At 46.0% G+C, this 230,686-nt stretch carries 190 protein-coding genes, 3 tRNA genes and 2 pseudogenes (1 of these 195 cut by a window edge); 114 read left to right on the top strand and 81 right to left on the bottom strand.

Annotation, left to right across the window (positions count from 1 at the left end; all coding sequences use genetic code 11):
- The 18 genes and pseudogenes from IRJ16_RS17815 to rpiA form a co-directional block, all read left to right on the top strand.
- On the top strand, positions 1-277 hold the 3' end of the coding sequence (locus tag IRJ16_RS17815; protein WP_194112991.1) for a GumC domain-containing protein. The gene continues 779 nt to the left of window position 1, outside the view; only the last 277 of its 1,056 coding nucleotides appear in the window; its start codon lies off the left edge, out of view; its stop codon occupies positions 275-277.
- Positions 278-392: 115 nt separating this feature from the next.
- Complete coding sequence (locus IRJ16_RS17810; protein WP_194112990.1) at positions 393-1,691, top strand: flippase; 1,299 nt, start codon at positions 393-395, stop codon at positions 1,689-1,691.
- Positions 1,692-1,705: 14 nt separating this feature from the next.
- Positions 1,706-2,620 carry a nucleotide-diphospho-sugar transferase gene (locus tag IRJ16_RS17805; RefSeq protein WP_194112989.1) on the top strand — a complete coding sequence of 305 codons (915 nt, stop codon included), beginning with the start codon at positions 1,706-1,708 and terminating at the stop codon, positions 2,618-2,620.
- Between the two features lie 440 nt (positions 2,621-3,060).
- Positions 3,061-3,360: pseudogene (locus tag IRJ16_RS22950) on the top strand (CatB-related O-acetyltransferase); the annotation flags it as partial.
- Between the two features lie 179 nt (positions 3,361-3,539).
- Complete coding sequence (locus tag IRJ16_RS17795) at positions 3,540-4,016, top strand: acyltransferase (protein WP_194112988.1); 477 nt, start codon at positions 3,540-3,542, stop codon at positions 4,014-4,016.
- A complete protein-coding gene (locus IRJ16_RS17790; protein ID WP_194112987.1) occupies positions 3,997-5,217 on the top strand; it encodes a glycosyltransferase family protein in 1,221 nt (406 codons plus the stop codon). The genes IRJ16_RS17795 and IRJ16_RS17790 overlap by 20 nt, the downstream gene beginning before the upstream one ends.
- A complete protein-coding gene (locus IRJ16_RS17785; RefSeq protein WP_194112986.1) occupies positions 5,214-6,212 on the top strand; it encodes a glycosyltransferase family 4 protein in 999 nt (332 codons plus the stop codon). The genes IRJ16_RS17790 and IRJ16_RS17785 overlap by 4 nt, the downstream gene beginning before the upstream one ends.
- Positions 6,213-6,314: 102 nt before the next feature.
- Entirely contained in the window at positions 6,315-7,073 is a 759-nt protein-coding gene (locus tag IRJ16_RS17780) for a glycosyltransferase family 2 protein (protein ID WP_228080283.1), read from the top strand.
- Between the two features lie 18 nt (positions 7,074-7,091).
- Positions 7,092-8,279: an oligosaccharide repeat unit polymerase gene (locus IRJ16_RS17775; protein ID WP_194112984.1), complete on the top strand. Its 1,188-nt coding sequence runs from the start codon at positions 7,092-7,094 to the stop codon at positions 8,277-8,279.
- A 22-nt stretch (positions 8,280-8,301) separates the two neighbouring features.
- Positions 8,302-9,249, top strand: a complete 948-nt coding sequence (locus tag IRJ16_RS17770; RefSeq protein ID WP_194112983.1) for a glycosyltransferase family 2 protein — start codon at positions 8,302-8,304, stop codon at positions 9,247-9,249.
- A gap of 3 nt (positions 9,250-9,252) precedes the next feature.
- Positions 9,253-10,380 (top strand): glycosyltransferase, encoded by a 1,128-nt coding sequence (locus IRJ16_RS17765; RefSeq protein ID WP_194112982.1) that lies wholly within the window; start codon positions 9,253-9,255, stop codon positions 10,378-10,380.
- Positions 10,381-10,413: 33 nt separating this feature from the next.
- Complete coding sequence (locus IRJ16_RS17760; protein ID WP_194112981.1) at positions 10,414-11,406, top strand: glycosyltransferase family 2 protein; 993 nt, start codon at positions 10,414-10,416, stop codon at positions 11,404-11,406.
- Between the two features lie 1,609 nt (positions 11,407-13,015).
- Positions 13,016-13,138, top strand: a complete 123-nt coding sequence (locus IRJ16_RS23050) for a hypothetical protein (RefSeq protein WP_262893677.1) — start codon at positions 13,016-13,018, stop codon at positions 13,136-13,138.
- Positions 13,138-13,542: a c-type cytochrome gene (locus IRJ16_RS23245; protein WP_228080279.1), complete on the top strand. Its 405-nt coding sequence runs from the start codon at positions 13,138-13,140 to the stop codon at positions 13,540-13,542. Before IRJ16_RS23050 ends, IRJ16_RS23245 begins: the two co-directional genes overlap by 1 nt.
- A 664-nt stretch (positions 13,543-14,206) precedes the next feature.
- Positions 14,207-14,674 (top strand): (2Fe-2S)-binding protein, encoded by a 468-nt coding sequence (locus IRJ16_RS17745; RefSeq protein ID WP_194112978.1) that lies wholly within the window; start codon positions 14,207-14,209, stop codon positions 14,672-14,674.
- The gene (locus IRJ16_RS17740) at positions 14,671-15,273 is read left to right on the top strand and encodes a cytochrome c family protein (protein ID WP_194112977.1); all 603 of its coding nucleotides are present in this window, start codon (positions 14,671-14,673) and stop codon (positions 15,271-15,273) included. The genes IRJ16_RS17745 and IRJ16_RS17740 overlap by 4 nt, the downstream gene beginning before the upstream one ends.
- Positions 15,274-15,291: 18 nt before the next feature.
- On the top strand, positions 15,292-17,460 hold the full coding sequence (locus IRJ16_RS17735; RefSeq protein WP_194112976.1) for a molybdopterin cofactor-binding domain-containing protein: 2,169 nt from the start codon (positions 15,292-15,294) through the stop codon (positions 17,458-17,460).
- Positions 17,461-17,489: 29 nt separating this feature from the next.
- On the top strand, positions 17,490-18,191 hold the full coding sequence (rpiA, locus tag IRJ16_RS17730; RefSeq protein ID WP_194112975.1) for a ribose 5-phosphate isomerase A: 702 nt from the start codon (positions 17,490-17,492) through the stop codon (positions 18,189-18,191).
- Here rpiA and IRJ16_RS17725 read toward each other — a convergent pair.
- On the bottom strand, positions 18,183-19,079 hold the full coding sequence (locus IRJ16_RS17725) for a helix-turn-helix domain-containing protein (protein WP_194112974.1): 897 nt from the start codon (positions 19,077-19,079) through the stop codon (positions 18,183-18,185). The two genes, rpiA and IRJ16_RS17725, sit on opposite strands and share 9 nt — an antisense overlap.
- A gap of 158 nt (positions 19,080-19,237) precedes the next feature.
- Here IRJ16_RS17725 and IRJ16_RS17720 point away from each other — a divergent pair, with 158 nt between their 5' ends.
- The 10 genes from IRJ16_RS17720 to IRJ16_RS17675 all read left to right on the top strand — a co-directional run bounded on the left by IRJ16_RS17720 (position 19,238) and on the right by IRJ16_RS17675 (position 30,932).
- Positions 19,238-20,089: an aldo/keto reductase gene (locus tag IRJ16_RS17720; RefSeq protein ID WP_194112973.1), complete on the top strand. Its 852-nt coding sequence runs from the start codon at positions 19,238-19,240 to the stop codon at positions 20,087-20,089.
- A gap of 11 nt (positions 20,090-20,100) precedes the next feature.
- Positions 20,101-20,496 (top strand): (R)-mandelonitrile lyase, encoded by a 396-nt coding sequence (locus IRJ16_RS17715; protein WP_194112972.1) that lies wholly within the window; start codon positions 20,101-20,103, stop codon positions 20,494-20,496.
- 9 nt (positions 20,497-20,505) lie between these two features.
- Positions 20,506-21,489, top strand: coding sequence for an aldo/keto reductase (locus IRJ16_RS17710; RefSeq protein ID WP_194112971.1), 984 nt, complete (start codon positions 20,506-20,508; stop codon positions 21,487-21,489).
- Positions 21,490-21,540: 51 nt separating this feature from the next.
- Positions 21,541-22,170 (top strand): flavodoxin, encoded by a 630-nt coding sequence (locus tag IRJ16_RS17705; RefSeq protein WP_194112970.1) that lies wholly within the window; start codon positions 21,541-21,543, stop codon positions 22,168-22,170.
- A gap of 418 nt (positions 22,171-22,588) precedes the next feature.
- Positions 22,589-23,590, top strand: coding sequence for a bestrophin family protein (locus tag IRJ16_RS17700; RefSeq protein WP_194112969.1), 1,002 nt, complete (start codon positions 22,589-22,591; stop codon positions 23,588-23,590).
- Positions 23,591-23,734: 144 nt separating this feature from the next.
- The gene (locus tag IRJ16_RS17695; protein ID WP_194112968.1) at positions 23,735-24,697 is read left to right on the top strand and encodes a formylglycine-generating enzyme family protein; all 963 of its coding nucleotides are present in this window, start codon (positions 23,735-23,737) and stop codon (positions 24,695-24,697) included.
- Positions 24,698-24,732: 35 nt separating this feature from the next.
- Positions 24,733-26,064, top strand: coding sequence for a Gfo/Idh/MocA family protein (locus tag IRJ16_RS17690; protein WP_194112967.1), 1,332 nt, complete (start codon positions 24,733-24,735; stop codon positions 26,062-26,064).
- 16 nt (positions 26,065-26,080) lie between these two features.
- Positions 26,081-27,091, top strand: a complete 1,011-nt coding sequence (locus tag IRJ16_RS17685) for an FAD:protein FMN transferase (RefSeq protein ID WP_194112966.1) — start codon at positions 26,081-26,083, stop codon at positions 27,089-27,091.
- 12 nt (positions 27,092-27,103) lie between these two features.
- Entirely contained in the window at positions 27,104-28,036 is a 933-nt protein-coding gene (locus IRJ16_RS17680; protein WP_194112965.1) for a hydroxypyruvate isomerase family protein, read from the top strand.
- A 421-nt stretch (positions 28,037-28,457) separates the two neighbouring features.
- Complete coding sequence (locus IRJ16_RS17675; RefSeq protein WP_194112964.1) at positions 28,458-30,932, top strand: phosphocholine-specific phospholipase C; 2,475 nt, start codon at positions 28,458-28,460, stop codon at positions 30,930-30,932.
- A 74-nt stretch (positions 30,933-31,006) separates the two neighbouring features.
- On the opposite strand, the gene IRJ16_RS17670 is transcribed toward IRJ16_RS17675, so the two are convergent.
- Positions 31,007-31,984 (bottom strand): metallophosphoesterase, encoded by a 978-nt coding sequence (locus tag IRJ16_RS17670; protein ID WP_194112963.1) that lies wholly within the window; start codon positions 31,982-31,984, stop codon positions 31,007-31,009.
- A gap of 123 nt (positions 31,985-32,107) precedes the next feature.
- On the opposite strand from IRJ16_RS17670, the gene IRJ16_RS17665 reads away from it, so the two are divergent.
- The 3 genes and pseudogenes from IRJ16_RS17665 (at position 32,108) to IRJ16_RS17655 (ending at position 34,700) form a co-directional block, all read left to right on the top strand.
- Positions 32,108-32,245, top strand: coding sequence for a hypothetical protein (locus tag IRJ16_RS17665; RefSeq protein ID WP_194112962.1), 138 nt, complete (start codon positions 32,108-32,110; stop codon positions 32,243-32,245).
- Positions 32,246-32,252: 7 nt separating this feature from the next.
- A complete protein-coding gene (locus IRJ16_RS17660; protein ID WP_194112961.1) occupies positions 32,253-33,728 on the top strand; it encodes a family 43 glycosylhydrolase in 1,476 nt (491 codons plus the stop codon).
- A gap of 3 nt (positions 33,729-33,731) precedes the next feature.
- Positions 33,732-34,700 (top strand): annotated as a pseudogene (locus IRJ16_RS17655) (ROK family protein).
- Between the two features lie 48 nt (positions 34,701-34,748).
- Here IRJ16_RS17655 and IRJ16_RS17650 read toward each other — a convergent pair.
- The 7 genes from IRJ16_RS17650 to IRJ16_RS17620 form a co-directional block, all read right to left on the bottom strand.
- Positions 34,749-36,041 (bottom strand): serine/threonine protein kinase, encoded by a 1,293-nt coding sequence (locus IRJ16_RS17650; protein ID WP_194112960.1) that lies wholly within the window; start codon positions 36,039-36,041, stop codon positions 34,749-34,751.
- The gene (locus IRJ16_RS17645; RefSeq protein ID WP_194112959.1) at positions 36,034-36,825 is read right to left on the bottom strand and encodes an FHA domain-containing protein; all 792 of its coding nucleotides are present in this window, start codon (positions 36,823-36,825) and stop codon (positions 36,034-36,036) included. Before IRJ16_RS17645 ends, IRJ16_RS17650 begins: the two co-directional genes overlap by 8 nt.
- A 6-nt stretch (positions 36,826-36,831) precedes the next feature.
- Positions 36,832-40,977 (bottom strand): FtsW/RodA/SpoVE family cell cycle protein, encoded by a 4,146-nt coding sequence (locus IRJ16_RS17640; protein ID WP_194112958.1) that lies wholly within the window; start codon positions 40,975-40,977, stop codon positions 36,832-36,834.
- The gene (locus IRJ16_RS17635) at positions 40,955-42,421 is read right to left on the bottom strand and encodes a PP2C family protein-serine/threonine phosphatase (protein WP_194112957.1); all 1,467 of its coding nucleotides are present in this window, start codon (positions 42,419-42,421) and stop codon (positions 40,955-40,957) included. The genes IRJ16_RS17640 and IRJ16_RS17635 overlap by 23 nt, the downstream gene beginning before the upstream one ends.
- 95 nt (positions 42,422-42,516) lie before the next feature.
- Positions 42,517-43,470 (bottom strand): hypothetical protein, encoded by a 954-nt coding sequence (locus IRJ16_RS17630; protein ID WP_194112956.1) that lies wholly within the window; start codon positions 43,468-43,470, stop codon positions 42,517-42,519.
- 100 nt (positions 43,471-43,570) lie between these two features.
- On the bottom strand, positions 43,571-44,890 hold the full coding sequence (locus IRJ16_RS17625) for a serine/threonine protein kinase (RefSeq protein ID WP_194112955.1): 1,320 nt from the start codon (positions 44,888-44,890) through the stop codon (positions 43,571-43,573).
- 171 nt (positions 44,891-45,061) lie between these two features.
- Positions 45,062-45,994: a helix-turn-helix domain-containing protein gene (locus IRJ16_RS17620; protein ID WP_194112954.1), complete on the bottom strand. Its 933-nt coding sequence runs from the start codon at positions 45,992-45,994 to the stop codon at positions 45,062-45,064.
- Positions 45,995-46,073: 79 nt separating this feature from the next.
- Between IRJ16_RS17620 and IRJ16_RS17615 the strand changes: the two genes are divergently transcribed.
- The 17 genes from IRJ16_RS17615 (at position 46,074) to IRJ16_RS17535 (ending at position 74,729) form a co-directional block, all read left to right on the top strand.
- A complete protein-coding gene (locus IRJ16_RS17615; protein WP_194112953.1) occupies positions 46,074-48,482 on the top strand; it encodes a TonB-dependent receptor in 2,409 nt (802 codons plus the stop codon).
- Between the two features lie 18 nt (positions 48,483-48,500).
- Positions 48,501-49,820 (top strand): hypothetical protein, encoded by a 1,320-nt coding sequence (locus IRJ16_RS17610; protein WP_194112952.1) that lies wholly within the window; start codon positions 48,501-48,503, stop codon positions 49,818-49,820.
- 148 nt (positions 49,821-49,968) lie between these two features.
- Positions 49,969-50,733 (top strand): LuxR C-terminal-related transcriptional regulator, encoded by a 765-nt coding sequence (locus IRJ16_RS17605; protein WP_194112951.1) that lies wholly within the window; start codon positions 49,969-49,971, stop codon positions 50,731-50,733.
- Positions 50,734-51,049: 316 nt separating this feature from the next.
- The gene (locus tag IRJ16_RS17600; RefSeq protein WP_194112950.1) at positions 51,050-52,438 is read left to right on the top strand and encodes an SGNH/GDSL hydrolase family protein; all 1,389 of its coding nucleotides are present in this window, start codon (positions 51,050-51,052) and stop codon (positions 52,436-52,438) included.
- A gap of 1 nt (position 52,439) precedes the next feature.
- A complete protein-coding gene (locus IRJ16_RS17595) occupies positions 52,440-54,998 on the top strand; it encodes a glycoside hydrolase family 38 C-terminal domain-containing protein (protein WP_228080277.1) in 2,559 nt (852 codons plus the stop codon).
- Positions 54,999-55,160: 162 nt separating this feature from the next.
- Positions 55,161-57,485: a GH92 family glycosyl hydrolase gene (locus IRJ16_RS17590; RefSeq protein WP_194112949.1), complete on the top strand. Its 2,325-nt coding sequence runs from the start codon at positions 55,161-55,163 to the stop codon at positions 57,483-57,485.
- A 25-nt stretch (positions 57,486-57,510) separates the two neighbouring features.
- Positions 57,511-58,908: an SGNH/GDSL hydrolase family protein gene (locus IRJ16_RS17585; protein WP_194112948.1), complete on the top strand. Its 1,398-nt coding sequence runs from the start codon at positions 57,511-57,513 to the stop codon at positions 58,906-58,908.
- Between the two features lie 13 nt (positions 58,909-58,921).
- On the top strand, positions 58,922-59,749 hold the full coding sequence (locus IRJ16_RS17580; RefSeq protein WP_194112947.1) for an alpha/beta hydrolase: 828 nt from the start codon (positions 58,922-58,924) through the stop codon (positions 59,747-59,749).
- Positions 59,750-60,070: 321 nt separating this feature from the next.
- Positions 60,071-61,843, top strand: a complete 1,773-nt coding sequence (locus tag IRJ16_RS17575) for a RagB/SusD family nutrient uptake outer membrane protein (protein WP_194112946.1) — start codon at positions 60,071-60,073, stop codon at positions 61,841-61,843.
- A 36-nt stretch (positions 61,844-61,879) separates the two neighbouring features.
- Positions 61,880-62,320 (top strand): DUF5004 domain-containing protein, encoded by a 441-nt coding sequence (locus IRJ16_RS17570; protein ID WP_194112945.1) that lies wholly within the window; start codon positions 61,880-61,882, stop codon positions 62,318-62,320.
- A 24-nt stretch (positions 62,321-62,344) separates the two neighbouring features.
- Entirely contained in the window at positions 62,345-63,382 is a 1,038-nt protein-coding gene (locus IRJ16_RS17565) for a DUF4961 domain-containing protein (protein WP_194112944.1), read from the top strand.
- A 110-nt stretch (positions 63,383-63,492) separates the two neighbouring features.
- Entirely contained in the window at positions 63,493-66,585 is a 3,093-nt protein-coding gene (locus IRJ16_RS17560; protein ID WP_194112943.1) for a SusC/RagA family TonB-linked outer membrane protein, read from the top strand.
- A gap of 13 nt (positions 66,586-66,598) precedes the next feature.
- A complete protein-coding gene (locus tag IRJ16_RS17555) occupies positions 66,599-68,383 on the top strand; it encodes a RagB/SusD family nutrient uptake outer membrane protein (protein ID WP_194112942.1) in 1,785 nt (594 codons plus the stop codon).
- A gap of 35 nt (positions 68,384-68,418) precedes the next feature.
- Positions 68,419-71,559 carry a SusC/RagA family TonB-linked outer membrane protein gene (locus IRJ16_RS17550; protein ID WP_194112941.1) on the top strand — a complete coding sequence of 1,047 codons (3,141 nt, stop codon included), beginning with the start codon at positions 68,419-68,421 and terminating at the stop codon, positions 71,557-71,559.
- Between the two features lie 114 nt (positions 71,560-71,673).
- Entirely contained in the window at positions 71,674-72,834 is a 1,161-nt protein-coding gene (locus IRJ16_RS17545; RefSeq protein ID WP_194112940.1) for a prolipoprotein diacylglyceryl transferase, read from the top strand.
- Positions 72,835-72,858: 24 nt separating this feature from the next.
- Positions 72,859-74,040 carry a DUF4185 domain-containing protein gene (locus tag IRJ16_RS17540; RefSeq protein WP_194112939.1) on the top strand — a complete coding sequence of 394 codons (1,182 nt, stop codon included), beginning with the start codon at positions 72,859-72,861 and terminating at the stop codon, positions 74,038-74,040.
- 20 nt (positions 74,041-74,060) lie between these two features.
- Entirely contained in the window at positions 74,061-74,729 is a 669-nt protein-coding gene (locus tag IRJ16_RS17535; RefSeq protein WP_194112938.1) for an SGNH/GDSL hydrolase family protein, read from the top strand.
- 27 nt (positions 74,730-74,756) lie between these two features.
- Here the strand turns inward: IRJ16_RS17535 and IRJ16_RS17530 are convergent, their stop codons facing one another.
- Positions 74,757-75,548 (bottom strand): hypothetical protein, encoded by a 792-nt coding sequence (locus tag IRJ16_RS17530; protein ID WP_194112937.1) that lies wholly within the window; start codon positions 75,546-75,548, stop codon positions 74,757-74,759.
- Positions 75,549-75,720: 172 nt separating this feature from the next.
- On the opposite strand from IRJ16_RS17530, the gene fucP reads away from it, so the two are divergent.
- A complete protein-coding gene (gene fucP / locus IRJ16_RS17525; protein WP_194112936.1) occupies positions 75,721-76,965 on the top strand; it encodes an L-fucose:H+ symporter permease in 1,245 nt (414 codons plus the stop codon).
- Between the two features lie 57 nt (positions 76,966-77,022).
- On the top strand, positions 77,023-78,042 hold the full coding sequence (locus tag IRJ16_RS17520; RefSeq protein ID WP_290246119.1) for a LacI family DNA-binding transcriptional regulator: 1,020 nt from the start codon (positions 77,023-77,025) through the stop codon (positions 78,040-78,042).
- Between the two features lie 6 nt (positions 78,043-78,048).
- Here the strand turns inward: IRJ16_RS17520 and IRJ16_RS17515 are convergent, their stop codons facing one another.
- The gene (locus IRJ16_RS17515) at positions 78,049-79,173 is read right to left on the bottom strand and encodes a CofH family radical SAM protein (RefSeq protein ID WP_194112935.1); all 1,125 of its coding nucleotides are present in this window, start codon (positions 79,171-79,173) and stop codon (positions 78,049-78,051) included.
- A gap of 153 nt (positions 79,174-79,326) precedes the next feature.
- On the bottom strand, positions 79,327-80,349 hold the full coding sequence (locus IRJ16_RS17510; protein ID WP_194112934.1) for a hypothetical protein: 1,023 nt from the start codon (positions 80,347-80,349) through the stop codon (positions 79,327-79,329).
- 85 nt (positions 80,350-80,434) lie between these two features.
- Between IRJ16_RS17510 and IRJ16_RS17505 the strand changes: the two genes are divergently transcribed.
- The 5 genes from IRJ16_RS17505 (at position 80,435) to IRJ16_RS17485 (ending at position 85,231) form a co-directional block, all read left to right on the top strand.
- The gene (locus IRJ16_RS17505; RefSeq protein ID WP_194112933.1) at positions 80,435-81,088 is read left to right on the top strand and encodes an ABC transporter ATP-binding protein; all 654 of its coding nucleotides are present in this window, start codon (positions 80,435-80,437) and stop codon (positions 81,086-81,088) included.
- A gap of 5 nt (positions 81,089-81,093) precedes the next feature.
- Positions 81,094-81,402: a hypothetical protein gene (locus tag IRJ16_RS17500; RefSeq protein WP_194112932.1), complete on the top strand. Its 309-nt coding sequence runs from the start codon at positions 81,094-81,096 to the stop codon at positions 81,400-81,402.
- Positions 81,365-82,006: an HAD family hydrolase gene (locus IRJ16_RS17495; RefSeq protein WP_228080275.1), complete on the top strand. Its 642-nt coding sequence runs from the start codon at positions 81,365-81,367 to the stop codon at positions 82,004-82,006. The genes IRJ16_RS17500 and IRJ16_RS17495 overlap by 38 nt, the downstream gene beginning before the upstream one ends.
- 56 nt (positions 82,007-82,062) lie before the next feature.
- Positions 82,063-83,559, top strand: coding sequence for a S41 family peptidase (locus IRJ16_RS17490; RefSeq protein WP_194112931.1), 1,497 nt, complete (start codon positions 82,063-82,065; stop codon positions 83,557-83,559).
- A 133-nt stretch (positions 83,560-83,692) separates the two neighbouring features.
- Positions 83,693-85,231 (top strand): S41 family peptidase, encoded by a 1,539-nt coding sequence (locus IRJ16_RS17485; RefSeq protein WP_194112930.1) that lies wholly within the window; start codon positions 83,693-83,695, stop codon positions 85,229-85,231.
- 174 nt (positions 85,232-85,405) lie between these two features.
- Here the strand turns inward: IRJ16_RS17485 and smc are convergent, their stop codons facing one another.
- The 17 genes from smc to IRJ16_RS17400 all read right to left on the bottom strand — a co-directional run bounded on the left by smc (position 85,406) and on the right by IRJ16_RS17400 (position 103,457).
- Positions 85,406-88,942 carry a chromosome segregation protein SMC gene (smc, locus tag IRJ16_RS17480; RefSeq protein ID WP_194112928.1) on the bottom strand — a complete coding sequence of 1,179 codons (3,537 nt, stop codon included), beginning with the start codon at positions 88,940-88,942 and terminating at the stop codon, positions 85,406-85,408.
- A 197-nt stretch (positions 88,943-89,139) separates the two neighbouring features.
- Positions 89,140-90,558 carry a glycogen-binding domain-containing protein gene (locus tag IRJ16_RS17475; protein ID WP_194112927.1) on the bottom strand — a complete coding sequence of 473 codons (1,419 nt, stop codon included), beginning with the start codon at positions 90,556-90,558 and terminating at the stop codon, positions 89,140-89,142.
- Positions 90,555-91,544: an aspartyl protease family protein gene (locus tag IRJ16_RS17470; RefSeq protein ID WP_194112926.1), complete on the bottom strand. Its 990-nt coding sequence runs from the start codon at positions 91,542-91,544 to the stop codon at positions 90,555-90,557. The genes IRJ16_RS17475 and IRJ16_RS17470 overlap by 4 nt, the downstream gene beginning before the upstream one ends.
- Before the next feature lie 344 nt (positions 91,545-91,888).
- Positions 91,889-93,613: a TlpA family protein disulfide reductase gene (locus IRJ16_RS17465; RefSeq protein ID WP_194112924.1), complete on the bottom strand. Its 1,725-nt coding sequence runs from the start codon at positions 93,611-93,613 to the stop codon at positions 91,889-91,891.
- Positions 93,614-93,701: 88 nt separating this feature from the next.
- Positions 93,702-94,364, bottom strand: a complete 663-nt coding sequence (locus IRJ16_RS17460; RefSeq protein WP_194112922.1) for an ATP-binding cassette domain-containing protein — start codon at positions 94,362-94,364, stop codon at positions 93,702-93,704.
- Entirely contained in the window at positions 94,346-94,681 is a 336-nt protein-coding gene (locus IRJ16_RS17455; RefSeq protein WP_194112920.1) for a hypothetical protein, read from the bottom strand. Before IRJ16_RS17455 ends, IRJ16_RS17460 begins: the two co-directional genes overlap by 19 nt.
- 30 nt (positions 94,682-94,711) lie before the next feature.
- Complete coding sequence (locus tag IRJ16_RS17450; protein WP_194112918.1) at positions 94,712-95,413, bottom strand: class I SAM-dependent methyltransferase; 702 nt, start codon at positions 95,411-95,413, stop codon at positions 94,712-94,714.
- 127 nt (positions 95,414-95,540) lie between these two features.
- Positions 95,541-96,935: an arginine decarboxylase gene (locus tag IRJ16_RS17445; protein WP_194112917.1), complete on the bottom strand. Its 1,395-nt coding sequence runs from the start codon at positions 96,933-96,935 to the stop codon at positions 95,541-95,543.
- Positions 96,936-97,068: 133 nt separating this feature from the next.
- Positions 97,069-97,593, bottom strand: coding sequence for a hypothetical protein (locus tag IRJ16_RS17440; protein ID WP_194112915.1), 525 nt, complete (start codon positions 97,591-97,593; stop codon positions 97,069-97,071).
- 176 nt (positions 97,594-97,769) lie between these two features.
- Positions 97,770-98,198: a 50S ribosomal protein L27 gene (gene rpmA, locus IRJ16_RS17435; RefSeq protein ID WP_194112914.1), complete on the bottom strand. Its 429-nt coding sequence runs from the start codon at positions 98,196-98,198 to the stop codon at positions 97,770-97,772.
- A gap of 54 nt (positions 98,199-98,252) precedes the next feature.
- Positions 98,253-98,561: a 50S ribosomal protein L21 gene (gene rplU / locus IRJ16_RS17430; RefSeq protein ID WP_194112912.1), complete on the bottom strand. Its 309-nt coding sequence runs from the start codon at positions 98,559-98,561 to the stop codon at positions 98,253-98,255.
- A gap of 180 nt (positions 98,562-98,741) precedes the next feature.
- On the bottom strand, positions 98,742-99,254 hold the full coding sequence (locus tag IRJ16_RS17425) for a hypothetical protein (protein ID WP_194112911.1): 513 nt from the start codon (positions 99,252-99,254) through the stop codon (positions 98,742-98,744).
- A 135-nt stretch (positions 99,255-99,389) separates the two neighbouring features.
- Positions 99,390-99,896: a hypothetical protein gene (locus tag IRJ16_RS17420; RefSeq protein ID WP_194112909.1), complete on the bottom strand. Its 507-nt coding sequence runs from the start codon at positions 99,894-99,896 to the stop codon at positions 99,390-99,392.
- 26 nt (positions 99,897-99,922) lie between these two features.
- Positions 99,923-100,594 (bottom strand): dioxygenase family protein, encoded by a 672-nt coding sequence (locus IRJ16_RS17415; protein ID WP_194112907.1) that lies wholly within the window; start codon positions 100,592-100,594, stop codon positions 99,923-99,925.
- Positions 100,595-100,663: 69 nt separating this feature from the next.
- Positions 100,664-101,467 carry a LytTR family DNA-binding domain-containing protein gene (locus tag IRJ16_RS17410; RefSeq protein ID WP_194112906.1) on the bottom strand — a complete coding sequence of 268 codons (804 nt, stop codon included), beginning with the start codon at positions 101,465-101,467 and terminating at the stop codon, positions 100,664-100,666.
- 85 nt (positions 101,468-101,552) lie between these two features.
- Positions 101,553-102,950 carry a dicarboxylate/amino acid:cation symporter gene (locus tag IRJ16_RS17405; RefSeq protein WP_194112904.1) on the bottom strand — a complete coding sequence of 466 codons (1,398 nt, stop codon included), beginning with the start codon at positions 102,948-102,950 and terminating at the stop codon, positions 101,553-101,555.
- Between the two features lie 180 nt (positions 102,951-103,130).
- Positions 103,131-103,457, bottom strand: a complete 327-nt coding sequence (locus tag IRJ16_RS17400; protein ID WP_194112902.1) for a YbjQ family protein — start codon at positions 103,455-103,457, stop codon at positions 103,131-103,133.
- A gap of 151 nt (positions 103,458-103,608) precedes the next feature.
- Between IRJ16_RS17400 and IRJ16_RS17395 the strand changes: the two genes are divergently transcribed.
- Genes IRJ16_RS17395 through IRJ16_RS17380 form a run of 4 tightly spaced genes read left to right on the top strand, consistent with a single transcriptional unit; the run spans position 103,609 to position 105,779 of the window.
- On the top strand, positions 103,609-104,121 hold the full coding sequence (locus tag IRJ16_RS17395; RefSeq protein WP_194112901.1) for a hypothetical protein: 513 nt from the start codon (positions 103,609-103,611) through the stop codon (positions 104,119-104,121).
- A gap of 59 nt (positions 104,122-104,180) precedes the next feature.
- Entirely contained in the window at positions 104,181-104,678 is a 498-nt protein-coding gene (locus tag IRJ16_RS17390; protein WP_194112900.1) for an RNA polymerase sigma factor, read from the top strand.
- Positions 104,665-105,252 (top strand): hypothetical protein, encoded by a 588-nt coding sequence (locus tag IRJ16_RS17385; RefSeq protein ID WP_194112899.1) that lies wholly within the window; start codon positions 104,665-104,667, stop codon positions 105,250-105,252. The genes IRJ16_RS17390 and IRJ16_RS17385 overlap by 14 nt, the downstream gene beginning before the upstream one ends.
- A gap of 5 nt (positions 105,253-105,257) precedes the next feature.
- Positions 105,258-105,779, top strand: a complete 522-nt coding sequence (locus IRJ16_RS17380; RefSeq protein WP_194112898.1) for a GNAT family N-acetyltransferase — start codon at positions 105,258-105,260, stop codon at positions 105,777-105,779.
- A 65-nt stretch (positions 105,780-105,844) separates the two neighbouring features.
- Here the strand turns inward: IRJ16_RS17380 and IRJ16_RS17375 are convergent, their stop codons facing one another.
- The 3 genes from IRJ16_RS17375 to dinB all read right to left on the bottom strand — a co-directional run bounded on the left by IRJ16_RS17375 (position 105,845) and on the right by dinB (position 109,278).
- Positions 105,845-107,395 carry a DUF4394 domain-containing protein gene (locus tag IRJ16_RS17375; protein ID WP_228080273.1) on the bottom strand — a complete coding sequence of 517 codons (1,551 nt, stop codon included), beginning with the start codon at positions 107,393-107,395 and terminating at the stop codon, positions 105,845-105,847.
- A gap of 73 nt (positions 107,396-107,468) precedes the next feature.
- On the bottom strand, positions 107,469-107,807 hold the full coding sequence (locus IRJ16_RS17370; protein WP_194112897.1) for a hypothetical protein: 339 nt from the start codon (positions 107,805-107,807) through the stop codon (positions 107,469-107,471).
- Between the two features lie 286 nt (positions 107,808-108,093).
- A complete protein-coding gene (gene dinB / locus IRJ16_RS17365; protein WP_194112896.1) occupies positions 108,094-109,278 on the bottom strand; it encodes a DNA polymerase IV in 1,185 nt (394 codons plus the stop codon).
- A gap of 76 nt (positions 109,279-109,354) precedes the next feature.
- On the opposite strand from dinB, the gene IRJ16_RS17360 reads away from it, so the two are divergent.
- The 5 genes from IRJ16_RS17360 to IRJ16_RS17340 all read left to right on the top strand — a co-directional run bounded on the left by IRJ16_RS17360 (position 109,355) and on the right by IRJ16_RS17340 (position 114,737).
- Entirely contained in the window at positions 109,355-109,915 is a 561-nt protein-coding gene (locus IRJ16_RS17360; protein WP_194112895.1) for a 2'-5' RNA ligase family protein, read from the top strand.
- A 24-nt stretch (positions 109,916-109,939) separates the two neighbouring features.
- Entirely contained in the window at positions 109,940-110,551 is a 612-nt protein-coding gene (locus IRJ16_RS17355; RefSeq protein WP_194112894.1) for a 2'-5' RNA ligase family protein, read from the top strand.
- A gap of 11 nt (positions 110,552-110,562) precedes the next feature.
- Positions 110,563-111,246 (top strand): SGNH/GDSL hydrolase family protein, encoded by a 684-nt coding sequence (locus IRJ16_RS17350; protein WP_194112893.1) that lies wholly within the window; start codon positions 110,563-110,565, stop codon positions 111,244-111,246.
- Between the two features lie 382 nt (positions 111,247-111,628).
- Positions 111,629-113,902, top strand: coding sequence for a catalase/peroxidase HPI (gene katG / locus IRJ16_RS17345; protein ID WP_194112892.1), 2,274 nt, complete (start codon positions 111,629-111,631; stop codon positions 113,900-113,902).
- 394 nt (positions 113,903-114,296) lie between these two features.
- A complete protein-coding gene (locus tag IRJ16_RS17340) occupies positions 114,297-114,737 on the top strand; it encodes a c-type cytochrome (protein WP_228080271.1) in 441 nt (146 codons plus the stop codon).
- Between the two features lie 204 nt (positions 114,738-114,941).
- On the opposite strand, the gene IRJ16_RS17335 is transcribed toward IRJ16_RS17340, so the two are convergent.
- On the bottom strand, positions 114,942-116,189 hold the full coding sequence (locus IRJ16_RS17335) for a PQQ-dependent sugar dehydrogenase (RefSeq protein WP_194112891.1): 1,248 nt from the start codon (positions 116,187-116,189) through the stop codon (positions 114,942-114,944).
- A gap of 20 nt (positions 116,190-116,209) precedes the next feature.
- The gene (locus tag IRJ16_RS17330) at positions 116,210-118,963 is read right to left on the bottom strand and encodes a glycoside hydrolase family 2 TIM barrel-domain containing protein (RefSeq protein WP_194112890.1); all 2,754 of its coding nucleotides are present in this window, start codon (positions 118,961-118,963) and stop codon (positions 116,210-116,212) included.
- Between the two features lie 437 nt (positions 118,964-119,400).
- On the opposite strand from IRJ16_RS17330, the gene IRJ16_RS17325 reads away from it, so the two are divergent.
- The 6 genes from IRJ16_RS17325 to IRJ16_RS17300 all read left to right on the top strand — a co-directional run bounded on the left by IRJ16_RS17325 (position 119,401) and on the right by IRJ16_RS17300 (position 126,758).
- On the top strand, positions 119,401-120,123 hold the full coding sequence (locus IRJ16_RS17325) for a 3-keto-disaccharide hydrolase (RefSeq protein WP_194112889.1): 723 nt from the start codon (positions 119,401-119,403) through the stop codon (positions 120,121-120,123).
- Between the two features lie 48 nt (positions 120,124-120,171).
- Entirely contained in the window at positions 120,172-121,623 is a 1,452-nt protein-coding gene (locus IRJ16_RS17320) for a Gfo/Idh/MocA family protein (RefSeq protein ID WP_194112888.1), read from the top strand.
- Between the two features lie 120 nt (positions 121,624-121,743).
- Entirely contained in the window at positions 121,744-122,910 is a 1,167-nt protein-coding gene (locus tag IRJ16_RS17315; RefSeq protein WP_194112887.1) for a glycoside hydrolase family 172 protein, read from the top strand.
- A 238-nt stretch (positions 122,911-123,148) separates the two neighbouring features.
- A complete protein-coding gene (locus IRJ16_RS17310; protein WP_194112886.1) occupies positions 123,149-125,785 on the top strand; it encodes a beta-galactosidase in 2,637 nt (878 codons plus the stop codon).
- Positions 125,786-125,845: 60 nt separating this feature from the next.
- Complete coding sequence (locus tag IRJ16_RS17305; RefSeq protein ID WP_194112885.1) at positions 125,846-126,250, top strand: hypothetical protein; 405 nt, start codon at positions 125,846-125,848, stop codon at positions 126,248-126,250.
- A gap of 142 nt (positions 126,251-126,392) precedes the next feature.
- Positions 126,393-126,758 carry a hypothetical protein gene (locus IRJ16_RS17300; protein ID WP_194112884.1) on the top strand — a complete coding sequence of 122 codons (366 nt, stop codon included), beginning with the start codon at positions 126,393-126,395 and terminating at the stop codon, positions 126,756-126,758.
- A gap of 98 nt (positions 126,759-126,856) precedes the next feature.
- On the opposite strand, the gene IRJ16_RS17295 is transcribed toward IRJ16_RS17300, so the two are convergent.
- Positions 126,857-129,601, bottom strand: a complete 2,745-nt coding sequence (locus tag IRJ16_RS17295) for a PQQ-dependent sugar dehydrogenase (RefSeq protein WP_194112883.1) — start codon at positions 129,599-129,601, stop codon at positions 126,857-126,859.
- Positions 129,602-129,682: 81 nt separating this feature from the next.
- Positions 129,683-131,962 (bottom strand): GH92 family glycosyl hydrolase, encoded by a 2,280-nt coding sequence (locus tag IRJ16_RS17290; protein WP_228080269.1) that lies wholly within the window; start codon positions 131,960-131,962, stop codon positions 129,683-129,685.
- Between the two features lie 274 nt (positions 131,963-132,236).
- On the opposite strand from IRJ16_RS17290, the gene IRJ16_RS17285 reads away from it, so the two are divergent.
- The 4 genes from IRJ16_RS17285 to IRJ16_RS17270 all read left to right on the top strand — a co-directional run bounded on the left by IRJ16_RS17285 (position 132,237) and on the right by IRJ16_RS17270 (position 134,456).
- The gene (locus tag IRJ16_RS17285; protein ID WP_194112882.1) at positions 132,237-133,076 is read left to right on the top strand and encodes a sugar phosphate isomerase/epimerase family protein; all 840 of its coding nucleotides are present in this window, start codon (positions 132,237-132,239) and stop codon (positions 133,074-133,076) included.
- A gap of 18 nt (positions 133,077-133,094) precedes the next feature.
- Positions 133,095-133,631 carry a hypothetical protein gene (locus tag IRJ16_RS17280; RefSeq protein WP_194112881.1) on the top strand — a complete coding sequence of 179 codons (537 nt, stop codon included), beginning with the start codon at positions 133,095-133,097 and terminating at the stop codon, positions 133,629-133,631.
- A gap of 96 nt (positions 133,632-133,727) precedes the next feature.
- Positions 133,728-133,919 (top strand): cold-shock protein, encoded by a 192-nt coding sequence (locus tag IRJ16_RS17275; protein WP_194112880.1) that lies wholly within the window; start codon positions 133,728-133,730, stop codon positions 133,917-133,919.
- A 162-nt stretch (positions 133,920-134,081) separates the two neighbouring features.
- A complete protein-coding gene (locus tag IRJ16_RS17270) occupies positions 134,082-134,456 on the top strand; it encodes a YtxH domain-containing protein (protein ID WP_194112879.1) in 375 nt (124 codons plus the stop codon).
- A 39-nt stretch (positions 134,457-134,495) separates the two neighbouring features.
- On the opposite strand, the gene IRJ16_RS17265 is transcribed toward IRJ16_RS17270, so the two are convergent.
- Positions 134,496-135,068 (bottom strand): glycosyl-4,4'-diaponeurosporenoate acyltransferase CrtO family protein, encoded by a 573-nt coding sequence (locus tag IRJ16_RS17265; protein ID WP_194112878.1) that lies wholly within the window; start codon positions 135,066-135,068, stop codon positions 134,496-134,498.
- A 173-nt stretch (positions 135,069-135,241) separates the two neighbouring features.
- Between IRJ16_RS17265 and IRJ16_RS17260 the strand changes: the two genes are divergently transcribed.
- Entirely contained in the window at positions 135,242-136,807 is a 1,566-nt protein-coding gene (locus IRJ16_RS17260; RefSeq protein ID WP_194112877.1) for a TlpA family protein disulfide reductase, read from the top strand.
- Here IRJ16_RS17260 and IRJ16_RS17255 read toward each other — a convergent pair whose 3' ends face one another.
- Positions 136,808-137,551: an AAA family ATPase gene (locus IRJ16_RS17255; RefSeq protein ID WP_194112876.1), complete on the bottom strand. Its 744-nt coding sequence runs from the start codon at positions 137,549-137,551 to the stop codon at positions 136,808-136,810.
- 98 nt (positions 137,552-137,649) lie between these two features.
- Positions 137,650-137,725, bottom strand: a tRNA-Gly gene (locus IRJ16_RS17250).
- A gap of 184 nt (positions 137,726-137,909) precedes the next feature.
- On the opposite strand from IRJ16_RS17250, the gene IRJ16_RS17245 reads away from it, so the two are divergent.
- A complete protein-coding gene (locus tag IRJ16_RS17245) occupies positions 137,910-138,656 on the top strand; it encodes a membrane or secreted protein (protein ID WP_194112875.1) in 747 nt (248 codons plus the stop codon).
- 4 nt (positions 138,657-138,660) lie between these two features.
- Here the strand turns inward: IRJ16_RS17245 and IRJ16_RS17240 are convergent, their stop codons facing one another.
- Positions 138,661-139,662: a 2-hydroxyacid dehydrogenase gene (locus IRJ16_RS17240; RefSeq protein ID WP_194112874.1), complete on the bottom strand. Its 1,002-nt coding sequence runs from the start codon at positions 139,660-139,662 to the stop codon at positions 138,661-138,663.
- 180 nt (positions 139,663-139,842) lie between these two features.
- On the opposite strand from IRJ16_RS17240, the gene IRJ16_RS17235 reads away from it, so the two are divergent.
- The gene (locus IRJ16_RS17235; RefSeq protein WP_194112873.1) at positions 139,843-141,021 is read left to right on the top strand and encodes a metallophosphoesterase; all 1,179 of its coding nucleotides are present in this window, start codon (positions 139,843-139,845) and stop codon (positions 141,019-141,021) included.
- 2 nt (positions 141,022-141,023) lie between these two features.
- Here the strand turns inward: IRJ16_RS17235 and IRJ16_RS17230 are convergent, their stop codons facing one another.
- Both IRJ16_RS17230 and IRJ16_RS17225 read right to left on the bottom strand, forming a co-directional pair.
- Positions 141,024-141,284: a hypothetical protein gene (locus IRJ16_RS17230; RefSeq protein ID WP_194112872.1), complete on the bottom strand. Its 261-nt coding sequence runs from the start codon at positions 141,282-141,284 to the stop codon at positions 141,024-141,026.
- Between the two features lie 253 nt (positions 141,285-141,537).
- Entirely contained in the window at positions 141,538-141,861 is a 324-nt protein-coding gene (locus tag IRJ16_RS17225) for a hypothetical protein (protein WP_194112871.1), read from the bottom strand.
- 191 nt (positions 141,862-142,052) lie between these two features.
- Here IRJ16_RS17225 and IRJ16_RS17220 point away from each other — a divergent pair, with 191 nt between their 5' ends.
- Positions 142,053-143,171, top strand: a complete 1,119-nt coding sequence (locus IRJ16_RS17220) for an AI-2E family transporter (protein WP_194112870.1) — start codon at positions 142,053-142,055, stop codon at positions 143,169-143,171.
- A 106-nt stretch (positions 143,172-143,277) separates the two neighbouring features.
- Here IRJ16_RS17220 and IRJ16_RS17215 read toward each other — a convergent pair whose 3' ends face one another.
- The 3 genes from IRJ16_RS17215 to IRJ16_RS17205 all read right to left on the bottom strand — a co-directional run bounded on the left by IRJ16_RS17215 (position 143,278) and on the right by IRJ16_RS17205 (position 145,882).
- Positions 143,278-143,829 (bottom strand): TerD family protein, encoded by a 552-nt coding sequence (locus IRJ16_RS17215; protein WP_194112869.1) that lies wholly within the window; start codon positions 143,827-143,829, stop codon positions 143,278-143,280.
- Positions 143,830-144,007: 178 nt separating this feature from the next.
- Positions 144,008-144,094 (bottom strand) — tRNA-Ser (locus IRJ16_RS17210).
- Positions 144,095-144,217: 123 nt separating this feature from the next.
- On the bottom strand, positions 144,218-145,882 hold the full coding sequence (locus IRJ16_RS17205; RefSeq protein ID WP_194112868.1) for a hypothetical protein: 1,665 nt from the start codon (positions 145,880-145,882) through the stop codon (positions 144,218-144,220).
- 263 nt (positions 145,883-146,145) lie between these two features.
- Between IRJ16_RS17205 and IRJ16_RS17200 the strand changes: the two genes are divergently transcribed.
- From IRJ16_RS17200 to IRJ16_RS17165, 8 genes are all read left to right on the top strand, one after another.
- On the top strand, positions 146,146-146,553 hold the full coding sequence (locus tag IRJ16_RS17200) for a hypothetical protein (protein WP_194112867.1): 408 nt from the start codon (positions 146,146-146,148) through the stop codon (positions 146,551-146,553).
- Positions 146,554-146,718: 165 nt separating this feature from the next.
- Complete coding sequence (locus IRJ16_RS17195) at positions 146,719-147,798, top strand: efflux RND transporter periplasmic adaptor subunit (protein ID WP_194112866.1); 1,080 nt, start codon at positions 146,719-146,721, stop codon at positions 147,796-147,798.
- A gap of 22 nt (positions 147,799-147,820) precedes the next feature.
- The gene (locus IRJ16_RS17190) at positions 147,821-151,063 is read left to right on the top strand and encodes an efflux RND transporter permease subunit (protein ID WP_194112865.1); all 3,243 of its coding nucleotides are present in this window, start codon (positions 147,821-147,823) and stop codon (positions 151,061-151,063) included.
- Positions 151,056-152,492 (top strand): TolC family protein, encoded by a 1,437-nt coding sequence (locus tag IRJ16_RS17185; protein ID WP_194112864.1) that lies wholly within the window; start codon positions 151,056-151,058, stop codon positions 152,490-152,492. The genes IRJ16_RS17190 and IRJ16_RS17185 overlap by 8 nt, the downstream gene beginning before the upstream one ends.
- A 159-nt stretch (positions 152,493-152,651) precedes the next feature.
- Positions 152,652-153,449: a mechanosensitive ion channel family protein gene (locus IRJ16_RS17180; RefSeq protein WP_194112863.1), complete on the top strand. Its 798-nt coding sequence runs from the start codon at positions 152,652-152,654 to the stop codon at positions 153,447-153,449.
- Positions 153,450-153,551: 102 nt separating this feature from the next.
- Complete coding sequence (locus IRJ16_RS17175) at positions 153,552-153,854, top strand: ArsR/SmtB family transcription factor (RefSeq protein ID WP_194112862.1); 303 nt, start codon at positions 153,552-153,554, stop codon at positions 153,852-153,854.
- Between the two features lie 21 nt (positions 153,855-153,875).
- Positions 153,876-154,982 (top strand): NADH:flavin oxidoreductase, encoded by a 1,107-nt coding sequence (locus tag IRJ16_RS17170; RefSeq protein ID WP_194112861.1) that lies wholly within the window; start codon positions 153,876-153,878, stop codon positions 154,980-154,982.
- A 1-nt stretch (position 154,983) separates the two neighbouring features.
- On the top strand, positions 154,984-155,988 hold the full coding sequence (locus tag IRJ16_RS17165; RefSeq protein ID WP_194112860.1) for an LLM class flavin-dependent oxidoreductase: 1,005 nt from the start codon (positions 154,984-154,986) through the stop codon (positions 155,986-155,988).
- On the opposite strand, the gene IRJ16_RS17160 is transcribed toward IRJ16_RS17165, so the two are convergent.
- The 11 genes from IRJ16_RS17160 to IRJ16_RS17110 form a co-directional block, all read right to left on the bottom strand.
- The gene (locus IRJ16_RS17160) at positions 155,985-157,241 is read right to left on the bottom strand and encodes an Hsp70 family protein (protein WP_194112859.1); all 1,257 of its coding nucleotides are present in this window, start codon (positions 157,239-157,241) and stop codon (positions 155,985-155,987) included. The two genes, IRJ16_RS17165 and IRJ16_RS17160, sit on opposite strands and share 4 nt — an antisense overlap.
- Before the next feature lie 176 nt (positions 157,242-157,417).
- Positions 157,418-157,939: a tetratricopeptide repeat protein gene (locus IRJ16_RS17155; RefSeq protein ID WP_194112858.1), complete on the bottom strand. Its 522-nt coding sequence runs from the start codon at positions 157,937-157,939 to the stop codon at positions 157,418-157,420.
- A gap of 248 nt (positions 157,940-158,187) precedes the next feature.
- A tRNA-Ser gene (locus IRJ16_RS17150) sits at positions 158,188-158,274 on the bottom strand.
- Positions 158,275-158,359: 85 nt separating this feature from the next.
- Positions 158,360-159,340 (bottom strand): YihY/virulence factor BrkB family protein, encoded by a 981-nt coding sequence (locus IRJ16_RS17145; RefSeq protein ID WP_194112857.1) that lies wholly within the window; start codon positions 159,338-159,340, stop codon positions 158,360-158,362.
- 11 nt (positions 159,341-159,351) lie between these two features.
- Positions 159,352-159,759 carry an acyl-CoA thioesterase gene (locus IRJ16_RS17140; protein ID WP_194112856.1) on the bottom strand — a complete coding sequence of 136 codons (408 nt, stop codon included), beginning with the start codon at positions 159,757-159,759 and terminating at the stop codon, positions 159,352-159,354.
- Positions 159,760-159,762: 3 nt separating this feature from the next.
- Positions 159,763-160,815 (bottom strand): endolytic transglycosylase MltG, encoded by a 1,053-nt coding sequence (gene mltG / locus IRJ16_RS17135; protein WP_194112855.1) that lies wholly within the window; start codon positions 160,813-160,815, stop codon positions 159,763-159,765.
- 26 nt (positions 160,816-160,841) lie between these two features.
- The gene (locus IRJ16_RS17130; protein ID WP_194112854.1) at positions 160,842-161,150 is read right to left on the bottom strand and encodes a rhodanese-like domain-containing protein; all 309 of its coding nucleotides are present in this window, start codon (positions 161,148-161,150) and stop codon (positions 160,842-160,844) included.
- Complete coding sequence (locus tag IRJ16_RS17125) at positions 161,140-161,922, bottom strand: PASTA domain-containing protein (protein WP_194112853.1); 783 nt, start codon at positions 161,920-161,922, stop codon at positions 161,140-161,142. Before IRJ16_RS17125 ends, IRJ16_RS17130 begins: the two co-directional genes overlap by 11 nt.
- 79 nt (positions 161,923-162,001) lie before the next feature.
- Positions 162,002-162,841 (bottom strand): MOSC domain-containing protein, encoded by an 840-nt coding sequence (locus tag IRJ16_RS17120; protein WP_194112852.1) that lies wholly within the window; start codon positions 162,839-162,841, stop codon positions 162,002-162,004.
- Positions 162,842-163,197: 356 nt separating this feature from the next.
- Positions 163,198-164,715, bottom strand: coding sequence for an OmpP1/FadL family transporter (locus IRJ16_RS17115; RefSeq protein WP_194112851.1), 1,518 nt, complete (start codon positions 164,713-164,715; stop codon positions 163,198-163,200).
- Between the two features lie 39 nt (positions 164,716-164,754).
- Entirely contained in the window at positions 164,755-165,648 is an 894-nt protein-coding gene (locus tag IRJ16_RS17110) for a hypothetical protein (RefSeq protein WP_194112850.1), read from the bottom strand.
- 194 nt (positions 165,649-165,842) lie between these two features.
- On the opposite strand from IRJ16_RS17110, the gene proS reads away from it, so the two are divergent.
- From proS to IRJ16_RS17070, 8 genes are all read left to right on the top strand, one after another.
- Positions 165,843-167,315: a proline--tRNA ligase gene (gene proS, locus IRJ16_RS17105; RefSeq protein ID WP_194112849.1), complete on the top strand. Its 1,473-nt coding sequence runs from the start codon at positions 165,843-165,845 to the stop codon at positions 167,313-167,315.
- 70 nt (positions 167,316-167,385) lie between these two features.
- On the top strand, positions 167,386-168,228 hold the full coding sequence (locus IRJ16_RS17100) for a DUF4249 domain-containing protein (protein WP_194112848.1): 843 nt from the start codon (positions 167,386-167,388) through the stop codon (positions 168,226-168,228).
- A gap of 360 nt (positions 168,229-168,588) precedes the next feature.
- The gene (locus IRJ16_RS17095) at positions 168,589-169,728 is read left to right on the top strand and encodes a cystathionine gamma-synthase (RefSeq protein WP_194112847.1); all 1,140 of its coding nucleotides are present in this window, start codon (positions 168,589-168,591) and stop codon (positions 169,726-169,728) included.
- Between the two features lie 29 nt (positions 169,729-169,757).
- Positions 169,758-170,168 (top strand): SMI1/KNR4 family protein, encoded by a 411-nt coding sequence (locus IRJ16_RS17090; protein WP_194112846.1) that lies wholly within the window; start codon positions 169,758-169,760, stop codon positions 170,166-170,168.
- A gap of 6 nt (positions 170,169-170,174) precedes the next feature.
- Positions 170,175-170,936, top strand: coding sequence for a TIGR02757 family protein (locus IRJ16_RS17085; protein ID WP_194112845.1), 762 nt, complete (start codon positions 170,175-170,177; stop codon positions 170,934-170,936).
- Positions 170,937-171,020: 84 nt separating this feature from the next.
- Entirely contained in the window at positions 171,021-172,550 is a 1,530-nt protein-coding gene (gene guaA, locus IRJ16_RS17080) for a glutamine-hydrolyzing GMP synthase (RefSeq protein WP_194112844.1), read from the top strand.
- Positions 172,507-173,763: an ABC transporter substrate-binding protein gene (locus IRJ16_RS17075; RefSeq protein ID WP_194112843.1), complete on the top strand. Its 1,257-nt coding sequence runs from the start codon at positions 172,507-172,509 to the stop codon at positions 173,761-173,763. The genes guaA and IRJ16_RS17075 overlap by 44 nt, the downstream gene beginning before the upstream one ends.
- Positions 173,760-174,929, top strand: a complete 1,170-nt coding sequence (locus IRJ16_RS17070) for an RsmB/NOP family class I SAM-dependent RNA methyltransferase (RefSeq protein WP_194112842.1) — start codon at positions 173,760-173,762, stop codon at positions 174,927-174,929. Before IRJ16_RS17075 ends, IRJ16_RS17070 begins: the two co-directional genes overlap by 4 nt.
- A 6-nt stretch (positions 174,930-174,935) precedes the next feature.
- On the opposite strand, the gene IRJ16_RS17065 is transcribed toward IRJ16_RS17070, so the two are convergent.
- Positions 174,936-176,861 (bottom strand): gliding motility-associated C-terminal domain-containing protein, encoded by a 1,926-nt coding sequence (locus IRJ16_RS17065; RefSeq protein WP_194112841.1) that lies wholly within the window; start codon positions 176,859-176,861, stop codon positions 174,936-174,938.
- Positions 176,862-176,998: 137 nt separating this feature from the next.
- Between IRJ16_RS17065 and mgrA the strand changes: the two genes are divergently transcribed.
- Genes mgrA through IRJ16_RS17050 form a run of 3 tightly spaced genes read left to right on the top strand, consistent with a single transcriptional unit; the run spans position 176,999 to position 179,523 of the window.
- Positions 176,999-177,988, top strand: a complete 990-nt coding sequence (gene mgrA, locus IRJ16_RS17060) for an L-glyceraldehyde 3-phosphate reductase (RefSeq protein WP_194112840.1) — start codon at positions 176,999-177,001, stop codon at positions 177,986-177,988.
- Positions 177,989-177,991: 3 nt separating this feature from the next.
- On the top strand, positions 177,992-178,981 hold the full coding sequence (locus tag IRJ16_RS17055) for a Gfo/Idh/MocA family protein (protein WP_194112839.1): 990 nt from the start codon (positions 177,992-177,994) through the stop codon (positions 178,979-178,981).
- A gap of 26 nt (positions 178,982-179,007) precedes the next feature.
- Entirely contained in the window at positions 179,008-179,523 is a 516-nt protein-coding gene (locus IRJ16_RS17050; protein WP_194112838.1) for a DUF2911 domain-containing protein, read from the top strand.
- Positions 179,524-179,597: 74 nt separating this feature from the next.
- Here IRJ16_RS17050 and IRJ16_RS17045 read toward each other — a convergent pair whose 3' ends face one another.
- Positions 179,598-179,774, bottom strand: a complete 177-nt coding sequence (locus tag IRJ16_RS17045) for a DUF6496 domain-containing protein (RefSeq protein ID WP_194112837.1) — start codon at positions 179,772-179,774, stop codon at positions 179,598-179,600.
- A gap of 123 nt (positions 179,775-179,897) precedes the next feature.
- Between IRJ16_RS17045 and IRJ16_RS17040 the strand changes: the two genes are divergently transcribed.
- Positions 179,898-180,806, top strand: a complete 909-nt coding sequence (locus IRJ16_RS17040) for a nucleoside phosphorylase (protein WP_194112836.1) — start codon at positions 179,898-179,900, stop codon at positions 180,804-180,806.
- Between the two features lie 66 nt (positions 180,807-180,872).
- Positions 180,873-181,964, top strand: coding sequence for an AI-2E family transporter (locus IRJ16_RS17035; protein ID WP_194112835.1), 1,092 nt, complete (start codon positions 180,873-180,875; stop codon positions 181,962-181,964).
- Between the two features lie 4 nt (positions 181,965-181,968).
- Here the strand turns inward: IRJ16_RS17035 and IRJ16_RS17030 are convergent, their stop codons facing one another.
- Positions 181,969-182,829 carry a class I SAM-dependent methyltransferase gene (locus IRJ16_RS17030; protein WP_194112834.1) on the bottom strand — a complete coding sequence of 287 codons (861 nt, stop codon included), beginning with the start codon at positions 182,827-182,829 and terminating at the stop codon, positions 181,969-181,971.
- Between the two features lie 77 nt (positions 182,830-182,906).
- Between IRJ16_RS17030 and IRJ16_RS17025 the strand changes: the two genes are divergently transcribed.
- Positions 182,907-183,857 carry an MBL fold metallo-hydrolase gene (locus IRJ16_RS17025; RefSeq protein WP_194112833.1) on the top strand — a complete coding sequence of 317 codons (951 nt, stop codon included), beginning with the start codon at positions 182,907-182,909 and terminating at the stop codon, positions 183,855-183,857.
- Positions 183,858-183,930: 73 nt separating this feature from the next.
- Here the strand turns inward: IRJ16_RS17025 and IRJ16_RS17020 are convergent, their stop codons facing one another.
- The 9 genes from IRJ16_RS17020 to IRJ16_RS16980 form a co-directional block, all read right to left on the bottom strand.
- The gene (locus IRJ16_RS17020; protein ID WP_194112832.1) at positions 183,931-184,524 is read right to left on the bottom strand and encodes a tetratricopeptide repeat protein; all 594 of its coding nucleotides are present in this window, start codon (positions 184,522-184,524) and stop codon (positions 183,931-183,933) included.
- 18 nt (positions 184,525-184,542) lie between these two features.
- Complete coding sequence (locus IRJ16_RS17015) at positions 184,543-185,838, bottom strand: bifunctional folylpolyglutamate synthase/dihydrofolate synthase (protein WP_194112831.1); 1,296 nt, start codon at positions 185,836-185,838, stop codon at positions 184,543-184,545.
- A 152-nt stretch (positions 185,839-185,990) separates the two neighbouring features.
- On the bottom strand, positions 185,991-186,806 hold the full coding sequence (locus IRJ16_RS17010; RefSeq protein ID WP_194112830.1) for an energy transducer TonB: 816 nt from the start codon (positions 186,804-186,806) through the stop codon (positions 185,991-185,993).
- Between the two features lie 96 nt (positions 186,807-186,902).
- The gene (locus IRJ16_RS17005) at positions 186,903-187,298 is read right to left on the bottom strand and encodes an ExbD/TolR family protein (RefSeq protein WP_194112829.1); all 396 of its coding nucleotides are present in this window, start codon (positions 187,296-187,298) and stop codon (positions 186,903-186,905) included.
- Positions 187,298-188,002: a MotA/TolQ/ExbB proton channel family protein gene (locus IRJ16_RS17000; RefSeq protein WP_194113017.1), complete on the bottom strand. Its 705-nt coding sequence runs from the start codon at positions 188,000-188,002 to the stop codon at positions 187,298-187,300. The genes IRJ16_RS17005 and IRJ16_RS17000 overlap by 1 nt, the downstream gene beginning before the upstream one ends.
- Before the next feature lie 2 nt (positions 188,003-188,004).
- Positions 188,005-189,321, bottom strand: coding sequence for an HU domain-containing protein (locus IRJ16_RS16995; RefSeq protein WP_194112828.1), 1,317 nt, complete (start codon positions 189,319-189,321; stop codon positions 188,005-188,007).
- A gap of 42 nt (positions 189,322-189,363) precedes the next feature.
- A complete protein-coding gene (locus IRJ16_RS16990) occupies positions 189,364-191,190 on the bottom strand; it encodes a porin family protein (protein ID WP_194112827.1) in 1,827 nt (608 codons plus the stop codon).
- Between the two features lie 18 nt (positions 191,191-191,208).
- A complete protein-coding gene (locus IRJ16_RS16985; RefSeq protein WP_194112826.1) occupies positions 191,209-194,289 on the bottom strand; it encodes a tetratricopeptide repeat protein in 3,081 nt (1,026 codons plus the stop codon).
- Positions 194,290-194,448: 159 nt separating this feature from the next.
- Positions 194,449-196,656 carry a tetratricopeptide repeat-containing hybrid sensor histidine kinase/response regulator gene (locus IRJ16_RS16980; RefSeq protein ID WP_194112825.1) on the bottom strand — a complete coding sequence of 736 codons (2,208 nt, stop codon included), beginning with the start codon at positions 196,654-196,656 and terminating at the stop codon, positions 194,449-194,451.
- Positions 196,657-196,890: 234 nt separating this feature from the next.
- Here IRJ16_RS16980 and IRJ16_RS16975 point away from each other — a divergent pair, with 234 nt between their 5' ends.
- Positions 196,891-198,207, top strand: a complete 1,317-nt coding sequence (locus IRJ16_RS16975; protein WP_194112824.1) for a BamA/TamA family outer membrane protein — start codon at positions 196,891-196,893, stop codon at positions 198,205-198,207.
- Positions 198,208-198,899: 692 nt separating this feature from the next.
- Here IRJ16_RS16975 and IRJ16_RS16970 read toward each other — a convergent pair.
- Positions 198,900-199,238: a hypothetical protein gene (locus IRJ16_RS16970; RefSeq protein WP_194112823.1), complete on the bottom strand. Its 339-nt coding sequence runs from the start codon at positions 199,236-199,238 to the stop codon at positions 198,900-198,902.
- A gap of 59 nt (positions 199,239-199,297) precedes the next feature.
- A complete protein-coding gene (locus IRJ16_RS16965; protein ID WP_194112822.1) occupies positions 199,298-199,699 on the bottom strand; it encodes a hypothetical protein in 402 nt (133 codons plus the stop codon).
- Between the two features lie 102 nt (positions 199,700-199,801).
- Here IRJ16_RS16965 and IRJ16_RS16960 point away from each other — a divergent pair, with 102 nt between their 5' ends.
- A complete protein-coding gene (locus IRJ16_RS16960) occupies positions 199,802-199,966 on the top strand; it encodes a hypothetical protein (protein ID WP_194112821.1) in 165 nt (54 codons plus the stop codon).
- A 129-nt stretch (positions 199,967-200,095) separates the two neighbouring features.
- Here the strand turns inward: IRJ16_RS16960 and IRJ16_RS16955 are convergent, their stop codons facing one another.
- Entirely contained in the window at positions 200,096-200,587 is a 492-nt protein-coding gene (locus IRJ16_RS16955) for a hypothetical protein (protein WP_194112820.1), read from the bottom strand.
- A 1-nt stretch (position 200,588) separates the two neighbouring features.
- Positions 200,589-201,014, bottom strand: a complete 426-nt coding sequence (locus IRJ16_RS16950) for a sigma-70 family RNA polymerase sigma factor (protein WP_194112819.1) — start codon at positions 201,012-201,014, stop codon at positions 200,589-200,591.
- A gap of 303 nt (positions 201,015-201,317) precedes the next feature.
- Between IRJ16_RS16950 and IRJ16_RS16945 the strand changes: the two genes are divergently transcribed.
- On the top strand, positions 201,318-202,529 hold the full coding sequence (locus IRJ16_RS16945) for a BamA/TamA family outer membrane protein (RefSeq protein WP_194112818.1): 1,212 nt from the start codon (positions 201,318-201,320) through the stop codon (positions 202,527-202,529).
- Positions 202,530-202,531: 2 nt separating this feature from the next.
- Here IRJ16_RS16945 and IRJ16_RS16940 read toward each other — a convergent pair whose 3' ends face one another.
- On the bottom strand, positions 202,532-203,470 hold the full coding sequence (locus IRJ16_RS16940; RefSeq protein WP_194112817.1) for a DUF6263 family protein: 939 nt from the start codon (positions 203,468-203,470) through the stop codon (positions 202,532-202,534).
- Between the two features lie 230 nt (positions 203,471-203,700).
- Between IRJ16_RS16940 and IRJ16_RS16935 the strand changes: the two genes are divergently transcribed.
- Positions 203,701-205,533, top strand: coding sequence for an SPFH domain-containing protein (locus tag IRJ16_RS16935; protein WP_194112816.1), 1,833 nt, complete (start codon positions 203,701-203,703; stop codon positions 205,531-205,533).
- A gap of 732 nt (positions 205,534-206,265) precedes the next feature.
- Here the strand turns inward: IRJ16_RS16935 and IRJ16_RS16930 are convergent.
- A complete protein-coding gene (locus IRJ16_RS16930) occupies positions 206,266-206,550 on the bottom strand; it encodes a hypothetical protein (protein ID WP_194112815.1) in 285 nt (94 codons plus the stop codon).
- A 173-nt stretch (positions 206,551-206,723) separates the two neighbouring features.
- Here IRJ16_RS16930 and IRJ16_RS16925 point away from each other — a divergent pair, with 173 nt between their 5' ends.
- On the top strand, positions 206,724-207,977 hold the full coding sequence (locus IRJ16_RS16925; protein WP_194112814.1) for a DUF2130 domain-containing protein: 1,254 nt from the start codon (positions 206,724-206,726) through the stop codon (positions 207,975-207,977).
- A gap of 97 nt (positions 207,978-208,074) precedes the next feature.
- Here the strand turns inward: IRJ16_RS16925 and IRJ16_RS16920 are convergent, their stop codons facing one another.
- A complete protein-coding gene (locus IRJ16_RS16920; protein WP_194112813.1) occupies positions 208,075-209,217 on the bottom strand; it encodes a putative sensor domain DACNV-containing protein in 1,143 nt (380 codons plus the stop codon).
- Positions 209,218-209,325: 108 nt separating this feature from the next.
- On the opposite strand from IRJ16_RS16920, the gene IRJ16_RS16915 reads away from it, so the two are divergent.
- Both IRJ16_RS16915 and IRJ16_RS16910 read left to right on the top strand, forming a co-directional pair.
- Positions 209,326-209,748: a ribosomal maturation YjgA family protein gene (locus IRJ16_RS16915; RefSeq protein WP_194112812.1), complete on the top strand. Its 423-nt coding sequence runs from the start codon at positions 209,326-209,328 to the stop codon at positions 209,746-209,748.
- Entirely contained in the window at positions 209,732-210,481 is a 750-nt protein-coding gene (locus IRJ16_RS16910; RefSeq protein WP_194112811.1) for an oxygenase MpaB family protein, read from the top strand. Before IRJ16_RS16915 ends, IRJ16_RS16910 begins: the two co-directional genes overlap by 17 nt.
- 4 nt (positions 210,482-210,485) lie before the next feature.
- Here the strand turns inward: IRJ16_RS16910 and IRJ16_RS16905 are convergent, their stop codons facing one another.
- The gene (locus tag IRJ16_RS16905; protein WP_194112810.1) at positions 210,486-210,908 is read right to left on the bottom strand and encodes a secondary thiamine-phosphate synthase enzyme YjbQ; all 423 of its coding nucleotides are present in this window, start codon (positions 210,906-210,908) and stop codon (positions 210,486-210,488) included.
- A 240-nt stretch (positions 210,909-211,148) separates the two neighbouring features.
- Between IRJ16_RS16905 and IRJ16_RS16900 the strand changes: the two genes are divergently transcribed.
- On the top strand, positions 211,149-212,096 hold the full coding sequence (locus IRJ16_RS16900) for a Smr/MutS family protein (RefSeq protein ID WP_194112809.1): 948 nt from the start codon (positions 211,149-211,151) through the stop codon (positions 212,094-212,096).
- Positions 212,097-212,103: 7 nt separating this feature from the next.
- Here IRJ16_RS16900 and IRJ16_RS16895 read toward each other — a convergent pair whose 3' ends face one another.
- Both IRJ16_RS16895 and IRJ16_RS16890 read right to left on the bottom strand, forming a co-directional pair.
- Entirely contained in the window at positions 212,104-212,754 is a 651-nt protein-coding gene (locus tag IRJ16_RS16895) for a phosphatase PAP2-related protein (protein WP_290246121.1), read from the bottom strand.
- A gap of 174 nt (positions 212,755-212,928) precedes the next feature.
- Positions 212,929-213,507: a YceI family protein gene (locus IRJ16_RS16890; protein WP_194112807.1), complete on the bottom strand. Its 579-nt coding sequence runs from the start codon at positions 213,505-213,507 to the stop codon at positions 212,929-212,931.
- A gap of 317 nt (positions 213,508-213,824) precedes the next feature.
- On the opposite strand from IRJ16_RS16890, the gene IRJ16_RS16885 reads away from it, so the two are divergent.
- A complete protein-coding gene (locus tag IRJ16_RS16885; RefSeq protein ID WP_194112806.1) occupies positions 213,825-216,731 on the top strand; it encodes a carboxypeptidase-like regulatory domain-containing protein in 2,907 nt (968 codons plus the stop codon).
- A 17-nt stretch (positions 216,732-216,748) separates the two neighbouring features.
- Here IRJ16_RS16885 and IRJ16_RS16880 read toward each other — a convergent pair whose 3' ends face one another.
- From IRJ16_RS16880 to IRJ16_RS16870, 3 genes are all read right to left on the bottom strand, one after another.
- Positions 216,749-217,471 (bottom strand): DoxX family protein, encoded by a 723-nt coding sequence (locus IRJ16_RS16880; RefSeq protein WP_194112805.1) that lies wholly within the window; start codon positions 217,469-217,471, stop codon positions 216,749-216,751.
- 319 nt (positions 217,472-217,790) lie between these two features.
- The gene (locus tag IRJ16_RS16875; RefSeq protein WP_194112804.1) at positions 217,791-218,072 is read right to left on the bottom strand and encodes a DUF1456 family protein; all 282 of its coding nucleotides are present in this window, start codon (positions 218,070-218,072) and stop codon (positions 217,791-217,793) included.
- Positions 218,073-218,084: 12 nt separating this feature from the next.
- The gene (locus IRJ16_RS16870; protein WP_194112803.1) at positions 218,085-219,386 is read right to left on the bottom strand and encodes a DEAD/DEAH box helicase; all 1,302 of its coding nucleotides are present in this window, start codon (positions 219,384-219,386) and stop codon (positions 218,085-218,087) included.
- A 340-nt stretch (positions 219,387-219,726) separates the two neighbouring features.
- Here IRJ16_RS16870 and IRJ16_RS16865 point away from each other — a divergent pair, with 340 nt between their 5' ends.
- From IRJ16_RS16865 to IRJ16_RS16845, 5 genes are all read left to right on the top strand, one after another.
- Entirely contained in the window at positions 219,727-222,519 is a 2,793-nt protein-coding gene (locus IRJ16_RS16865; protein WP_194112802.1) for a carboxypeptidase-like regulatory domain-containing protein, read from the top strand.
- A gap of 23 nt (positions 222,520-222,542) precedes the next feature.
- A complete protein-coding gene (locus IRJ16_RS16860) occupies positions 222,543-228,140 on the top strand; it encodes a carboxypeptidase-like regulatory domain-containing protein (RefSeq protein ID WP_194112801.1) in 5,598 nt (1,865 codons plus the stop codon).
- Positions 228,141-228,403: 263 nt separating this feature from the next.
- Entirely contained in the window at positions 228,404-229,195 is a 792-nt protein-coding gene (locus IRJ16_RS16855; RefSeq protein WP_194112800.1) for a HipA family kinase, read from the top strand.
- A complete protein-coding gene (locus tag IRJ16_RS16850; protein WP_194112799.1) occupies positions 229,179-229,556 on the top strand; it encodes a DUF3037 domain-containing protein in 378 nt (125 codons plus the stop codon). Before IRJ16_RS16855 ends, IRJ16_RS16850 begins: the two co-directional genes overlap by 17 nt.
- A 61-nt stretch (positions 229,557-229,617) precedes the next feature.
- The gene (locus IRJ16_RS16845; protein ID WP_194112798.1) at positions 229,618-230,370 is read left to right on the top strand and encodes an MBL fold metallo-hydrolase; all 753 of its coding nucleotides are present in this window, start codon (positions 229,618-229,620) and stop codon (positions 230,368-230,370) included.
- Positions 230,371-230,686: the final 316 nt, after the last annotated feature.

Below are 230,686 nucleotides of genomic sequence, written 5' to 3'. Positions count from 1 at the left end.
TAATCTCACGGTCTTGCGTGTGCCTTCTCAACGAAAGCAAATAGATGTACAAGCAAGTTCGGCGATATATAGTGAAATAGTAAAGAATTTGGAAATATCCAAAGTTTCGCTTTTGCAAGAAACACCATTGATACAGGTGTTAGACGAGCCGGTATTTCCGCTTCCGGTCGATAAGCCAGGTAAAGTTAAATATCCGATCGTGTGTTTTTTTCTGACTGCTATATTTACCTCCGTCATTTTGATCATGAGGAAGATATATAAAAAGATACTGCAGTAAAGATTCTACTCATCCTCAGCGTAAGTGCCCCCTATATATACAATAAACTTTCAATCCATTTCGATTGGACAACCATTCACGATCTTTAGGGATTTGAACGTCGGAAATCTGACATATGATCATTGCTAACCTGTATAAAAAATTAAGATCCATCACTGATATAAAAAGGTTGGCAATTAATGCGTTCTGGTTATTTTTTGACCGCTTTTTACGGTTAGGGGTAGGTTTGATAGTTGGCGTTTGGGTAGCCAGATATTTGGGGCCATTATCGTTCGGTAAACTCAATTATGCCGCGGCATTGGTCGCTTTGATGAGTGCATTATCCACCTTGGGGTTGGATCAAGTCATTATTAAAAAGATCATAGATGATCCAAGTTCCAAATTTCGTTTTTTAGGGACAGCCTTTTTCCTGCGTACTGTAGGAGGGATGATCGCGCTGGGCATATGTTGTTCCTACGTAGCGATCACTGATAGCGACAGAACGCTGTTGATCATCACGCTGATCGTTTCGTTGTCGCCGATCTTTTCTTGCTTCGACGTCATTGACTATGAGTTCCAAGCGAACTTGCAATCCAAAAAGACCGTCATCGCAAAAAATACCGCTTTCATGATTGCATCGGCCCTTAAATCTATTCTCATCATTAAAGGCTTTAGTTTGACCATCATTGTTATCGCTATCGTATCGGAAAACTTTTTAGGGCTGCTTGGTCTTATCATGTTTTATGGAATCAAGAACGTTATGCAGTGGCGGATCAAGTATGATCTGATCATAGGATTGCTTAAAGAATGTTGGCCACTTATTTTATCAAGTATAATTGTTCTTCTTTACATGCGTGTCGACCAGATCATGATTGATAATTTTGCCGGGCATAATGCAGTGGGTGAATACTCTGTATCGGTTAGGGTCACCGAATTATGGTATTTCATACCGATGATCTTAACATCCACATTGTATCCTCGGCTTGTGAATTTATATGATGATAAAGAACGTTACTATAAGTTGGTTTCCTTTTTACTGAAAGTCCTATTTTTTATAAGTTTTTCGATCGCATTAGTGGTCAATTTCTTTTCCGTTGAGATAGTTACCATGCTTTTCGGTCAAGTTTATAAGGAAGCTGCCTTTGCATTAAATATCAGTATATGGACAGGTGTGTTCGTTTTTTGGGGCGTTGGGGTAAATAATATACTCGTGATAGAGAATTTAAACATTCATAACTTCAAAAAATCTGTACTGGGTCTTAGTATCAACATAATATTGAATTTTTTGTTTATACCGAGATATGGTATAAATGGAGCAGCAATAGCCACATTGATATCACAGTTTTTTGCGTCATATCTTTACTTTGCTTTCCAAAGATCCACGAGGCATATTTTTTACCTCCAAAGCAGATCGATATTGTTTTTTATAAAATAACATTTGCCCACAAGATGAAAGAACCTGTATTATTATTGACATTCAACAGGCTTGACACGTTAGCGGCAACGATACAAGCGATAAGGGGCTACCGCCCTGAAAAGCTTTTTGTTGCATCTGACGGACCAAGGAGAAATAAGGCTGGCGAGGCAAAACTTATCAATGATATCCGCGCCTATATCTTAGAACAGATCGATTGGAAATGTGAGGTCCATACATTATTCAGGAACGATAATTATGGGTGCGGCAAAGGTGTTTCCGGGGCAATAACGTGGTTTTTTGAAAATGTCGAACGAGGGATCATATTAGAGGACGACTGCGTTGCAAATGAAAGTTTTTTTAAGTTTTGCGAAGACCTTTTAGAGAAATATGATGATGATGAAAGAGTTATGCATATTTCGGGCAACAATTTTCAATTAAGCGAAGTTTCTGAGCATTCCTATTATTTTTCATATGCTTGTCAAATTTGGGGTTGGGCAACTTGGCGAAGAGCTTGGCTAAAATATGATTTCAGTTTGAAAGAATATACTAGCAGCTGGGATTACAATGGATTTTTAACTGATAAGTTTGAAAGAAAATACTGGGATAAGCAGTTTAAAAAAGTGCAGAAGGGAAGAATTGATACATGGGATTATCAGTGGATATTTACCTGTTGGAAAAATAACGGCTTAACTGTTATGCCTAAATTCAATCTTGTTAAAAATACTGGGTTTTCATCTAACGGAACTCACACTAATTCTTCACATTTTATAGAGAATCTGAAAACATATCCTTTGACCATAACAAGCCATCCTGCCGAGTTTGAAAGAAATTTGAAAGCGGACAGATGGCATGCTGAAATTCTTTCGTTTCGTGATATGGGCCCAGTGTCGAGGCTGATTAGATTTTTTGACGGTTTGAAAACAAAGTTCAGGGGTAGTGATAAATAAAAAGAACTTTTTATGAAGGCGCAACAGCTTGACTTTACAACATATATTTCCAGATGAATAAATTTTATGATAGAGGTTTCTTAGCAAACCCGATAACACAATATTTTCGATGGATGACAATGAAGTCAAGATATCAGTTGAAATATTGGGGTTCACATTTACGAATAGGGTATTTGGCTCAGGTTTCAAATACACATTTTGGAAGGTACAATTATATTGGACCAAAAACAGTTTTAAGCAACTCTTTTATGGGAGATCACACCTACGTTGCTGATCATTGTAGTTTAGATCACTTGAATATAGGTAAATTTTGTTCTATTGGGCCGGCCGTGCGAGTAGCGCCAGGAAAGCACCCTCTAAATTTCGTTAGTACTCATCCCTCTACATTTAATGCACAATCAAATTTGATGGGTAACTTTATCTCCGATAATCATTTTAAAGCATATGACACGGTTTCAATCGGAAATGATGTTTGGATAGGATCCAATGCCATTATCATGGACGGGGTAACCATTGGCAACGGTGCTGTCATTGCGGCGAATTCGGTAGTTACGAAAGATGTAGGCGATTACGAAATAGTAGGCGGAGTTCCCGCAAAATTAATAAAAAAGAGATTTGACGAAAATTTAATCATGAAATTAAATGAGATAGAGTGGTGGGACAAAGATGAAGCATGGATAAAAAAAAATATCGACAACTTCAGAGATATTGAACGGTTTCTAAAACAAGATGTCGATTAAAACACTGTGATATTAGATTATCTAAAATGAACTTTTTTTTTAGTAACACATACAAGTATCTAATTTTATATCCTTGGATCAAAGTGGTAAACATTTTGGCGTATTTTTATTTTTCGGGGGTATTATATATCAATAATGTTCAATATAAGCAATTGCCGAGGTTCAGAGGAACTTTCAAATTGAATAATAAAGGAAAAATAATATTCGGATCTCAATTGGTCTTCAATAGCACTTTTAACTCAAATCCTTTAGGGTTAAGCAAATATTGCTCTATCTATGTAGAAACAGGCGCAACACTAACTATAGGAGATAAGTCGGGCTTTTCTGGAGTTTCTATATTTTGTTCTAAACAGATCACGATTGGTAAAACGTTGTTTTGCGGCGGTAATGTTAGTATATGGGACACAGATTTTCATCCACTATTGCCATTTGAAAGGGCAAATAACGTGATCGAAAAAATTGAAAGTAAGGCGATCAATATTGGCGACGACGTTTTTATTGGTGCAAATTCTATTATTCTAAAGGGGGTAAATATTGGCGATCGAAGTGTAATTGGTGCGGGCAGTGTAGTTACTAAAAATATTCCCAGCAATCAGGTCTGGGCCGGCAACCCTGCAAAATTTATAAAAGTGATAAATGAAAACGATCAGCTCTAATTGCCTTACCTTTCTCTCAGATACTCCCCCTTTAAAAAATAAAGGTTCGGGTATCTCTGTATTACTTTTTCATATAATTAAGGCGTTAAACGGAAATTTTACTGTCAATGTGATCACATTTTGTAGAGAAGTTGAAGTTGAACCAGCCGAAATTGAGAGCGATAATTTCGACATCGACGTTCATATCTGTGATAAAAGCTTTTTTACATCATACAAGCGGCTTAAATTCGGCGTTTTTAAAAAACTGTTTCAGTTCATCGCTTTTATATGGTCTATTCCAGGCATTTTAAAACGCTACGATAGTGATCAAAATACGTTTTTGACCGTTGTTGGCGCCAGCATTAAACCGGTTTGCAAAGCCTGGATTTTAATGAAATTAGCACCGAGATCTAAGCATTGCCTGTATATCGTAGACGATCTTGAATTGATCAACAAAAAATACGACAATAAATTTGAACTATATTTGATCCGACTTTTTTTGGAGAGATCGATCAGGCAAGCTGATGTTTTGATCACTATAAGTGAAGGATTAAAAAAGTTGTATAAAAATAAATATGATAAGGATAGCACAGTACTTGCACCTCACTTTAATAAGGTGCCACCGCTCGCAGATAAAGATGAGAAAAAGGAACGTGAGTTCGTATTTCTATTCACCGGCGGACTGAACATCCTTTACAACGGATCTTTAAAGTTCTTTGCATCGGTCATCGATGATCTGAATAAGAAAAGCACCCATGATGTGATCTTTAAATTGGTCGTTCAAACCTATTCCAGTCTTGCTGACTTCAGGTCGTTAAATTTTAATGAAGATTACGTGTCGTACTCTACAAGCGATAACAGGGATAGATTACTTGATGTGTATAAGCAATGTGATTGTTTTTTAATACCCTATTCTTTTGAAGAGGCCGATCACGGTTTGATCACTACTTCTTTCCCTCAAAAAATAGCTGAGATAATCCAATATGGAAGAACGATACTAACTTTGGGGCCAGCTTACAGTTCTGTTAACAACTTCTTTGTTTTAAATGATCTTAACTATCGTTGTGAAGAGCCGTCACTTGATCGTTTGGTCGAAGCTATCACTGATATTTTGGTCGATGGCCGGAAGTTCGACAGCTATTACAGTGCTTATAATAAATATTTATCGAAAGAGTCTGTGATCAGAATATTCAATGATATTATAAAAATGAAAGATCAATGAAAATAAAATATTTACCATTACAGGCTCATTGCTTCGCTTACGGCGGATTCGACATACAAATGCTATCAACATCAAATGCCATTAATGACCTTAATGTAGTTATTGAAAAGATGGATATTTGGAACAGAGATGCAGAATTTGATATCCTTCATTGCTGGGGGCTGGGGCTTTCGCACAGTGAAAGTTATCATTGGGCAAAAAGATCCGGGAAAAAACTTGTAGCGACGATATTAATGCATGACACAGAAAGCTTTTATGACAAGTTCAGATTCAAGATCTCGTCGTTGTTATATAAACAACGAATGATTACAGAACTGTTGAGAATGCCAGACAAAATAGTCGTTGTAAACGAAATGCAAGCGGATTTTTGCAATTTATGTTACAAGGTGCCGTCAAAAAAGATCCATGTGATCCCAAATGTCATTGGAGATGTTTTTTTTGAGAGATCCTTAAAAGTTTCTGAACAACCAAAGGAACAATACATATTGACCGTTGGTAATATATGTCAAAGGAAAAACCAGATAGCCTTAGCGCAAGCATGCATTGCTGGGAATTTCAAACTGGTCATCGTTGGAAAAGTGATGGACGGCGAAAATGTTGTGGGAGCAGAATTGGCCCAATTGGTAAATGACAATAAAGATATATTGAGCTGGATCCCGGAACTTAAAGAAAATTCAGAAGAGCTGGTGGATTATTATCAGAACTGCCTTTTATTTGCTCTTCCCAGTCATGTTGAACAGCAACCCATATCTATGCTGGAAGCAGCGGTGCTGCAAAAACCCATCTTAACGGCGGATAGGCGCTACGCGCGGCAAAAATATTACCAAAACGCAAAACTTGTAAATCCCTCCTTAGTGGGATCCATAAAGGATGGGATAGATGATATTCTGCGATCCCCACTCAAATACACAACGGATAAAAATGTCCTTTTGGAATGCAGAAGCAAAAATATAGGTGAGAGTTATAAACGACTTTATTCTGAACTGCTTACATAACCGCCGATACGGGCGGCCTTATTGGGTCGCATGTCTTTGGATCGGTATTTACTGTTTATCCGAATCGAATGGTGTTTTTTTTTAAATTGAAGTTAAAATACGATGTTTGTTGATAGGTCATTAGAAGTTGATCAACCTTTGATAAGTATTATAGTGGTAACGTTCAACGCTCAGAATGGGTTGGAGAGGACTATAAAAAGTGTCATCGACCAAGATTATAAAACAATCGAATTAGTTATAATAGACGGAGGCTCTACGGACGGAACCATCGAAATTTTAAGGAAATATGATTCTAAAATAGCCCATTGGAAAAGTGAACCGGACGAGGGGGTATATGATGCCATGAACAAAGCACTCGATGTAGTGAAAGGCGATCTGATCTACTTTTTGGGTTCGGGTGATATTTTATATAATATTTTAAAAAACATTGTCCCTTATTTTAAGGATAGGAAGACCATATATTATGGGGATGTTTACCGGAATGACCTGATGTCAAAATACGATGGCGAGTTCTCTGCTTTCAAGCTTGCCATTGTCAATATTTGCCATCAGGCGATCTTCTATCCATCGGCCGTGTTTAAAAAACGTCGCTATAATAACAAGTACAAGATATTTGCCGACCACGCATTGAATATGGAGTGTTATGGTGATCCTAATTACAACTTTAAGTATTTACCTGTTACCGTGTGTAACTATGAAGGTGGTGGTTACTCGGCGAATACGGTCGATCTCCCTTTTTTTGAAGACAAGATGGAACTGACCCGATCTAATTTCCCATTATCGGTATATATATATGCTTTAATCAGACGCTACATGGCCCGCGCAGTAAAACGACCACATCGAAACCGATTTAATACCTAGATCCCAACAACAGTTGATATGAAATATAACTTAAAAAAAATCGCTAATCCGTATTCCGCATTCAGCATCTCGTGGTTCTCATGTTTGGGACTATATTCTTTAGGATGGTCTAACCTGTTCCCTCGTATTTCATTATCATTGTTTGTTTTTTTATTTTTTTTTATCGTTGTTTTTGCTGTAGCCGGTCTCTTTTTTGATAAAGTGCCCTTTACAAAACCCGAGCTATTAAAAATAGGGAATAAAAGATTATTAGTTATAAATGTTATTCTTTATAGCCTGAACTTTTTATATAGCGGCATACCGCTGGTCAATGGTACCCGTGATATGGATTTTGGTGTACCTACTGTGATAGTACTCACAACATCACTTAACTGTTTTGTAAGTATATATTTTTTTTACGCCTTTTTAAACACCAGAAAAAAGATCCTGTTGCTGTATATACTGATCTGCTTTGGTCTTTTTATACTATCTTTTTCCCGAGGTAACATCATTATGAGCGTCGTGAGTATGTTTTTTGTTTGGATAAACATAACATTACCTCAACTCGATCTGAAAAAAATAGTTGGTATCGTTGCCGGGGCGTTAATAATGCTCTATGTTTTTGGATTGGCCGGGAATTATAGACTGATAAATGAGGTCCGAAAAGGGAATCCTGAGGCCGATCCCACATACAATAGCGAACTAATATTGAATTTAGGTCAGGCTTCTGAAAGTTTTAAAGATAATGTTGTGCCAGATGAATTTTTTTGGGGATTCTTATATGCCACTTCTCCGTTGAGTAACTTGCAATATAATATCAACAAGTACCCTTCGAGCCTCACGATCAGTGGCTTAGGGTTTGTCTTTATAGACGAATTTTTATTTGACAGCTTATCTAAACGTATAAACGATATACTTGGCAGAAAACGTGCGGTCGCAGACGTTATTGTTGATGACCTAGCGGTAACTACTACCCTGACCGGGAGCTATAATTATGCAGGCTGGATAGGAATGGTTTTTTTATTATTTTTGTTTTTGCTCTTTCCACTGATTTATTCGATTGTGGTATCGAAGAATCCTGTCGGGATATTGGGGATATCGATTCTTTGTACGATATATTTTTTTTCGATCTTTGATAACATGTTAACAACAACAGGTCTATCTTTTCAGATCTTGTATCCGATCATTTTTAATTTCATCGCTAAATTAAAGATCTATAATGACTAATACACCTCTTATAACGATACTTATGGCGACCTACAACGGCGGCCGTTATATTGAGCAACAATTAGATAGTTTAATCAACCAAACCTATACTAATTGGGAGCTCATAATTAGAGATGACGGCTCGACAGATGATACGCTAAAGATCGTTAAAAGTTATCTTAAGGTTCACAGCAAAATTTCCCTGATCATTAATGAAACTGCTTTAAAAGGTTCGGTATCAAATTTTTCCACATTGTATTCGTTAGCCAAATCCAGGACAGCCGTCGGTCATTTAATGTTTTGTGATCAGGACGATATATGGCTCGTGAACAAAATGGAGGAGACGATGCATTTAATGCAAGATGTAGAGAAGCAGCAACCTCATAAACCAGTGATGATATATGGCAACTTACAAATGATCACAGCTGATGGAGAGATGATTAATGAAGAAATGAATCTAATGAAAGAGCTTAGGTTCAATCGCACATTGGCTCAAAATTACGCTTTTGGTTGCACCATTATGATCAATACCAACTTTATCCGTGTTATGGAGTCCATTCCTGCATCAGCTGAAAATCATGATTATTGGATATGCCTTGTTGCAACCGCATTTGCTGAGTGCCGTTATTTAGAAAAGAAACTTTTGTTATACAGACAGCATGGTAACAATGCTACCTCGCAAGGCGCGGGTCTCAAAAAAAGATTCGCCAGATTCACGACAGGTTTTGCCGACCAGATTAAAACACTCACTTTGAGAGTAAAAATGTTTCAGCGATTTTTAGATTTTTACCGACATGATCTGGACCCGGATAAACTTGATGTAATAACAGACTATCTGGAGAATTTAAGAAGAGACCGTTTTTCGCTGATTCGCGCCATCTTTAGAAATAAGATCTATAAGTTAGGTTGGTTGCAGAATGTTGGAATGATATATACCATTTTGTTTTTTTACGGTAAGATCAACACAGAAGAATCAAAACAGATCGTTTAGAGTATGCTTAAAGTGGTAATTTCGGGGGTTAATCTTGTAGAGGGTGGTATACTAAGTGTGCTTCAGGATTCATTAAGATCGATTGGAAAATTGAAAAAAATATATAATCTCGACATAACCGTTCTGATTCATGACAAGGAATTGATCGAAGACAATATTGATCGAAGTTGCTTTAATTTTGTGGAATTTCCATTAATTAAAACGTCGTGGCTAAAGCGTTTAAAATTCGAATATATTGAAAGCAAAACCATCTCGCAGCAGATCACGCCGGATCTTTGGATATCATTACACGATATAACACCCAACGTTGATTGTAAAATGCAAGTGGTCTATTGTCATAACCCCTCAGTTTTTTACACAATAGATGTAAAACGTTTTTTTTATGACATTAAGTTTTCCTTGTTCTGTTTATTTTACAAGTACTTGTATCAAATAAACATCAAAAGAAATGCTTATGTGATCATTCAACAAAAATGGATAAGAAATGCTTTTAAGCAAATGTATGGTGTAAATTCCATCATTTCATATCCTATTCAAAAGATGTCGCAGAATATCGAAGAGATCAATATCAATGAGGTCATAGCAATCGATGCAAAAAAAACGACCTTCTTTTATCCTTCATTTCCCCGCATATTCAAAAATTTTGAAGTTGCATGTAAAGCAGCCGAATTTCTTGAACGGAAAACCAAAGCTTTTCAATTGATCATAACATTGAACGGTTCAGAAAATAAATATGCGAAAGAGATCATATCCCGGTATGGCCATGTAGAAAGTATCCATTTTATTGGTATCCAGAAGAGGGCCGTTGTCCAAAGACTTTATCAAGATACCGATTGTTTGATCTTTTCGTCTAAGTTAGAAACGTGGGGTTTACCTATTAGCGAGTTCAAAGAATTCAACAAGAAAATGTTATTGGCCGACCTGCCGTATGCACATGAGACGCTCGGTGATTATCAAACCGTCAATTTTTTTGATCCTGACGATTATATGGAACTTGCCGATCAGATGGAGGGGGTAATAAATAACACGATTGGTTTCGTAGGCAATCAGCGAGAGGAGCCATCCCAACCTTTTTTTGATGACTGGGATAAATTAATGATTTTTTTACTGAACAAGGCGACCGAGGCTTAGTCTTAATTCTATATTATCGCAGCGAATACGGAAATGCTGCCATTCCCTGCGGGTTGCTCTATCATTAACTCGATCGCATTTTTTATTCATGATATCATAAAAAACATGCCTAATATAAGTACATGCGCCTTGCTCATCCCAACCTATAACGCAGGAAAAAAATGGCCTGAAGTTTTAGCAAGCATTGACAAGCAAATTGCTCTAATAAGTAGAAAGATTATTATCGACTCCGGTTCTAAAGATAATACTGTAGCGTTAGCTAAAGCACACGGATTTGAGGTGTTCAGGACAACTTCCAGCCAATTCAATCATGGTGGTACTCGCCAGCGATTAGTTGACGAAAGCGCAGATGCGGACGTTTGTGTTTTTTTGACCCAGGATGCTATATTGACAGATGAAAATAGTCTTTCAAACATCGTTTGTGTGTTCAATGATCCAGAGGTAGGAATGGCGTATGGACGACAGCTACCGCACATTGATGCTAAACCTTTAGAGATTCATGCACGCGTTTTTAATTATCCAGAAAACTCTCATATTATTTCGATTGCCGACCAACCCGCGTTAGGTTTTAAAGCTTTTTTTTGCTCAAATTCATTTGCTGCGTACCGTAAGAACGCGCTGAACGCCATAGGTGGTTTCCCAACAACGTCCATTATGGGCGAGGATGCCATTGTTGCTGCCAAAATGCTTAAAGCCGGTTACAAAAAAGCCTACGTAGCCGAAGCTATGGTCCGTCATTCACACAGCTATTCTTTACTTGAGGAATACCGACGTTATTTTGACACGAGGGTATTTCATGAGCAGAACATCTGGATGCTGGAAGAGTATGGGAAGCCGACAGGTGAGGGACTTAAATTTATAAGATCCGAGATCAGCTACGCGATTAAAAAATCGCCCGTTAGTTTATTTCGATCAATTAGTTCGATTTTCGCCAAATGGCTGGGCTATAACAGTGCCAGATTTTATAAAATTATGCCACTTTTTCTGATTAAAAAGTTTTCCATGCATTCATTTTACTGGAAATGATCAACTAACAAATTTTTTCTAATGTTCCAGCGTCCACTCAACGTATATGAGGTCGAGATCGTTGATAAAGATTTACTTAAGCTGCATCGGAATTTCAATTTAGCTCGAATACCATAACATTATCCATGGAATATGGTTGCATCTATGGATTTATTCTTCGAATAAACTGGAGGCGACGGATTAAAAACACCTCTAAAAGATTTCATTGTCAGGATCGGATTGAGCGGACGTTTATCAGATAAGGAAATTTAATTTGAACATCTTCCACAGTTTTTGTATTTAGGAATACGGCCTGAATATTGACTTTTCCACCGAGACTCAATTTTAAGACAAATCTATAATTATATAGATTTTAGCGGAATTCTCGTTTATATTTCCAGAGGCAGTAATGCAAGCCATTAACCAAGAATAATTGATATATCCGCTCGTCCAATAGACCTGCCATTAAAACGAATCTAAATGATTATGAAGAAAATTTACTGCGCTTTTTTGTTAATGTTACTCGCAGCTGTCGGGGGCTCGCTCCCAGTCAGTGATACAGCCTTATTCCTATCAATTTTATCAGAAATTCAGTGCTGATATCTATTCAACTGATGCACGGGTTCATACGACGATCAAACCGTTCTTCGTAGACGATTCAATATTGCTTATTCGTTATAATGGCCTTGTTAATAAATTGCAAGATAGCGCAAGGACCGGCAGCTGGCTTACCCGGAAGTTGTCCGCCGAACACCTCGTCGAGTACAAAGGGAACGGTGTCTTTATTTTCGGAGATTATCTGATGGATGTTTCAGTAGGGCGCAATTTAGCTAACAAACATTCCAACCGGATCAAGTAATCATGGTTTCCAGATAGGCGGATCATTTGGCAAAAAACTTTTTTTACTGACGAGTGGTGCCGCTGCCCAGTCAACATTTCCAGATTATCTAACCACTTACTACCAACAGGTCGGCAATGTGCAAGGACAGACGTATGACCGTAGTATTGCCGGGCAAACAAAAAAGTGGTCTTATATTACTGCCTTGGTTTCGTTTACTCCGGTCAAGTTCTTTAACTTTACCCTCGGGCACGATAAGAATTTTATAGGCGATGGTTATCGTTCGATGTTGCTGTCCGATGTATCGACCCTTTATTCGTTTTTCTGGGTAATTGCTAATGTGGGCAATGCAAGATATATGGCTATGTGGACATCGATGCGTGACAGAGTATCTTCGCCGACCATACAACGTAAATGGGGCGTTTTTCATTATTTGGATTGGAACGTGAATAATAGGTTGTCATTCGGTTTTTTTGACAATGTTATCTGGGGGGACAAAGATGAGAATGGAAACAAGCGTGGTTTCGACTTTACCTATCTTAATCCAATAACCTTTTCAAGACCTTTAGAAGCTTCTAACGGGTCGCCAGATAACGCACTGATGGGACTCACGACCAAATATAAAATTTCGAACGGAATTGCCTTTTATGGGCCATTTGCCTTGGATGAGTTCGAGGCGAAGAATTTTTTCTCGAATAATGGTAGTTCACGGAACAAATATGGTTGGCAAATAGGTCTCAGAGGCGCAAATTTATTTAAGATCCATCAACTCAATTACCTTTTGGAATATAAATGGCGAAACCTTATACTTATTCGTCGCGGGAGAACCTGCTCATATTATTGACCGACGGATCTATGCTGGTGTCTGATGACGTAGCAAGGGTGGTCTACCGGATAACCTATAAAAAAGCCTGATGAAAAAGAGCATCGGTCTCGGTTATTCTTTGCCTTACATTTATAAGTGCCCGGGCCCAGAAAATGTCATCCGCTTTGCCGAATACCACGCTTGGAAAGGCCTTGTACGTGCAGCATTGCCAAACCTGTCACCAGGCCGATGGAGCGGGTGCGCAGAATATGGTCCCGCCGCTGATCAGGTAAGGGGGCCAAAACCGGAGTTGATCAGCATCCTGCTTAACGGGCTGAGCGGCGAGATCAAAGTTAACGGCGATGCCTATTCGGGCGAAATGCCTTTAATGGCTATTTTAAAGGATGGGGAGATAGCCGCGGTACTGACTTACGTAAGAAATAATTTCGGTAATAAGGCAAGTGCGGTCACTGCAGATGACGTGAAAAAGGCTCGTTCGGCGAACAAGAAATGAATGATCTAAGAAAAAGTACATCTAAAGATTTGCCAACCTTACTTTAACTGTTGTTGAAAGCCTGTTTTTTTGGTCGTACAGAAGTAGCACGATCTGACGAGATGTTCGTTAAAGCAGATCAGTGTTCATGACCGTGGCGGTCCGCCAAACGCTCTTATTGGTCAATATTTTCATATCCTGTTATTATATCGGTTGCCAATTTAGGTCTTATGTAAACCTTTGCCATCTTCGTATGTTCAAATCAGTAATAATGGTAGGTAATACCGTAATACGTATACCTGTTAGTTAAGCTGGTCGGGCTATTTTTGTTCGATAAGGTCGATAGCCGATAGAAGGTTGTAAATAGACAGGTAACATCACCCGATCAACGTCATGTAGCAAGGGGGCGTATCCAACGGTCGATGAAAATGTCCCGCCTGTCTATGAATATGCCCGGATCGTCTATTGCTCAGATCAAAAACAAATTATTTGTGTTGATCAAAGAGTTGAGTAATACTTCGAGTTTTTTTAGATGAATAAAGTTGGATCATGCGCTCCGGAAAGATGGTCCGCCGCAAGTATGACCGGTCCGCTTGATGCGGCCGGTCAAACTTTGCGGAATATCACTGATGATGCATCTTAATCGGAGCACAAATTTGAACAAGAAACCATAATAGAATCGAATATGATCACCCTGAATGTAAATCAGAAACAATACCAGATCGATGCCGACCCGAATATGCCGCTATTGTGGGCTATCCGGGATATCATCGGCCTGACAGGTACTAAATATGGTTGTGGCGTAGCGCAATGCGGGGCCTGCACCATTCATTTGAATGGCGAGGCCGTTCGTTCCTGCGTGACCAAGGTCAGTCGTGCAGTAGGTCAGCAGGTGACCACGATCGAAGGCCTTTCTAAAGCCAATGATCATCCTGCGCAACTGGCCTGGAACGAAGCGAACGTGCCGCAATGTGGTTATTGCCATTCAGGCCAGATCATGTCTGCCGCGGTATTATTGCGAGAGAAAGCCAACCCGACCGACGCCGATATCGACGCCGCGATGGCCGGTAATATTTGCCGTTGCGGTACTTACCAGCGTATCCGGGAGGCTATCCACCTGGCCGCTAAACTACAGAAGGAGGGCGCGAAATGAAAAGGATATCGATCGTGATCGGCACGCCATTGCTGTTGATCGGCCTGATGGCGTTCATATCCGGCAATAGCAGCAAGGACAAGGAAAACCCGCTGCCACCATTTAAAAAAGACAGTATAGCTTCGGTGAAGGCTTTCGGCGATGTTTATAAAGTGTTGATGAGCCCGCGCTGTATGAACTGTCACCCATCCGGAGATATCCCGCTACAAGGCGACGACAGCCATCTGCACACCATGTCGCCTCAGCGCGGCAAAGACGGGAAAGGCATCTATGCGATGAAATGCAGCAATTGCCATCAACTGACCAATACACCAGGAGTACACACCCCGCCGGGAAACCCAAATTGGCATTTGCCTCCGGCCGATATGCGCATGGTATTTCAGGGAAGAACACCGCGTCAGTTGGCTTTGCAACTGGTCGACCCGAAGCGGAACGGTCACAAGGATATCAAAAAGCTGATCGAGCACGCGGATGACGGACTGGTACTTTCGGGCTGGGATCCCGGTGAGGGCCGGACCTTACCGCCAATGAGCCACGCGGCGTTCAAAAAAGCCTGGCTGACCTGGTTGAATACCGGGGCTTACGCGCCAAAGAAATAATATAAACCAGCGATAGATATGTCAGTACAAGAGAAAGAAAATATATCAAGGAGGGGTTTCCTGAAACTTGCGGGGATAGCCGGTTCTGCACTTTGTCTCGGCCTTTATGTGTCCGAAAAAGCTGAGGCCAGCGTACTTAATGAAGCGCAGGCCACTGCGGCGATCGAAGGCGTTGAACTCGCCGCTTGGATCATCATTAACACCGATGGCAAGGTGACCCTGATCAGCCACCGGGCTGAAATGGGACAGGGTGTTTACCACTCGATCGCTCAGATCATTGCTGAAGAACTGGAGGTGGATCTTTATAAAGTGGACATCCAATTTGCGCAGGGTGACGAAAAGAAATTCGGCAGCCAGCTTACCGGCGGTAGTTCTACCATCAGGGGAAGTTACAAGAATTTGTTGAAGTTAAGCGCCACTGCCCGGCAGGTCCTGATCCAGGCCGCAGCGAACCGATGGAACGTTCCAGCAGCGGAGTGTTACGCTGCCTTAGGGCATGTTCATCATAAGCCATCGGGCAAAAGCGCCCATTATGGCGAGCTGGTGGCCGATGCGGCCAAATTAACAGCTCCCGCCAATGTGAAGTTGAAAGCCCGTGCCGACTATAAGGTGATCACTAAACCCCTGCACAGGCGGGATTCTCCTTTAAAGACCAATGGCGAAGCGATATTCGGTATCGATAAACGCTTGCCGGGTTTGCAATTCGCGGTGGTGGAAAGGAATCCCCGTTTGCGCGGTAAGGTGAAAAGTTTTGACGCGACCGCCGCATTGAAAGTGCCCGGTGTGACCAAGGTATTTAAAGTGGTGATGGGTGTGTGGACCACCGATCGCGAAGGGGTTGCCGTCGTTGCCAATTCGACATGGGCGGCTATGCAAGGCAAAAAGGCATTGAAAGTGGAATGGGATGATACGGGATTTGAACATATCAGCACCGCTGAGATCTTTACTCGTCAGCGTGAACTTCTGAAAACGAGCGAAGGCTTGCCGCTCCGTACGCAGGGCGACCCGAATGGGGTCATCGCCGGTTCGGCAGATAAACTCGATGTGGTCTATGAGACGCCTTATCAATCGCACAGTTGTATGGAGCCGGTCAACTGCATCGCGCATTTTCAAGGCGACAAAGTAGAGATCTGGGGACCTGTACAGGCACCGAACTGGATACAGGATTACGTAAGTAAAAAGATGGGGCTGGCGCCTGAGAAAGTGATCGTGAACATGACCTTTTTAGGTGGTGGGTTCGGTCGTAAGGCCATGCCCGATTACCCGCATGAGGCCGCGGTTATCTCTAAGGAGATCGGTGCACCCGTGCAGGTAGTTTGGACACGGGAGGATGATGCCACACAAGGGCCTTATCGCCCGGGCATCTCTTATCGTTGCGAAGGTGTAGTAGAGAATGGGGCGATCAGCGCGCTCAAATTCCGAATGGCAGGTCAAAATAATGACCACTGGCGCAGCCCGGACAATGGCCGGCCGAACCGCAGTACTTCAGAAGGTTTTTTAAAGCCCTATTATGATAGCATCAAAAACCTGAGTTTTTCAGACGTACCCTTTAAGACACCTATACCGACCAGTTTCTGGCGTTCAGTCTATGCCTCCACTAATGGTTTTGCCTATGAAAGTTTTTTGGATGAGATAGCTCATAAAGCAGGTAAGGACCCGCTGGCGCTACGCCGGGAATATCTGAAGGATGAACGCCTGCAAAAACTGATCGATAAAATGGAAGCCGTATCCGGCTGGAAAAGCCGCCGAAAGAACCAGGGTTTCGGGGCGGCTATTACCGAATGTTTTGGTAGTACCGTCGGCCATATCGTAAAGGTCTCTAAAAAGACGGGTGGCGGCATCCATATTGATAAGGTGTGGGTGGTGGTCGACTGCGGCTGGTATGTCAATCCGGATATTATCAAAGCGCAGGTAGAAGGTAGTGTGGTGATGGGTCTGGGCGCAGCTACCATTCACGAGATCACGTTCAAGGACGGGATGGTTGAACAGCGCAATTTCTACGACTATAAAATGCCGCGCATCACCGATATACCCCTGACTGAAGTGCATATCATTGACAATGATGCCGACGCCGGCGGTATGGGCGAACCCGGCCTGCCCGCTTTTGCCCCGGCATTGACCAACGCGATATTCGACCTGACCGGCAAACGGATAAGGAAATTGCCTTTTGATCTTAACGCGGTCTGATGCGATATGAAACACTGACGGAATTATAAATGATGACCGACTATAAACTGCAAGCCGCAGAACGGGCGATCCAATTGATCGCTCCCGGACAGACCATCGGACTGGGCGATGGATCAGCCGTATTGCATTTGGCGGACCTGGTCGCTGCTGACAGTAGTCTTCGCACGGGACTTACCCTCACTACCTCGTCGGCCCGGACGGCCGAACGTTTAGTTGCACACGGTCTGACCGTCCGGCCATTAGCTGACCTAAGCGAATTGGATATTTATTTCGATGGCTGTGACCAGTTCGACCGGGAGCTTAACGCGATAAAAAGTGGTTCAGGAATTCACACGCATGAGAAGATAGCCGCTGCAATGGCCGGGGAGTTCATACTGATCGGTGACGAAAGCAAGTTTGCCGAGCAGTTGGGCAACCTTTACCCGGTCGTGCTGGAGGTTGTCCCATTCGCCCTAAGATCGGTACAAGCCCGGTTGTCAACCGCCTTTTCCGGTGTGATTTTCAAGCAGCGTCTCGAAGCAGGTAAGCATACACCTGTGATCACTACGCAAGGCAACTATCTACTGGAAATGAGTTTTAATGTCCTGCCTGAACTGGAGGATATGGATATCTATCTAAAAATGCTACCGGCTGTATTAAACCATTCCTTGTTCTACCACCTGGCAACATCGGCTGTCATCGCCGGCCCTGAAGGTACAACAGTACTTCGGCCTGCCCGCCGGTCAGTTTAGTGAGCGGTACTCATTCGGCGTTCGACCTACTCGTTTTTTGAATACCCGCGCAAAATGTTGCGGGTACTTAAACCCCAACTCATAGGCCACCTGGTTAATGGTCCTGGTCCCGTCGGCCATCTTTTCTTTGGCCATATCGATCAGTTTCAACTGGATAAATTCCTGCGCGGTATTGCCGGTCTCTTTTTTGATCAGGTCACCAAAGTAATTAGGTGAAAGATGAAGCTGATCGGCAAAATAAGCGACCGATGGCAAACCTGATAACTGAGCTTGGTCAGAATGCAAATACTCATTCAAAGCGTTCTCAAATCTTTCTAATACGCCATTGACGACGTGTTCGCGGGTGATGAATTGCCTTTCGTAAAACCGTATGCTGTAATCAAGGAATAGCTCGATGTTGGATACGATCAGCTTTTTACTATGCTTATCGATACCCCGTTCCAATTCATAACTGATCTTATTAAAGCAGTCCAGCACGATTTGGCGTTCCCGGTCAGACAGGTGCAGCGCCTCGTTAGACTGATAACCAAAAAAAGTATATTCCTGTATCCGTTTGCCTAATGATGTACCATGGATCAGGTCAGGATGAAACGCCAGCGCATGCCCTTTGGGCTGGTAGATCTCGCCGTTACTGTTAACCCCTGCCACCTGACCCGGTGCAATAAAAACGAGGGTGCCTTCCTGATAATCATAGGTATCGCGACCATAGACCAGGTCACCGCATTTCACATCCTTTAGGAATACGATATAAGATCCAAAATACATACGGGAACCGCTCCTTGGATCTGCCTTGGACAGGTCGACCACACTAACGAGCGGATGCCGGGTCTCGTTATTATTGAATTTGTTGTATCCGTCGATGGTATCGAAGCGTCGTAGCGTGTCCATAATTAATAGATCTGTCATTCAAAAATACGCTGAATAACTGTTTGTTGCATATAACATGCGCCGAATCAGTAATAATGGTAGTAATATCCGTGATCTGTATCCTGTTAATTCAACAGCGGGGCATGACCTTTGTACCATCTAATTAAAAGCACTGACAAATGCAGACCATAAAATTAAATAACGGTGTAGCAATGCCCCTTTTAGGTTTTGGCGTATTCCAAGTGACCGATCTGACCGAATGTGAACGAAGCGTGATCGATGCGATCGGGACGGGTTATCGTCTGATAGATACGGCGCAGGCCTATATGAATGAGGAAGCGGTAGGTAAAGCGATCAAAGCCAGCAGCGTCGCCCGGGAGGAATTGTTCATCACCACTAAGCTGTGGATACAAGATAAAGGTTACGAAGGCGCAAAAAAGGCTTTCGAGCATTCTTTGAAAAAACTACAACTCGACTACCTGGACCTTTACCTGATCCATCAGCCATACGGCGATGTTTACGGAGCATGGCGGGCGATGGAGGAATTATACAAAGAAGGTAAGATCCGGGCCATCGGTGTTAGTAACTTTCAACCCGACCGTCTGATCGACCTGATCATTCATAACGAGATCGTGCCAGCCGTTAACCAGGTAGAAACTCATCCTTTTCACCAGCAATATGAGGCGCATCAGTTCATGCGGGATAACAACGTACAGATCCAATCATGGGGGCCTTTTGCCGAAGGTAAGAATGACCTTTTCAAGAACGAGTTATTGCAAGCCATTGGCGATAAGCACAATAAGTCTATCGCACAGGTCGTATTGCGCTGGCTGACCCAACGTGGCGTAGTTGCTATCCCAAAGTCGGTACGTAAAGAGCGCATGGGTGAAAATTTGAACAGTTTAGACTTTGAGCTAACGGCCGGGGACATGGATAAGATCAGGACATTGGATACTAACGCAAGCAGCTTTTTTGATCACCGTGATCCTAAAATGGTGAAATGGCTGGGTGAACGAAAATTGAACAACTAAACAACTGCACGATGATAATTCAACGGATAGGCTCTAAGCCATCGGCAAACGGACCGGCGGAGTATTTTACAGGGACGGTACGCATCGACCCGCTGAACGAACCGCCTGAACCGGCACGGGTATCCATGGCGCTGGTCACTTTTGAACCCGGTGCCCGCACTGCCTGGCATACGCATCCATTTGGTCAGACGATCATTATTACCACAGGTGCCGGCTGGGTGCAACGAGCCGGGGAAGCCCGGGAAAATATCTACGCCGGCGACGTGGTGTATTTTGAACCGAACGAGAAACACTGGCACGGCGCGACCGCCACGACCGCTATGAGCCATATCGCGGTTCAGGAAAAAGAAAATGGCTCTCCAGTGGCCTGGTTGGAAAAGGTTACGGACGAACAGTACAATAGCTAAAGAACAGTTATGAAAACAAGACAATTAGGAAATAGCGGTTTAGAGGTTTCAGCCCTCGGTTTAGGTTGCATGGGTTTGAGCTTTGGTTACGGCCCTGCAACGGATAAAAATGAAGCGATCAAATTATTGCATGCGGCGGTAGAACGCGGTGTAACTTTTTTTGACACGGCCGAGGCCTACGGTCCGTTCGATAATGAAGAATTGTTGGGCGAAGCACTGGCACCTTATCGCGATCAGGTAGTGATCGCTACCAAATTTGGTTTTAAAGATGGTAAACCGCCATTGGGTGCCGATAGCCGGCCGAAACGCATCCGCGAAGTAGCCGAAGCATCATTGAGAAGGTTGCGTACCGAGCGGATCGACCTGTTCTACCAGCACCGGGTAGACCCGAACGTACCGATCGAGGATGTTGCCGGGACGGTGAAAGACCTGATCGCTGAAGGTAAAGTGAAACACTTCGGTCTATCAGAGGCAGGTGCCGGAACGATCCGAAAAGCCCATGCTGTTCAGCCGGTGGCGGCGCTTCAAAGTGAATACTCGCTGTGGTGGCGCGACCCTGAACAGGATATCCTGCCAACGCTGGAAGAACTGGGGATCGGTTTTGTCCCTTTTAGTCCGCTTGGTAAAGGTTTTTTGACCGGCGCGATCAATGAAAACACAGCTTTTGATAAAAACGATTTCCGTAACACGGTCCCACGTTTTTCCGAAGAGAACCGCAAGGCCAATCAGGCATTGGTCGATCTGTTAGGGAATATCGCTAAAGATCAGGGGGCGACCCCGGCGCAGGTCGCTTTAGCCTGGTTACTGGCACAAAAGCCCTGGATAGTGCCTATACCGGGTACCACCAAACTACACCGGCTGGAAGAAAATCTGGGTGCGGTAGATATTGAACTGACCGATACATACCTTAGTGAGATAGGCGTTGCCTTAGACAATATCGAGGTACAAGGCCATCGCTATTCTGAACAGGCGCAGAAGATGATCAACCGTTAATTATTGTGATACTAACATACACGAACGCAACCGGAAATAATATCTAAGCTAATGAAAAACATCCGACAGATAGGGGCGATCATGACCATCATTTTAAGCCTGGTGACCGCCTGTTCCAAAGCCCAGCGACCGGCGGGTGATGAAAAGGTCAGTTTAAGTGGAAAAAAGGTATTGATCGTTTACTTATCCCGTACAAATAATACGAAGGCCATTGCGCAGATCATCCAAACGAAGGTTGGAGGAACATTGGTTAGTTTGGAACTCGTCAACCCCTATCCACAGAACTACCAGACCATTGTGCAGCAGGTGGCGAACGAAAATGCTTCCGGTTTCCTGCCCCCACTTAAAACCAAGATCGACGGCATAGGTCAATATGATATTATTTTTCTTGGTTTCCCGACCTGGGGTATGCAGCTGCCGCCTCCGATGAAAAGTTTTCTCAAGCAATATGACCTCAGCGGCAAAACCATTGTTCCATTTAATACCAACGCGGGTTATGGGATCGGGAGCACATTCGCTACGGTTAAGGAACTGGCTCCCAAAAGCCGGGTGCTCGACGGTTTTACGACAAAAGGTGGTATTGAGAGGGACGGGATACAGTTTGTTATGGAAGGAGAAAAAGCAACGTTAGTTACCAACGAGGTGGGTGCCTGGTTAAAAAAACTTGGTTTGGTAAATTAATAGCTTTTCCAGATCATTTTCCAAGACAGATGGCCAAGCAACAGGAACTTGATCTTCAATGCCGTCTGCAGACATGTGATTTACCGGTCCGTTCCCGGAAGAAATACGCAAATACTTTCAAGTCGACGATCAATACAAGGGCACACACGACTATAATGTGTCGCTTTATTTTTTTGATCGGGACAAGAACCAACGGCAGATAACTGTAAAAATGTTCGATGCGAAAACATCTAACTTGATAGCCCCTATAAAGATAGTGAGGGACTGTGTTGGAGGCGCTTACCTTACTTTCTCCTACAACAAGTCGAGCAAACAGGTAATTCGCTATTATATGATCTTTAGCTTAGTGGTATTGTAACTGCAAAAATTATCTTTGGTAATGTGGTTCACAATTGCTTAGTAAACGATCAATAAAAACATGAATACCGGAAAATACTACAGTCTATCGCATTTTATACCCTGGTCGCGAAGGTTCATTTATTTTATGCTGATCGTAAGCAGCATCCCTTGTCTGCTATATTACTTTCTCGACTTCACTTGGGTAGCCATACCCTGGGTGCCCATAGCGCTTGTGGGTACGGCGGCCGCCTTCATTACCGGCTTCCGTAATACCCAAACATATAATCGTGCCTGGGAATCAAGGCAGATATGGGGCGGTATTGTCAACAGTAGTCGTACTTGGGGCGTAATGGTCACAAGTTTTGTAAGGCAAGACCCTACTACCGAGGGGGCGCTGCATAAGCAAATGATATACCGCCATATTGCCTGGCTTACTGCGCTACGCTTTCAAATGCGCGAATCAAGGCCATGGGAGAACGTGAAAAACAAAGCCATCTACATCGAGTATCGCCAATATTATAAAATACCCGAATGGGAAAGCGACATGGCTATCGAACTGTCGCCACTGCTTGCCGATGACGAATTGAAGAATATACTTTCAAAAAGTAACAAAGCTACTCAGCTTATCAAACTGCAGTCGGCAGAGTTGAGGAAGTTGAATGAGGAAGGCCATTTAGTAGATTATAACTATGTGGAAATGGAGCGGGTGTTAAAAGACCTGTACGATCTGCAAGGCCGCAGCGAACGCATCAAGAATTATCCTTATCCGCGGCAGTTCGTAAGTGTTAGTTTCTATTTCATCTACCTGTTGGCGCTATTGCTTCCGTTAGGCTTTTTAAGCGAATTTTCTAAGATGGGTAAGGGGCACATCTGGCTGACCATCCCGTGCAGCGTTATTGTTGGGTGGATGTTCCTGGTGCTCGAATCTATCGGCGAAGCTACCGAGAACCCTTTTGAAGGTAACGCGAACGATACGCCGATCACCAGTATGTCGCGCACGATAGAAATAGACCTGCGCGAAATGTTGAATGAGCAAGATATCCCGCCACCGCTTACAGCTGTTAATAACATATTGATGTAACACATCTGTAGGGCAGATATTGGGAGCGCCGTATACGTTTTGATAAGGCTGTTATCAATGATATTTTGTTTTAACAATTATTGGTTCTATTTTTAGACAGTATCATGGTCACCTATGCCATGAACGAAGAATCATCTATAAATTATGAGATCGCGCATATCGATTCTATCTATTTTATTATTATCGGCAGTTTCGGCTACAGCACAGGAAAAGCCAAAGAACTATAAACAGGATATCGACGGGACGAAACTTTCTTTCGAGATGACCGGCATACCCGGTGGCCAATTTGTAATGGGCAGTAAAAAAGGCAAGCCAGATGAAAAGCCTGTACATACCGTAAGCGTAGCTCCTTTTTGGATCGGTACTTATGAAGTTATCTGGGATATATACGAACCGTTTTTATACAAAGACTTTGAGGTGACCCACAATGTTGGCGCAGTACCTGCCAATGTTGATGCTGTGACCCGGCCTACCAAGCCCTATCTGGACATGACCTTCGGGATGGGTAAGGAAGGGCAACCGGCTTTAGCCATGACACATTATAATGCCATCCAGTTCTGCAAATGGCTTTATGCCCGTACGGGAGTATTTTATCGCTTGCCGACCGAAGCTGAATGGGAGTACGCTGCAAGGGCAGGAACCACGACCGAGTATTTCTTCGGCGATAACGCAGGCAAACTTGGCGATTATGCCTGGATCGCTTCTAATAGCGATGCAAAAACTCATAAAGTGGGTGAGAAGAAACCTAACCCCTGGGGGCTTTACGATATTTACGGCAATGTAGCGGAGTGGACCTACGACCAATACCTGCCCGAGTTTTATGCTTCGGTAAAAGATAAATCGGCAGATCCGGTGGCAAAGCCTGAAAAATTGTACCCGAATGTAGTAAGGGGGGGCGCTTATAACGATGAAGCAAAAGATGCAAGGTCGGCGGCCAGAACGGCATCAGACCCGGCATGGAAACAATTGGACCCGCAGATACCTAAAAGTAACTGGTGGTTCCCCGAGGCGCCTTTTGTTGGCTTAAGGTTAGTGAGGCCGTCAGTAACGCCATCTAAAGAAGCTATTGACGCTTACTATGATAAAGCGCCGATCAAAGATTTTTAAGTAACCAATAACCATATAAACAAACCTGAGATATTATGAGTTTTGACGAACCGGGCGCAAACAAACGCCGAGAATTTTTGAAAGCCTCGGCGCTGGTTGCCGGAGGGGTGATGCTGAATGGCGTAGCTTTTGCCGGCGGCGCTGCACATTCATCTGTTGATGATACCATTAAAATTGCTTTGATCGGCTGTGGTGACCGTGGTACTGGCGCGGCTTTCCAGGCCCTGAACACCAAACAGAATCTGAAGCTGGTTGCTATGGCCGATGCTTTTGCCGACAGACTGGAGAAAGCACATGGCCTCCTGTCCGAAAAGTATGGCGCGAAGGTAGATGTACCTAAAGAGCGCCGTTTTGTAGGTTTTGATGCTTACAAACAAGCCATCGCCCTGGCTGACGTGGTGCTGCTGGCGACGCCTCCGGGCTTTAGGCCATGGCATTTTGAGGAAGCAATCGCTCAAAACAAACACGTGTTTATGGAGAAACCTGTAGCGGTAGATTCTCCGGGCGTGCGTAAGGTGTTGGCTACGGCTAAATTGGCCGAGCAAAAGAAACTGAACGTAGTAGTAGGCCTACAGCGCCGCTACCAGACCAGCTACCGCGATACCATGAAACGTATCCATGATGGCGCGATCGGCGATATCACCGGCGGACAGGTTTACTGGAACAGTGGTGGTGTTTGGGTAAAACAACGCGAGCCGAACCAAACCGAGATGGAATATCAAATGCGTAACTGGTACTATTTTAACTGGTTATGCGGCGATCATATCACAGAGCAGCATATCCATAATATAGATATTGCTAACTGGATCAAAAACGCTCACCCGGTATCAGTACAGGGAACCGGCAGCCGTGCCTGGAGGACAGGTAAGAATTACGGCGAGATCTATGATAACCACTCGGTTGAGTTAACGTATGCCGATGGTGCAGTGATCCATAGCCAGTGCCGCCACTTTGAGGGTATCGATAACCGGGTGGACGAAAGTTTCCAGGGTACTAAAGGCCGTGTTTTATTTGATGCCGGCGCTAATCGTGGTAGAATTTGGGATACCAAGGGCAAGCAGGTATTTGACTATAGCGCAAAAACCAATGCCAACCCTTACCAGACAGAACACGACGAACTTTTTGAGGCTATTGCCAAAGGAGAATATAAGTTTAAAGACGCAGAACGTGGTGCGATAAGCAGCATGACATCTATTATAGGCAGGTATGCGACATATTCCGGCAAAAAGATCAGTTGGGACGAGGCGTTGAATGCTAACAATAGTTTATTCCCTGATCAGTTGAGCTGGACGGCTAATCCTAAAGTTATGCCTGATGCCAATGGACTGTACCCGATCCCAACGCCGGGCAAGACCAAGGTGATCTGATAAGGTAAAGCTGTAAATGTGTTCCCTTAAAACGGCATCTATTTTAATAGTACTGCTGCTGAGCTTTGTCCGGCCGGATAAAGTTCAGCGGCAGTATAGTATATATGGATACGCGCAGGGGACAAGCTACACCGTCAAATATTTTGCTACGGATAGCGTGGTCACCAAAAAGGCTTTAGATAGTCTGCTGTTGCAGATAGATTCGTCCATGTCGCTTTATAAGCCGTTCTCTCAGATCAACGCTTTCAATAGTTGCTCAAAAGAGATGAAGATAGACACGCACTTTGCCAGGGTGATGCAAAAGTCGTTTGAGGTTTACAAGGCGACCGATGGTTTGTTCGATGTCACCGTAAAACCACTGGTGCAAGCCTGGGGTTTTGGCAGCGAACGTATCAAGAGCCTACCCGATAGCGCCCGTATTACTGAACTGCTGAAATGCACAGGAATGGCCGGCTTAAAACTAAAAGGCGATCTGCTGCAAAAACGATCACCGTGTTTGCAAGTAGATCTGAATGGCATAGCGCAAGGTTACAGTGTAGATGTGGTGGCAGATCATCTCGCTAAAAAAGGTGTCCGTTCTTACGTAGTAGAAATAGGGGGGGAGTTGCGCATCAACGGCACCAAGCCGGACGGGACCATGTACAAGATAGGTGTTGAAGGACCGGGACAAGGCGAGAATGCCGAACCCATTCTAAAACATACGGTCAGTTTCAACAATGGTGCGATCACCACATCGGGCAACTACCAGAAATATATACAGCAAGGGAAAAAGCGGATATCGCATTTGATCGATCCTAAAACCGGTTATCCGCTGGATACGGAAATGATCAGCGTAACAGTGTATGCCAAAGATGCCATTACAGCCGACGGCTACGATAACGCCTTAATGGCCATGACCGTAAAGCAGGCCATAAAGTTTGTGGATCAGCGCAAGGGTATGGAAGCCTATATGGTTTATCGCCGGGCGGATGGTAGCGTTGCGGATACACTTACGGCAGGCTTTAAAAAATTAATAGTGACCCAATAACCCAACCTAATTATGAACCGAAAAGATTTTTTAAGAAATACAGCTATCGCTACTGGTGCCCTGGTCTCAGGAACGGCGATGGCATCGGCCGCGACCGAAAATGTTGCAGCTAACGGCACACAAGCCGGAAAGACCTTCAACCTGGATTACGCCCCGCATCAGGGTATGTTCAGAAATAACGCCGGCGACTCATTCCTCGATCAGATCAGATATATGCACGATCAGGGCTTCAGATCCATTGAAGATAACGGCTACCTTGGCCGTGCTACCGATGAGCAGACCAAAATAGGCGAACTTTTAGCCAAGCTGGAAATGCGCATGGGCGTTTTTGTTGTCGATGGTGGCGATAACTGGAAAACCTCGTTAACCACCGGCAAAAAAGAGTTCAAGGACAAATTTGTAGCTACTTGCAAAAAGTCGGTAGAGGCAGCCAAGCGTTGCAACGCCAAATGGCTGACAGTAGTACCTGGTTTTTACGAACGCCGTTTGCCTTGGGGTAACCAATTTGCCAACGTGATAGATGCTATGCGCGCCGGTGCGGAGATATTTGAACCCCATGGTTTGATTATGGTGTTGGAGACCCTAAGTGACACCCCTGAGTTATTCCTACAACAAACGCACGAAACCTATGCCGTTTGCAAAGCGGTGAACAGCCCATCGTGTAAGATACTGTTTGATATTTACCACATGCAGAAAACCGAAGGCCAATTGATGGTGAACATAGACCGTTGCTGGGACGAGATAGCTTATCTGCAGGTCGGCGATAACCCGGGCAGGAACGAGCCTACCACCGGCGAGATCAACTATAAAAATCTATTCAAATATATCCACAGCAAAGGATACAAAGGCGTAATGGGTATGGAGCACGGTAACTCCAAACCGGGCAAGGACGGTGAACTGAGAGTGATACAGGCTTATCGCGATGTTGATAACTTCCTGACATAGACCACCGAGACCTGTCAGGTCGTTTTAAATTTTTTTTGAACGCCCATCTTTTATTAGAGATGGGCGTTTTGCACAAATCTGCAGAAAAAATAATTCTCAGAAATAACCAATTTTATTAGCATGTTTGTTTCGGCTTTTCGCATCAGCCCGGTCTTGGCATTGTTAAGAAAATTTTTGTAAACTATGATATCTTCGTGTACCGCTGTCCGGCCATTTTAAAGACAACCATCTTAATTTTATGCTCAAATTACAGGTCGTGTTTAGCAGAACTAAACGTACTTTATTTATAGCAAACAAATGCTCCGTTAAATTTTAGTTAATACGACAAAGTTATCTTTGGTCAACTATAAGATCGACCCCACAGGTCGGGCTGTTAGCAAGAGATATCTGATCTTAAATTTATCATCAACATCTACCATCAATGACTGATACACGCCGCGAGTTTATCAAGAAAGCCACCCTGTTGACCGGTGCAGCCGGATTGTTCTCTATCATGCCTGAATCGATACAAAAAGCCTTAGCTATCGAGCCCGAAAAGGGCAGCACCTATCTGGATGCCGAGCATATTGTTTTCCTGATGCAGGAGAATCGCTCGTTCGATCATTGCTACGGTACGCTGCAAGGTGTGCGTGGTTTTGATGACCCTCGCGCTATGCAATTACCAAATAAGAATAAGGTATGGCTGCAGACCAATAAGGCGGGCAAAACTTATGTGCCTTTTAATCTCGATATTAAAAACTCAAAAGCAACCTGGATGCAGTCGTTGCCGCACTCCTGGGATAATCAGGTAGATGCCCGTAATAAAGGTAAAATGGATGGTTGGTTAGAAGCCAAAAAGTCAGGTAATAAAGATTATAAGCATATGCCGTTGACGATGGGTTATTACGATCGTCGTGATATCCCATTTTACTATGCCCTGGCAGATGCTTTCACGGTGTGTGACCAAAATTTTTGTTCGGCGTTAACAGGCACAAGTCCAAATAGGATCATGTATTGGTCGGGCACCGTGCGCTCGGAGCAGAACGAGAACTCGCCGGCTAAAATTTACAATGGCGAGATCGACCATCACGATATCAAAGGAAAAACCTTCCCGGAACGTTTGGAAGATGCCGGTATTTCCTGGAAGACCTATCAGAACGAGTTAAGCATCGGTGTTGGTTTTGAAGGAGATGAGGATGATTGGTTGGCCAACTTTACTGATAACGACCTGGAGTTTTACAAGCAATACAACGTACGCCTGCACAAAGCACACCGCGACTATTTGCCTAAGCGCCTGAAACAAGTTGAAGCATCTATAGCGGAATTAGAAAAGCAGGAGCAAACCCCTAAAGTTGCCAAAGATCTTGCCAACAGAAAAGCCGAATTGGAAGGTGTTAAGAAAGCGATCGCTGAGTTCACACAAGAGAAATTCGATAGCTTATCGGATTTTGAAAAGAACATCCACAACAAAGCCTTCGTAACTAATACGGGCGACCCTGATTATCATAAGTTAGAGAAATTGGTGTATGATGATAACGGCACCAAACGCGAGGTAGAAATACCTAAAGGCGACGTGCTGCATCAGTTCCGCAAAGATGTGAACGAAAATAAATTGCCTACCGTTAGCTGGTTGGTTGCGCCGTCAAACTTCTCCGATCACCCGGGCTCGCCATGGTACGGTGCCTGGTATATCTCGGAAGTGATGGACATCCTGACCAAGAACCCCGAGGTTTGGAAAAAGACCATTTTCATCCTGAACTACGATGAGAACGATGGTTACTTTGACCATATCGCACCATTCGTTCCACCACAGACAAGCAATCCTGAGACAGGCAAATGTTCAGCCGGAATAGACACCAGCGTAGAGCATGTGACCAAGGCGCAGATCGATCATTTACCCGAAAAAGAACGCGGCCGCCGCGAAAGCGCGATTGGCTTAGGTTTCCGTGTGCCGATGGTGATCGCGTCGCCATGGAGCAGGGGAGGATGGGTCAATTCAGAAATATTTGATCACACATCTTGCCTGCAATTTTTAGAGACCTTCCTAAGCAAAAAGTCCGGCAAGGATATCAAAGAGACGAACATCAGCGATTGGAGACGTACGGTTACGGGTGACCTGACATCGGCTTTTCGCCCATACAATGGCGAAAAGATCAACTATCCAACACCGCTGAAAAGAAACGAGACGATACAAAGTATCTATAACGCCAAATTCAAAGAACTACCACATAACTATAAAGAGCTGACTGAGCAGGACGTCAAAACTATCAATGCGAAACCAACAGACTATGATCCATTTCCCCGTCAGGAAAAAGGGCAACGCCAATCATGCGCATTGCCTTATGATCTGACGGTCAATGGAAAATTAAATGCAGATAGCTTCGAGATCCGCATGAAAAGTGGCAAAGGTAATGGTGCGCCTTTCAATGTGTCAACTCATAACCCTTATCAGGATGGAGCCAATACGCCTGAAGCAATGCGCGTATGGGACTTTGCTGTTAAGGCGAACGATGAGATCAGCTACGCCTGGCCGGTGAACAATTTTGCAAACGGAGTTTACGATCTTAAACTGAATGGCCCTAACGGGTTCTTCAGGCAGTTTGCGGGTGGTAAAGCCGACCCAAAGGTTGCAGTTACCCTTGTCCATGTCAAAAATGGCGACGTAGAGATCGAACTGTTTAACGCTGATAAAACTGACCAACAGATCACCATCACCGATCATGCTTACAACCAGACTGCGCAAAAAGTCGCTGTAAAAGCTGGTCAAAAAGTGAAGAAAACGATCAGCTTAAAAGCAAGCCATCAATGGTATGATCTGGGTATCTCGATAAACGGTCATGCTGATTTTGTACGCCGCTACGCGGGCCGCGCAGAGAACGGTCAACATGGGTTTACAGATCCGGTGATCGGCGCTTAAATTAACATCTATTCAGATACAAAAGCGTCCCTGATCAGCAAGATCAGGGACGCTTTTGTTTAACTACGATATTGTTATTTACTTAACTGAGTTTCATAAACTACTTTGCCCGCAACATTGATTGCCTTAACCCTAATGGCATTGGCAATCACAGAGAAATACATAAAACCATTCTCCGACGTCTCAAAGCGGCTGTAAGGGATGCCCGTAGTTACCGGAGTAAGTTCTGATCCCGCACCCGAGATAAACTGATGGGTGAATCCTATCGGTTTTAAATGTTGCAGGGAATGGTCGTGACCTGAAAGATAAAGGTCGACCTTGTGCTTGTTGAACACATCGGTAAGCATTTTTCTCGCTGTCAAGGTGTCGTAGTTCTTAATACGCGGGCCAACGGTGTAAGCAGGGTGATGCCCGACAACGATCTTCCATTTTACCTTTGCCGAGGCGTTAGCAAGGGTGTGCTCCAGCCAAGCCATTTGCTTATTGACGTATTCTTTTTTATCCTCAAATAGCATCGGATCGGTGTCTATCATTACAAATAGAGCCTTTTCATTTTCGGGATTCCCCAAATTCACTTCTTTAGTGTAGTACAAAGCAGGCATTTTCCAGCGGCGACTTATTTTGCTGTAACGCACCTGCGCGTCGGGGCCAGATCCATAGTCGTGATTGCCTAAAACGGCATACCAATCGCATTGCAGTTTGTGGGCAGTGTAAATGTTTTCGAAAGAGAAATTCCACAATGGGTCGTGTTCGCTCACTACACCGCGTGGGTAAAAATTATCGCCGGTGGCTATGATGAAATCATTAGAATTCTTACGCGCCCATGCCCCCATTTGTTTGGCAACTTCTTGCTGGTCGTACTCACCATTGCGACCCCAGTCGCCTACGGCTATAAAGTTGATAGGGAAATTTTCGTCGGCTTTAGCGGAAGGCGACAGATCATCACTTTCAAGATGAGTAGTATTATCGTTAGCAAAGCTATCCTGAGTTCCCAATACAGAAAGACCAAGGGCGGTCAGTCCGGTAGTCTTTACAAAATCACGTCTTTTCATTGTGTTTGGTTATCGTGTTGATGGTGCGGTAAGGTGTGTTTACCGCCTTCGGATAAATTTAGGTGACTGATATTAAGACTATATTTTTGCAAATTGAGATCTTATTTTTTTTAAGCACTCAGTATGTTTAATTTGACAGCAAATAGCATTTGCTTAGGCGGCTTATGGTGGGGCTATTATTATATACCCGAGACCAAGGGCAAGTCCCTCGAAGAGATAGAGACCGCCTGGCAACGCGGCGACAAACCTAAAGACATTTAATTACCATATGAAAAAGCTACTCCTCACTTATCTGCTTTGCCTTACCGGCACTTACACTTTTGCCCAAATAGGCGTAAAGTACGACCCAACCTTACAGGCCACCACTAATCTGCAATACTTTAGGCCCAAAGGCGATCTATATGTTGGTGACGTGATGCCTTTTGCCCATAACGGCACATTTTACAATTATTGGCTGCTCGATTCGGCTCACCACGCCAGTTTAAAAGGTCTGGGTGGCCATCAGTGGGTACTAAGCACCAGCACCGATCTGATCAATTGGAAACAGCACCCGATCGTGGTAGGTATTGATGAGGAATGGGAGAAATCCATTTGTACCGGATCAGTAGTGTTTTATAAAGGCACATTTTACGCTTTTTATGCAACACGTTTGGTAGATAAAGAAGGCAGGGTAAACGAGCAATTAAGCTACGCGATCAGTGCGGATGGCATCAATTTTAAAAAGCAGAAACCTAATCCATTTTACACTTCTGCACCCGGCTACAGCAAGCGCGATTTTCGCGATCCCAAGGTTTTTGTAGACGAAAAGACCGGCGAATTTCATCTGTTGGTATCCAGTTGGCAGGAGGGCTCTGTGTTAGCGCATCAAGGCGGCGCTTTGGTCCACATGGTATCTAAAGACCTGAAGGATTGGAAAGTATTAGACCCAATATTGACCGGGCAACCTTCTGTACCCGAATGTCCTGACTATTTCTCGTGGAACGGTTGGTGGTATTTGGTATATAGCGACAATAGCGACACCTATTATGTAAAATCCCGCAACCCTTACGGCCCATGGGAAACGCCACGACATCAGGCGCTGAACGAATCATGGTCAAACGTGGTCAAGACTGCCGCCTTTAAAAATGGCCGCCGGATAGCAAGCTCGTGGGTTCCTTCGCGCAGGGATGATAAGGACTATAACGGCGAAACTTTTGGTGGTAATTTATTATTCCGCGAGGTGACGCAAGATGCGGACGGAACGTTGAATACCAAGTTCCCTGCCGAAATGATCCCGGCTACGCAGCCTGTTATACCGGCCAAGATCATCACCCATCCGGGTGCAACGTCTGATGCATCGGGACTTACTATTAATGCGCCCAATGGCGTTGGCGCTGCTCATTTAGAGAATATACCAGCCCGATGCCGCATAACAATGGAGATAGAACCTATGGGCCGTAATGAGGAATATGGCTTCTATTTAAAAAGTGACCCTAAAGCCGACAGGGGCTATAAAACGACCTTTTCGGCCGAAAATAAGACCGTGTCGCTTGGCAATACGATGATCAAAGCAGTTGATGGCCTGGATAAAACAGTGAAGATAGATCTGGTCATCAACAATGATATAATAGACATGAGCATAGATGGCCGCCGTTGTATAGTTAACCGCACTATCGAGCAAAAAGGAGATATGGTGTGGTTTTATGCCAAGCATGGCCGGGTTAAGTTCAAGTCGATCAATGTTCAACCTCTAAAAGATAATTGATACATGCTATTAGGATTTGATATCGGTGGTACTAAGTGCGCCGTCTTGCTCGGGCAGCTTACTGATGATAATATCATGATCACCCATAAAGAGGCTATGCCGACAGACAAGCCGGTATATGACATGATCGAACATTTGTTTGCCACCGCTGAGAGTATGCTTGCCCAAAACGGTATCGATAAGGGCGCTTTGACCGGGATCGGTATCAGTTGTGGTGGGCCGCTGAGTAGCAGAAGAGGCCTGATCTTGTCGCCGCCCAATCTATTGGGATGGGATAATGTGCCCATTGTAAAAATGGCTCGCGAGCGGTTTGGCCGTCCTGTCCTTTTACAGAACGATGCCAACGCCTGTGCCGTTGCCGAATGGAAGTACGGTGCAGGCCGGGGTTACGATAATTTGATGTTCTTAACGTTCGGTACTGGAATGGGGGCAGGGCTGATCTTGAATGGCCAACTCTATTCAGGGATCTCTGATCTGGCAGGCGAAGTGGGGCACATCCGTTTGGCAGATATGGGGCCTGTGGGCTTTGGTAAAGCCGGATCTTTTGAGGGTTTTTGCAGCGGGGGAGGTATTGCCCAGTTAGCCTAGATCAAAGCGCGTGAAATGCTGCAGGTCGGCAAAACGGTGGCCTATTGCAAAAGCATTAGTGAGTTGCCATCGGTCACGGCGAAAACGGTAGCCGAAGCCGCCTATGCGGGCGACCAGACCGCGAAGGAGGTTTACAAGATATGCGGCAAGCAATTAGGTAAAGCACTGTCCGTTTTTATAGATCTGCTTAATCCCGAGTTGATCATCATGGGGAGCATTTACGGGCGGGCCAAAGCACTGCTTGAACCACACATGATGCAGGTTATCGAACGCGAAGCGTACTTTGAGTCGGTTGCAGCTTGCAAAATTGTAGAAAGCGGCTTGGCCGAGAATGTGGGTGATATGGCAGCATTATCGTTAGCGGTGATGAGTTCGACGGAATAGAAAGGGCCATAAGTTTTTATCGGACGTGCCGCATTTAAAAATCGCCGATCAAAATAAACGATCCCAAAAAGTTCCGCGCTTTACACGTTTGCGTTCTTGTTCCGCTAATATCTTGTTACGTTCGGCTCTTCGGATGCTGTCGATGTTAACCTTGCGTATGCGTACAGGGGGTTTATATGATGACAGCATAAAGGGCACATACTTGCTCTTTGGCGGCGTTGCCGGATAGTAGACCACATCTTTTTTAAACAAACCATAAACACTCAACACAAATAATAGCCCCATCACCCCAAGCGCTATCGCGAATTTGTTTTTAGATAGCACAATGGTGGACTGTTTGACCACGGTCGCCTTTTCCTGATATTGTGCTATCTGCATTTGCAGTATCTCGTTCTCGGTTTTTAAGGCAACGATATTATCATCGGTCGGGTCGGCCGATACGCTGTTGCGGATGATGGCCTCGTGCAGGTCAATGCCATTGCCAAAGCGGTCCTCGGGTACTTTTTCAAGGCATCTGTAGATCAGGGTCAGCAACCAATTAGGTATTTGCGCTTCGCGCTGCTTCTGGTTCTCTCTCCAGTCCGTGGGGATGTTTTGTTTTCGCAGTTCTACAAGATCCGGTACGGCATTTTCCATGTGCGATATCATGACCGCGTTGCGCGCCGTCTCGCCGCTATCGCGTAACGGAAAAGGCACTTGCCCGCCTAATAACTCATATAGTATCACCCCGTAGGCGTAAATATCCGTCTGGAACAACATTTCGCCACGGTTCTGCTCGGGAGCCATAAATTCTATCGCCCCGGCATGGCGCATACTGCTGCGGCGCTGTTCGTCGGACATGATGGACAAACCAAAGTCCAGCAACACATAATTGCCGCTATGGATGTTGTACTTAACGTTATTGCTTTTAATATCGCCATGGCGCACGCCACGGCTATGGCAATGGGCGAGGGCATGGGCCAATTGCTCGGCCAGTTTGATGGTCTCTTTAATGGTGAATATCTTCTCATGCGGTGGGGCAAGCAGTTCGCCCAGATCCGGCCCCTCGATGTATTCCATCTCTATGAACGGAAGAGAACCACTTTCGGTAACGCCTGAGCTGAGGATCTTAACCACATTAGGGTTAGACACCTCGTTCACTTTCTTTAGCTTCTCTACTTCGTTTATAAAATTGCGGTAGTTCTTATCGGCAATGTCCTCTATGGAGATAGGCGTAGGCAACAATTTCACGGCGCTATAGATATGACCAAGCCTGCGGCCTTTATACACCGACCCCTGTCCACCGGTGCGTAGCGCGCCCATGTTCTCCAGTCCTTCGGTTATGGTGAACACTTTAGCCATTAATTATTCCCCCTTTGTAGCTAAATTCTATAACGGCTGTCTCGCCTAAAATGATCTGGTCACCTTCGGCCAGCTGATGCCCGATCAGGCTGGAATGCAGTTTGATAAGCGTCTCGTTAGCTGCTATACGCACCTTTACTTTATTTCCCGGCGGGATGCCGCCCTCATCGGCAAAAAGCATAAAGCAGCCTTTATCATTATTCCATTCGATGTGGGCGTGTTGGCGACTGATATAACGATTGGCATCATTACCCGTATCGCTTGGGAAAGCGATCTGATTTATCCTGTAAAAACCACCATCTATCTGGGCCTTAGCCTCGCGACCGATATTGAGTTTGCCGTCTTCGGATGTTATGGTGTATTCGTTCTGCTCTGCTTTACCATTCAGTACCCGAATGTAAGCCGAGCCTGTCCGCTGGATCACATGGGCTTTGGTGCGGATGAATATCGCCGCGTCAACCTCGTTTAAAGGGATGGCCTCTGACGGTACTTCATCGGTAAAAACAACTTCCAATTCCCAGGTAAGGGGAAGGCCTATATCGTAGTCATCGGCAATGCGCTGTATCTCATCCCTGAATAATTCCGGTTCGTTATGGTGAACGGCCGACTCGTATAAATGCTTATCAGCAGTGGGTGCGGTGATGAACAGGTTGATCCCTTTAATGTTGCGCCCCTCGCCGCCTTCGGCTTTTTGCAGGTGCTCTTTTAAGGCCCGCAACAGCGCGTCCCTAACGCCCTTAACATCATTTGGCTTATCCTTACTTTGGCCGAATATATTGAACATGCTTGTTTATGGTTGAACGTTAACTTCTTCTTCGATAGCCGCTTCTTCGGTAATTACTTCAGGCTCGTCTACCGCTTTCTTTTCCACCTTAGGCGGTACTATACTTTTGATGTATCCCTTTTTCTTCAGCAAGGGAATGATATGGTTACCGGCCAAATGCACCGCATCTGATGAACCTTTGGTCGACTCGATACGAATACAGACCACTACATTATCGCTACCCTTAGCCATTGGCGCAAAAAATACATACCAGCCATCGTTAATACCTTCCATCTTCCAGATCCGCTCCGGTGTGCCGGTCTTGCCGGCCACTTTCAGGTTCAGGATCCATTCTTTAGGCGCGCTTTGCTTGATCATGTATTGTTTAACCAACTCGGCATAGCGCTGATCATTCGCTAACTTGATGCTGGCCTTGATGGGCTGCAGCGTATCGCTCACTTTAAGCACATAGCGGTTAGCCACTAAAGATCCGTTGTTGGCTATCCCGGCAGCCAATCGCGCTACGGCGGCCGGGGTGGCGATCAGCTCGCCTTGTCCCCAAGCCATGCCCGAAATACCTTTGGCCCGTGTGCGACGTATGCGGTTAGGGTCATAGCGTGGCTTGGTATTGAACTCGGTTTTGCGCCATAGTTCGCGCCACTTGTTTTCCTGTTCGGCGTTCTCGGTCGGTTTGTTGTAAAAGTATCCGCCCACGCCGTGCAAAAACATACCTGTCTTCAGGTAAAGCGTTCCCATATCCTCCTGCAAATGCTGCTGATTAGCTAACTTAATAAAGTACACATTGTTTGATTTGGCCACGGCATTTTCAAGCGTTATCCTACCCGTTTCGTCAGGCTCGATACCCTTGGTGCGTATACGCTCGGCCATGGATACGTTGTAGGTAACATCCGCTGCTGCCATCCCCAACTTGTTGAAAGAGGCCATAGTAGTGACCAGTTTGGCTGTAGATCCCGGCTGCGTGGCATAAGTAAAGCCAAGATCGCTGGTGGTCATCCATTGCGACAGCTTATTTTGCTCGTTCACCGGCATGGTCAGTTGTTCCCAACTGTGAATAGGAGGGAGCGGATACACGGCCGACGCCAATACATCGCCGCTATGCGCTTGCATCACTACCACCGACACGCGGTTATCCAGTAAGGATGTATCTGATGCTAACGCTTGTTGGATCTTGGTCTGCAGGTCGGCATCCACAGCCAACTTCACATCGCGGTTACGCTTTTTAAATTGGGTAACTTCGTTACTATTGATGCCCGCTATCAGCAGGTCTGCAATAGCGCCATAATCTTTCTTACCTACCGACATTTCTTTTACACCTCTCGGCAGGAATCTATCTTCCTGAAAGCGGTTTGCATGGGTGTTGAAATTAGCAATCGGCATTTTAAAGCCGCGCAATTCGGCAGCATGTTCGTACTCGGCAAAGTAACCGTTGGTGCCGCCGGTAAATACGCCGGTGTTGGCATCGCCCGTCCAGAAGAACATCTGCTCTTCAAACGGATAGTAACGGGTAAGCCGTTTGTGCATCGCCGAGTCAAGATCATAGCCCTTTAAGCCTGAGCTATCCAGCATCCGCCGTTGTTTTTTTATCAGTTGGGGATCGCTGGTGGCTAATATCCGTCCGTCACGGTCGAACAAAGTACCCGCCTGCAATTTGTTCATTAGGATATTGATCCGCGGATTATAGCTGAACATGCGAGCACCACTACGGTCGGCCACTAAGGACGGTTTAATTATCCATTTTTTATTATCGAATGAATATCTGGATACATTTACGGTAAGCAACACCACACCGATACAAGCCATCATTAGCGCAGGCACCAAATTATGATCTTGCTGTTTGGTAATGTAAGACATCTGGACAGGTGTCCCTTTAACCCGGGATGCTGAAAGCAAGAAGCCAGCTGCTAAAAAGTTAGCCACAAGAGACGACCCCCCATAACTTTCGAACGGTAAGGATACCCCGGACAGTGGCAATGCCCCGGTGGATCCCCCTGCAATAAGCAGGAACTGCACAAACGTGCATACACCTATCCCTGCACAGAGGTAAAATAAAAATGGTGTCCCGGTTTGCCGACCGATAATTATAGACCGGTGCAGATACAAAAGGAATATCACAAATATGCAGGCGATACCCGTCCACCCAAATTCTTCCCCGATGGATGGCAAGATCATATCGGTGTGCGCCTCTGGGATGGTCTTGGCAAAGCCTTCGCCTACACCCTGACCGGTCATGCCGCCGCCAGCCATGGCCCAGAGACCATTGGCAACCTGATCACCACCATAAACTTCGTTATCCCACGCGTCTTGCCAAATGGCTTTACGGTCTACTAAGCGTTGCACCGGGCCGGGGATGAGTTTATCAAGTCCAGGTATTTTATCAATTGTCAAAAATCCGGCAATGATAATAAGCGCCATAATGGCCGACTCGCTCATTTGCTTACGTTTGATGAGCGTGGTGGCTACCAGTAATACCACCGTTAACAAGGCCGACAGCCAAATATTTCCGAATATCCAAGTCACCAGCACATAAAATACTACGGCTAATGCCATGAACATAAAATCGCCGCGAGAGAACGAGAATAGGATGATGAATGTAAAGCAGATCACCATGGCCGGACCCAAGTCTCCCAGCATTAGGAAAAGAAACAATGCCGTCGCTGTAGATAAGACCGCAAAGGCGAAGAACGACGACCGCTTTTTAAAGCTGGCATATTCGCTGATGAACTTCTCGTTCATGGTGAAAAATCCCGCCAGGAAAATGATAACCAGATATTTCACGATCTCGCTTGGCTGGAAACCGAATAGGTTCACCTTAACACCGCTGCCTTCCGGTCCTGAACCGAATAGGATGGTCAACGATAAAAGCCCTATAGCGATAACTATCCATGGCCAGCCATTGGCTGCCTTATGGTTATTTTTAAATATCAGTAAACGGTATAAGTTAGAGTCGACCGTGAAGCGGCGCAAATTGAATAGCATCATCACGATCACCACTACGCTACCCATCACCAGATAGGTAAGTGAGTCTTTAGCCAGGAAGCGGTCGCGAAGCGGGTCTTGTAAACTTAGCAGCGTCAGGAACGACAGCCCTGTTAGCACCATGATCAGCGGCAAGATCAGCTGATCGGCCGAATTGAATTTCCAGCTCAACACTAAATGCAGCACCGCGAAGCAGCTAAAGAAAACCGCCACGATGACCCAGAACGAGGTATTGAACTCGGCCGGGGTACGTACAATGAGTGATCGCTCTTTTTTAAGGATGTTGAAGTCTTTGGTCGACAGCATCCGGATGGTATGCGGTGTACGGTTGAAGTTGAAGGATCTATCCTTGTCCAAGTTCTCGGTACCTAAAGATCTGCCAAATTGGAAGTTCGGTTGCATTGGCAAGATCTCGAACGCTTTATCTAAAGGCAGGTTCTTGAAGGTGTATTGCCCCTGCCCATCCGTACGGGCAAACGCTTTTAGGGCGACAAGGTGCTCTTGTTTGTTGGCGTCCTTAATGAAGCTCTTGATGACGCCCTCGCTACGTTGCTTACGGATCTTCACCAGATCAGCTTCTTCGTCGGTATAAGTGCTATCCTGCGGGATGGTCATTTGCAGGCGAACTAATACGCCTGAGACAGGCTGGCCTTTTTCGGTCACTATCCCCGATATGCTTTTGCCATCCATGCCGGCATCGGTAACTGATGGCAGAGCAGGAGGGCGGGATAGTTCTTGCTGAAACCGTAATGAGTCATCGCCGGTAAAGCCTAATAGTGAACGTGAAACCAACACCCGGTCCTTAAAAGATCTGCCGCCATTGTTCAAGGCCTGGTCAGCTTCAATATAAAAGATGCGTTTATTCAGCTCGCCAATGTTATCTATATCGCCAGCCTGGGCTATACGATCGGCTACCGTCTGTTCGATCAGTCGGATGTCCTGCTTATCATCAAAATAATAACCTTTCTCCAGCAACCTGCGCAAATTTTGAGCAGGCTTTGGCGCGTTCAGGTTCATCATGCTGCCATCAGCAAGGCGGTTGTCTACCTCGGTAAAGTTGGCCTGCTCCATGGTGTACAAGCGATAGAATAATGCACCCAGCACCAGCGCTATCAATAACAAGAACAACCGCTCTTTACCGCGGCCTGTAGGTTTAACGTTTTCCTGTTGCTCCATTGCTCGGTTTAGGTTTAACAGTTACGGTATCCACTTTTAAAGAAGTGGCTGGCCCGCTGACCGGTTTATTGTTAGGCACACTTACCTCATTTTGTACAGGTACAACGCAGTCTGCAAAACTTACACGTTTTAACGTCAAGGCGTTGTTATAATTGATGATCCCCGTTTTGAAGCCCTTGATGGTCATGCTGTCGATAAATATCATTTTGGCTTTAGTGGATAGCTCTATCGCTGCTCCGTTATAAGCGCTATCACCTACAAGGGTGATGTGGCCTTTGGTTTTAATAAAAAGACTATCCTTATCTATCCGTATAGCTTTATCGATCTTGATCGGTTTCGGATAAAGGCTGTCGGTCAGTAACAGTACGTTGCCTTTTAAACTGTCGATCATTGTTTGTAAGTTGGTCTCGATCGAGTCTACTGGTTTTGGCGTCGATGCCGCTAAAGTATCGGTATTGGCATTGTTAGCCATAGGTGTATCGGCTTGTTGATGCTTAAGGTATTGCCATCCACCCGCGGCGGCTATCAACACAATAATGATCACCACTACCCAAGGCCAAGCTGACCGTTTTTTTGCAGGAATTTCCGCTGAGGTCAACTCATTTACCTTTGTGGGCGTAGGCGGTGGGATGGTAATATCTAACTCAGTTTTTTTTTGCGTAGCAATGGGTTTGGTCGCGTCGTAATTGGTGGCTTGCTTGTCGTTGCTTACCAATACGGCCGTGACATTATCCTTACCGCCGTTGGCATTCGCTACCGTGATCAGGTTCTCGCATTTTTGCGCTAAAGAGCCTTTGCCGGTAAGGATATCGGTTATCTCTATCTTGGTAGCCATATCGGTCAAACCATCGCTGCAAAGCAATAGCACATCGCCTGGTAAAAATGGGGAGTGGCCTGTCTCTATATAATCATCGTCTTTTAGCAAGGTGGTCTCAAATCCAAGGGCTTTGTTGATCTCGTTACGTTTGGGGTGGGCCATGGCTGCCTCCTCGGTCAGACGGCCCGATTCTTCTAAGAAACCTACAAAGGATTGGTCGTGCGTGATCTTCACTAAAGAATCATCGCGTAGCAAATACAAACGGGTATCACCAACATGCACATAGTGGAATTGATTACGTTCCAGATCTACAAGTGCAAGGGTAGCTACACATGCCATGCTGTCATGCTTACTATTCTCTTTCTTAGCAGCCAGTATCTTTTGGTTAGCCAGGTTAAAGCAATCCAAAAGGATAGGGATCACTTCTCCGGCCGGGCGTTCCAGGCGTTTCAAGATCGCCTCGCGGGCAAGCGCGGCAGCAACCTCGCCGCCCGAGTAACCACCAACGCCGTCAATTACACAGGCGATCACAAAACGCCCGTTCACAGTTGTTTGGGCAATAAAGGCGTCCTCGTTATTGTCGCGTTGTTTTCCGGGGTCGGTCAGTCCGTAATATTGCTCAGCCATTGGTGTTGCGCGAATTTTTGATGTCGTAAAAATGGGTGACCAGCAGGGCCACTACAATGATCAGTAAAGCTGCGGATAGTATCTGCGACATAGGCTTACGACTTAAATATGTTAACGCCTACAATTCCGTTCAACAATATGCGCGAGTTTACCGGTAATTCCACCCACGCGGGGGCATTCACATCGCTACGCTCCACATCATTCTCGTTCAAAATGGTACGCTCCCCAAATGATGCCAAATAGAATTTTCCGTCAGACTTATTATATCTGATCTGCAAATGTGGAGAGTTGACCCACTCAGTTGGGATCTTAAATATATTACCGCCCTCGCGCTCCTCTTCGTTACCCGAGACGATGATTTCGTCGTCCTTCATCAGGTATTCTACTTTCTTGCCTGCAAATTGCTTTTCGGGCAAAATGGTCTCAAAACGGGCCAGTACTTTCTTTTTATCATTCACAGGGGCGGTTTGGTCCGGTTCAAGATCTTCCTCGTACGGAAGTTCGTAATAACCTTCGCTGTAGTAGTTAAAGCCCTTTAACACATCCTGGCTCACATCAAAAGTCTGGGCTATACCCGTTTGGCGGGGGATAAATGTCACACGCAGGTTCTCCTCTTTTTTAACAGAATTACCGGGCAGCAGTTTGCCAATAAAGCCGATATCTCCACGGGCATAATCCGGATGGGAAACCAAACGGAACACCCATTTAGAGCTGGATGGTACCACCGTTTTACCCGCCAAACGATATTGCTTTAATTGCTCGTAGAACTTCTTCACTGTCTCATTCACGATCAGGCCGAATATGCCTTGTTTGTTATTCATGAATTCCTGGTAATCCTCGGGGTTAAAGCTGATGATATATTCGTGATAAAATACCACACGACCAGCAAAAGAAAGTTCGCGAACGGAATCATTGAATTTGGCGATGACGTAGTTGTAAACGTCATCGGGCGTAAGGCTTTGTGGCTTTTTTGCATTGGTGGTCTTCTCGCTGGTCAAAAACCAGTCCTGGATACCCATGCGTTGCCATATAGAAGGTTGTTTATCCATTTGTTTGTAGGGCGGATGTATAAAGATCAGCTAAATTAACATGCAACATCGGCGGGATGTTTCGGCTGAACGATCTTATAGTAATAGTTAAACTGGGCACCTAAAAGTTAGGCTGCCTATTATTTGTTGTATCGGTTGCTGCGCTATCTGTGCCTTCACCTCCATTATTATAAATGTCTTCCGTGATCTTGGCTTTCGCTACCGAATCTGATATGCTTTTTTTACCGGAATAATACCCGCGACGATATGCTTGGTTAACAGCCGTAGTATCAATATATGGTACCGAATCGCGCTCTCGTTGTAAAGCGGTGTTGGGCTTGGCGGTCCTGTCTTTAAAAAGCACATAAGTGCTAAATCCCATAAAGCCGGCCAGCAATATCATCAAACAGGCAAACACCGTTTTAGATATCAGCATGTTGCTGTTATCGCTGTTTGGGGCTTGAGTAACAGGATCAACAAATACCTCTCCTCGCTGCTCAGCAATTGGTATGGCTTTCTTCACTTCTTCCACCACTACATCCGCTATGCGGCTGTCGGCAACCACATCGTGTAGTTCCATGCCGTTAGTGAAACGTTTTTCGGGCGATTTTTCCAGGCATTTGTAGATCAGCGCTGTTAGCCAGGCGGGCACAGCCGTTTCGGTACGTTTTTGTTTAGCGGTCCAGTCTTCGGGCAGGTTCTCATTGCGTAGTTGCAGAATATCCGGCACGGGGGCTTCCATGTGGGCGACCATCACCGTGTTGCGGGCGGTTTCGCCATTATCCTTCAAAGGGAACGGAACTTGCCCGGTCAGTAATTCATAAAGGATAATGCCGTAGCTGTAAACATCGGTCTGGAAAAGCATCTGGCCTTCGTTCTGCTCGGGGGCCATAAACTCTATTGCTCCCGCATGGCGCATGCTGGTGCGCCGCTGTTCGTCGGACATGATGGACAGCCCAAAATCCAGCAACATATAATTGCCCGTATGGATGTTGAATTTGATATTATTGCTCTTGATATCGCCGTGTTTAACAGCTACTTTATGGCAATGGGAGAGGGCGCAAGACAGCTGGTCAGCTACTTTGATCACTTCTTTAATGGTGAATATCTTTTGGTCGGTTAGGAGTTCACCCAGATCCGGACCATCAATGTATTCCATCTCGATGAACGGGAAGGATCCGCTTTCGGTGATGCCGGAGTTCAAGATCTTTACCACGTTGGGGTTAGGTATCTCGTTCACCTTTTTAAGCTTTTCAACCTCGTTCAAAAAAGCCCGATAGTTCTTATCTTCAGTGCTTTCGGAGTGGATAGGGGTAGGCAGGATCTTGACCGCGCTAATGATCGGCCCCATACGGCGACCTTTATATACAGACCCCTGGCCGCCCGTTCGGAGCGCGCCCATGTTTTCTAAACCTTCGGCTATTGTAAATACTTTGCTCATGCTGTTTAAGCTGATAGATGGGTCAACAACTGACCGTGGAATTAGTTTAACACCTATTACGATCGGGATGCCGAAAAATTATAGGCCGCTTAAATGTAAGCAGTTAAAATGAGCCTGCATAGTTAAAGGAAAATAAACGGTAGTAATTAACTTACCCCGACCTTATTAGAATTAGGTCAGTTTACCGCCGCGTATTTTATTAGGCAGGTACCCAAAGTGCTTTTTGAACGCGCTGGTAAAGTGGGTGGCGTGTTTATAGCCCAACTTTTTAGAAACCTCGTCTATAGTGATGTTATTACCGATGAGCATGGTCTTGGCTTGCTCCATTTTATGATCTTTAAGATAGCCGTAAACGGTATTGCCGAACACAGCTTTAAAATCCCGTTTCAGATTAAACTCGTTACTGAAAACCATATGGGCCAGATCCCGTAACGATAGCTGGCTGCCGGTATGATCTATCAGGATATCTTTTACTTTATGCATCCGTTCGGCAACCTCGTTTTCGGGTAGGTAGGATGGGACCGTCGACCTTAATTGCTCGAATATAGATAGCTGCAAAGCCAGTAATTCTATCACTTTAGATTCCAGAAGCAACTGGTCGCAAAAGCCGCCATGTTGCGAGTTGCCTAAGCTTTGCAGTATGGCAGCTATCTCGGGTGTTATGGGCATATTAGCGGCTGATAGAGTAGGTGCGAGCGTTGTCTCCAAGTGCGTCAAACGCTGGTTGGCTGGGTGACCAATAGGCAGATATCTTTTAAGGAAAGATCCGCTGAGATTAATGCAGATCACATCGTCAGTAATACTACTCATTTTTAAGCAGGTCGACTTTAACTTGGTGCGGAAAAGGTTATGCTGATAGGCGTCGATCTTACCCAAACTGCCGGTTTGTCCGGGGCGTTGCAGTCGCAACTTTCCCTTCAGTACAAATATCATTTGATAAACGTCGGTTTGCCGTTCATCGGGGTGGCTCATGCTTATTTGCACCGAGCCGTCTTTGGCATTCATAGCATAACTCATGGCAATGGCACGGTTAAACCCGAACACGCTGTCCGTTTCTTGCGGTAATACTCCGTTAAGCGTCGTTAGTTCTCCCGAATGCGTCATATGCAACTAATACTTTTGCAGCGAATTTATTCTTATTTAGACTGATTATAAAGAATGTCGGTTTAAAAATTACATCTAAATGAAGCATTTTTTACTTTCTCTAATTTTCGCCTGCGTAACAACAGCCGTTTTTGCTCAAACAGGCAGCCTTTCGGGTAGGGTAACCGATAAAAAAGGAGAGCCTATACCTTTCGCGACAGTTACTTTAAAAGAGATCAATAAGAGTGCCGTCACTAAAAACGACGGCAGATATGAGATTACCGGCGTAGCCTACGGGCGGTACACTTTAGTGGTAACCTCGATAGGCGTAAAAACCGAAACACTCACCGTTAAGGTAAGCGGTGCAAGCCAAACGGTAAATGTTAAAGTCGAAGCAGCATCAGCCAAAGAACTGAACCAGGTATTGGTACAGGGTAAAACAGAAAAGGCACGCATTGAAACATCGGGCTTTGCGGTCAACGTTATCGATACCAAAGAAGCATCGCTGCGCAACCTGCAAACTAACGAGTTATTGAACCGTACCGTTGGCGTAAAAGTACGCCAGAGCGGGGGCATCGGTTCCGACGCTGATTATAATCTGAACGGTATGTCGGGCAGGGCCATCGGGGTATTCATTGACGGTATAGAGATATCTACTTACGGCTCATCATTTAACCTGAATAATATTCCGCCTGCAATGATTGAACGGATAGAGATCTACAAAGGCGTGCTTCCGGCACATCTTTCCGGCGACTTTTTGGGTGGTGGTATCAACGTTATCCTTAGAAAAGGTGGCATCCGCAATAGTTTGGTAGCGTCTGCGTCATACGGTTCTTTTAATACCCAACAGGGCGATATTGGCGGCAGCTACCGTGATGCTAAGACCGGCTTTACCTTCCGCGGATCAGGTTTCTACACTTATTCGGACAACGATTACGAGGTTTGGAGCAAGTTTGTACGCAACGAGCAACCCAACGGCCAAATGACCCCGGCGCGCGGCAAACGTTTTAACGATGCTTACCGATCTTACGGCGGCCGCGCCGAGGCGGGCTTTAATGGTGTAAAATGGGCCGATGCCTTAATGGTGAATTACAACTACTCGCATGTTTACGATGAAGTGATGCACGGCCAATATATGAGCCGCCCTTACATGGGCCGCTTTACCCGGTCTAACGCCAACATTGTAGGTTTGGAATACCGCAAGAATGACCTTTTTATAAAGGGCCTTAACTTTAACTTTAACGGGGTATACAGCCAGCGCAAGCAATATATAGAAGATACGGTAAGTTACCGCTACAATTGGGATGGGCAAAGAGTTATCGGTATTACCGGCTTCCCGCTACGCTCATTGACAGGCGCGCAGCAAGGCGCACCTACCATGAATACGATCGACAGGCAGATCACTACCCTGCGATCAAGCTTGAGTTATAACATTGTCCGTAACCACAAGTTGGTGCTTAATCACATGTATTACATTGTGGACCGTCAGGACTTTGACATCTTAAAGAACATACTTGACCAAAGCTATCTGGCCACCAGCGATCTGACCAAGAACGTAACCTCATTTAATTACGAGGCCGAAACCTTTAATGGCCGCTTGACCACTAACCTGTTTGCCAAACACTACCAGCAAAAGATAGACCGTACCGACCCGACACAACAAAATGTGGGCGGTCAGCCAACCCGTGTAGAGCGCATTACTACCGATAACCGCAGTGCTGTTGGTTACGGTTTGGCAACATCTTTCGCGGTGGTAAAAAACTTTGTGTTATTAGCGTCGGCGGAGCGGGCGGTTCGGATGCCGGGCGAGTCGGAGATATTTGGTAACCAGGCCGATAACTTACTGCCTAACGTAACCATCCGTCCTGAGTTTAGCGACAACTATAACGTCGGCTTCCGCGGCGGGCCGTTCAAACTCAATAACCATAGCTTATCCGTTTCGAGTGCGGTCTTTTTAAGAAACACTAAAGATAAGGTAGTGCAGTTGGCCGCCGAGCGTAACGTGAGCATGTTAGAAACAACCAGCTTTGGCAACCTTAACGGAGTGCGCACCACAGGTTTCGAGGCCGAGGTCAATTATATCCATCGCAACCTGAACGTTATTCTGAATACTACACGATTACAGTCGCCATTGGTAGATTCAAGGTTACCTGCCAGAGATGGTGTGCAAATACCTAACGAGCCTACCTTTATCAGCAACGCCAATGTGCAGTATCGTTTTAATGATCTGCTGCAAAAAAGGTCGGTGCTTAACGTGTATTACAACTTTGGCCACGTTGGCCCTTTCCGTACCATTTTCCAGGACTATGGCCGCTTTGATGATTTCAATATAACGCCGCGCCAATTTGTTCAGGATGCCGGTGCCAGCTACCGTATGGCCAACCAGCGCGTAGTGATCAGCTTTGATGCCAAGAACATTTTTAACGCCGAAGCTTACGACAATTTTGCCGCTCAAAAACCGGGCCGTGCCTTCTACATCAAATTGAACTACTTAATCAATAATTTTTAAGATCTAATAATAGCTAATATGAAAAAACAATTCTTACAACTGCTGATGATGGGCGCCGTAGCGACCACCGTATCTTTGACCGGTTGTTCTAAAAAAACAGAAACAGTTGCCCCACCTACCGAGAATCTGGGTGATCAGGACCGTTGGGTTACTTTAGCGGGTGCCTTAGTAGGTACCAACCCCGGCGATGGTAACGGTGGTACCGTGGTATATTCGGTGAGTGCAAAAGACGCCAGGGACCCAAATAAGTCTATCAGCGTTTATGATAATGGTTTCAGTGTGCGCTCGCAACGTACCGCGCGTTTGCAATCATCTTTAGATGGTAGCGTATTATTCAACATTGCCTACACCGGCGCTAATGGCGGCGAGTTCTCTAAATACCGTGTAGATGGCGGTGGTAACTATACGGAGCTGAGCGATAAAGTAAATATCTCAAGCTACGCGACCACTTCGCCACGTTGGTTAAAATTATTTGATAGCGACAAGACCGGTATCGCAGTTAACGTATCTAACGTAGTTGTTACCCGTACCAATAGTGTTTACCAACACTCCCGCGGTACATCTACCGTATTGTCACTTAACCTGGAGGCAGCTGCTATTAAAACCTACGAGCAATACCAGATCCCTTTGTTGCCGGCAGAAGAAGCACAAGGCTTTTACATTGGCCGTTTAGACGGACCTGTACTAAACAAAGCTGGCAATAAACTGATCATTGGTGTCTCAAAGAGCAAGCACGACCCGGCTACCGGCCTTGCTGATAACGCCAGCACTGCTAAGATCCCGGCAAAATCATTGGTTGTAGATTACCCATCATTGAAAAACCCTACACTGATCAGCTCTACCGTTAGCCAGGGCAACACCAACGGTTACCGTAGCTTTAACGCTTTCTTAGCCGATGACGGTAACATTTACCAGGCTACACAAAATGGTGTTTTAGGTTCGCACATCTTAAAGATCGACCAGAACAACCAGTATGATAACTCTTATGTGTTCAGTCTTGACGCTGCTTTAGGCGTGACCGGTACTTACGTAGAGGCCTGGAGATATGCAGGCAATGGCGTAGGTGTTGTGGCTTACAGCGTGAACAACGCGGGTGGTTACTTAGCTTTGGTTAACCTGAACACCAAAACTGCTACCAAGATCGCTATCCCCGAAGATCCTGATCTCAGCTTTGGCCAATACCAAGGCTTTGTACTGAACGGCGAAGAAGTGTATGTAACCGTAACCCCTACAGGTAAAGATGGTAATATCTACATCATTAACACCCGTACAGGTGTATTGACCAAAGGCGCTAAGCTGGTTAACAAGACAGGTAACCACTACATCGGTATATTTTAGTATTGATGCTTAATAGTTAATAAGTGAAACCCTGCCAGTTATCCGGGCAGGGTTTTGTTTGTTTCGGACATTTACCAAATTACATCGCAAAAAACGGTGAATACGGCTTATTTAGGCTATATTGCTAAGGTTATCCTCAACTCAGCCTATGACCATTATTAAATTTGACGACTTTAAAAAGAAGTGGTACGAAATTGCCAGATACACTAACGACAATAATTTCACTTTCGAGTTAGAGGTACATAAAAAGCTGCTCAACATCTTCCATGTCGGCGATCATTATTACTATATTTTTAATTGCGCTAATGCCGAAATGGAATATGTCAGCCAGTCGGTAAGGCAAGTGTTAGGTATAGATACACCTGAAGAATTCACGATCGAGTATTTACTAACCATCATCCACCCCCAAGATCTGCCCTACTTTTACGATTTTGAGGATCGGGTGACCAAGTTCTTTAACGAGTTACCGCCTGACAAAGTGCTGAAGTATAAGGTCAGTTATGACTACCGTATGAGGCGAAAGGACGGGAGCTACATTCGCATTCTGCAACAAGTAGTAACCATACAAAGTGATGATAATGGAGCCGTGATCCGTGTGATGGGGGTACATACCGATATTACCCACTTGAATAAACCTGTAGGCTCATCTCTATCCTTCATTGGCATGGATGGCGAACCAAGTTACTACAACGTAACCGAGAGCAAGGTTGCTGTCATTCCACAGAAAAGCATATTTACAAAACGTGAACGCCAGGTGTTAGAGCGGCTGATGCAAGGCAAGACCAGCGCGCAGATAGCTAAAGAATTGTTCATCGCTAAGCAAACGGTGGATGGTCACCGTAAGAACTTACTGAAAAAGACAGACACTTCATCAACTGTAGAGTTGACCATAAAATTGATGCAGCAGGGCTGATAAGGGCTGTAAATTTCAAAAACACCCATATGTAGGTATTTTTTGATCAGGGTTGCCGACGTAAATTAGTGGCGTCGTAACAATGCTTCCTCAAACATTATTGCCGATACCTTTTCATCTCACACACCTCTTGTCGGATGCCTGCAACGGGCATCCGCGCAAAGGAAGCCACACTCAGATAAAGATCATAGCCCCCAACAACTAAGGGAAAGTTGACAAAGGTTAACAAAACTTGACATTTTCATATAGTTAACTATATTTGCTAAAACGATTTATAAACTATCGGGCAAAAAGCCATCTCGCGCCATCTAAATAAATGAAAAGATATTTTTACCTGTCATTTTTTTTGTGTATATTAGTGGGTAGTTCCAAGGGGCAGTCCGTTAAGCCGTTCAAGGCAGGTGACCGCATCGCATTCGATGGCAACAGCATTACCGACGGGGGCCATTATCATTCATACATTTGGCTTTATTATATCACACGCTTTCCGGGTATGCGTATCGATATTATCAATTCGGGTATCGGGGGCGATGTATCCAAACAGATCTACGAGCGGATGGACGATGATGTTTTTGCGCACAAGCCAAACGTAGTTGCAGTAACTTTTGGCATGAATGATACCGGTTATCAAAAACTGGAACCAGCCAAGGCCGATGCCGTGTATGCCGAAAAGGTGAAGGTATCTTTAGAAGGTTTTTCGCTCATCGAACAGAAGCTGAAGAAATTCCCCGCTATCCGCAAGATCATGATCGGTTCGCCGGCTTACGATGAAACATCCAGGTCAAAGAACACCGCGTTTACCGGAAAGAACAAAGCTATTCAAAATATCATCGCCGTACAGCAGCGTGCTGCCAGAACTAACGGCTGGGACTTTGTAGATTTTAATCAACCACTTGTTGATGTGAACATACAGCAACAAAAGACCGATAGTTCTTTCACTCTGCAAGGCACCGACCGTATCCATCCTACAAACGACGGCCACATGGTAATGGCCTACACTTTTTTAAAAGCGCAGGGTCTGGCTGGCAAAAAGGTAGCTGAGGTGGGTATCAAAATAGGGCAGGGCGATCCGACGGTATCCGAAAACTGTATCGTTACAGATTTTAAGGCTGAAGCATCGGGCATTACCTACAACTATCTGGCTAAAGCATTGCCTTATCCATTGGACACCATCGCCCGTGGTGGCAACGCCAAACGCACCCAGGCTACAGCATTACAATTTGTGCCTTTCAGTAAGGAGTTTAATCAGGAAATAGTTAAAGTCGACGGGCTTAAAGCTGATGTGGACTATGCATTGAAGATCGACGGCAAACTGATCGGTAAATGGAAAGGCGCGGATTACAAGACCGGTATCAACCTGGCCGAGCAGATCCTGACACCGCAATATCAACAAGCGCTGGCCGTAATGCACCTCAATGAGGAACGCTGGGCGCTCGAACGCAAACTAAGGGAGTATTATTGGATCCATTTCTCGATCCTGAAACCCAAAGGAATGTTATACAACGATACCGAGCCTATTGTAGATTCGCTGAAGAAATATGCAAAGCGCGATATTTTTGTAGGCTTTGTGGTCGATAATTACTTACGATCGCGCTTACCCGAAGTACGCGCGGTCTGGAGAAAAGAACTTGCATTGCTTGCCGATCAGCTATACACTATCAACAAACCCAACACACACCGGGTACAAATAGTACCTGCCAATTGATATGAACATTAAAAGATCTTTCGCCATCGCCGTTTCGTTGGCTTTTGCCTTTTCCGCCGCGACAGCACAAAAGAAAGCCTATTTTGTTGATGGCTACCACGGTGGTGTTTGGGGGCATTATCCTGATCAGTACACCACCTTTATGGTCGATCAGTTAAAAGCCCATCCCGAGTGGAAGATCAATATCGAGCTGGAACCCGAGACCTGGGATCGCGCCCGTGTGGTAGACCCTAACGGTTATGCCCGGTTCAAAGAGATGATCAAAGATCAAAACTCAAAAACCGGCCGCATCGAGTATGTAAGTGCCGCTTATGGGCAAAGCTATCTGTATAATATCTCGGCCGAGAGCATCATCGCTCAGTTCCAATACGGGATGAAGAAGGTTAGGGAGCATTTCCCTGAAGTGAAGTTCACTACTTACTCGTCCGAAGAACCTTGCTTTACCAGTGCCTTGCCGCAATTGTTAAGGTCGTTCGGGATAAACCATATGTCGCTTAAAAGTCCAAATACGCTTTGGGGCGGTTATGTGCGTGCATTTGGTGGCGGGATCGTGAATCTGATAGGTCCGGATGGTACAGGTATCCGTACATCGCCGAGATATGCAATAGAAGAGCTGCTACCCGGCTCTACCTGGCAAACGGAAGGCTACACGGCATCGCGCAAGTTCATGAACGCTGCATTCGCCGCAGGTATCGAAAATCCGGTAGCCATGACCCTACAGGATGCCGGCTGGAAAGGTGGCCCATTTTTAGGCAACGGCAACCGCTCTTATCAACCTACCGAATACACCACCTGGCGCAACTATTTCGAGAACGTCAGCGCTAACGATAAAGCCACCGATCACAAATTCTCTCAGGAAGATATGCTGACCAGTTTGGTTTGGGGCGCACAGGTGACACAACGCATCGCTCAGCAAGTAAGAGCGTCGGAAAATAAGATCGTCAGTACCCAAAAGTTGGCGGCCATGGCTAAAGTTTATAATAATACCGATTGGCCAACAGCGGCCTTTGAGAAAGCCTGGCAACCGCTATTACTATCGCAGCATCATGATTGCTGGATAGTGCCTTATAACGGCTCTCGCGGCGATACCTGGGCAGATAAAGTAGTTAAGTGGACCGGCTATACCAACAAGGCGTGTGATAGCATTGCGCAGATAGCTACGGCGGTTAAAAGCGGGGCTGCATCGGCAAATGTTAAATACGTGAAGGTATACAATACACTTGGTGTAAGCAGGAACGAACCTGTAAGTGTTGACTTGCCTGCCGGATGGCAGGGAAAAGATATTACTGTAAGTGATATGCAGGGCAAGGCAGTACCAAGTCAATTGGTTGATGCAAAGATCGTTTTTAATGCTGACGTGCCGTCGGTTGGTTATAGCACTTATCAACTGACGTTAAGGAAAGCTGTTGCAACGACCGGCGCTATGGTAAAGCAAATTAACGGTAAATACATTATCGAGACCGATCTGTACCGCTTGGTGGTTGATCCGGCCAAAGGTGGCACGATCGAAAGTCTGATCGCTAAAAAATTGGAAGGCAAAGAATTTGTAGACAAGGCCAATGCCCGTGGTTTTAACGAGTTGCGCGGTGATTTTCATAACAACGGTGGCTTTAAGTCGGGCATGGACGGCGCGGCAGAGGTGAGCGTGGTAGAGAATGGTCCGCTAAGGGTTAAAGTGGATGTAAAAGGCACGATCAACGGAACTGGTTTTACCCAAACTATCAGTTTAGCACAAGGCCAGCCTAAGATAGATATCTGGTTGAATATCGATTGGCAGTCAAATGTAGGGATCGGCTTATTGACACCACCGAATACTTACAAAGCTGAGGTCCCCAAAAAAGCTTTTTATGATGACCGCCATAAATTATTGACGCTTTTCCCGCTGAACCTGACCAGGCAAAAAGTTTACAAGAACGCCCCGTTCGATGTGACCGAAAGCAAGCTGGATAACACGTTTTTTGACAGTTGGGATAGTATCAAAAATAACATCGTTCTGAATTGGGTAGATGTGACCGATGGCAACGGTGCCTACGGCATGACCATGCTGAGCGATCATACATCAAACTACACTCACGGTACCGATTTCCCATTGGGCTTGACCGTTCAATATTCGGGCGTTGGCCTGTGGGGCCGCAATTATCGTGTAGATGGCCCGACCAAGATCCACTACGCGTTAATGCCGCATAAAGGCAAATGGGACCAAAGCGGTGTATGGACCGCAGGAACGCAATGGAACGAGCCACTGATCGCGACCGTGATCGATACAAAACCTGCCGCTGCTGATCTATCAAAGTCGCTGGTAAAGGTAGGAGGGAAGGGCATAGAGGTAACTAATATCACTTTCGATGGCGACGATATGCTGGTGCGTTTATTTAATGCCGAGGGCCGCAATGTGCCTTATAAAGTAACCATCGACAGGCCTGCTACAACAGCATCATTAGTAGAGTTGAACGGCGATGTTAAGCAGAAACTTGCGGTGACAAAAGAAGTGGGGGGCAAAAGTTCGGTAACGGTGAGTATGCCACGGTTCGGGTTCAGAACCGTGAGAATGAACCGATAATATTTGGTCACTCACGGAAGAAATTAATAAATAACTAAAATTTGCTAAATCGTTTTTTCTTTATAATTTGCGTCATTGCCAATTGTAAACGATCTTATGTAAATATAGCTTAACGGAGGAGCGGTGCTGTGCCTTATCTTTCCGTTTAAGAATGCATTTAATATGAAACTAAATACGCTCAACAAGAACCTTTTATGTGGCCTGCTATTGCTGTCGGCAACCGTTGCTAAGGCGCAAACACCTGCCGATCTTGTTAACCCTTTCATTGGCGCAAGTACCAGTGTGGCCGGTGCGGGCGTTTATCACGGGCTTGGCAAAACCTTCCCGGGGGCAGCTACGCCTTATGGAATGGTACAGGTGAGCCCGAACACTATCACCGGGGGGGATAATGGCTCGGGTTATAGTTACGAACATACATCGATAGAAGGTTTCGCGTTCACACAAATGAGTGGCATCGGTTGGTACGGCGACTTAGGCAATCTATTAACCATGCCTACCACCGGTAAACTAAAAACAGCTAAAGGAAAGGACGGCAGTAAAGATGGTTACCGCTCGGCATACAACAAGGCATCCGAAAAAGGAGGGGCAGGCTATTACCGCGTAACACTGACCGACTATAACATCAAAGCCGAAGCGGCGGCGGCCCCGCACAGCGGCATCCTGCGATTTACTTTCCCTAAAAATGAGCAGTCGCGCATACAGATAGATCTGGCGCGTAGGGTAGGCGGCACTTCGGTATTGCAATACGTGAAGGTGGTTGATGATCATACGATACAAGGCTGGATGAAATGCACGCCTGATGGCGGCGGTTGGGGCGATGGCGATGGCCATGCCGATTATACCGTTTATTTTTACGCGCAATTTAGCAAGCCGTTAAAAAAGTACGGCGTTTGGTCGGCCGATATCCCTGATGGCCAAAGCAGGCATTTAAATGATGTCAGCAGCGACAAATATCAACAGCTGATAGCCAACGCAGCGGTGTTGCCTGGCGTGAAAGAAAAAGAAGGTAAACATCTTGGTTTCTATACCGAATTTGCCACCCGGGCTAACGAGCAGGTGGTGATGAAGTCGGGCATATCGTTCAGCAGCATCGCGGGAGCAAAAGCTAACCTGAATGCCGAGATCAAAGACTACAATTTCGACATCGTTAAAACCAAAGCCAAACAGCTATGGAATAACGCGTTGACCAAGGTCAACATCACCGGCGGTACTACCGAGCAACGCAAGGTATTCTACACCGCGCTTTATCACACCATGATCGATCCGCGTAATATGGAGGATGTGAACGGGATGTATCCGGGCGGCGATGGCAAACCGCATACATCCACAGGTTTCACTAAGCGTACCATTTTTAGCGGTTGGGATGTTTTCCGTAGCCAAATGCCGCTACAAACCATCATCAACCCAAGTTTGGTTAATGATATGATCAGTTCGCTGGTGACCCTGGCCGGTGAAAAGAAAAAGGACTACCTGGAGCGTTGGGAATTTATGAACGCCTACAGCGGATGTATGATCGGTAACCCGGCCATCCCGGTGATTGCCGATGCTTATGCCAAAGGCATCCGCAACTTTGATGTGCAGAAGGCCTATGACCTGTCGGTTGGTTCGGTAGAGAAATTCGGTAACGGAACTAAAGGTTATACGCCCGAGGGGTTAAGTATCTCGCTGACCTTAGAATATGCCTACACCGAATGGTGCACCGCGCAACTGGCCAAAGCCATGAACCAGACCGGAGACTATCAAAAATACACCGAACGCGCCCAAAGCTATAAAAACATCTTCGACCCGACCGTAGGCTGGTTCCGTCCGCGAGATAAGGATGGCAAATGGCTGGCATGGGATGGCCCGCAGACACGTCTGAAGCAAGGTTATGGTACTATCGAGAGCAGCCCTTATCAACAAGGTTGGTTCGTTCCGCATGATGTGGACGGTATGGCTCTGCTGATGGGTGGTCGGGCAAAGACCATTGCTGATCTGGAAGACATGTTCAATAAAACTCCGGACGATATGATGTGGAACGACTATTACAACCACGCTAACGAGCCGGTGCATCATGTGCCGTTCCTGTTCAACCGTTTAGGTCACCCATGGCTCACCCAAAAGTGGACCCGCGCTATTTGCGACCGTGCTTATAAGAACAAGGTAGAAGGCCTGGTAGGTAACGAGGACGTTGGCCAAATGTCGGCCTGGTATGTCTTAGCGGCCGGTGGCTTGCATCCGGTTTGCCCGGGCGATACCCGCCAGGAGATAACCGCGCCGGTGTTTGATAAGGTGGCTTACCGGTTGGATAAAGCTTATGCTAAGGGCAGCGCGTTCACCATCGTCGCTAAAAATAATTCGCCTAAGAACGTTTACATCCAAAGCGCCAAGTTGAATGGTGTTAATTATAACAAATGCTACATCGACTATAAAAATATAGCCGACGGCAGCACACTGGAACTGACCATGGGGCCACAACCTAACAAGAACTGGGGCACGGCCCAATAAACTGAGATAGAACAAAATACATACTATGAAAATTTATTTACGCTTGTTCGCACTGGCTGTAACGGCCTCACTTACGCTTAATGTTGCCCGCGCGCAATCTGTCGCGCCGTTTAAAACGGGGGATAGGGTAGTGTTTTTGGGTAACAGTATCACCGATGGCGGGCACTACCACTCGTATATCTGGCTGTATTATATGACGCACTTCCCCAACATGCGTTTTACCTGCCACAATGCCGGCATCGGCGGTGATAACGTTAAGCAAATGAGCGACCGTCTGGAAGACGAGGTGCTACCGATGCGCCCGACCGTATTGACCGTTACCTGGGGCATGAATGATACAGGGTATTTTGAATGGTTTGGTGGCGACGCTAAAGAGAAAGGCCAAAAGAATGTAGATCTGGCCAAGTCGCGCTATGCGGTGCTGGAGGCTAAGTTGAAGAAACTGCCGAACATCAAAAAGATCAATATCCTTGGCTCGCCATATGACGAGACCACCAACAGCAACAAGAACAATCTGTACAAAGGTAAAGCAGCGGCATTCTCGCAACTGATCGACTTTCAGGAAGCTTCGGCCAAAAATAACGGCTGGGGTGTGGTAGACTTTTTTCACCCGATGACAGATATCAACACGCGCGAGCAAGCAAGGAACCCGGACTTCAGTTTAACTCCGGGCGACCGTGTGCACCCGGATAATGATGGCCACATGGTAATGGCCTATCAGTTCCTGAAAACACAAGGGCTGGCGAACAAGGTAGTAGCCGATGTGGCGATCAATGCGGCAAACAAACAGGTAAGCAAGGCCGTAAATTGCAGCATTAAGAATGTAGCCGGTACAACTGATCGTATCACGTTCGATTATCTGGCCAACTCGTTACCTTACGCGGCAGATACAATGGTGCGCGGTTGGGGTAATAAAAAGAGACAGTCGGATGCTTTAGCTTATGTGCCGTTCGCCAAGGAATTCAACCAGGAGTTGCTGACGGTTAAAGGACTGAAGGCCGGCAACTATCAACTGATGATTGATAACGAGGTGATCAGCAGCTATTCTTCTGACCAATTATCCGAAGGCATCAATCTGGCCGAGAACCCTTATACACCACAATACCAGCAAGCCATCCAAATCCGCGAGTTGAATGAAGAGCGTTGGGATATCGAGCGTCGTTTTAGGCAGTATGCTTTTATTCAATTTGACCTGTTGAAAGAGAAGGGCTTATTATATAAAGACGACCGCGCGGCAGTAGATACGGTAAATAAAGAATCTATCAAGAATGCCTTTGTGCGTGGTAACAAAGACAATTACCTGAAAGCCCGTTACAAAAATATCCGCCAAGCCTGGCAAAAACAGATGGATGTGCTGATCGATCAGATCTACACTATCAATAAGCCGCTGAACCACAAGGTCACTTTGCAATTGGTCAAATAACAAACTGATCATGATGAAAACAACAAAAATTCTGATCACCCTGTGCCTGTTAATGGCATGGGGTGTAAGCAAAGCGGCTTCGGTAGACACGGCGTTGACCTACAGCGCAGCGATGAAAAGGAATATCAAGGCCGTTGTGGTTAAGCCCGAAGGTTATAGTAAAGATCAAAAATATCCATCGCTTTACCTGCTGCACGGTTTCAGTGGGGATCAGACGGATTGGATAAAAAAGGTACCCGCTATCCAAGACCTTGCCGACCAATACAAAGTGATCATTGTTTGCCCTTACGGCGCTTTTGCGGGATGGTATGTGGACAGCCCGGAGTTAAAAGATTTTCAGTACGAGACCTATATCACCAATGAATTGGTCGCTTATATTGACAAGAATTATTCGACCATTAAAGACCGCAACAGTCGTGCTATTACCGGTTTAAGCATGGGTGGTTTTGGCGGCCTGTCCTTAGGTATCAAACATCAGGATGTGTTCGGCGCGGCGGGCAGCATGAGCGGCGCGGTAGATCTTAGACCACTGTCCGACGCGTTCGGGATAGAGCAGGTGTTGGGCAAATACGCCAAATACCCCGAGCGTTGGGAAAAGGCCAGTGTAGAGAACCTGATCTATTTGCTTAAACCTAAGTCGCTGGCCATTATTTTTGATTGCGGCAACGATGATTTCCTTTATCGCTTTAATGTGATACTGCATGATAAGTTGTTAGAGCGGAATATCCCGCATGAGTTCACCGTTCGCCCCGGCTCACACACCTGGGAGTACTGGGCTAATTCTATTACTTATCAAATGCTGTTCTTCAGCAGGTTCTTTAAAGGGCAGATGCCTAAGTAGAACGGTAGTGCTGATCATTATATCGGCAATCTATCTAAGTTATACGGTGCAGAATTTTAAAAAATAGCTTGAAAATTATGATACGATGAGAAAAATAAAAACGATTTAGCAAAATATTTGCTAAATCGTTTTTATCGTCGTACATTAGTACCACTGATGCCTTAGCGCTCACAATAAACCAATTGTTATTAACTTTTTGTCCATTTAAAAATACTGAAGGCTTCTTTTGAACTCGAGATGCTAAATCGATTTTATAGAATTCGCTCATACGATAGCCTATCGGTGATTTTTAATGAAGATCTAATACATACGAACCTGAATATGAAGAAAACTTACTTTTCTGTTTTTGGATGCCCGCTTCTGCTCTTGGTCTGCCTGGCTTCGGTCATGCAGTCGTGCAAAAAGGGTGGGGGATTTTTGGATGCTACCGCCACCACGGATCTTACCCAAGCAAGCGTATTTGCCGATAGTGCCCGCACCATTGGATTTTTGGCTAACATTTACGCCGGTGCTAATTTTAGTGCAAACCCCGGGCGCTTTGGTGTAGGCGGTATGGATGCGGCGACCGATGAGTCTGAGCCATCACGTGCCTCATCAACAACGGCATCTGCATTTGCTACCGGTACTATAAACGCCGGCATTGTCGAGGATAGGCCTTATAGCATTTGTTACACCAACATCAGGGCGGTAAACCAGTTACTGAAGAATTTGCCGCGCACCCCAATGCGGGCGGTCAACAAAGCCAGGATGGTATCCGAAGCTCGTTTTTTACGCGCCTGGTACTACGCGGCTTTGGTGAAACATTATGGTGGCGTACCATTATTGGGCGATACCTTGCTGACCTACGAGAACCAGATAAACGTTAAACGTAACACTTACGATCAATGCGTGAAATACATCGTATCCGAACTCGATGCCGCCGCCGCTGGCTTGCCTAACAGGCAAACCGGGCAGGATTATGGTCGCGCATCAAAAGGCGCTTGTTTGGCGTTGAAATCCAGAGTGTTATTATATGCTGCCAGTCCGTTGTTCAACGGGACTACTTTGGTAGCTGATGCCGGCGGGTCTGCCAGTCCGGATCTGGTAGGTTACCCAACCGCCGATCCTAACCGATGGAAGGACGCACGCGATGCTGCCGCGGCCGTAGTAGCGTTAGCTACATTCTCTTTACACACCGAGCCTGCCGATAACGTGGCTGCTAATGTGCCGGGTGCCGGTTTCCAGGGTGTATTTACCAGGCGCGAGAACACCGAGTATATATTTCAATACCTGAACGTAGGTTCGTCGGATCTGGAGAACCTTTTCCTGCCACCATCGCGGGCGGGTTCTAACGGCGCATTCCCTTATCAGGGTATGGTGGATGCCTTCCCGATGGCCAACGGTAAACTGATCAGTGACCCAACATCGGGTTACAACCCTAACGATCCTTACACCGGTCGCGATCCTCGTTTTAACTATAGCATTATCCATGATCAAACGGTTTTGCTGGTACGCCTGGGTAATGGTACTACTAATGGTCGCGCTCCGGTAAATATCTTCATAGGTACTTACAACGGGCAAAGTACCGGTGTGGATGCGGTAAAGCAAGGCACCGTGACCGGTTACTATACTAATAAGATGCTGGATCCTAATGCTATAGCTGCTACCATTTTATTCGGGTCGCGCAGGGTGTTCCCGCTGATGCGCTATGCCGAGGTATTGCTGAACTACGCCGAGGCAGCCAACGAATACGAAGGCCCAACTACGCTGGTTTACGATGCGATGAATGCCATCCGTCAGCGTGCAGGCTTAAATCCTTACCAATTACCTACCGGATTGACCAAAGATGCCATGCGCACCTATATCCAGAACGAGCGTCGTATCGAACTGGCTTTTGAGGAGCACCGTTTTTGGGACGTAAGGCGCTGGAAGATAGCGCCACAGACCGAGAACGTGCAGTCTGAAGGAATGGAAGTAAGGCGTACCGGAAATTCAGTGACCTACAATCGCTTCAATTTAACTAAGCACAGCTTTAGGCCGGCGATGTACCTGTGGCCTTTCCCGCTGAGCGAGACGGGCAAGTCGCCATCGCTGGTACAAAATCCGGGTTATTAAAGAATATAAAGGTTTAAATATTAAGAGCATAGATATATGGATAATTTTTTCAAGATAGGGCACGCCTATTTGCTTATCGGACTCATAACCCTGGGGCTGGCATCTTGCAAGGTGGATAGGGTGCTGCCCTCGGCCGAGTCGGTAAAGGATATTTCGGGGAGTTGGAAGGTGATCAAGGCATCACGCAACGGTACCGATCTGATACCGCTGATAGATTACTCGCAATTCAGGGTAAAGTTTGATGCCAAGGGGGCGTACACTCTGGTCAACCCGCTGCCTTTTGTAGCAAGTAAAGATGGTAAGTACGCTTTCGATGATCCTAATTATCCGTTCAAGATCACCTTTACGGCTAACGGCGGAACCCCTGTATCAACAGCTTTTAACTACCCCGTATCGGGCGGGGCAAGGCAGCTTACGTTGACGTTCAGCCCCGGCTGTACTTTAAATAACTACGTCTACACTTTAGTAAAAGAATAAAACTGACCATTAAACAGACCTTAAATGAGAACACGTTTACATATTAAAGGAAAGTATTTGTGGAGATGCTGCACACTGATACTGCTTGGGGTGGTTTTAGCTTTTTGCCACACAAAAATATCCTCGTTAACCATGCCGCCTTCGGCCACAGTGGGCGAGATCGTCCCCATTAAGTTAACGCTTGATGTTAAACCCGGCTTTGGCGATTTTAATCCCCACGTCAGCAATTTCATTATGGCCGTATTGATGCCTAAGGGTTGGAAAGGCCGCCAAAATATGACAGCTACTTATGGTGGTGGTAAAGGCGAAGGCAATATGGTTTTTATGCCTGCCGGTACTATCTGCCCTAACAGCAATGGGCTTACCTGGGAAGTAGCTTTAAGAGAAAAATTCGGGCTGGCCGGTAACCTGATCGATGATCTGGAATGGGTGGTGATGCAGACCGATGTAGGTATCAAATACATCAGTAATGAAGAGATTACGGCTAATATAGATGTGAAGCTGAAAGTTGCTGCCGATGATAACCCAACGATGGTGAAACTATCATTCGTAGTGGCCAACTCCAGCGATGGTTTGACCGAGAACCCATCCACAACCGATGCAGGGTACGGTGTAACCGCACAATATTACAACCAATTTACCACCAGTTGCTTTTCGGTAACAGGAGGTTCAGGCGATATGGTTGATTTTTGCAATCCGCAATTAACTACCATCGATCCGCCAAAATCGTTAGATAATGATATTGTGACCATTGCGTATAATGACAACCTGACCAATACCGCGCTTAAAGGATCGCAAGTGGTCTACCTATGCGCGACCGGAACTACGAGCGATGGTAAAACGATCACCGTTTGCGAGCAGACCGATAAGACCAGAATGGTGCAGTCGCCGGCGGGGAGTGGTTTTTATAAACTGACGTTCTGGCCCAAAAAATTCTTTAGCGCAGCCGATGGGCAGACGATCGCCAGTATGACCTACTTTGTGACCAATGCAGATGGCTCTATAAAGGTTGGTTATGGCAATTCGGCAGCGCCTTTCACCTTTAGATTCAGGTGCCCATAACATAGCAAATAACTTATATCAACACAGACCGGCCAACGGCAAAACCGGCCCGCAAAAACGCGGGGCATTGCCATAGCCATGCTTATAAATCATTAAAAAGATCTGATCCTATGCAATATTGCTACTCAAAAAAATGCCTGACGGGGATGCTGGCTTTGCTGTTATTAGCGGCAAAAATGGATCCTGCCGCCGCTCAGGATACCCCGACCCGTCCGGGTTGGATAAGCGGTGTGGTGCTGGACGAATACAGTCAGCCGTTAAAAGGGGCCACCATTAAAGTGGCGGGTAAAACGCAAACGTTCACCACCGATGCCAGCGGCAAATTCGAGGCCGACGTTGCGCTGGGCGCTACGCTCACTATTAGTGCGCCCGACCATTTGATTAACGTGGTAAAGGCTAAAACCGATATGGTGGTAAAGCTGAACGACAGCTTTTTAAAGTCGCCGCAAACTTTGGATGTGTTGTATGGCACTACCAAAAAAAGCGGTTTGCTTGGCTCGGTCGCAACCATCTACACCAACCAACTCACCACTACGCCGGCATCGCTTTATACTTACGCGTTCCCCGGGCAACTGGCCGGTGTTTATACCAAGCAGATGCGGGGCTTCACTACGTTTAACGGTGCTGCGCTTTCGTCAGGCTCTATCATTGGGGTTAACCTGGTAAATGGTTCATCGAACAACAATGTAAGCTCGGACAATGCCGAGATAGACGTTTCGGTACGCGGCCAGCAACCCATCACCGTTATCGACGGTGTACAACGTGAGATATCTTCACTTGACCCTGAAAGTATCGAATCGATATCGGTATTGAAAGACGGTCTGTCTACCATATTGCTGGGTATGAACAGCTCTAAGCCGGTGATATTGGTGACCACCAAACGTGGCGAGTTGGGTAAACCCCGTATCACTTTCACGGCAGCAGCGGGCTTGCAATCATCTATCAACTTGCCTAAGCCATTGCCTGCTTACCAATATGCTTACCTGTTGAACGAGACGCTGACCAGCGACGGCAAACCGGCTCAATTTTCGGACGTGGATTTCAACGCCTTCCGCAATGGCACGGATCCATACCGTCGCCCGGATGTCAACTGGTTCAAAACTATTCTGAAGGATCAGTCGCCAATGTCGTCGTATAAACTTAACATTAATGGCGGTACCGCGGTGGCTAAATACTCGGTAAACCTGGGTTACTTTAACCAGGGCGGGATATTTAAAACGGCCGACGACGTATCGTATAACACTAATACCGACCTGAGCCGCTACATCATCAACTCGGATGTGGGTGTGCAGGTGAACAAAAATTTATATGTCGACCTGCAATTGTTCGGCCGTATCCAAACTACTAATCAACCGGGCCCGGGATACCAGGACGTATTGAATGCCTTATACAGCACGCCAAGCCTGGCATATCCGGTACGTAACCCTGACGGGTCATTCGGTGGTAACGTAAATTACCAGAGCAACCTGCTGGCCATGTCGCAATACTCGGGCTACACCCAAAACAATACCGACGATATTTTGGCCAACCTGGATATCAATTACGATCTTAAGGGCGTAACGCCGGGTCTGTCGGCTAAGTTGAAGGGGAACTTATCTTATCAATCTATCACCGCACTTAACCGCAGTTTGGGTAACTCGGTGTTCAGCTACAACAGGGACAGTACTTACACTATTTACGGTAGCCAACGCGCGCAAAGCAATATCTTTAATACGGTTTACACTTCGCGCCAATCATTCGGGCAGGCATCGTTAAATTATGTGCGCTCGTTCGGTCAGCACAATGTGAGTGGTTCGGCTTTGTTCGATATTAAATCGCTGGCAACTAACTATGATCTTTCTGAGGACGTTAACAACATTGCACTAAAAGGCGCTTACAATTATAACGAGAAGTACTTTATCGAGGCTGCTATCACCCGTAGCGGAGATAACCGTTACCCACCGGGCAGCCAGTATGATAATTTTTATGCTTTCGGTGCCGGTTGGCAAATGGCTAACGAGGAGTTTATGAAAAGTTTAAGCTGGATAACCTCGTGGAAATGGAGAGCCACTTACGCACGTACGGGCAGTAACAATATATCGTCACGTGCCGAGCTTTATTATACCTATGTGCAAACCTATGGCAATAATAACAACAACAAAAGTTACCCGGTAGGTGCTAACTACAATACCAATTACTATTTCTATGCTAACACGTTAGCTAACCCGTTCATCACCTGGGAAAAAGGGCAGAAGATTGATGTAGGAATGGATTTGAGCCTATTCAATAACACTATCCAATTTACTGCCGATTACTATCGCGATAAATACTCTGATCTGTTGAGGTATCGCGGTAACAGCATCGCTTTATTGGGTATCCCCTACACTTTCGAGAATATTGGCCGCAACCTTTACCAGGGTGGTGAGTTCTCGTTGACGTACCGTAACCACATCAATAACTTCAATTACTTTGTTACCGGTAACATTAACGTACAGACATCAAAAATACTTTTTAACGATGAGTTAAAGACGCCTTTCCCATGGAACCAACTGACCGGCCTGCCGGTAAGCGGAACACTTTATGGTTATACATCACTTGGTTTGTATCAAACTGCAGCTGATGCAGCCAATAGCCCGCACATTGCAGGCTACCAACCACAACCGGGCGATATTAAATATGCCGACCTGAACAATGACGGCATCATTGACCAATTTGACCAGTCGACCATCGGCGGCACCAAACCGCTGGTATTTTACGGAACCACCCTTGGCTTTAACTACAAAGGCTTTAGCGCAAGCGTGATCCTGCAAGGTGTGCGCAACCGCCAGATCAGTACGCTGACCAACGTGGTTACTCAATTCGGTTTCGATGGTTTCCAGGCGCAACCAAGTCAATCTTACGAGGCATCTACAGGCCGCTGGACACCGGAGACCGCCGCGACGGCATCGCTGCCAAGGTTATCGCAGGCGGCGCTGCCTAACAATGGCCTGTTCTCCACTTTCTACCTAAAGAATGGTGATTACATGCGCGTGAAGAACGCGGAGATAGCTTACACCCTGCCATACAGCGTGACCAAGAATTTGCATATAGCCGGGTTGCGGGTGTTTGTTAACGGACAGAACCTGGCTACCGTTTCGGGCTTCCCTCAGTTAGATCCTGAGGTTACGCCTAATAATTACCCTATACAGCGGGTGTTTAACGCAGGTATCAGTGTAAAACTTTAAAAGAATGACGGACATGAGACATCATATCAACAAGATATTATTTATAGTGCTGGTGGCGGCAGGTACGGTAGCTTGCCGTAAGTCAGAAAATTTTCCGGTAGATAAACAGACCAGTTATTACATTTTTAATCCGCTCGACTCGGCGGGCGAGGCTGCGCAAGGTTATTTGTTTGGCGTGTATGCCGTAGTAAAGAACGGGCATAACAGGGTAGGGGGCGATTATTTAGATGCCGCGGCAGACGACGCCGTATCGGCCAGGATCAATCAATCTGCCGTGGCGCAGATATCTACCAACGCAGTCAACTCATTAAGCTTCCCGGCAAATGAAAATGTTTGGGAAGAGTCGACCCCAGGCAATACGCCTTCATCTTTTTATAGTGGTATCCGTATCGCTAACGAGTTCATCAACGGTATCCCGGTGGTGCCGGTAAAAGGCTTTGTGAATAATGGCGTGGCAACAGCTACTGCTCCGGGTGTGCCTATGCGTTACGTTTGGCAAAGCGAGGCCCGGTTTTTACGCGCCTATTTTTACTACGAGCTGGTTAAACGTTATGGCGGTGTACCTCTGATAGGCAACAAAGTTTACAATATTCAGGATAATGTTGCGCTGCCGCGCAGCAGCTTTGCCGATTGCATTAAATACATCGTGAGCGAGTGCGATGCCGTTAAAGATAGCCTTTTGCGCTACCCGCTGGCCACGCCCGATGCTGATAATTATAGGGTTACCAAAGGTGCCGCGCTTACTTTAAAAGCTAAAGCGTTGTTGTTGGCCGCAAGTCCGCTGTTCAATGGTGGCAATGTACAAGCGGGCAATCCTTTAACAGGCTATACCGACGTAAGCGCCGGCGCAGTTGCCGACAGATGGTTGCAAGCCGCCAACGCCGCCCAAGCCGTGATCAATTTAGGCACTTATGGATTGAACGCTGACTATCGGGCCATCTTCACTACGCAGAACAATCGCGAACTGATCATGATCAGGCCTACCGGGATGAATACCAGCATCGAGAATAACAATGGTCCGGTCGGTTTCCAGGTAGGTGGCGGCGGCAATACCAGCCCTACGCAGGAGTTGGTAGATGCTTTCCCGATGCAGAACGGCCTGGCGATAAATGCGGCCGGCTCGGGTTATAACATTGCCGATCCATATGCGATCACATCTACCCCAAAACGCGATCCGCGCCTGGCATCAACCATTTTATACAACGGATCCCGCTGGTTGAACACCAACCTCGAGACATTTGAGGGAGGCCAAAGTAAACCGGGCGGAGCTATCCAGCAAACCGTATCGGGCTATTATTCGCGCAAGTTTACCGGTCCGTCAGAGTCGGGTACTGTTTTCGTGAGCCATCCGGCCGATTGGGTAGTGTTTAGGTATGCTGATGTATTGCTAAGCTTTGCCGAGGCCAGGAACGAAGTGGAAGGCACACCGCAGGCCGATGTTTACAACCAACTATACGCGATCAGGCAACGGGCCGGTATAGACCCAGGATTGGGCGGTAATTATGGTCTGAAATTGAACATGACCAAAGACGAGATGCGTGCCGCCATACAGAACGAGTGGCGTATCGAATTTGCTTTTGAAGAGCGCCGCTTTTTTGATATCCGCCGCTGGAAGATAGCCGAAACGGTAATGAACCAGCCACGCAGAGGGGTTTCTATTGTAAAAGTAGGCTCGGCCTTGAGTTATAACTATAAGGACATATTAAAGACCACTTTTACCCAAAAGCAGTACCTGCACCCTATACCTTATAACGAGGTTGCCAAAAATCCCAATATGAAACAAAACCCGGGATGGTAAACCGACACAATTATTTAAAGATCAAAAAGACTGTTATGAGAAGAATAATACTTTTTTGCCTTGTGATCATCACGCTGATACCCGCATTGGCGTTCGCCCAAAGCCGTACGGTGACGGGTGTGGTGCGCGATGCCGGTGGGGTGCTGCCCGGTGCTACCGTGTTAGAGAAAGGCGTTGCCAATAATAGCGTAGCTGCCGATGCCAACGGTAAATTCGCCATCACGCTGAGGGGGACATCTAACCTATTGTTGGTCTCGTTCGTAGGTTATACCGCCCGTGAGGTTAGTGTGGCCAACAGAACAGGCACCATCGATATCATACTGGCATCCAACGCACAGGGTTTGGATGAGGTGATGGTTGTGGCTTACGGTAAAACCAATCGTATCACCAGTACAGGTGCAGTGAGTTCGATCCAGGCTTCGGCCATCCGTACGGTGCCTACGGCAAACGTTCAGAATGCGCTTTCGGGCAGGTTGCCGGGTTTCTTTTCTACCCAAACTTCCGGGCAACCGGGCCGTGATGCATCCGATTTCTTTATCCGTGGTGTCAGCTCGCTTAACCCCGACGGTAACCGCCCGCTGATCATTGTTGATGATATGGAGTATACCTACGATCAGCTGCAACAGATCAACGTGAACGAGATCGAGAGCATCTCCATCTTAAAGGATGCATCCACTACAGCTGTTTATGGTATCAAAGGCGCCAACGGTATTTTGGTGGTGAGCACCCGCCGTGGTAAGGCAGGTAAACCACAGGTAAATTTACGTACCGAGGGTGGCTTGCAATCGCCTACGCGTACGCCAAAATTTTTGGATGCTTATAATTCTGCATTGCTCATCAATCAAGCCCAGGCTAATGATGGTTTGCCGCTTGAATTTACCCAGCAAGATCTGGAATTATTTAAGAACGGCAGCGACCCATACGGCCACCCCAATGTAGATTGGTACAATAAGATATTTAACAAAAGCACTTATCAGGTAAATACCAACCTTGATATATCAGGCGGTACCGAGCAGGTGAAGTACTTTATATCGGGCGGTTTCCTTGATCAGAATGGTTTGATGAAACATTTCCCCGATCCGCGCGGACAGATCGACAACAATTACAATTTTAAACGTTACAACTTCCGCTCTAACCTGGATCTGAAAGCTAACAAAACGCTCGACCTGATGCTGGACGTGACCACGCGTTTCTCTAACGTAAACTCACCCAACACCAATGCGGCCAGTGCTTTGTCAGAGATATTTGATTTTTCGCGCCAGACACCATTTACCGCGCCATTTATCAATCCTGATGGTAGTTATGCTTATGCCTATTCGCGTTTTAACAGTGGTCACTTGCCTACGTTAAATGCCCGTATAGCCACAGGCGGTTACCAAAATTCAAAACGGACGGATTACAACATTTTGTTCACCGCTAAACAAAAATTGGACAAAATAACAGACGGCCTTTCTGCAAGGGGCAGTATAGCTTATGGCAGCGTTGAGCAATTTACGCGTGGTACGGGTAATTATGGGTCGATACCATCTTATCATTATGATCCGGCAACCCAAACCACAACCAAGAACCCTAACGGCGGATACGTTTTCCCGACGCAGTTTTACTCTGGTAACGTAAATATCTATACCACCAACGTCAACCTGAAGGTTTTTGGTGAGTATGACAGGACTTTCGCTAACAAGCACCACGTTAACGGTCTGGTGGTATTCAATCAACAATCGCAAACGGCCAGTGCCAATCCGGGATTAACGCAAGATCTGGTTGGTGTGCCGGCTCAATTTCGCGGTGTATCCATGCGCGGCGGTTATCATTATGCCGATAAATACCTGATCGATATCAGCGCGTCTTACAACGGTACCGATAGGTTTGCGGCGAATAACCGGTATGGTTGGTTCCCGGCTGTATCGGTAGGCTATGCTATCTCTAAAGAAGAGTTCTTTAAGAAATTGCTGCCGGGCGTAGGCTTGTTAAAGCTTAGGGGATCTTACGGTATGGTGGGTATCGATGCCGCGCCGGGTAATAAGTATATCTATAACCAAAACTATTTGCAGGGCGGCGGCTATAAATTTGGCTCGTCATCAAACGATTATGCCACTTATTACGAGGGCAGCCTATCTAACGTGAACGTTGTTTGGGAAAAGCAAAAGGAGTTGAATATTGGTATCGATGTTAACTTGCTTAAAGATAACGCGCTGTCTATAACGTTCGACTACTTCAACAACCTGCGTTACGATCAGCTGATCACCCCTAATAACGTTCCGCTGATATTGGGTGTTGGCCTGCCGGCCGTAAACATTGGCCGTGTTCGCAACCAGGGTTTCGACGGGCAGTTCGGTTACCAGGGGCATGCGGGCAACTGGCAATACGGGGCTAATTTGGTGGTGTCTTTGGCACGTAACAAGATCCTGTTCCAAAGCGAATCTTCGCCGGCTTACCCTTGGTTGGCAAGAACAGGTCAGCCGATCAGGCAGCCATTTGGTTATCATTATCTGGGTTATTATACTGCTGCTGATGTGGCCGCCATTAATACTTATAAAGCCGCCAATGGTGGCAGTAACGGTGGTAATAAGAATATTGCCGTGCCTGACAACGGCCAAGTGATACAACCCGGCGACCTGAGATACGAAGACTTGAACGGCGATGGCTTTATTAACGTGTTCGACCAAAAAGCTATAGGTTACCCAAGTTCGCCACCAATGACAACAATGGGTCTAAATTTGAGCGCCGCCTACAAAGGTTTCAGCGTTAGTGTATTGTTCCAGGGTTCTTTCGGCTACAGTTTTATCATCCAGAACATCGGTATCGAACCATTCCAAAGCCAGTTCCAACCGATACATCAGCAAGCCTGGACGCCATCTAACGCAGATAACGCGCAGTTCCCGAGGTTGACCAGCAACCCGACTACGGTGAATAGCCCGAGTGCTTATCCGTCAGATTATTGGCTGATCAATGCGCAATACCTGCGTTTAAAAACGATCGACATGGGTTATCAATTCCCGACAAAGCTATTGCCGTTCAAGCTGAATAACGCGCGTGTGTATTTGAGCGCGTATAACTTGTTCACGTGGACCAACTTTAATAAGTATCAACAGGATCCTGAGATCGCCAGCAATACCGCCGGGGATGCGTACATCAATCAGCGTGTAGTGAATATGGGTATCCAGTTAGGATTTTGATCTGAGTTAAACCTAAAATTTTGCAGAGGGCACAAAGACTTTAAAGGTCTTTGTGTCCTTTGCGTTTTTTCTGTGCAGACTTGTTAAATTGCCATCAGGCTATCAGATCAAAGAATGTTCCCCACGCTATCAAATATTTTTGAATATCTTTTTAACGTACGGATACCTATCCCGGTGCAAACCTTTGGTTTTTTTGTAGCGCTGGCTTTTGTATTGCCCTACTTTGTCTTCAGGGCCGAGTTTAAACGAAAAGAGGCCGATGGCCGGATACATCCCTATATCGAGAAAGAGCTGACCGGCATGCCTGCATCATGGTTAGAGCTGTTAGTTAACGGACTGCTGGGTTTTGTTTTTGGTTATAAGGTAGTTGCTGCGGTATTACATCATCAAATGTTTTTGAATGATCCGGTCAAATTCCTTTTTTCGGCGCAAGGTAATTGGCCGGCCGGGATCTTATCGGGTGCTGCTTTTGTTTATTGGATATACACCGACCGCAAGAAACAGCAACTCCCTGAACCTAAAATTATAGCTAAACTGCTTCACCCTTACGAGCTGACAGGATACCTGGTCTTCGCCCTTGGTTTTGTTGGATTTATAGGTGCCAAGCTTTTTGATGTGGTAGAGCATCACGAGGCACTGGTTGCCGATCCGGTAGAAATGATCCTTTCGCGTGATGGGTTTAACTTTTACGGCGGCTTGGTTTTTGGCGCGCTGACCTATTTGTACATCTGCCAAAAAAAAGGGATGAAACTGATCCATCTGGCAGATATCGGTTCACCGGGGATGATGCTGGCCTATGCGGTTGGGAGGATCGGCTGCCATTTGTCGGGCGATGGTGATTGGGGGATCATCAACAGCAGTATTAAACCCGGATGGCTGGGCTGGTTGCCCGACTGGATGTGGTCGTTCCGTTTTCCGCACAACGCTATCGATGCAGGAGTGCCGATCGATAGTTGCATAGGTGAACATTGCATGATCTTAGCGCGTGGTGTTTACCCGACTTCGTTTTACGAGGCTGCCGTTTGCCTGATCTTGTTCGGGTTGATGTGGGCGTTCCGTCGGCAGATAACCATTCCGGGGCTGATGTTTTACCTGTATCTGATACTCAACGGCATCGAACGTTACCTGATAGAACAGATACGGATCACCGATAAACATTACTTTTTGGCTATGGCCTTTACCCAAGCCGAATTGATAGCTGTTTTGTTTATTACCGGCGGAATTACAGGAATTATTTATATACTTACAACACGGAAGAACCACCGCGTAAACTAATAAAATACCATCTGCAATATCATCATGAAACAACTTGCCACGGTTTTATTTCTGGGCATTACGTTGAGCGTTACAGCTCAAAAAAAGCAAAAGGTTACCGATCTTACTACGCTTAAATACACGGTTGAAGAAGCCCCTGAATGGTCGGCTTTGCTGAAACGCGATAACGGCTGGTTCGGTGGTGATGGTATTTACACGATACCGCTGAATGGTGTGGAGCATAAGCAGGCATCGGCTACTGATAAGATCTTGTTCTTGTTCAGCGATACCATGGTAGGGCAGGTGCGCGATAATACGCTGGTGCCGGGCTTTAAAATGATACACAATTCGGTTGCAGAACTGAGTGGCAGCAGCGCCGAGGGAAAGATGGATTTTTATTGGGATAAGGATAAAGAAGGCTATGCTGAGTCTGTCTTCATCCCCCGCACACCCAAGACGGAAAAGAACGATTACTATTGGCTTGGCGACGGCTTTGTTAACCAGGAATTGAACAACAGCATTTACATCTTTGGTTACCGGGTGCGCAATATGGCTGACGGGCCATTTGGTTTCCGTGAGGTGGGTAATACGCTCATTAAGATACCGCAAAACGCTAAACCACCGTACGTAGGCCAGCAACAACAAATGGATACTCCGTTCTTTATCTTTCATGATAAGGATGCTTTGGGGTCGTTCGGGGCGGGCATTTATGTGAATACAAAAACCGCCGGTGCACCTGCCCCGGATGGCTATATTTATGTGTATGGTGTCGACAACAAAACCAAAAACCTGCTGGTTAGTCGTGTGCTACCAAAAGAATTTGAGCAGTTTGATAAATGGACCTTTTGGGACGGAAAGACCTGGTCAAACGAAATGAACAAGGCCGAAAAGGTAGCCGATTGGGTATCTAACGAATTAAGTGTTACCGCGATGCCTGATGGGCGTTATGCACTCATTTACCAAATAGCAGGGATGAGCAAAGATATCGGTCTGCGTATCGGTAAAACCCCTTATGGGCCTTTCGGGCCGCCCATTAAGATATGGGATTGCAGTAAGGACCTGCTTAAGAAAACCTATTTGGTTTACAATGCTAAAGCGCATCCAAGTCTGTCAAAACCTGGTGAGTTGCTGATATCATACAATATCAACTCAGCCGAATTTGACAAGGATCTAGCAACTGATCCACAATTGTACCGACCGCGATTTATCAAACTAAAATTTAAATAACAAAACCAATAAACTGAGATATGAAAAAAGTTATACTACTGTTAGTGGCAGCAATAGCCTTCACCGCTTTTAAGATCGTTAAACCAACTAAGATCGTCTTCTTTGGCGATTCTATTACCCAGGCGGCCGTTGGTCCAAAGGGGTTTATTACTCTCTTAAAAGATGATCTGGTTGCCAAGCAAAAGACCGGCGATTACGAACTATTTGGCGCGGGCATTGGCGGTAATAAGATCTACGATCTGTATTTACGTTTTGAAGAGGACGTGCTTAGCAAAGAGCCGGATCAGGTGGTGATCTGGGTAGGTGTGAATGATGTTTGGCACAAACGCACATCACTTACCGGTACCGATCCTGATAAATTTGTAAAGTTCTATACCGCGCTGATCAAAAAGTTTCAGGCTAAAAATATCAAGGTTGCGCTGGTAACCCCCGCAGCTATCGGTGAAAAGACCGATTATACTAATGATATGGACGGCGATCTGAACAAATATGCCCAGTTTATCCGTGACTTGGCTGCATCTAACAATTGCAAACTGATCGATCTGCGCAAGATCTTCCACGAGTATGCTTTGGCTAACAATCCTAAAAATGCTGACCGTGGTGTGCTGACCAGCGATGGTGTTCACCTGAACGATGCCGGTAACAAATTGGTTGCTGATGAGATGGCAAAAGTGATCTACGCTAAATAACAAAGTTCTGCAGGCGAAGAAGGATTGTTATTCCTTTTCGCTTCCCTGCTTCTCTTTTTTTATGGGCGGGTTGATGGTTTGTTCTATCAGCCGGCCCATTTCTTTTTGTTTGCCTTTGTGTTTTATCTTGTGGCATTGTTCTTTTGCCCGGTCCATTAGTCGATCAAACTCGCCCTGGTCATCAAAATTGCGTTCCAATTTAGCCCAGATCAAATAAGTTTCAGAAAGGTAGCGTAATTCGTTATCAGTTTCATTCAGTCGGCCATTCAATGATGCTTCAAATAGATCGCGACCCTCTTTTTCTTCGTTATTGCTATAAAGAAAAGCCGCATAATCTCTTTGATGCAGGTGTTTTTGCGCAGGGGTGTCCGAACGGTCTATAGCTTGTTGCCAATACTCTTTTGCTTTGCGGGTGTCGCCCAGGTCATCGTAAGTAAATGCCATCAACTGGCAGTCCGAATCGGTGATCAGTTTCTCGTTTTCTTTGATCAGAAAATCGGCGTTAGAGGCCAGCGTGCCACGTTGCGCGTTATAGCTTTTAAGCATTTTGATCACGCCGGCGTCACCGTCCTCAACTTCATTCTTCAGTTTAGATACATCCACGTTAATGCGGGCTATATCACTGAGCGAAGTACTTAAGGTTTGACGAAGATTACGTTTGCGTTCTTTCAACTGAATGATCACAGTAAAAATGAATGCGGCCGCTGAAAGCGTGAATGCCAAGCCACTTAAGATAGGGGCAAGGATCTCACCGATCTTTATGTTTTCTTCTGCCGGCGGCTTGGCCGCTTCAAGGAGTATAAATAGAGTAGGGTTCACGTGTTGTCGACTTAATAAATGATGCTGATCAAAGAACCATTTCCACCACAAAAGGTTGTAGCCTGGATAAAATATTAATTAGAAATAAAAAGTAGTATCAAATTTTCAAATTAAGTCGATTTAGCAAGATGATCTGTTACATTTAGCTCACCAATTTACAAGTGCAGATCAAGTGAGCGCCGAGCCAAAATTTACCGAGAAAAGGTACACCCTTGTTTTATGTTTCGTTACATCGCTGTTCCTGTTGTGGGGCGTGGCCATCACCATGGGCGATGTACTGAATAAGCATTTTCAGAATGTGCTGCATATCAGTAAGGCGGCTTCAGGGTATGTGCAGTTCTCTATCTTCGGGGCTTACGCGGTGATGGGCATCCCGGCAGGTTTGTTCATGAAGTATTTTGGCTATAAACGCGGCGTACAGCTGGGGTTGTTGTTATACGCTATAGGCGCTTTCCTGTTCATTCCGGCAGCTAATGCAGGATCATTCGGGCAGTTCAGGTTGGCGTTGTTCGTGTTGGCTTGCGGTTTGGCTACGTTAGAGGCCGTAGCGCACCCATTTATGGCCGCCCTCGGTCCGCAGGAAACGAGTGATCAGCGCATCAATTTTGCGCAGGCCTTTAACGGGTTGGGTGGTGTTATCGGTCCGCTGATAGGCGGGTATTTCATCCTCAGGGCCGAGCATGCGCATACGGCAGATCTGGTATCGGTCAAATACCTTTACATCACTATAGGTTTGGTGATCACGGTTATCGCTATCGCTTTTTCGTTCGTTAAAGTGCCGGAGTTGCATAACCCGCATACGGTTGCTACAGATACATATGCTGTAGGAGCAGAGCCGATTGCTGATAAGAAACTATTTAGCCATAAGCACTTTATATTTGCGATAGTAGCGCAGTTTTTCAACGTGGCTGCGCAGGGCGGTACCTGGGCGTTCTTTATCAATTACGGTCGCGAGATCATGGGCTTGACGGATGAGCGGGCCAGCTACTATTTTTCGCTGAGTATCGCCATGATGATGGTCGGCCGTTTTGCAGGGACGTTTTTGATGCGTTACATTGCGCCAAGTAAGTTGCTTTCGGCATTTGCTATCGGGAATGTGGTGATGTGTGTGATCGTGGCTCAGGGAGCAGGAGTAGTATCGTTTGTGGCTTTGCTGATGGTCAACTTTTTCTTTAGCATTATGTTCCCTACGATATTTAGTTTGGGGTTGAAAAACCTGGGGCGGCATACTGAGCAGGGCGCATCCTTTATTGTGATGGGTGTTGTGGGCGGCGCGGTGTTCCCACCGTTAATGGGTATCGTGGCAGATAAGCATGTGGCTACGGCCTATTTCCTGCCCATTATTTGTTACTTGGTTATCTTTGTTTTTGGATACTATGTAACCCGCGCAAAAATAGGCGCGCTGAAGCCGAAATAACAGACGAAAAGCGTTGCCGTTTGACATTGATAAATTTTAATTAAGTATTATTACATCGTGAAGAAAAAGTTATCGATAGTTGATATTGCCAACTCGCTGAATATATCTAAAACCTCGGTATCGTTCATCCTGAACGGTCGTGCTGCGGAGAAACGAATCAGTGAGGAACTGGTGGCCCGGGTGATGAAGTTTGTAGAGGAGGTAGGCTATAAACCTAATTCGCTGGCTAAGAGTTTGCGCACGGGCAAATCAAATATCATCGGTTTGATGGTGGAGGATATCTCTAACCCTTTCTTTGCGGCCATAGCCCGTTTGATAGAGGACCGCGCTTACAAGAACGGCTATAAGATCATCTATTGCAGTACCGATAACGATACCAACAAGACCAAAGATCTGATCCAGATGTTCCGCGACAGGCATGTGGATGGCTATATTATGGCCCCGCCTGAGGGCATCGAGGAGGACGTTAACGATCTGCTTAAAAATAATTTACCGGTAGTGATGTTCGATCGTTATTTGCCGAACGTAGACACCGACCACGTAGTGATCGACAATAAGGCAAGTACTTTTAAAGCCACGCAGGTACTTATCAAACAGGGATATAAGGATATCGCTTTCGTAACTTTCTCGTCAGAGCAGACCCAAATGAATGATCGTTTGGCTGGTTATGAGCAAGCCATTGCCGAGGCTGGATTGAAAACCAATATCAAACAGGTAAAATTTCAGCAGAACGAGGATCTGATCATCGAGCCGATATTCGAGTATATCAACGAAAACCATAAACGCCTTGATGCGGTGCTGTTCGGCACCAACCACGTTGGGGTTTGCGGTTTAAAAGTGTTTAAAAGGCTTGGTATATCTGTACCCGATGATCTGGCGGTGATATCTTTTGACGATTACGATGTGTTCCAACTTTATACTCCGCCGGTAACAGCTATAGCGCAACCAATAGAGGAGATAGCCGATAACGTGATCACTCTATTGCTCAATAAGTTGAACAACAAAACATCCTTAGCCGATAAGCAAACCATCATTGTACCCACAATAATGAATGTAAGGGCATCATCGGGTAAATAATTCAGCTTAGTAGTTGATCACCTGTTCTTCTAAGTGTGCAGGGGTATCGCGCCAGATATACTTTTGGGTACGCAGTTGCGGCTCAAAGCCAGCCTCGCGGATAGCATTCTGGATACCTTGTGCCGTAAAGCGGTGAGGTGCACCGGCAGCAGATACCACATTCTCCTCGATCATGATGGACCCAAAGTCGTTAGCACCCGCGTGTAAGCACATTTGGGCTACCTGTTTACCAACGGTCAGCCATGATGCTTGGATGTTTTTGATGTTAGGCAGCATAATACGGCTTAATGCGATCATGCGGATATACTCGTCGCCGGTCACATTGTTGGTGATGCCGCGAACTTTTCTAAGCAGTGTGCCGTCGTCCTGAAAAGGCCATGGGATAAAGGCGATAAAACCGTAATGATCCTCAGGTTTTTCTGACTGCACCTCGCGGATCCAAACTAAATGCTCAAAGCGTTCTTCGATGGTCTCCACGTGGCCGAACATCATGGTTGCTGATGATGGAAGGTTCAATTGATGAGCTGCGCGCATCACGTCCAGCCATTCTTTGCCACCACATTTGCCTTTAGATATCAAGCGGCGAACACGGTCGTTCAATATCTCGGCACCTGCACCGGGAAGCGAATCAAGGCCTGATTCTTTCATCGCTTTAAGCACATCGTAATGGCTCATGCCTTCCAGCTTAGCTACGTGCGCGATCTCGGGTGGACCTAAAGAGTGTAATTTAAGCGTCGGGTATAATTCTTTAAGCTCGCTGAATAGGTCAGTATAGAACTTCAAACCAAGATTCGGGTGATGGCCGCCTTGCAATAATAGTTGGTCGCCGCCCAAACGGAAAGTTTCCTCTATCTTTTGCTTGTAAGTCTCAATGTCAGTGATATAGCTATCCTCGTGACCCGGCCTACGAAAAAAATTACAGAACTTGCAGTTGGCGATACACACGTTTGTTGTGTTCACGTTACGGTCTATCTGCCAGGTAACTTTGCCGTGCGGCACCTGTATCTTGCGTAACTCGTTGGCCACATAAACCAATTCGGGAGTAGACGCGTGGTGATATAGATGAACGCCTTCCTCCTGTGTCAAAAAGTCGAAGTTAAGCGCGCGTTGCAATAGTTCTGCCGTATTCATGCAACAAAAATACACACTATTTAACTTTGATGGATGCCAATGTTAAATAATTGACGTTCGGTCCATAGTCTACATCTGTTTAAAAATATATCTCCCTCTTTAAAAACAAGCAGGATAAGGTGAGATTTCCAACTGATCAGTGATCACTGATCACTACTTATGATGAAACCCGAATGACACACCGGCCGCCACGCCCACGGTAAAGTACGCGTAGCTATTCTGGAAGAAGATGTTATAGTCATCCTGCCCACGGTAACCTCCGCCAGCCATTAGCGCTACATTTTGCATGAAGGGAAATTGATAAAAGTACAGGGCACTGATATTTAATCGCTTACTGATATCGCCCGTACCATAGTTGTCATATTTATCCAGTATATAACTAAACTCGATCTGTAACCGCATCCAATTATTGAATGTTCGGTTACCGTCAATAGCGTCAGGCCCGGCTTTGGCCAGGTTGTACATAAAGTTGCCATTCAGCCTTACAAAACCATAGCGGTCTTTCAATGCTTCCGAATATCCCGTACCTACCAAAGCCGAATGTAGTTCAATCCCAAGCGTTTCGTAACGGTTACTGATCGTGTTAAAATGGTCTATACGTTTCCCGTGTGTGTAGGCCAGCGTATAAAAATTGGTGGTGAATTTACCGCTGTCGGTATTGAAGGTCCCGTTAGGGTTTAAGGTCGGTCCCCGGACACCGTTAGAGTGATGCGAATAAGAGGCCGACAGAAATGACGGGTTAAGGTCATCCCTGTTAATGCGATAATAAAGCGTACCGCCCGGCATATAACTTGGCGACTTGACCGGGGCGCCGGGAGTACTTAGCAATCTCAACTTTACCCTCGGATTAAAAATGAATGCCAAGCGCGACTTTGGCGTAGCGAACACCACAAAGTTTCCGGTCAGGTCGGCCACTAACTGGGTTGGTATCGGCTGCCCATATTCGTTACCGAAGGTGGATATACGGGCGTTCTGCAAGTAAATGTTATCAAAGTTTTGGTTAACGATACGGGTTGCTTTGGTTTTATCAGCAACTGTGTCCGTTCTGGAACCTGTCAGCGGTGGGCTGATCTGCGCATTTGTAATAGTAACACTAATGCACACAAGGCATATCGTAACCAATAGTTTAAGCGATAGGGTAACGTTTTTAGGCATCGATGAAAATAATATCATCATATACATTTAATATGGGCTGTCGGTTTTAAAAATAATTGCTGCGCGACCTAAGCCTAACAAAGGCGCAAAACCATTACCTTTGGCTATGCTCAAGGCAATTGATATTAATAGATCGTTCGGTAAACTGCATATTTTAAAAGGCGTTAGCCTGACGGTCAACAAGGGCGAGATCGTAGCCATCGTTGGCGCTTCGGGCGCGGGTAAGAGTACGCTGCTCAATATCCTGAGCACGTTGGATAAGCCCGATTCGGGCCAGCTTTTTTTTAATGAGCACGAGCTGAATAAATTAAATGGCACTCAGATCAGCGATTTCCGAAACCGCAAGATCGGTTTCATATTTCAATTTCACCATTTGCTAGCCGAGTTTAACGCGTTAGAGAATATCTGCATCCCTGCGTTCATCGCCGGGACAGCAAAGGCCGAGGCAGAGAAACGGGGTATGGAGCTGTTAGATATGCTGGGCCTGGCTGACAGGGCAACGCATAAACCCGCGCAACTATCTGGTGGCGAGCAACAACGTGTGGCAGTGGCCCGTGCGCTGATCAACAAACCAGATCTGATCTTTGCCGATGAGCCATCGGGTAATCTCGATTCGGCCAACGCCCGCGATCTGCACGAGTTGTTTATCCGCTTGCGTAAAGAGTTTAACCAAACCTTTGTGATCGTTACCCATAACGATGACCTGTCGGACCTATCAGACCGCAAGATCATTATGAAAGATGGTTTAATTACAGCATAATAGCATTGAAGATACTCATCACCGGGGCTGCATCTACAGCAGCCTATCAACTTAAAAGTAAATTGAACAGCGCGGAGGTGATCCTTGGCGACTATCAGGAACTACCGCAATTGATGATCAGGAACGGTAGCATGATCGTTTTGCCCGATCCTGCCTATGGCTCTTACGCCCATAAAATGCTGGCGCTGGGGCTTGATAATGACATCACCACTATTTACGCACTACATCCAACCGAATTTGAATTGCTGCGGGAAGCGGAACTGTTATTCGGCGAATATGGTATCACCATTTTATCAGGGAACGATGCAGTATAAAGACATAGCCGCCGGCAAACAAGCCTTTGTTTTTGAACTGGATAACGTGCTGTATCCCGAAAAAGACTATCTGTACCAGGTCTATTACCTGTTTGCCGGATTTTTGGAATACACCGAGTTATTGGATGCAAAGGTTTTGGTAGATCTGATGGTGAAGACCTTTGAAGAGGAGGGAAGGGATAAGGTGTTTGATAAATTGCAGGAGAAATTTAAGCTCGACGAAAAATATCGTTTCAACTTTCATCATCTGCATAAAAATGCGCAGCTGCCTTTAAAGTTGCTGCTTTACCATAAAATGCTGCAGCTGATGCAGGAGATAGTTGTCGACAGGAAAAAGATATTCATTGTCACTAACGGTGATCCTGAAACACAACTGAACAAGCTTAAACAGGTAGAATGGCATGGGTTGGAAAAATATCTAATATGCTATTTTGCTGATGAGATAGCCCCAAAACCCGAGCCTGACATTATGCTGAAACTGATCGGCGAGCACCAGCTACAACGCCGGGACATGGTCATGATAGGCACCGCTGATGCCGACGAACGGTGCGCACAGGCGGCCGGAATAGACTTTTTATTGACTGAAGATATTTTATTAACTTAAACAACTTATGTTGTGTAAGTTGCGTTAAAGAGTTAAACTTGATCAAATACCGTTATATGAAGAAAATTTGTTACGCAGCCATGCTATGCTTGGTGGTACTATTGGGTGCATGCCGAAAGAAAACTCAGGTGACAGAACCTGGCGTGCAAGGGAGCACGATAGATCTTATTAAAGACTCGATATATCTTTACACTAAAGAAACTTACTACTGGAATAACCAGATCCCTGCTTATGATGCCGTTCAGCCACGCAATTTTAGCGGCACGACCGAGGCAGCCGCTTTAAGTAACGAGGTAAATGCCTTGGCATTATACGCGATCAATCCTGCCAATAACTTAGCTTATGAATACGTTGCAAATTCGCCGGGTAGGGCTAAGTACTCTTTTATAGACAACGGGCAAACCAGTGAACAGCTTGGTGGCTCGCGTGCCGATTTTGGTTTCGCGGTCACTTCGGTATCCGCTACTGATATGCGGGTAAGGTACGTTTACGAGGGGTCGGCAGCGGGTAACGCCAACCTGCACCGTGGCGAACAGATCACGGCTATAAACGGTCGCAGCGATCTGAATTTGGGCCTAACAGCCGATTATAATTTTGTTGTAAATGCTTTGGGTACTACACCCATCAATATGACCTTGCGCCGCGGTGATAACACAACTTACAGCGTAACGCTTAATTCAAGTAGCTATACTGTAAACCCGGTGATCACTTACAAAATGTTTGATCAGGGCAATGGTAAAAAAGTCGGCTATATGGTTTTAAATTCATTCACTTCGCCGGCCAATGCGCAAAGCAGGTTAGAAACGGCCATGAATTATTTTGCAACCAACAATGTGACCGATCTGGTGGTGGACCTTAGGTATAATGGTGGCGGGTATGTGTCCACAGCCGAAACGCTTACTAATATGATAGCACCAGCGGCAAAAAACAATACCACTATGTACGCTACTTACTATAATAGCATACTGACCAATGGTCAGGCTCAATTGCTAAAAAATCAGTATTTTAAGTACTCGGACGGCAAATATTATAATTACGCTCAGATAGATTACTCGTTAGCAGGCAATACTGTTAAATTTGCTAAACGCGGTAATTTGAATGTGAACCGCGTATTTTTCATCGTGACCGGATCAACTGCATCGGCCAGCGAGCTGACCATCAATAATCTTCGTCCCCACATGGACGTTAAACTGATCGGACGAAATACTTATGGCAAACCGGTAGGGTTTTTCGCCATGAACATCAACAAGTATCAGTTATACGTATCGCAGTTCGAGACAAAGAACTCGCAAGGACAAGGTGGTTACTATACTGGTATGTTACCCGGCAGTACCGAGTACCCTGGTGTAAATGATGCCGATGACCTGACCAAGGACTTTGGTGATCCTACTGAGAAATTATTGCAACACGCGCTAAATTTTGTCGCTACCGGCACTTACGGTGCTACCCTTAAGGTACAAAGTACCGGAACGCAAACCGCAATTCAACAGTCAGTTGGTGCGGAAGGCTTCAACGGAATGGTGATGGATAAAGCGCCAAAGCTTAAAAAATAATAAGCTATACCGAGCGATATACAAAAAGCTAAGGACCAACGTCTTTAGCTTTTTTGTTTGGTGCGAAAATATTTTGCGATAACGCGCACTTTTATACAGGTTATAACGTATATATGTACAATAAATATTAATAATGAAGAAAATGCTATTGGTGGCAGTTTTAGCTATAAGTGCGCTTACGGCCTGCAAAAAAAGTACCCCTGCTGCTACTGAGCCAACCCCTGTAGACCCCCTGGTTTCTGTTTCAGGTATCGATAAACTTCGCGATTCGGTTTATCTGTACGCCAAAGAAGCTTATTATTGGAGCGATGCCTTGCCTGATTATGCCGCGTTTAACCCAAGATCATTTGCCGGTACTGATGAATTGAGTTCGCTGCAATTAGAAGTTTTTCAACTGTCTCAATACAAAAAAAACCCGACCACAGGCGTGGCTTACGAGTTTTATTCGGCCGGATCTACCCAGGCTAAATATTCGACTATCGATCTGGCCTCTTCGTCAAATAGGTTAAATGCCGTGACCGGTGATTTCGGTTTTCTGCCTTCTTATGCAGGTGTTAATGATCTGAGGGTGAAGTATGTTTACAGCGGATCGCCTGCCGGTTTGGCCGGGATCAAACGCGGTTACCAGATCACCAGCGTTAACGGGCGGACAGCTCTGAGCGCCGATAATAACGCTAATTTGAATTTTTTAACTAATGCTATCTATCAGAACAGCAGCATTACATTGGTGTTAAAAAAGCCTGATGCGAGCACAATGACCGTAACCTTGAATACCGCCAGCTACAAAATAAACCCGGTGATCACTACCAAAGTACTATCCGACGGTAGCGGCAAAAAGGTGGGTTATATCGTATTCAACAGCTTTGTAAGTTTATCCAGCACACAGACCGCTCTGGACAACGCATTCAGCGACTTTGCGACCGCGGGTTGCTCCGACCTTGTGGTTGACTTTAGATACAATTTAGGTGGCTACACCACCACGGCTGAATACCTGGCCGACCTGATCGTGCCGTCATCTGCCAATGGTAAAGTACTTTACAGTGCCTATTTTAACCCTTTGTTAACCTCCAATAAGGCCGTATTGCTGAAAAATCAGGTTCGGAAAAATGAGAACAATCAATTGTATAATTACTCCGACATAGATTTTTCTTTAGATGCACAAACTTCTAAAGTAGCTAAAAAGGGCTCTCTTAATCTTAATAGGGTATTCTTTTTGGTGGGTAGTTCGACGGCATCATCGAGCGAGTTGGTCATCAATAGCTTAAAACCGTACATGAACGTGCAGATGATCGGTACCACAACTTATGGTAAACCTGTTGGTTTCTTTGATATCAGGATAGGCAAGTACGAGATGTATATCCCCGAATTCGAGACCAAAAACTCACAAGGCCAGGGTGGTTATTTTACCGGTATGACACCCGGTTCCGCCACTTACCCGGGCAAATATGCTACAGATGACCTCACCAAAGAGTTCGGCGACCCTACCGAACGTTTGTTAGCCCAAGCCCTTAACTACATCAGTAACGGTGTTTACACAAATTCTGTCGACCTGCAGATACAAAGCACAGGTGGCAGTCAACTATCAGAACAAACCCAGGCCGACTTTGCTCATATGACCGAAAAGAAAAGCCTGCAAGGTATGATCATCACCGGTCCAAAGCTAAAACAATAGATCATATCGATACATTAAACAAGAAAAGCAATGGCCAAAACAATTGCTTTTCTTGTTTAAAAAAGTATCAAAAAACAGCGTTATTTTGCAGTTTGTAACGCGTTTTTGATGCGTATTTCGCAGTTTGTAATTAAACCTATTTTCGTAAACAAGTCCGACACTGATCACTGATCATCAGTCCGCCAATTCCCTCAAGTCAACCGGCACCACGCGCGATACACCCTGCTCTACCATGGTCACGCCATAGATCACATCGGTACTGGCGATGGTCCGTTTGTTGTGCGATACGATGATGAACTGCGACTGGTTACTGAACTTGCGGATGATGTTGTTGAACTTATCGATATTGGTATCATCCAGTGGCGCATCCACCTCATCAAAGATACAGAAGGGAGCAGGTTTTAACAGGTAGAGCGAGAACAAGATAGCCGTAGCTGTCAAAGTTTTTTCGCCGCCTGATAATTGATTGATCGATAGCGGGCGTTTGCCTTTTGGCTTAGCGATGATATCGATATCCGATTCCAAGGGATGTTGAGGATCGGTCAGGATCAGGTCGCATGAGTCTTCCTCGTTAAACAGCGAGCGGAACACGTGGATAAAATTCTCGCGCACGTGGATGAACGCTGCCATGAATTTCTCTTTAGCGGTTTCGTCTATCTCCTGGATAGTGGCTAATAGCGATGCTTTGGCCTCATTCAGATCCTTCTTTTGTGCCTGGATGAAGGTATAGCGCTCGTTCATCTCGGCATAGGCCTCTACTGCCATTGGGTTTATCGCACCGAATTCGTCCAGCTGGCGTTTCATTTTTTCGGTGCGGTCGCGCAGGTCTGCTTCGTTCTCGCCTTCGGGTATTTCGGCGTTCAGCAGGTCTTCTATGTCGATATTAAATTCTACCGAAAGGCGCTCTTTCAGGGAGTTCAAGTCAACACGCAAGTTGGTCTTTTTGTCACGCAGTTCTGCCTCGAGCAATTCCACGTTATCTTTTTTGCGGCGTAGTTGTGCTATCTCGCTCTCTGCCTCGGTGATCTGGCCTTTCCAGGCGTAGTATTCCTGTTCGGCTTGTTGAGCGGCCTTTTCAAGTTCTTCTTTTTGGGCATACATCTCTAACAGGTCATCGTCAGAGTGGTCGGCCAGTTTTAATATCTCCTGTATCTTTTCTTTTACCGATGTCAACTCGGTGCTGTTCTGTGCGATGCGGGTTTCCAAACTTTCCTGCTGGGTATCCCGATAGTCCAGATCTTTTTGCAGGCTTGATACCTTATTTTGCTGTTGGTGAAAGCGGATGTTCTCCTGATTGTAGGCGTTAGATTGCACCGTCAGGTATTCATTCAACTCATTAAATGCAGCTTGCTTCTCTTGTAGTAGTTCTGCCTGTGTTTCTTTTTGCTCTTTAAAGGTCACCAGCTGCGGCGCAAGCGCGGCCATCTCTGCAATAATATTGGTGATCTTGCGGGCAATGTCCTCTTTACGGTTACGGCTATTCTCAATAAATTCCTGATACTGCTCCTGACGGGTCTTCACCGTGATCAGTTCGGTATTTAGTTGGTTCAACTGAGTTTGCTTTTGTTTGATCTCGTCGGCTTTGCCTTGGGCGCGCAGGTTGACCAGGTTGGCTTGTAACTCCTCCGAACGGCTCTTTAACTTAGCCAACTGGCTTTCCAGCCCTTTGATCTCCTTAGCCAAATTCTCCAAATTTTTAGCGCGACCGATACGCTTACCCTCAAATAAGCCGACCGATCCGCCCGCCATGGTATATTTAGCCTTATTGAATTTACCGGTCTTGCTCAATACAATGGCGCCATCAGGCAGTGGCTGGGTATCCAGTCCTTTATCCGCCTTTTCATGGATCAGGTAAACGTTCTTCAACAGATGATTCACCAATGGTTGGTAACGTTGTTCCACCTCAACCACGCTCAATGCAGGCAGCCAATCGCCATGTACAACGGCGGTCGCCGGCTCTACCGGGTAATTGCCCAGGATAAAGAACTGCGCCCTGCCACGCGACGAACTGCTGAGCAATTCGATCGCGCTGATCGCCTCGGCATAATTCTCTACCACGTAGTGGTTCATCATCGGCTCCAGGTAGTTCTCTATCGTTACGCGATATTCCTCACGGCAAAAAAGCACATCGCTGAATAGGGGGGCGTTCTTAGACCAATCCGCGTTCTTTTTTAAAAAACGTATCGACTCGGGGAAACCTTCCAGATTGTCGACCATACTTTTGGTCAGGTTATACTCGTTCTGCTTGGCATCCAAACGGCGGCCTTCAGCAGCTATGCCGCTTTTTACCTCCGTTAATTCCGTCTCATTGATAACTATCTGTTCTTGTAGTTTGGTCTCGGCATCTACAGCCAGTTCCAGCTCTTTTTCAAAAACTTCTAATGACGACTTTAGCTCGGCAACAACGGTATTGAAGTGCGATAATTCCACTTCCTTGCCTTCCGCATCCTCCATATTGCGCAGGCTTTCCTGCTCCAGGGCTTGTTGCTGTATCTGTAGTATCTCGCTGTCCTTCTCGGCTTTGTAGATCTGGTTTTGCAGGCGGTTGTTAATGCTGTTCAGCTCATTCAACTCATTGCGGCTTTCGTTTTGCTCGGCGCGTAGTTCATCAACGGCGGCTTTTAGATCGGCTACTTTGGTCTGAACCGTTTCCAGGTTCTCGTCTTCCTGGACTTTCTCTTCGTTCAGGCGTTTGATGTTGTAGAGGACGTGGTTCAGCTGGTTGCGGTCCTTCTCCAACTCATCTGTCAGGCGTTTTTCTTTCTCCTGCTGATTTCGGAGTTGCTCGTTCTTTATCTTTTTCTCGCTCTCGTAAGCGCGTATCTTGGCCACATATTCGTTAGTGGCTTTTTGCTGTGTCGATAAGTTTTTCTCGCGGGTAAGGCTGTCCAGTTTTTGCTTTTGCAGGTCGGCCTCCATCTTGTCTATCATGGTCAGGATGCCGCTTTTGCCTTCTTTTTGCAATTGCTCCTGTTCCTCTATCTGCGCCAGCGACTCGCTGAACATCACAATACGGAACGAGGCCAGCATAATGCTTAACGACTTATACTGCTCGCGCAAGCGATAATACCGTTCGGTCTTTTTTGCCTGATTCTCTAAGGTCTTTAAGTTCTTTTCTATCTCGAACAACAGATCCTCCACACGTTCAAGATCGGCTTCGGTATCTTTTAACTTGCTGAACGTTTGTTTTTTGCGGAGCTTGTATTTGGATATGCCCGATGCCTCTTCGAACAGGTTTCGGCGCGAGTGCTCTTTATTGGTGATGATCTCGTCGATCATCTTTAGTTCGATGATCGAGTAAGAGTCGGATCCGATACCAGTATCCAAAAATAGGTCTGTGATGTCTTTCAGGCGGCATTGTACATCATTTAGTCGGTATTCACTCTCGCCGCTACGATAAAGCTTGCGGGTGATGGTCACTTGCGAGAAATCGGTAGGGAGGATGTTCTTGGTATTGTCGAACGTCAGCGACACCTCGGCAAGATTAGCTGGTTTACGGCTTTTGTTGCCATTAAAGATGATGTTCTCCATCTTCTCCGAGCGTAATGCCCGGGTACTCTGCTCACCCAATACCCAGCGGATGGAATCGACCACGTTAGATTTACCGCAGCCATTAGGCCCTACAACAGCCGTAACCCCCTCGTCAAAATTAATGACGATCTTATCCCCGAAACTCTTAAAACCCTTTATCTCTAACTTAGTTAGCTGCATGCGAATTAGTCCATGGTTGATGGTCCATAGACCATAGTTTATTGAATCCGAAAGATACAAAATTTTAGTCCATGGTCGATAGTCCATGATCCATGGCCAGAAAAAGTTATTTCAACGTAAAACAAAGGTCTCAAAGACAAATCCCCACTATGGACTATGGACTATGGACTATGGACTATGGACTATGGACTATGGACTCAATTCTCCACCCATACCACCGAGTTGCCGGTATTGTGTTCGTTCTGCTCCCACAGTTTGTTGGTATTGTCCAGCACCCATTGCCCATCCACAATAAATTTGTAAAGGCACTTTCCGGGTTTTAAGCGCAGGCTGATGGTCCAGTTGTCGCCGTTTTTGGCGAGGGTATAGCCGTCCTCGGCCCAATCATTAAAGGTGCCCGATATACGTATCGTACGGGCCTTAGGATAGCCTTTTAGGGTGAAGGTATGATTAGGCTTAACGCATATAAAAGAGTTCGTCTCGCCGTCCATATCGGCTTTACGCTGGTTGGCCGGGTCGGTCATCCACTTGCCGTCGACGATAAATTTATACTGATAATTGCCTGCAGCCAGCGTGTAAGGGAAAGCCCAGCCGGTGGCCGTTTTTTGCATAAAGATGTTGTCGGGCTTCCAGTTGTTAAAAGTGCCCGCTATGCAAACCTTGTTGGCTTTGGTAAAGCCATCCAGTTTAAAGTCGACGGTCTCACCCAGGCTGACAGATGTCCCCCGCGGATCGTTGCCGCTGGCACCTTCGGTCACCCATTTGCCATCGACCATAAAACGGTAATTGTATATACCATCCTTAAGGTAAAGGTTGCGCTCCCAGCCGTTGAAGGTTTTAAACAAGTGGATCTGGTTGGCGTTATAACCGTTAAAATTACCGGCCACGTTCACGCTTTTGGCGTTAGGGTAGCCGGGCAATTTAAAAGTGTAATTATAGCGGAAGTAAAGCGAATTGGTATTACCCACGCCGTCCTCCTGAAAAAGGCGGTTATTCATATCTATGGTCCAACGCCCGTCTATAATAAATTTATAGGCATAAACACCGGGTTGCAAACTGATATCGCTGATCCAGCCACTGTCTGTCTTCAGCATTTGTTGCCTGCCCGTACTCCAATCGTTAAAACTGCCCGATAAGATGATGCGCTTAGCCCGGTCGTTACCCGGTACAAAGAAACGGGTCTGTCCCGACGCTAATTCATGCACGGTCACCCTGGCAAAATTGTTGAAGCCGAAAGGTACATCGCCGGGATAGCCGGGACGGTTGTCTTTTAATTTTTGCGGGTTAAAAATAACGAATGGTGCCGGTTGCGGGTTCTTTTTTAATGCGCTTAAAGAAAGGTCGAACTGTAACAGGTCGTTCTGCAATTTCTTTACTTTCCAGCCGTCTTTTTTAAGGTTGTCGTGCTCGCCTTTAAAGATCATATCGGCGCTTACATTGGTAATGCCGGCGGCTTTCAATATACTATCCACCTGTAAACGGGTCGACTTCAGGTCGATCAGCAAGATCAAATGATCGTGGGATAAAGACATATTATTCCTGCTCTGCGATAGGGCATTATTGCAAATGCCTACCATCAGTAAAAACAGAACGATATGTTTTTTCAACCCTTTCATTGTACGTTGTCCCGGTTGTAAATGTACATTTCAAACTGCTTTTTAACGAAATTGATCGTAAAAATACCACGTGAGTAAAAATCGTAGCCCAGCATCGCATCGACGGTGTATCCGTAAGCCGACCCCATTTTTTCCAGGTCGGTCAGTACCGCTTTATTCTTCAGGAAATCGTGCCCGCCGATGTTCAGTTTCTCAAATTCACCGCTGATCACCTCAAAACTTGCACCGCCAACCCCGGTCAGTTTACGGCGGCCTAATATTTGCATTGATGCTGCCAGTTTTTTGTTGCGGTTATAGTCGATCAGGTTACTTTCGGCCCCGGTATCAAAAGCGAACCACAATTTTTCGGCACCCACGTTACCCCTTAAATACACCACGTTATTTAAAAACTTGAAAGGCGTAGTAATATCGGCATGAGCAAAAACGCGTTCGGCTGCAGGGATATTGCCTTTATCATCCAGTTTATGGATGAACAGCACGCTTTGGTTAACATCCACGGTGATAGCGAATTTGGTGAACAGGCGAGTACCCAACAGCCCAAGTATCTTGATGTTGCGCCCGTTCTCTATCCGCGACAGATCGCAAACGTCGGCCGATAGTCGGTCGTAATTCAATTCAAATATCGACAGGTGTTTGATGGACGTTTTGAAAGTTCCGTTGGCCGATCCATTGATCCCGGCAGCATCTTGCTCTTCTATATGTGGCGCATCTCGGAAATAGGTCTTATTCAGCACCACGCCCGGCGCGCCGGTATCTAAAATAAAATTGCCATACATGGTATCTACCTGGGCCTCTATCACGATCAGATTGCCGACTTTTTTAAAAGGGACGATCAGTGTTTTAAAATCGCCGTAAGGCTCAGGGTCGGGGTAGACGGTAGTAGGTTTGAAAATAATGTGTGGTACCGGCTTTACATGCGCACCGCTTGCCCACGGGGCTATCCCCATAAAGCAAAGTAGCAACAAGTAAAAGTATAAACTGCGCATAAACCGTTCGGTCGTATTTATTGTATAGACGCCCGGCCGAGTGTAAAAGTTACAATAAGCGGAAAAATAGGTGGGCGTTTAAGTCAGAAGTCTAAAGTCTAAAGTCTAAAGTCCGAAGTCTAAAAGGTCATCCCGTTATGTTGTGTTTGTTTTAGGGTGTCATGGTGAGCCCGTCGAACCATGGTGCAGAGGGCTTGACACTATGCAAGCGGTGAGCATGCATATCGGCCATACCCCGCGCACGTCGCCCTTCGACAGGCTTAGGGTGACACCCCTTTGTTATATTAGCTTCAAGTTCCAAAATATCTATAAACTCAGGGTGACGCCTCTTCTGATGTCTTACTTTATTTCTTGATCAGCTCGCTGATCTTATTCACCGTATTAGCATCATAGGGTGATGTAGTTTCTTTCTCTACAATATTGCCTTCCTTATCTATCAAGGTGTAACGCGGAATGAAAGCGATATTCAATGCGCGGCCGACGGCGGATGATTGCGTTGGATCGAGGAAGTAATGCTGGCCTTCGATGTTTTTGGTCGATATCAGGTTTTTCCAGCCGATCTGCTCGGGCGAGTTGATGCAGAGGTACAGGAACACTACGTCTTGCCCTTTAAATTTATCGCGCAGTTTTTCAGAGGCGGGCATGGCCGCGATACAAGGTACGCACCAGGTGGCCCAAACATCCAGGTACACTACTTTGCCTTTGTATTTTTGTAATATCTGTGCAAGTACATCATTACCCTTAAACCCGTCGGCCGGGTTGAGTATTGCCCCGGCAGGGATCTTACTTGCCAATAGAATATCTAATTCCCTATTATATGCTGTCAGGAATTTGTTTTTTAGATAGGGGTTGGTCACCTTGGCTTTATACATATCCAGCAAAGGTTCGATCGTGTTCAGTTTATCGACACTTAAACGGCGCGATAGCATCATGGTCGCGGCAATATCCCGCAACACCGGGTCCTTGATATTTAGAAAGCTTTGCAGTTGTTTGCGATCTTCGGCAGCTATAAAAAAGTCGCGGTGATATAAACGTTCCATTTTATCGCGCCTTGCTTCTTCGTCGGCGGTCAGCTTTTCTTTGTCGTCAAGTATCTTATTCAGCACGGCCCTGTCCTGTTCGCTGATATCCTTGTAGCGCTTCAGTGCAAAAGCGGCCAGTGCTTTGTAGGTGATGGTAGGGGTCTTGTCGTATTCAATTGCTCTGTCCAGCATGCGGTAGTAGCTGTCCAGCATATCTATGTATTCGTCGTTGCCGACTGCGCCCGCGTTCTTAAGCGAAGGGTTCGGGTCGGTATTAAAGCTGATCAGCTTGCCCGGACCGTCTTTGTAGGTACGACCGGTATTCATCATCGACCGGTAAAAGTCGGCTACCATGGCTTCGGTCACTTTGTTTTGCGAGTTATTGTTGATCTCGATAGCGGCAGATTGGGTTTTATAAAGCGCGTCGTAATAAGCTTGTTGCTTCACAAATTCGGGCGCAGGGTGCTTAGCAAAATATTTTTTATTGAACGACATTTTCTCCTTGAACGAGCTTAGCGCCATTTCTTTCACCTCGGCGGGAGTCAATTTGCGGTTCTGCGATAGTTCGTAAAGGTTTTTGGTGCCGCCGGATAGGGCATTATCGTAATCTTCGTACTGCTGGTTCTCTTTGGCAAAATCGCCGGCAAATTTCAGATCAAAGGGGTGCTTCTCTTGTTTGTAATCGATGGTCATGGTCTGTCCTGGCTTTCCGAAGAATGAGAACCAGCGCATCCCGGTGCTGTAATAAACCTGGCCTTTATTATTCATGGCTTTACCAAAAAAGAATTGCTGATAACTTTCTATCGGGACGCTCACTTTATAATTACCAAGCGTGTCCCGCCTGATGGGGATGATGACCGGTTTGGCCGAAAGGATATCCACGTACCAGAAAAAACATTCGTCCATTTCGGCATCGTTCTGTTTGGTCAGTTTGATATTGCCTTTAATGGTCAGGTCTTTAGTTTGCGCTTGCGACTTTTGTACAATAAACAAAAGGCAAACGGATAGGAGGGCAGCTTTAATAAAAAGCTTGATAGCAGGTAGCATAATTGGTTATTGGTTGAGGTAAATGTAGGTATTTTAATAGGTTTTGGTGGTAGGACAACGAAACAAGATGCTGCGTTTAACCGGTCAGCTAAATATTTTTAACGTAACCGTATTGCATCAATTCTTTAGGGTCAACGATAGGTTTGGTAACGCCGTTGTTGAGTAGGACGATTCGGTCGCTTACGTCGATGATGTTGAGGTATTGATGATCGGTAACGATGATGCCTTTGGTCTTTCGGGCTTCGAGTAATTGCTCTTTGAACCAGTCGGTCATTACGGGGGAGATATGGGTAAAAGGTTCGTCCAATAACAGAAAATCAGCCGGACTGTACAACACCATCAGCATTTCTAAACGGCGCAATTCCCCGCCGGATAGCTGGTCGGTGCGTTTGTTCTTGTAGTCGGTATAGCCCGGCTGGCGTTCAAAGTTGCCCCACTGGTTTTGGCCGACCATCAGCCGGGCTACTTCATCAACTTTTAAGCCTTTGGGCAGATAATTATGTTGCGGCAGATAAGCAATGCGGCGGTCGCTGAAATTATCCTGCAGCACCTCGCCATTGATGCCAACGTATTTGTAGATCGGTTTAAGTGTCCCGAAAATGATCTTGAGTAATGATGATTTGCCGCAACCGTTCCGCCCCAACAAGCCCACGATCTCGCCCTGTTGGCAGTCGATGTGGACATCCTGCAATATCTTGCGGCCTTTAAATTCCAGCGTGATGCTGTCTGCCTTTAAACTGAGCGGTACCATAGTAATAGTAAGGTGAAAATAATAGCCGACATGCCGATGTCCAGCCCGAAACTGTACAGGTAAAGTCGGTGAACGCTCAATCCCGCATTGTGGTAATAGTAATAGCTTTTACGGTACATGTAGTAATAATGCCCCGTAGCTGCAGAAAATCCTAAAAGTTTGACTAACAGAAATAACCCGGCCGATATCTTGCCCACGATCGCGTAAGCGGCCGTACCCACCATCAAACTGAACATCACATTATGGAACAGCAGCGAGCGGTAATATTGAAAGATAAGTGTGCTAAGGCGATGCATCGATGGTATCAATACGCTCACCGATCAAAAAAATTATGATGGTCGTAATATTTAGTTTTTTTGGTAAACTAAAAAATGTTGGATGGTCAAAAAGTCATTTTTCTGGATCAGTTTGAAACCATTGGCTTTCAATTCCTTAATCAGTTGCTTTACTGTCGTTTTATGTAATTCTTTTATCGGTACATCAGGGTCTTCGCCCCGGTATTCGAGCAATAGCAATTTGCCCTCGGGCTTTAACGACCGGCGGATAGCTTGCAGCATCTCATGAGGATAAGCTAATTCATGGTAAACATCTACCATAATGGCCAGATCCACGGTGTTATCCGGCAGGTTAGGGGACCTTTCACTACCCTTAACTACCGTAATGTTATTGATGTTAAGCTCTTTGCTTCGTTTATTAAGATAGGCCAACGCGTCGCTTTGTATCTCTACCGCGTAAACTCTGCCATGCGGAACCTTGGGTGCCATGCGGAATGTGTAATACCCTGTCCCTGCACCAATATCCGCCACCACACTGTTTGGGCCGACCGGCAATTTAGCTATAGATAAGGTTGTGTTCTCTTCTTTATTACGCGTATCACGTTCCAACCAGTCGGCACCTTCAAAACTCATTACATGTGCTATTTCGCGTCCCATATAAAACTTGCCCGTGCCATCAGGCGATGGGTTGGCGTAGGTGTATATGCTGTCCCGCTTTTGTGCGGTAACATTGGTACTTATCAACAGGAGGATGAATAGCGTTCTGTATATCATGTTGATAATGAACGCTGATCACGATAGTTTAGTTTCAATAGCTTAGTAATAGATAATTGCCTCAACAAAACAAAAGTCGCTCCGGCTGAAACCAAAGCGACTTTGAAATATTATTAATGACTGATCACTAAGTAGTATAACCCAGTATCTTCAATACCTGTTTACTGTTCTGCTCCTCGCCGAATACCTCAAAGTTGAAGGTCTCGTCGCGGTTGCGGCGGATGATCACGTGTTTAGGCGATGGCAGCAGACAGTGGTGTATGCCTCCGTAACCGCTTAAAACTTCCTGGTATGCTCCTGTATTAAAGAAACCTAAATATTGCACCTTACGCGTCTTAGGCATAAATACGGAGTTCATGTGGGCTTCCTGGTTGTAGTAATCCTGACCATCGCAGGTGATACCACCCAGGTTGACACGCTCGTATTCCGAATCCCAGTTGTTGATCGGCAGCAAGATGTATTTTTGGTTCAAAGCCCAAACATCCGGCAGGTTGGTGATGAACGAACCGTCCAGCATCAGCCAGCGCTCGCGATCGTTCTGTTGTTTACGACCGATAACTTTGTACAGGATACCCGAAGCTTCGGCCACGGTATATTTACCAAACTCGGTAATGATATCCGGTTCCATGGTATCGTGCTCGGCGCAGATCTCTTTGATACGGCTCACAATCTCGTTGATCATGTACTCGTAATCAAAATCGAAAACCAATGAATCCTTGAACGGCATACCTCCACCAATATCCAGCGTATCTAAAGCAGGGTTAACTTTTTTGAATTTGCAATAAAGCGTAACGTATTTTTCTAACTCGTTCCAGTAGTATGGCGTATCAGATATACCCGAGTTGATAAAGAAGTGTAACAGCTTTACCTGGAAGTTAGGGTTCTTCTCGATCTTATTATGATAAAAATCGATCACATCTTCCATACGGATACCTAAACGCGAGGTGTAGAATTGCGAATCGGGCTGCTCCTCGGCCGCTATGCGGATGCCCAGGTTGCAAGGCTCTTTCAACTCTATCTCATCGTCGTACAGGTTAAACTCCTCTTTATTATCCAGTACAGGGATGATGTTCTTATAACCATCATGCAGCATGTCAATAATATAGGTTTTGTACTGGAAGGTTTTAAAACCGTTGCAGATCACGGTCATATCCTTACTCAGCAGACCTTTTTTCTCCAATGCATCGATCATCGGCATATCAAAAGCCGACGAAGTCTCCAGGTGGATCTCGTTCTTCAGCGCTTCTTCTACAATGTGCTTAAAGTGCGAGCTTTTGGTGCAATAGCAATATTTATAGCTGCCGCGATAATTGTTTTTAATGATAGCCTGTTGAAACAGCAATTTAGCCTGCTGTATCTTTTTGGTTATCATGGGCAAGTAAGTGAAACGCAGCGGAGTGCCGTACGTCTCTATCATTTCCATCAAATTAAGATCGTGGAAATATAATTCATCGTCAATGATCTCGAAGCCGTCCTGGGGAAAGCCAACGCTGAGGTCAAGAAACTCCTGATAACTTTGCATTTATTTTATAATAATTTTTGCAAAAATGTGATTTAAAACTGAAAGAGATGACAAATAAACTTAAAAGTTTATAGTACAAATGTAATTTGTGAAACACAATAGCAGTGCCGGCTTTGGTGCTGATGAGGAACGGCTATTCTGCTGCTTGCTGGCGTTGTACTTTGGTGAGTTCTTTATCCAGCCAAAAGTTGGTCACGCGTTTTTCAACGTGCCCTACATTATCTTTGGCGTTGTAGGTATGCAGGATGCTGTAGGCCGAGCTTTTGCTTTCATAGCCTTTGCTTCTTTCTAATATAACGGCCCCTACACTGTCGCTTTTTTTTGTGTAGACCGCATCCAGCATGTGATATTTTTTATATGCTATGGTATCTACCTTGTCGCTGTTCAGCACCAGTTCGTCGCCTTTTTTGCGGTATTTGAGGGCGCTGTCTATGTATACCTTAGCCATCGAGTCGAGTATGCGGCCTTCCGGTTCGTCAATAGCGTAAGATAAATGCACTTCCCTTAGTGTATCGAACCCCAACGGCTGGTACCCTGCCGAGTCTTTCAGCCGGTCTTTCACCAGGGTTTCGGCTTTGGTTTGGCCTTCGGGCATTTTGGGGCCGCCACAGGCAACCAACAATATCATAACAGGAGCAACGGTCAGCAGTTTTTTCATCAACATAAATAGCAGGGCAAATGTAATGTTTATGATGTTTTTTCAAAATGATAACGCATTAAAGCAGTATCATAGTGTCGGCTTCTATCAATTGATCGGGTATCGGCCCAAATTACCGGTAAAAGAAAAAGCCCCATGAATATATCACGGGGCTTTTGTATCTGTGCTGCAGAGAATTACTCAGCAGGAGCTGCTTCTGTTTCAGTAGCGGTTGCTTCTGTTTCAGTTGTAGCTGTTTTTGCTTTAGGAGCTTTTTTAGCAGGAGCTTCTTCAGCTACAGGCGCTGCCTCAGCTTTAGCTTCAACAGCTGCCTTAGGAGCAGGAGCTGCAACCTCTTCTACCTTAGCAGTTTGTGCAGGTAAGATAGAAACGTATGAACGGTTATCAGCTTTCTTTTTGAAAGTTACGATACCTTCTGCCAAAGCAAATAAAGTATGATCTTTACCGATGCCTACGTTAAGGCCCGGATTGTGTTTGGTACCACGCTGACGAACGATGATGTTACCTGCAATTGCTGGCTGACCACCGAAAATTTTGATACCTAAACGTTTACTGTGTGACTCGCGACCGTTCTTGGAACTACCGGCCCCTTTTTTGTGTGCCATTTTTTATGTCTTTATGAACTTGTAATTAAACAAGATCGAGTTTAACCTTAGATATTATAACGTGATACCAGTGATCTGGATCTTAGTGAATTGCTGACGGTGACCGTTTTTCTTTTTGTAACCTTTTCTTCTTTTCTTTTTGAAGACGATCACTTTATCACCTTTTAAATGCGACAAGATGGTAGCTGATACCTTAGCGCCTTTTAGGTCTGTACCTAATTTAAAGCTACCTTCGTTCTCTGCTAACAATACTGTGTCAAATTCAATACTAGCGCCTTCATCTCCTTGCAAGCGGTGTACAAAGATGTGCTGGTCTTTAGCAACTTTAAATTGCTGTCCTGCTATACTTACTATTGCGTACATTGTTAATTAATTATTTGTTATTAAATTTTTCGAGGTGCAAATATAGAGTTTAGTTTTTCAAAAAACAAGTTTTTGTTAAAAGTCCGAAAGTCGGGAAGACCGCAAGTCCGAAAGCAGGATGCGAGGTATGCAATTCATCTTTCGGACTTGCGGTCTTCCCAATTTTCGGACTCAAAGAAATTACCTCTTCAACCGCTCTTCTTTATCGTCAATGCGGCCTTGTATCTCTTTGATCAGACGCTGGTTGGCGTCTATCAGTTTCTCGTTTCCGTTAAAGTTAGCGTCGAATACCACGCGTTTGGTCTTGCGCTCGTACGCAAACTCTATAATGTAGCGTAATGTTTTAGGGCCGGCTTTTAAGGTAGTATCCTTGCCAAGGGTCTCGTTAGCCGGGAAATCCCAAAAGCCCAGATCGGCAGCTTTGCGGTGCAGGTATAGCAGATCATTATGGTCCAAAGGTACTTTGGTCTTGATCAGCGAATCTTTTTTGTTCAGGTATTGATAATTCCCGGTCTTGGAGTTGTAGTAATTCAACAAAGAATCTCCGGTACCCCATTGTATCGATACATGATCAAACTCCACAAACTTGTATGGCGCGTTCTTCACCATCATGCCGTAGTAGTAAATGCAATAGATCAAGAACGGGACCGTAATACTTAATAAAAGAAAGATCTTTTTACCGCGATTTTCCATAAAGGGTCATTATACATCGGTCGTTAACCATTTGAATTAATGATGCCGACCTTACAGCCTGCAAAGATATTGATCGTAGCTTAACTTCAACGGTAAAATTAAAGAGAGGCTACGATATGGTTTTTTGATGACAGCTTAGTTTTGGTGGGCAGGTTGCGGCAGGTCGAAATACTCGTTCTTATTCTTATCCAACAGGTCCGACATCATACTGAAATTACTTGCCGTAGCAGGCAGATCAATAAAGTTGGCAAACACCGTATTGCGTCTGTATAGTATAAAAGTGTTGCCCACCTTTTGGTCAACCTTGTTCAAATGGATCTCGGATCCCCTGTCGGATAGCGAAGGCACGAACGTTAAAGCAACTTTTTGCAATTGCAAATCGCGGCCAAGGTTTGCTAATTCGGTCTCCCTGGCTTGTTTGTTGTAGTTTTTTGCGTTCCCGTAAATAAAATACACCTTCAGGTATTTTTCCCGTTTGATGCTTTCGCTCTCTAAAAACGCCAGCCATTTTTTGATGTCTGCCCAATTAGGGCTATCGCCCACAAAATACAGGATGCCATGGTACCAACCATATTTGCATATAGGGCAGGTACGCGTTCCCTTGTCGGGGCCCCAGGCGTGGTAAGGGGTAAATGACACCATATCCTCGCCAATGTTCCTGCCCGACTTTAAAGCGGCCGTTTCGCAGGCGCGTACCCCGCCACATTTGCCCCAAGGATGATGTTCCGTTCGCCGATATGCAGGTCGCCTTTTTGCACAAGTCTTAATATGCCGCTGCCACCACGGCCGTCCATTTTTAACCTTTTAGCGCGGGTGAGTAAAATGTCGTCGTCAAAAACAAAGTCGTCAATATAATAGCCTTTGGCTGCGCCCGTTTCAATAACCGTAACGTGAACATGAGCAGGCTCTGACCGGGTAGGGTAGGTGCCCGGGCGAACAGTGTAGATAGCATATTTACCGTCGCTGCCGGTCTTTACCCATCCGCGGATGTAGCCGTGGGTTTGCCCTAAACTGTTGCGTGGCAGGTTTAATGGTTCGTCGGGTTTGTATTCGTAGCGGCCGTCGGTATTAGTTTGATAGTAGTACAGGATCACATTGGGGGCTGGCGTTCTGCCATCGGGTTTGTAAACCGTGCCGGTCAGCAGAAGCTTTTGCCCATCTTGTTGCCAGCCGGGGCTGGTATCCCGGGCGGCGATGTGTTTTGGGCGGTAATAGTTTTCGGCCGGCGTATTGTCCATTAATTTGGGGTCGATGCTTTGGTGGCCTTGTCCGCTGCATCCTGTAAACGCGAATTGCAGCGCGAAAATAATAAAGGTGATGATCTTGGTGTTTGTGGTCATAACATTTGTTTTGACCACAAAACTGAAATGCCGGACGGCCTTCGACAAATAAAATACGGTGACGCGATGTTAAACTACCGCAACACGATGACCACCTTGCAACCGCTCTTTAAACGTCGCCACAAAATTGCGGCTCACCCTCAGTTGGGTGCCATCCTTCAGCGTCAGATCGTGGTCGCCGTTAAGTCGCGAGGTATAGTGATCCACGTAATTAATATTGACGATGGTAGACTTATGGATCCTCACAAAGTCGGGGCTTAATTGTACGCCGATGGATCTTAGGGTATCGTTATACAGGTACTGCTTTTGGACGGTATGAATGTTGATGTAAGGCGAGTTGGCACTGAAGTATTGGATATCGGCTGTGTTGATGCTCAGCTTTTTATTGCCGTCGGTAACTGATATGGATCGTAAGTATTCCTGTTCTGCCGGATGTTCGGGCGATGCCGCTTTGTCTTCGGTTTTTCTTGCGTTGATATACTTTAGCACGATCACAGGTATGGTATAGATCATCAACACGATATGGAGGTAGGACGACAAGGCATACCGCAAGGTCATCTGAAAGCGGAATGTGTTCTCGAAGAATAATTTAGATACCAGCCAAACTAAGGATGGGAACGTTAGGAAATGCAAGACCATCGGCAAAATGATCATCAATATAAAAGACCAGCTTTTAACCTCAACATTTTGCGCCAGCAGAAATTGAGCATACAGCAATGGCAAAAATATCCACCAGAACGAGGTGAATAACAACGACTCGGACAGGTAAAAAGAAGTGGCGTGGAATTGGGAGAAAAGGGAATCCTGCAAAATGGTCAGCAGCATCAATACGATGATGATGCTCGTTAAGATCCAAATTGCTTTTTTATTCATATCGAGGTGGACATAAAGGTCAACAAAAAAGCCCGAAAAACAGAAATGACAATACTTCTATCTTTCGGACTTTCCGTCTTTCGGACTACAAGTCCTCAGCCAATATCTGCTCAGGACCAAGTTCACCTTCCCACTTGCTCACAACGGCTGTAGCCATAGCATTACCTAACACGTTGGTAGCAGAGCGGCCCATATCTAACAGCGGGTCGATACCGATCAGCAGACCTAAGCCGGCCTCGGGGATGCCGAACATAGCTACCGTGCCGGCAATTACCACCAGTGATGCACGCGGCACACCGGCAATACCTTTACTGGTGATCATGAGGACTAACAGCATGGTTATCTCTTGCGCTATCGATAAATGTACACCGTATGCTTGCGCCAAAAATATAGAGGCGAAGGTCATATACATCATCGATCCATCCAGGTTAAATGAGTAACCTAATGGCAGTACAAAGCTTACGATCTTATTATTACAGCCAAATTTTTCCAGTTCGATCAGCACACGCGGGTACGCAGCCTCGCTTGTGGAGGTACTGAACGCGACCAGCATGGCATCTTTGATCTTCCCTACCAGATCCAAAGCCCGGGTCTTGAGCACCACAAAGCCTGCAAAAATGATCACCGCCCAAAGCAGGAATAGCGAGAAATAGAATTCGCCAATAAAAATGGCGTAGGTTGATATGATGCCCAGACCCTGCTTAGCCACCACGGCCGTAATAGCGCCGAACACCGCGATAGGGGCCAGCTTCATTACGTAGGTAGTTATCTTTAATATCACATGGGCAATAGCGTCCATTGCTTTAACAACGATCTCGCCTTGTTTGCCAATGGCAGCCGTAGCTACACCAAAGAACATGGAGAAGATCACGATCTGCAATATCTCGTTATTGGCCATAGCCTCGGTAAAGCTGCGCGGCACAACGTGGCTGATAAAGTCTTTAAGCGACAGGGCATTCTTTTTGATCTCGGTACTTAAATGACTATCCGGTAATGGGATATTCATAGTAACACCTGGTTTGAACAGGTTTACCAACAGCATACCTAATAATAAAGATACCAAGGTAGCACTCAGGAACCAAAGCAAGGTTTTGCCACCAATACGCCCCACCGCTTTAATATCACCCACTTTAGCCACACCCACTACCAAGGTAGTAAACACCAATGGCGCTACGATCATTTTGATCAGGCGTAAAAAGATATCGCTCAATACGGTAAAGCCGGTCAGCTTTTCCTCGCGGATGCCGTCGTTCTCTTTTTTGATCTTGGCTTCTACCACGCGTTGGGCCTTTAGTGTTTTAAACTCGGCAACGGTGGTGTCTTTCAGGTTGATCAGCTTGGTGTCGATAGCTTTGATATTGGCATCGGCGGTGTTGATCTTTAGATTGTACTGCTCAATTACCTGCATGTTGTAAACGTAGCCCACAACAACACCAAGTATCAGTGCTATGAAAATATAAAGCGTTAGTTTGTTTTTCAGCATCCTCAATAGTTTGATGGGACTAAGGTAGGTAATTGGTTTGAATTCTTGGTTTTCTCAATTCCATAGGGTGTCATGGTGAGCGCGTTGAAACATGGTGGGTGGGGCTTCTCAGTAATGCATTAAGATCAAGCCCTTGCTCCACCTTTCGACCAGCTCAAGATGACACCCCTTTGAAGGTCATTATACCTCGCTTTTAACCACCTTCACTGCTGTACCATAAGCCAGAACCTCGGTCACGCCGGCCATAACTTCGTTGGCATCATAGCGCATGCTCAGGATCGCGTTGGCGCCAACTTGCATGGCGTGTTGGATCAGCAGGTCATAAGCTTCCTGGCGGCTTTGTTCGCACAGGTCGGTGTAAATGCTGTTGCGGCCGCCGAAGATGGTCTGCAATCCGCCTAAAAAGTTGCCACCCACGCCGCGCGAACGAACAGTGATGCCGCGCACTACGCCTAACTGATCGGTCACTTTGTAGCCTTCTAAATTGGTGCTTGTTGTTACTAACATGTTTTTTGAGTTTTTGGTGTACTCAAACATAGTTGATAGTTGCGATATTATAAGCTACAAATAGTAATTTGCCCCCTTACCCTTTATCAGTGGCAGTAGCTATTTTGCAGCGGCAGTGCCTTTAATAAGGGATAAAACATCAATAGAACTTATGGCGACAGACGCATACGGCTTAGCCGACATCAAAAAAGAGATACAACACCTGGCTGCCCCGCAACTGGCAGATCTGGTATTGCGGTTGGCCCGTTATAAAAAAGAAAATAAAGAACTGCTGGCCTACCTGCTTTTCGTAGCAGGCGATGAGGAAGCTTTTATAGCGCAATCTAAATACGAGGTAAGCATGATGTTCTATATCATGCCCTCGCAAGCCTTTGCCGCTTTAAAAGTATTGCGTAAGATATTAAGGCTGATCACCAAACTATCGCGGTTCTCAGGTTCAAAAACGGTCGAGATCAGCTTGCTTATCGGTTTCTGTAATAACTATCTCGAGTACGTCAACCCCAAGGTCAGCTACAAACCAATGCGCACGGTATTTATCCGTCAGATAGAAAAGATAGGCAAACTGATCGCTAAATTACACGAGGATGTACAGGGTGATCATCAGCAGGAGTTTGATGAACTGGTAGTAAAGGCAGAGGAGAAGCTGAGCTGGTTCACTGTTTGAAACAAATTCTCTGTAACAATCCGTTACCACCTGCATCTAACCCATAAAATTAACTGATAGTGGCAAACAAAGAAGTAGTCTTCAGGCAGATATTTGAAGCTAACTCCAAAAAAATATTTCACCTGTGCCTGGGTTATACCGGCGACAGTGATGCCGCTAATGACCTGCTGCAAGAAACTTTTTTAAAGGTTTGGCAAAACCTGGATAAGTTCCGCAATCAGGCCATGATATCTACCTGGATCTATCGCATTGCTGTTAATACCTGTTTAACCTATTTAAGATCAGAAAAGCGTCAGGCTAAAGATGAGTTGACAGATACCATTGCCGAGACCCGGGCCGAAGAATTTTCGGCCAAGAACGAGCAGGTGGCTTTGTTGTATAAGTGTATATCGAAATTAGAAGAGAGCGAGCGGATAATTATAACAATGGTTTTAGATGAAGTGCCGTATCCCGAGATAGCCGAAATATCGGGCATATCCGAGGGTAACCTGAGGGTGAAGATACACCGTATTAAACAAAAGTTGACCGAATTATATAATCAGCATGAAAGACTTTGATCACATCATGACGCTGTGGCAGGAACAGCCTGTGCACAACAAGCTTTCAGTGGACGAGGTGCTGAAACAAGTTAAAAGAGACGTTAGCGGCCTGGCCAATAAGCTGCGCTGGAATATTATTACCATAGTATCGCTCATTATTTTTACGGCGGTGGTGTTGCTGTTCTTTGTATTTACGGTGCCTACATACATTGGTATCTCTATTATGATGGCTACCATGTTGTTCTACTTCGCTACCATCAACCGCCATTACCGCATGCTGAGCAAGCACGATGCGACCATGAGTCCGACCGATTACCTGGATACTTTGCACGAGTACCAACAACAGCAATCTAAAACGGCCGGCTGGTTCTACTATATTTATGTGCTGATGATCAGCCTGGGCTTGTCGTTGTTTTTGTACGAGGTGTTATCTACCTATTCTATTTACGGTAAGCTGGTGGTTTATGCCACTATGGCGGGCTGGCTATTGTTTTGTACTTTTTATCTGAAACGTCGTATATTTAAACACGAGCAGGAAAAACTGAACGTAATGATCGACCGATTGGAACGCTTAAAGTCGCAATTCGAATAATATATATGAGGGCAAATATCACTCTTTCCAAGGTTGGGCAAGCCGACCTTGAACCGTTGCTTATCTTTAGTAAAAAAACTTTTTTCGATGCCTTTTACCATCTTAATAACCCCGAAGATGTTGAAGCATATGCCACTAAGGCATTTGCCGAAGGGCGTTTGGCCGAAGAACTGAACGATCCCGCATCCGAATTCTACTTTGCCTGCATCAACTGCGAAATTGTAGGCTACATCAAACTTAATTATGGCCCGGCGCAGACGGACGTTAACGATGATACCTCGGTAGAGTTAGAGCGTATCTACGTCAGTTCCTTTCATCAAGGCAAGCAGATCGGTCAGCAGTTAATGGAGTTTGCTATCCAAACGGCAAAGGACAAAAAGCTGAAATACGTTTGGCTTGGTGTGTGGGAACACAATCAAAAAGCGATAAAATTTTACCAGCGGCATGGCTTTAAGATCTTCGGCGAGCACGATTTTATGCTGGGTAAAGACAAGCAGGTTGATAAACTGATGAAACTGGTAATATAAAAACAGCCCCTCAAAAAATTTGAGGGGCTGTTTTGTTAACTGATCTTTGGGATGATCTTATCTTTTTAGAAGCCTAAACCAACTGCCATACCACGGAAGTTACCTGTAACGGTAGCGCCTGCTGTAGCAGCACCGCTGGTAAGGTTTATGGTGTAAACTTTAGTAACGCCACCTACGGTAAGCAAAGCGTAACCTACACCGCTGGTGCCACCAATATCAAAACCGTTAGTAGATGTAGCCACAACGCCTAATGCGCCTATGTCAACCAGGGTTCCGTTATTTGGCGGGTCTTGTCTAAACAAACGACCGGTGATCGCGTCGATATCGAACAAAGTTGTGGTAGTTGCACCTGCAAAGTTGTTAGTGTAGGCCGCGCCTGTTATGGCAGCGGTACCCGCTGCGAGCGAAATTGCGCCATCCACGGCGGCAATAGTACCATCGTTAGGATTTGCCCTTAAGTTCTGTCCTGTATTGCTGATAATGCGGATACGGTCAACAGTAGGGTTAAAGTCGAAACCAAAATCGGTACCTACCAGTAACGTTGTAAAAGCACTTGTACCAACAGCGGTAGCCGCACCAGTACCTAAATTGATGTTATAAATACGGCTGGTGCTTCCCAATGCGTATAAACCACCATTAGCCGGGCGGAAATCGATACCTAAAACGGTTTCGCCTGCTTGAAGGCCACCGATAGCTTTAGTTACCGGAGCAGGGTTCATTGGATTGAAATATACCAATTCGTTGTTGCTGTTTACAGCGTAAGCCACAGGCTCGGTCGGGATAGCGATACCCAAGATGGTTGCGCTAAAGTTGTTTTGCACTTTGGTTGCAGCACCGGTGGTTGTGTTAATGTTATACAAACCAGTCACGCCGCCAACTTTTAATGCAGCTATCGATACAGTACCATCAGAGCTGATATCAAAATCACCTGCCGACTCTACATCAACGCCTAAAGCACCGATCTCTACCAGCGTACCATTATTTGGCGGGTCTTGTTTGTAAAGCTTATCGGTAGCAACGTCGATCACAAACAGCGTGGTAGCAGTTGAGCCAGACTTATTGCCTGTGTAAGCAGCACCCTGGATGCTTGCGCCGGTTACACCGTTGATAGCACCGTCAACAGCGGCTACTGCGCCGGTCTCAGGGTGTAGACGAAGGTTTTGACCGGTTGACGTTATCAAACGGATACGATCTACAGTTGGGTTAAAATCTAAAGAAGCAACAGTGCCGCTTACAGCAGTGCTCAATACTGCGCCAACAGCTAATGTTGCGCCGGTAGTTCTGTTGATCGTATATAATTTGCTTTGATTACTGATACCGTAAAGCTGGCCTGTAGCCGGGCGGAAATCGATACTCAACATAGTTTCGCCGGTAGCTAAACCGGTTATAGCTGTAGTTTGGGTAGCGGTAGATACATTTTTGCCGTTGAAAGTAAGCAATGTGTTATTAGATGCCAAAGCATGGAAAGTTACATCCGGACCGATCGGTACAACCGGGATAACAGGATCAGGAATAACAGGGGTTTCTGTGCTATTCTTTTTGCACGATGTTGATAAAATAATTGTGGCAGCGCACAGCATGCCTAACTTACTCAGGTAAGAGTTCAGCGTTTTCATAATGAATGATGGGTTAAAAAATTGTATTCGTAAAATTGCCCTGCAGATATGGCAGGGTGGTGATAAGCGATAATTAAGGAAGATCCGGAGGCGGAGAAGTTATCTCCCGATAATGTTCAGCCGGATAATTGGCTTTATAAGCCGTGCCGTGGTAAATGGCTGTACAATACAGACCGCTATTCAGCACGCGATCACGACTGTGATTTTGGAAAAATGCTTGAGCAGAAGTGATATCTTTTTCAGCCAGGCGTTCTGTGCTATCCTCTTCAGATGACGATTCAGCAACCTCTTTATAAACTGCCTTTACCACTTTGTAAACTGGCGACACTATTTTACTGCCCGTAAAAAACACCAGCAACATCACAAATGCGATGCGGAGGTATTGGGGACGGTTGAATAGAGTAGCTATCACGTAGGGTAATTTTGGTGGTACAATCGCATTTAGTTACGAAATGTTTTTACCATCGGATCTGCTCTTAGAGCATAAAGCTATAATGCCTGCCTTATTGAGCTTGAAAGCATATGTTCAAAATGATGTTGTAGATAAGGTTATGTATCTAATTAGTTGATATAAAGCCAGTTAAATTAGATGTTCGAGGTTATGTATTCTTCAAAATAATATTACTCTGAAATAGAGTAACTATCTGCATTCGAGAAGGTTTCTAACAAGTCTTTAATCCGTAACCCACTGATAAACCTCACCCCTTCATAAAAGGATTAAAGTTCCGTGTCCCTATCTCCATCCCGCCGGCGCGGCAAACGGTCTTATCGCCAAACTTGAAATTGATCTGATCCATGGCTTGGTAGAGTTTGATCTTCTCTTCATTATCCTCGAACAGGTTGATTTGGTAACTGCCTGTACAAAGGTTACTCAACTTAACACCGATCAGCCTTATCGGCCGGTGACCGTTCCAGGCTTTCTTTAACAGGTTTTTTACGCCGGGCAGGAGGATATGTTCGGCGGCTGTCAGCGCTATCTTTTCCTGCACGGTATGGGTCTCAAAATTGCCAAAGCGTATTTTGATGCTCAGACAGCCGGCGACTTTATTTTCGCGGCGCAGTTTGCCGGCCAGTTCTTCGGTCATGGAAGTGAGCATGGTCTCCAGGGTGCGTATCTCGGTGACATTGCTTTCAAAAGTATGGTCTTGAGAAATCGACTTACGGTCCGAATGCGGCACGATCTCGGCATGGTCTATCCCGTGTGCTTTTTCGTAAATGTAAAGTCCGGCTTTACCGAATATGGCATTCAAAAATTTCAGGTCGACGCGTTGCAGGTCGGCTATTTTTTCGATTCCGTAGCTGTACAGTTTTTGACAGGTTTTTTCGCCCAGCATGGGTATCTTTTTAATAGGCAAGGGCGCCAGGAAAGCTTTCTCGGTACCATGGGGCACTAACAATTGCCCGTTAGGCTTAGCCAACCCCGTAGCGATCTTAGAAACCGTTTTTCCCGACGACATCCCGAAAGATATGGGCAAACCCGTTTGCCTAATGATCTTTTGCCTTAGTTCCCCCGCGAACTTATAGCAGTCGTGAAAGCGGTCCATACCCGTCAGGTCGATATAAAACTCATCTACCGATGTTTTTTGGTACAGCGGTACCGTATCATGAATGATCTGTGTTACCTCGCGCGATGCCTCGCCATACCTGCCATGTGTGCCCCGCACAACGGTAGCATGGGGGCAAAGCCGCATAGCTGTTTTCATAGGCATGGCCGAGTGGATACCGAACTTGCGCGCCTCGTAGCTACAAGCCGCTACCACGCCACGGTCGGCCGATCCGCCGATCAACACCGGCTTGCCGATCAGCGACGGATCGAACTTGCGTTCTACCGATACAAAAAAAGTATCCAGGTCGATATGTACGATGTTCCGCTTGGTTCCCACACCACAAATGTGAAAATAAATTTGGATAAATACTAATTTATTTAGCAATTTTATCGCCGAGATAAACGCGATCAACATGGAAACTTACACCGACTACCTAATGCTGCTGGAATTGCCCAAAAACCTGATGTATGATATTGGCCGTTATAAAAGAGCGTCGGCGAGGGTGATCGGCAACTTCCCCGGGTTGGATTCGGCGGCACATATATCGCTCAACCATCGGCATCGTTGCAAGCCCAATATCGAGCGTCACGGCATTAGTCAGATAGGGGAGAAGCTTGCCATGATCACGCCCATGCAGTTGCAGGTTTATAACTTCAAATACTTCACCCATGGCGATACGGGCTACACCATTTATGCTTGTATCGTGATGAACGAGCAGACCCAACGCTGGTTCAAAGCCGTGCAGAATAGCTTGGGGATGGTACAGAAGATCACCATCCCGCACATCACCATCGTTAAAAATATCTCGCCCGAAAAATTTCAGTTGCTGTGGCCCAAGTTCGCCCAAAGCAAGTTCAGTTCGGGTTTTATTGCCGATAAACTGACCGTGCTGGAGCGGGAGACCTACGTGCAGCAGTCGCGTTGGAAGAGATATAAGGATTTTAAGTTCGGGGAGAAATTGATGCAGTATTGATAACCAAATTAATTAGCGATAAGTATGGAACGGGAAATATTAGTATTGATGGTACTCTCGCCAAGCGAGGAGGTCATGAAGGATATAAAAGGCCTCAAGGCGGAAATCGCCACTTTGATCGGTGATTTTGATTCGCGTAAATCAAAGGCGCATATAACGATAAGGCCAGAGGAGCCTCGTAGTGGTCGACAGTTTCCCAACTATCTGAAAGACATGGAACGTGTCTTAAGACAATTACCTCCAATACAGTTAAGAACAAATGGTTTTGAAGCGTTCCCTAACAATGGTATGATCTTCGTTAAATTTGATCTTGACGATTATATTAAGAGATGGTTTGAACTTTTAAATGAATACTTATCAGTCAGATCTCGTATCATGCCACATATCACTTTAGCCAAAGGATTATTATCTGATGATTTTATAAATGCTTGGTCGATGCTGAAAGGGCGAGAATATCAAAGAGAGTTTGTAATAAATCATTTGTTAATATTAGAAAGAGATGTAGAAACATCGCAATTCAAACCATTAAAAAAGATCTATTTCTGCAATCCGGATAAGGAACTTAGGCCTGCAGCAGATCTTTTTAGCGCCATGCCGGGTTTGTTGCCCTCTGCATCTCCCACAATATTTTCTTAAATTGCACCATCATGAAATACTATATCGCTGTGATCTTTTCATTACTCCTTGGCAAATTCGCCACAGCACAAGACTGGCCCGGCATTGGCCGTTACGAAAAACAAAATGCCGCTTTATCCGAACCGGTAAAAGATGAGACCCGCGTAGTTTACATGGGTGACTCGATCACCGATTTTTGGATCAATAACGACGGCGACTTTTTTAAGAACAACAACTATATCGACCGCGGCATCAGCGGACAAACTACCGGACAAATGCTGATCCGTTTCCGCCCGGATGTGATCAACCTGAAACCCAAAGTGGTTGTGATATTGGCCGGCATCAACGATATCGCCGAAAATAATGGTCCATCTAAATTGGAAGACGTAATGGGCAACCTGGCCTCCATGGCCGAATTGGCCCGCGCCAATAAGATCAAGGTAGTTATGGCATCAGTGTTGCCAGCCGCCGCTTTCCCATGGAAGCAAAGCATCGACCCCAAACCTAAGGTGAAAGCGCTGAACGATATGATCAAAGCCTACGCCGAAAAAAATAAATTCATCTATCTTGATTATTTCACCACAATGGTCGACGAAAACCAGGGCCTGCCAAAAGCCATCGCCGATGACGGCGTACACCCAAATTTGGCTGGTTACAAGATCATGGAACCTTTGGCACAAGCCGCTATCGCGAAGGCGTTAAAGTCGAAACAATGATGAGATCTGCCTATCTAAGTGTCCACACATTTGAGAAGGAAAACCCAAGTCTCCCCGCTCAAGCGGGGAAGCGAGACTTTAAATATTCAGCCGGCCCCGCCAGTTCAAGCGTCCACGCTTGAAGCGAAAAATTGTAAGCGTCCACACTTACGATAAACGAACTATATAAGACCTTCATCAAGCGAACGCTTGATGAAGGTCTTTCACCTTTCACCTTTCACCTTTCACCTTTCACCTTTTTCTATTTCCTCCAAACATCATATAACTTTTACCTATCCATTATAGAGTTAATTGATTTGATCGTAATTGAATTATCTTCTAACTTTACATTGTTGCGCAGCCTAAGGCGCGGCATTGAACAGACAACTAATAAACTTTAAATATGGAAAACGGATCGAACGACATCAGTAAATGCCCGTTCCACAACGGTAGTATGAAACACAATACCGGCGGTGGCGGCACGCGTAACCACAATTGGTGGCCTAATCAGCTTAAATTGAACATCCTGAGACAAAATTCGGCCCTGTCCGACCCAATGGATAAGGATTTTAACTACGCCGAAGCATTTAAAAGTCTTGACCTTGAAGCTTTAAAAACTGACCTCCATGCATTAATGACCGACTCACAAGATTGGTGGCCTGCCGATTTTGGTCACTACGGCGGCTTGTTCATCCGCATGGCCTGGCACAGTGCCGGTACTTACCGCGTGCACGATGGCCGTGGTGGCGGTGGTGCCGGTCTTCAACGTTTTGCCCCGTTGAATAGCTGGCCTGATAACGTGAGCTTGGATAAAGCCCGTCGTTTACTTTGGCCGATCAAGCAGAAATATGGCAACAAAATATCGTGGGCCGATCTGATGATCCTGACCGGCAATATCGCCCTGGAATCCATGGGCTTTAAGACTTTTGGCTTTGCCGGTGGCCGTGCCGATGTTTGGGAAGCCGATGAATCGGTTTACTGGGGTTCGGAAACTACCTGGCTGGGCGGCGATGTACGCTACGCTGGTGGCTCTGAAGGTGTCCAAGGTCCGGGTGTATTGGTGTCTGACGATGATGCCGATGGCCATGTACATGCACGTAACCTGGAAAAACCACTTGCTGCTGTGCAAATGGGTTTGATCTACGTTAACCCCGAAGGTCCCGATGGGAACCCCGACCCGATCATGGCGGCTAAAGACATCCGCGATACTTTCGGCCGCATGGCAATGGATGACGAGGAGACAGTAGCACTGATAGCAGGTGGCCACACTTTTGGCAAAACACACGGCGCGGCACCGTCTGATAATGTGGGCAAAGAGCCTGAGGCTGCCGACCTTGGTGCGCAAGGCTTTGGCTGGCATAATAAATACGCATCCGGTAAGGGTGCTGATACCATTACCAGCGGCTTGGAAGTGACCTGGACCACTACGCCGACCCAATGGAGCAATAATTTTTTTGAGAACCTTTTCGCTTTTGATTGGGAACTAACAAAGAGCCCGGCTGGTGCACACCAATGGGTAGCCAAAAATGCTGAAGCGATAATCCCTGATGCTTACGACAGTGGTAAAAAGCACCTGCCAACCATGCTGACCACCGACCTTGCTTTAAGATTCGACCCGGCTTATGGTAAAATATCAAAACGCTTTTTAGATAACCCGGACCAATTTGCTGATGCTTTTGCCCGTGCCTGGTATAAGCTAACGCACCGCGATATGGGCCCTAAAGCCCGTTACCTTGGCCCGGATGTACCGGAGGAAGAACTGCTTTGGCAAGACCCGATCCCGGCTGTCGATCATGCATTAGTTGATGATGCCGATATAGCTGATCTTAAGTCGAAAATATTAGCGTCCGGCTTAACCGTTGCGGAATTGGTATCAACCGCCTGGTCGTCAGCATCAACTTTCCGTGGTTCAGATAAACGCGGTGGCGCTAATGGTGCGCGTATCCGTTTGGCCCCGCAAAAATATTGGCAGGCTAATAACCCGTCGCAACTGCAAAAGGTATTAGGCGTGTTGGAGGGGATCCAATCATCGTTCAATACAACGCACGGCGGTAAAAAAATATCCGTGGCCGATATCATTGTATTGGCAGGTAACGCCGCTGTGGAAAAGGCCGCTAAAGATGCCGGGCAGGAGCTAAGCGTTCCGTTCACGGCAGGTCGTGCTGATGCATCGCAGGAACAGACCGACGTGGAGTCATTCGGTTACCTGGAGCCTGTCGCTGATGGTTTCCGCAATTATCGTAAAGGCAAAGTTTCTGTATCGACAGAAGAATTACTGATAGACAAAGCCCACCTGCTGACCCTGACCGCTCCTGAACTGACCGTACTGGTTGGTGGCTTGCGTGTGCTGGGTAACAACTATGATGGCTCTGCTAACGGCGTATTCACAGATCGCCCGGGCCAGCTGACCAACGATTTTTTTATCAACCTGCTGGATATGGGCACCGCCTGGAAAGCCGCATCGCAAGACCGCGAACTGTACGAAGGCAGCGATCGCGCCACCGGCGAACTGAAATGGACCGGCACCCGTGCCGACCTGGTATTCGGCTCAAACTCCGAGTTACGTTCCATTGCCGAGGTGTACGCCGCTTCGGACGCGCAAGGTAAATTTGTTAAGGATTTTGTTGCTGCATGGAACAAGGTGATGAACGCTGATAGATTTGATCTGCTGAAGTAATAAATAACATAAAACGGGGAGTGTCCCATTGAGCTTGTCGAAGGGTGAGCGTGTGCTCATCTGCTATGCATTTTTGCGATGACATCGTACCATGGTTCGACAGGCTCATTATGCACGCTATTATATTGAACGGCCTTTGGACTTTTATCCAAAGGCCGTTTTTGTGATCTGCCCTTTTTACTTAACAGGCAGCCAGCTAACTGTACGGAAGGGCGCGTCAGGCTAGCCATTTTGTTGTGTAGTAAGAAAAAATAAGATCGGATCTAAACTTTTGATCCAATTCCGAGTCAATACATCTGCCGGATATTAGGACAATTTTAATAAAGGGCTGCTGTTCTTAAAATGCTGATGATAAACACAAAGTTTTTTAAATAAAAATGCTTTTGTAACAGCATTGTCATCGTTTTTTACAGTTGAAAAAATTATACTTGCAAAAAAAATAACCATGAAATTTAAATTTAGAGCATTATTATTCACTATCGCCTTTACTGCTATTTCAGGCGTTATGTATACAGCATCAGCACAAACTAAAAAAGCTCCGGCTAAAAAAGCACCTGCGGGTAAATCGAGCGCGGCTGATATTGCAGCAGGACAGGATCTGATATCAAAATCTGACTGTTTAACTTGCCACAAATTAGACGTTAAAATTATTGGCCCTGCTTACAAAGACGTGGCTGCCAAATACAAACCAACCGACGCTAATGTTGCCTTGCTTGCTAAAAAGGTATTAGAAGGCGGTAGCGGTGTTTGGGGCGCAGTACCAATGTCAGCTCATCCTAACTTGTCTACTGCCGACGCTAAAAAAATGGTGAGATATATCCTTTCAGTTAAATAAGCGTTCGGGTCATATATACAGAACGGCGCGTTACTTTTGGTAACGCGCCGTTTTTGTTTGCCTATATGTTGATATCGAAAATTAACCACGAAGTGTACAAAGGGTGTAAAACACAAAGGCACAACGCTTTGCATATCAGCAACGTATCTTTGTGCCATTTGTAAAAATTTTGCGTGCTTAGTGGTTAAAAGCAACCTGCATTTGTTAATTATTCACCATTTTATAGATAGCGCATTTGTTATTGCCCGGGCCGGTATCTGGGTTGGTCAGTACGTATAATTCGCCGTTCTCGTCCTCGCTAATGCCGGTGATCTTTTGGTTGGCGGGGATATCTTTCAGGCTGATATTGCCGCGCTGCCATTTAGCGCCTTCTTTTTGCAGGTACCAGATCGGGCCCGTCCAATCGGCGAAGAAGTATTTGCCTTTAAGCGCCGGTACGCCTTTACCGTTATATACAAAACCGCCCATAATGGATACGCCTTCGCGGTGGCTGTACTCGTGTATTGGCATGATCATACCGTCTATCTTGCAACCTGTTTCGGGTGTGTTAGTGAAATTGTGGCAATGTGCACCTTCCAAAACACGCCAGCCGTAATTACCACCTTTGGTCACAATGTCTACCTCTTCCCATAGATCCTGACCTACCTCGCCTACGAACATTTGTTTACTGGCCTTATCGAAAGACAGGCGATACGGGTTACGGAAACCTGATGCGTAGATCTCGGGCTTGTGGTCGGCTTTACCTACAAATGGGTTATCTTTCGGTACGCTATAAGGCTCGCCCGAGTTAACATCGATACGTAATATCTTACCCAATAGCGTATTCATGTCCTGACCATTGCCGATCGTGCCATGCTTATCGTGCTGACCGCCGCCATCGCCTAAAGAGACGTACAGGTAACCATCCGGCCCGAACTTTACACAGCCGCCATCGTGGTTGCCGTCGGGTTTATCAAAGGCCATAATGATCTTGCCAGAGTTTGGATCAACTTGACCTGATGCTGGTAAAACATATTCGGCTACCACATCGGTGTGGTCTATTCGCACGCCCGGTTTCTTTTCGGCATCGCGACTGTAAAAAATGTAGAACTTACGGTTGCTTTTAAACTGCGGGTGCAAGGCAATACCCAACAAGCCGCGTTCCTCGTAGCCATTGTTTATCTTTTTTACCTTACTGCGCAGGTCAGCGATAGGCTCAGCGTTTACTTTACCATCTTTGAGTGATAAGATCACGCCATTCTGTTGCAGTATCCAGGTCTCGCCGTTGCCGGGGAAAGCCATATCGGTCAGGGCTTCTAACCCGTCGGCTACCTTTTGGGCTTTAAGGGTGATAGCCGCCGGATCGGCAACTTTTCTTGCAGGCTTATCTAATATGTACGACGATAGCGTGAACGCCGCCATACCCATGCCGCAAACTATGGCGGCTATTTTTAAGGTTGATGATAATTTCATTTGATATGAACTGTGATCTGTTAGTGGATAAAATCGAACCAAAGCGTGCCGCTGATGGTCTCGCCGGTCAAGTGATATTTTTGGCTTTGTGGCCCCATAGCCTTAGCTGCCTGGAACTTGGTACCGATAGCGCTGATACCGTTCAGGAAACCAATAGTGCCTTTAGGGAACGGCGGTTCCACACTATTGTTAGCCATAGGGTCTTTCTCGCGAGCAGGTTGGTACAGTTGCAGGTACATATTCTTATCGTCGGTGTAAACGGTGAACGGCGCTTCCTTGTTCTCGATGGTAGCCCAATTCACTTCGCTATGGAAGCCTTTAAACTCGGGGTAGCCCCAGGTTTCGCCGGTGATGGTGTTGTTATAATCTTTGCTCCACACGCCAAATTGCTGACCAGGGACACGGTTCTTCCAGGTCCGGTACGGGCCGCGGCCTAAGTATTTAACGCCCGTAACTTTAGCTTCGGGATAGTTAAAAGTGATACCCATAAAGTCCACGTCGCCGGTCTGGGCGTAGCTATATTCCAGTTTGGGTAATTTGCCCGATGCAAAGGTCCATTTAACATTAAATTCCGCTCCGCCTTCATATTCGGCTTCTACAACGTATTGGTCGCCTTCGTCCTCAAAAGTAAAGTCTTTCAACTTGGTCTCTACACCAGCCAATGATGGCCCGCCTGATAGGGAGATGTCGGTGTTGCCTTTAATAACATTCACCAAATAGCCGCTGGCTTTACTGAAATAATAACGGATACCATCGCATTTCACAATAAGTTCGTTCGCTACTTCAGAAATATTGATAGCCGACTTCGCTATCGCGATAGCAGGTTTAACAACCTCTTTAGGCGACTTGATCGCCCAGCTCCAGGTAAACAATTCTTCGCCTTTAGGGCCATAGGCGGTCAGGTAAAGCGCGTCGTTATTTTTCCAGTTGGCAGGTAATTTCAGATCAAGCATACCTTTTGCACCAGGGGCTAATTCCAGTGGGGTAGGGATGCCGGTGATCGGCAAAGTTTTCTTTGCTACACCCTGCGCTGCCGGTAACTTCACCAATTGCCATTTAAACTTGCACTGACTTAGCTTGGTGAACGCATAACGGTTCTCTACCTCTATCTTGCCATCGAAGGCATCGGTCAACGGTTGGGTATTAATATAAACCGGCGACCATAATTCTTTTACCGTATAAAAGCTTGCTTCTTTTTCGCGGTGCGGGCCAAGCACGCCGTCGGGGGCGCGGTTGCCGGTGCCATCGTAGGTGTTATTCTTATCGGTACGGATCACGCTTTCATCCACAAAAGCCCAAAGGAAACCACCGGCCAGGTGCGGATACTTGTACATCTCGCGCCAAAAGTCTTCTAAACCAGCACCAATGCCGCCATCATACAGGCCATGCATAAACTCGGTCGGCATAAAAATATCCTTGCCGGCATTAATGGTACGCATAATGCCTGCGTAATCAGGGTAATGTTTAGTATTCACATCACCAAAGGTTTCCCATGGGTGTAATACATTTCGTTTTTGCGGATCGTAAAGGGCGTAATCATTATCCAAGGCCTTGTTCCAGCCACCCTCGTTGCCGTTATCCCAAAACAGGATAGAGGGGTGGTTAACATCGCGCACCACTAATTCTTTCACTAATTTGCGGCCAACCAGGGTATCGTATTTAGATTGCCAGCCGGTCAGCTCGTCTAAAACGTACAGACCCAACGAATCACAAACATCCAAAAACTCCTGATCTGGAGGGTAGTGCGACATCCGCACCGCATTGTTGTTCATTTCCTTCATCAACTTCACGTCTTTCACCTGCAGGTCGTAACTTAGCGTCCTGCCTGTCTCCGGCCAAAAACTGTGGCGGCAGGTTCCTTTAAGAACGGTCCGTGCGCCGTTCACATACAAACCGTCGCCCGGGCGTACCTCCACCGTACGGAAACCGAATTTTTGCTTGGTAGTATGGATCACCTTCAGTTTATTTTTTACAGTGATAGCTACCTTATACAGGTTAGGGAACTCGTCGCTCCATAATAAAGGCTTGGTAATGTTGGCCGTCAAAGTAGCATGGTCGGTTGCCGGATCGGCCGCTACCGAGAATGGTTTACCAACCGGCAAGCCGTTCAGTTTTTGGATCTGGGCTTCGATCACGTCGCCTTGTTTCAGGTTCTGATGATAAACATCTACATAAAAAGAACCGTCGGCTTTGGCGTTGATGGCCATACGGTCGATATAAGTATCCGGCGTTATCTCCAGATACACCGGGCGATAGATCCCGCCGAACACCCAAAAATCGCTTCGGTTGCGTTCGGCATCGTTCACGCCTTTATTGGCCGACATTTTATCTACAAAAACCTCAAGTAAATTATTGGCATTGGGTTTTACCAGATCTGTGATGTCATACTTAAAACGATAAAAGGCGCCCTGATGGATAGGGCCGGCTTGCTGACCGTTGATCAATACCTTGGTATCGGTCATGGATCCTTCAAACACAATGAATACGCGTTTGCCCTTCCATGGGCCGGCTTTAAATTGGTGTTTGTATTGGCCCTGCTCGCTGGCTTTGTCTTTATCGCCGCCATAATTGTAGGCGCCGAAGCCCTGAAGTTCCCAATTAGACGGAACGGGGATCTTGGTCCACTCGCCGCTTTTGCGGCCGGCGGTACAGTAAAAGTCCCACAACACGGTGTGGTCCTTATCGGTACCCGACAGGTATTTGATCACCGTAGATTGCGCCGATGCGCCAAAGACAATGCAGCAGGCAAGTACTTGTAGTAAAAGTTTCTTCATGGTTCAAAAGGTGTGAAATACTGGCTTGTATGGTAAAAATTAACCTGTTGTAAAGCGGGGTAATTTTAGTGCCAAGATCAAAATTATCAGCGTTTTAAAAAAGAGCCGCGGCAGATAAAACATGCAAACGTTCCCGATGCCGTGCATATCAGGCATTTAAAGATACGTTAAAAGTTCCTTACTGTTTTTTAATATGTCGGTATCAAGATCTTTACAGAAGTTAGGCCATCATCACGCATATTTTTCAGTAGTTTAGTTGGATCGATCTAATGGAATTACCGGTGTTTTAGATATAGTTCGATAGCGTCAGAGGAATTTTAATATTTTAAAAACAAAATATTAATTCTTGAAACTGATGTTGCAAAATTGGACTATATTCAGAATATTTGTTTTTCCCCAATAGTAAACCGGGTGGCGACCACTCTTAAAACCAAAAAATGAAAATTTATGCTATCGGCGTGCTGGCTTTGGCCTTCATGCACCAAACTGCCACAGCGCAGAAACCGAACACTCTGACCAAGAAAGAGCAAAAAGCAGGTTGGAAATTACTTTTTGATGGTAAGACCCTTGCGGGCTGGCACACGTTTAAAAAAGACACTGCCGGTGCCAAATGGAAAGTTAAAGATGGTACCATTATTTTTGATCAGTATGAGAAAAAAGGTGGTGGCGACTTAGTGACCAACGGCGAGTACGAGAACTACGAGCTTAACCTGGAGTGGAAAGTTGAAAAAGGCAGTAACTCGGGTATTATTTTCGACGTGCAGGAGTCTGCAAAATACGGCGCTACCTGGCAAACCGGTCCGGAGATGCAAGTTTTAGACAACATTGATGCCGAGGACAATAAAAAAGAGAACCACTTAGCAGGCTGTTTATATGACATGGCCGGTGATGCATCGGTATCTAAACCGGTACCGGTAGGTGAGTGGAACAAGGTTCAGATCATTCAAAACAAAGGCCACTTAAAATTAGTGCTTAACGGTATCACTACCTACGAAGGTACTATTGGCAGCGAGGAGTGGAACAAACTGATCGCTAATAGCAAGTTTAGAGGTAATACATTTGCTGACTTTGCTAAAGTAGCTAAAGGCCACATCGCTATTCAGGAACACCCGGGTTCAAGTGCCTGGAGGAACATGAAGATCCGCGAGATCACAGAATAACCATTTAACAATTTATTACACCCTGTAAGATCATTTAGTAAATTTTATATGAAAGAGAACGAAGAAAAAGCAGAAGGCACCACACGGAGAGATTTCGTGAAAACAGGTGCTGTTGCTGCTGCTGCTTTTAGCATTGTGCCACGTTTTGTGTTGGGTAAAGGTTACCGCGCACCAAGTGATACTTTATACATTGCCAGCGTTGGTGTTAATGGTAAAGGCGAGAGCGATCTAAGAGAGTTTGTTAAAAGTGGTAAAGCAAAACCTCAATTTTTATGTGATGTTGACCAGGTTAAAGCTGCCGGCACATACAAGCAATACCCTGATGCTAAGCGCTATGTAGATTACAGAGAGATGCTGGATAAGGAAAGCAAGAACTTTGATGCTGTACACTGTGCTACTCCGGATCACATGCACGCCGTTGTTGCTACTGCGGCAATGTCAATGAAAAAACACATCTACGTACAAAAACCAATGGCGCACGACGTTTACGAAGCTCGTATGATGTCGTCCATGGCAGATAAGTATAAGATCGTGAGCCAAATGGGTAACCAGGGTTCATCAAGCGATGGTGTGCGTTTAATGCAAGAGTGGTATGATGCCGGTTTGATCGGCGACATTAAAGAAGTTTACTGCTGGACCAACCGCCCTATCTGGCCGCAAGGTAACGGCATGAAATGGCCTACCGAGTCGCGCGAGGTGCGTGATACCCTTAACTGGGATCTGTGGCAAGGTACTGCTAAAGCAAGGCCTTACCCGATCGGTCGCGATCAGGGTGGTATCGATGTGTTACCATTCTCTTGGCGTGGCTGGTGGGATTACGGAACCGGTGTATTAGGTGATATGGGCGCCCACATCCTGCATGCACCAATGAAGGTTTTGGGTCTTAAATATGTAACCTCGGTGCAATCAAGTGTTGGCGGCGGCGGTTCGTTAGATGTTGGCCCAAGCAGCAACTACACAGTAATGAGTTTCCCTAAATCAGACAAAACCAAAGGCCCGGTAAAAGTTCACTGGATGGACGGTGGTATCTTGCCTCCGCGCCCTGAAGAATTGGAGCCTGAAGAGAACTGGGCAGGTATTGGCGACGGCGGTATGCTGTTTGTTGGTACTAAAGGTAAAATGACCGCTGGTTGTTATGCTGAAGCGCCACGTTTATTAGGCGAAGGCTTGATGGATAAAGCAGCCAAGATCAAACCTAAGTATGATCGTGTAAAAGGTAGCACAGGTGGCCACTATGCTCAGTGGGTGGAGGCTTGCCTTGCCGGTTACGGTAACGCTAAAACCAGCTCGCCAATGTCTGAGGCCGGCTTGTTGACAGAAGCTATGTTAATGTGTAACCTGGCTATCAGAGGTGTAAGCGTTCAGCAAGGTCGTCGTTACCCTGCACGTTTCGTAAACCTGGAGTGGGATGCCGCTAACTTAAAGGTGACCAACGTTGACGAGGTTAACCAATTTGTTAAACGTACATACCGCGATGGTTATAGCTTAAGCGGCATTTAATATCCGCTTTTGATAAAAATAGCAGGAGGCACCGGTAACGGCGGCCTCCTTTTTTTGTTTTAAGTGTTTGGATGATGTATATACAAGTAGGTATCTTAGATGGAAACAATACCTATTTTTATGAAGAAGCTCTTTTTACTGCTGTTGGCGGCGGCGTGCCTAACGCTATCGGCCACGGCCCAAAAATTTAATGGTGTCAATGTTGGCCTGGGCAACATCTGGCAACTGTCCGACGCGCAAACACGCTCCATCAGCCCCGAAAATTTTAAAGGTGAAAAAGGCAAAGGCGGTATGGCAACCACCGGCACGGGCCAGGGCCCTGCCCGCGATCTGGGGCAGGGTTGGAAGATCAGTCCGAGTGTAGACATTAAAGCCCACACCACCTTTACTATTGCCGAGATAGACGGATCCGGCGCTATCCAGCATATTTGGATGACGCCGACCGGCAACTGGCGCTTCTCTATCCTGCGCTTTTACTGGGACGACGAGACAACGCCATCGGTAGAGGTCCCCGTGGGCGATTTCTTTTGTATGGGATTAGGACGTTACGCACCGGTAACCTCGCTGCCTGTAGTGGTGAACCCGGGCAGCGCTTTCAATTGCTATTGGCCTATGCCTTTCCGCAAGAAATGTAAGATCACCATGGAGAATATCGACGACCGCGACATGCGTTTGTATTACCAGGTAGATTATACCCTGACCAAGATCCCCGATGATGCGGGCTATTTCCACGCGCAGTTCCGCCGGGTTAACCCTGTGCCGTATAAAAAGGACTATGTATTGGTTGACAGCATCAAGGGCAAAGGACAGTTTGTGGGTACCTATATGGCCTATGGATCTTATCACAACGGTTGGTGGGGCGAAGGCGAGATCAAATTCTTTATGGATGGCGATGATAAATTTGCCACGATAGTTGGCACCGGTACCGAGGATTATTTTTGCGGGTCCTATGATTTTCACACCAATCAACAGAATGACAAGGGCCAATGGGTAAACGATTACAAAGAATTTACCGGACCGTACACTGGTATGCCGCAGGTTGTGCGTGGCGATGGAAACTATAATTCCGCCCAGCGATTTGGTTTGTACCGCTGGCATATCACTGACCCCATCCGTTTCGAAAATAATTTAAAAGTGACCATTCAGGACCTTGGGTGGCGCGGCGACGGTCGCTATCGCCCGTTACAGGATGACATAGCTACTACGGTCTTCTGGTACCAATCCGGTCCGCACACACCGTTCCCTAAATTGCCGGGTAAAGATTGGTTAGAGAATAGTTACAGGTAGGGCCTGTTCTTTACGATCTTTTGCGTTGATATTTATTAATGAAAAAATTTTGATATTATCAAGGAACGGGTTGAATATTTGTAGTCTGATAGTCAATGTTTTAAAGGTGTATACGGTGTAGGCACCCATGCCGTATACACCTACACACTACGTTTTATATCAACCGCTAAGTGCAACAATATGCTGCACTTAGCGGTTTTTGCTTTAATAGGAGAGCAGGATCCCTAAATTTGCCTTAATGAGTATCTGTAATATCAAAAGTGAATTGAATAGATATATACTTTTAACACTGATCTTTTTTTCGGTATCGATAACCTATGCCCAACCCGGCACAGGCACACCGTCCCGAAATGACCATATTTTCCCGGCTGCCGCAGTCGCGAAACCTTATATTAACTATGATGCCCGGGGTTTCCTCATCAATGGTAAGCGTGCCTTCATCGCATCGGCAGGGATGGAATATGCCCGCGTACCACGTGGACTGTGGAAGGACAGGTTGACCCGCCTAAAACGTGCCGGATTTAACACGGTGGAGATGTACACCTTCTGGAATTTCCATGAAGAAAAAGAAGGTCAGTTCAACTTCACCGGCGATCATGACTTGAACGCTTATCTGCAACTGGTAAAAAGTATGGGCATGTATGCCATCGTTCGTGTTGGCCCGTATTATTGCGGCGAGTGGAGCATGGGTGGTTACCCTATATGGCTAAAATTTAAACCGGGGATGAAAGTGCGCGAGGATAATCCGCAGTTTAAAGTGGCAGTAGGTAAGTTTTTTGACAGGCTGATGCCGATCGTTGCCAAGAACCAGGTACACCGTGGCGGATCGGTAATTATGGTGCAGTTAGAGAACGAACACCGGGCAAGCTGGGGTACCATCGTACCGAATGATTATTTTAAGTTCCTGATCAGCAAGACCACGGCTTTAGGCTTGCAAGTGCCTTATTTTTTCAGTGGACTGCATCCCGGCAATGATCCGGCATCGGAATATGATAACCTTGATGACCCCGACCGCCCTAACCCATGGTTCTCTACCGAGTACTGGGGCGTTTGGATAACTAATTACGGCCCTCAGCCCGATGATTCTACCCTGTATGACCGCCGCACCTGGAAGATATTGGCCCATGGCGGTAACGGTTACAACGTGTACATGGCGCACGGAGGGTCAAACTTCGAGTTCTTTAACGATCGCGAAATGGCAGCCTCGTATGATTACGGGGCTGCTGTAGGACAAGCTGGAGACTTGCGTCCTTTGTATTATAGCTTTAAACGCGCAAATTGGTTCGCGCATAGTTTTAGGGAAATACTGGCTAATAGCCAAAATACCATCGATACCCGCGTCTATGCATCGGACACAGCTATTAAAGTGAATTCCCGTAAGAGTAATCATTATGGCAGCGTGGTGTTTTTTGATAACCAGGATTCGGTGCCACACCAATTTACCATCCGCACGCACGAGGATGGCGATCTTAACGCAGTGACCCAAGCCGAATTAGCCCCCGGGCAGATCATGCCATGTATAAATAACTATCCGCTTACGCCGAATATCCGCCTTACTTGGTCGCCTGCTTATGTCTATGGCATGCTATCGCATACCGACAGATCAAAAACATTAGTGATACAAGGCAAAGCCGGTAATGATGTGGAATTATACCTGCGCCCACGTACAGGTTTGCAATATTCGGTCGGGGCTGGGTTTAGTAAGATCCATAACGACTACGTTAAATTTAAGGCTACCGTATCTGCCACACAGCCTTCAAATTACATATTCAACGTAGGAGAGGAGCGTGTCAGGATAATTGTGGTCAGCAATGAATTGGCTGATCGTACCTGGTTTGTTGAAAATGGCAGTGGCACGGATGTAGTGATTGGTCCGGACTACGCAGGTAGGGCGACGATCAAGAATAATATCACCAGTTTGCAAACCGAACGGCCATGGAAGTCGGCAACGTACTACCCTACGTTTATATATCAGCCTAAAGGTGAACCTGAGGTGATGGTGGACAAGTCGCATAAATTAAAGCGAGACAGCCTGATCACACTGACCAACTGGCGACAAAAGGATGCCTCGCAGCCATCGCAACCAAACTTTGATGACAGCAAGTGGAAGCAAGTAAAAGCACCCCTGCAAATGGGCGCCGATGGCGATATTACGTCCAATGCCTGGTATCGCACTAAGTTAAAAGCTAATGAACCAGGAAAGTATCTGCTTAAATTTTCGTGGATCATTCGCCGGATGGATACCCTGCAACACGGGGCGATCTATCTCGATGGCAAACGCATCGATACTAGCGAACTTTTTAAACCCACCATCGAACTTGATCTGAAGGCTAATACTGAGCACTCGCTGGCAGTATTCATGTCGCACATTGGCCGTAACAAACTGATATTTAAAGTGGGCAGGATAGATACGCTGGATATAAAAGGCATCGTCGGCCCGGTGACATTGCAAAAAACGGATGGTACAGGTAAACCAAAAGAGGTAGTGAACTGGCGGATGAAAGGTGGTCAGGGAGAAGCTTATAGTACGGATGGATGGAAGCCATTATCGGCCAATAATGCAAATAAACCAACTTTTTACCGCGCTACGTTAAACCTTCCGGCGGTTAAGGGGTCTTTAACTATATGGCGGGTGAATACCACCAGCCTCAGTAACGGTTCGGTTTGGCTGAACGGGCATAACATTGGTCGTTACCCTGAAAAGATCAGGATATGGGGGCATTATCTGCCCGAAAACTGGTTGAAGCCGGGTAAGAACGAGATCGTGATATATGAAGAGAACGGCGCGCAACCGACCAAAGTGGCGGTGCAAGCCGAGACGGAAGCCAGCCGTGAAACAGGCATGTTACAATATAAAACGAAAGTTTTACAATAATTTAGCTTAAAAATTGTTTAATTTGCAAGAGAACTGAAAGTAAAAACAAATCTTACAATAATGAAAAAAGTACTATTATCAGCGGTTTTATTAGTTTCGATAGTTGCCTACGCGGTAGCGGCAGGTGTTGACGGTGCCTGGAAAGGTTTAGTTGAAGGCCAATATAATTTAACCCTGACTTTGAAGACTGAAGGTGATAAATTGACCGGTACGTTCAATTTGGTTGATAACAACCCTAAAGGTGAAAATCCTGATGACGCTGGTTACACTCCATTCGTAGCTGCTCAGTTAGGTAAAAACGCGATCACTGAAGGTAAAGTTGATGGTGATAACATCACATTCACTACTACTTTTAACGGTAAACCGGTTGTTTACAAAGGTGTTATCGCTGAGGGTAAATTAACTTTGACCACTACTTTTAACGGTAGCCCTCAAAAAGTAACTTTGAAATTGCCTAAAGCATAATTTTAGCATTGACAATATTTAGAGCGCCGCTCCGGACATACCGGAGCGGCGCTTTTGTTTTATAGAAGCCCGATCGTTTATATATTTTAGGTTAATTAAACGTTAAGGGTTAAATAGTGTCTTACTACAAATAAGCATTTTTATGAAGAAGTATTTGTTATTGCCTTTGCTGATCTTATTTATCTCGAGCACTTCTATGAAGCAAGCCGCCGACGACAAAGTTGCCGACGTTAACGGCAAATGGAGTGGTACTATAGCCCTGGTTTACGATATTACCGTGAACATGAAACAGGAAGAAGCTAAAGTGAACGGTTTAGTGAACAGCGAGATAGGTGACATCAAACTAAAGGATGGCGTTGTGACCGGCAACGACGTGATGTTTAAACAATTCACCCACAACGGCATGGCCGTTAAGTTTGTGAAGGGTAAAGTTGAGGGTGATAAGATGGCCGTAACAGTGAACTTTCAGGGCGCTAATTTTACCGGTACTTTAAAGCGTGTTAAGTAATTTCTCTTAAAATATTTGGATCGCTTAAATGCGGTCATAAAAAAAGCGCTGTCGGGACAACCCGACAGCGCTTTTTGCTTTATAGCTTTTCGCTTTTTTTACTTTTTGTCGTTAGCGAAAACTACGCTGTTCAATAACAATAATGGGTCGGTCGGTTTAGCTTTGTCGTTCTTGAAAACAAAGTAAACATCGTGCTGACCGGCGGTGTCTTTCACATCGGTGTTGGCGTAAACAACCGTTTTAGGTTTCACATCAACCTGCTCTATCTCAACCTCGCCAACCAGCGGACCGGTAGGAGAGTCGATCCTTACCTCGATCTTGCCGCCCGGGTTATTCTCTAACACAGTAGCGAAAGCGAAGAAGCGTAGCTGCTGCACACCTGTCAGGTCAAGCTTTTTAAAGGCGATGTAGCCATTTTGCTTACCTACCACGTTGGTAGAACCATCCACACCGTTCACTTTAACGCTTGCGCCTTTCAGGATAGGTGCCGAAGCTGCTAATACGTTAGGGCTGCGTAATACAACGGTTTTCTCTGATGTCTGCTGTGGGATACCCTTATTGCCTTTATCAGTATAAGAAGCACGGATCACGTGCGCACCTTTGCCATTGTCACCTTCAGGTATCTCGCCTTTGTAATTGCCGTTAGCCGGCAGCGTGGTAATGTTGTTGTCGGCCACATTAATAATGTAATCAACAATAGTTTTAGCATCAGCTAAAGCGATACTCGGGTGCGATGGCATCGAGATAGGTTTACCCCAACGGCCGTTCTCGCCTTCGATGATCGCTTTTGGTAAGCGGGCTATCTCGGCAGCGTTGCCTTTATATTTAGCTGCTATCTCGGTAAACATCGGGCCAATGTTGGCAGTGTTCACGCTGTGGCAGTTCTTACAATCTGACTTAGCCATGATAGCCTGCGCTACCGCGAACTTGGTCGACGCGTCCACACTGCGTTGGATCTGGGTCAACTCGGCCAGGTCAAAACCTTCGGACACATAGTTGGTGCTGATCGCGATCTGGTTAGCAGGGATAGTACCCGAAGCTAATGATCCGTCCTCTTTATCGTCTACCGTAACTGAATAACCTACAGGCTTACCAAAGTAGAACGAGTTGTTGCCCGTCAACGCGATGTTGATAGCAGGGGCCTCGTTACCGGCAATGATCTGTACCGATTTGCTGTTACTCGATCCTTTAGGGTCGGTAACAGTTAGTGTGGCAGTGTAAACACCGGCCTTTGCAATATCGATAGTTGGGTTAGCGGTAGTGTACAGTTTTGGAGCGCCGCCTTTGGCAGCTACCTTCCAGCTGTAACGTAATTTATCGCCATCGGCATCATAAGTACCTGCCGATGATAAAGTGATCTTTAACGGAACGGTACCACCTTGTTTGTCGGTAGCTACCGCTACAATAGGTTTACGGTTACCGGCATTGTATTCTATACGTACCAGTTTAGCGTTGTCGCTCTTACCGAACCAAACACTGCCGTACTCTAATACGTAAAGGTCGCCATCCGGACCAAATTTCATGTCGATAGGCTCGATCGGGTGGAACGATGGCAAGAATTGTTCCATGCTCTCGTAATCGCCGTTAGGTTTCATGCTGATAGACATGATCCAACCGCGGGCCAGGTCGGTAGCTATCCATTTGCCTTCGTAATAAGCAGGCCAAGGGCGCTTAGCTAACGGACGGTCGGCTTTATGATAGATAGGGCCACCAACCGCGCAACGGCTGCCACTACCCACTAATGGGAAGTCGGTAGATACCGTATAAGGATACCAGATAAATGGCTTAGCCACCGGAGGCAATTCTTTTAAACCGGTATTGTTAACCGAAGTATTGGTCGGTTTCAAAGGGTTTTTAGGGTCGCCCATCTCGCCGCCGACGTAATCAAAAATAGGGAATGGTACGTTAGGCCCAACAAAGTATGGCCAGCCGTAAAATCCTGGTTTACGTGCCTGGTTCAGCTCGTCGTAACCTTTAGGACCAATGTCGGTATCCTCGGTAGCATCCGGGCCAATATCGCCCCAGTATAACCAACCTGTTTTGCTGTCGATGGTCGGTCTCCACGGGTTACGGTGACCCATGGTATAGATCTCGGGGCGGGTAAGCGCTGTGCCTTTAGGGAAAAGGTTACCTGCCGGGATAGTGTAAGTGCCGTTAGCCTCGGGGTGGATACGTAAGATCTTACCCAATAAGCTGTTGGTGTTAGCCGTACCACGCTGATCATCCCAGCTAACGCGGTTAGGGCGCTCATCTGTAGATGATGAAACTGCTGTACCGGTATTGTTACCAACGGCTATGTACAAGTTCTTTTTAGCATCCCAAACCATACCGCCGCCGGTGTGGCAGCAGATCTCGCGCTGGGTAGGGAAGGATAGCATCACTTTCTCTGAGCCTGCAACCAGTTTTTCATCCTCAAATTTCCAACGGGTAAGTTGAAATTTCTTCTCGGTAGCGTGCGAGTAGAAAGTGTAAACAAAGTGGTTCTTGTCAAAGTCAGGGTCAACGGTCAATCCTAACAGGCCCTCTTCGGCCTCGGTAACCGTACCTTTGGCGCTGGTGTATTTGGTATTCACCGGGATGGTGGCAACCAGTTTTACCATTTTGGTAATAGGGTCGAATAATTTAACGGCACCTTTACGCTCGCTTAGCAGCACGCGGCCATCTTTTAAAACTTCAAAACTATTGGGTTCATCCAGCTCGCCCGGTTGCGTAAGCGACACGGGGGTAAAGCGGCTCTCGTCCGGCTTTTTGGGGACATCTAACACAAAAGAATACAGCAACACCGCCGAGGTTAGCGCCAGTGCCGATGTAGATCTAATTATGGCCTTTTTGGTCAACATCATTTTTTTATAGGTGGTTATTAAAGCGGTAAATATAGCAAATACGGCTTAAGGGCAAAGCCCCGCGAGGGGGCTTTACTGCAATTATTTTGTTGCGATCGTGATGTTACCGCCTGTCTTAAAGATATCGTGCGATACAAAAATATCCTTGTTAACCTTGCCGTTAACTTTTACAGAGGTTAGCGTGCGGCCTTTACCCGGCTTGGTGATGGTCACCATTTTGCCTTGCGGGGTGCGCCACTTGATCTCGTCGAACAATGGCACGGTCACCAGGTATTTAGGATCGGTGGCCGAGAATGGATACATGCCCAAAGCGCTGAACACATACCAGGCCGATAGTTCGCCGGCATCATCCATGCCACTCAATTGGTTGCCGTTAGGGCCCATTCCGTACAATTCGTTCAGGATCTTATCCAATAGCTTTTGGGTCTTCTCCGGCTTACCGATGAACATATACGCGAACGGGGCCTCGTGGTCCGGCTGGTTACCCTGGGTGTACTGGCCTATGAAGGTCTCGATATTACGGGCGATGTATTTCGGGTTCCAGGGTTTGGTAAAGAAGGTATCTAGCTTAGCCTCAAATGGTTTTGGACCGCCGTACAGATCGATCAAACCCGGCATATCATGCGGAGCATAGAACGACACCTGCCAGGCGTTGGCCTCGCGGAACATGTACTCGTAATAAGGATACTCCGGGTTGAAGTTCTTAATGAACTCGCCGTTAGCCAAACGGCCACGCATAAAATTCACCGACTTATCGAACATGTTCTTATAGTTCTTAGAGCGGGCCATCAATATGCGGTAGTTAGCCGTATCGCCAAGCACTTTGGCAAGTTGCGCGTTCGAGTAGTCGTCATAAGAATACTCTAAGGTTTTAGATACACCGGCATTGGCTTTGGTCTCCACTTTAGGATCGGCCACATCGGGGTCAGAAATATAGCCTTTTGCAAGGTACTCGTTCAAATGTGGGCGGGCACGGCCTTCTACATTGGCGTTATGTAGCAGTAACTTATAAGTTGCCTTGATATCAAAATCTTGTATACCGCGCAAGTATGCTCCCGCTATAGATGACGCGCCATGGTCGCCGTGGAAGAACGTCGGGATAAAGCCGGTCTTCTCACCAACATCTTTCATTGATTTGATCACATCGGTGGTCACCTTAGGGGTGATCATGCCTAACAGCACATCCTTATTACGATAGGTATCCCATAACGACGGCTCGGTGTAATATCTGAAGTCGGCAGTATCCACCTGGCGGCGGGCGTTACGGTATTGGCCGTTAATATCGCTGCGCAAAGCAGGCCATAAGAAGGAGCGGTAGAATGAGGAGTAGAACATCACCTTGTTCTTCTCGGTACCGCCTTTTACCTGGATAGACGATAACAGGTTCTCCCAAGTCGCGGCTGCCTCTTTACGCACCGACTCAAAGGTTTTGCCCGCCAATTCTTTCTCCAGGTTTTCTTTCGCGTTAGCGATGCTCACGAATGACAGACCGATTTTTAGTTCAACAGGTCCAGCACTGCCATTCTCAAGGGTGATCAGCGCGTAACCATCTTTGTTATTATTGCCACGGTTATTTCTCCTTTGTTGGTTTTCCTCTACCGGGCGTTTATCTTTTTGGTCCAACTTGGCTATCGGGGTATTTAGTTGAGCGTAAAAATAAATACCCTCGCCACCCTGAAAGCCTTGTACGGCATATTGTCCGGCTTGCTCGATATTCCAGGTGTTAACGCCGCTTAGCGCTTTAGACAGGTCGAACAGGATCTGGCGGTCGGTATTGTTTTTGAACTCGTATTTGTGATAACCTGTGCGTAAGGTCGAGGTAAGACTTACTTTCACGCCGTAATCATCCAGATAGACCGAATAAAAACCCGGCGCGGCCGATTCACTTTTATGCGAAAATTTTGAACCGAACCTACTTCCCTCCTGATAACCAGACATAGGCAGGATAGGCACGTTACCCAAATTCCAATGGCCTTTGTTGGTATGCGTAAATGCGACGATGCTGTCGTCCTCGTACTCGTAACCCGCACCTGCAGGTTGGTACTTGGTCATTGGGCTTAGTTGTACCATCGCATTTGGTAAGGATGCGCCCGGAAAGGTCAAACCCGACCATGGCCGCCAGTTAGGTGGGGCAATGTAACCTAATATCTTAGGGTCGGTAACGGCCTCGGTCCCAACAAAGGTATTTACATATTTAGATACCCCACCAGCGGTCGGGCCGGTTTTAGCCATTGGGATATTTGCCCCGTCGCGCTGTTTAGCTGGAGTGCGTTTTGGTGTTTGGGCCTGGCCTGCGCTTGCCGCAAGCAAAACCAGCAAGGCCGTGTTTACGGCATGCTTAAAGTTGGTTCTTAACTTCATAAGAATTTGGTAGTGGTTAGTTTATAAAGTGTTGTTTGATGGTTCATTTGGCACGGGTGGTAGGGGTAATACCTCCCTTAATTGATATCGCGTAAGCAAGTTAAAGCTAATTTGACATATAAGGGGGCTATATATTGGTAATTGTTACATTGCTAAAATCGTAAACGTTTTCGGGATGACGGATAAGTGTAATTAAATTTTGCTTTATCGATTTAGTTAAATGGCGGTGTTCCTGAAAAAATCAATATCTTAGCCACAAACCAATTTTACCGTTATGAATAACCGCCGTGATTTTTTGAAGAATATGGGCGCGCTTGCCGCCGGATCTGTGTTGATGCCATCGCTGGCTTCGGCCTTTAACTATAAAAAGGTGAGTAATGTAGGTGTGCAACTTTACACTTTTCGTGATGCGATGATGGCTGATGCCAAGGGTACACTGGAAAAGATAGCCGCGTTAGGCATCAAACAAATAGAATCAGCCGCCAGTGGTAAAGGACTGTTTTACGGATTGAAACCGGCCGAGATCAAACAGATCTGTAAAGATCTTGGCATGACCGTTCGCAGCGGCCACACAGGTATTGGTAAAGATTGGTCGGCCACTGTGGCTCAAGCTGCCGAGGCCGGGCAGGAGTATTTGATCTGCTCATCCTTACCAAGTTGGGGGCAAACGGTAGACAACTACAAAAAAGTATCGGACATATTTAATAAGGCAGGTGAGGAATGCAAAAAGTCGGGCATTAAGTTCGGTTTTCATAACCATGCCGAGGAATTTGCCACGGCCGATGGTCAGGTATTGTTTGATGTAATGCTGAATAATACCGATCCTAAGCTGGTATGCTGGGAGATGGACCTTGGCTGGGTAGTAACCGCAGGTAAAGATCCGTTCGATTACTTTAAACGCTTTCCGGGCCGTTTCCCGCTATGGCATTTAAAGGATATGAAAGACCACAAAAGCACCGAGTTTGGCAAAGGCGATCTGGACATCCCGAAACTATTAAAGCATGCTAAAGACTCGGGCTTGAAATACTTTTTTGTGGAGCAGGAAGAGTACACCAATAACCCTTTTGATAGCATGAAAGAGAATATGGATTATTTGGCTAAGCTGGATATTTGATAAGGGTAAGTAACGACAATGGTTACCGAAGAAAGTTTACGCAAGCGATATCAAAAGTACACATCTTCTGCATTGGCCACAATATTGGTCAATAAAAGCGACTACACCGACATAGCAGTAATGATCGTGCGCGAAGAGTTGCTGTCGCGCGGCGTGCGCGAAGTGGAACTTGCCAACCCTAAAGGAGTTAAACGGCAAGCGATAGACCGGGATACACGTAAGTACTATCTTACCGACCTGATGTTGTGGCATAAGCTTTTATTTTATGTGATCTGGCTGCCCAACGGGATCAGAAGCATGTTGATGGACGCTATTGTTAGGCCGGGCTTTATTCTTAGGTCGCAGCAAGCCAACTATTATTCTGTAACGGGAGCGACAAGCCTTATGCTGGCTATCTGCCTGGGTTATTATTACGGGGCCGACAAATTTTTTTATGCATGGGCGGGCGCTTTTGTGTTGGTGCTATTATTTGATATCGGTTGTAATTGCAAGCGGTTAATGCGCAACCTTAAAAAAATGTCGGCTAAAGGCGAGTTTCCTTGGGGGGTAGCGTAAGAGACGTTGGACTTTAAAACCACCCTCCAATTTTAAATTTGGAGTTTATCGGTTTTATTTCCGTACCTTGCGCACTTATTTTTATAATACAATACAATGAACGAAGGAACAATTAAATTTTTCAATGTAACAAAAGGTTTTGGTTTTATTACACCGGCTGACGGCACCCAAGACATATTTGTACATTCGACAGGCCTTATCGACGAAGTTCGCGAGAACGACAAAGTTAACTACGAAGTAGTTAATGGCAGAAAAGGTGTAAACGCAGTGAATGTAAAAGTTATCTAAGCATAATAAGTACAACAAAACGTTTTAAACGCCCGGCCCCAAAAAGGCCGGGCGTTTTTAATTTCTACTGTTATCAATATCGTAAAAATTAACGCTCCCGAAACATAACGGCACAGATCTTGTTGAACTTTTAACACAATCTACTTAAAAGAATAAACAGATATGAAAGATCAAACAAAACTTATCGCAGCGCTTTTAGTTGGAGCAGCTGCCGGTGCAGCGATCAGCTTATTAATAACATCAGACAAAGGGACTGAACTACGCGGCGAAGTTTCTGATTACTTAGTTGACCTGTACGAAAAGTCGAGAGATAAAGCACAACGTGCCGCCGAGGATGCCCGTCGTTACAGTAATAATGTGGTAGAGCAAGCTCGCTCGCAATATGATAACATTGCCGGTAACGTGTCTGATTATAAAGACCAGGTAAGGTCTGTGATCAATGATTACACTGATCAGGGCCACGAAGCCATTGCCGCTGCAAAAGCCAAAGTTAAAGCTACAGCAAGCGAGCTGAACGGCTCTATCCAGAATAGCTAATTTGTTAAATTAACAAAATATGATATCGAAAGCACTCTGTTACAGGGTGCTTTCTTTTTTTATAGCGATGGCCAATAATCGTTGATATTTTGGTCGGTTGTATCGCTGTAAAATAACGGGATAAAAATGGAGGATGATATTTAGTATCAATAACGCGGCCGCGCCTTTGATACCGTCCATGATGGTTATCGGGATCGCCATCATTAGTACGCTGAAGAAGATCACCAAATGCCCCAACTCTGACTGGCGGGTAACGTATTCTAATTTACGCAGGCGATCAGTGTTTTTTGATATCGGGTTACTTGCCCTGATCAGTTTCTCCCAACCGACGATCACCAACAATTTACGGAATGCATCCACCCCGAACCATTTGTAGATCTTGCCGCCCTGCTCAAATGGTTTCAACTGGTAATAAGGCGAGGTTAGCCGGGGTTTTAGGCTTTGGATCACGGCTGTCACCATCATCATTAGCATAAAATGGGTACACCAGGCAAACACAAATGACGAAGGCCCTTTCCACCAAGCCGTGGCCATTATGACCGCTACGCCAAGCAACAGGATCAGTATTGTGGTCAGTAATTTAGACGCGGTTGAGGGAACAGTATTGGCCATTGCATCAAATTTAGTGCATTTTGATCTAACCCCGCGTTAATTTTATACCGACGAAGGTGTAAGAAATAGTTACAGATCGTCCGTCGCATTAAACCTTCTTCAGTTATCCCGGTCGAAACCGCTATATTTATCAGGGCTTTAATGCCCGGCCTCAACTTATATCTATTACTTGTATGCTTAAAATTACCTATTCCTTTATCAACGCCAAGCTATTGGCTGTTGCGATACCTATTGCTTTGTTCTCTATTCTTGATGCTTCGGCACAGGCGCTTCATCCCGACGCGGTAAATTCCCGGACCAAGTTTTTTGATAACTATCATAAGGACCCCGATACGGCCTTGTTCTACGCACGCAAGTTGGCTAAGAAATCCGAGGATGCATCGTACCTGAGGCAGGCGGTCCATTCGGATATTTTCTATTATTTCACAGACGTATTCAGGCAGAAGGTTGCCGATCAAGCCAAAAAAGATAATAAAGCCGATTGGAAGAAAGACCTGGATAAGGGTCTGTTGCCCATGTACAATACCATTTATAAAATGAGCACCGATGCAGACCCCATCGTCAGCGGTACTGCAAAGCCTATCTATTTGTGGACCAACGTAAACCGTTTAAAAATGCAAATGGCCGAAGCTGACGAGGTATCTAAGTTAGGCGGTACAGCGGTAAAGGGTGGCGTTAAAGATAAGTTGAACTTAGCTTTAGGTTCGCCGGTGGCGGATAAGGCCAAGATCAAAGCGCTGGCACAGTCTTTCATCGCGATGGAGGCAACTCAAAAAGATCTTTTTCAGGATAAGACCGGCACCTATGCTTTGTTAATGTACAAAGATATTGCCGATGATAAGGACCTGAGTAAGCAAGCCGATGAGCTGCTGGCGTTAACCATGAAGGCAACATTGCCGGTCATTAATAGCATCGACGATAGGACAGCTTCCAGAGAGGCCTTTGCCAAGCGCGCCTGGACACGCTACATCTACGCCGCGGCCAATTACTTTAAAGCTGAACGCCTGGTAAAGGCAGGCGACCCAAAAGCAGCTATGTCATACTATCAGGCCGCAGCTAAATATAGCCCCGACTTTTACGATATGGGCATTGGCGGAGAGTATGGTAACGAAGAAATGCTATTTGGTAACAATGATAAGCAGACGTTTAACAAAGCTTATGTTGATCACCTGAAAAAGTACGGTACCAAAGACGAGACCCTCGCCGCGCTGACCGAGATGGCTTTACGCAACCCTGTAGACCGTAAGACAGATCTTTCTACTTTCTACGCTGCTAATTTTGCAGGGCAGGAAACATTTGCTGCTTATTGGCGCAAGGCTGTCAACGAAGGCCGCCCGGTAGCGCCCGAGATATCGGTCACAAAGACCGACGGTGTACAATACTCGTCCACAAAACAAAAAGGCAAATGGATCCTGGTAGATTTTTGGGGCAGCTGGTGTGGCCCTTGTCGCGAAGAGCATCCGGCTTTACAAAAAATATACACCAAGGCTGCGGCCGATGCTTCGGGCAAGTTGGATATCATTACTATTGCCTGTTATGATACCCGGGAGAAGGTGGATGCTTATATGAAAGAGTTCAAGTACAGTTATCCTGTTGCTATGAACGATAATAAACTGAACAAGACCTATAACGTGCAGGGCTTCCCTACAAAATTTCTGATCACACCCGAGGGTAATTATTTCCCAGTTCCTTTCAATTATGATCTGGTTGGCTTTATAGAGCGGTATACCGAGGACTGATCATTTGTCCTCGCCTGGGTCGATCAGGTGGTGTAGATAGGTGGATGGATTGTTAAGGAACGACTTGGTGAGGTAATAATGTTCGGTATCCTCGTAAGTGGTCTCTCGTACGCCGTCGTTATCAAATTGCAGGGTGGTAGCGCCCGGATAGCAAATGAGCATAGGGGAGTGGGTAGCGATGATGAATTGCGCCCGCCCACCGCGTTCTAACTCGTTTATGACCGACATAAAGGCCAGTATCCTAGCCGGGGATAGGGCCGCCTCGGGCTCGTCTAACAGATACAAGCCATTCTCGAACTGGTTATTGAACAAGGCCAGGAAAGATTCCCCATGCGATTGCTCGTGCAACGAACGGCCGCCGTATGCTTTCAGGATGCGGTTATCATCCTGCGCCAATTCATCAATGTACGACGCGAAGTTGAAGAAACTTTCGGCCCGCATAAAAAAGCCGTCAGTTACCCGTCTGGGGTTAAAACCCAATTGAAGATAACGCGCCAGCGGTGTTTTATAGCCCTCGAATCGCCAGCCCACTTCCAAATTATGATTTCGGTTACCGCCCCGCAAGCTAAAGCCGCACTGCTCGGCAATGGCCTCCAGCAAAGTCGACTTGCCTGAGCCGTTCTCGCCCACCAAAAAGGTGACGTTTGTGGTCAGCTTAAGATTCAGGCCTTTATTCAGGCTTGGGATATTTTGCAGGTAACCATCGTGTAGCGGTGGGAGCGATATGTAGGAGAGGAGGGGCATGGAGCTATATAAGATATCGGCTAAAATACGCAGCCTGCCTCACATCGCAAACCCCATAAAACAAAAACGCCCCTCAGTTTCCTAAGAGGCGTTATGTATGGAGCGAAAGACGAGATTCGAACTCGCGACCCCGACCTTGGCAAGGTCGTGCTCTACCAACTGAGCTACTTTCGCGTTTGGGTTTGCAAAAGTACAAAAGCATCTTTAAATTCAAAACCATCTGCACAAAATAATTATAGTAGGCTGATCTTGAGGAGGATAATTTTTTACTGGCCTTTAGGAGGTCCGTGAAATTTTGAGTATATTTGTATATACCGCTTCCCGAGTAACCAATTCTACCATCTTAACCAAATTTATTATGAAAAGCAGACTGAAATTACTGGCTATAGTTTCGTTCGTTTTGATAGCGTCATTTGTGCTATCGTCGTTCACGCAAAGTAGTATCGATATCAAAGACCTGAAAGGCGCCTGGGAGTACGGCCCGGCCGAGCAACGCGCGACCATGATCGTGACTGATAATATCTTTAGTGTAGCGGTTTATGATCGCCCGGGTAAAAAGTTCGTTAATTCTTACGGTGGTAAATGGCGGTTGGAGGGCAACAAAATGATTCAGACCTTAGAGTGGGATGCCAAAGATCCTGCACGGGTAGGCACAGAGGTGAGTACGGATATCAAGATGTCCGGATCTAAGTTGACCACATCGGCCACTAACGAGACCTGGGAACGTGTAGATAAAGGCGACAAGGGTGATCTGGTAGGGGCTTGGATCATCGTCGGCAATTACGAGAACGATCAGCTTAACAAAAATCCTAACGCCTTTGGGCCAAGGCGGACGATGAAAGTGCTGTCAGGTTCGCGCTTTCAGTGGATAGCTTATAATGTGGGTACTAAGCAATTCGTTAATTCAGGCGGCGGAACTTACACAGCCGAGAATGGCAAATACATTGAAAATATCGACTTCTTCACTAAAACGGCCGAGAGCGTCGGCAAAACGGTGTCGTTCCGATACCTGATGCAAGACGGCAACTGGCGTCACAAAGGCCAAAAATCCACCGGCGGACCTATGGATGAAGGTTGGGTGCCGAGGGGGACGTTGGAGAAGTAACGGATCAGGTAAGCATAACCGCGGCATCGGGCTCGCTGCCTTTGCTTAACAGGTCGATGCTGTTTAGCGTTACGTCGGCTATCTGTGCCATGGCTTCCTGAGTGAAGAATGCCTGATGCCCGGTAACCAACACGTTAGGGAAACTCATTAGCCGTTGGATGGTGTCATCGGGAATAATGTTGGCGGATAGGTCCTTAAAAAAAAGTTTCTCTTCCTGTTCGTAAACGTCTATCCCCAGGTAAGCTATCTGGCCAAGTTTAAGCGCGTCGATGACATCATTGGTGTTGATCAGTCCGCCCCGGCTGGTATTGATGATGGATACTCCGGGTTTCATCATTCTGATGGTGTCAGCGTTGATCAGGTACTCGTTTTCGGCGGTAAGCGGGCAGTGCAGAGACAGGATGTCGGCCTGTTGCAACACCTCATTAAAGCTTAAATAAGCTACACAGAGTGATGCGAGTTCCGCGTCGGGCACCATATCGTATGCCACCACGCGGCAACCAAAGCCGGCCATGATCTTGCAAAAAGCTTTGCCGATCTTGCCCGTACCGATCACACCTACGGTTTTGCCATGCAGGTTGAACCCCAACAAACCGTTAAGCGAAAAATTTTGCTCCCTTACCCGGTTATAGGCCTTGTGGGTTTTGCGGTTAAGGGTAAGCAGCATGGCTACAGCATGTTCGGCAACAGCTTCAGGCGAATATGCTGGCACCCGGCATACCCTAATGCCGTATTGTCGGGCGGCATTAAGGTCCACGTTATTAAAGCCGGCGCAACGCAGGGCGATCACCTTTACGTTCTTTTTAGCCAACACGCCGATCACTTCGGAGGTCAATTTGTCGTTCACAAAAGCGCAAACGGCAAAGGAGCCGTCATCTACAGCGTTTACAATGTGCGGCCCCAAGTGCGTTTCTAAAAAATCGAATTGAAATTTGTCCGAAAGGGTGTTTTTGTTAAAGAAAGATATATCGTAGGGCTTGGCTGAGAAAAAAGTTACTTTGAACATTGGTGGGAGTGCATGTTGCAGTGTAAATTTACTAATTATATAGTTTATTAATTGTGATGCTTATCATTATTAAAAATGATGCAAGATCTTTTTATGATGGCTGTTAACAGTTTGTCACCGCAACATCATTTACTAAAAAGCTTAAAATGTTTGTCTCGCTTACCCGTCTATACCGGTATTATGGCTAAAAGACTTCCGCTGATCTTGCTGTTATGGCTGATCACTGATATTTATTTCTATCACGCGGTACAGACCGTATTCGGCGTTAATTCATATACTTCCTTATACTGGCTTATCGATGCTACTTTGATGGGCGGCTTGCTGGCTGCACTGTTCGTAAAGCGCGGCACAGGGACTCAGCAAAATTTGATCACGTGGATGATGAGTGGTATGCTGCTGGCTTTTGTGCCAAGACTGGTAGCCTTGCCGGTTCTATTGTTAGAGGATGCCGGACGATTGTTCCGTGGTTTCCCACCACATGCGCTTTGGGTAGGCGAATTGGCTTTGGTTATTGCGGCCGTCATGTTCGTTATCGTGTTATTCGGCATCACGCGCGGACGGCATTTTTACCAGGTAAGGCGCGAGATCATCGCTTTCCCCGATCTGCCCGAGGCTTTCGACGGGTTTAAGATCACTCAGATCACCGATGTGCATTCGGGTAGTTTTACTGATGCCAAAGGTGTGCAGAAGGGCTTGGACCTGGTGAATGCGCAAAATAGTGATGTTATCCTCTTCACCGGTGATCTGGTCAACAATAAAGCATCAGAAATGGATCCATGGATAAAAGCCTTCTCAGGCTTAAAAGCAAGGTTGGGTAAATTCTCGGTATTGGGCAATCATGATTATGGCGATTACATCCGTTGGGATTCGCCGGAAGAGAAAAAGGCCAATCTATCACGATTAAAAGAAGTTCATAACGAGATGGGTTTCCGTCTATTACTTGACGAGGCTGTCGACCTAAAAGCAGGTGCGGAGAAGATATCGTTATTAGGCGTAGAGAATTGGGGTAAAGGTGGTTTCCATAAATATGGCAATCTGCAAAAAGCTACTGCTAATGTTGCCGATGATGACTTTAAGATCTTGATGTCGCATGATCCCTCGCATTGGGAAGGGGTGACGCTGGACCATGATAAGCGGGTGCATCTTACGCTCTCAGGCCACACACACGGTATGCAATTTGGGATAGACGTATTCGGCTTTAAATGGAGCCCGATCAAATACGTTTATAAACAGTGGGCCGGATTGTATGAGAACGCCGGCCGTTACCTGTACGTGAACCGTGGTTTTGGATTTTTAGGCTTAAAAGGCCGCATAGGTATGTGGCCCGAGATAGCCGTGATCACGCTGAAACGCGCCTGAATTTAGGCCGCTTTCCCGTCGTAAAAACGGATGAAGCAAGCCAGTTCTTCCTGTTCTGTTTCGCTAAGTCCGTTGCCTTCGTAGCGCCATTGGTTGCCTTCAAAAAAGATCTGGCCAATGGATGCTGTTTCGGCATGGATCTTATAGATGCCGGCCGCATGCCAGCCATTGCCGTCGATGCCGAAGCTAAGCACAGGTTCGATGGTGACCTCACGGTCGCCCGAGGAAAGTTTGGTGTGTGTGGATGTGAAGAGGTATGACATAATAAATACCTATCCAAACACCAGGCCAATGGCGGTTCAGGTTGAAGGGGCACGATCTTGATGAAACGATGGGTAATGATCGCCCCGTGTTGGGGCTAACCTGCGGGATGTGTTGTGTTGTAGAGTGGGTTGGGGATGGCGGCAGACTTTATAAAAAAGAACAAGCCAAATGGCACTGTCCTTTTTATTCTGACCCGACCTTTGAATAGGTCGATACTGTGAGATGCTTGCGTGTTAGAGTCGCAAGTCGCGTTTATGCAACTTCCTTTTTAACGGTCTCTTTGTAAAGTTTCTTTATTTTTTTGACATCCTTTTCCAATTTTTCAACCAGTTCGTGGATGTCTTTGTTCTTTACTTTCGGTAAGCTTTGAGTAATGCTATTGGTCCACTCAGTTATTGGCTGTGTTAAGTAGATACCTTCGGGCAGGTCGGCCTCTTTTAAAAATTCGGCCAAATGCTCTTTTTTCTTATTCCTTATTTTGATCTGCTCTTCGGTGGGGCCGGCTAACAATTGATCATAGTGATCAAAGTGTATCAGCAGGGTGGCTATTTCCAGGGTAATGATATTGTAGTCCATAGTTATTTAATAAAGCTAAAATAGGCGTGTGATGTTAAGTTAATGTGTTTAGGCAAAAAAATAACATTCATTTAACAGTTCTAAGAGAGGATTCGCCTCCAATATTAGTGTTAGGCCATAAAACCTGTAGTTTTATAAAAATAATTTATGCCGGTAAAAACCTGCACTGCACCTTAACTGTAGTAAAGCCGATGAAAGATATGCCGATCACCGTAAAGCGATCCATTGAGTTATTGGGTCTGTGTTTGTTGGGCACACTGTTTGTAATTGGCCAAAACCTGATCATGCCTTTGCTGATGGCTTTTTTTATCAGCCTGATGTTGCTGCCGGTTTTGCGTTTCTTTAAAAAGTTAAAGGTGCCCGAGGTATTTGCCATATTGTTGCCCATATTACTATTATTCATTTTCCTCGGACTGATCGTTTGGTTCTTTTCGGCCCAGATCGGTTCGCTGGTAGCTGATTTCCCTCAGATCAAAATGAATGTATCCAAGCACTTGAATGCTATTAGCGCCTGGATCGCCGAAAAATTCAAATATTCAGTCGCAAAACAAGTAGAACTTGTTGACGAGCAAAGTAATAAGTTCCTTAATTCGGCCGGCGGTATATTGAGTAACATGGTAGGTTCGGTAGGTAACATCCTGCTGTTTTTTGGTCTGCTGCCGATCTACATCTATCTGATCTTGCTGTATAAAGATCTGTTATTACGTTTTGCGTTTATGTGGTTCGAGCCGGCCCAGCATCCCAAAGTAGAGGAAGGTTTACGCGCCAGCGAAAGCATTATTAAAAGCTACCTCATCGGTCTGCTGATACAGATCACCTACATTACCGTGTTGTTGGGTGGTGTCCTTTTCCTGTTCGGGATAAAGCATGCCTTGCTCATTGGGGTCATCTTCGCGTTCCTTAACCTGATCCCTTATTTGGGCGCACTGATCGGTAATTTATTGGGCGTGCTGATCACGCTGGCGTCATCGCAAGAGATACTGCCCATATTTACCGTTTTAGGCGCTATTGCCGTTGTTCAATTTCTGGATAATAATATCCTGATGCCGCGCATTGTAGGCTCAAAGGTGAAGATCAACGCTTTAGCTTCTATCGTAGGTGTTATATTGGCGGGGGCTATGTGTGGTGTATCCGGTATGTTTTTGGCTTTGCCGATGATCGCCGTACTGAAGATCATGTTCGACCGCTCGGAACAGTTTAAACAATGGGGCGTACTATTAGGCGACGAACGCCCAACAGGCAGCCCTATGCGTTTTGCAGTATTTCGCAAAAAGAAAGAGGTCCCTAAAAAGCCGACAACCGCCGGATAATTTTGCGCGTTCGGTATATTTAAAAGGCTTTTGTTGATCTTTAATAATTTCCAAATTGGATGTATAAGCAGTTTGAATATCCTACTTACACACCCATAGGCCGTTGTTAATTGTATTTATCTAAGTATTCTTGCAAGCCACCTTTCATGCCTGCACCAACGGCTTCAAAGCGCCATTGGCCATTGCGCAGATAGATCCTGCCAAATTCGACGGCTGTCTCGATAGAGAAATCTTCGTCGAGTTCGTACTTTAATATTTCGTTGTCGTTAGCGGCATCCACGATCCGAACGAAAGAGTTGCGTACCTGTCCGAAATTTTGCCTGCGGCTTTCGGCTTGATGAATGGTAACCACGATCACCACTTCTTTAACTCTCGGGTCAATCTTAGATAGGTCGACCCTGATCTGTTCGTCGTCGCCATCACCTTCGCCGGTCAGGTTGTCGCCGGTATGTTCTACCGCTTCGTCGGGGGACACAAGGTTGTTATAAAACACAAAGAATTCATCGGCAGGGATCTTCCTATCATCGTTAAGTAGAAATACCGATGCATCCAGGTCAAATGCAGCACCGGCCGAACTGTTGGTGTCCCAACCTAAGCCGATGGTAAATTTGGGAGCATTGAGATCCTCCCGCTGTCCTTTTAATAAGCTAATAGCCATGATTACGTATAATAGGGTATTGATATTATAGAAGGGTGAATGTAAGGCAAATTTTGTTTTTTGCAAAGATGCAAGACAGATCAGTGGGAAATGTCTGCAGGAGTGTGGAACTGTCGTTGTGCCATAAAATATAAGTAGAATAAAGATCGGGAGCATGTCTTCATGACCCCGATCTTAGCGGAGAGGGAGGGATTCAAACCCCCGGTACCTGTTACAGTACACCTGATTTCGAATCAGGCACATTCGATCACTCTGACACCTCTCCGGGTGTTTTTGTGAGGGTTGCAAAAGTAATAATTTTTGGTAATTGACCTAAACTAATTTTAAAATGCTTCTGCGGTCGTTACATAGATGAAAACTGACTGACTGTGTCGAGCCGTTGGGAGTGCTATTTTGTAGTAATCACAGTCCGGACAACTTTAGCTCTTTTAAGGTCGTTAACGCTATAAACCGACATATCCTTATCGGTAAATGCAGGTTTGAAATTTTTAAATCCGTCAGCGACAGGGGTTTCCAAGACCACGTAGTCGATAGGGTAATGATCGGCTATGGCCAAAAAGTTGGCCGGGGTTAGTTGCCGGTAGAATGAGGCTCGTTTTTCCCCGTCGGAATTTCCTTTGATATGAGCCAACTCATTTTCACTGCCATAGGCGAGTGTGAACCTGTCGAGATATTCTTTAAAATATCCCTCGTTGAACGGGAAACCATTCTCTATAAATACGGCCCTATTATAAACACAGGAAAGATGCATGGGCCAAAAACCGGGATAAAGGATAAATACAGCATCTTTATTTGTGGACGCGATAAATTTTGATAAAGGGGCATTTTTTTTTGCCATATCAACTTTGTAGTTGTCTTTGTGAAGGATGGCAACAGTAAGTAGTGCCGGGACGGTCAATAAGAAGATATACTTGCCTGGTTTAAAGTTGAATGTGAAAGATGGGAGGAAAGGTATATCTATCGCCACTAACGTCCAGAGCATGATGATCAGCCAGAGGAAGAACTGGATCGACCTGACCGGCCCGATGGTAGCGATAAGTTTGCTGGGCACATAGTCGATAAAAAATAGTTGACCATATACAGCTGCAAACAAAGCGACAATAAATAGTGCCGACAATGTTGTAAGTAATTTGTTTTTCTTAAAATAAAAGTATGCAAGTGGTACGAGTAACATCGCCAGCATTAAGTAGAAACTAAATTTCCAGCTGTAAGCCGTGAACGAACCAAATTCAGAAAAATGATAATGTGCAGGATGGCGTACTTTAACATAAATGTCGATAAATTCTTGTGTGCTTATTTGAGTACCCGAAGAAAAAAAGATCTGCAAAATGACCGCCGGTATAATAAAGCCGAGTAAAAGAACACAACCGAAATATTTAAATTGGTTTATAACAACATCATAATTTAACATGAAGTGTATCAGAACAATAAATAATCCCATAGCGGGATGAAAAAGCGTGCTTAACAGAAAGACGGGCGGGATGTACTTTTTATTAAAACTTTGGTTTTCAAATAACACCAAGGCCGACAAACCTATCAACAAACTTAGGGTTTGGGCAGAACCGTTCACATAGAGCGCAGGCCACCATGCTATGGAAAAAAAAAGCATGATAGACGGTTTCCATAGCAGGAAAATAAAAACAATAAAAACTATAAGCTGTATCTTATGGCTGTGTTTTCTTTCGGTTCGTCTGTTGGTATAAGAGCATATCAGCAAGTAGTTAAGGTTTGGTATAGCTATCGTGAAAAATGCTTTGAAAAAGAACACTACCGAATACCAATTGACATGAAGTAATTTACTTATCGACAAAATAAAATACCCGAAGATCCATCGTGGATTGGGTTCTTTTGAAGAGTTGGCAAAAAAGTCATTTTTTAAGGTATCCGGGGCGGTTCTTATTTCAAAAAAAGGGAACATATCAGATGCAGGCCATTCGTATGCTGAATATCCGTTTTTGAAAATGGTATAGAACGAAACTATGCTAATAATGGTCAGGAACAGGAAGTTAATGTTCTGGAGTTTGGCATCACCATTTTTTAGCTGAACAGGCATGGGGCTTTGAGTTTGAGCAAAGATAATTTTTTTGATCGGGTAGAATACCAAATCAACTATCATACCATCAGTTGGAAAATAATCTTATCGAAAAGTTGACCATCAAAATTCATCATCACTTCATTTAAAACTCAGTTATTTGTAACGTTTTGAATTGATCATTGTAATATTTTTGATAAAAAATTGAAATATCGGTATTATTCTGTCGGTTTGCTTTCAATTAATTTAACACTACCCATTTTTTTGCTACTTTGCCACCGTTGATGAAATGGCTTTTTAGGATATTCCTCTCTCTGAATATTTTCCTGCTTTGCGGAAGTGGCCTTACGGGTGCACATCCGTTGGGAGGAGCCGACACATCGTCCATAATTTCCCATAAAGTTCATGTTGATCAGCACTTTGCCTCTTCCAACGCCGATCTAAAATTTAACCCCGTCACCGAAAGTGACGGCCGGTCTAAATTATCGGTAGCCGAGTTAGAGGACGAAGATGCTGAATCTACAACAGGTAAAAAGCAGTTATCAAAAACAAGTCCGGCAGATATTTTCCTGAACGCATGGAATTTAGCTTGCGGTATAAATGTCGTCCATAACAACTTACATCACGGTAAGTTACCCGTAGCTTTAGCGCTCAATAAAATATACCTGTCCTTACAGGTATTCCGGCTGTAATTTCTTGCCGCCGGTACAGGTCCGCCGAGCCGGATCGGGTCTTCCAATAAATAGTATCCTTTTTTAATGACGACCAAGTTGTTTCGTAGGATATTTATTGCTTGTATCGGTTCTCCCATTCCGAATTTAAAAGATCCATAACCATTTAATTTATTGAAACTTATCATGAAAACAACATTCGTGTTGATGGGCTTATGCGCCGTATTAGGTTATACGAGCTGCAAGCAAAAAACAGAAGAAAAAGAAGCGGACGAGAAACTGCTTGTCACTAGTCCTATTAAAATGGACACTACCGTTATTAACTCTTACGTAGGGCAGGTACGTTCCATCAGGCACATCGAATTAAGGGCGCAGGAGCGTGGTTATTTAGAAAAAAGCTTTGTTGATGAAGGCGCTTTTGTGCACAAAGGACAACTACTGTTCCGCATTATGCCGCAGTTATATAATGCCGAAATGCAAAAGGCTGAGGCCGAAGTTGATATGAACCAGATCGAATATCAGAACACTAAAAAGCTGCGTGATAGCAACATTGTAGCACCTAACGAGTTGGCAATGGCTAAAGCTAAACTTAAAAAAGCACAAGCCGAGTTGAACCTGATGAAGGTACACTTTCAATTCACCGAGATACGTGCGCCGTTCGACGGTATTATCGACCGCTTGCAAGTTCGCCCGGGCAGCCTGGTTGATGAAGGTGATCTGCTGACCACCCTGGCTGATAATAGCCAGATATGGGTATATTATAATGTTCCGGAGGCTGAATACCTGGATTTTAAAACTAAAAATCATACCGAAGCTACACAGGTGAACCTGATCATGGCCAATCACGAAAAATTTCAATATCCGGGTAAGGTAGAGACCATTGAGGCCGATTTTGATAACGAGACCGGCAACATCCCTTTTCGTGCCACTTTCCCTAACCCTAAAGGTTTGTTAAGATACGGCGAAACCGGTAACGTGGAGATGACCATTCCGTTGAAAGGCGCGCTGATCATCCCGCAAAAGGCAACCTTTGAGGTATTAGAAAAAAGGTATGTATATGTGGTTGATAAGGACGACAGGGTACAGGCCAAAGAGATAACCATTGGTGCCGATATGAATGATCTGTACGAGGTTACCTCTGGCATATCAGCCACCGATAAGATCTTATTAGAAGGCTTGCGTAAGGTGAAGAACAACGATAAGATAGCCTACCTAGTAAAAGACATGCACGCCGTGATGCCTACTTTGAAATTACACGCAGAATAGCCGTTCAACTAAATTTTCAGAGATGTTCAATAAATTTATGAAGAGGCCGGTGTTAGCGATTGTGCTATCGCTGGTCATCATTTTCCTGGGTGTGCTCTCTATGGAGACACTGCCCGTTTCTCAGTTCCCGTCCATTGCCCCGCCAATGGTGGTAGTGAACGTTGCTTACCCGGGTGCCAGTGCCGATGTATTGGTGAATTCGGTACTGATCCCGATGGAGAAAGCCATTAATGGTGCGCCGGGGATGAAATATATCACATCAGATGCCACCAGCGCAGGTGAAGCCACCATACAGGTAGTATTTGACCTGGGTACCGACCCTAACCAGGACGTTGTTAACGTTAAGAACCGTATAGAGCAGGTAACCAACCGTTTGCCAGAGCTGGTCCAGCGCGAGGGTTTGGTGATCAGCTATACATCACCAAATATGTTAATGTATGTTAACCTTTACAGTAAAGACCCTAAAGCTAACGAGAACTTTCTGTACAACTTTGCCGGGGTAAATATCATCCCCGAGCTGAGCCGTTTAAATGGGGTAGGTAGTGCCAAGATCTTAGGTAGCCGTCAATACGCCATGCGTGTTTGGTTAAAGCCTGATAGAATGCGTGCCTACAATGTGTCTACCGAAGAGGTGATGAAAGCCATGTCTGAGCAAAGCATCATTGGCTCGCCGGGCAGGTTGGGCCAAAGTACCGGTAAACGCTCGCAATCTTTAGAGTATGTATTGACTTACCAAGGCCGCTACAACACCGCCGAGCAATATCAAAATATCATCATCCGAGCGAATAAAGAGGGTGAAATGCTTCACCTGAAGGATGTTGCCGATGTAGAGTTAGGTAGCGAGTTCTATGATATTTACTCCAACATGGACGGCCACCCGTCAGCTGCGATAACGCTGAAACAAACTTATGGTAGTAATGCGGGTGACGTTATCAAAGAAGTAAAGAAGAAACTTGAAGAGATCAAAGCCCGTTCATTTGCGCCGGGTATGGATTACCAGATCAGCTACGATGTTTCCAGTTTCCTTGACGCCTCTATGGAAAAAGTGATCCATACGCTTTTAGAGGCGTTCATCCTGGTGGCGATCGTGGTATTTATCTTTCTGGGCGATTGGCGATCCACGCTGATCCCGACCCTGGCAGTTCCGGTATCACTGATCGGCGCATTCTTTTTTATGCAGGTATTTGGTCTGACTATCAACCTGATCACGCTCTTTGCCTTGGTATTGGCTATCGGTATCGTGGTAGATAATGCGATCGTCGTCGTTGAAGCTGTGCACGCTAAAATGGCCGAGACACATTTGTCGCCTTACAAAGCGACAAAAGAAGTACTGCAAGAGATCAGCGGGGCGATCATCGCGATAACTTTCTTAATGACAGCGGTATTTATCCCGGTAGCGTTCATGACCGGTCCTGTAGGTATCTTCTATCGTCAGTTCTCCATCACTATGGCAACGTCTATCGTTATCTCAGGCTTTGTCGCCTTAACGCTGACGCCGGTTTTGTGTGCCATGATCCTGAAAGACACACATGGGCAACCGCGTAAAAAAACAATTGTTAATCGTGGTATAAACGCGTTTAATGGCTGGTTTGATAGGGTAACCGGACGATATGCGTCATTTTTAAGACTGATCGTTAACCGCCAAACAGTGACCTTCGGTTTGCTGATCGCGTTTTGCGCCGGTATATGGTATACATCAAGCGTATTGCCGGCCGGCTTTATCCCTAACGAGGATCAGGGTCAGATCTACGCCATCATCCAAACCCCTCCGGGTTCTACACTGGAGCGTACTAATGACATTGCCCATCAACTACAAAAGATAGCCGAACATGTGGACGGCGTAAAATCAGTATCGGCTTTAGCTGGTTACGAGATCTTGACCGAAGGCCGCGGTTCTAATGCCGGTACTTGTTTGATCAACCTAAAAGACTGGGGCGAGCGTGAGCATAACGCCCGCGAAATAGTAGAAGAACTGGAGAAAGAAGCAAAAGTGATACCGGGCGCTACCATCGAATTCTTTGAGCCGCCCGCAGTGCCGGGTTATGGTGCGGCTGGTGGTTTCTCGTTACGATTATTGGACCAGACTAACTCAGGTGATTACGAGAGCTTTGGCAAAATAAACGACGAATTTATGGCTGCCTTACGTAAACGCAAGGAGCTTACCGGTCTGTTCACCTTCTTTGCCGCCAATTATCCGCAATACGAGTTAGAGATCGATAACAAAGCAGCCATGCAGAAAGGCGTCTCCATTAAAACGGCAATGGATAATTTGTCTATCCTTATCGGTAGTACTTACGAGCAAGGCTTTATCCGCTTTGGGAACTTCTTTAAGGTGTACGTGCAGTCGTCGCCGGAGTATCGCGCGCTGCCCGAAGATGTACTTAAACTGTACGTGAAGAATAACAGGGACGAGATGGTGCCTTATTCGGCCTTTATGCGCATCAAAAAGAAACAAGGGCTTAATGAGATCACCCGCTTTAATATGTACACGGCTTCAGCTATCAACGGTTCGCCCGCTTCGGGTTACAGCAGCGGCGAAGCCATTAAAGTGATCCAGGAAGTGGCCAAAGAGACCCTTCCGCGTGGTTACGGTATAGACTGGTTAGGTCTGTCTAATGACGAGGTCGGGCGCGGTAACGAGGCTATCTACATCTTCCTGGTGGTATTAGTGTTCGTGTATTTTGTTTTGGCTGCTCAGTACGAGAGTTTTATTATCCCGTTGTCAGTTATACTGTCCTTACCTGCGGGTGTGTTCGGTGCGTTCGCGTTGTTGAAGATCATGGGACTATCGAATGATATTTACGCACAGGTAGGTCTGGTCATGCTTGTGGGCTTGCTGGGTAAGAACGCGGTACTGATCGTAGAGTTTGCCGTGCAGAAACAGCAACAAGGCGCTACCATTATGGAAGCCGCTATTGAAGGGGCCAGAGTACGTTTCCGCCCTATCTTGATGACCTCGTTCGCGTTCATCGCGGGGTTGATACCGATGTTGTTTGCAACCGGTCCGGGTGCCTTGGGTAACCGTACCATCGGCGCGGCATCGGCGGGTGGTATGTTGCTGGGTACAGTGTTCGGTGTGATCATTGTGCCAGGGCTGTACTACGTATTCGCAAGTATGGCCGATGGCCGTCACCTGATCAGGGATGAGGACGAGATGCCGCTATCCGAAGACTTTACCCATCCTAAAAAGAAGGAGCGTAAACTTTGGTTCAACAAAAAGAAAGAACAAGAAACGACCACCGAAAATAACCAAGGTCATGAATAAAAGTAAGATATATAAATGCTTAGCGATAGCTGGTCTGTCGCTAAGCTACCAGGCTTGTAAGATACCTGCGGCCACACAACGTGCCGAAAATAAAAGTACGCCTTTGGCCTTTGCGGCGGGTGGTCAGGATTCAACCAACTCGGCTAAATTAGGATACAAAGATCTGTTCAAAGATCAGTACCTGACAGCCTTGATCGATACTGCTCTGAAAAACAATCAGGAGTTAAATATCACTTTGCAAGAGGTAGAGGTTAGCAAGAACGAGATCAAAGCCCGCAAAGGTGAGTATTTACCGTTTGTTGGAGTAAGAGCAGGTGCCGGTCTTGATAAAGTTGCACGTTACACCAGTCGTGGTGCAATGGAGGCTAATACCGAGATCAGGCCCGAAAAGGAAATGCCGGATCCACTGCCTGACTTTATTATCTCCGCCTACGCATCGTGGGAAATTGATATCTGGCATAAATTACGTAACGCTAAAAAAGCCGCGGTAATGAAATACCTGGCATCGCAAGAGGGGCGTAACTTTATGGTGACCCATGTAGTTGCCGAGATTGCCGATTCTTACTATGAATTACTGGCTTTGGATAACCAACTGGAGATATTGAAACAGAATATCGACATACAGAATAACGCCCTTAAGATCGTTCGTATCCAAAAGGAAGCTACAAAAGTAACCGAATTGGCGGTACAGCGTTTCGAGGCGCAGGTGTTAAAGACCCGTAGCCTGCAATTTGATATCCAACAGCAGATCACCGAGACCGAGAACCGCATTAACTTTTTGTTGGGCCGTTATCCGCAGCCGATACTAAGAGATGCCAAAGGCTTTGATAAACTGGATATCACGCCGTTGCAAGCTGGGTTGCCATCGCAGTTACTGGCTAACCGTCCGGATATCCGTCAGGCTGAGTTTGAGTTAGCGGCGTCTAAGCTGGATGTTAAGGTGGCTAAGGCCAAGTTCTATCCGCAGTTGAGTATATCAGCATCGGCGGGTTACCAGGCCTTTAACCCGGCTTATTTGTTCACTACACCTGCTTCGATATTATACACCTTGGCGGGCGAACTAATAACACCGGTAGTTAACCGTAATGCCATCAAGGCCGAGTACAGTAGTGCTAACGCCAAACAGTTACAGGCGGTTTACGATTATGAGCGCAAGATTCTGAATGCCTATGTAGAGGTTGCCAACCAGCTATCTAAGATCGGTAACCTGGAGCAAAGCTATGATCTGCGTAACAAACAGGTGCAGGCTTTAAACCGTTCGGTGGGTATTTCTAACACTTTGTTCACGTCTACCCGTGCAGATTATGTTGAGGTATTGCTTACGCAGCGTGAGGCTTTAGAAGCCAAATTTGATCTGATCGATACAAAAAAAGAACAGATCAATGCCCGCATCAATGTCTATCAGGCGCTTGGTGGCGGTTGGAGATAAGGAACCCTAATTAATAAATAACCAAACGATGAGAGGGCCGTTCTGCTATGTGGAACGGCCCTTTTTATGTGTATAAATTTCGAAAAACCTGTATTTTCAAACAGAATACGCCTGAAATGTCTTTTATAGGAATATTAACTGTGTTCAGGAGACGCGCCGATGAAAAAGAAGTTTGATATTAATGAAGTTTACGAAGCCCTTTATAATTGGATGATCAATTACGGCGTACGGGCCGTTATTGGTATCATCGTACTGATCGTTGGTTTTTGGCTGATCAAATTGATCATCAATAGGTCAAAAACAAGTCTGCGCGATAAGAACGTCGACCCGTCGGTAAAACCCTTCCTCATGAGTTTATTGGGCGTAGCGTTAAGGGTTTTGCTGATCATTGGCGTTATCCAGATCATGGGGATAGAACTGACATTGTTCACCGCCGTAGTTGGTGCTTTTGGCGTAGCGGCTGGTCTGGCGCTCTCCGGAACTTTACAAAATTTTGCCAGCGGATTGATGATACTATTGCTAAAGCCTTTCTCGGTAGGTGATAATATCATTAGTCAAGGTTTAGAAGGAACAGTTACGTCGATAGAGATATTCTACACCATCGTCACTACGTTCGATAACCGCACGGTCATTGTCCCCAATAGTAAATTATCTAACGAAGTGATCATCAATATCAGTCGCGAGGGTATCCGCAGGCTGGATCTGAATATGAAATTCCCTAACGGTGCCGATATCAGGCAAGCTAAAGACGTGCTGGATCGCGCTATTAGCAAATGCACCAATGTGTTGGCCAAACCACAACGCCGGGTAGGGGTAGGTGAATTACAAAATGACGGTTTTTTAATGAGCATCAATGTATGGGTTAACGCGCATGGATATCAGGATACCAAATTGGCGGTGCAAGAAACCCTATTGCAAGATGTTAAAGATGCAGGTATCAAGATAGCAGGGTTATAGGCTACTGTCACTGTAATGTCGTTCGGCATAGCCAAGATCAGCCGTTTGTCATCTATCAATAATTGATAGGTATATCGGGAAATTCCGATATACATTTGCGGCATGGATCAGGTAGAAATATTCAAAGCGCTCTCTAACAAAACCCGTTTGCAAATACTGGCCTGGCTTAAAGAACCGGAAATATATTTTCCCGGGCAGCTAGAGCATACCGGTTTTGAAGACGGCGTTTGCGTTGGGCAGATCCAACAAAAGGCTGGTCTAACGCAATCTACAGTATCTGAATATCTGGCACTGCTGCAGCGTGCCGGGCTTGTTCAGTCTACCCGTAAGGGGCAGTGGACCTATTACCGCCGTAACGAGGCCGCCTTTGAACAACTTTCTAAACTGATCCTATCCGAAGTTTAACATTAACCATTCCATTTACTTATGAATACTGAAAGCTTATTCAGGCCGTTTGCCCTGAAATCTTTAAATATCAAGAATCGAATCGTAATGGCGCCTATGACGCGCTCATTCTCGCCGAACGGCGTTCCGACCGCTGAAGTTGCTAACTATTACAGTAAACGCGCCGAAGGCGAAGTTGGTTTGATCCTGTCCGAAGGAACAGTGATCGACCGTCCGTCATCATCTAACGACGGAAACGTACCACATTTTTACGGTGCAGATGCTTTATCCGGTTGGCAAAATGTGATCAATGGTGTTCATGCCGCTGGTGGCGCTATGGGCCCGCAGATCTGGCATATGGGCGTAATGGATAACCACCAGTCGGGCTGGTTGCCTCCCGTGCCTTTTGAAGGTCCGTCGGGTTTGAATCGCCCGGGTAATAAGAACGGCAACGCTATGACCGATGCAGACATCGCCGATACCATTGCCGCTTTTGGTCGCGCTGCTGCCGATGCTAAACGTTTGGGTTTTGATACTTTAGAACTGCATGGCGCACATGGTTACCTGATCGATCAATTTTTTTGGGAAGGTACTAACGAGCGTACCGACCAATATGGTGGTAAGACATTAGCAGAGCGCACCCGTTTTGGTGTAGAAGTGATCAAAGAAGTACGCAAGCAAGTAGGCGAAGACTTTGCGCTGATCATCCGCTTATCGCAATTCAAGCCATCGGCTTACGACTATAAACAGGCAGCAACCCCGCAGGAGTTAGAAGCCTGGTTAACCCCATTGGCTGATGCCGGTGCAGACATCTTCCATGCTTCTCAGCGCCGTTTCTGGGAACCCGAGTTTGAAGGATCTGACCTGAACTTTGCAGGTTGGGCTAAAAAACTGACCGGTAAGGCAACTATCACGGTAGGATCGGTAGGTCTGTCGGGTGATTTCTTTGGCGCGTTCGCAGGGCAAAGTTCTGAGCCGAGCTCGTTGGAAGAATTAGTACGCCGTATGGATAGGGGAGACTTTGATCTGGTTGCCGTTGGCCGCCCGATATTGGCCGATCCGTTTTGGGTGCAAAAGATCCGCGATGGCCGTAATAATGAGTTAAAAGGTTTTACCCCGGCCGCGCTGGGCGAATTGGTTGTAGCTTAATATGAGCAAGCAATTAAAAGATATCCGTTACTCGGTGCTGGACCTGGCTACGGTGATCGAAGGCCATACCGCCGCCGATACTTTCGGGTGGAGCATGGAACTGGCTCAGCAGGCCGAGGCTTTAGGATACAACCGTTACTGGTTTGCCGAGCATCATAACATGATCGGTGTGGCCAGTTCGGCACCGCAGATATTGATCGGCTATATTGCCGGTGGCACAAAAACTATCCGGGTAGGTTCGGGCGGCATGATGCTGCCCAACCACGCCCCGCTGGTGGTTGCCGAGCAATTTGGTACACTGGCCACTTTGTATCCGGATCGTATAGATCTGGGTCTTGGCCGCGCACCGGGTACTGATCAGCCAACGGCTTACGCCATTCGTGGCGAGAATATGAACGCGCCCAATCATTTTCCGCAGGACGTTCAAAAGCTGCAACGGTTTTTCTCGGCCGATAATGCCGAGGCAAAGATCAGAGCCAATCCGGGTGAAGGTTTGGATGTTCCGATATGGATATTGGGATCAAGCACGGACAGCGCGCATTTGGCCGCCGCGCTTGGTTTGCCTTATGCTTTTGCCAGTCACTTTGCGCCGACATATTTTAAAGAAGCGATCAAAATATATCGTAATAACTTTAAACCATCGGCACAACTGGCCGAGCCTTATGTAATGGCTTGTGTGAACGTAGTGGCAGCCGATACTGATGCCGAGGCAACTTATTTATTCACGTCGTTGCAGCAATTCTTTACAAGTGTAGTAACCGGCAAACGTACTTTGTTGCAACCTCCTGTAGATAATATTGATGATGTGTGGAGCATTTACGAGGCCTCGGCCGTTAGCGATATGCTTTCTTACGCTTTCATCGGCGGACCGGAAAAATTGCAGCGTAAATTAAGCGCCTTTGTAGATGAAACCGGCGTAGATGAGATCATGGTAACATCACATATTTACGATCATCAGGCTAAAATGAGATCTTACAAGATCTTTGCCGAAGTGATAGATGCTTAGTCGTTAAACAGGTACCCGCTGTAAGCTAAACCCTTGGCCACGCTTTTAAAGTTGTCGCCCGAGTTAAGTGTAACATGCGGGAACCTTTGTTTAAATAGTGACTGGATGCTCCCGACCATCGAAGTACCACCCGTTAAGAACAAGCTGTCTATTTTTAGCGGGTCGATGTTGTTCTGCTTTAAAAAGTTCTCCAGATAATCGGCTATGCGGGTCACGTCTTTGGATATGATCTGCTCGTAACCCGGCGACGTTATCGTTTCCTCGATATCTATCTCCATTTGATGATAGCTGAATTTGGCCTCATAGTCAGTCGTAAGCTTGATCTTAGCTGCCTCTATCGACTGAAATACTGAATACCCCAGGTTATTATCGATCAGCGTGATCAAATTTTTGAATTTGGCATTGTTCCCCGAGTAATAGTAATACTCATCAATATCCCTGCGAATCCGCAATCCGTTAAAAAAGTTCATTTGCTCCCATGAGCATATGTTAGCATAAAGAGAAATTGGTACGGTGAGCACTTTACCCGGGGTAGCCTCGTAAGTAGTGCCTTTACCAAAATACGGCGTGCCCTTCTCCCACATAAACGCCGAATCAAAACTATCGCCACCTACGTAGATACCGCCGTTGGCCAGCATATCATTTTTCCGGTCCTTGTTGGTGGCGTTGGCCGGGTCGAGTATCAGATAGGTTAGGTCGGTGGTACCTCCGCCTAAGTCGGCCACCAATACATGTTCTTTGGTCTTTAGGCTTTTCTCGTAAGCGAAAGCCGCGCCGATAGGTTCGAATTGAAAACGAACATCGGTAAGTCCGGCCAATGTGGCCGCCTTTTGCAAACGGGTTTGGGCCAGGGTGTCTTTCTGTACGTCATCGTCATCAAAAAATACCGGGCGACCGAGCACTGCCTTACGGCATTCCTGACCAATGTGTTGATCAGCACGTGCGATCAGTTCTTTCAGGATGGTCGCCACCAGATCCGAGGCGTTATAGCGCTTGTTATGGATCCGGGTCTCGGTAAAGCTACTGCGCGACAGGATCTGTTTTACTGATTTAATGAAACGGCCCTTCATATTATCTGCGAGGTAAGCTTCTATCGCGGCTTCGCCGACTACATATCCGTCAACAGCGTACTGATGAAAATAGATCAGCGAAGGGATGATGATGGTATGGATGATCTCGTTCGCGTCCTTATCATAAATTGCCAGTGCCGAGTTGGTGGTGCCAAAATCAATTCCGTACAGGTAGTTTTTCATGCTTCAAAATATCGGGGCGGCGAAAGTAGGAAAAAACGATGATTTTAATGGGATGAGGTTTGTGTTCTGATAATTTAAATGTCCCGCTTATCGTTGTTTTACGCATGTGGAATTTCGGTATGCATCATGGTAAAAAAAGCCGATCGTCAGAGACCGGCTTTTCTATATCCCAAATATCAATCGTTGTAACTGTAAACCATTTTTTGTTTGGCTTTAACCTTGCCCGATACTCGTTTGATGTGTTTCTGCAAGTCATCAGCCTCGTCCGGGTCGGTAGCTAACGCGGCTGCTTTTTGATAATGAACTTCAGCAGTTACAAGGTCCAGGCATTGCTCGGCATACGCTCCTAATTGCTCATAAATGCAGGCGTGGCAAACGCCTGGAGTAGTTATAGCTTTATCCGCTGTTTGTTGGATCGACTTTTGCATTTTTAGCGTAATTAGTAGCTTTAAATAATGTACATACACATCAGGGAAATTTGGATCAAGTTCGATGCATTTTTTTAAGTAGAAGCCGGCGGTCTGATAGTTCTTGAATTCATAAAAATACAAGTGCCCTAACTGATAGTACGCCCGTGCGTAGTCTGGGTCTTTACCGATGATCGTATTAAAGTAATGCATCGCCTTTGGTGTTTCGCCGTAGTTCAGTTCGTCTAAAGCCTGTAGGTAAAGCTCGTCAACATTGTATAAAATGTCCATGAGAAGAAATATATAGTATGTGGCCACAGGATAGCTGTAACCACAAATGATGAAAAAATAAGTTGGATTGATGCTGAGTTTACGCCCCTCAGCGGGGGATGTGGGATACTACTGCATACCCCGACCCGTCAGTCCGGATAACCGGCTGCACAAGCTAAATTGGATATGCTGCATCATTAACATTTGAGGTAAGGATCTATTTTAAAACGTAACTAAAAAGCCACCCGTAGGTGGCTTCTTGTTATCAGCGGAGAGCTAGGGATTCGAACCCCAGGAACCTGTAACAGTTCAACAGTTTTCAAGACTGCCGCAATCGACCACTCTGCCAGCTCTCCGGGGACAAAAGTACAAATCCGGCCCGGATCGCCAAATTTTATTTCAAATTTTTTAATTATTTTTAAACGATTAGTTATCAGAAACTTAATGTGCGTCACCTGATTTTTTTGTCGTTCTGAAGGTGTTATAACGCGGTTTTACGATCTTAATGGTGCGCTTAGAAAGGTCGATACTGGCATTTAATTCAAATCCGATAAGGATAATGAGCGAATTTAGATACAGCCAGATCATCACTACAATGAGTGTACCGATGGATCCGTAAACCTTATTGTACGAAGAGAAATTGTTGATGTAAAAAGAAAAGCCGACCGAGGTAAGCACTGCCAAACAAGTAGCCAGTATAGACCCCGGACTAACAAATTTCCACTTGCGTTTATTGGCCGGTCCGTAGCGATATAAGATAGCTATGGTAACAAAGTATAGGCCGATCACGATAGCCCAATTGGCCAGCACGACCACATACTTTAAAACAACCTTGGTGCTCTCTAATTGGTCTTGAATAAAATAGATCAGCGCCTGGCTGATGATCAGGATAACGATCGCGGCAAATAATGATAGTGCTATCATACAGGTAAGCACCAGGGCTATCCAACGGCGTTTAAGCCAGGTGCGGGTCTCTTCTACTAACGATGATTTGTTAAAGGCTTTCATCAGCTTAGCAATGCCGTTGGTGGCAAATATCATAGCCGTTAAAAAACCAATGGAGAGCAAGCTCAGATTGCCATTGTTTACAATGTCGTCGATAGTCTCGCGCAATGCCATGTAGGCATTGTGTGGGAGGACCGTTTCTATAATGTCCAGTAAGGTTTTCTGAAAATTATCTATCGGGATATAAGGGATCAGTGTGAATAAGAAAATGATGACCGGGAACGTTGCCAACAAAAAACTATAGGCTAAGGACGATGCCCTGTTAACCAACGAATCCTGCTTGATCTCTTTAAAAAAGAAGGAGGCAACGGTGTACAACGGCAGGGGACGGAAGCCGGGCAGGATGACCACCTTGGTCCAATCCAGCAGGTACTGATAAAATTTATAGCGCGATAAAAACCGGTGAAACCATTCCATTCACCTCAAAACTACTCAAAAAAAGGCTTCATTTTATCGATGAATTCCTTTGGGGACAGGCAGGGGCGGTTGGTTTTCATGTTTACAAAAACTAATAGCGTCTCGGCCAGGTGGATAAGCTCGTTCTGCTCGTTGGTCAATTCGTAACGGAAATGTATCTTAACGCCGGGCAATTTATCCATGATCACTTTAATGCTGATCTCTTCATCGTAACGGGCTGGTTTCAGGTATCTGCATTTCAGTTCCAATACGGGCATCATAATGCCTGATGCTTCCATGCCGGCATAGGTCATACCTACACTGCGGAGCATCTCTACACGGGCCACCTCGAAAAACTCGGCGTAGTTGCCGTAATACATATAACCCATTTGGTCAGTCTCGCCATACCGTACGCGCAGTTTTGTGGTGTATTCAAACATTCCTTATTTCTTGATATTACGCGCGTCCAATGCCTTGCGGAATTTCTTGGCGTTGATGTTGTGTTCTGCTTCGTTCGCAGCGAAGTTATGACGTCCCGAAAAATCTTCTTTAGCTACCATAAAAATGTAATTACTTTTCACAGGATCAAGTACGGCCTTAACGGCATTTACTGATGGCATCATGATCGGTCCGGGAGGTAAGCCTTTGTATATATAAGTATTGTAAGGCGAGTTATAGACCAAATGCTTGTTTAATACCCGGCGTATGGTAAAGTCGTGTACAGCAAAGATCACGGTAGGGTCGGCTTGTAATAAAATGCCTTTATGTAAACGGTTCAGATACAGACCAGCTATGGTCGGCATTTCGTCATCAAATAAAGCTTCAGAATCCACTATAGAGGCTAATATCGATGCCTGGATAGGGGTGAGGCCCTGTGCTTCGGCTTTCTGTTTACGCTCGGCTGTCCAAAAAGTAGTGTAATGCGTGTGCATACGTTTAAAAAGCTTTTCGGGCGTGGTGTTCCAGTACATCTCGTAACTGTCGGGCATAAACATCACGTAAACGTTATCGGTATTAAAACCAAATTGCTCCACGTACCTTGCCGAATCTATCAGGCGATAGAACGCTGCCGAATCCGGTTCCATGTGTTTTCCTAAAAACGCAGCGAACTGCTCCTTTAAACGGAAGTTAGTGAACTTGATCTTCACCGGCTCCTGCGTGCCTGAAGCTAATCTGTTGATCAGCGCGCGGTTGCTCATGCCGGCATCTAAACGGTAACGGCCCGGCTTAACACGGCCGGTGTATTTCATGTTCTCGGCAGCCCACTTGAAGGTCGTTGTGTCTTTAACTATCTCATTGGTTTTGATAGAATCTAACACGTCCTGATAGGTAGCGCCGGTACGGATGTATAGGTATTCTTTGTTATCGGTAACGTTCGGCCCAAAGAAACGCAGATAGTAGAACAACCCTGTGCCGCCAAGCGCTAATATGATGATCCCCACCAGCGCGAAGATGAATTTTTTAAAGCGTCCGGATGATGGTTGCTGGTTGCTCATGATATCTCGAAAAAAAAACTTTTTAATTATTGTTTGAGTTTTTGCACGGCTAATAAACCGCCCGTTAGGTTACGCACATTGGTATAACCATTCTGTTGCAAAATTGATTGCGCTGTACCGCTGCGTAGGCCTGCTTTACAGATCATAATGATCTCGTCATCCGTGTCGATATCATCCAGAGGCAAAGCATCGGGCAATTTTCCCAAGGGGATATTCTCCCCGCCCAGGTTAAATGAGTGGTACTCGATAGGTTCGCGCACATCCAGCAGGTTCAATTTTTCGCCATTGCTAATACGCTCGATAAACTCCGCAGCCGAAATATTATTACTGTTCATCAAGCTTTTTACCTTGGCTAACGGTTAGGTTAACGCGGGTGCCTATACTTACTTTACTCGTAGAATCGGTACGGGCGGGGAACTGTTGTACCACCACCAAATTAGCTGAATCGGTTATTGGGCCTTGGTAGATCACATCACCCACAGCCAATCCTATACCTTTAATAGCCATTTTAGCGGCATCCAGATCCATATTTACCAGGTCGGGTATCTCTTGCTCGGCAGCGCCCGCGCCATCGCCCAATACCAGATCAACGACCGATCCCTTTGGCAGTTTGTCGCCGGTACTAAGTGCACGACCGCTGAAAGTGACCTCTAACACGTGGTTGCGGGCAATATCCGCGCGATAGGTGGTGTCGCCAACTTTCAGGCCGTAGTTGGCCAGTATGGCAACCGCTTCTAAATAAGTATTGTCTTTCAGGTCGGGTAAGGTAACGTTAGGGGCTAATGTGGTAACTACCATCAAATAGATGGTACGGCCTTCTTTAACGTTGGTGCCTGCATCAGGATCCTGTTCGGTAACGGTACCGGGTACTTTATCGGGCACGTAAACCGAATCTATTTTGTATTCAAAACCTTGCTCGTCAAGTATAGCCATGGCGCGCTCTTTGGTGAGCCCTTTTAAAGATGGCACGGGGATGCCTTCGCCATGACGGGTATAGTAGCTGAGACTAAAGAACGCGATCAGCACAATGCCGACAACAACGCCAATAGCACCCAATAAATTCTTCAGAAAAGCTTTTGTTTTAAAGTATGCCCAGAGTTTGCCCATTGCTTTTTATGTAGATCAAACATAACAGAAAATTTCGGATCTGTGAAGTACCGATGTGAATTTGGCCCGATGCGAGGGTTTATCGCACCTCGCCAACCTCTTCGTTAAACACGGTGGCGGGTTTGGTACTTAGTATGTGTAGCACATCGCCTATATTAAGTGTGCCCTCGCCGGTGTGGATCAGGTTTTGGCCCATGTATATTTTGTTGTTCTTTTTGCGGTAACGCGCCAGGGTTTTCAGTGGCTCTTTGGTGCGTGCGGCTGTTTCCTGATCGATGCCGGGGATAGGGCAGCGGGCGCAGATCTTCACGCCATAAAAGTCGATGTTATTGATCTTAAAATGTGCCATCTCATCTTCAGCATAGGGGGCACCTCCGGTAAACACAATATTCGGCCTAAAGCGGTCCATAAGAATGATCTCGCCACAGCGTTCGCTCAGGTCGGTCAGCGATGCTTCGCCGATCAGCAGACAGGGGTACCCATCACTAAAAGAGTTGATCTTATCGTCAGGAGCATATTCCGGGTCTACCGGTCGACGGGAATCTTCCGGCATGTAAACCAACCGGCAGTTTACGCCCAATACTTTACTGAACCATTCGGCAGCCTCAAGGCAAACAATATCGGCCGTGCAGGTATCATCCCAAATGGTCACCTCGGCGCGGCCGATCGCCGGTGCATCGAATGGGATTAGTATATCATCATTATGCTTAAACACCACTTTGATACCATCAGGCACCAGCTCCGTTTTACAAAGCGCCATTTGCGGATATTCACGCTGGGAGATAAATTTATTATCGTCATTGATCAGCATCCAGCGACGGTCATAAAGCAATCCGCGCGATGTGATCTGCGACGATGTTAACGATATGCCGCCCAAAGATTTTATCGGGTAAATAAACAACGAACTGATAGTTAGCATGGTACTTTAGCTATTAAACGGCGCAAAAATAACAGATCGCCGGCAATAGATCAACAGCCTTAATTAAGATCTAATTTATTTGCGATCTAACTTGCAGGTAATTTAAACTTTACATAAATTAGCCGCTGTAAACGTGTACGTTATCGCAATTTACCACACCAATGACACCCGAAGAAAAACTTAGGCGTATCAACGACCGCCAAACTATGACCTTGATGATATCTTACCTGATCGTTATCCTTGTTGCCTTTATGGTAATGGCACTTATTTAACGCATCATTTATTGAAATATAACATAAAAAGAGAGGGCCATGTATCACTACATAGCCCTCTCTTTTTATGTTTGATAGGTTTGTTTAGAAGCGGAAACCTACCGTTGCGAAAACGTTGTTGATCGTTCTGTTTAGCGTTGCTACCGGGCTGGCAGTACCTATCTCGTAAGGATACACGCTTTGTGAACCGTAATCCATGCGGCTATAGGTCAGGTCGATGTAGTAATCGCCGCTACGATAGCCTAAACCACCGCTGGCTGTTTTGATGTCACTGCCATTGCTCTTTAACGGACTACCTTGTATGCCGTAACCACCGCGTAAGAAGAATTCGCTGCTCAGCCGAGCCTCTGCACCAATGCGTGAATTAACCGCCGACTGATAAAGCGTCCTGATGTCATTGTTATCGCGTGTCGCGCTGTAATCGCCGCTTAAGCGAGATGCTGAATAATCCAGATACTCTACATCGCCGCTGATAAAGCCGTAATCTTTAATAAATACTGCTATACCACCTGTTGCTTTAAATGGCGTGGTAAGGTTATATCTAAAAGGATAATTAGCTGTTGGTACAAATTGGTTAGTTCCGTTAAGACGGGTAGCCATTTCTTCATTATAATTATCGTCAATGTTATACCAGGTAGGGGTGGTTACAGATGCGCCTAAACGTACCGCGTTAACCGGTTTAAAAATAAAGCCTGCCTTTAAGTTGAAACCTGTTCCGGTTGTCGATTGATCTTGGCTGTAAGTATTGATATATGGTCGGGTAGCGGTAACAATGGGCGGTCCAAAATCGGTGATCACGTTAGCGTTACCATTTTCTACAAAACGAGTGGTGGTATTATAGCGGATATTAGCAATACCGACACCTACACCAAAATAGAACTTATTGCTGTAGTTGGCACCCGCAGATAAACTAAGCTCGGACTGGCCACCTGTGCGGTAAGCAGTACTCATTTGGGCGTAACCATTAGGGTTAATGCTTTGCCCTGCTACGGGATTGGTAGCATTAGATCGGTAAGTGTCGCCTGCGTAATAATCGATCAGGTTTTGATCGTATGCCCAGCGGCCAAGTGTGTTATCATAAATGTCACCTGCTGTGTTGCTGGCCTTGTTATTATTAGCATCATTGGCATAAAAATCGGTGATGCTGTTGCTGCGGTTGGTGCCGCCATAAGTTACATCCTCGTAATAATTAGCCGTGCGGTTATAGGATATACCAAAGTTAAGGCTAAGCCAACCCTGGCTTTTGTCGCTGCTGTTGTTGTATAACCTTGAATAGATCACTGCCGCCACATTAGCCAGGTTAAGGCTGCCTTTAGAGCTATTCATGCTGTTGCCCTGGTAAAGCGAATTGATGTTTGACCCGTTGAACTCGGGCGTGATACTTATCTCGGACCGGGTAAAGAAACCTAGACCGGCCGGGTTACCACCTATCGAACTTAGGTCGCCACCAACGGCTGTGCCCGCGTTACCAATGGCTTTTATGCGTGATGTGTTGCCGGTTTGCGTTTGCGAAAAACGCAACGCGTCTTGCGAGTATTGGGCAAAGCCGGTCTGTGCAGCTGCTACTATAGCGACCGCGGTCAGTAGATATTTAGGTTTCATTGATCGAAATGTAAGATCTTGTTGTTTTTAGTAGATAACTTATGGCCTCACCGGGCGTGCGCCACCGCCGCCTCCGCCACCACCACCTGATGATGAACGACCGCCGCCGCCTCCGCCACTGCTGCTTGGTGGAGGGGATGATTGTACCTGTGGTGTATAAACCTGACGCGGAGCATCAGTTCTGGTAGGCCGGGCATTAGTATTGTTACCTTGTTGATTGCCATAGCTGTTAACTGCCTGGCGGCTGCCTGCGGTAGATCCTGCCACTTGCGGTCTGCCCGGGTAAGCGTTATTCATTGGATAGTTACCATTGTAACCTACGTTATTAGACGAACGGTTCACCATTGGATTACCCGGTGCGCCTGATCCGCGATATGGTCTTGCTGTGCCTGATGCTAAACCGCCACCACCGTAGATCGGGTAGCCGCCGCCCCAGCCATAACCACCGCCCCAACCGTATCCATAGCCACCGCCCCAGCCAAAGTTATTAAAGCCCCATGGGCTATAACCGAAGCTGCCATAAAGGAAAGGATCGTAATACCCGTAAGAGAATGGGTTGTTGTAACCCCAACCCCATGCGTTACCCCAACCAAGGCCTACACCCACGCCAAAGCGCCAGTTGCTGCCGTAGAAAGGACTGTAACCTGCGTAAAGGTCATTGTAGTAGCCAAAAGGGGAATAGTAACCGAAACGATTTATGCGCGATGCATAACTATCGTAGTAATAGTAGTCATCGTCGTTATAGTTATTATACCTGTCCTGTTGCGGTTGCTGCGGGGCAGATACGTAAACAGGAGCGGCACCGGCTTTGGCCTCAGAGTAATAAACGTCGTCGTCCTTAGCTACCTTGTTGGTCGCCATTTGTGTTGTCGAGCAGGAACTTAATGCCAACGCACCCATCAGCACCATCCCTAATATTATGTTCCGTTTCATGTATGTGTGTTGTATTTTAGATCTAAAAAGCCAATTAAACTTTAAATTTAATAAATTTGACCGCGTTGCACGGTAACGCAAAGGTAAAAATTAATTGGGAGGTAACATTGTGTGTCAGGTTACCTTAGTAAGACCAACCAAACGTGCAATGGTTTAACATTATTGCAAAATAAAATTAATAATAAAGCGCTGAAATGAGCAAAGGTATCGTAAGTAAAGAAGAAGACTACTCTGCATGGTATAACGAGCTGGTGATAAAGGCCGATCTGGCCGAATATGCACCGGTAAAAGGTTGTATGGTAATTAAGCCCTACGGCTACTCTATCTGGGAGAAAATGCAATCTGTTTTAGACGGCATGTTTAAAGAGACCGGCCACGTTAACGCTTATTTCCCGCTGTTTATACCCAAGTCTTTTTTTAGCAAGGAGGCCAGCCACGTTGATGGTTTTGCCAAAGAATGCGCTGTAGTTACCCACTATCGTCTAAAGAACGACGGTAACGGCAACATCGTTGTAGACGAAGATGCTAAACTGGAAGAAGAACTGATCGTTCGGCCAACGTCCGAGACCATCATTTGGAATACTTACCGAGGCTGGATCCAATCTTATCGTGATCTGCCTATCCTGGTTAATCAATGGGCTAACGTGGTGCGCTGGGAAATGCGTACCCGTATGTTCTTACGTACTACCGAGTTTTTATGGCAAGAAGGCCACACCGCGCACGCAACGCCGGAAGAAGCTATCGCCGAAACCGAGCAAATGCTGAACGTGTATGCCGATTTTGCCGAGAACTGGATGGGCGTACCGGTAGTGCGTGGTAAAAAATCAGCTAACGAACGTTTTGCAGGCGCTTTAGAGACCTATTGCATCGAAGCCTTGATGCAGGACGGTAAAGCTTTACAAGCTGGTACGTCGCACTTTTTAGGTCAAAATTTTGCTAAAGCGTTCGATGTGAAGTTTACCAATAAAGTGAACGTTCAGGACTTTGTTTGGGCAACGTCATGGGGTGTATCTACCCGTTTGATCGGCGCGCTGATCATGGCTCACTCTGATGATGCCGGTTTGGTATTACCTCCAAAATTGGCACCTATCCAGGTAGTTGTAGTACCGATCTACAAACATCAGGAGGAGTTGGATAACATCACCGAGTATGTTAAAGGTTTGACCAAAGAGTTGAAGGCTAAAGGCATATCTATTAAATTTGATAACCGCGACACCCATCGCCCGGGAGCGAAATTTGCCGAGTATGAGTTGAAAGGTGTTCCATTGCGTGTTGCCATCGGCAGCCGTGATATGACTAATGGCACGGTAGAATTGGCCCGTCGCGATACCAAAACCAAAGAGACCGTAAACCAGGAAGGCCTTGCCGATCTGATCGAAGCAAAATTGGAAGAGATACAACAGAACATCTACCAAAAAGCATTCGACTTCCGCGCTGCTAACACCACCGAGGTTGATACCTACGACGAGTTTAAACGTTTGCTGGATGAAAAACCGGGTTTCCTGTCAGCGCATTGGGACGGCACACCGGAGACCGAGCAACTGATCAAAGACGAAACTAAGGCTACCATCCGTTGTATCCCGTTGGATAATAAGCAGGAAGAAGGCGTTTGTATCCGTACAGGTAAACCGTCTACACAAAGGGTGTTGTTCGCCAGGGCATATTAATTAACGCTTGTAAAAATCTGAACAAGATCTTTATCTTTACGGTATCGTTAAAAATGACGAAACCTTATCGATGAAGATCTTTTTTAGTTTTGGCTGCGCACTTGCTTTTTTTATCTTTTCGTTATCTTGCAGAAAGCCTTGGATGCCGGATGTGTCAACGTCCGTAAAGCAAATACTCGTGGTCGAAGGTTTTATAAACTTGACCGATTCCACGAAAGTTAAACTGAGCAGGACAGTAGACATTCAAAATAAAGGCACTACCGCGCCGGAGTTGGATGCCACGGTTACTATAGAGAATGATAAAGGTGTGACTTTTGCTTTACCGGCAAAAGGTAATGGTGTTTATGCAGCACAGTCTTATAACCTTAGCGCCGCCGACAGGTACCGGCTGCGTATTGTGACCAAAAGCGGGGCCGCTTACCTATCGGATCTTGTGCAAGCCAAAGTTTCGCCGCCAATAGATAGCGTCGGTACTAGAATACAGGCTAATGGTGTCTATCTGAATATCAGTACTCATGATCTCACCAATGCTACCCATTATTATAGGTGGGAATATTACGAAACCTGGGAGTTTAACACGTTTTTACGAAGCGAATATTATTATGATGGGGTTACCGTATTGCCGCGTACATTTTACGTGAATCATTGTTGGGGTAATAATGTATCGCCTGATATACATTTGGCATCGACACTCGCGCTCACTAATGATGTGGTTGATAATAAATTGCTTTTGTTCATTGACGCCTCATCCGAGAAATTGACCCAACGATATAGTATATTGGTGAAGCAGTATCCGTTAACTATAGATGCTTACGAGTACTATGAGCAATTGAAAGCCGCCACTGAGAAACTTGGTACCGTGTTCGATCCAATGCCAAGCTCGTCGTTCGGGGAATATTCACAAAGTGGATGATGTTAAAGAACCGGTAATAGGTTTTATTACAGCCGGTACATTGGCGCAAAAAAGGATATTTATAGAAGCTGCCGCATTACCCGGATCTTACCGGCAATCCTACCAGATAAATAGTCCTTATAATGAGAATTCTTGTAGTACCCGATATGAATATACTCCTTTAGATTATCACACGCTGTTTGGCGGTCCAAACCCTCCGGCGGTACCAATGGGGTACAATTCCGCAGCGCCTATAGCTTGCGGTGATTGCACCATTAGGGGGACGCTGATCAAACCGTCATTTTGGTAATTAAGTCGTTTATCAAAACATAAAGTTCGGTACATTTGTCGCGTCTACATTGACATTAATGATCTACCGAAATGAAATTTGCGACCAAAGCTATACACGCGGGCCAAGAACCTGATCCAAGCACCGGCGCGGTAATGACGCCGATATACCAAACATCAACCTACTGGCAGCGCGAGCCGGGGGATAACAAAGGTTTTGAATACTCGCGTGGTACTAACCCTACCCGTAAGGCTTTAGAGGATTGCTTAGCGGCTTTAGAGAACGCTAAATACGGCTTAGCTTTCAGCAGCGGCATGGGCGCTACCGATGCGGTGATGAAACTCCTTGCACCGGGCGATGAGGTGATCACCGGGAACGACCTTTACGGAGGTTCTTACCGCATTTTTACTAAGATATTTGCTAACTACGGTATCAAGTTCCATTTCCTGGATCTGTCCGATCCCGAGATCATTCGCGAGTATACTAACGAGCATACCAAAATGGTTTGGATAGAAACGCCAACCAACCCAACCATGCAGATCGTTGATATCGAAGCTATCGGCAAGATATCCAAAGAGAAAGATCTGATGCTGGTGGTGGACAATACCTTTGCCTCGCCATACCTGCAAAACCCAATGGATCTGGGCGCTACCATCGTAATGCACTCGGTGACTAAATACATCGGCGGCCACAGCGACGTAGTAATGGGTGCCCTGATGCTGAACGACGAGAACCTGTACAAACGCCTTTGGTTCATCTACAACGCTTGTGGTGCTACTCCCGGCCCAATGGACAGCTTCTTGGTATTGCGCGGTATCAAAACCCTGCACCTGCGTATGAAAGCTCATTGTGAGAATGGCCGCGTCATTGCCGAGTACCTGAAAACGCACCCCAAGGTAGATAAGATTTATTGGCCGGGTTTTGAAGATCACCCTAATCACGAAGTCGCTAAAAAGCAAATGCGTGATTTTGGCGGCATGATATCCATCACCCTAAAAGATGCTCATCTGGCTGAGACCTTCCGCATTGCAGGTTCATTTAAGGTATTTACGCTGGCTGAGTCGTTAGGTGGTGTAGAATCCTTAATGAACCACCCGGTAAGCATGACGCACGGCTCGATCCCTAAAGAGGTGCGCGAGAAAGTTGGCGTGGTGGATAATCTCTTGCGCCTGAGTGTTGGGGTAGAGGATGTAGAAGATCTATTAGAGGACTTGAAGCAGGCTTTGGGATAGAGTCAAGAGTATAGAGTCAAGAATCAGGAATGGAAAAATGGGTGACGGAGGCTATTGAGCTTTGGAAAGCAGATGGTGTTAAACTCAATGCTGGGAGTTCGTTAAAAGAGCTTGAAGGTGTCGAAAGAAGAAACGGGTTTAAATTTCCGGATGACTTCAAAATATTATATGCACATGTCAATGGTTTTGAAGATTTTGATTCCAGGGGCTTTATGCTTTCTTTATGGTCAACAGGAAGGATCATTGAGGAAAATGATATTTCAATGGACTGTATTATGTTCGCTGATTTTTCACTTTCAGTTTGTCAATACGGTTTTGAAAAGAAGACCGGTCGTATATTTAAAGCCTATACTCACTTCCAGCAGGGAGGTGAATACCTTACCGATTCGTTCCGAGAGTTTATAGATTTATTTAATTCTGAATCCGAGTTATTGTTCTGATTATCGATGATAGAAAATCTCAAAGCCTTCCTCGATGCCAAGGTTGCGCAATACAACCAACCGGGTTTTATTGCAAATGATCCTATCGTCATCCCGCATATGTTTAGTCAGAAGCAGGATATCGAGATCATGGGCTTTTGGGCTGCAACATTGGCTTGGGGTCAACGGGTGACCATCATTAATAAATGTAAAGAACTGATTGGTCTGATGGATGGCGCTCCATATGATTTCATCACAAATCATGAAGAGCCTGATCTAAAGAAGCTATTGTCGTTCAAGCACCGCACTTTTAACGATATCGATACACTGTACTTTATAGCTTTCTTCAGATATCACTATGAGAGCTTTGATAGTCTGGAAGATGCCTTCACCAAAGACGGCGGTAATGGGGTAGAGGACTATCTTAACAACTTCAGAAAATACTTTTTCTCCCTGCCCGATTTCCCACATCGCACAAGAAAGCACGTATCATCACCATCTCAAAAGTCGACCTGCAAACGTCTGAATATGTTCCTCCGCTGGATGGTGCGTAAAGATGATCACGGCGTCGATTTTGGCATTTGGAACAAGATAAAACCTGTCGACCTGATCATGCCCTGCGATCTGCATGTGGATAGGGTAGCTCGCAAGCTCAACCTCATCACCCGTAAACAGACCGATTGGCAAACCGCCGTAGAACTAACCATGCGATTAAAGGAATTTGATCCGCTGGATCCCGTTAAATATGATTTTGCCTTGTTCGGATTGGGGATAGAGGAGAAGTTTTAGACCTTTCAAATAGATCGGTCGTTCCATAGATCTCAAATTGAACATCCGAATTCCGAAATTCCCAAAAGATCCCTATCTTCGCCCATGCAAGAAAAGATCCTTATTCTTGATTTCGGCTCACAGTTCACTCAACTGATCGCACGCCGTGTCAGGGAACTCAACATTTACTGCGAGATCCATCCATTCAACAATTTTCCGGCTCTTGACGAAAGCGTAAAAGGCGTTATCCTTTCAGGTAGTCCGTATTCTGTACGTCAGGAAGACGCGTTGCATTACGATTTTAAGACCGTGCATGGTAAACTACCTCTATTGGGCGTTTGTTACGGTGCGCAATATATGGCCCATTTTGGCGGCGGCGAGGTTCTGCCTTCAAGTACCCGCGAATATGGTCGCGCTAACCTGCATTTCATTCAGGATGGCAACCCGCTGTTTAAAGATGTACCATCGAACTCACAAGTTTGGATGTCGCACGGCGATACCATTGCCCGCATAGCCGATGAGTACGAGATCATTGCAAGTACCGATAGCGTTAAGGTGGCAGCCTACCAGATCAAAGGCACGCAAACTTACGGTATCCAATTTCACCCCGAGGTTACGCACAGCATCGATGGTAAACAATTACTACAGAATTTCTTAGTTGATATTTGCGGTTGCCAACAGGACTGGACCCCTGACTCATTTGTGGAGACCACTGTTGCCGAGTTAAAAGAAAAATTAGGCGACGATAAGGTTGTTTTAGGCCTTTCAGGTGGTGTGGATTCGTCAGTAGCGGCGGTGTTATTGCACCAGGCTATCGGCAAAAATCTATACTGCATATTTGTAGATAACGGCCTGTTACGTAAAGACGAGTTCGAGTCTGTACTTGAATCGTACAAACACATGGGCCTTAACGTAAAAGGTGTTGATGCAAAACAACGCTTTTACGATGCTTTAGCCGGTCTAAGCGATCCCGAGAAAAAACGTAAAGCCATTGGCCGCGTATTCATTGAGGTATTTGATGATGAGGCCCACCTGGTAGAGGACGTTAAATGGTTAGGTCAGGGTACCATCTACCCCGACGTTATCGAGTCTGTTTCGGTAAAAGGCCCATCGGCTACCATCAAATCCCACCACAACGTAGGCGGCTTGCCCGACTTTATGAAACTTAAAGTTGTGGAGCCACTGAATACTTTATTTAAAGACGAAGTTCGCCGCGTAGGTAAAACCTTAGGCATCGATCCTAATATTTTAGGCCGTCACCCGTTCCCTGGTCCGGGTCTGGCTATCCGTATCCTGGGCGAGATCACGCCTGAAAAGGTAGACATCTTGCAACAAGCTGATGCGATCTTCATCAACAATTTGCGTGCTGCCGGTGTTTATGATAAGGTTTGGCAAGCAGGTACCATTTATTTACCGGTACAAAGCGTTGGTGTAATGGGCGATGAGCGTACTTACGAGAACGTAGTTTGCCTTCGCGCAGTAGAATCATTGGACGGTATGACCGCCGATTGGTGCCACCTGCCGTACGATCTGCTGGCCAAGATCAGTAACGATATCATCAACAACGTAAAAGGCATCAACAGGGTAGTATATGACATTAGTTCGAAACCACCTGCCACCATCGAGTGGGAATAAGTGGTTAATATTCGTGACCATCGCCGGGTTTTTGGCGGCTTGTTCGCCCAAATTGCGGCCGGTGGTCACGTACCCAAAACCTGTTGATCCGTCCGCGGTTAAAAAGGATCCCGTACAACCTCCTGCAAAGCCTACACCACCGCAAGCTACGGTCATATCGCTTTTATTACCTTTCGAGCTAAACAAGATCGACTTAACCAAAGGTGCACCCAAAGCAACCCTGGCTAAAGCCAATTTGGCTATGGAGTATTATCAAGGCTTTAAACTGGCTTTAGATTCGCTCTCTGCTGATGGCCGTAATTTCAAACTTCAGGTTTATGACACGCAGGATGCTATCGCCAGGGCGCATAATTTGGCTTTAGAGACCAAGATACGCACCAGTTCACTGATCATTGGCCCGGTCTATCCCGATCAGATCAAGAGTTTCAGCCTGGCATCACCTAATTTGAATAAAATGGTGGTATCCCCATTATCGCCGGCCTCGGTTCTTAACTACAAGAACCCGCATTTGATCACCGTGATGCCGCCTTTGGAATACCATACGTGGAAAGCGGCGGAACATATCAACGCTAAACTTAAACCTAAGCAGGTCTTTGTTTTAAAGTCGGGTTATAGCGACGATAACAAATATTCCATCCCTTTTAAAAAGGCGATAGATAGCCTGAGCAAGAAAAAGATAAAAGCGACCGAGTTGACCGTTGTGCGTGGTAATTTAACATCGTTGCTACTTCAATTTTCTAAAACAGAGCAGAATGTATTTGTTATCCCGTCTACAGACAGAGCTTTTTTAGATGTCACGCTTGCCGCTTTGGGTAAATTACAGAAGCAAGGTTATCCGATAACGGTGTTTGGTCACCCAAGTTGGGAAGATGCCAGTTTCCTTAAGCTTGATCTGTTGCAACGGCTGAACGTATTTATTACATCGAGTGATCGCGTGAACTACAAAAGCTCGTTTGTATCCAAATTTATTAAGGAATATCGTAAGCATTATCAAGCCGAACCGGGCGAGTTCGCGATCAAAGGTTTTGATGAGGGTATGTACTTTGGCGATATTGCCAGCCGCAACCCCACCGGCGTGGGTGAGATAAACTTGCCCGACCATACCGCGCTGCACAATACCTTCCACTTTGTGAACGTTGCAGGTATGGGTTACATCAATACCCGCGTTAAATTGTACAAGTACACCAATTTTGAACTGAAAGCGGTAGAATGAAAGCACTGAACCAGCTTAAAACTTTTCAGCGCATATTGCAGGAGTATCCCGGCGATACGCCGCTTGGCAAATTCCTGCCGGGCTTTTATCGTCAAAATAAGCAAATGGGATCAACCGATCGCCGCGTTGCAGGTAGATTGATCTATAACTATTTCCGCTTAGGCAATGCCCTTCGGGAGCTGGTGGATGAGCAACGCCTGATCGTTGCCGAATTCCTTTGCAATACACAGACCAATTCTTTTTTACAGCACTTTAAGCCCGAATGGGCTGGCTGCGCCGACTTGCCTATCACCAAAAAGATAGAGATGGTGCAACATGCCTACCCCGAATTTAAGCTGACAGATGTTTTTCCCTGGATAGGCCAGGTGTCGCCATCTATTGATAAGGACGCGTTCCTTGCTTCGTTCTTTACCCAGCCCGATCTGTTTATCCGTATCCGTAAAGGTTTTGAGACACACGTAAAGGCCGAGTTGACTAACGCAGGTATTACTTTCAAAGATGAAGGGAATAACTGCCTTTCGATGCCTAATGGAACGCGTTTAGAAAATATCTTCCCGTCCACCCAGAACTGGTACGAAGTGCAGGATGCATCGTCGCAACAGACCGCTCAGTTGTTTAAGCCTAATAAATGGGACGCCTGGTGGGATGCCTGTGCGGCGTCAGGCGGTAAATCGTTGTTGTTACATGAGCAGGAGCCGAACTTGAAACTGGTAGTTTCGGACATCCGCGAATCGATACTGAATAACCTCGACGAACGTTTCCAACGCTCGGGCCTTACTAAATATCAAAAGAAACAACTGGACCTTACAGCCAATATCGACCCCGAATTGGCTAACTACGCGTTCGACGGGATCATTCTCGATGCGCCTTGCAGCGGCTCCGGAACATGGGGGAGGACACCTGAGATGATCGCGCAGTTCAGTAAAGGTAAGATCGAATTTTTTAATCGCCTGCAAAGCGATATCGTCCGTAACGTGGTCAAATACCTAAAGCCGGGTAAGCCGTTAATTTACATTACATGTTCGGCCTTCAAGGCTGAAAATGAAGACGTAGTGAAAATGTTAAGCGAGCAATTGGGTTTAGAAGTTGAGCACCAAGGCGTGATAAAAGGTTATGAGCATAAAGCCGATACCATGTTCGCCGCACGGTTGATCAAGCCTGTGTAGTCGGGGTCATCTGATCAGTGTGATGGATCCATTTTGGGTGGTGTTCAAGCCATCATCGTTAATATAAGTTGCTATCCAGTAGTAGACCCCGGCCGGCGCAGCTTTACCTTGGTATTGACCATCCCAACCGTTAGCAGCTTTGTTTGATGTATATATCATCGCCCCAAGTCGATTATAGATATTCAGCTGTAAATTGGCAACAACAGTACCTTCGTTTGGCCTGAACACGTCGTTAACACCATCATTGTTGGGTGTAAAGGTGTTGGGGAAAAATACGGTCTGGCATTCGCTTTTGATAATGTTCACTATTTCTGTCTTTAACAGGCAGCCCCCTGGCTTCAGGATGCTAAAGGTATGCGAACCGGTATCTATAATATTAAAGCTATGTGTTAACGGGTAACTTAGAGATTTATACACCACCGTGTATCCGGTTTTGTCACTCGCCGAAATATCAAACTTTACAGATGCGGTTACCCTGCATGTTGCGTCTTGTTTCTGCACGGTCACCGTTGGGTCGTTAGCGCTCAGATCCTGAATGGAGATAGGCACGTTCCGTGATCCGCCGCCATCTGATGTGATCCTGATGTTATGGTTGCCTACAGCAATATTCTCGAATATGCCGGTCGTGTTAGGCGGTCCGCCATTTAACGAATAATGATAGCGATCATTCCCGGGCGATGTATAGGCCCTTGCTGATCCCTTTTTAGGGTCGCTACAATCCTGTTTTACTATGGCGCTATCCAGTATTATTTCGCAGGTTTGTTGTACCAGTGTTTCGTTATAGGTATCCACCGTACAGCCGCCTTGGTTTTTTATCTCGAACCGATGTGGTCCGGCCGCCAGATCAGTAAAGGTATGGGCGAGCGGGTAGCTTTGGTTATTGTACAGGATGCTGTAACGCATTGCATCGGCATTAGCCGTAGTAGCAAAGGATATACTGCCTTTAGTGAGGCACTTAGGTTCGGTCTTGTTAAGGGTTAATGTAGGTTTAGCGAACACAAAGGGCGGGACGGTCATTGGGGTTTGTTTACTTTCAGACCCGTTCCTTACCGTAACTGTGTAAGGGCCGGGTGCCACATTCCTAAAGATGCCGGTGTTGTTAGTCTCAGTCCCTAAAGTGAATTGATAATTTAATGTAGCGTTATTACTTATCACCTGCACCGTCCCCCGGCCGGTGTACGGGCAATCGGGCGTGGTCTTGATGTCATCGATGTTGAGGGTGAGGTAAGATCCGTCCTCTACGTTACTGGCAGCATCGTAAACATAGTATTGCAATACGCCGGCTATATTGCCGATCTGGTAGTTGTCCAGATCAAGTTCGATCACGGTGGTAGTGACGAAATTATTGTCAGCCTCAAAACCATAAATTTTATTGGTGGTGCTGTTCACCGATATTGATATTAATCCCAAAATGTAACGGTTATTGTAGGGTATCACGTTTACACTTTGCGCCGGATCCTGTAAATTCACTTTGTAAATGCCGGCAAGCGACGCGTAATAAAGCTCATCTTTATAAAATACAAGGTCTCCGGAAGGTTGCGTCGGCACCCGCGACGTGCCGACCTGTTTTAGCGAACGCGGCGTTTTGGGGTCGTAAGTATATAACGTTTGATTATTCGATAACAGATAAAGAAGCCCGTTCTTACCTATCGTCATAGAGTTAAAGATCTGCAAGCCTTCCAGTAAAGAACAGTTCACAAATGCCCCATCCACCAAATCGGCCCGGTAAAGGTTACGTTCTTCAAGATAATATATCGTGTTTTTAGAGAAAGCGATAGATTCCGGCGATCCGGAACAACTGGTGACTGGCAGGTCTTGCGTTATTTGTCCGTTAACAATGGTTACCGTATGTATTTTTCTGTTTCTGTCTGTAACATAAAAGCTTTGGCCGAAGAGTTCGCCAAAAGACAGGCAAACGGACAACATCATCATCAACGGCCTCATTTCAGTTCACAATTGGGTAGGCTAATTTAGTCTTTAAATGTATCAACGTAAAATATTTAGGCTTAATGTAGGGGCGAGTAAATTAAAAAACTAATTTTAGCGCCTGTAAAACACACCATTTATACATGACTTACCTACCATCTCCACAGCGTTATAAACACATGCAATACCGCCGGTGCGGCAAAAGCGGCATTAAGTTACCGGCAGTTTCGTTAGGCCTTTGGCACAACTTCGGCGGGGTAGATGTGGAGCATAATTTCCGTAAGATCTTGCACCTGGCCTTTGATAACGGCATTACCCATTTCGACTTAGCTAATAATTACGGCCCGCCGCCCGGATCTGCCGAGATCAATTTTGGCAAGATCCTGCACGAGGACTTTCAACATTATCGCGACGAACTGATCATTAGTAGCAAGGCCGGCTACACCATGTGGGATGGCCCTTACGGCGACTGGGGTTCGAAGAAATATTTAGTGTCGAGCCTGGATCAAAGCCTTAAACGCATGCGGTTGGATTATGTAGATATCTTCTACCACCACCGTCCGGATCCGGAGACCCCGCTGGAGGAAACTATGCAGGCGCTGGATCTTATCGTTCGGCAAGGCAAGGCTTTATATGCTGGTATCTCAAATTATCCTGCAGATAAAGCGGCCGAGGCTATCGCTATTTTAAAGCAATTAGGCACCCCTTGTTTGATCCATCAACCTAAGTACTCCATGTTCGAGCGTTGGGTAGAGGGCGGCTTGCTGGATGTTTTGGGCGATGAAGGTGTAGGTTGTATCCCATTCTCGCCTTTGGCGCAGGGCTTGCTGACCAACAAATACCTGCACGGCATCCCCGAAGATTCGCGCGCGGCAAAACCGACCGGCTTTTTGCAAACGTCGCAAATAACGCCTGAACGCTTAGAGCAGATACAAAAACTGAATGCGATAGCACATGAACGTGGCCAATCCTTAGCGCAAATGGCATTATCATGGGTTTTAAGGGACGAACGTATTACATCCGTGCTGATCGGTGCAAGTAAGCCTGCTCAGTTGTCGGACTCGCTGAAATGCCTGGAAAACCTTGATTTTTCGGCCGAGGAGTTGGCACAGATAGAAGATATCTTAACGTAAACGATGCCTGATCAAATCAATTGGGGGATCATTGGTTGCGGCGACGTGACCGAGGTGAAAAGCGGCCCGGCTTTCAATAAGGTAGCCGGAAGCAAGCTTTTTGCCGTGATGCGCCGTGATGCCGAAAAGGCCGCCGACTATGCCCGCCGGCACAATGTACCAAAATGGTACAGCAATGCCGATGACCTGTTGAACGATCCCGAGGTCAATGCAGTGTACATAGCCACACCACCGGCATTTCATTTGCCATACACGTTAGCTGCGCTTAAGCGTGGTCTGCACGTTTATGTTGAGAAGCCGGTCGCCTTGAATGCAGCTGAGGCCCAGCAGATGGCGGATGCTTTAGAACGAAGCACCGGCAAGTTGGTAGTAGCCCATTATCGCCGTGCTGTGCCCATGTTTTTGTATGTGAAAGAATTGTTGGACAACAAGGTGATCGGCGATATCCGCACGGTGCAGATACGGATGTGGCAAAGCATCAAACCCAAACTGGTAGCCAACGTGGCCGACAACTGGCGAGTGGACCCGGCATTATCCGGCGGTGGCTACTTTCACGATCTGGCCCCGCATCAGCTGGACCTGATGTTGTATTATTTTGGAAAGCCGGTAAATAGCCACGGATCCGCCCTCAACCAATCTGGTACAAGTGCCGCTGATGACTACGTGAGTGGGCAGATGTTATTTGATAAAAAATTGATAGTCAATGGTTCATGGTGTTTTAATGTATCTGAAGATGAGGTTACAGACCTTTGCGAGATAGTGGGCAGCAGGGGTAAGATCAGCTTCCCTTTCTTCGGAAAGACCGTCGAATGGCATAACGACACCGACAAAAAAATGTTAACCTTTGACAACCCTACGCACATAGAGCAACCGATGATAGAACGGGTAGTAGCTTACCTGAATGGCGCCCGGGCCAATCCCTGCAGCATTGATGATGCCATTATTGTAATGCAAATGATGGATGCTTTATGCGGGACTTTGGAAAGATCTTAATACATTAGCGCAAAAAATCAAACCAAATGAAAAGATCTCTATTAATGACACTGATCGCGGTGATGCTGTTTGCCGTGACCAATGTTTCAGCACAGAACAGAAGGCCGCGCCCCAGCCCTCCTGATACCGTAAAAGCAACAACTTCAAAAGGGGTAGATATCGCTATTGCATACAGCCAGCCAAGCATCAAAGGCCGTACCATTGGTACTGATATTGCCCGTTACGGCGAAGAGTGGCGCACAGGCGCTAATGAGCAGACCGCCATCACCGTAAGCAAGGACGTAACCATTGGCGGTAATAAATTGCCTGCCGGTAAATACAGTATCTGGAGCATCCCGGGCGAGAAACAGTGGATCTTCATCTTCAATAAAAATACCACCAACTGGGGAACCGAGCACGATAAGACCGCCGACGTTTTCCAAGTAACTACCAAAACCGAAAAAGCCAAAACCTTTGCCGAGGTGATGAAATTTGAGGTAGACAAAAAAGGTAAAGTAGCCTTTGTTTGGGGTAACGTAAAAGCTGGTTTTGTTGTAAAATAAAACGCAATATTTGCATAAAAAAACACGAAAAAAGCAGCGTTTTTGCTGCTTTTTTCGTGTTTTTTTATGCTCTTTTAGTCTTTTTTCTTCGGCACTTTCGCGCCTTCCTTTCGCGCTTCGGACAGGCCTATCGCTATCGCTTGTTTTTTGGAGGTGACCTTTTTGCCGCTGCCGCTTTTCAGTCTTCCTTCTTTCATTTCGTGCAAGGTCTCGCCGACCTTCTCACTTGCTTTCTCTGAATACTTTGCCATAATGGTAGATGTTTATAGCATTCACCAATCAAAATAGTTGCCGATCTAAAAACAGGATGCCTTATCCACGTCTTTTAAGCGTAGCATTTTTATATTTGAACTCCCGACCAAATTTACATCAACATGCAGCAGATATCCGATACCGACCTGATCTTAAATACCGACGGCAGCATCTACCACCTCAACCTGCTCCCCGAAGATATAGCCGATACCGTGATCACCGTTGGTGACCCGGATAGGGTAGGCGAGGTGAGCAAGCACTTTGATACCATCGAACTGAAAAAAGGTAAACGCGAGTTCATTACGCACACAGGAACGATGGGCGGTAAGCGCATCACCGTATTGTCTACAGGTATCGGTACGGATAATATCGACATTGTGCTGAATGAGTTGGATGCGCTGGTCAACATTAATTTCGCCAACCGGACCGTTAACGAGCAACTGCGTAGTTTGAATATCATCCGCATAGGCACATCGGGAGCTGTGCAGGCGAATATTGAGGTGGATACTTTGTTGGTATCTGAAGGTGCTTGGGGCTTGGATGCTTTGATGACTTATTATCAAGTAGAATTATCTGATCAAGAGGAGGTTTATAAGACCGCCCTCGAACACCACTTTAGTAATCGTTACGGAAATCACAGTGAAGATGATCCTTATTATCACTTTCCGCTTAAGGTATATTTTACATACGGAGATAAAGGTCTGCTGGTTAAGCTTGCAGATGATCTGCCCAAAGGGTTCACTGTTACTGCCCCCGGCTTTTATGCGCCACAAGGGCGACAGGTGCGAGCAAAGGCGCTTATGGGAGATTTTTTGAAAAATTTGTCAGACTTTTATTATGAGGGCAATATCACCAATCTGGAGATGGAAACCGCCGGCATCTACGGTCTGTCCAAAGCTTTAGGGCATAAAGCTATCTCCTTCAATGTGATCTTAGCTAATCGCGTTACCAACGTGTTCAGTGAGCGACCGGCCGGGATCATGGAGCAGTATATCGCTGATATCCTGGCACGCATTGCAAAAGGAATTTAAACATTTCTACATCAAACCAAACGGTTATCTTAGCGTTTGCTATTCGATATTGATCAAACGCAAACAATGGCAAAAAAACTACTCGCTCCGTTCTACGAAAGATTAACCTTTATTCTGGTCGGCATGATCGCCTTAGGCTGGCTTGTGGTAGCCGGTAAGGAGATATTGGACCCGATGCTCTTCGGGTTTCTTTTTGCCATACTATTATTACCTATAAGCGATTTCTTTGAGCGCCGTTTAAAGTTCCCGCGCAGCTTAGCCGCGTTTGTTTCGATCTTATTAATGGTTGCCTTCATTGGCGGCATCGTTTATTTGGTAAGTACCCAGCTAACAGGCTTAAGCCGCGACTGGCCTTTGCTGCAGAACCAGGTAAGCAAGTCGGTAGCCGACCTGCAGGATGAGATACATAAAAGTTTTCATTACGATATTGCTGCGCAGACCGAATATATCGACCACACTACGCAAAAGGTAATGGCACAGGGCGGGGTTATCTTGGGGTCTACGCTCGGGGCACTGTCATCTTTATTGCTATTTTACGTATTCATTATTATCTTCACTTTCTTCATTTTACTTTATCGCAAGCTATTATTAAAGTTCTTATTATGGGTTTTTGAAGGCCACGGCGAGGAGATCGTGTTCGATGTAGTGACCAATGTACAAACCATCATCCGTAAATACATTATTGGCTTACTCATCCAAATGGTGATCGTGTCTGCTGCCTCCTGCCTGGTTTTTGGGTTGTTGGGCATTAAATACGCCATGTTGCTGGGCATCCTTACGGGGTTATTCAACATCATTCCATATATCGGCATATTCACTGCCTTGTGTTTAAGCTCGCTGATCACGTTCGCTACAGGTGCAGTGTCTATGGCGCTGGTAGTTGCAGTATCGGTGGTCATCATTCATGCGCTGGATTCTAACGTGCTATTGCCGCTGGTTGTAGGCTCTAAAGTAAAACTGAACGCCCTGATCACCTTTTTAGGGGTTATCATAGGCGAGATGCTGTGGGGATTGTCGGGCATGTTCCTGTCTATCCCGGCCATCGCTATCTTAAAGATCATTTTCGATAGGATAGAGGTGATGAAACCATGGGGCTTTTTGTTAGGCGGCGAGTACGAGTACAAACCTGCTGCTGAAAAAGCAATGAAGACCGAATAAGCTTTTATTTGGCAGGCACCAATGCCCAGGTATCGCGTATTTTACCAATACGTGCCGCTTGGGCGATAATGCCCGTAAAACGTGCCACACCCGCATAACGGATAGTAGATAGCTGACCCAATCCGCGTTGCGCCTTTTTGTGGATGATAAAGCCTTGTTCTTTAAAAAATTGCTCTGCCTGTTCAAAGCTTTCAAATTTGTTATCTTCCACGTTATGCGCTTTCAGGAAATCGCTGAAACCGTCGTCGGCGGTGTCGATAGGGAAATTCTTTTTGATGTAAATATCTCCGGTGATCCAGTAGCCTCCACGTTCGCTTAGTATTTGATGGATGTTGCGGCAAAGTTGTTGCTTCTCTTCAGTGTTCAGGTAAACCAGCAAGCCCTCGTTCACAATGGTTACCGGTCCTTTAGGGAATTTGGATACCGTATCAAGAAAAGCTTGCTTATCTAACACGTTCAGCGGTAGCGTATGCAAATGGCCTTTAAGGTCAAGTTGTTTTTGTTCGATAAAGCTTTTGGTCAGACTGCTTTTTGTCTCGATAACTTCGGGTAGATCGGTATCGATATAAGTGATCTTCGGGTTGTTCATCACCTTATTCAATCCCCTGAAAGAGTAGCCCGACGACAGCTCGATGATGTTTTTCGGTTTGATCTTATCCAGCAGGATATCGATACTTTTATACCGGATCTCGAAATGGAACAATCGCTTTAAAAAACCGGCATTCATGGCGTTACGGTCCAAGGCCTCAAGCGTCCCTTTGCCCCATATCAATTTAACGGCATCGGCCATAAAGGGGATGTCGGTCAAGCCTTTCATTAACAACAGGCTTTTAGCCGATGGGCTAATGCTGGTAAAGTCGCGCATAATTAGGGAGATGTTTGTTATAATAAATATAGACAAAGATCGGTGCGATGTAAATAGCGTTCGATAATTTTGCAATAATGAAGTTGAGAATATATCTGTTATCACTGTTGGCTTTGGCGCCGCTATTATCAGTATCGCAAGTTAAATCGAAACCATCTTTCCAGATCGTACCGTTAGGTGTGCTGGGCGGTATAGATGAGAGCAACCTATCGGCCTACATGGCAGCGCCTGTGGGCAGCAACAAGTACGTCTGTCTGGATGCAGGTACGCTTCATGCAGGTATCAATAAGGCTATCAATAACAGTGTTTTTAAGACCTCTGCCGACGATGTGCTTAAGCGTTATATCAAAGGTTACTTTATCTCTCACTCGCACTTGGATCACCTGGGCGGATTGATCATCAACTCGCCCGAGGATACTGCCAAGAACATCTACGCCTTTCAGGATTGCATCAATACCTTCAAAAATAATTACTTCACCTGGAAAAGCTGGGCCAATTTTGCCGATGAAGGCGAAGCCCCGGCCCTGAAGAAGTATCATTACAAGTTGCTTACCCCAAACCAACAGATCAATGTGGACGATACCGAAATGCAGGTAACCGCGTTCCCGCTCAGTCACTCTAACTTGACCAGCACTGCTTTTTTATTGAAGCATAACGATGCCTATCTGCTTTATTTAGGCGATACCGGCTGCGACGAGTTAGAGAAAAGCGAGAACCTGAAAAAATTATGGCAAGTCATCGCTCCGCTTGTGAAAGCCCGTCAATTAAAAGGGATCATGATAGAAGTGTCATTCCCCAATGATCAGCCCGATAAAAGCCTTTTTGGGCATCTCACCCCACGTTTGCTGATGCAGGAACTGAATGTGTTGTTGGGAGAAGCGGGTTCGTTAAAAGGCCTTAATGTGATTGTAACGCATTTAAAGCCGCCTGCCAAAAAGATAGCTCAAATAATAAGTGAGTTGAAGGCGGGGAATAAGTTGGGAGTTAATTTGATATTTCCGGTGCAGGGGAGGAAGATAGAGCTTTAGCCCCCCGCCCCCCTGAAGGGGAGTACCATTATTTAGTAAAAACTTCTGCTCCCCCTTTAGGGGGCTGGGGGGCCTACTCCGTCAACAGATCTACACAGTTCTTCTTCAATTTCTTCAACCGCTCATCCAATCCGGCTAAGGCAGCATCGTCGCCAATATTTTTATAAAGGGTTTTAATGATAATTAGCGTATCGTCATCCGGGTCGCAAGCCTGGGCAACTTCCAGATGTTTTACTGCTTTTAACGCTGCTGCGCGGTAATCGGTTTTTAATCGAACGTAAGCGGTATCGGCCGGTTTTGTAGCTAATAGCTGCGAATACAATTCGTTAGCGGGAGTGATATAGATGAACCCAAGGGCACGGTGCACCACGTAATAATTAGGCTCGGCTTCGGCCACTTTCTCGTAAAACGGGATAGCTTTTTGAGGCTTTTCGATATCCTCGTACAAGCGGCCCATGCTGTTAAAGTAAATGATACGCGACTTGGCGGGCAGATCGCTAAGACTATCCATTAACCTTAAACCCATATCCAAAGCTGCATTGGTCTCGCCCGATAATCGGGCCAAATTAAACTCACCATATCGCTCAAAAGCCGACTTGTTCTGCTGCGCCAATAGGGGTGAGCATAGCGAGGCGAGTAAAATAACGATGATATATTTTTTGAACATGGCGGGCAGGTTTGGCTATTAAACGATCTCGGCCACTACAAAAGTACTACCGCCTATAAAAACCAGATCATCTTTATTGGCCGTGTAGCGCGCCGCTATCATGGCCGACTTTACCGAGGGGTAAGCTTTACCTTGCAAACCCATACCGTTGGCTTGTTCCCGCAATTCATCCTCCGATAATCCGCGGGGGATGTTCGGGCGACAAAAGTAATAGGTGGCATCCTGCGTGAGCATGCCCAGCACTTTGCTGATGTCCTTATCGTTCACCATGCCTAACACAAAGTGCAGGTTTTTATGCGGGGTAGATGCGATGTTTTTCAATACCTCGGCAATACCGTTGGGGTTGTGGCCCGTATCGCAAATGATGAGCGGGTCTTGCCCTAATATCTGCCAGCGGCCGTTCAGTCCGGTAAGTTTGCTTACTTGTTTAAGCGCCGCGCGGATATGGTCGTCGCTGATATTGAAGCCTTGCAGTCGCAATTCTTCTACCGCCGACAGTACTGTTTTTACGTTCTTTATTTGATAAGTGCCGGTCAGATCCAATTGCAGATCCAAATTGCGTGGTACGCGCTGATCGATATGCGATACGTTGATCTTCAGCAAGCCCTGATCTGTTCTGCCATTCCGCTCCGCATGCCAGGTCTCTGATGCGAAGGTTTGCTTAGCCTGTTCTTGATGCGCTTTATTGATGAATACATCAGCCACTTCGCGCTGATACTCGCCGATCACTACCGGGGTGTCTTTTTTGATGATGCCGGCTTTTTCGGCTGCTATCAACGGCAAGGTATCGCCCAATAAATTCATATGATCCCAACCAATGTTGGTGATCACCGACAGTAATGGGCTGATCACATTGGTACTATCCAGACGTCCGCCCAGACCTACCTCTATAATAGCGATATCTACCTGCTCTTGAGCGAATACCTCAAAAGCAAGCCCTACCGTCATCTCAAAAAAAGATGTTTGGATGCGGTCCAGATCAGCTTTGTATTTTGCCACGAAATCTACCACCGTTCCTTCGCTGATCATTTCGCCATTGATGCGGATACGTTCGCGAAAATCGCGCAGGTGAGGTGAGGTGTACAGGCCTGTTTTATACCCCGCGGTTTGCAAAATGGCCGCCAGCATATGCGACGTGGACCCTTTCCCATTGGTGCCCCCAACGTGCACCGACCTGAATTTTTGCTGTGGCTGACCCAAAAGATCGCACAGGGCGATGGTGTTGCTCAAGTCTTTGGTCATGGCTGCCGCCCCTGTTCGCGAGAACATAGGTAGCTGGCTATATAAGTAGTCGAGGGTTTCTTTGTAATCCATCGGGTGTTTAAGGTAGTTGTGGGTTTAGGTTAATATGCACGCAAAGTTAAAAGGAAATTGATAAATAGTTAAAGATCTTTTAACTACAAACTTTCAACTTAGCAACCCAGATGTGGAAAATTAACGCTGAAGATGTGGCGACCAGATGCAGATCAATCCACCTTGAACACAAACGACATACGCCCTTTAGAGTTACCGTTGACCTTGGCTGATGAACTAAAGCGGGAGTTTTTGATAGCAGCTTCGCAAGCCTGCACCAGATCCAAACCGGCTTTAGTCATGGATTTATTGGCGCGGGCGTAAAGTACATTGCCATTCTCGTCTATCTCAAAATCTATAACTACTGTACCCGGAACGCGGTTCACGTTCTTCACGTCGGGTTGTTGTACAAACTTCCAGTTAGACAGGCTTAGGCCATTGCCCGATCCACCTTGTCCGTAATTGTTGGCCAGTGTTGAACCTTCAGGATCCCCCTGATTGCCGGGCTTACCGGTTGTACCATCGCCTGTGCCGGTACCATTGTTGGTAGGGCCTTTGTAAAGCGCATTGGCATTAATGGTGGGTTTGGCGGTAGTTTTATCCGGTTTTGTTGTATTGGTAGCAGGAGTTACCGGTTTGTTATTCTTTTTTACGGCAACCTCAGGCGCATCCTCGGTATTTTGAGTAACAACGTCTTCTTCGGTATTGTCAGTTACGGTAGGCTTTTCCGTAGGTGGTTCCGGCGTTACCTCATCCGGTTGTTGTTTATTAGCATTCTCAGCTACGGAAGGTTCCTCGGTGCTGGTGTAATCAGATCCCGAACCTTCTTCCGTAGTACCATAATTAACTAAGATACCGCCCATCCCGTCAATATGTTCCTGGGGCGTGCGGAAAACAATAAAATAACAGGCCGCCATTAGCACCGCCATGATCAGGCCGGTAGCTAAGAATGCTTTTGGATAGTTATTTTCTGTTTTCTGATAGTCCATTTTTTGTAGTCTGAAGTTCTAAGTCTGAAGTCTTAAGTCGGAAGTCTTAAGTTAGAATAACTTAGAACTTTCGACTTAAAACTTTTAACTATCTACTTATTTCTTGGCTGTTTTCAGCACCATTTTAATATTCAATTTTTGAGCGATATCCATCACGTTCACCACTTCTTGTATGTCAACGGTCTTATCCACCGATAAAACTATCGTCAGATCTTTTGCCAAATTTTTATAGGTGGAAAGATTGGTTTCCAGATCTGCTACGGCTACAGGTTTCCTGTCTACGGTATATTGCAGATCTTTGTTTAAAGACACTTGTACGGTCTTTTTAGATATCGACTGCCCGCTAGCCGACTTCGGTAACACCAATTTCACCACGTTAGGATTGGTCACGGTCGACGCAATCAGGAAGAACAGCATCAAAAAGAACATGATGTCGTTCATGGCCGAGGTATGTACCTCGGCTTCGCGTTTATGTCTCTTTTTTAAGTTCATTATTTGCTTGGTTCTTCTAACAGGTCAATAAACTCAATAGCGTCGGTTTCCAGCTTCAGGATCACCTTGTCTACCATGATATTCAGGATCTGGTAGCAAACGTAAGCAATGATACCCACGATCAAACCTGTTGCCGAGGTGATCATCTTTTGGTACAGACCCGCAGAGATAGTACCCATGGCCAGGTTATCTGTTTTAGAGATATCATAAAAGATCTTGATCACACCCGCGATAGTACCAATGAAACCGAACATGGGCGCGATACCGGCCACGATACCCACAATAGGGATGTTCTTTTCCAGTTTAGATACTTCCAGCTTACCGATGTTCTCGATAGCGCCCTCGATATCCTTAATAGGGCGACCGATACGCAACAGCCCTTTTTGCAGCATACGGCCCAGCGGGGTATCGCTGTTACGGCAAATAGCTATAGCTGAATCCAGCTTGCCGGCCATTACGCTCGAGCGTACCTGGTTCATCAGGTTCGACTCGTTTTTGGCAGCCTTGCGGATGGTAAAATAACGTTCAAAAAATATGACCAATGCCAATATCAGCAAGATCACCAGCGGGATCATCACCCAGCCACCTTTGATTAGCAGGTCACCAAAACGTAGTTCCTCCTGAGCCACTACCGGCGGGTTAATTCCATTGGTTAAAGAATCAGCAACTTGTCTTGCCGTGTCGGCCACTTGCATTAATAGCATCATTAGTCTAACGATTTTTTATTTTGTTCTACAGATATATCTTCTTTCTTCAGTTTGCCGGTCGCCAAAAACTCTTTGTAGGCCTGGCGGGCAAATTCTTTAGTAGCATAAACGCCCAGGATCACTTTATAATTGCCTCCCGGAGCAATTGTTTCGGTCATTAACCGGGCTTGCTCAAAGCCTTTTCGTTTTAGTTCGGTAACACGTGCTTGGGCAGGTTTTTTCCTGTTGAAGGCACCCGCGGTAATAACATCAGCACCTTTAGGCACAATGGCCGGCATTGGATTATTAATACCCGGCGCGATGCTTGAGACAGTTACCGGCGCCGAAGGTTTATTCTTATCGGGCGTAAAAGTTAAATTGCTGATCTTGGCGGTATCCTTGTTGATCGTCACCGGCTTCGCGACAGGTTTTTCAGCAGCCTTTTTGGCCGAATCGGCTTTAGCTAAACTATCCTGGTTGACCGTAGTTTGAACGGCAGAAGCAACGGGCGTAGTGTCTTTTAACACAGGTGCGGCTGCTTTTGTTTCGGTTTTAGTTGGTGTTGACGGCAGGTAAGCCTTGCCGAATAATTCGGGTTTAAATTTATACAGCACGCCCAAACCAATGATCAGCAGCGTGAATGCGATGCCGACGATCAGCCAGATGCCAACACGTCTGGGTTCGGCTTCCTCTTCTGCAACCTGTTCGCCCGGGTTAACACGGTTGGACACCATAGATGCACCGAAGAACGGGGTAGTTGCCGCATCGAACTTTTCTTCTTCTAAGGCAACCGGTGTTATCACTGTTGCTGCAACAGGTACCGGTGGTGGTGCAACCTGTTCGGCAGCTACATAAGTTTCAGTCGTGTCCTGCGGTGGCGGGGGAGTGAGAGTTACAGTCACCGGTGCTGTCTTGCGTATCGGTACTTCGCCTATTTTTACGGCTTCGACACTTTGATAGGCAAAAAATGCCGGGTCGTCCGTTTTGGTTTGCGTATTAAAATTTAGCCTTACGCCATCAGATGTAAAGGTACCCATATTGGCAAAAGGCACCTCCTCAATAAAAGCCTGATCTTTCAGGTTATTGATATACTTTTCGATGAAGTACTTTGCTGATGATATGGATATCCGCTTTACAGCCGTAATGTGGCCGGCTAAAGTGTCGTCGTCATCAATGATCTGCGGATCGAATTGCACAGAATAATGCGGCGGGAAGAATTTCTTCTGCTCGCTGTCATAATAGGCCGGCATGCGTATCTGCACAAAATAGCCCAAATTAGGTACGGTCAATTCGCCTTGCTGTCCCAGCAGATCGCTTATGTAGTAGGCAATATCCATCCGGCTAAATTAACAGTTTTTTAATGAACTTCAAGCCCCTGTTTAGAAGCTATAGCTAACCCCGCCGAACAAATTGAAACCATAGTTAGGGTAAAACAACCATTGCGAATAATTTCCGTTGATGAGGTTGTTAGCCTGCGCAAATACACCAAAACGCTTGTTAACTTTGTACTCGGCACCCGCGCTAAAATCCGCGAATGAAGATACCGTAGCTTTCCTTGTCGCGCCCGGAGTGGTCGGGTCGGCTATCCTGTCAACAGTGTTATCCCTAAAGAATAACGATGCGTTAAAGTTCACCTTATCGCTAATATGGATGGTAGTACCTGCGGTCAGTTTAAATTTAGGCAAGTTCCAGGCTTCGGCCTCGGTAGCCATTTTGTAGTCCTTCAACTCAATGCGACCGAAGATATCCAGATCTGCAGATGCTTTAAAGTCCAGCTCGCCATTAAACCCGTTGATCTTGGCGTTACCACCATCATAGATCACGGTGAAACGGTTATTGCCGTTAACGAAATCAAAGTTGCTGACCATAAAAGGCATGTTTTTGACCTGGTTGCGGAATACCGATGCCTTAAAGCCTAAGCCCGGCGCGATAGTGCCTTTTAGACCGGCAGCCAGATCCAGCTGATCAACAGAGTTGCGTATGTTTATATTTTTGCCCAGGAATGGATTGATCTCGGTAAAGTCCCTGATCGACGCTTTGTTCACGTCACCCTTAGCTTCGGCAAACAAGCGCACGTATTTCGGGATCACCTGAAACTCTAAACGAGCGGCAGGGAACACAAATACACGCTGCGAAAAGCCCAGTTCGCCCACAATGTTAACGCCCACATCTACCTTGTAATTCTCGCCCTGAAATTTCAGGTAAGGGTTAGCACGTACCAGCGTGTTGTTAAGGCTGTAGAGGCTATCCTTAGGCGTGCTCATATCTATCGATGCATTTAAACCTGCGTAAAACTGCTTGATGGTCTGATTAATAAAACCTGATACCACCACATTGCTTTCACTTGCTTTAAAAGCATCGCTGTATAAGTAGCCGCTCAACTTTAACGCATAAGTAAAGTCGCGCTCTACATCTTTAAAGTTCTTGGTCAGCTCGCCTTGGGCGCTCAACAGGCTAAATGCTTGCCGGTTGTTGTTCAGTTTAGCAACCAGCGGTTCCTGGTTGTCGTAACCGTAAAAATAGTTCGCGCGGTTACTGTAGCTGATGCTACCCTTGATGCTGTTCACCTCGCCGATAGACTTGCCAAAAACGCCTATCTCGTTACGGCTTTGTTTTTGGTTAGCGAACGCCGTACCCGACTGTGCAAAGTGCTTGGCATAAACGCCGGTCTGCAAGGCGGCATCGCGGCCGTTATTGATATATACTTCGCCAAAAGTGGTCTTTAAATTACCAAAGCCACCTTTAACCATATTGTTGTACGGGATCGAGTCCAACTCCAGTGGCATCTTCATCGGCTCCATCTGCTTGATGTCCGTGTTACGCTCCAGGCGTTTATCCATCGGCGTGTAGGTAAGGGGTGCTTTGTAAGGTTCCTTATCGGTCATATCCGGGTTACGACGGATCTTTACCGCGTCAGCTAACACCGGTTTATAAGCTGTAGTGATAGTGATCAGTTGCGACAGGTTTGACTCGCTTACTTCGTCGCCCGTTTTCTTCACAGTATCTATCTTAACGTTAGATGCCGCGTCGCCCAGGTTTTTAATGGCCGATTGAGCAGCCGGTTTGGTAGCGGCAGGCTTAGCAGGCGCAGGTTTTTTGACCGGGGCCTTAGTATCCTTTTTATTTTTATTGGTTTGCGCCTGCACAGGTGCGGCAGCTATGGCCATCCCTAAAATAAGCAGCGCGTATGTATGTTTAAATTTCATCACGTGTTTTCCCTTGTTTTAGTTGTTACCTGTTTTAGATGAATCGGCCGGTGCTGTTGGCTTGTCCTTTACGCTACCGGGCGCAATGCGCTCCAGCTTGGCTTTGGCATCGGCCAGTACGTCGTCGTTAGTTTTGTAAAAATCAACTATACTTTGGTAGGTAGCTTTTGCCTGATAGTTGTCTTTTAAAGCCACATAGTTGTCACCTAAAAGTACAATGGTTTTGGCAACCCAGTAATCGTAATTAGGCATCTGTTTGGTCAGCTCGAAACAGGTAGCTTGCGATGCTTTATACTTTCGCTGTTTGTATTCTATCAGCGCCAAATTGTATTTAGCCTCGGCTGCCGCTACGGTCTTGGTCTTATTAACTGTATTGTTGAATTCCTTAGTGGCCGTTGTAGTGTCACCCTTAACCAAGTAAGCTTTACCGGCGTACAGGCTGGCTTTAAATTTATCTTCATCGCCCGATTTTTCGTAATTTTTGATCAGCTCAGCATACTTCAGTGCGTCATCGGCCATGTTCATTTGCGCGTAGCAAACCAACAGGTTGTTGATGGCGTAAGCGTAATTCTCTTTATATTCCGAGTTGGTTTCTAAGCGTTTCAGGTAAACTACCGCTTCGTTATATTTTTTCAGGTCAATATACATTTTAGATATCGCCAGTAACGATTTTTCGGTATAGGCGCTGGTCCAGTCGTTCAGGATGATGTTGAAATCCAGTACGGCCTCGTCATAACGTTTCAGACCGATCAAACCCATAGCGCGGATAAAGCGCATCTGTTTTTCATAGATCGGCTTAGGGAATTTATCATAATAAGCGTTCACTGCCGATACCGTGCCTTGCCAGTCGCCTTTTAAGTAAAGGTTGTTAGCGGCGGTTTGCATAATACTCTCTTGCTGGGCGGTAGTGTAGTTGCCGATAGGAGTGGTGCCTGCATAGCTAATGAAAGTGCTTGCATCGCCACGGTCTGTATAGATCTTCTCTATCTGGCTTAAAGCCTGCTTAGCCTCGGGGGTTGAAGCGTAGTCTTTCACTATTTGTTTAAATGCTTCAACTGCCATGTCCTCGCGATCGGCGTTGTAATCTATCACACCAATGGTCGATAGCGCCCTTGGTATGTAACTGCTGCGCGGATATTTTTGGATCATGGCCAACAGATCTGATTTGGCTTTCTCGCCATCGTTTTTCAGATAGTAAGCATAAGCGATCTCGAACGCCGCGTCGTCAGCAAAGTCCGAATTAGGAAAGCTTAGCAAAACGTTGTTCAGCGTGCCGATCTTAGCATCATATGATCCCTGCAAACCCTGTATCATACCTCGCTGAAACTCGGCATAATCCTCACCCTGACTGTGGCGGGCAATGATCTTGTTGTAATATTCGTTGGCCTTGCCGTAGCTCTTCAATACGAAATAGCTGTCGGCAATACGGGTTATGGCATCGTTGATGGTATTTTGATCTTTAACATCACCTTCTAAAAACTTCTCAAAGAAGGAAGCTGCTTTGCGATATTGTTCATCGCGGAAGGCTGCATAAGCCAACGCGTAGTTAGCAAAGTTGGCCAATCCCGTACCTGCAGCTTGCGGCATATCCAGGAAACGTTCAAAATTCTCTACCGATTCGCCGTACTTGCGTACCTCGTACATGGCTTCAGCCATCCAATAAGTGGTCAGTGCGTTTATCTTCGGGTCGACAGGATATCTCTGCGAGCGCAGGAAGATACCGATAGCGTTCTCAAAAGCACGCTCGTTAATAAATTCCAAACCACGGTAGTAAGCTACTTTTTGGTAGGCTATCTTGGCGCTTTGGGTCTTGTTCTGTATCGGCTCCAATATCTCTACCGCTTCGCGATAGCTATGCGAGTTAAGTAATTCCTCGCCCAACAATATCTTCATCTCCTCAGTGCGGGTAGATCGCGGATAGTTCTTCAGATAAGCGCGGGTAGCTTCTAAAGCTTGGGCGTAAAAATCAAGCTCGTAAGATAATTTAGAATATTGGTAGAGCGCATCCTCCTGCAAAACCTTATCAAAGCTTAACCTTGATGCTTTGTAGAAAGCGTTACGGGCACTTTGTTTGTTGTTCAGCTTCAGGAAGGCGTCGCCCAGTGTGTAGCTACCTGTTTGGCTGTACACATCGTCTTTATCCTCCATCTTAACCAGTTCGGCAGCGGCATTTTTATAGTCGCCGGTCTTGTAGTAACCGTAACCCATCTGGTAGCTGTCCTGCGTGTTTTGGGTACGACCGCGATCTTGCGCCGCAAATTTGCCGTAGTATTTTACCGAGTTAACATAATCGGACTTAGCAAAGTACGATGCTGCCACAATGCGGAACATCTCGGTCTCGTTCTTTTGCTTGGTGTTGTTCAGGATCGGTACCGCATAGGCCAGCACATCATCATAACGCTTATCTAAAAAGTAAACTGCGGATATGTAGTACGGATAGCTATCCTCGTATTTTTTAGAGTTTTTAAGACGCTCGAAATTGGTGAGCGCGATGTGGTAATCTTTATTCAGGTAAGATATGTAGGCGAAGTAGTAGACCGCGTCTTCCATAAATTGCGAGCGTTTATCTTTTACCTCGCTGAACAATACCTGAGCATCCTTTAAATTGCCGGCCATAAAATAAGCGTAGCCTTTGCGGAATTTATACTCAGTATTTTCGCGACCGTTCAGGGCCGATGCTTCAACCTTTTCGAACCAGCGCAGCGCATCGGCATATTTTTGTACTTTAAAGTAAGATACGCCTATCTCAAAATAAGCCAGTTTGGTCAGCGGGTTTTCGGGGTGCTCCTTAATAAATCGCAGCAGCATGGCCTCGGCATCATCATTACCTAATTGTAACGCGCAATAAGCCTCGTAATACTGCGAGTTCTCTTTTAATAACGATACCGAAGTTTCAAAATCTGGCTGAGTAGAGGTTTTGGCGTTGCTACGCTCTACAATACGGAATTGCTCGGCAGCGGCTACGTATTTCTCTTTATTTAATAGCTCAACAGCATCGTGGTAAGTTTTGTATATCTGTCCGCCCGGGTTCTGTTGTGCATACAGGCCGGTAACCGAACAAGCTGAAATCAATAGGGCAGCGTACGTTACTTTTCTCATATAGTAGTATGATACTTTTTGTGCTAAATTAGCAATACCACAAAGATGTGTTTAACAGGGCTTATACACAAATGTGGATAACGATCTTTTAACGGATCCTAACCCGAATTGGTATAGTTGTGGAAAAATAGGTGGGATGTGAGAAGTTTATTAAAACAATTAACTAAACGAAAGCAACGCACTGGCAAGAGCATTATAAAGCTTTTCAACCTCGATAGGTTTGCGTAAAAAGCCATTGAAATAACCCGAATATTCTTCCTGGTGCTCGGCGGTGATATCGGCTGTAAGCGCAAAAATAGGGGTGGAGCAATTCGGGTTGCCGATATCGCGGATGTTGCGGGTAGCGTCGAATCCGTTCATCTCGGGCATGTGTATGTCCATCAGTATCAGGTCGTAGGCCCGTTCGCCGGAGCGTTCTACAGCCTCTATGCCATTTTTTGCATGCTCGGTAGCAATGCCCCAGTTTGATAATAACTTGCGGGCTACCATGGCGTTGATCAGGTTGTCCTCGGCCAGTAAAATGGAACGATCGCGGAACTGATCTTTGGCTGATACTGGCACTGCTACTTTTGCCGATACGCGCCTGGCCTTGATATCGAAATAAAAAGACGAACCCTTACCTACGATGCTCATCACATGTACCTCACTTTTGTATAGCTCGGCCAGTTTTTTAACGATGGCCAGGCCTAAACCCGATCCGCCGTGCTTTTTGGTGGTGATGGATCGGGGCTGTGAGAAACTCTCAAATATCTCCTCGTAAAGCTCGGTAGGGATGCCTACCCCTGTATCTGTAATGGTGAACCGCAGCGTATCATTGACCGGGTCGCTATCTGCTTTTTTGATGTCGATATCCACGCTGCCTTCATCAGTATATTTAATAGCGTTACCAATGAGGTTACCCATAATCTGGGATAGCTTGGTATCATCCAGTTCGTAACTATCTTTTATCGCTTCGTCTATATTCAGGTTCAGCGTCAGCCCTTTATCCAAGGCCAGGTTATTATAGATCGACCGTATATTATCGGCCAGTGCAAGCAGATCGCAGGGATGCACATCTAACTGCATCTTACCTGCCTCTAACTTGGTGAAATCCAGGATATCGTTAATAATAAGCAGCAGATTGTTGGACGCAAATTTTAACGAGCTGAGTAGCTTTTGCTCTTCCTCATCAGAGCGGTCTTTAAGCAAAGTGGTTATAGTGATCACCGCGTTAAGGGGCGTGCGTATCTCGTGGCTCATGGTCGACAGGAAATCCTGTTTTACCTTGGCCGATTGTTCTGCCAGTTCTTTTTTCTTGATGATCTCGTCGCGCTCTTTTTGCAGTTTGGTTTCTTTCTCTAAAGATTCCATGCGGGTGATCAGCTCGTAATTCTCTATGATCTGCAGCGTTTGCGTGTTGATGACCGCTTCCTTTTGGCTCAGGTATTTTTCAAGGTGCAGTAACGCTTGTTCGGTATCCCCTTCCCGTTTGTAAATATGATACAACAGGTGATCGCATTTAAAATTGATGATCACAATGTTGTAGCGTTCGCTAAGGTCGAGCGTTTTGGCCAGCACCAGTTTGGCTTCTTCTAACCGGCCCATTTTGAAATACAGATCGGCAATGCGGTGATAGGCCATGCCGGTGCCTAATTTTTCGCCAACTTTTTTGTGGATCTCCAGGCATTGTTTCAGATCCTCTTCGGCCAAAGCGTACTGCCCCATATGCAGATACACCTTACCACGACCGTACAGCGCAAAGGCCAGTCCACGGATATCGCCGCTTTTGTTCTTCATGGCGATGGAGCGTTCGATCAGGTCGAGCGCTTCTTTTACCTTGTTCTGTTTAAGATAGATGCCGCTGAGCGGGTTATACGCGTTAGACTCCAGGTCGCTGTCCATAGCCTGGCGGGCAGCCTCGATAGCACCCTCGTATGATTTGATGGCGTTCTTTTGATCACCGAAGTATTCGTAAATGGTCCCTAATGATTTTTGGGTACGGGCCTGGTTATGGTAGTCGTTATATTTACGATAGGTGGTAAGGCAATTGATCAGATAGATCAGGCCCAGATGGTAGTTGTCGGTCTTGTAATAATTGCCGGCAATGTTATAGCGGGCATCGGCGATGCCTTTGTCGTCTTGCAGTTCCTCAAAGTATTTGATAGCCTCTTCGGCCATAGATATCGAGCTTTCGTATTCGCCCTGTATCATGTAAAACAATGATAGCTGATTAAGGCTTTTACCGACGAGTACCTTATCGCTTAACGAACGGCTTGACGCAAGCGCTTTTTGGGCAAGCGTTATGCTATGGTCAAGGTTGTTAACGCGTGTGGCGTATGCCTCGTCCAACAACGCTATGATCGCAGCTTCGTCCATGATAGGTGACATGCCCACTTTCCTGATCTGAAATAATTATTAATATAGGGTTACAATACTTTCGCAATATGCGAATATGCTTTTATTGGTAGCTGTTTGTTGATAAATATATTTTTTTATACAAACATCATTAATACGAGCGCTACCGTTATAAGTTGATCCCATGGGAGTAACTTTTTTGTTACGATATCATCGCTGTTTTGCTAACGAAATTTTTAACTTCGCAACATAGCGGTTATAAATATCATGATCCTGAAAAAGGTCTGTTCTTTACCACAGATATCTAAGTATAGCATTGCAACATCGGCATTATTGCTGTGGGCGGTTGCATTTTGCCTTGATTTGAATGCGCAGGCACCGACGGATACTACCCGTCGGAAAGATCAGTTTCATGATCAGGTAGACTTTAATGATGTGAAAGCCGCGTTATTAGGCAAAGAGACCAAGCCCGACACCTCATCGTTCAGTAAACTACGTAAATTGCTTATCCCGTCCATGTCGGTCAATCCAACATCGGGCTTTGAGGTGGGGTTAACGCTGGCCGCGCTTAAAGTGTTTGGCGAGCCGGATAGCACATCGTTATCTACAGGGTCATTAAAAATATCGGCAGCGACCAAAGGTTTAGCGTACATCCAGTATAAACACAACATCTACTTTCCCGAAAATCAATGGAGTTTGCAGGGGAATTGGCAGGTTGGCCGCACCCAGGTGTTGGACTATGGTATAGGCACCGGTCGCAGCAGCGCCAACGGCAGTGACCATTATGTTAACGGACAATTGGTTGATGATTCGTACAAATTAAAATACACCTCCTTCAGGTTCAGGGAGACCGCTTACAAAAAGATCTTTGATAATTTTTACGGAGGTCTGGGCCTCACTTCGAATATCTACACCGGCATAGATGAGGACAGTCAGGGGAATATTTACTCCTACCACTATCGTTATAATACTGATAACGAAATACCTACCCAGCGTTACCTGGCCAACTCGTTCTCGTTCAATTTACAATATGATACCCGCGATCACCCTAATCAGCCGTATGAGGGCATCTATGCCGATATGGGTGTAAAATCGTACAAAAAAGCCATCGGTAGTACCGAAAACTCTACGCAGCTAACATCCGAATTTAGGAAGTATATTGGCCTTTCGACATCAACCCCGCAACATGTGTTGGCTTTTTGGTATTGGGGAAGTTACTTACTGAGTGGCAGGCTGCCTTATCTTGAATTACCGGGCACCACTACGGATAATGACGAGCGGACCGGCAGGGCTTACACCGTAGGCAGGTTTAAAGGCTACTCGTTCTTTTACTCGGAGGCAGAATACCGTTTCCCTATACTCGACAATAAATTTATTAGTGGTGTGGCGTTCGCTAATGTGCAATCGGCTAGTAATGGTGCCGTTAAAGATAGGATAAAGCTATTTCAACATTGGGAACCGGGGGCAGGCGTGGGCTTGAGGATACTATATAACAAGTACACGCGGTCTAACATATGCGTAGACTACGGCATCGGGAATTACGGCGCAAAAGGGCTGTTCGTTAGCCTGAACGAAGCATTTTGAAATCGACGTTCAAAGGCTTTATTTCGAGCTCGTGTAAACATAATAGCTGTCCTTACACTTAGCGCAAAACTGCTTAGTGATAGGAAGAAAAGAAAGGAAATTCTTTACTACCCAGCTTCTGTGCATTTGATAATGATACAATTGCCCGCACTTGGGGCAGTTTTTACCGGATCGGATACGAAAGATCGAGGCCAAGGTGTTACAATTAGTTTTTATAAAGCTACAAAGCTATTAAACTAAAAGTGAAGTTTCAACCGTTATTTATACACATATGTCTTTCTGTTACATTTATAACAGAAAAATCGCCGTATAGGCAACCAGAATAACAAATTTTTTACGATCGGACCTCGCGGCACACGCACATCCAACGCGCTATTACAACGTCGGCATACGGGGCCATGGGTTTTAGCGATCTTATGATCATCGCTTATCAGGGCAACCATAGTTAATTAATTAAGGGGTCAATAGTTAAACAAACATACCTAAATGGAGTAACTATTTTATTAATTATTAACAAAAAAGCGGGGTTTTCTTAAATATCAAATATGTGTTAATATTAATATTAGATGAGAGAAAATTGTGAATTAAACGACATTTTTATTTAATTATAGGTTATTTATTGTCGGTAAATAAAAAAAGACGACTCTTTGAAGGGAGTCGTCTTTTACAGGTAGGATAGCTATTTTATCCCATTAATCGTGCTTGCGGATCACGGTAACATTTTTTGATGGGTGTGTAACCGTGTGATGCTTTTTATAATAAGCACGGCGTGCCGCGCGTTGTTTCTTTGCTTTGCTACGGCGTAATTCGTTACCTACAATGTAGCCGCCACCCGCGCCAATAGCACCCCCTATTAGTGCGCCTCCAACGTTTTTGCCGATAAGGCCACCTGCTACCGCGCCACCGGCGCCGCCAATAATAGCGCCTTTAGCTTGGCTACTCATTTTCTTTTTCTCTTGAGCTACCGAATATTTAGTGTCTGCCGCAAGTACGGCTAATACAATGCTGAAACAAAACAATATCTTTTTCATGGTTGATGGTTTTTATGTTATCATCAACCTAAAACAAATACCAGGCCAAGGCCGCCTCGCTACTTTTTGAAAGCCGTAACTCTCGAGCCGTCCGCGCCCAATGTTTCAAACACAATGTGCTTGTCATCTAGCTCGGATACAAAGAAAGGGAAGGTGCGGCTTCTACCTTCGGGTAATTGCTCGGTATAGCTTATTTCTTTGCCTTTAACTTCAAATGTCCCATGTGATAGCAATTTGCCTCCCCAATGAATAGTCAGTTGACTTTGTGGTTTAAAGGTGATATAGGGGTTATCTTCGGCTAACTGGCCCGATGTAAGTGTATCGGCGGGGTTATCGCTTTGCGGATGATCTATTTTGGTGTACTTCCATTCGCCGTAAAGCTTCTTTTTACTTAATTCTGGTTTGCACCCGGTGAGCATGCTGACCGCTATAATAATAATAAAAAGTGTTCTTTTTAACATACAATATATCTGTTAAGCCCAACGGCCGAACTATAAATAAAGGAAACCATAGTAATGCAACAATGTTAAAAGGATATCAATATACACTAAAGCAGCACCAATATGAGCACATCTAAAAACGCCACCCAAAGTAACAAAAAAACTGATGACGACGATAAAGAGTTAAAGACCGAAGCACCCATTAGCGAAAAGGACGAAGTAAAGAAAGCTGAAGACCGCACAAACGAAGCGGCAAAGGCCGGTAGATCAAATGCAGGAAAGAAATAACTGTTTAAGTTGACAGCACACGCCGCGAGGAGAGAAGTATCTTAGGCGGATCAGGTAACATGATCGATAGCTACCGACAAACAGAAACACGTTAAACAACAGAGCGGCCTTTTCGGGTCGCTCTGTTGTTTATTTTAATGCTTTTATTTCTGTCTTCAGTTCCATGATGGTTTGCTTGGCTTGCCGGTTTTCTAAGTAAAAGTAAATGGCACACCCCAAAAATATCTTACCCAACACAAATACTGCAGCAAATACCCAACGCCATGCTTTGTGTATCTTCATGTGGCTGTCCTGTACCTGCACGTCAATATAACGTGGCATGTCAGGTTCGGGGGCGACCTTTGGTTCAGGCTCGGTAAATTTCGTTGGTTCCGACCGTTCCCTTAAAATAATGTCGTCTATTTCGGTCTCTATCCTGTCCCAGGCGGTAGGTGGTGGTGGTATGGCCATTGCAAAAGCCATGGCTTCCATGTCCAACTCTAATTGGTTAAGCGCATCTTTAACTTCAGGATAGCGTTGTTTATAAAACAGCACTTCACGTTCCTCTTCGGGCGTGGCCGAACCGGTAACGTAAGCCTCAAGCAGGCCGCTGTCTATATATTTTTGTATCTCTGTGTTCATTTTATGCAACTCTCCTAATAGCGGCGAACGCCTGCTGTAAAACCTTTCTCACTTCTTCCTCTGCACTATTCATCTCCGCAGCAACAGTACTTACGCTTTTTCCATAATAATGGATGTTGCAAAATACATGTTTTTGTTCGGCGCTCATTTTATCCAAAAATTTGTTGGGGCGTGCGGGTATATGTCCGTTAACGCCTGTTCCATCAATAATAGTTTGTTGCGATCCAAAAATATCTTTTAAATGTTTTCGGGTCAGCTGTTGTAGTTTGTGGTAGACGTTAACACCCGGTTGTAGCAGGTCGTGTAGTTGGTGCGGCAGGTCGTTAAAAACCATCATTAAATAGCGTTCGGCCAATTGCTTGTCCTTAACTACTTCAAATATGTATCCGTACAGCATGCCTGCATATTGATCGTAGATCGTATGCATTGCCGTCGGTCCGCTCAATGACGCACTTGGCTGACTCAAAACCGTTCAGTGTTAAATAGTTGCTAACTTAAAAGATCATGTAAATATAAAACAAAGTTACAACGTGTAATTACGTTGAAGTTAAAAATATTTGGTTTGTGGAAAAATAAGCAAAGATAACTATGCTTTAAACAAAACAGATCTAAAGATATGTAGTTTTTTGCGGTTACGGCACCTGTAGCAACCGTTATGAAACAATGATGTTACAACGTTATTGTGTGAAAAAATCGCAACAAGCTGCTTACACTTACGTTTACATTGATGATGAAAAAACTGCTGTTTGTTGCTATCACCTGCTTTTGCAAACCCGTGTTGGTTAAAGCGCAAGAGGTGATCAGGACCAACAGGCAGATAGACACCGTAGGCAAAGCCGACCTGTTAGATGTGGCATCGCTTCTTTTCGAGATGAAACCTAAACCTGTCGAAGAACAGAAAGGTAAGTCGGTGTATTTTTCGGTGCTTCCGGGTGCATCTTCAGTTCCGGGCGGGGGAACGGCACTTATCACTACTACAGCCGCGGGCTTTTATCTGGGGCCGCGTAGTAGTACTTATATCTCCAACGTAACATTTACGCCTTACCTCAATTTTTCTGGGCGATTTGGATTGCCCTTACGATCTACTTTATGGACGCGCGATAACAGTTGGGTGATACAAGGCGATACCCGCTTTTTAGTTTATCCGCAATATACCTGGGGGCTTGGCGGCCGGCAGACCGAAGAGAACCGTATCCTGTTAGATTATAAGTACATCCGCTTTCATCAACGCGCATTAAAACGTGTTACCGATTTCTTTTTTGCCGGGATAGGGTACGATCTGGATTACCACATCGATATCCAAAATGAACGTACCGACAAAATAAGCAGTTTTACGGGTTACCGTTACGGCGCCGCTAATGATCAGCATTCATTTTCGTCGGGGGTGACCGCCAATTTTTTGTACGACACGCGTAACAACGCTTTGAATCCCCTGCCGGGATGCTACATCAATGCCATCTATCGGTATAACAGCAAAATGTTGGGTAGTGACGATAGCTGGCAGTCCTTATACTTCGACTTTAGAAAATACATCAACCTAAGTAAAGAACGCCGCAAAAAACAACTAGCGCTCTGGGGGTACTATTGGACCTCGATCGACTCTGGTACACCGTACCTTGATCTGCCAAGCATTGGCTGGGATCCTTACAATGCATCGGGTAGAGGAATGCCTCAGAACCGTTACCGCGGTCATGGTCTGCTCTATTTCGAGGCCGAATACCGTCGGGATCTGTTGGACAATGGCTTGTTCGGTTATGTGCTTTTTGCCAATGCCAGTTCGGTCACCGAGGCAGCCAACCGTAATTTTAGGTATATCAATCCGGCTGTGGGTGCAGGCTTACGCATCAAGTTCAACAAACGGTCTGATACCAATATCGCTATTGATTATGGCGTAAGTAAATCCTTTAAAACCTTGATGATCGGCTTGGGTGAGGCTTTCTGATCTTAGTGAACGTCGGTAATCACAACGTCGCTCCGCATGGTCATTGGCATTTTAATACCACCGGGCACTTTGGGGTTATCTTTTATCTCGGTATTCCCTTCTATAGACTGATATAACGATGCCTGTTTTAACCAGCCGGTAGTTTTATCGATCACTATATCCGATGCCATTACGCCTTCCAAATTATTGCGCACCTGCATGCCATTTACAAGTTTAAATGTATCTTTATCAGGGTATTGGATGCTTGAAGATGACCGGATGTGATAGAATTCCTCTGCGACGTCTTTTAGCTCGTAAACCGTATGAACGTCTGCCGAGCCTGCGCCCGACAAAGACATATCGCTCGACCATAATACACCCAACCTCACTTGTACCGAAGGCAAAATTGGCGTCGCCATCTCAAAATTAGTGCGGAACGCTACCTCGCCAATCGTTTGCTGCATCAGGCTTTTTATTTGATTCTTTTGATCCACGGGGATGTTGCTGGCTTGCCCGATCAGCTGATCTATAATAGCAGTTATGCCATTAACGCTTTGCAGGTTACCGCTTTTGGTGAGCGTTACCTTAAAAGTTTGTTTAGCTACAGCGGCGAACAACATGGAGGCCGGGTCGCCGGGATCGGCCCTGAAAGAATTATAGACCGTTACACCTCCGGGCGATGTCATCTTAAGCGAAATACTTTCGTACCGCACGTCCATATCGTACAAGCTGTCGCGTATGGCGGTAAGGGTGAACGCGGTGCGGCTATTCAGTTCGGTACTGCGGCCATTGTTTTTATTGTTGATGGTTTGCGTTACCGAACTTTTGCTGTTAGTGATGTAATAATAAGTACGGCCTTTTGTAAGGTTGAGCGCCAGCTTATAATATTGCGAGCGCGATTGCCCACGGACCACTATAAACGAACATATTAAAAGTAGGAACAAGACGAAGAATTTCTTCATGTGCAATTTTAAGAATAATCTTTAACGAATGGCTTACCAGATCATTTTACCAGTTTGGGTGCATCGCCAAAAAATATTTTGAAATTTCTGTAACAAACCTGTAACGTCCTCATCTTACTACCGATCTGTAGCCGAGGACTATTTATTTAGTATGCACAGATCTTCCGTTCCCGACCCGCTCCTTAAGGGTCACGCATACCAAATCATTTAACAATTTATTTCTAAGAAAAATGGATCAATTGATGTTCCACCTATGGTGGATCGTGCCTGTTGTGGCCGCTGCTGTGCTTTACAAAATTATTTTGAACGTGTTTTTCGGTATGGTTATCGTCCCCGACGACCGTATCGGGTTGGTAGTTAAAAAGTTTACCCTCTACGGCGATACCCGAATGCCCGACGGACGCATTATTGCCACCAACGGCGAGGCCGGTATGCAGGCGCAGCCACTGGCGCCCGGTTTGTATTGGCGCTTGTGGCCGTGGCAGTACGAGATAACCATGCAATCTTTCACCATCATTGAGCAAGGTAAACTTGGCCTTGTTAAAGCAAAAGACGGCGCGCCAATGGATACCGGCCGTGTACTTGGCCGCCCGGTAGATTGTGATAAGTTTCAAGATGCACGGGCGTTTTTAGAGCACAAAGGCCAGCGTGGGCCGCAGGCGGCTTTCCTTACACCGGGTAGTTATCGTATCAATACCTTTCTATTCGATCTGGAGATGGTGCCGGTAACGCAAGTGCACGAAAATAAGGTAGGCATAGTCACGACGCTTGATGGAGAGCCACTGGATAAAGGTGAGATAGCTGGCGGCTCTGTTGTTGGCCACCGTAATTATCAGGACCCCATGGCCTTCATTCAGGCCGGTGGTAAAAAAGGTTTGCAGGAGGATGTGATACTTGCGGGTACTTATTATTTAAACCCTTGGTTTGTACTTGTCGAGCAGGTAGAGATGATGCACATCCCGATTGGTTTTGTGGGCGTGGTCAACTCATTTGTCGGTCCCGAGGGTAAAGATACCAGCGGTATGGGCTTTAAGCACGGTAATATTGTAGCCAAAGGCGAAAAGGGTGTTTGGAATGACCCGCTGGATCCAGGTAAACACCCGGTGAATATATACACCCACACGGTAGAGATCGTGCCGACGACCAACATTGTACTCAACTGGGCCAATAGCCGTACCGAATCGCACGAGTTGGATAAGAACTTGTGTACCATCAGCGTGCGTTCGTCCGACGGTTTTACATTTAACCTTGATGTATCGCAGATCATCCATATCCCGCATAACGAAGCGCCTAAGGTGATCGCGAGGTTCGGTAATATGAAGAACCTGGTATCGCAAGTGCTGGAGCCCACCATCGCCAACTATTTCCGCAATTCGGCGCAAAAGAGCGGCGTGATCGAGTTCCTGACCAACCGTTCGCAACGGCAGGAGGATGCCAAGAACCAGATAGCCGGTGTGTTGAGCGCTTATAATGTGGAGGGAGTAGATACGCTGATTGGTGACATCGTCCCTCCGGCAGCCCTGATGAAAACGCTGACCGATCGTAAAATAGCGGAAGAAGAACGCATGACCTACGAGATACAGCGCAGCGCCGAGATAGAACGTAAAGAGTTTGAAAGTGCCCGCGCTGGTGCCGATATGCAGCCCGAGGTAGTTAAGTCGACCCGTCAGGTCGAGATCAATACCCAAATGGCAGCTGCCAAGGTAGCATCCGCCAAGGGTGATGCCGAGTCTAAAACGATCAACGCTAAGGCAGACGCCGAGGTACAGACCATTAACTCAAAAGCCAACGCTTTAGCCACCGAGGTGAACGGTAACGCCGATGCCGGCAAGATCAAAGCCATCGGTTTAGCCGAAGCCGAGGTGACCAAACAAAAGACCGAAGCCATGGGCACCGAACAATACGCGGTAGTGCGCGTAGCCGAGGCCTTAGCGCAGAATGGTGTGAAATTGGTGCCTGAGATATTGGTAAGCGGCCAGGGCGGTGGCGGCAATGGAATTATAGACGCGCTGATCGGCGCGGAATTGTTTAAGAAATTGAAGGAGGATAATGCGAAACAGTAAAGCCTATATCCTATAAAGTCTAGCTTCCCCGCTTGAGCGCAATGTCATTAAGTTAAGAAATAAAAGCTATCCGCCCCGTCGCCTGTGTCCCCACAGGCGACTATAGCTGCCCTCGCGGTCGGTCGTTTGTGGGGACACAAACGACGGGGCGAAAGTTTACAAAGGTTTACGTTTTTAAAAATCCAATTTTATAAGGGTTTGATAGTAAGGTATTTGCAAAAAAAAAGGAATATTTACATACGGCGATCTTAGTTACGGATCATTTTGCTCGTAAAAATAATTACTGTGCGTAAACTGGTGTGTCCTTAATTTGCAAAGTCTGCGAGAGGACACACCCCTATGTAAGTTAATACTATATGATCCTACAGTGCTTCCCCACTCAAGCGATATCGTGTGGACAAATTTTTTTCTTGCCCTGTAAGGGCTACCTGTTTGTAGAAAGAACCGGACAATAAGTATTTCGCCGTAGGTGCTACCCTTCTGCGCTATGCAGATCGGACATGCAATTGGAATATGGGTAGCCTCTACGAGGCATTTTCAAACTGGTTTTACACTACTACAAACAGGTAGTCCCGCTGGGACAAGGAAATTTTCTCATCTAAAAAGATTTGTCCACACGATAGACTCAAGCGGGGAGACGTAGGTTCAATGCTTTCTAACGCTTGGTAGAAAACAAACAACCCCGCGCTCAAAAGAGCGCGGCGTCTACCATTATTAACTATATCGAACCTATTAACCTATTAATGTAGCTACTTGTGGCGACGGCTTTTTGGCCGCCCAAAGGATATCTAATTGAACCTGGCAAAACTGTTTAGATGCTTCTATAAAAGCGTCGATAGCGCTTTGGTGGCAATCCTGTTCGCGCCTTTGGCGGTCGAATGTACCATGCCAAATGCCTACCTGCTCGTCGGGTGTGGTCAGGCGCACCCAGTTGCGGCGGTCGAGCCAGTTGTGTATCTCGTCAATGTGTTGTTCGTCAGCGCCCGGGAATTCCGCGCGGAGCATGATGTGGTTCATGGTGATCTTGTGTTTTCAGGTGTGATGTAAATGTTTAACAAAGTTAGATAGACGCATCGTGCTTGTCTAACGTGTTTTAACGGTTAGTTAATGTTTTTAGCACGGTGATATAGGCTAAAAACATTAGCTATTTGCATTTAAAATTCAGAACTTAGCTGTCTCGATATCAATTTATGGCTACAGAAGTAAAATGCCCGTCTTGCGGAACTCCATTTCAACTGGAGGAAGCAATGGCCAACGAATATAAAAAGGACCTACGCGCTAAAATGCAGGAGTACACTAAACAAAAAGAGCAGGAGTACACTGTTAAACTGAACGAATTCGCTGCCAAAGAACAGCAACAACAATTATTGTTTGAGCAACGCCTGCAAAACGAAAAGAAGGCTCTGCAAATGACGCTCGAAGAAAACCTGCGCAAGTCCATCGCATCAGATTTTGAGAACCAATTACTAATGCTCCAAAAAAGCAACGCCGATGCCGATGAAAAATTAAAAGCATCGCGCCAAAAGGAATTGGAGTTTTTACAAAAAGAGCAAGACCTGAAACGTAAAGAAGAAGAACTGCAATTAGATCTGCAACGTAAACTGGCTGAACAACGCGAAACCCTGGCGCAAGAGATCCGCAAGCAGGAAGCCGAGCGCTCACAATTGAAGGATACAGAGCATCTAATGAAGCAACGCGAGTTAGAAAAGCAGCTGGAAGACCAGAAAAAATTGGTCGATGAGATGAAGCGCAAAGCAGAGCAAGGGTCTATGCAGTTACAAGGTGAAGTTCAGGAATTGATCCTGGAAGAGCATCTTCGCGCGTTCTTTCCATTCGATTTGATCGGCGAGGTAGGCAAAGGCGTGCGTGGTGCGGATTGCGTGCAGACCGTCCGCAACCAATTTGGGCAGGAGTGTGGCAAGATCATTTACGAGAGCAAGCGCACAAAAACCTTCAGCATGGAATGGCTTGAAAAACTGAAGCGGGACATGCGGAGTGTTGGTGTGGATGTAGCCGTTATCGTTACTCAATGCTATCCTAATGGTATGGATTGTTTCGGACAGATGGACGGTATCTGGATATGCTCTTTTGATGAAGTAAAAGCTGTAGCCTACGTGCTGCGCGATAGCATCATCAAATTAGCCAACCAAAGCCGCTCGCAAGAGAATAAAGGCGACAAAATGCACCTGTTGTACGATTACCTTACCGGATCCGAATTTGGCGAACAATGGAAGGCCATCCGCGAAGGGTACTTGAGCATGAAAATGTCCATCCAGCGCGAACGCGACGCCATGGAAAAAATGTGGAAAGCCCGCGAGAAACAATTAGAGAAAGTGTTGTTGAACGCCGCCCACATCAAAGGATCGATAGAAGGTATAGCCGGTAACGATTCGATACAATTGAGTTTGACCGATGATGGGGATGATGCGTTGTTTTTGGAGTGAGTTGTTGGAAAGTTGCAAGGTTGGAAAGTTAGAAGGCTGAAAACATAAGGCATAACCTTTTAACTTTCAAACTTTACAACCTTCCAACGATTTTCCCCTACATCAACAAAATATCTATCCTATGCGCATGCACCATATTCAAATGGTGCGACCAGGCGAAGAGCGTGAAATGCCCATCTACTGATGCTACCATGGCCTGGGCGTCGCGTTGATCGTAGACGAATTGGGCTGCCGCTAAGTGGCGGGTACCGCCGTTCTGTGCAGGGTGCATGTATATCGGTTTGCCGTCGGTCACAGGTTCGGTCATGATCATTTGGTCTACGGGGATGCTCAGTTCCGAGCGAGCTATTTTGGCGCCGAAGGCCAGTAACTCGTTGTCTTTGTTGATGATGGTCGCGCCGTCTACAGCAGTAAATCCCCCAATGATATCTATCGCGTTACGCAAACTCTGTTTCCAGGCGATGTTGCGTTTATGCTTAGGTTCTTTCAACAGGTCGGATATGGCGCAGAAAGGTGGATCCACGGGGTAATTGATCGGCTGTATGATGGAGCTTTGCCAGGCATCCGACCCTGTAGGGACGATCAGTACCAATCCGCCACGATTATGCGCGCGCATAGCGGTGGATAGCTCGACCAGTACATTAAAAGTATCGCCGGGGGCGGAGGGGAGCGGCATCTCTAACAAAGATTCGATCACACCCGGACAATCATCCAGACTGATGTTATGCTCGTCAATGATCTTGATCTCGTCGCCACGTAGCACGGCAATGTTCACGAATTTGCCAAAGCCATCCGTGCGGCGATGTTTGATCACCAGCAAGCCCGGTTCAACAACTTCCAACACAAAGCATATCCCCGGTATCTCGTGGGTAGTACCCCAAACGTAAAGCGAGTTATCTTCATCCAACCAAACACCCAGGTGGATGCCAGGCTGAACCACAGCAGGGGCCAACTTGGTGAGGTTTTTAGGCGTAAGCCGCAAACGGTTAGCAAACACCAGCGGGCTACCCGCCTGCTCGGGCGAGAGGAACGCCATCGATATCTTAGGCGGCTGACCCTCTTCCCGGCGCAGGCTTGCCCAAAAACCAATGTCGACCATTGACTCTATCATACTTGCTGATGGGATATCTGCCAACAGCAGCTCGCTTAGGTAGCGGGCATCATCTAAGTGCCTAAGCAAGTGCGTTTCTATCTTTTGGGCCACCATTCGGGCCGGCAGGTATGACGGTTCGGACAACATATCCGCAAATTAATCATCTGCTTTGTAATTAGCGTTTAACTGATGTAAAATTTAGTTGCAATGTTGCCACGTTATCTATAACTTTGCAATTCAAAGTACTTTTATTTAATGATATTCAACGTTCGGTATTTCTTATTAGCTGTACTGCTATTTTTGACTGAGGTAGGCATCGCTGTATTTTTCAATGATGCCTTTATTCGTCCGCTATTCGGCGATTATTTGGTGGTGATGTTAGTTTATATGGCAATAAAGTCCTTCGTTAATAAGCCACCCGTGATCACCGCCATCGGCACTTTGCTATTTGCTTATGCCATAGAGGCCGCGCAATATTTCGGATTGGTATATAAGATCGGGTTGGGTGGTTATCCGTTAGCATGCACGCTTATCGGCACCACTTTTTCGTGGTCGGATATGCTGGCTTATACGCTGGGTGTGATCACCATCATCATCATCGAAACCATCCGCATCCAACGGAGCATCAATAAACATTATCTGAATAAAAACAACCACGACCATGAGCACATTCGTTGATAAAGATTCTATCGTCCGTAAGATCTGGGGGACGGCGGATACCGTTCTGTTCATCTTCGCCGGTTCAGCGGCCGAGTTCGCGCTGAACAAGGCTGTCGACTGGCTGTATTTCACAGGGAAATTACCGGCCGATCCATTGGGCAGGTTATTCTCTACGGTAGCTTACGCCAGGCAGATCATCTTTTCCGACTATGATACCGCCATCCGCTCTATCGACCAGATCACGGCCATCCATAAAGGTGTGGAACAAGCCCGTGGCTCGCAGATCCCTGATTGGGCTTATCGAGATGTGTTGTTCATGCTTATAGACTATTCCATCCGCTCGTTCGAGTTATTGGAGCGTAAACTTACCCTGACCGAAAAAGCCGAAGTATTTGATGTATTTAACAGGGTAGGGCAGTGCATGGGTTTAAAAGGCTTGCCTGGCGGTTACTTAGAATGGGAGATAATGCGAGATGAACACCTGCAGAACGACCTCATCAGCAGTAAGTTTACTGTCGACCTTTACAAACAATACCGCAAGCATTTAGGCCCTGTACGCAACCTGCTGATGATGCAGGTCCAAGCCATGGTAGTGCCGCTAAAGGTGAAACAAATGCTGGGTTTTAGTGCCTACATGGGCTCGTTATTGTCAGCGTACAAACTGTTACGCTGGCTACGGATGGAAAAACCGTTCAAAAATGCTTTGCTGCCCGATGACTACAAAGTGCAGATACAGTCACTGGATATTTAAAAACCTATTCGCCCCACGCGGTCACCACTAAGCGGCGCGATCCGCCGTAATTGCGGTGCTCGCAGAGGTAAATGCCTTGCCAGGTGCCCAAAGCCAGTTCGCCATTGGTGATCGGTATCATTACCGAACTACCTAATAGCGACGCTTTCAGGTGCGCTGGCATATCGTCAGAGCCTTCGTAGTCATGGCGGTAATCGGGGTCGTTCTCGGGCGCTACCTTGTTAAAGTACATCTCAAAGTCTACACGTACGGTCGGGTCGGCGGCCTCGTTAATACTGAGCGATGCTGAAGTATGCTGAATAAAGACCTGACACATGCCTACCTGTATTTCTTCTATTTGGGGCAGGGCGTGCAAAACCTCATTAGTGATGATATGGAAACCGCGACGGCGTTCGCGTAGTTGTATGGCCTGCTGGTAGATCTTCATATTAGTAGTACGCCGAAGATATTAAATGGTTTTGTTGATCAGATGATCTTTATATCGTTCAAGAAACAAATTTTACCGTCGCCAAAAATATTTTTTTTTAAAATTACATTAGAAAATAAAAAACATCTTACTTTTGAGTGGTTATTTTAATAGGGGTATTGAATAACTATCACCAAAACCGGGTCGAAAGGCTCGGTTTTACTTTTTTTATACCCATTTGTATTTAAGCATCTATCAAAAATGAAGTATCAGTTAGGCGATTTTGTGCGGTTTGTTGATGAGAATCTGGAGGGGTACGTTACCCGTATCATCAGTGATGATATGATTGGCGTTACCGGGTCTGATGATTTTGAGATACCGGTGCCGGTCAGTAAAGTGACCACGGTACATGGGTATAAGAAGAATGCGACCGAACAGTCCAACGCTGCTCCCACAACTATTCCTGATGAGTTATTTGTAGAGAAAGGCATCTATCTGGCTGCAGCGCCCGATCATAAAACTAACGCGGTGGTGCATTTCTATCTGGTCAACCAAACTTCTTATCAGTTGGCGAGTACATTATCGGCCACGAAAGATAAACAGATCAGGGGCGAATTTGCCGGGATGATCGCGCCCGCGTCATACCTAAAGATCCACTCTGCACCATTAGCCGACCTGCAGATCTGGCCCGAGTTCACCTTGCAGATCTTATACTTTACCAAGCAGGCCAAGCAGATCATCGCTCCCCTAACTTTTACCGAAAAATTTAAGGCCAAAGATTTTGCCGGCACAAAAAAGTCTATACCCTTACTGAACGAAAATGGTTGGCTATTCCGCCTGGATGAGGACGAGGAGATTGCTATCGATGCTGAAAAATTAAAGGAGAGTTTCTTCAGATCAGCTACCGAGAAATTGACGGTAGATAAGCCTACCACGGAGGTTGACTTGCATATCGAAAAACTGCGCGACGACCATCAATTTATGAGTAGCGCCACCATCCTGAATTTTCAGTTGGATCATTTTAAAAAGACCTTAGAGGCCGCCATTGTGCATCAATTGCCAGAGGTGACCTTCATACACGGCACAGGCAACGGCATCCTTAAACACGAATTGCACAAGCTATTGGGCAAAAACCAAAAGGTGCAAACCTTTATGGATGCCCGTAAAGAAAAGTTCGGTTATGGAGCTACTAAAGTGATCCTAAAATAGGATGTTGCTATTTGCGCTCGTTGGCAGGGGAGTGGTCGCCAAGCATAGCTTTTACCAGTTTAAAGATCGGGTAAACGGCTATCGGCGCTACGATCACGTCCAGCGTGTAATGTACATGCTGAACCAATAGTAATATCCCAACGGCTATTACTGCTATAAGGCCGATAATTCTGTCGGTCTTTTTTTGCAGCGTTAAAAATATAAGGAATAGGGTAGCAGTATGACCCGAGAAGAAAAGATCTTTAGTGATCACGTTACCGCCGTAAAACAGTCCTGTGATCGGATCTACCAGATTGATCAATCCGGCAGGCGGATCGAGCTTGATCATGCTAATAGTGCAAAAGCGCACCAAAATGATGAACGAATAGGCCCACACAAAGGTAACATACATACCCGGGCGTTTAGCCGCGCGCACTAATGCCAATGCACCCATGCCCCAAATAATAGCAAAGATTAGAAACGATACGTTGTGGGCAGGGATCTGGTCAAGCACCCAATCATTAAGGCGGATACCTGGTCGTTTCTCTATCGAGTTAAAAAAGAAAGGCATCGCTCCAAGCAAAATAGCTACCAATACCGAACCACCTATCAGTTCGAACCGCGCTACAGAAGAGCTTAAAAAGCTCTTCCAACTCTCCTTACGACCTATCGTATTCACTTTACTCAATGCTCTTATCAATTATGGGGAGCAAAAATAAAGCTTTTAGTTTTGATCGTTAAAATAATTTTAACCGATCATTAAATAAAATGGCGTATCCGTGATAATTGTCCTAAACAAAAAAGCCGCGCCGGGGTTATCCCGGCGCGGCTTTTAAAATATCGTTAGTGCGAATTAGCCTTTAATGAACTCGGTTTTAGCAACCAAAGTAACTTCTTCGCCAACTACGGCAGAAGGGGTTTTTGCGCCTATACCAAAATCTTTACGGTTAAAAGTACCACTCACTTTAAAACCAGCAATTGTTTTGTTGTTTTGCGGGTTAGTGAACTGGCCGCCAAAAGTAGCGTCTAAAGTTATTGCTTTGGTAACACCGTGCATGGTAAGGTTACCGGTAACTTTGTAGTTCTTAGCGTCAACTTTTTTGAAAGAAGTGCTTTTGAAAGTCAACGTAGGGTATTTAGCTACCTCAAAAAAGTCAGGATTTTTCAAGTGTTCGTTGCGTCTGTCGTTCTCTGTGTCTATAGTGTTAACGTCAGCGGTCAATTCAACTACAGCATCGCTAAAGTCGTCTTTAGTGGTTTTAATAGTGGCCGAGAATTTTTTGAAGGTACCGTCAACCTCAGATATAGCCATGTGGCTAACAGAGAAACCTAATTTAGAGTGGGCGCCGTCCACGGTCCAGGTGCTGTCTGCAACCGGTTTAAATGACATTAAAGCAAGTGCAGAGAATAGAGTGATCAGTGTTTTTTTCATTTTGTTCTTAGATTAAGTGTTTAAACATACAAATGTTGTCATTTTTATTCGTCCCAACAATTGATGTATATCAACTAATTGTAATAATTACAGTTAAAACCAAAGATACAATGTAACACGGCTTTGTTAGCGATATTTTCATTAATACTATGCTAACATTATAATTATGATAAGAATTGTAAGCATGACAATTGCAAAATGGGTTAATAACTGTCTTATTTACAATAATTTATATTAATTTTTTTTGTCAAAAATTATAAATATGTAAATATTCATCCTTATAATTGTTCAACCTTACATCGCTCTCAAGTTCAATTATGATGGACTTTCAACCTAAATGGAAAAACACAATAGGCGTTGCTGTGGTGATGGCAGCGGTGGCATTATCGTATGCCTTCACCATAGCCGGGCCTGCCGGTGTTGCAAAAAGATCAGCAAAGTTTGGTGTAAATTACTGCCCCGCTGATACAGATCTCCTTTTATCAGATCCTGCTAAGTCTGTAAAGATCATCGCCGACTCATTAGCGAACCTAAAGCGCCGCTTGCCCATCGAGAAAGTGTACCTGCATACCGATAAAGCCTATTACAATATCGGCGATACGCTATGGCTCAAAGCCTATGTGACGGACGCGGGCAACCGACCATCCAAACACAGTGCCTTGCTGTATGTAGAGATGTATGATGATAGCGCCGACGTCATGCGCCGCATCAGCATCCCCATTAAAGAAGGTTTGGGCATGGCCCAGATTCCGCTGCCACTTAAAGTATTTAAAGAGGGCGGCTATACTTTACGCGCCTACACCAACTGGATGAACAACTTTGGCAGCGACTACTTTTTTACCCATCGTTTCTATTTAGGGATGCCTACGCAAGCTACCTGGCTGGTGAAGTCGACAGCAGCGATCGAACACGTAGGGGATAAGGACCGTCTGGACGTAGAGGTAAAACTACATCTTGGCGACAGGAAACCCGTATCGCTCAGCAATGTAGAAGTAAAGATCTACGAGGGGCGTTATTACCTCTTTAAAGAAAAAATGCGCACGGGTATTGATGGCAGCCTGAACTTTAGCAAACTGCTGAAGAACAAAGTGGATGGCCGCGACCTGAACATTCAGATCACCAGTTTGGATAAAGCCTACCCCAATAAAGTGATCAGGATACCGCTGGTCATTAACCGCGATGCCAAGATAGACCTGCAATTTTTGCCCGAAGGTGGTAAACTGGTAACAGGTATCCCTTCAACTGTCGGTTTTAAAGCGATAGGTGAGGATGGCAAAGGCATCGACGTAAAAGCTACCATTCAGGATGGCAAAGGCAATAAAGTGGCCGACATCAGCAGTTTTTATAATGGTATGGGTTCCTTTAAGTTCACACCCGAAGCCGGCCAAAGTTACGTCGCCAAGATCAGCGGCGGCAGATCTAATAACAAAACCTATAACCTACCTGCGGTGAACGCTACGGGAGTAGTAATGCATGTAGACAACCCCGAGCAGGACGGCGACATTAAAGTCAACGTAAAAGCCAGCGTCAACATTAGTCCGGATAGTAGTTATCATCTCCAAGGAATGATGAATGGACGGATCTACTATACAGAAAGGATCACAGCTAAGAACAGCGACCTTAATATCAGCAAGATGACCTTTCCATCAGGCATTGCAAGGTTCACTTTATTCAAAGGACTTACCCCGATAGCCGAACGTATGGTTTTTGTGGATCACAAGGACCGCCTGGATATCCGCGTGACGCAAAACAAAGCAAACTATCAAAAACGCGACAGCGTGAGTTTGGATATCGAGGTGAAAGACGCGACAGGTATTCCCGTACAAGGCAGTTTCTCATTATCAGTTACAGATAATACACAGGTAAAACCCGATACGATAGGTAACTTCGGCATCGCAACGCAATTGCTGTTAAAGTCGGGCTTAAAAAGCGATGTCGAAACCCCCGGTTACTACCTCCACCGCAAGGATGCCAAAGCCTGGCAAGCACTGGACAATTTAATGCTGACCCAGGGGTGGACGGCGTATGATTGGAAAGACGTTTTTGCACCGGCCACTAAACCCAAGTTTGTAGTGGAAAAGGATCTTTCGGTAACAGGTACGGTGGTTAATGTGGCGAACAAACCTGTACCCGATGTGTCGGTCCTGATATCGTCTCAAAAGCCGCAATATACGGCTATCGCTTTTACGGATAAGGATGGACGGTATCTGTTCAAGAACCTGCCGCAAACCGATTCGGGTTCGTTCTTTTTGCAGGGCAATAATAAAAAAGGAAAAATGATAGCCTTTGGAGATATCACGGTCGATAAGATCAATATCCCTAACGTGCCCGAGATGTATCGCACACCCATCATGCCCTGGTTCGTTAATAGTGATACCTCGCAGTTGGACTATATAAAACGCGTAGCGCAAAAGGCTGCTATTTTAGCAGATCCTGTAGGCGAGGGTACCATGCTGAAGAACGTGACCATCAGCAAAGCGCGCATCATACCGGGCGGAGAACTGAATGGCCGCACCGATCTGGGTTTTGATGAAGCCGAGATCAAAGAGTCGACCACACAGAACCTTTACCAACTATTAAAACAAAAGATACCAGGGTTTGGGATACGGCATGAACGTGCTTATCATGGCGGCGGAGCTACGATGAGGATGGATGGTTACAGAATGGTTGGCGGTGTCAGGGAATATAGTGAGCATTTTATAAATTTTATAGTTATAGATGGAAAGGAAGTAGGCTTCGAGAAAGAAGATCCATATTCGATAGAGGAGTATAAACAGAGATTAAGCGAGGTGATCGTCCCTAATCTTAAAACACTTGAGATCGTTTGGAGCCCCGAGTTCATCCCAGCAAGGTATAACTATCTCAAGCGTTTGGATTACTACGTTTGCATGATATTTATCAATACTCGGTCGGGCGGGGTATACGTCAAAGCGAAGAATGGTACCACCACCTATCGCCCCTTACCGGTTATGCAACCCAAGCAATTTTATAGTCCAAGATATAAAGCTAACGCAGCTACACCAATTCCCGATTATCGCTCCACCATACATTGGGAACCGCAATTGTACACTGATATTAATGGCAAGGCAAAAATATGGTTCTACACGTCCGACCTGCCTAAGGACTATACCATCAACATACAAGGGATGGGGCAGGAGGGGGAGATGGGAAGCCTTGTGCAAAAAATAGGGAACGCATCTGTCACAACGGCCGGTAAACCATAAAGCATGTGTGGCCGAACTTAACGCGGCTTACTTTCAACCTCGTTATACTGGTCGAGCGCTTTATGCAGCGGCATACCGCTGTTATGGATACTATCACAAAAAGCTTGACAAGCTCGCGGGTTTTCGCTATCTTTACATTGCTTTTCGCAATCGCTTATCGTGTTGCGGGGCATTATTTCAAACATGTGCGTCACGGTAAAAACCACCAGCACAACGGTCGCGAAAGCGCCTCCAAAAAATTTTATCGGGAATTTGTTGTCCAGCTGTTTCGGCTTGTTTTTTTGTATAGGTATAGGTTCGGTCTTGAAGGGGAAGACGAATTGCAGCCTGTCATAATACCATACCAGTAAATACAGGTTAGCGATAACCATCAGCGGAGATGTGACCAGCGACCCTTCAAATCGTACCGACAAGGATAGGATACAGATATTGAGGATGATCGGGAAATATAATAAAGCTCCCATTATGGCAGTGCGCGGTATCAGCAACAGCAGACCGGCAGTCACCTGCAAGTAGCCAATGAATGTGTGATAATAGCCGGTATGGTACAGCGCTTCCAGGTAATGGCCCATGGGCTGGTTATTATGCAGATCGGTAAAACGCTCGTGGTTTATCTTTACAATGCCTGGTGGAATAAACCCGGCCGCTAAAGCCAACCGGCAGAACACCGTGAAGTAATTCATCCACCTATTGCGGCGGGCATCAAGATATAGTTTATGAAAATTAGGGAGGGTATTCATTTGCTTAAAGTACTTTGAATTGCAAAGTAAATGATTGCAGTGGACCTAAGCAAATTTTGATGGAGTTTTTTTTTGTTAAAGTAATGAGGTGGTTAGTAGAAGCGAGAAGAAGGAAAATGCTTAAAAGTCTCGCATCCCCCGCTTGAGCGGGGTCAGGGGTGTGTTCTTCATGTGCAAGGTCTGCGAAAGGACACACCCCCATCTAAGATTCTGCTCGATGTTTTTTAAAGGCTTCCCCGCTCGAGCGGGGAGACTTGGGCTTTTCAATTATCTTAGAGGTCCGATCGATCTAATAACTCGAGAGTGACAACGAGAGGTATTACTCGGCTTTATCTTCCCCCTTAAAAGGCTTCGGCACCCCAGCACCTTGTTTACCGCTGCCATCGCGTGGGCCGCGGGTGTAAATGATCAGTCCGTTAAGGAAGTTGCGCAGGATCTGATCGCCGCAAGGTTTAAAGTTAGGGTGGTCATCGGCACGGAAGATAGCGCCAACTTCGGTCTTGGTCATGCGGAAGTTGGCCAGCTCCAGCACTTTTATAATATCATCGTCGGTGAATTTCATCGCTACACGTAGCTTTTTCATGACATCGTTATTGTTCATATCCTTATCTTTTTATCGTGAAATATCTATTTTGATCTTCCGGCCTTTAATTTTTTCGTTGCTCACCAATTTAACGGTGCGCTCTATCAGGTTGCGTTTAACGGCCGCGTAAGATGAATGGTCCAATACCTCGATCAGGCCCAGTTCGTCTTTAGCTAAACCGCCTTTTTGCAGCAGCAGCCCAACAATATCCACTTTGTTGATCTTGTCTTTTTTACCGGCGGCAATGTAAAGCGTAACCCATGGAGACGGGGCGGGCGGTACAGGATGTTCGGGCAGTTGTTCCTCTTCAGGTAGTACCGTCAGGTAAGAGAGCTTATCATCCGGGCTAAGCATCAGGTAAGATGTGCCCTTGGCCTGCATCCGGGCGGTACGGCCGTTACGGTGCGTAAATGCCTCTTCGTTATGTGGCAACTGGTAATGGATCACGTGCGCTATTTCGGGGATATCCAGACCGCGTGACGCCAGATCGGTGGTGATCAAAACCCTATGGCTGCCGTTCCTGAATTTTAATAAGGCGCGCTCGCGGTCCTCCTGCTCCATACCACCATGAAAGATGTCGTGAGGCAGACCACGGTCGTACAGCAGGTCGCTCACACGCTCTACGGCATCTCGGTGGTTGCAAAAGATCAGCGTAGGCTTATCACTCACCTTACAAACCAGGGCGTATAAGGCATCCAGTTTGTCGGCAGGTTCGCTGAAAACCACTTTCTGCAAAAGGTCGGGTTTGGCGGCAACATTACCCAAATAGTTGAGTATTTGCGGTTTTACCATGCCGGTAAAGGATGGTATCTCGTCCATTTGCGTGGCCGAGGTCAGCATCCGCTTTTTGATATTTGGCATTTGCCTGATGATGTAAGCCATATCCTCCTGAAAACCGAATTCCAGCGCCTTATCAAATTCGTCCAGTATCAGGGTTTTGATGGTATCGGTGCTAAACGTTTCGCGGCGCAGGTGGTGCCCGATGCGGCCTGGCGTACCGATCAGCACGGCAGGTGGTTGCTTAAGATTATTCAACTCGATCTTAAGAGGATGGCCGCCGTAGCAACAATTCACCTTAAAGCCGCTGCCAATAACGCGGAAAACCTGTTCTATCTGCAAAGCCAGCTCACGCGATGGCACCATGATCATGGCCTGAACAGTAGGGACTTTAGCATCCAGCGACTGTATCAGCGGTAGCAGGAACGCCAGCGTTTTGCCCGATCCGGTAGGCGATAGCAAGATCATATCGCCTTGGTCGGCAGCGCTAATGGCTGCCTGCTGCATGGCGTTCAGGGCGGTTATTTTTAAGTTAGTGAGTGCTTGCGTTATCATTTATGGGGGCTTGTGGCAAAGATAGATGAATTATTGGTGCTTTGCAGGATAGATATTGGCCCGCCCGGCTCACTAACTGTATAACTTACAGTTAAAGCAAATTGTGTAAGGTTAAGCGTTTTAGCATTTAATAATTATAACAATAAATAAGCAGAGTTGCCAATATTGTAAAAATGATGCTTGATGGATTTTGTTTTAGTTCAATAACTGTCTATTATACAATAATTTATGTGAAAAAATATTAAATTTTTTTATCATATTCTCAATTATTATATCTACAATTGTTCAGCCTTTATAACCAATTATTCAGTTAACTGTGATAAAGTTTCAACCTAAACCGATGATGTACCGCGTTGTAGTTTTCGCGGTAGTCCTGGCGCTATTTGCCTTCGCAAAAAAGGCCGAAGATCCGATAGACAAACTGGTGGCCGCCCTCCAAAAGTGGACGGCTGCCAGTCCCCGGGAAAAAGTTTACCTCCAATTAGATAAGCCCTATTATGCCCTTGGCGATACCATTTGGTTCAAGGGGTATATCACTACAGGCAGCCGTAACCAACTATCAGCAATTAGTGGTTCTGTTTATGTGGACCTGATCAACGAGCAAGATTCTGTAGTGCGTGATCTAAAATTGCCCATCACTACGGGCATGACCATGGGCGATATGGTATTGGGCGACGACCTGGTAGAGGGCAATTACCGCGTACGCGCCTACACTCAATGGATGCGCAACGCCGGCGAGGAGTGGTATTTTGATAAGACCTTCACCGTGGGATCGGTGGTTAGCAATGGCATCATCACTAAAGCCGATTATCAATATAAAGACGTTAACGGCAAGCAAATGCTTACCGCCATGCTAAACTATAGTGATGATAAAGGCCAGCCGCTGGCCGGTAAAAATGTTACTTACCGCATCACCATCGATAAAAATGTAGTGTGGACCAAAAGCACTAAAACCGATGCCAACGGCAATATCCCGGTCAACATCGCTAACGAGCATAAAGCGGATCTTACCGGCGCCTACATCCGCACCACGCTGAATAACAGCAGCAATAAAGAGGTCATTAAAGATTTTCCGATCAAGGCAGCACTATCTCAAAGCGATGTGCAGTTCTTCCCCGAGGGTGGCACGACGGTGAATGGTGTTGCCACAAAGGTCGCTTTTAAAGCTACCGGTGTAGATGGTCTGGGGATGAATATCACGGGGAAAGTCGTAGAAACCTCGACCCAAAAAGAGGTGACCATGTTTACCACGGCGCATGCAGGCATGGGCAGTTTTATCTTGAGGCCGCAAGCGGGTAGGGACTATTCGGCATTGATCACATTTGATGATCGTAGTACCAAGCTGATCGCCTTGCCTAAAGCAGTCGATAATGGTTACGTACTCAGCGTTTATCAACCTCAAAAAGACAGCGTGCTGGTGAGGGTGAGTGCCGCGGAAGGGCAAACGGCACAACGCCTCGGGCTGATAGCCCAGTCCGGCGGGGAGACCATCTTTGCTACTACGCTAACCATCGACAGACCTATCACTTCGTTCTGGCTGGATAAGAACGCCTTCCCGACAGGGATAGCCCAGTTCACCTTGTTCAGCGCGACGGGGGAACCGATGAATGAGCGTATCGCCTTCATTAAAAGTAACGACAGGCTTGATCTGGATATCAAACCTAATAAGCAGATCTACAAGGGTAAAGAGCAGGTTAGCGTAAACCTGATATCTAAAGATGGCAACGGCAAAAATACGGCAGGCAATTTTTCGGTCAGTGTGATCGATGAGAGCAAGATCCCATCTGATGAGGCCAATGAGACCAGCATCCTATCCAGCCTGTTGCTAACATCCGACATTAAAGGTTATATCGAAAAGCCGAATTATTATTTTATCAATGATAACGAACAGACCGACAAAGCCCTGGATAACCTGATGCTGACCCAGGGTTACCGAAAATTTGTGTGGAAGGATATCGCGAGCAACAAGATTGTCACCCCGCCCCAATTCCCGGCCGAGAATATGGGTATATCTATATCGGGCAAGGTGAAAACGCTGACCGGACAAGTGGCCCCGAACGCGGCGGTCACTTTGCATTCTACCCGTGCACGGATCACCAAAGTTGCGCTGACCGATGCTGAAGGTAAGTTCAGGTTCGATGGTATCTTCCTGACCGATAGTATCAAGTTCGCTGTCCAGGCCCGTACTAATAAGGGGAGTGATAAACTGATCGTCAGCATGGACAGCATACCGCGCCAGGCTATGAGCAAAAATCCTAACGCCGGCGATCTGGCCACCAATATCCCCGGCATACTGAAAGCTTATATCGAAGCAGGCAGAAAGCAGGATGAACTGAATATTAAAATGGGGAGGATGGATAAGGTGCATAAGCTAAGGGAAGTGAATATTCGTGGGGCGAAGGATAAGAAGGAAATGTATGCGATACAAGGTCCGCTTAAGATACCTGAAGGGCATGCAGACCGGACGCTGATCATAAACGAGAAAGAAATGGAACGATATGGTTCTTTGGCGAGTTTCCTTGCTGCAGGAGCAATACCGAATGTAAAAATGGCAGCTACTGGTGGACTTCCGTCTGCAAAGGTTTTGGAAAAATATTGGACTTTTCGCGTTATTCTTGATGGCCGGTTCTTGAGCAAAGAGGAAGCACTGGGAGTCTTCGACAATTCTTATGTTCATTGCAGCGATATTGTGAAAATTGAAGCAGTAATACAAAATATGGCTTTAAAGGCGATATTGAGTACTGGTGATCAGCCGGTCTTATTTGTTTACACCAAGCCGGTAAAAGATCGTAAGCAGTACAACCCATCCATTGCCAACATCACCCCCAAAGGCTTTAATAAAGCCCGAGAGTTCTATTCGCCAAAATATGACCGCCCGGGAATGGATAAAACGATACCCGACATGCGCACGACCGTTTATTGGAACCCATACCTAAAAACCTACGCCGCAGGACAGGGGAGTTTTAACTTTTATACGGCCGATGGGCCGGCAACCTACCGCGTTACCGTAGAAGGCATTAACGCCGACGGCCAATTGGGCCGCAAAGTGGTCCGCATTACGGTGGATGCCGAGCCGTTCAACGGCAACAAATTTGAGCTCTGGCCGGGTTACCGCGCCTTCGCCACTAAATAATTGTTAATCAAAACGTTTGAACAATGACTACGAAACCTAAACACATGATAAAATGCCTGCTGGCGGCTGTTGTTACGCTGTCGCTGGCTTTCACGTTCAAACAGGCAGATGATCCTATAGATAAACTGGTGGCCGCCCTGCAAAAATGGAGCGCTGCCAGTCCGCAGGAGAAGGTCTATCTGCATTTAGATCGGCCTTACTATGCCCTTGGCGATACCATTTGGTTTAAAGGGTACGTTACCACCGGCGCTAAACATCAGCTATCGGCCATGAGCGGCGCGCTGTATGTTGACCTGATCGACGAGCGCGATTCGATAGTCCGTAAGCTGAAACTACCTGTAACCACCGGTATGGTAATGGGGAATATGACGCTGGACGATAACCTGACCGAGGGCAATTATCGCATCCGCGCTTACACCCAATGGATGCGCAACGCGGGTGAGGAATATTTTTTTGATGAGACCTTCACTATCGGCTCGGTTTACAGCAGCGGCATAGTTACCCGCGCGGATTATAATTACAAGACCGTTGATGGCAAAAATGTACTGGCTGCCAACCTCACTTATACCGATGAAAATGGTAAACCGCTCATTAACAAGTCGGTGATCTATCGCATTTATATCGATAAAAAGCTGTCGTACACCAAGTCTACGAAGACCGACGCAAATGGTGTCATCGCCCTCAATATCGCCAATGATAACAAGATCGACCTTGCTGGCGCCTACATCCGCAGCACGCTCAGCAATGCGGCTAATAAAGAGATCAATAAGATAACGCCTATCAAGGCCATGTTAGCGCAAAGCGATGTGCAGATATTTCCCGAGGGTGGTAACCTTGTCAATGGTGTTACCAGTCGTGTAGGTTTCAAAGCGGTAGGGATAGACGGTTTGGGTCTTGCCATTAGCGGGAAAGTGCTGGATAACGATAATAAAGAGATCACCGCATTTAGCACCTTGTATGCAGGCATGGGCAGTTTTGTGCTAAGGCCCGAGCAAGGTAAAACCTACACCGCCAAAGTAGCTTTTGCCGATGGATCAATAAAGAGCATCCCCCTGCAAGTCGCAACGGACGGCGGTTATGTATTAGGCGTTTATCAGCCCGGCAATGATAGCGTATTGGTGAGGATCAATACTGCCCAGCAGCAAGTGGCTCAACCTAAAAATGTCGGCCTGATCGTGCAGGCGGGCGGCGAAAGTGTTTTTGCTACCAATGTGATCATGGATCAGCCCATGAAGTCGGTTTGGCTGGATAGGAAGGCCTTCCCGAGTGGAATAGCGCAGTTTACGCTGTTCGACGCGATGGGCAAACCCGTTAACGAGCGTGTGGCTTTCATCAAAAGTAACAACCGTATGGAGCTGGATATTAAACCGGGCAAAAGTAGCTATAGAAGTAAAGAGCCGGTATCTATGGCCTTAATGGCCAAGGACGGCAACGGCAAAGCAACGGCGGCCAATTTTTCGGTAAGCGTGGTTGATGAAAGTAAAGTGCCGAGCGATGAGGCTGACGAGACCAGCATATTTTCGAGCTTACTGCTGTCGTCAGATATTAAGGGCTATATCGAAAAACCGAACTACTATTTTATGAAGGACGACGAGCCGACTAACACCGCGCTCGATAACCTGATGCTGACCCAAGGCTATCGCCGTTTTAAATGGACCGAGATAGAGAAATTAGCCAACAGCAAACCTGCTTTCGAGTTAGAGAATGTGGGCACCACCATATCGGGCAAGGTGCAAACGCTTACGCACAAGCCGCTGTACAATGCCACGGTTACGCTGTTATCAGTAAAAGCTAAAGTGACCAAGTTTACCAGTACAGATTCGGCAGGCAGGTTCAGGTTCGATGGTATCTTTATGACCGATAGTATCAAATTTGCAGTTCAGGCGCGTAACCCTAAAGGTAAGGATAAGGTAGAGGTGATCTTAGATAGTGTGCCCAAAATACAAGTAGCCCGTAACCCTAATATGGGCGATGTATCTACCAATATATCGGGCCGTTTAAAAGCTTACATAGATGCCGGTAAAAAGCAGGATGAACTGAATACCAAAATGGGCCGCATGGACCAGGTGCGCCGCTTGCGCGAGGTAAGTATTAAGGCGGTAAAAGATAAGGTTATCCCGCTATCGCCAAATTTGGGACTTAGGATACCCGAGGGACACGAGGACAAGACCTATACCATGAAAGAGACCGATGTGTTTGCCACCTTGGGGCTATCGCTTAATGGAAAATTGGGGCCGGTAATGTTTCATCAAGGAGGCGCTGTACAGTTTTTACCGCATGTTAAGTTGGCCGCTATGTCAACTATTTTAAATGGACGTTTGATAACCAACGAGCAAGAATTGATAGACATTTATGACGGAGCCATTGATCCTATGGATGTTGTAAAAGTAGATGCCGTCTACGCTAAAGATTCTCCGCTATATAAAATGCTAAATACGGGTCCGGTACTGTTGATCTACACTAAGTTGAATTTTACGCGCCGCGTTTTTACACCAAGCCTTGTCAATATATCGCCTAAAGGTTTTAATAAAGCAAGGGAGTTCTATTCGCCAAGGTTTGATAGGCCGGGCGTTAACAAGAACCTGCCCGATATGCGGAATACCATTTACTGGAACCCCTACCTAAAAACTTATGCCGGCGGCCGCGCCAGTATGAATTACTTTAACGGCGATGGCCCGGCTAACTATCGGGTTACGGTAGAGGGGATAAATGCCGACGGTCATTTGGGCCGCAAGGTTTTCAGGTACACCGTGGATGGCGAGTTGGGTAACACCAATGCCTTGCCCGCTGCTTTTAATGATGATAATTTCCGCACCGTAAGCACCGCTTTGGACAGCATGCAAAAACGCCTGCCAATAGAGAAGGTGTACCTGCATACCGATAAGCCGTACTACAATATTGGCGACACGCTGTGGTTTAAAGCCTACGTTACCGATGCTACCCGCAACGCTACTAAAGTGAGTGGTTTGCTATATGTAGAATTGGACGATGATAGCGGACAAGTAGCCCGCCGGGTAAGTATCCCAATTAAAGAGGGTATAGGTTCGGCACGGATACCGCTGCCGGCGACAATTTTTCAGGAGGGCGGCTACACGTTAAGGGCCTATACCAACTGGCAGCAGAACTTTGGCGACAGCTACTTTTTTACTCAACGCTTTTATATGGGCGTTCCGGCGCAGTCGGCTTGGCTGGTCAACTCTACGGCAGCTATTGACCGGGTGGCCGAGAAGAACCGTCTTGACGTGGACATCAAACTAAAACATGGCGACCGTACCGCCGTTGCCCTTACCGATGTGGAAGTACGCATTTACGAGGGCCGGTATTACCTCTTTAAAGAAAAGATGCGCACGGGTATAGATGGCAGCCTGAAATTTAGTAAAGAGCTAAAAGACAAAGTAGATGGCCGCAACCTGCGTGTACAGGTGAGCGGGCTTGAAAAGGCTTTTAAAGATAAAATGGTACAAGTGCCGCTGGCGATAAACCGCCACCAAAATATCGACCTTCAATTTATGCCCGAAGGCGGCAATTTGGTAGCCGGCCTTAAGTCGGTTGTAGGTTTTAAAGCCTTAGGCGAGGATGGTAAAAGCACATCCGTTGCCGGTAGCATTTACGATAGCAAAGGTGTGGAGGTGGTGCCGTTTGCCACAACCCACAAAGGTATGGGTGTTTTAGAATTTACGCCTAAAGCTGGCGAAAAATATATGGCGAGATTGAGCCAACCTGCTGTTAAGAGTTTTGATCTGCCCAAGGTAAATGCCTTAGGTACGGTTATGCACGTAGGTAATAACGAGCAGGACTCTATCCTGACCGTAAATATTGCAGGTGTAGATAAACTGCCCGGCGATAGTGCTGTGTATCTGATCGGTACATCTGGCGGAAAGATGTATTACTCGCAGCAGGTAGATCGTAAACAAACCACGCTGACAGTGAGTAAAGAGCAATTCCCGACAGGCGTAGCACGACTGACCTTGTTAAAAGGCAAACGTACATTGAACGAACGTGCTGTATTTATTGATAACAAAGATCAGTTGCAGATCAAAGTACTGGCCAATAAACCCCGCTACAACAAGCGCGACAGCGTTGGGTTGGAGATAGAGATAAAGGATAAAAGCGGCAACCCGGTACAAGGTAGTTTCTCGCTCGCGGTGACGGATAACTCGCAGGTCAAGGCCGATACCATCGGGAGTAACAGTATCAATACCCGTCTGATCCTGAGCGCCGATCTAAAAGGCCATATTGAGGATCCGGGTTATTATATCGAGCGTAAAGACAAGCAGGCCTGGGCCGATCTGGACAACCTGCTGCTGACCCAGGGTTGGACCGGTTACGACTGGAAGGATATTTTTGCACCCGCTAAACCCCTAAAATTCAGGGCCGAAAAGGAATTGGTGATCACAGGCCAGGTAACCAACTTGTCTAAAAAGCCTGTCCCTAATGCAGAGGTGCTGATATCATCTCAAAAGCCAAGTTTTGTGACCACTACGTTAACAGATGCCGATGGCCGTTACAGCTTTAAAAATTTGCCGCCGATAGATACAGGATCATTCTTTTTACAGGGTAATAATGCTAAGGGCAAAGCACGTGCGTTCGGTAACATCAGCGTTGATAAGATCAAAGCTGCGCCGATACCCGAAACTTTCCGCAGCGCGGTGATGCCTTGGTACGTGAATAGCGATACCGCCCAGCTTAACTTTGTAAAACGCGTGGCCCAAAAGGCAGACCTGTCTAACATTAAAGGCATGGGTAAGATGCTAAAGAACGTGGATATCAAGAATGTAAAGGTCATTAAAGGAACCTACAACCGCAATGGCCCGGGCAGGCAGGATATGGTGTTTGATGAACAGGATATTAAAGAATCGGCAGTAGATAACCTTTACCAACTGGTGCGCCAAAAGCTGCCCGGTATGAAGATAACCATGGAGCGCGGTATGCCTACTTTGCGTATGAACGGCCGCTTTGTGGTGATCTTGGTAGACGGCTCGGGCCTGCCTATCATGATGGATCAGCCACCAACAGCAGAGGAGTTATTTGAAGAACTAAGCAGTTTTAAGATCGCCCAATTTAAAGGCATGGAGGTGATGTACACCGAGAACAATCTCGTAAAATATCAGCAACCAAGGGATCAGTGGATAGCTATAAGTTTTCCCGGATCGGTGATCGCTGCTTCAGAGGAAACACTTAAAACCGGAGGGGCGACATCACCGTGGTATTTCAAGACCGAATACCGGCCGGGTTACCTGGAGCACCGCGCCAATGTTGCTTCTAATAAAGTGCCGGATGTGTTGGTAGTAGATATAACGACCAAGGGTGGCAGCGGTTTTTTTCGTAACCCGGCACCAAACGCGGTCACTTACCGCCCGCTGCCGGTGATGAAGCCAGAGAAATTCTATCGCCCTAAATACAAAGTGAATGAGCCTGTGACCGGTATGCCCGATTACCGTGCCACCATCCATTGGGAGCCCAATATTCTTACCGATCTTAATGGGAAAGCTAAAGTGTCGTTCTATACCTCAGATCTGCCATCGAATTACACGCTCAACCTGCAAGGCATCACGCATGATGGTGACGTTGGTAGTTTGATCATTAAGTTGCCAAAGGTGCCGAGGATGGATCCGCAGTAGGGGCACGATAATGCTTTAAAAGTCTCGCTTCCCCGCTTGAGCGGGGTCAGGGGTGTGCCCTCCGTTTGCATAATCGGCGAAAGGACACACCCCTATTTAAGGTTCTGCTCCATGTTCGTTCAGTGCATCCCCGCTCAAGCGGGGAGACTTGGTTACCGTGGCAAACTCAGCTCCAATGCCGTTATGTTAATGACTACATCACCACCGACCGAATTTTTATTTCGACCACCTCTTTTAGGATAATTGAGTAGTTTAGCCCTTAAATGGCTACCAATAATTTACAATTACGCACCGTCAACGTTACCCGATACGTAACGCCCTTACGCGAGGGCGGTTCGCTGCCGGCTATCGCCGAGGCTGACGACGACTTTTTATATGTCCTTAAATTTCGTGGGGCAGGGCAGGGTGTTAAAGCTCTTATTGCCGAATTGATCGGCGGGGAACTGGCCCGTGCCTTGGGTTTAAAAATACCCGAACTGGTCTTTGCCAACCTTGACGAAGCCTTTGGCCGTACCGAACCTGACGAGGAGATACAGGACCTGCTGAAAGCCAGCGTAGGGCAAAATTTGGCGCTGCATTACCTGTCCGGGGCGATCACATTTGACCCTGTGGTCACTACCATCGACCCGTTGTTAGCGTCACAAATACTATGGTTGGATTGCCTGCTGACCAATGTGGACCGTACGCCACGCAATACCAATATGCTGATCTGGCATAAGGAGTTATGGCTGATAGACCACGGCGCAGCACTGTATTTTCATCACAGCTGGGATAACTGGAAAGAGCAAGCCGTACGGCCGTTCGTGCAGGTGAAAGATCATGTATTGCTAAAATGGGCTACCGAATTAGATACCGTTGATGCGGAATTTAGATCGATAATTACCGAGCAACTGATCAGGGATATCGTTGGTTTGATACCCGAAGAATGGCTATCTACAGGAGACATTACTGCCGACGAACGCCGCGAGGTGTATATCCAATTCCTGCTGACGAGGTTGGCCTCATCTGAAATATTTGTTAACGAAGCAAAGCGAGCACGTGAAACAGGTATTTGAGTACGCCGTGATCCGCGTAATGCCAAGGGTAGAACGCGAGGAGTTTATTAACGTAGGTGTGATCCTCTACTGTAAAAGGCTGAAGTACATTGGCTCCATAGTAGCCGTTAACGAAGACCGCTTATGCTGCTTTGCCGGTGCTGATGAGGTGGCCGACATCAAAGCTAATTTGGCTGCCTTTGAGAATATCTGTAAAGGCGATAAAGGTAGCGGCCCGATAGGTCAGCTGGATGAAGCATCACGTTTTAGGTGGCTGACCGCTACCCGTAGCACCGTAGTACAGGCATCAAAAGTACACCCGGGGATGACCGATGACCCGGCGGCAACTTTGCAGCGTTTGCTGGAACAATTGGTGTTGTGATCATCTGCAAAACATTGATCGCTGATCGGCGGTTTAGCTATAACAAGTAGCAAATTTTGATATGAAAAAGAGTACAATTATCGCGTTATTTTTGAGTTTTAACTCACTTTTGTCGTTCGCGCAATTACCCGCAACCGATAAGTTGCAGGTTAAGGGCGGCGAGCTGACCATCCAGCCCATCACCCACGCCACTTTGGTGTTGAGCTATCAGGGAAAGAACATCTACATCGACCCGACCGGTGGTGCCGAAGCATTTAAAGGTCTGGGTGCTCCGGACATGATCCTGATCACCGATATCCACGGTGACCACTTTGATCCTAAAACGTTAGAGGCGGTAAACACCAACAAGGCGGTGCTCATCGCCCCGCAAGCCGTCGCTGACAAGTTGCCCGCTACAACCGACAAAACTAAATTGGTGATCCTGAAAAACGGCGAGACCAAAAAAGGCACGGTTGACGTGACCGCCATCCCGATGTACAACATTCCGGAGTCGCCAACCGCGTTCCATACCAAGGGTAGGGGTAACGGCTATGTACTGAACATTGGTGGCAAGAATATCTACATCTCAGGCGATACGATGGACATCCCCGAAATGCGCAGCCTTAAAAACATCGATGTAGCCTTTGTGTGTATGAACCTGCCCTATACCATGGATGTAAAAACAGCCGCGAGCGGTGTGCTGGCTTTTAAACCAAAGATCGTTTACCCATATCACTACCGTGGTCAGGATGTGGAGCAATTTAAAAGCCTGGTGAACGCCGGTGATAAAAATATCGATGTAAGGTTGAGGGAGTGGTATCCGGTTAAGAAGTAGTTTTGATCAGATGATCCATTTTTAAGGTCTTCTGCAATCATAGATCCGATGGAACCCAAAGTTGAGACGAAAAGCCCATGTTTCCCCGCTTGAGCGGGGAAGCACTGAACGAACATAAGGCAGAACCTTTCATAGGGGTGTGTCCTTTCACCTTGCAAACCAAGGACACACCCCTGACCCCGCTCAAGCGCTATCGTGTGGACACATCTTTATGGAGACAATAGGCCTCCATTGCATCATTAAAACGACCAAGACCTATCCATAGCGTGGTAATTCCGGGATTTTTATAGCTTTCGTATCCTTTCCATCCGCCTAA

The organism is Mucilaginibacter myungsuensis, from assembly GCF_015222005.1.
In the GTDB taxonomy this organism is placed as follows: Bacteria; Bacteroidota; Bacteroidia; order Sphingobacteriales; family Sphingobacteriaceae; genus Mucilaginibacter; species Mucilaginibacter myungsuensis.
The sequence above is the reverse complement of the archived record's forward strand: the minus strand, read 5'-3'. Positions and strand labels throughout refer to the sequence as shown.

What these genes read in the sequence shown, in the direction of transcription:
- IRJ16_RS17220 (WP_194112870.1), top strand. Translation starts at nt 142,053, where the DNA reads ATGAAAGATATGCCGATCACCGTAAAGCGATCCATTGAGTTATTGGGT.
- IRJ16_RS17025 (WP_194112833.1), top strand. Translation starts at nt 182,907, where the DNA reads ATGAAGTTGAGAATATATCTGTTATCACTGTTGGCTTTGGCGCCGCTA.
- IRJ16_RS17605 (WP_194112951.1), top strand. Translation starts at nt 49,969, where the DNA reads ATGACCATTATTAAATTTGACGACTTTAAAAAGAAGTGGTACGAAATT.
- IRJ16_RS17310 (WP_194112886.1), top strand. Translation starts at nt 123,149, where the DNA reads ATGAGTATCTGTAATATCAAAAGTGAATTGAATAGATATATACTTTTA.
- IRJ16_RS17245 (WP_194112875.1), top strand. Translation starts at nt 137,910, where the DNA reads ATGAAAAGCAGACTGAAATTACTGGCTATAGTTTCGTTCGTTTTGATA.
- IRJ16_RS17510 (WP_194112934.1), bottom strand. Translation starts at nt 80,349, where the DNA reads ATGATGATATTATTTTCATCGATGCCTAAAAACGTTACCCTATCGCTT.
- IRJ16_RS17095 (WP_194112847.1), top strand. Translation starts at nt 168,589, where the DNA reads ATGAAATTTGCGACCAAAGCTATACACGCGGGCCAAGAACCTGATCCA.
- IRJ16_RS17580 (WP_194112947.1), top strand. Translation starts at nt 58,922, where the DNA reads ATGAAAACAACAAAAATTCTGATCACCCTGTGCCTGTTAATGGCATGG.
- IRJ16_RS17295 (WP_194112883.1), bottom strand. Translation starts at nt 129,601, where the DNA reads ATGATGTTGACCAAAAAGGCCATAATTAGATCTACATCGGCACTGGCG.
- IRJ16_RS17385 (WP_194112899.1), top strand. Translation starts at nt 104,665, where the DNA reads ATGAAAGACTTTGATCACATCATGACGCTGTGGCAGGAACAGCCTGTG.
- IRJ16_RS17445 (WP_194112917.1), bottom strand. Translation starts at nt 96,935, where the DNA reads ATGCAAAGTTATCAGGAGTTTCTTGACCTCAGCGTTGGCTTTCCCCAG.
- IRJ16_RS17675 (WP_194112964.1), top strand. Translation starts at nt 28,458, where the DNA reads ATGACTGATACACGCCGCGAGTTTATCAAGAAAGCCACCCTGTTGACC.
- IRJ16_RS17690 (WP_194112967.1), top strand. Translation starts at nt 24,733, where the DNA reads ATGAGTTTTGACGAACCGGGCGCAAACAAACGCCGAGAATTTTTGAAA.
- IRJ16_RS16960 (WP_194112821.1), top strand. Translation starts at nt 199,802, where the DNA reads ATGAGCACATCTAAAAACGCCACCCAAAGTAACAAAAAAACTGATGAC.
- IRJ16_RS17805 (WP_194112989.1), top strand. Translation starts at nt 1,706, where the DNA reads ATGAAAGAACCTGTATTATTATTGACATTCAACAGGCTTGACACGTTA.
- IRJ16_RS17775 (WP_194112984.1), top strand. Translation starts at nt 7,092, where the DNA reads ATGAAATATAACTTAAAAAAAATCGCTAATCCGTATTCCGCATTCAGC.
- IRJ16_RS17375 (WP_228080273.1), bottom strand. Translation starts at nt 107,395, where the DNA reads ATGAAAACGCTGAACTCTTACCTGAGTAAGTTAGGCATGCTGTGCGCT.
- IRJ16_RS17505 (WP_194112933.1), top strand. Translation starts at nt 80,435, where the DNA reads ATGCTCAAGGCAATTGATATTAATAGATCGTTCGGTAAACTGCATATT.
- IRJ16_RS17665 (WP_194112962.1), top strand. Translation starts at nt 32,108, where the DNA reads ATGTTTAATTTGACAGCAAATAGCATTTGCTTAGGCGGCTTATGGTGG.
- IRJ16_RS17075 (WP_194112843.1), top strand. Translation starts at nt 172,507, where the DNA reads ATGACATTAGTTCGAAACCACCTGCCACCATCGAGTGGGAATAAGTGG.
- IRJ16_RS17515 (WP_194112935.1), bottom strand. Translation starts at nt 79,173, where the DNA reads ATGAATACGGCAGAACTATTGCAACGCGCGCTTAACTTCGACTTTTTG.
- IRJ16_RS17630 (WP_194112956.1), bottom strand. Translation starts at nt 43,470, where the DNA reads ATGGATAAACAACCTTCTATATGGCAACGCATGGGTATCCAGGACTGG.
- IRJ16_RS17275 (WP_194112880.1), top strand. Translation starts at nt 133,728, where the DNA reads ATGAACGAAGGAACAATTAAATTTTTCAATGTAACAAAAGGTTTTGGT.
- IRJ16_RS17000 (WP_194113017.1), bottom strand. Translation starts at nt 188,002, where the DNA reads ATGCTATTAATGCAAGTGGCCGACACGGCAAGACAAGTTGCTGATTCT.
- IRJ16_RS17410 (WP_194112906.1), bottom strand. Translation starts at nt 101,467, where the DNA reads ATGAATAAAAAAGCAATTTGGATCTTAACGAGCATCATCATCGTATTG.
- IRJ16_RS17770 (WP_194112983.1), top strand. Translation starts at nt 8,302, where the DNA reads ATGGCGACCTACAACGGCGGCCGTTATATTGAGCAACAATTAGATAGT.
- IRJ16_RS17450 (WP_194112918.1), bottom strand. Translation starts at nt 95,413, where the DNA reads ATGATATACAGAACGCTATTCATCCTCCTGTTGATAAGTACCAATGTT.
- IRJ16_RS17055 (WP_194112839.1), top strand. Translation starts at nt 177,992, where the DNA reads ATGCCTGATCAAATCAATTGGGGGATCATTGGTTGCGGCGACGTGACC.
- IRJ16_RS17145 (WP_194112857.1), bottom strand. Translation starts at nt 159,340, where the DNA reads ATGGAATGGTTTCACCGGTTTTTATCGCGCTATAAATTTTATCAGTAC.
- IRJ16_RS17400 (WP_194112902.1), bottom strand. Translation starts at nt 103,457, where the DNA reads ATGTTAGTAACAACAAGCACCAATTTAGAAGGCTACAAAGTGACCGAT.
- IRJ16_RS17175 (WP_194112862.1), top strand. Translation starts at nt 153,552, where the DNA reads ATGGATCAGGTAGAAATATTCAAAGCGCTCTCTAACAAAACCCGTTTG.
- IRJ16_RS17225 (WP_194112871.1), bottom strand. Translation starts at nt 141,861, where the DNA reads ATGGACTACAATATCATTACCCTGGAAATAGCCACCCTGCTGATACAC.
- IRJ16_RS17050 (WP_194112838.1), top strand. Translation starts at nt 179,008, where the DNA reads ATGAAAAGATCTCTATTAATGACACTGATCGCGGTGATGCTGTTTGCC.
- IRJ16_RS17565 (WP_194112944.1), top strand. Translation starts at nt 62,345, where the DNA reads ATGAGAACACGTTTACATATTAAAGGAAAGTATTTGTGGAGATGCTGC.
- IRJ16_RS17290 (WP_228080269.1), bottom strand. Translation starts at nt 131,962, where the DNA reads ATGAAGTTAAGAACCAACTTTAAGCATGCCGTAAACACGGCCTTGCTG.
- IRJ16_RS17330 (WP_194112890.1), bottom strand. Translation starts at nt 118,963, where the DNA reads ATGAAGAAACTTTTACTACAAGTACTTGCCTGCTGCATTGTCTTTGGC.
- IRJ16_RS16900 (WP_194112809.1), top strand. Translation starts at nt 211,149, where the DNA reads ATGAAGTATCAGTTAGGCGATTTTGTGCGGTTTGTTGATGAGAATCTG.
- IRJ16_RS17490 (WP_194112931.1), top strand. Translation starts at nt 82,063, where the DNA reads ATGAAGAAAATTTGTTACGCAGCCATGCTATGCTTGGTGGTACTATTG.
- rpiA (WP_194112975.1), top strand. Translation starts at nt 17,490, where the DNA reads ATGATGACCGACTATAAACTGCAAGCCGCAGAACGGGCGATCCAATTG.
- IRJ16_RS17155 (WP_194112858.1), bottom strand. Translation starts at nt 157,939, where the DNA reads ATGGACATTTTATACAATGTTGACGAGCTTTACCTACAGGCTTTAGAC.
- IRJ16_RS17550 (WP_194112941.1), top strand. Translation starts at nt 68,419, where the DNA reads ATGAGAAGAATAATACTTTTTTGCCTTGTGATCATCACGCTGATACCC.
- IRJ16_RS23245 (WP_228080279.1), top strand. Translation starts at nt 13,138, where the DNA reads ATGAAAAAGAGCATCGGTCTCGGTTATTCTTTGCCTTACATTTATAAG.
- IRJ16_RS17255 (WP_194112876.1), bottom strand. Translation starts at nt 137,551, where the DNA reads ATGCCCCTCCTCTCCTACATATCGCTCCCACCGCTACACGATGGTTAC.
- IRJ16_RS17315 (WP_194112887.1), top strand. Translation starts at nt 121,744, where the DNA reads ATGAAGAAGCTCTTTTTACTGCTGTTGGCGGCGGCGTGCCTAACGCTA.
- IRJ16_RS17185 (WP_194112864.1), top strand. Translation starts at nt 151,056, where the DNA reads ATGAATAAAAGTAAGATATATAAATGCTTAGCGATAGCTGGTCTGTCG.
- IRJ16_RS17200 (WP_194112867.1), top strand. Translation starts at nt 146,146, where the DNA reads ATGAAATGGCTTTTTAGGATATTCCTCTCTCTGAATATTTTCCTGCTT.
- IRJ16_RS17560 (WP_194112943.1), top strand. Translation starts at nt 63,493, where the DNA reads ATGCAATATTGCTACTCAAAAAAATGCCTGACGGGGATGCTGGCTTTG.
- IRJ16_RS16935 (WP_194112816.1), top strand. Translation starts at nt 203,701, where the DNA reads ATGGATCAATTGATGTTCCACCTATGGTGGATCGTGCCTGTTGTGGCC.
- IRJ16_RS17030 (WP_194112834.1), bottom strand. Translation starts at nt 182,829, where the DNA reads ATGCGCGACTTTACCAGCATTAGCCCATCGGCTAAAAGCCTGTTGTTA.
- IRJ16_RS17190 (WP_194112865.1), top strand. Translation starts at nt 147,821, where the DNA reads ATGTTCAATAAATTTATGAAGAGGCCGGTGTTAGCGATTGTGCTATCG.
- IRJ16_RS17165 (WP_194112860.1), top strand. Translation starts at nt 154,984, where the DNA reads ATGAGCAAGCAATTAAAAGATATCCGTTACTCGGTGCTGGACCTGGCT.
- IRJ16_RS16965 (WP_194112822.1), bottom strand. Translation starts at nt 199,699, where the DNA reads ATGTTAAAAAGAACACTTTTTATTATTATTATAGCGGTCAGCATGCTC.
- IRJ16_RS16985 (WP_194112826.1), bottom strand. Translation starts at nt 194,289, where the DNA reads ATGAGAAAAGTAACGTACGCTGCCCTATTGATTTCAGCTTGTTCGGTT.
- IRJ16_RS17195 (WP_194112866.1), top strand. Translation starts at nt 146,719, where the DNA reads ATGAAAACAACATTCGTGTTGATGGGCTTATGCGCCGTATTAGGTTAT.
- IRJ16_RS17475 (WP_194112927.1), bottom strand. Translation starts at nt 90,558, where the DNA reads ATGAAAGGGTTGAAAAAACATATCGTTCTGTTTTTACTGATGGTAGGC.
- IRJ16_RS16885 (WP_194112806.1), top strand. Translation starts at nt 213,825, where the DNA reads ATGATGGACTTTCAACCTAAATGGAAAAACACAATAGGCGTTGCTGTG.
- IRJ16_RS17685 (WP_194112966.1), top strand. Translation starts at nt 26,081, where the DNA reads ATGTGTTCCCTTAAAACGGCATCTATTTTAATAGTACTGCTGCTGAGC.
- IRJ16_RS17180 (WP_194112863.1), top strand. Translation starts at nt 152,652, where the DNA reads ATGAAAAAGAAGTTTGATATTAATGAAGTTTACGAAGCCCTTTATAAT.
- IRJ16_RS17265 (WP_194112878.1), bottom strand. Translation starts at nt 135,068, where the DNA reads ATGGCCAATACTGTTCCCTCAACCGCGTCTAAATTACTGACCACAATA.
- IRJ16_RS17470 (WP_194112926.1), bottom strand. Translation starts at nt 91,544, where the DNA reads ATGCGCAGTTTATACTTTTACTTGTTGCTACTTTGCTTTATGGGGATA.
- IRJ16_RS17495 (WP_228080275.1), top strand. Translation starts at nt 81,365, where the DNA reads ATGGTATCACCATTTTATCAGGGAACGATGCAGTATAAAGACATAGCC.
- IRJ16_RS16855 (WP_194112800.1), top strand. Translation starts at nt 228,404, where the DNA reads ATGGCTACCAATAATTTACAATTACGCACCGTCAACGTTACCCGATAC.
- IRJ16_RS16915 (WP_194112812.1), top strand. Translation starts at nt 209,326, where the DNA reads ATGATATTCAACGTTCGGTATTTCTTATTAGCTGTACTGCTATTTTTG.
- IRJ16_RS17405 (WP_194112904.1), bottom strand. Translation starts at nt 102,950, where the DNA reads ATGCTGAAAAACAAACTAACGCTTTATATTTTCATAGCACTGATACTT.
- IRJ16_RS16955 (WP_194112820.1), bottom strand. Translation starts at nt 200,587, where the DNA reads ATGAACACAGAGATACAAAAATATATAGACAGCGGCCTGCTTGAGGCT.
- IRJ16_RS16905 (WP_194112810.1), bottom strand. Translation starts at nt 210,908, where the DNA reads ATGAAGATCTACCAGCAGGCCATACAACTACGCGAACGCCGTCGCGGT.
- IRJ16_RS17765 (WP_194112982.1), top strand. Translation starts at nt 9,253, where the DNA reads ATGCTTAAAGTGGTAATTTCGGGGGTTAATCTTGTAGAGGGTGGTATA.
- IRJ16_RS17425 (WP_194112911.1), bottom strand. Translation starts at nt 99,254, where the DNA reads ATGGAAAATCGCGGTAAAAAGATCTTTCTTTTATTAAGTATTACGGTC.
- IRJ16_RS16920 (WP_194112813.1), bottom strand. Translation starts at nt 209,217, where the DNA reads ATGTTGTCCGAACCGTCATACCTGCCGGCCCGAATGGTGGCCCAAAAG.
- IRJ16_RS17535 (WP_194112938.1), top strand. Translation starts at nt 74,061, where the DNA reads ATGAAAAAAGTTATACTACTGTTAGTGGCAGCAATAGCCTTCACCGCT.
- IRJ16_RS16990 (WP_194112827.1), bottom strand. Translation starts at nt 191,190, where the DNA reads ATGAAATTTAAACATACATACGCGCTGCTTATTTTAGGGATGGCCATA.
- IRJ16_RS17125 (WP_194112853.1), bottom strand. Translation starts at nt 161,922, where the DNA reads ATGGGCAAACTCTGGGCATACTTTAAAACAAAAGCTTTTCTGAAGAAT.
- IRJ16_RS17110 (WP_194112850.1), bottom strand. Translation starts at nt 165,648, where the DNA reads ATGAAACGGAACATAATATTAGGGATGGTGCTGATGGGTGCGTTGGCA.
- IRJ16_RS17230 (WP_194112872.1), bottom strand. Translation starts at nt 141,284, where the DNA reads ATGTCATACCTCTTCACATCCACACACACCAAACTTTCCTCGGGCGAC.
- IRJ16_RS17130 (WP_194112854.1), bottom strand. Translation starts at nt 161,150, where the DNA reads ATGAACAGTAATAATATTTCGGCTGCGGAGTTTATCGAGCGTATTAGC.
- IRJ16_RS17420 (WP_194112909.1), bottom strand. Translation starts at nt 99,896, where the DNA reads ATGGTGTCATTTACCCCTTACCACGCCTGGGGCCCCGACAAGGGAACG.
- IRJ16_RS17320 (WP_194112888.1), top strand. Translation starts at nt 120,172, where the DNA reads ATGAAAGAGAACGAAGAAAAAGCAGAAGGCACCACACGGAGAGATTTC.
- IRJ16_RS17810 (WP_194112990.1), top strand. Translation starts at nt 393, where the DNA reads ATGATCATTGCTAACCTGTATAAAAAATTAAGATCCATCACTGATATA.
- IRJ16_RS17785 (WP_194112986.1), top strand. Translation starts at nt 5,214, where the DNA reads ATGAAAATAAAATATTTACCATTACAGGCTCATTGCTTCGCTTACGGC.
- IRJ16_RS16910 (WP_194112811.1), top strand. Translation starts at nt 209,732, where the DNA reads ATGAGCACATTCGTTGATAAAGATTCTATCGTCCGTAAGATCTGGGGG.
- IRJ16_RS16940 (WP_194112817.1), bottom strand. Translation starts at nt 203,470, where the DNA reads ATGAAGAAATTCTTCGTCTTGTTCCTACTTTTAATATGTTCGTTTATA.
- IRJ16_RS16890 (WP_194112807.1), bottom strand. Translation starts at nt 213,507, where the DNA reads ATGAAAAAAACACTGATCACTCTATTCTCTGCACTTGCTTTAATGTCA.
- IRJ16_RS17585 (WP_194112948.1), top strand. Translation starts at nt 57,511, where the DNA reads ATGAAAATTTATTTACGCTTGTTCGCACTGGCTGTAACGGCCTCACTT.
- IRJ16_RS23050 (WP_262893677.1), top strand. Translation starts at nt 13,016, where the DNA reads ATGGCGAAACCTTATACTTATTCGTCGCGGGAGAACCTGCTCATATTA.
- IRJ16_RS16975 (WP_194112824.1), top strand. Translation starts at nt 196,891, where the DNA reads ATGATCCTGAAAAAGGTCTGTTCTTTACCACAGATATCTAAGTATAGC.
- IRJ16_RS17710 (WP_194112971.1), top strand. Translation starts at nt 20,506, where the DNA reads ATGAAAACAAGACAATTAGGAAATAGCGGTTTAGAGGTTTCAGCCCTC.
- IRJ16_RS17090 (WP_194112846.1), top strand. Translation starts at nt 169,758, where the DNA reads ATGGAAAAATGGGTGACGGAGGCTATTGAGCTTTGGAAAGCAGATGGT.
- IRJ16_RS17740 (WP_194112977.1), top strand. Translation starts at nt 14,671, where the DNA reads ATGAAAAGGATATCGATCGTGATCGGCACGCCATTGCTGTTGATCGGC.
- IRJ16_RS17140 (WP_194112856.1), bottom strand. Translation starts at nt 159,759, where the DNA reads ATGTTTGAATACACCACAAAACTGCGCGTACGGTATGGCGAGACTGAC.
- IRJ16_RS17285 (WP_194112882.1), top strand. Translation starts at nt 132,237, where the DNA reads ATGAATAACCGCCGTGATTTTTTGAAGAATATGGGCGCGCTTGCCGCC.
- IRJ16_RS17040 (WP_194112836.1), top strand. Translation starts at nt 179,898, where the DNA reads ATGCAGCAGATATCCGATACCGACCTGATCTTAAATACCGACGGCAGC.
- IRJ16_RS17070 (WP_194112842.1), top strand. Translation starts at nt 173,760, where the DNA reads ATGAAAGCACTGAACCAGCTTAAAACTTTTCAGCGCATATTGCAGGAG.
- IRJ16_RS17715 (WP_194112972.1), top strand. Translation starts at nt 20,101, where the DNA reads ATGATAATTCAACGGATAGGCTCTAAGCCATCGGCAAACGGACCGGCG.
- IRJ16_RS17620 (WP_194112954.1), bottom strand. Translation starts at nt 45,994, where the DNA reads ATGACGCATTCGGGAGAACTAACGACGCTTAACGGAGTATTACCGCAA.
- IRJ16_RS17010 (WP_194112830.1), bottom strand. Translation starts at nt 186,806, where the DNA reads ATGGACTATCAGAAAACAGAAAATAACTATCCAAAAGCATTCTTAGCT.
- IRJ16_RS17035 (WP_194112835.1), top strand. Translation starts at nt 180,873, where the DNA reads ATGGCAAAAAAACTACTCGCTCCGTTCTACGAAAGATTAACCTTTATT.
- IRJ16_RS17015 (WP_194112831.1), bottom strand. Translation starts at nt 185,838, where the DNA reads ATGGATTACAAAGAAACCCTCGACTACTTATATAGCCAGCTACCTATG.
- IRJ16_RS17650 (WP_194112960.1), bottom strand. Translation starts at nt 36,041, where the DNA reads ATGGCTAAAGTGTTCACCATAACCGAAGGACTGGAGAACATGGGCGCG.
- IRJ16_RS17120 (WP_194112852.1), bottom strand. Translation starts at nt 162,841, where the DNA reads ATGCTAACTATCAGTTCGTTGTTTATTTACCCGATAAAATCTTTGGGC.
- IRJ16_RS17460 (WP_194112922.1), bottom strand. Translation starts at nt 94,364, where the DNA reads ATGGTACCGCTCAGTTTAAAGGCAGACAGCATCACGCTGGAATTTAAA.
- IRJ16_RS17760 (WP_194112981.1), top strand. Translation starts at nt 10,414, where the DNA reads ATGCTGCCATTCCCTGCGGGTTGCTCTATCATTAACTCGATCGCATTT.
- smc (WP_194112928.1), bottom strand. Translation starts at nt 88,942, where the DNA reads ATGCAGCTAACTAAGTTAGAGATAAAGGGTTTTAAGAGTTTCGGGGAT.
- IRJ16_RS16845 (WP_194112798.1), top strand. Translation starts at nt 229,618, where the DNA reads ATGAAAAAGAGTACAATTATCGCGTTATTTTTGAGTTTTAACTCACTT.
- rpmA (WP_194112914.1), bottom strand. Translation starts at nt 98,198, where the DNA reads ATGGCACACAAAAAAGGGGCCGGTAGTTCCAAGAACGGTCGCGAGTCA.
- IRJ16_RS16880 (WP_194112805.1), bottom strand. Translation starts at nt 217,471, where the DNA reads ATGAATACCCTCCCTAATTTTCATAAACTATATCTTGATGCCCGCCGC.
- mltG (WP_194112855.1), bottom strand. Translation starts at nt 160,815, where the DNA reads ATGAGCAACCAGCAACCATCATCCGGACGCTTTAAAAAATTCATCTTC.
- IRJ16_RS17065 (WP_194112841.1), bottom strand. Translation starts at nt 176,861, where the DNA reads ATGATGATGTTGTCCGTTTGCCTGTCTTTTGGCGAACTCTTCGGCCAA.
- IRJ16_RS17720 (WP_194112973.1), top strand. Translation starts at nt 19,238, where the DNA reads ATGCAGACCATAAAATTAAATAACGGTGTAGCAATGCCCCTTTTAGGT.
- rplU (WP_194112912.1), bottom strand. Translation starts at nt 98,561, where the DNA reads ATGTACGCAATAGTAAGTATAGCAGGACAGCAATTTAAAGTTGCTAAA.
- IRJ16_RS17270 (WP_194112879.1), top strand. Translation starts at nt 134,082, where the DNA reads ATGAAAGATCAAACAAAACTTATCGCAGCGCTTTTAGTTGGAGCAGCT.
- IRJ16_RS17575 (WP_194112946.1), top strand. Translation starts at nt 60,071, where the DNA reads ATGAAGAAAACTTACTTTTCTGTTTTTGGATGCCCGCTTCTGCTCTTG.
- IRJ16_RS17745 (WP_194112978.1), top strand. Translation starts at nt 14,207, where the DNA reads ATGATCACCCTGAATGTAAATCAGAAACAATACCAGATCGATGCCGAC.
- IRJ16_RS17280 (WP_194112881.1), top strand. Translation starts at nt 133,095, where the DNA reads ATGGTTACCGAAGAAAGTTTACGCAAGCGATATCAAAAGTACACATCT.
- proS (WP_194112849.1), top strand. Translation starts at nt 165,843, where the DNA reads ATGAGCAAAGGTATCGTAAGTAAAGAAGAAGACTACTCTGCATGGTAT.
- IRJ16_RS17485 (WP_194112930.1), top strand. Translation starts at nt 83,693, where the DNA reads ATGAAGAAAATGCTATTGGTGGCAGTTTTAGCTATAAGTGCGCTTACG.
- IRJ16_RS17360 (WP_194112895.1), top strand. Translation starts at nt 109,355, where the DNA reads ATGGAAACTTACACCGACTACCTAATGCTGCTGGAATTGCCCAAAAAC.
- IRJ16_RS17045 (WP_194112837.1), bottom strand. Translation starts at nt 179,774, where the DNA reads ATGGCAAAGTATTCAGAGAAAGCAAGTGAGAAGGTCGGCGAGACCTTG.
- IRJ16_RS17260 (WP_194112877.1), top strand. Translation starts at nt 135,242, where the DNA reads ATGCTTAAAATTACCTATTCCTTTATCAACGCCAAGCTATTGGCTGTT.
- IRJ16_RS17640 (WP_194112958.1), bottom strand. Translation starts at nt 40,977, where the DNA reads ATGGAGCAACAGGAAAACGTTAAACCTACAGGCCGCGGTAAAGAGCGG.
- IRJ16_RS17020 (WP_194112832.1), bottom strand. Translation starts at nt 184,524, where the DNA reads ATGTTCAAAAAATATATCATCGTTATTTTACTCGCCTCGCTATGCTCA.
- IRJ16_RS17335 (WP_194112891.1), bottom strand. Translation starts at nt 116,189, where the DNA reads ATGAAATTATCATCAACCTTAAAAATAGCCGCCATAGTTTGCGGCATG.
- IRJ16_RS17590 (WP_194112949.1), top strand. Translation starts at nt 55,161, where the DNA reads ATGAAACTAAATACGCTCAACAAGAACCTTTTATGTGGCCTGCTATTG.
- IRJ16_RS17625 (WP_194112955.1), bottom strand. Translation starts at nt 44,890, where the DNA reads ATGAGCAAAGTATTTACAATAGCCGAAGGTTTAGAAAACATGGGCGCG.
- IRJ16_RS17790 (WP_194112987.1), top strand. Translation starts at nt 3,997, where the DNA reads ATGAAAACGATCAGCTCTAATTGCCTTACCTTTCTCTCAGATACTCCC.
- IRJ16_RS17705 (WP_194112970.1), top strand. Translation starts at nt 21,541, where the DNA reads ATGAAAAACATCCGACAGATAGGGGCGATCATGACCATCATTTTAAGC.
- IRJ16_RS17615 (WP_194112953.1), top strand. Translation starts at nt 46,074, where the DNA reads ATGAAGCATTTTTTACTTTCTCTAATTTTCGCCTGCGTAACAACAGCC.
- IRJ16_RS16930 (WP_194112815.1), bottom strand. Translation starts at nt 206,550, where the DNA reads ATGAACCACATCATGCTCCGCGCGGAATTCCCGGGCGCTGACGAACAA.
- IRJ16_RS17300 (WP_194112884.1), top strand. Translation starts at nt 126,393, where the DNA reads ATGAAGAAGTATTTGTTATTGCCTTTGCTGATCTTATTTATCTCGAGC.
- IRJ16_RS17205 (WP_194112868.1), bottom strand. Translation starts at nt 145,882, where the DNA reads ATGCCTGTTCAGCTAAAAAATGGTGATGCCAAACTCCAGAACATTAAC.
- IRJ16_RS17695 (WP_194112968.1), top strand. Translation starts at nt 23,735, where the DNA reads ATGAGATCGCGCATATCGATTCTATCTATTTTATTATTATCGGCAGTT.
- IRJ16_RS17540 (WP_194112939.1), top strand. Translation starts at nt 72,859, where the DNA reads ATGAAACAACTTGCCACGGTTTTATTTCTGGGCATTACGTTGAGCGTT.
- IRJ16_RS17415 (WP_194112907.1), bottom strand. Translation starts at nt 100,594, where the DNA reads ATGACCACAAACACCAAGATCATCACCTTTATTATTTTCGCGCTGCAA.
- IRJ16_RS17700 (WP_194112969.1), top strand. Translation starts at nt 22,589, where the DNA reads ATGAATACCGGAAAATACTACAGTCTATCGCATTTTATACCCTGGTCG.
- IRJ16_RS17610 (WP_194112952.1), top strand. Translation starts at nt 48,501, where the DNA reads ATGAAAAAACAATTCTTACAACTGCTGATGATGGGCGCCGTAGCGACC.
- IRJ16_RS17305 (WP_194112885.1), top strand. Translation starts at nt 125,846, where the DNA reads ATGAAAAAAGTACTATTATCAGCGGTTTTATTAGTTTCGATAGTTGCC.
- IRJ16_RS17660 (WP_194112961.1), top strand. Translation starts at nt 32,253, where the DNA reads ATGAAAAAGCTACTCCTCACTTATCTGCTTTGCCTTACCGGCACTTAC.
- IRJ16_RS17235 (WP_194112873.1), top strand. Translation starts at nt 139,843, where the DNA reads ATGGCTAAAAGACTTCCGCTGATCTTGCTGTTATGGCTGATCACTGAT.
- IRJ16_RS17735 (WP_194112976.1), top strand. Translation starts at nt 15,292, where the DNA reads ATGTCAGTACAAGAGAAAGAAAATATATCAAGGAGGGGTTTCCTGAAA.
- guaA (WP_194112844.1), top strand. Translation starts at nt 171,021, where the DNA reads ATGCAAGAAAAGATCCTTATTCTTGATTTCGGCTCACAGTTCACTCAA.
- IRJ16_RS16860 (WP_194112801.1), top strand. Translation starts at nt 222,543, where the DNA reads ATGACTACGAAACCTAAACACATGATAAAATGCCTGCTGGCGGCTGTT.
- IRJ16_RS17465 (WP_194112924.1), bottom strand. Translation starts at nt 93,613, where the DNA reads ATGCTACCTGCTATCAAGCTTTTTATTAAAGCTGCCCTCCTATCCGTT.
- mgrA (WP_194112840.1), top strand. Translation starts at nt 176,999, where the DNA reads ATGACTTACCTACCATCTCCACAGCGTTATAAACACATGCAATACCGC.
- IRJ16_RS16875 (WP_194112804.1), bottom strand. Translation starts at nt 218,072, where the DNA reads ATGAACAATAACGATGTCATGAAAAAGCTACGTGTAGCGATGAAATTC.
- IRJ16_RS17725 (WP_194112974.1), bottom strand. Translation starts at nt 19,079, where the DNA reads ATGGACACGCTACGACGCTTCGATACCATCGACGGATACAACAAATTC.
- IRJ16_RS16995 (WP_194112828.1), bottom strand. Translation starts at nt 189,321, where the DNA reads ATGGATATTGCCTACTACATAAGCGATCTGCTGGGACAGCAAGGCGAA.
- IRJ16_RS17545 (WP_194112940.1), top strand. Translation starts at nt 71,674, where the DNA reads ATGTTCCCCACGCTATCAAATATTTTTGAATATCTTTTTAACGTACGG.
- IRJ16_RS17570 (WP_194112945.1), top strand. Translation starts at nt 61,880, where the DNA reads ATGGATAATTTTTTCAAGATAGGGCACGCCTATTTGCTTATCGGACTC.
- IRJ16_RS17680 (WP_194112965.1), top strand. Translation starts at nt 27,104, where the DNA reads ATGAACCGAAAAGATTTTTTAAGAAATACAGCTATCGCTACTGGTGCC.
- IRJ16_RS16950 (WP_194112819.1), bottom strand. Translation starts at nt 201,014, where the DNA reads ATGCATACGATCTACGATCAATATGCAGGCATGCTGTACGGATACATA.
- IRJ16_RS17780 (WP_228080283.1), top strand. Translation starts at nt 6,315, where the DNA reads ATGTTTGTTGATAGGTCATTAGAAGTTGATCAACCTTTGATAAGTATT.
- IRJ16_RS17645 (WP_194112959.1), bottom strand. Translation starts at nt 36,825, where the DNA reads ATGTTCAATATATTCGGCCAAAGTAAGGATAAGCCAAATGATGTTAAG.
- IRJ16_RS17100 (WP_194112848.1), top strand. Translation starts at nt 167,386, where the DNA reads ATGAAGATCTTTTTTAGTTTTGGCTGCGCACTTGCTTTTTTTATCTTT.
- IRJ16_RS17085 (WP_194112845.1), top strand. Translation starts at nt 170,175, where the DNA reads ATGATAGAAAATCTCAAAGCCTTCCTCGATGCCAAGGTTGCGCAATAC.
- IRJ16_RS16970 (WP_194112823.1), bottom strand. Translation starts at nt 199,238, where the DNA reads ATGAAAAAGATATTGTTTTGTTTCAGCATTGTATTAGCCGTACTTGCG.
- IRJ16_RS17595 (WP_228080277.1), top strand. Translation starts at nt 52,440, where the DNA reads ATGAACATTAAAAGATCTTTCGCCATCGCCGTTTCGTTGGCTTTTGCC.
- IRJ16_RS17350 (WP_194112893.1), top strand. Translation starts at nt 110,563, where the DNA reads ATGAAATACTATATCGCTGTGATCTTTTCATTACTCCTTGGCAAATTC.
- IRJ16_RS17355 (WP_194112894.1), top strand. Translation starts at nt 109,940, where the DNA reads ATGGAACGGGAAATATTAGTATTGATGGTACTCTCGCCAAGCGAGGAG.
- IRJ16_RS17115 (WP_194112851.1), bottom strand. Translation starts at nt 164,715, where the DNA reads ATGAAACCTAAATATCTACTGACCGCGGTCGCTATAGTAGCAGCTGCA.
- IRJ16_RS17600 (WP_194112950.1), top strand. Translation starts at nt 51,050, where the DNA reads ATGAAAAGATATTTTTACCTGTCATTTTTTTTGTGTATATTAGTGGGT.
- IRJ16_RS17440 (WP_194112915.1), bottom strand. Translation starts at nt 97,593, where the DNA reads ATGAAAAAACTGCTGACCGTTGCTCCTGTTATGATATTGTTGGTTGCC.
- IRJ16_RS17635 (WP_194112957.1), bottom strand. Translation starts at nt 42,421, where the DNA reads ATGGCTGAGCAATATTACGGACTGACCGACCCCGGAAAACAACGCGAC.
- IRJ16_RS17555 (WP_194112942.1), top strand. Translation starts at nt 66,599, where the DNA reads ATGAGACATCATATCAACAAGATATTATTTATAGTGCTGGTGGCGGCA.
- IRJ16_RS17240 (WP_194112874.1), bottom strand. Translation starts at nt 139,662, where the DNA reads ATGTTCAAAGTAACTTTTTTCTCAGCCAAGCCCTACGATATATCTTTC.
- IRJ16_RS16925 (WP_194112814.1), top strand. Translation starts at nt 206,724, where the DNA reads ATGGCTACAGAAGTAAAATGCCCGTCTTGCGGAACTCCATTTCAACTG.
- IRJ16_RS16980 (WP_194112825.1), bottom strand. Translation starts at nt 196,656, where the DNA reads ATGTCACCTATCATGGACGAAGCTGCGATCATAGCGTTGTTGGACGAG.
- IRJ16_RS17325 (WP_194112889.1), top strand. Translation starts at nt 119,401, where the DNA reads ATGAAAATTTATGCTATCGGCGTGCTGGCTTTGGCCTTCATGCACCAA.
- IRJ16_RS17395 (WP_194112901.1), top strand. Translation starts at nt 103,609, where the DNA reads ATGGCGACAGACGCATACGGCTTAGCCGACATCAAAAAAGAGATACAA.
- IRJ16_RS17380 (WP_194112898.1), top strand. Translation starts at nt 105,258, where the DNA reads ATGAGGGCAAATATCACTCTTTCCAAGGTTGGGCAAGCCGACCTTGAA.
- katG (WP_194112892.1), top strand. Translation starts at nt 111,629, where the DNA reads ATGGAAAACGGATCGAACGACATCAGTAAATGCCCGTTCCACAACGGT.
- IRJ16_RS17160 (WP_194112859.1), bottom strand. Translation starts at nt 157,241, where the DNA reads ATGAAAAACTACCTGTACGGAATTGATTTTGGCACCACCAACTCGGCA.
- IRJ16_RS17215 (WP_194112869.1), bottom strand. Translation starts at nt 143,829, where the DNA reads ATGGCTATTAGCTTATTAAAAGGACAGCGGGAGGATCTCAATGCTCCC.
- IRJ16_RS17005 (WP_194112829.1), bottom strand. Translation starts at nt 187,298, where the DNA reads ATGAACTTAAAAAAGAGACATAAACGCGAAGCCGAGGTACATACCTCG.
- IRJ16_RS16870 (WP_194112803.1), bottom strand. Translation starts at nt 219,386, where the DNA reads ATGATAACGCAAGCACTCACTAACTTAAAAATAACCGCCCTGAACGCC.
- IRJ16_RS16945 (WP_194112818.1), top strand. Translation starts at nt 201,318, where the DNA reads ATGAAAAAACTGCTGTTTGTTGCTATCACCTGCTTTTGCAAACCCGTG.
- IRJ16_RS17170 (WP_194112861.1), top strand. Translation starts at nt 153,876, where the DNA reads ATGAATACTGAAAGCTTATTCAGGCCGTTTGCCCTGAAATCTTTAAAT.
- IRJ16_RS16865 (WP_194112802.1), top strand. Translation starts at nt 219,727, where the DNA reads ATGATGTACCGCGTTGTAGTTTTCGCGGTAGTCCTGGCGCTATTTGCC.
- IRJ16_RS17670 (WP_194112963.1), bottom strand. Translation starts at nt 31,984, where the DNA reads ATGAAAAGACGTGATTTTGTAAAGACTACCGGACTGACCGCCCTTGGT.